This is a genomic window from Paenibacillus uliginis N3/975 (genome assembly GCF_900177425.1).
Classification (GTDB): Bacteria; Bacillota; Bacilli; order Paenibacillales; family Paenibacillaceae; genus Paenibacillus_AQ; species Paenibacillus_AQ uliginis.
Map to the genome: position 1 here is coordinate 3,712,647 of NZ_LT840184.1, position 230,686 is coordinate 3,943,332.

Genomic DNA, 230,686 nt, shown 5'->3' on the forward strand with positions numbered 1-230,686 from the left:
AAATATGGCATGTCCATCAGCGGAAGAAACGTGGAACTTAATGATCAAGGGATCATTGCGCTCAAGCAGGCCACCCATCCTCTGTTGGGGCCGGGCATGGTCCCACTGGATTTTGCAATTGGCCGTAACTACAAGTCCCTGATCATAACAGGTCCAAATACAGGCGGTAAGACATTAACGCTAAAAACCGTCGGTCTGTTAACCATGATGGTTCAGTCCGGCCTGCTCATTCCTGTTCAAGAAGGCAGTCAATGCAGCATATATGAACAGATTTCAGTCGATATCGGAGACGGTCAAAGTATTGAACATGCACTTAGCACCTTTTCGGCTCATATAAGAAACGTCAATCACATTTTACAAACCGCCAATGACAAAACACTGATATTACTGGATGAGATGGCTTCAGGCACGGACCCTGGAGAAGGTATCGGCCTCTCGATCGCCGTGCTGGAAGAGCTGCATCGCCGCAGGGCTACGGTTGTCGTTACGACTCACTTTACAGAAATCAAAAATTTCGCACGTATAACTCCTGGGTTCGAAAACGCGCGGATGGAGTTTGACACGGAGACACTTGAACCAAAATACCGGTTGAAAATCGGGGAAGCCGGGCAAAGCTATGCATTTGTCATTGCCGAGAAATTGGGGATTCCTTCAGCAATCATTGCACGTTCCCGAGAAATATCTGAAGCTGGAGTAGGTCATGAAAATACGATGTTCCCAAGTTACAACGTCACCACGAATGAATCTTATACAGATGAGACTCGTGAACTTGCCGGCGATTACAATCCGGATCCTCTCTCTGTTCAGGACAACCAGGATTTGGATGCTCTATCCAGTCAGGAAAGCCATGATTTGAAAGGAGCACCCGAAGTAACGAATCACAGCGAGGATCAAAAACAAGAGAACCTTCAAAGTCCTTCCCCTCCTGCTTATCAGCTTGGGGACAGCGTGTACGTATCGTCCTTGAACAGGACAGGTATCGTCTGTGAAGCTCAAGATTCGCGCGGTATGGTTGGCGTGATGATCCAAAAACAAAAGATCAAAATCAACCACAAACGCCTCACACTGCATATTGCAGGTAAAAATCTGTATCCTGAAGACTATGACATGGATATCGTTTTTGAGAGTAAAGAGAACCGCAAGAAACGGAAACTGATGAACCGAAAACATGTCGAGGGGCTAACCATTGAAATAAAACCTGAATCCTAAAGGAGGACATAACTATGATTAGAACAGAAGAAATCCAAGATTACTCCCAAGTGGAACAACTGCTAAAAAGCGCGTTTAAGAGTGAGGCCGAGCCTCGACTTGTTGAACGTATCCGTAGCTCCGTAATCTTTATTCCGGAATTGTCCATAGTATCCGAGACGGATGGACACATTACCGGGCACATCATGCTCAGCATAGCTGAAGTAATAGACGATGATCAGTCATATCGAGTGGCCTGCCTTGCTCCTCTCGCTGTGGAGCCGACCTTACAGCGTAAAGGGATTGGCGGGGCATTAATCCGAGAAGCTCTGAACAGATGCCAACAATTCAACATTCCGTTAGTTTTTCTGATCGGGCATCCTTCGTATTATCCGCAATTTGGATTTGTAAAGGCTGGTCATTACGGCTTTCAATTGAAACAGTTTGAAGTTCCAGAAGAGGTTTTTATGGTTTACGAAATAGAGGCAGGGGCTTTAAACCGTCTCAAGGGTGAGTTCCGCTATTCCGATGCCTTTTTGGACTTGGAATGACTTACTTCTCAAAATCGATAACGACTGTCCCACATCAATCAGAGCCGTAACCAGATTTGTGGCAATGTCCGCGGTAAATGTTGTACAATAAAGCTTAAATGACAATTTGAAGGATGGTTTTCAACATGTATGTAGCTGATGATTGGAAAGATTATGAAGTTATAGATACCGGGGGCGGAGAAAAGCTCGAACGTTGGGGTGATGTTATTCTGCGCCGCCCGGATCCGCAAATTATTTGGCCGCTCAACAATGACAGCGGAGTATGGAGAAACGTTCACGGCCATTATCACCGCAGTTCGTCAGGCGGCGGAAACTGGGACATGAAGAAGCAGCTTCCTGAACGTTGGAGCATCTCCTATGACCAGCTTAAATTTCACATCCGTCCAACGAACTTTAAACATACTGGTCTTTTCCCCGAGCAGGCTGCTAACTGGCGCTGGATGATGAACAAAATTGCAGACGCCGGTCGTCCAATCCGTGTCCTCAATCTGTTCGCCTACACTGGAGGAGCAACCGTTGCTGCAGCCTATGCTGGCGCGCAGGTAGTTCATGTAGATGCAGCGAAAGGCATGGTACAGTGGGCTAAGGAAAACCTGGCTTTATCTGGTCTATCAGACCGCCCTGTCCGCTTCATTACGGATGACGTGTTCAAATTCGTACAACGTGAGCAGCGCCGCGGGAACAAGTATGAAGCTATCATTATGGATCCCCCATCCTACGGCCGGGGTCCAAGCGGAGAAACTTGGAAGCTCGAGCAAAGCCTATATCCATTCTTGGAAAGCTGCCTCGATATTCTGTCAGATCATCCGCTCTTCATGCTGATTAACTCCTATACAACGGGTATTTCACCTACCGTGCTTAAAAATATGCTGTCCATGACCATGCAGCCAAGATACGGCGGCAGCATCAGCGCTGGCGAGATCGGCCTGCCGATCACCAACTCCGGACTTAATCTGCCTTGCGGAATTTTGGGACGCTGGGAGTCGTAGAGTATGAATGATCAGAAAGCCAATTATCCTGATGTACCAATTGTCTATGAGGATAACCACGTGCTTGGAGTGAGCAAACCTGTAAACATCCCTTCGCAGGAGGATGCCTCCGGGGATGCAGATATGCTTACGATACTTAAAGATGACATCAAGGTCCGGTATAACAAACCAGGTAACGTTTACCTCGGACTCGTTCACCGGCTGGATCGCCCAGTCGGCGGTGCCATGGTATTTGCCAAAACCTCCAAAGCGGCCTCCCGCTTATCGGAATCCGTCCGCAGCAGAAGTTTTCGCAAGCTGTACGCAGCGATAGTGCATGGCAAACCCAAACAACCGTCGGGCAGACTGGTAGATTCACTGTACAAAGACAGCCGCAGCAACACGGTTCGTGTTGTTTCTAAAGGAACAGAAGGCTCCAAGGAAGCTATCCTCGATTATACGGTGCTTGAGACCCAAAACGGTATGAGTCTCGTTCTAGTAGAGCTTCATACAGGGAGACCTCATCAGATTCGGGTTCAGTTAAGCCATGCAGGCTGGCCATTGTATGGTGATCAAAGATATGGTAATGGCCTTAATAAGGCAGGTCAACAGATTGCACTATGGTCGGTATTTGTCGGGTTCCCGCATCCTGTGAGCAAAGAAGAAATCAGGATTGAATCCATGCCACCGACGTTGCATCCGTGGAATCTCTTCCCTTCCGGCCGTTTGATCAGAGAGATTAAAAACTATTGATAAATCAAAGCCGAGATCCGTTTCATGGATCTCGGCTTTTTTTGACATGCAGCTTTATGTGTTAACACATTTCCCTCACATTCATATTACAAGATTGTCTCCCTCAGGAAGACAAATTTACCCTTTACATTTTTTAGTGATTATCTAAAAATAGTAATTACAAATACCAAATGAATCCATAGTTGGTATGGTATAGACTCCATCAGAGTTTATATAGCATCATTAAACAATTCATAGATTTCTTGGAGGTGATATCACGACTGTATACATATTAGTAAGCTGATGTTCACTTGAAGCAAATTTTTATAATCCAAGGAGGTTTCGTTAATGACATTCACGTCCGGTCAAAATTACAAGCGCTTTCATTTAAAACCGCTGTACATGGTTCTTGGTTTCTCACTTATGTTTATTGCTGTTATGATGATTTTTTCGAGCAGCGCCTCGGCCCACGGATATATCGAATCTCCAGCAAGCCGTGCTGTTCTGTGCAAGAGCGGTGCGAATACAAACTGTGGAAATATCCAGTATGAGCCTCAATCGCTGGAAGCCCCAGGAAACTTCCCTGCTGCCGGACCTGCAGACGGTCAAATTACAGGTGCAGGCGCTTTTCCTGAGTTGTACGAGCAAACACCAACACGCTGGGCAAAAGTAGACATGAATGGCGGAGCCAACACATTCACCTGGCATTTAACTGCAAATCATGCAACTAAGGAATGGAAATATTACATTACGAAAAAAGGTTGGGACTCAAGCAAACCTCTCGCCCGCGCTGATCTGGAGCTGTTCTGTTACTTCGATGACGGCGGCAAGAAACCGGATGTCACAGTATCGCACACGTGCAACGTACCGACAGATCGCAGCGGTTACAACCTGATCCTCGGCGTATGGGAAATTGCCGACACAGGTAACGCTTTCTATCAAGTTATTGATGTGAATCTGAATAATGCCGGAGGAGGCGAAGGTGGCAGCGATACACAGGCACCAACAGCTCCTACAAGTCTGAGTGCTACGGGTACAACAACTTCCAGCGTGTCGCTGGCTTGGAATGCAGCGAATGATAATGTAGGCGTCACCGGCTATGACATTTACAGCGGGACTGCGCTGGTTGGTAGCGTTTCTGGCTCTACACTTAGCTATACAGTCACTGGATTAACTGCAAATACACCTTATACCTTCACAGTAAAAGCAAAAGACGCAGCCGGTAACGTGTCTGCAGCTAGCAATAGTGTAAGCGCCACGACTACTTCCAATCCAACCAATCCTAATCCTGGCGCAGCGGAGTGGGCAGCCAATACAGCTTATCAAACCGGAGCGTTGGTCACTTACAACGGTAACACTTACGAGTGCCTTCAGCCACATACCTCACTTGTCGGTTGGGAACCAACAAATGTGACCGCATTGTGGTCTTTGAAATAGTACGCTTGTAAAACGATTTTCATAAACCATTGATCTAAATAAGAAGCCCTCTGATCTTCAGCCATTTTAGAGCTGATGGAACAGAGGGCTTTTTAGCGTAATGATTTATAAGAAAAAAGGTGCTCTTTTATGCTATGGTGATGTCCTTTTTATGCTGAATAATCACCCTGCATCATAATAGATATTACACTTTTAGACTCTAGTTGAAAGCTTAAAATATCCGCTCCCTGCAGCTTCAAAGCCACATTCTCTGACTCCTCACCATTGTTAAACAAAACGATTGCCATCGATCCATCTGTATTTTTAAAAGCTACTGATCGAATGAGATCATTACTTGAGGAAGATGCAATGCGCATCGCTTTCGGACGTATACATTTGCTAAAATGTGCCAGCGCATAATAATCCAGCGTATACGTAAGCTCCTTGGTCTGCTGATTGATTGTCACTATACCGCGACAGGTGCTTTTTCCAAATCCCGGTACGGTTGGACCATTCTGCTCATCCAGTGCCATATTCCACAAAACAAGGGACTTGCTGTAATTCCTAAGAATCTCAATCCCTGTTCGAATGACATTGGAAAAGGCCTGTTCAAACGGTGGAATCCATTCTCCGCCTGATCCTTCCGTGAAATGAACCTCCTTGTCAGGAAAAGCATCAAAAACCTCCGACTGCGTCGATGGCATTCCGCCATACCAGTGCCATGCAACACCATCTACCTCCGCATTCGCTTGCTTCAGCACCGTCCGAGGATAGTCTGGCTCATCCCAGTTATGGTCATAGCAGAAGATTTTGGTATCAATACTGTGCTTGACGAATTGCGGCTTCAGATGATTTTTAATAAAATCACTTTGCGCCTCGGGTAGCATGATCATGCCGGGATAATGACCTGGAGAATACAGCGCCTCATTTTGTGGGGTGACGGCATATATCGGTAGACCGCTTGCGGCATACGCTTGAATATATCGTACAAAATAATCTGCATAAACCGAATAATATTGTTGTTTCAGTTCCCCGCCAATCATTGACTCGCTTGTTTTCATCCACCCCGGTGGACTCCAAGGTGAACCCATCAGCTTGATTTCAGGATTTAAACGTATAGCTTCTTGCAGAAGTGGAATGATATCTTCTTCGTCGTGTGCAATCGAAAACCGCTCTAACTCCACATCGGTTTCACCTGCCGGCAAATCATTATAACTGTAAAAGTCCCGAGCGTAATCGGACGCTCCCATCGGGTTGCGCAATACCGACAAGCCGATTCCATCCTTCGGATCGAATAAGTTTGTCATGAGCTCCACTCTCTGTTCCGGTTCCAAGATTTGATGAATCAAGTAAGCTGAGGAATCCGTAAAGGATGCGCCGAAGCCGTCCATCTCCTGATAAGTCTGATCCTCATCAATGGTAACCGTATTCATCTTTGCTTTCGGAGATACAGAGGATAATTGTTGCACCGTTTTCTTTACGAATAACTCTTCTTCACCATTTGACTGATAGATTGTGATGTTCAGCATGCTGTTTCCCTCCAAGGTTTCTTTTTGGCTTCCTATCCCGTGATGAAACTTATCTTTATTTCAGCCCCAGCTTTTCCTTGTTTGCCTTCATCTTCTCATTGCGAATTTCCACGATTTTATCCCAGTTGTTATCTTTCAGGAATGTCTTATATTCATTCAGGGCACTCTCCAACCCAGCATCATCCTTGGCACGAACCATACTTACCAGTGTTGAATTCCATTTGGTATCGATGGCGCTTAAGGCACGGGCTTCAGGAGTCCCTTGGTCAGGTTTAATATTCTCCAGAATGAAGTGCGGTTTCAATTTCCCTTTACCCCACTCTTGCAATTGCTTGATTGCATCCGGGAATGCATCTCCACTTAGCGCTTTATGACGGTCATGACCAAAGAACATGAATTCACCCATACGGTAATCTTTTTTAAAGGTATCCGGATTATTCAATTGAAGATCCTTCACCGCAGGCAAGAGCTCAACTGCACCATCCGCGTTAACTTGATAGGTCTCGCCTTCAATACCATAGTTCATCAGCATTTGTCCTTCTTCGCTTAACAAGTACGTGAAGAGCTGAATGGATTTGGCAGGATCTGCATTATTTTTAGTGATAAAGCTAATCATCCAGCCCGTGATACCAGATTGATTCAAGGTCGGCGCATTTCCAACCGTACTTTGTGGTCCATCAATAGCGATGTATTCCTTGCCTTTATTCCCACTGAAGAAGCTTTGAAGATTACCGCCTTGTTGTGGCGTTCCGTCTAACAGCATCGTTGCATATTTGCCTGCCTTCACTTTTTCTTCAAAAGCTGTTCCGTCATCTGCAAAGCTATCATCACTAATAGCTCCGCTTCTGTATACGCTGTTTAATGTCTTCACCCAAGCTAAATAATCTTCATCCAGATTGCGATTGTAGAATCCGCCGTTCTCATCTTCAAGCGGTACCCCAATGAAATCCTGTAACGCATCGCCGAGCGATCCGGTGCCTTGACCGACGGAGTTAAATCCGAAAGGAATCAACGCAGGGAATTGTTTCTTGATGTCGCCAAGAACAGCCTGAAATTGTTCCGGCGTTCCCATGGTAGGCTTACCTAAAGCTTCGTAGACATCCTTGCGAATGATAAACGCGGTTTTCGCAGGGATATTACCGCTATCATAGTCTTGTTGAGTATTGGAATAGTTCGGATATCCGTAAGTCTTGCCATCCTTCAACTGGAACCAGTTTATCGTATCTTGTGCTGCAACCTTGTTGAAATAAGGATCATATTTCTCAGCAAGATCATTTAACGACAGCGCCCATGTAGCCGCTTTTTGCACGACCGGGGAATTGGCATCAAATGTTGTGATCAAATCCGGCATTTCGCCGCCGGCAAAAAACGTATTCAATTTGGTGTCGTCACCCGTAATGAATTTAATATTGATATTCAAATCTTCTTTGATTTTTTTGGTTACAACATCCTTGCCAAAATCCGTGTTCCACCAATCGGCATTCACGTACCAAGTCAGGTCTGTCGTCTCTGCTTTTTTATCCAGCTGCCAAGCCGGTTTTTCTGGATCCGGTGTATAACGATCTTCTATTGAAATCCAGTTTTCCTTCTTCGAGCCGGAATCACCGCCCGATCCACATCCACTAACAACCAATACAACAGCCATCAATGCAGTGAAAAGTGTGAATCCCTTTTTGCCAAAAGCTTTGTTCAACTTAATCATCCTGTAACCCTCCCTTTAATAAAAGCGCTTACTTCATGACCCTGCATAAATGTTTGTCTTCTCTTTCCATCTCAAAATGAAATTTTTACTCTTTGACCGCCCCCAGCATCATTCCAGAGATAAAGTACTTTTGAAGTATTGGATACATCACAACAATCGGCAAAGTCGTAACGACAATTGTTGCTAGTTGGACCCCTTTTGTGGTCGTCTCGATTGCAACCGAGCCAATATTTTGCATGGTTTGCGTCTGTGACTGCACGATAATTTCATACAGCATCATCTGTAAAGGATAGAGTGATTGATCCGTGATGTATAATTTAGTTGTCATAAAGTCATTCCATTGCCCGACCCCATTAAATAACGCAATAGTAGCCATGGCCGGCATGGAAAGAGGTATGAATATACTTAAGAAAATTCTCCAGTCTCCCCCTCCATCGATCTTCGCTGACTCTTCCAGTGAATCCGGTACATTTCGGAAGAAGTTCATCAAAATAATCACATCATAGAAACTTAAAAGAGCCGGAATAATATAAACCCAAAAGCTATTTAATAGACCGAGTGATTTGATCAATAAATAGGTCGGAATCATACCGCCCGAGAAAAACATGGTGATAACACCCATCGTGACATAGAACTTACGGCCGCGTACGTACTTCTTACTTAAACCGTAACCAACCATGGCACAGAAGAAGACGTGTGTAGCTACCCCAATCACGGTTTTGGCAACCGAGATAAAGAAAGCCTGCCATATGCTTGCATCCCTAAATACGGCCTCGTAATTCTCCAGAGAAAATTCAGTAGGCCAAAATATAAACCCGCCTTCTGCAAGGGACCTGCCCGAACTGAAGGATGAAACGATAACATTCCATAATGGCACAACGATGATAATTGTGAACATAACCAGCAAAATGATATTGATGGTATCGAAGATTCGACTATCCAGATCCCCTTTAGCTGCTTTCAAATTCACCGTAATACCTCCTCTCTGTATGACCTATAAGACGGATTGATCATCATTTAATTTGCTGGTTACTTTATTGGCTGTAACAAGTAGAATCACAGACACAATGGAGACACCTAAACCAACGGCAGTAGCATAAGAGAAGTCACCCTGTGTCATCCCCATACGATATACATAGGAGTTGATGACTTCGGCTTTCTCCCGGTTTTGCGAGTTCATCAAGACTAATGTTTGGTCCAGATTCGAGCCGAGTAAACCGCTTACAGTTAATATCAGATTCAAGCTGATAATCATCTTCATATTAGGAATCGTGATATTCCATATTTGTCTGAGCCGGCTTGCACCATCTATTTTAGCGGCCTCATAGTATGTAGGATCAATTTTAGCCATAATTGCCAAATACAAAATCGTTCCCCAGCCAGCCTCTTTCCAAATATCCGATAAAGTTGCAATCCACCAATACTTATTCGGATCCAGTAAAATATTTTGCGGCTGCGAGATTAATCCTAAGCTGAGCAGAATTTCGTTTAATAATCCGGATGTCGAGAACCAGGTAATCAGCATACCACCCAGAACGATCCAGGATAAAAAGTGCGGCAGATACGAGATGGTTTGTACGAACTTTTTGAACCGTCCCATACTTACCTCATAAATCATAATCGCTAGAATAATCGGAATGACAAATCCGATCGCTAATTTCAGAAAGCTGATTCCCAGCGTATTGACTACAGAGTCCCAAAAATACTTGTCGGATAAAATAATTTTGAAATTGTCCAAGCCAACCCATGGAGCGGAATCCAACGTATCAATGACGGTATAGTTTTTAAAAGCAATCGTCAAACCGTAAATCGGTACGTAGCAAAAGATAAACATAAAAATAATGCCCGGAAGGATCATCGATTGAAGCTCCCATTGTCGCTTATAATCAACCAAGAACTCCCTCACTCTTTGCCCCCTCGGCTTTTTTCCGGTTGGCTGAACCGTTCCTGTGCCGGTTGACTGAACTGTAGCTGTTTTGCTCACCTGCTTCGCCTCCTTTTAGAACTTAAAAACCAAAAAATAAAAACGTTTTTATTTTTGGCCAAAATAATACCCAAATATCTCATTTCATTAAAAAAGCATATCCGGAATGATCATATTTCCTAATTAAACTGGATCATTCCGTTCGATCTTTACATGACTTGAACCACGCACAACAAGCTCACCCGCCAATTTCTGAACCTTGCCTTGCTCTTTCTTCTGAATCATACGAACCAGATGTTCAACGACCAACATTCCCTGTCTCGCAATCTGATTTCTTACGGTGGTTAGAGGCGGTGTAAAATACTGCGCGATATCAATATCATCGAAACCTACTACGCTAATGTCTTGTGGGACTTCATAACCATGGGATTTCAATGCCCGTATACATCCAATTGCACTCACGTCATTACCGGCCAAAAAAGCATTCGGCACTTTTCCAGGGTGTAGGTGAAGGAACGACTTGACGGCATTATAGGAGCCTTCTTCTTCAAAATAACCCTGCAAGATATAGTCTCCATCAATCGGCAACTGAAACTCGCGCAGTGCAGCTAAATATCCTTCTCTCCGCTGAACGCTATCAAACATCGTATCCACTCCAGAGATATAGGCAATTTTCTTATGTCCCAGGCTGATCAGGTATTTGGTTGCTTCATAACCAGCTATATAGGAATCAAAAATGATGCTTCCCATCGTCTCGTTTTGAACAACACGATCCAGAAAAACCGCTTTAATTTTACCTTTTTCCATGGCAGCAATGTCTTTTTGATTGATTTGCAATTCTTCAAATATAATGGCGCCATCAACACGCCCGCCCAAAATATTACTCATTATGACCTGCTTATCCTTCGTAACAAAAACATTCAATCCGTAACCAAGACGATCACATTCACGTGACATGGATTCAACCAGTATATAAAAATACGGCCCCGATACGCTTGTTGTAAAGAAACCGAGCATCTTGGTCTTCCCCGACTTTAACAGTTTTCCGTTTAAGTTCGGAACATAATTTAATCGCTTCGCTACGCTCAGTACATGTGATTTTGTCTCCGGATTCAATACATCTACATCATTTAATGCATTGGAAACCGTAGAAATGGAGACACCCGCCTCTCTTGCAACGTCTTTGATGGTTATCTTTCCCATATCAATTCGCCCTTTACTATAAAAACGTTTTTATTCATAAACATAAGTTAGCATAAAAACGTTTTCAGTACAATGCTTTTTAAAAGAAACATCAAATAATTTTTTTGGCTTACAATTCCTGTGAGAATTTTCTTGGCTATTTTGTGCGATTCTTAAGGAAAAGGAGCTGTCCCAGTAGTAAAAAACTACTTGTTGGACAACCCCTTTTTAATTTCCTGCCTTTGCAGGCAGGAACAGTTTTTTAGCATATATATAACTCCTGCTTATCCTGCTTCCTGAGGAGCAGCACTAACTTTCCCGAGAAGATATACAAGAAGCTGCTGATTATGGGACGAAATCCGGTTTAATACGTGGGACAAATAATCCTCTCTAACCTGTATACCCCGTAATACTTCTTGACGTCCTCGATCTGAGATCGTAACCCATACAATACGTCTGTCCTTTTCATCACGTTCCCGGATGATCAGACCATTCTTCTCCATCCGGTCAAGCAGCATCGTTACCGCAGCTGGACTCGTTGCCAGATAAGGTATAAAATCAGACGGCTTCATTCTCTTTTGCTCCTCCAGCACTTCGAGCACTGTGAGCTGGGCTTCGGTCAAAGCAGGCGCAAGTCCATTCTCCATATGAAGTTTATAATCCTTGGCCAGCTTGGACCATACTTTTGCAAATTCGTTCGTATGCATCGTTAACCCCTTCCTCTCTGAGAAAAATACAACTGTTCCGCTTTAATGATGACAGACTCAACACGTTGAAATTCCGGTATTTTATATGATTAACTTTCGTGCCAGCAACCTCTTTTTCCTGCTATTTTCGTTAAAAAATATAATTTCCAAGCATGCGACAAATGCCGTCAAGCCTGTAGTGACAAGCTTTTTCAGACATCTCACACTTTCGACAAGAGTTGCGGTTCCTCCTCAAAAACACCGCAAAAAAAGACAGATCGCTCAATCGAGTAATCTGTCTTCCAGTGCTTCCGCAAGTCCATAGATAATGTAGTCGTGACGCACGTCGATCTCAGCCAAAGATATGAATTCTTATCTTTTTATTCCCTGGATTTTTTTATATAGTCTCTCTTGAGAATGGACATCATTATTCCATCCTCTAGTTTCCCTTTGATCAAATCCCTTTCCCTGACTACTCCCTCCTGAATAAAATTCAGCTTGCTCAATACTTTAACAGATGCATCATTCCCAGGTGTGATTGTAGCTTCAATCCTATTCAAATTCATTATATCAAACCCATAATCAATAACTGCTTCTAATGCTTCTGTTGCATATCCTTTACCCCATTTTACTTGAGCGATGTCATAACCAAGTTCTCCCCTTCTAGCTCCTTCATCAAAACTTCCCAAGCAACATGTTCCGATTAATTTATTTGTCTCTTTTAATATAATCCCCCATGTGATTTCTTCATTTTCCTCTATTTCTTTCTTGTATCTTTCTATAAATTTTAATACTTGTTCCTTTGAGGTTACGGGGTAAAAATAATCGAATTTTGCTACCTCAGCATCACTTAGTATTTCATATAACTGCTCCGCATCTCTATCCTCAACTAAACGAAGAATTAATCTTTCTGTTTCTAATATAGGAAATGGAATAAAACACTTGATTAGCATCGAACTCACTCTCCTACAATTGATACATATTATATAAGTTATTCTGTCTTGATTTTCTATGATGTTTATTTCATCTTTTTCTTATCTTAGATTATTAGATGTATTCGTGTTATTAGGCCAACCTGAATCTGGCTGACCTAAGAATGAATCGAAGGCAAGAGCAGTCCCTTCTTGGCTGTATGCAATAATATGCAGCGGTTCCCGGCAATAGAAAGCTCCGGCTATACGGCTTCCGTTCGGTTTTATTTGATAATAAAATTGTCGGTGAATATATGACTGATGCAAGCGATAATCTTATCAGATGGCAATACTCCTCAACCTAGACCACGCGTTTTAAAGTTAGAATTTTGTGAAATGTTTCACGACTTTATTGACTATAGAGTGTATACAGTGTATAGTGTGCTTGTTGAAACATCACACTAAACAGGAGAAGTGTATCTATGAAGATAATAATTTCTAATACTTCTGATAGCCCACTCTATCAACAAATCAAAGATCAAATAAAAGATGCCATTCTCATAGAGGAATTGGTTGAGGGGGAGGCGTTGCCCTCTATCAGAAGCTTTGCCAATGATTTGAAAGTAAGTGTTTTAACTATCCGACGGGTTTATGAGGAATTGGAGCAAGAGGGATTTATCACAAGCCAAGTTGGTATAGGTACATTTGTTTCTACTGGTAATCTTGAATTGCTCAGAGACTCAAAGCGCCGTCTTGTCGAACAAAAGATGCAGGACATGATACAGACTGCAAAATCGCTGAATATCGGCAAAGAAGATTTAAGAGCAATGATGGATATTTTGTACGAGGAGGATTAAAATGAACAATATTTTAGAGGTATCCGGCTTGAATAAGTCGTACGGGGATTTTACGCTCAATGACGTTACTTTTGCATTACCAGAGGGCTGCATTACTGGTTATATAGGTGTAAATGGTGCGGGTAAAACCACTACACTTCGTTCTATTTTGGGTTTGACCAGCAAGACTTCTGGAAGTATTAAACTATTCGGAATTGAAATGGAACATCATGAGCGCGAACTTAAAAATCGCATTGGTATTGTGCTTGATGATGGCTGTTTCTATGATGAACTCACGATGTCTGAAATGAAAGACGTAATAGCCCCGGCTTATACTTCATGGAGTGAGCAGGATTACAAAAGCTACATGAGTCGATTCTCACTTAATCCTAAGCAAAAAATCAGTACACTATCAAAAGGAATGCGTATTAAATTTGCACTTGCACTCGCCCTTTCTCATAAAGCAGAACTTCTCATCATGGACGAGCCGACCAGTGGACTTGACCCTCTGATCCGTAGCCAGTTACTTACTATTCTGACTGATTACATGAATGAGGGTGGCAAGGGAGTGTTTTTCTCAACGCATATTACCTCTGATCTTGATAAAATTGCCGATACTCTAATTTTGATTAACAACGGGAAAATTGTTTTTCAAGAAGAAAAGGATACTCTATTGGACAATTATAGAAAAGTAAAGGGAGACACAAAAGCCCTGAATGAGGACACGCGAAAGCTATTTTTGAGCATTAGTGAAACAAAGTTTGGTTTTACGGGGATTACCATTCAAACCTCAGAAGTGCAGAAATGTATGCCGAATGTTGTTGTTGAGAGATCCACGATTGAAGATATTATGCTAGCAAATATTGAAGGAGGTAAGGAGTAATGTTATTCCATTTAATAAAGAAAGACTTTTTAATTGTTAAAAAGTACGCTTTTTTAATGTTACTTGTATCTATTGTAATACCGCCCTTTGTGCTATCATCCACTCCAGAGTTGGCGGGGTCAGTAAGTTTTTATATCGCAGAAGTATTTTCTGTATTTATGCTTTTGCAGTTTGTTTCAATGAAAGAATTCCAGTACCCTAAAGCAGCAACTTTGCTGTGCGCGACTCCTTACCCTAGAAGTACGATAGTTACGTCAAAATATGGATTTTGTATCTGTATCTATCTTGTTTGCTGCATAACTTATTTGATCGATACGTTTTTCTTTCCGGGTTTAGGTAAATTTAGCCTTGAAATGATATCGATAGCTTTTCTAAGTATTTCACTTCTTATAGGCATTTACCTGCCAATACAATATAAATTGGGATATGAAAAGACAAGATTCTTTTTCATCATAATTATAATGGCTACACCCTTTTTACTCCCCCAATTAGTCAGAATTAATGATGAATTTGATATAGGTATAACATCGTTCTTTCCACCAGTGGTGTTTTATTTAATCGTTATGTTTTCAAGTTTAATTTTTTTAGCATTATCAATTTATACTTCCGTAAAAATCTACGATCATAAAGATTTAGCGTAAATGTTTGAAAGGAGATAATTATATGCCACAATTCCCCTTATGGTTTATTATAATATGTACTTTGTTTCCCATTGTATATTTGAGTTATCGGGGATGGAAAGACAATCGGAAGAAATGAAAAAAAATCATGAGTAGCTATTAATGCTACAACTGTACATTGAGAAGCAAAAATATAAGTTTAACAGTTTTTCCGCTAAGAAGTTTAAAATAGGCGCACTTTCTTGTTATTTTACCACAATAGGAGTACTTTCGTGTCCAAAAACAAGGACAATACAAAATGGCGGTGCAGGAGTAACTCCCTGCACCGCCATTTCGTCATCTTTTTGAATCATTTCGACTCAATCGTAGATAACTCTCAAAGTAAGGTACCGCTTGTGGGGCAGTCTCTTTGAATACTACGATCATAAAGTAGCCATTATTCAATTACTGTTATTCCGTCGAAGTTTGCTTCAGTTCTGGTGACAGAATGATATCTGTGATTTCACCTTTTTTGCCCACGTCGGCAAGCAGCTTCCCAATCGATTTACGTTCGTTAATCGGAGCTTTCTCTGAATCGAAGGCAATGGCAGTCCCTTCTTGGCTATATGCAATAATATGCAGCGGTTCCCGACAATAGAAAGCACCGGCTATGCGGCTTCCGTTCGGTTTTACCCGCTTGCCTTCCTTAAATTCAAATGTGACGATTCCTTTTCCACCTCTGCTTTGGGTCGGGTAGTCGAGTAGCAAGGTACGTTTTCCGTATCCAAGATCGGTTATGGTCAGGATCTCACCTTCATCCTCTATGACCCACAGAGCGGCCATCACTTCATCTCCATCACGAAGCTGAATGCCTCTTACACCGCCGGAAACGCGGCCCATCGCATTAACCTCTTGCTCACGGAAGCGAATGCTCATGCCTTCTTTAGAGATTAACATAATGTCCTTACTGCCATCGCTTAACTCTACCGTAAGTACACTGTCATCACCGGATACCTTCATGGCCGCTACAGCCCCTGCCCGTTTGGTGGCGTAATCCTTCAACTCCGTCCGCTTCACTTGACCGTTCCGGGTGACAAATACGAGAGTCTTCCCTTCCTCTTCGAAGCTGGATACCGGAATGACTGAGACGATCTCATCTTCTTTCGGAAGCTGAATGACATTCACAATCGCAGTACCGGCGTCCTTCCATTTGTATTCCGGAATTTGGTGAACCGGCAGCAGGAAGTATTGTCCCCTCTGCGTGAAGATCAGCAGGTTATCAAGGGTACTAACCTCAAGCAGACGGGTTACGTAATCGCCTTCCTTGACTCCCGAGCTATCAGGCTCACCGCCTGAGCGTGTAAATGATAGCATGCTTGTCCGCTTAATGTAACCGTCATTGGAGAGTGTCACCAGTACATCCTCAGCGGCAACCATCACCTCAAGATTCACCTTGATTTCTTCCACTTCTTCCTGAATCAGTGAACGACGGTCGATTCCGTACTTATCACGGATTTCCATCAGCTCTTTACGGATGACGGAGATCAGCTTCTTGTCATTGTCCAAAATGGCACGCAGACCCTCGATCTTCTTCATCAGGTCATCCAACTCCTTCTGGAGTGAATGAATTTCGAGGTTCGTCAGCCGGTAGAGTTGGAGTGTAAGGATTGAATCTGCTTGGCGTTCAGTAAATCCAAACATCCATTGCAAGTTATTTTGTGCATCCTGACGGTTTTTGGATGCCTTGATCGCCGCAATGACCTCGTCCAAAATGTTGAGAGCCTTCACGAGCCCTTCCAGCACATGAGCACGGTCTTCCGCACGTTCCAGCTCATATTGGGTCCGGAAGGTGACAACTTCGCGCTGATGAGCGATATAAGCCTCTATAATGGCCTTTAGTCCAAGCTGCTGAGGTGTCTTGTTTACAATAGCAACCATGTTAAAGTTATATGTGATTTGCAGATCTGTTTTTTTGAACAGATAAGCGAGTATACCGTTGGCATCCGCATCCTTTTTCAGCTCCACAACGATTCGTAGACCCTCACGTCCACTTTCGTCCCTTACCTCGGCGATGCCGTCCACCTTTTTCTCAAGGCGAATGTTCTCCATAGCTGTTACAAGACGGGCTTTAACAACCTGGTAAGGAATTTCGGTAATAACGATCTGCTGCTTACCGCCCCGCAATGACTCGATCTCGGTCTTTGAACGCAGGTAAACACGGCCTTTACCTGTTTGGTAAGCGTCCTGAATTCCGCTTCCGCCCATAATGATGCCGCCTGTCGGAAAATCAGGGCCTTTAATAAAGGTCATAATTTCATTTAGCTCGATGTCCGGCTTTTGCATGACTGCAATACAAGCGTCAATCACTTCACGTAAATTATGAGGTGGAATTTCCGTTGCAAAACCAGCTGATATCCCGCTCGTTCCGTTAACAAGCAGATTCGGATATCGTGAAGGAAGAACAACCGGTTCCTTCGCCGTATTGTCAAAGTTATCCTTAAACAATACGGTTCGTTTCTCGATATCCCGCAGCAATTCCATCGAAATGGGTGACAGACGCGCTTCAGTATAACGCATCGCTGCGGCAGGGTCATCATCCTGAGAACCCCAGTTGCCGTGTCCATCCACGAGAACATGTCCCATTTTCCATGGCTGCGCCATACGGACCATACCCTCATAGATGGACGAGTCACCGTGAGGATGATAATTACCCATAACATCCCCGACGGTTTTAGCGGACTTTCGATATGGCTTGTCCGGCGTATTGCCGGAATCATACATGGCGTAAAGTATACGCCGCTGAACCGGCTTCAAGCCGTCACGGACATCCGGTATCGCACGATCCTGAATAATATATTTAGAGTACCGGCCGAAACGGTCACCCACAATCTCTTCCAGAAAAGCCGGCAAAAATTGTTCTGATAAACTCATGCTTTCACCTTCTATTCCTCAAACTCTGCAAAGTTGACATTTTCAACGATCCAGCGCTTCCGGGGATCAACCTTATCCCCCATCAGTGTCGATACCCGCCGTTCCGCTTTCGCAGCATCTTCAATCTGAACCTGCAACAGCGTCCGGGATTCCGGATTCATCGTCGTTTCCCATAATTGATCAGGGTTCATTTCACCAAGACCTTTATAGCGCTGCAATTCATACGTTTTGAACTCTTTCAAGTAATTCGCCAGCTGCTCTTCACTCCAGGCATATCTCACTGTCTGCAGCTTGCCTGACTTACTTGAAATTTTGTAAAGCGGCGGCTGCGCGATGTAGACACGGCCGGCATCTATCAAAGGCTTCATGTACCGGTAGAAGAACGTAAGAAGCAGCACTTGAATATGCGCTCCATCAGTATCCGCATCGGTCATGATAATAATTTTTGAATAATTGCTGTCTGAAGCCGTAAACTCAGTACCAATTCCGGCACCGATTGCAGCTACAATTGCACGGTATTCATCATTTTTCAATATATCCGCAAGTTTGGATTTCTCCGGATTCAGCGGTTTTCCCTTCAGCGGCAAAATCGCCTGCAGCTTGGAGTCACGTCCCTGCTTCGCCGAACCGCCAGCGGAATCACCTTCCACAATGAACAACTCGGTACGGGTGAAATCCTTCGATTGGGCAGGTGTCAGCTTTCCTCCCAGGTTGGAGCTTTCGCTACGCTTTTTGCCGGTTCGCATTTCATCCCGGGCTTTACGAGCTGCCTCACGGGCTTTAGAAGCTTGAATCGCTTTCCTAAGGAGAGTCTGCGCAATCTGCGGGTTCTCCTCCAGAAAAATTTGCATTTTCTCGGTAACGATACTGTCTACTGTGCTACGAGCCGAAGCACTGCCGAGTTGGTCCTTAGTCTGACCGACAAACTCCACCTCGGACATCTTAACGCTGATGACAGCCATCATGCCTTCACGAAGATCATTACCTTCCAGATTCTTATCTTTTTCCTTCAGGAGGTTGTTCTTACGGGCATAATCGTTCATGACACGAGTATAGGCCGTCTTGAAGCCTGTTTCGTGCGTACCGCCTCCGCGTGTCGGAATCGAGTTTACGAACGAAGCCAACGTTTCGGTATATCCTGCGTTATACTGCAGGGCAATCTCTACTTCAACTTCTTCCTTTTCCGCATAAAAATGAATCACTTCATGCAGGACGTCTTTACCTTCGTTCAAAAATTCAACGAATTGGCTGGCTCCGCCCTCATAGAAGAATTCATCGTTGTTGCCGCTGCGCTCATCCTTCAGCGCGATCCGCAGGCCCGAGTTCAGAAATGCAATTTCCTGAAGCCGCTCTGCCAGCGTGTCATAATTCAATTGAATTCCTGAAGGGAAGACGCGAGCGTCCGGTTTAAACGTTACCTTCGTACCTGTCTTGTTCGTATTGCCTATGATTTCAAGCCCACTTACTGGCTCGCCAACATGCTCAATACCTTTTTTATCCTGCCAATATTCAAAACGCTGACGGTGAATTTTACCATCACGGTATATTTCCACCTCAAGCCATTCAGACAGCGCGTTCGTTACGGAAGCACCGACGCCGTGAAGACCACCGGATTTTTTGTATCCCGATCCGCCGAATTTACCGCCGGCATGCAAAATCGTGAACACGACCTGTGGTGTCGGAATACCCGTCTTATGCATCCCTGTAGGGATCCCCCGACCGTTGTCATATACTGTAATGGAACTGTCTTTGTGTAAAGTGATGTCTATTCTCGAGCAGTACTTCGCAAGATGCTCATCGACCGCATTATCTACGATTTCCCACACCAGATGATGCAGACCTGACGAGCTTGTGCTGCCTATGTACATGCCTGGCCGTTTGCGTACCGCAACAAGGCCCTCGAGCACTTGAATGTCGTCAGCATCGTATCCCGAGCGGCCATCTGGGCCGTTCTGTGATGACTCTGCAAACCTATCGATCTGTTCGACCATTCATGCTCCTCCTTCATATTTCTCTTATACCGGGGCTGTTTCTCCCCAAAATGCAAACAAATGTTTTGTATGCCTCGTCCATTTTAATTCAAAATGTCCCGTTTCGTAAAGACGGTGAATGAAATGATCACAGCTACACCAGCCCAAATCGCTAGAACGGCAAGGGAAAAATTAAGTGTCATTCCTTCAATCGGAGGCAAATTTCCTGCTAAATAATCTGTGAGCTTCAGATTAACCATAAATAAATATTTGGCGCTATTCCAAGCGGATGCCATATTGGTTAATATCGTACCTGCAATCAACGCCGCCATCATGACGACAATACTCGCCGCTGTACTGCGAACAAGCACGGACACCATGAATGCCAGCATCGCCACAGCCAGACTGACAAACCATATCAGTCCTCCCTGCATAAGTAAATATTTCCACTGGGGAACTGCATGAACAGCTGACATATCGACGTCTGAGCCGATAATTTTGAACCCGGTAAACACCGGCAGCTCAAATCCTTTATAACCGAAAGCAAGGCCGGATATCAAGTAAGCGATTATAAATGTCGCCATAACGATCAGCGAGACGAACATAACCAAGGCAATCAGCTTGCTGAGCAGCACTTTCCACCTCTTCACAGGGCGGGTCAGCAGCATTTTGATCGTACCGGTTGTCCGTTCCCCTGACACAATATCGGAAGCTATAGCCATAATAAGCAGCGGGATAAACAAAGACACAGCGTTGTTCATAAATTCCCGGGTAAAATTAACAGCGTTCGGCTCATTCGGATTGATATCATGCTCCAAATAATATTGCATCTGCTGAATAAATATTTGTCGATACCTCTTCCACTCTTCCGGCACCCTGTCGCTCCCCAGAGAGTTCTCGTTATCCGTAATCCGCTGCTGCAGCTCTAGACGCCAGTCTCCGTTAAATTTACCCTGACTGCGTTCTGCTGACTTCATCTGCGCGTATGTAAACATCGGCACCAGAACAAGCAGGACTAACAAAACCACGTAGAAACGTTTCTTTTTAACGATTTTAATCGTTTCGTTCTTCACAAGCGGCAGTATGTTACTCAATGCTCTCACCTTCCGTCATCTGAAGGAATAGCTGTTCCAGTGTTGGATTAATGCGACTAACGCCCCGGACTTCCACTCCTGCTGAAACCAGCTGCTTTACTGCAGAAGCCGTGTCTTCTTCTTGAATGCGGGTAACCACCGCGCCCTGCGGCATTCCAGCGAGTATTGAATCATCCAGCAATACCTCCGGGTTATCCATCACTTCACAGCGCTGCAGCTTCCGAAGAACCGAATCACCCGCATCTGCAGGATGCAAATCCCACACCACATATCCCGTGCTGCCTGAAATAAGTTCCTCTACGCCGCCGACCGCTAAAACTCTACCCCGGCTTATGATCGCCACCCGGTCGCACAATAGCTGGATCTCACTGAGTAGATGACTGGATACGAATACTGCCAAGCCTTCCCCGGCAAGCCTCTGAATAAACTCCCGCATCTCCTTGATTCCTTTCGGGTCCAGACCGTTCGTCGGCTCGTCCAGAATCAGGAGCTTCGGTCTGCCCAAGAGTGCCTGTGCGATACCAAGCCGCTGGCGCATACCGAGCGAATATGTACGGACCTTATCATGTATCCGTTTGTCCATCCGGACAATATCAACAACTTCGCGGATACGATCCTCATCAATGCCCGGCTGCATACGAGCGAAATGTTCGAGATTTTCCCATCCGGTTAAATAGGTGTAGACCTCAGGATTCTCAACAATAGAGCCGATATAGCGAAGCGCCTGCTCTTGCTGCCGGTTCACATCAAAGCCACACACTTTGATGATTCCCTCTGTAGGCTTTATGAGATCGACCAGCATGCGAATTGTCGTTGTCTTACCCGCGCCGTTCGGTCCGAGAAAGCCGAAAATCTCTCCCGCCCTGACATTAAAGGTGACGTCCTGAATAATCCATTTTCGTCCGATTTTCTTTTTCACATGCTGTACTGACAGTACAATGTCCTGCTGTTGATCTGTGACCATCCCTTCTACTCCCTTCACATCACACTAGAGGATTCCTTGCGCAATCCGTTCGGCAATCGCCTGATAGCCATTGCCGTTCGGATGAAAATGATCAGAGGATAAATAAACATCCAGTTTTCCTTGAAATAGATCAAAAGTCGGAACCATCATCATATTAGGGTCCCTATTCACAACTTGCTGTGCCGCATGGTTCCAAGTTGAAACAGCGATATTCCCAGGCAGAAGCAGTTCCTTTAGGTCTTCAAAAGGATGATAGAGACCAATATAAACAACTCTCGCCTCTGGATTAATCACCCGGATCTGCTCTAAAATTTGTTTCAAGCGTTCCGTTGCCTGGGGCACCGCCTCCATGAACTGCTTCGGATCCAATTCGACCTCGCCAGCCTGAGCGTTCTCCAACAGACCGCTTCCCTTAAATAAGTCATTACCTCCAATAGACAGAAGGATGAGGTCTGCCTGCTGCAGCGCATATTGTATGCCCTTTTCTTCCAACTTCGGCAAAAGTGCCTCTGTGGTCAAGCCGTTAATAGCAAGATTGTTAAGAAGTTCACTTTGGCGTCCGTTGTCATTCAGTAATTGAATGCTTCGACGCACAAAACCACTTCCCGTATTGTCACCCGTACCTTTCGCCAGGGAATCTCCAATGGCAGTGACCTTTAATTGTTCCGGTAAAGGAGGAAGCACTCTGGCTTCAGCGTCCTTTTCTGGTGCCGATTCGGGCGTATTCACAACTGTATCACCCTCATTCTGAGCGGGAGCCGATGGTGTAGCGGAAGACGGAGCCGCCTGAGGCGAATTAATATCTTGAATGGCATAAATAAAACCAACAAGAAGAACAATAGTAACAATGACGGAGACCGATGCGGTAATCCGCCATATCCATTTTGAAGAATTCAAGAGGATCCTCCCCCGGTTAAAATGATTGATGATCAACTTCTACTATAGTATTTCGGCCAACTCCATGACTATATGTACATAAACATAAAACTTCTATGTGAAATTTGCAAATGAGTTGGACTTTATTACATCCATGCACAAAAAAACAGGAGGTAATCCCTCCTGCTCTTTATGCTACAATCTGAATTATTTCTGACTGATGAATTCCTGTACCCAGTAACCGTTATAGTAACCGACACCGATCATCGTAAAGTTAGGAGACATGATGTTTTGACGGTGACCTTCACTGTTCATCCAAGATTTCATCACTTCCTCCGGCGTACGCTGACCCATGGCGATATTCTCACCAGCATAACCGTAAGAAATACCATATTGTTTCATCATATCAAATGGTGAACCATAGGTTGGGGAAGTATGATCAAAGTATTTGTTATTATTCATATCTTTAGCCTTGTCTACAGCCATACCTGTCAGTTTGTCATGAACAGTCAATGGTTTTAGACCAGCCTTTGCACGTTCTTTATTCACAAGATCTACTACTTGGCTTGCAAAAGTAGATTTATCGGTTGTATTAGCAGGCTTTGATGGCTGTGCTGGCTCAGCAGGCTTGCTGGTCGATGGTGTAGAAGTTGACGGTTTTTCCACGGGTGGAGTTGATGGCTTTTCCACTTCAGGAGTGGATGGTTTCTCCGTTTGCGGCTTGCTATCCGGATTTTGAATACCCCAATTGAAATTGCCACCCCAACCTTGACTTTCCAAGAGTTGTTGGATCTTTTGCTGCCAACTCTGTGCACTTTCTGTCGGTGTTGCTGCAGACGCAGATGCAGGAAGCATAATACCTACGGACAAAACGGCTACGAAACCAGTGCTAACTATCTTTTTTATCATCGGTTTTTTCATGAATTTGCATCTCCTTTAGTAAAAAAATAGTTACATTTTTGTAATCAACCACGAACACAGTGTAACATGTTTGAAACCACAAGCCATCCTTCAAATCTTGGAAAGAAACGTTTCAGACAACGCAAAAAAGGCTAACCACCAACAAAAAACGTTGGAAGATAGCCTTAATTACGGCTTGAGCTAGACTAAACCTCGTAATTTACTACATAGTTTTGAAGCTCCGTATTGTAATAGCCAATACTGTATTCTCTCACATTTCCCTGCTCATCATAGGAATAACGCGATCTTTTCAACAACGGCTTTCCTGTGCTGATCTGAAGCATCGTCGCTATGTGCTCCGGAGGAGCAGCCACATCAAACTCATCTCGCAGCTTATCCAGCGAGATGTTCTGATCCTCCAACAAGCCGTACAGTGATTGAGCATTTAAATCCGACAGATCCAAATCACCGATCGTATTTGTCAAATAGTGAGTATAATAAATGTAGGGAACATCATCCAGTAAATACACACGCTCCAGCCTAAGGCAGCTCTCGCCAAACAAACGATGAGGCTCCGTACCCGCTTCGGTCTGCTCCATTTCGGCACGAAGCCATTGTTTTTGAATCTGATGTCCTTCTTCAACCAAAATCTCTGTGAATCGTTTCCATTTGGATAGTTTGGATGTGGACGTAATACGGATTACTTTTGTCCCTTTTCCACTCCCCTTCTCCAAATAACCTTCCTGAACGAGTTCTTGAATGGCACCCCTGACCGTAATTTTGCTCACACCGAATTCCTTCTCCAACTGAGGTTCGGAAGGAATTTGGGTTCCGAGCGGATAAACGCCGTATAGGATACGATCCTTTAATATATTTTTGATTTGCAAATATAAGGGCCTATCTTTACGGGATAAGCTCACAACTTTCCACTACCTTTCTATATCGCCTACAGATTCGGTCATTGCCCGGACGATCTCCATTTCCGATGCCATAGGAGTATCCCCAGACACAGTGTGCGCCAACATGCTGGCTGCCGCTGCAAACCGTACAGTCTTTTCCGGTGGGAATCCTTCCATCTCACCATGAATAATTCCGCTCGCAAAGGCATCTCCAGCACCTATTCTATCATAGACGGAAAACGTAAGCTGCTCAGAAAAGCTGAAGCATTCATTCTTGAATAGAAATCCGCGCAGTGTATGCGTATTATCGTTGTTGATGGACCGGTGTGTTCCTGCAATGACTTGAACCTGATACTGCTTCGCAACCGCAGGAATCAGCTCCATAAGCTGCTCTGTACGATCCGTTTTCTCTGAAAACATACCAAGCGTATAAATTGCGTCTTTTTCATTCATGATTACAATATCGGAGAGGTGAAGCATTTCCTCATAATGCGGTTTAGCCTTCACATATCCATCCTCCCCCCAAAGGGAGGGGCGGTAGTTGCAATCAAAGATTACACTTCCGCCACGCTGCTTTACAGCTCGGGCCAGAGACTTTATATGATGACGGACACCATCATTCATCGCCAGTGAGATTCCGCAGAAATGTACTGCATCAATCTGGGCTGCAATATCATCATAATCATACTCTCCGGCCGGAGCTGTATTAAAGCTGCTCTCCAAGCGGTTACTATACGTTACTCGGCTCGGCCGAACGCCAAAACCGTTCTCCAAAAAATACATACCCAAATAATTGCCGCCCCGATGAATTAAAGATGAGGCAATGCCCAATTTTCTTAAATATGCTGCTGCTGCGTCCCCTAACGAATTTCCGGGCAAACGGGAAACGAGGTGCCCTGTATGCCCAAAGCGCGCCAAAGCGGAAACAACGTTTACGCCAGTGCCGGAGAACGTATAGTTCAATATGTTACTCTGTGACAACAGATCGTATCCGGGCACTTGGAGCCGCATCATAACCTCTCCGAAAGCTGCAATTCTCTTAGGCATAATCATCCGCCAACTTTTTCATAATTCCAACCAGTTCACGAACATCTTCAATATTGGTTTTACCTGTTTCCGAGTCCATAATTGAAGTATACACATGCGGAATGACCTTATGCACGCCGGCTTCCAGAGCAATTCGGAGGATAGGTTCGAAATTTTCCTTATCAATACCACCGGTAGGCTCCAAGGCAAATCCTTCTTCAGCACAAGCTTTCGCGATAGCACGGAATTCATCTTCACGGCTTAATCCCTGCATTGGGAAGTATTTCAATGCATTACCGCCCATATCACGTACAAGAGCTATCGCCGACTTGATCGGTACCACGGCATGTTCGCTCTGTGCGGAACTAATCGGACCCGTCGAGATATTTACAAACCCAGGTCGTCCGGAAGGAGACACCAAGCTGTTAATCCAGCTATCCTGATCACCCAGGTTGGCCCGTGTCGCTCCTACAGCTGGAAACACCTGGTTAATATGACTGCCAGGATAATGTTTAGCAATTTCAGCTACCATTGCCGCCTGACGATTGTCGCCACCGCCAAGTCCGATGGATACAGCATCATCTATTTCCTTTCCGTACATTTTCATTGCAGTTACGGCTTCTTCAACAGAAGCGTAATCTTTGGATAATACGCCGACCAGTACATATCCCTCTGCCGCTTCAAATATGTCTTTAGCGTTCTCAACACCTTTGGTTAATACATTCAATGCAACACGGTCTCTATAAAAACGCTTTGATATTTGTGACATATTACTTTCCCCCTGCTAATTCACGTATTTTGGTTTGTATAACAACAATATCATCGCCCATAAGCGAACGTGGGTCGATATCGAAATAACCTTGCCTTACACCGTAATCCCGCGTGTAGATCGCGATCTCTCCATTTTGGAGTCCCTCCGCGACTTCCTTCGCTGTTGTTCCTGTCTGACCCGGATCAATCTGAACCCTTGCGCGATAGATAGCTCGGCCGGCTTCGTCCTGCACAATCGATACTCGCACACCTGGAACTTCATTTAATGGGATCAGCTTCTGAAGCTCATCTTTTTCCTGCTCACTGTTATCTTTTTTGACGATATATTCATCAAGTGCCTGCAGCAGCCCAAACGTTGACTCCTTGCCGACCTTCATGCTGCGTCCGATTCCGTGAAGCTGTACCTTTAACCATTCAATATAAGTCCGCTTCCCGCCAACAATTCCTGATGTTGGACCTTCGATGGCTTTAGACCCGCTGTAAATCGCAAGATCGGCGTATTTCACGTATTTTTGGATATCCTCCTCTGCTGCCGCATCAACAATCAGTGGAACGCCTTTACGCTGTGCAACTTCCCACGCCTCTTCTACAGAGATCATGTTTTTTTGGACAGCGTGGTGCGATTTCACATAAAGAACAGCCGCAGTTTTGTCCGTTATGGCGTCTTCGATATGTTCTGCCCGGCCTTCATTGGCATAACCGACTTCGACTAACTTTCCACCGCCCAAATAAACCATTGTTTCAACGGGAGCTCCATACTGCACGTTATGTCCTTTAAGAATGATAATCTCGCTTTTATTAATATCCTCCTGGTGAAGACGTTCGCTTAGGCGGCGGTTTCCACGTGTAACGATAGCAGCTACAGAGAGCGCGATACCACTGGAAGCCGAGTTTACAACGACAGCTGCCTCTGAACCGAGAATACGTGCTATGTAGTCGCCTGCTTTATCAACTAAATCTGCGATTTCTACATAGCTTTGTCCGCCCTGCTTCATCGCCTCCATCACGGTATTCGTCGGAGCAGACACCCCCAGTATACTCATGCGTCCACTGGCATTAATGACTCGTTTAAGACCGTACTTCGCATTCAATGAATTCCCCATCGACAATCACTCCCTTTGCTTCAATGACTTGATTCGTAACTCTGAGTTCCCCTTCGGAATCGATGAGCTCGACTGTTTTATTGTCCAGCGTAAACAGTGTCAAATTTGCACGGTCACCTACCTGAATTCGCCCAAGCTCCGGTTTACCCAGCCAAGCGGCTGCGTGTGTAGTGACAGCAGCAATGGTTTCTTCAAGGGAGTACCCCAAGTACAAAAATTTGGAAAGAACATTTCCCATACTAAACACTGGACCATTCAGTCGATTTCCCCTGTAAATGTCCGTGCTGATCGTATGCAATCCAATACCGTGCTGTTTAGCTGCTTCAGCCACTTTAAAGGAAAAGCTGGCTGTACCGTGACCAACATCAAGGTGAATCCCTCTGCCAATTGCATCGCTGAATTCCTGAAGGGGTCTGCCTTCAGCATCGAACAGATTATTCTTCTTTCCATTAAGGTAATGTGTAATTACATCATTTCGCTGTAAGAGAGAAATTACCTCCCGTATATCCGGAGGTCCTGATCCGATGTGAACCATTAACGGCATCCCTGTATCGTAGGAAAGTTCCCTAGCTATACGGAGCGGCTCTATCCCGCTTGCACCAACCACACTTCTGCTGATCCGCGCTTTTAACCCTACAATGAAATCACTGTGAGCTTGGACTGACTGTTTGACTAATTCCCGATCAAGCCATTCGAGATTCGATAATTCATCGATTCTGACCAATCCGATGCGCGAAATGTTTAAAAATGCATATACTCGGGTCTTTGCCTGTTCTCTGTGTGCAGCCAATTCGGAAATTCGATCGGCACCACAGCTTCCGGCATCCACAATCGTCGTGACACCCAGCTTAACTCCAATCTCATCCATCTCATCGCCGTAAGGATCAAATTCAGGAAAAGCATGAACGTGCATATCAATCCAACCGCTGGACACATAGGCACCGCAACCATCCACAACATGCGCTCCGCAACCCTCTCCGGCAGAAGTGATTCCGGCAATTTTTCCATTCTCGATCTCAATATCAATCTCTTCTCCGCTCACGCGTTTTACATGACGTAGTACGAATTTTTCATTCACTGTCCTCACCTTTTTATGATATAACGTTATAATGTTTACGATAGCATGGGAGTGGCGCATTGTAAATCAAAACATTATAATGTTTCGAATTCTTCACATTATCCTTCAAGCTGTAAAATAAAAAAAACGACTTGCCTTCAACTGTTGAAGAGCAAACCGTTCCTGCGATGACTATGTATCCTGTGAAAAAAGAGAAGCCCGATCCCATAGGTCAGGAGCGGGCTGGAGAAAAAGAGGAGTCTACAGCTGTTTAACGAACTGATAACCCGCTTTTTCAAATCCGATATGTTCAAAAAATGCATGTGCCGGGGCTAAGCCTTCCCGGTTGCCGCTTGTGAGAAACAAGAGGTCGCTTCCTTGCTGTTTTCCCCATGTCTCTGCTCCGCGTACCAATCGTTTGCCGATTCCTTGGCTGCGGCAGCTTGAGGTTACAATCAACGAAGTGATTTGAGTGACCGGTTCGGTCCTTACGAAAGATTTGACTTGACGAAGCATCATCATACCAACTACCTTGCCATCAAGCTCTGCAATCATGTTACAGTGCAGCGGGTTGCATGCCATCGTCTCCATCCGTTCACGCATAACATTCAGCGTAGTCGGATAATTTAATTCACGCAACAGAGACGTGACAGATTCCAAATCTTTCTTCTCAAACGTTCGAACCAGCAGTGCAGGCGCAGATAAGACGCTTTCCATCCTCATTATACCCTCATGCTTCCCTTCTTCTATGATTTCAACTCCACTTTATCTATTTTCGTAGTTTCTGAAGAAGATTGCAAGAGTTGGACGACAAAATTCTCCTTAATCAGTCAGGTTTCTTCTCCCGAATTTTACAAAAACTTGTATTGGGCTTCAATCAGCCCGTAATAAGTTCCTTGTATTTCCATAAGTTGGCTATGATTTCCTTCTTCAATTACGCGCCCGTGGTCCAAAACAACGATATGGTCGGCATGACGAATCGTGGACAGGCGGTGTGCGACAATAAAGGATGTTCGGTCTTTCAAAAGCACCTTCAGCGCATCCTGGATTTTAAGTTCCGTCTCCGTATCGATGGATGCGGTCGCTTCGTCCAGAATGAGAATCCGGGGATCTGCAAGAAGTGCTCTGGCGAATGAGAGCAGCTGTCGTTGCCCCATGGACAACATATTACCACGCTCTTCAACTTCAGTATCGTATCCACCCGGCATATTCACGATAAAATCGTGGGCATCTACGGCTTTGGCTACCGATTCAATTTCTTCGTCCGTTGCATCCAGCCGCCCAAAACGAATATTATCCCGAATCGTTCCCGAGAAGATGAACGTATCCTGAAGGACTACGCCAATCTGGTTTCGCAGACTTTCTACCGTCACCTTGCGAATATCATGGCCATCGATCGTAATATCGCCATCGGTTATATCATAGAATCGGCTGAGCAAGTTGATTATAGTACTCTTACCGGAGCCAGTATGACCGACCAACGCAATAGACTGTCCGGCTTTAACGTCCAGATTGATCCCTTTTAGCGCCTGACGGCCCTTTTCGTATTCAAATACAACGTTTTGCAGTTTGATGTCACCTTTAATTTTCGGCAGCTTTTGCGCACCCGGTGCGTCATCAATGCTAGGCTTCTCGTCAATAAACTCAAAAATTCGTTCTGAGGAAGCCATCGCCACCAGAAGCTGGTTATACATCATCCCCAGACGGTTGATCGGCTCCCAGAAGTTTCCGACGTAGTTGGAGAACGCAATAAGTAGACCTATCGTCAGCTCCCCGCTCTGAATCAAACTTGCCCCCAGCCAGAACAAGATCAACGTACCAACACCGCCCGTAATTTCAATCAACGGACCGAAGGCTTGGTTCATCGCGGACGCTTTATCCCACGATTTTTTGCTGTCCATGTTCATTTGGTCGAAGAATTTCATGTTTTCTTCTTCCTGTGTGTAAGCTTGGGTTACTCGAATTCCTTGGATCGACTCGTTCAAGTGGGAGTTGATCCGCGAGTTTTTCGTGCGGACATCCTGCCACGCCCGGCGGATTCGGACCCGTAGTGTCGTGGAGATGAAGAACATGACCGGTACCGTCACGATAACGGCAAGACCCAGCTTCCAGTTGATCGCAAGCAGGATAATGACGATCCCGACGAGCTGAACGCAGTCAATTAGCAGGTTAACCACACCGTTCGTGAACAGGTCCTGCAGGGAATTGACGTCATTGGTTACCCGTACCAGAACGGAGCCTGCCGGACGTTTGTCAAAAAAGTTAAATGACAAGCGCTGAATGTGTTGGAACAGGTCTGTCCGCAGGTCATAAATAACCCGCTGGCCAATAATGTTTGTGTATTTTATCCGGAAAATACCCGTGATGTACTGGATGATATAGAGCACCAGGACAGCAATCGTAATCTTATACAGCAGATTGAGGTTCGGGCTGCCGGACTCCGGCGCAATGGCCTTGTCGATCGCCGTACCCGTTAAATAAGGTACGGTCAGCTTCGTTACGGTACCGATGATCATAAGCACGATGATCAGCGGCACCATTTGTTTGGCATACGGCTTCATATAGGATATGAGCCGTGTCAGCTGTTTCCAGTTAAATTGCTTTTCAATCGCATCGTCATCCTGATACACAAACCGCTCGCCTGTTACTCCCTTTGCTTTTCCACCCTGTGGAGCCTTCTGTTTCGGTTTTCTCTCCATATTTAAATCCGCACTCATGCCTGCACCTGCCCTTCCACGTTGCCCGAAGCAGCACGGCGGGCAATCAGGTCAGCGTATTGAATTTTGTAAACATCCTGATAAGGACCCTCTTCCATGATCAATTCATCATGTTTACCGCGCTGCACAACACGGCCTTCATCGAGAACTAGAATTTCATCCGCATGCCTTAGAGACGAAATCCGGTGAGCGATAATAAACGTCGTACGCCCGTTCATAACCTCCTGGAAACCGGACTGGATTTCGTGCTCGGTTTCCATGTCGACCGCACTGGTCGCATCGTCCAAGATTAGTATTTTCGGGTCTTTCAGCAGCGCTCGCGCGATGGCGATCCGTTGCTTTTGTCCGCCGGAGAGCCCCATGCCGCGTTCACCGACGATCGTATCGTAGCCATGCTCCATTTCCATAATGAAATCATGGGCTTTGGCCAGTTTTGCAGCTCGGATAATGTCATCCATAGACACATCCTTCATACCGTATGCAATGTTGTTGCGGATACTTGAGGAGAACAGGAACGTCTCCTGGAACACCGTGGCAACCTGGCTGCGCAGGCTACGGATTTTAATATCCTTAATATTGACACCATCCAGCGTGATACTGCCGGAATTCACATTATAAGCATGCATCAGCAGCTGTATGATCGTCGATTTACCGGAACCTGTACCGCCCAACAGACCGATAACCGAGCCCGGTGGCGCGTTCAAATTAATGTTTTTAACAGCAGCCATCTTGTTGCCGTAAGCAAATGTTACGCTATCAAAAACGACATGCCCCTTCACTTGGGACGGGTCTAATGTGACGGCATCTTTCCGATCTTCGACATCAATCGGTTGGTTCAGCAGTTCCAATACGCGCTCACCGGATGCCTTCGATTGCGTGTAGTTGTTGATATGGAATCCGATGCTCCACATCGGTCCGATAATGTACCAGATCAAGCTGAAAAAAGCGACCAGTTGACCTAATGTGAGCTCTTCATTAATAACCATAATCCCGCCTGCCAGCAGCAGGATAACAACGCTGATGTTGGCGAACAACTCCATCAACGGGAAGAAGCGTGCCCATAGAGTCGCAGCAAAAATCTGATTGGATTTGTACCGCTCGTTTCGTCCGGAAAATTTCTCTACTTCATGCGGTTCGCGGGCGAACGATTTGACGGTACGCACGCCTGTAATATTCTCCTGAACCGACGTTGTTAGCGAGCTCAACGCGAGCCGCATTTCCTGGAAAGCCGGATGGATTTTGGATTCGAACTTTAGCGCTGTTACTACGAGAAACGGCATACATACTAGTGTAATCAGAGTCAGCTTCCAGCTGATGGAGAGCATCATCGCCGAACCGAAGGCGACCATCAGCACAACGTTCAAAATCTGGGCAAAACCGAAGCCGATAAATTGCCGGATCGCTTCGAGGTCACCCGTTAAACGGGACATTAGATCTCCGGTACGAGCGGTGTCATAATAACGGAAAGACAGGAACTGAAGCTTTTCGTAGCAGGCATTCCGCATTTTATAAGCCAAAAAGTTACCGAGTCGTCCTCCGAAAAATCCATGTAAAAACTGTAAGAAAGCTTTGAGTGTTACTACCCCTACGACCGTTAGGGCTAGCTGTGGTACGAGACTGAAATTTTTCGGCTTGATTGCATCATCAATCAGCCGCTGCAGCAGGTGCGGGTACACGAGGCCAAGTGCGGTCGCCATCGCCAAACACAGTATGGAAAGAAAGAGATAGCTTCGTTTCTCCCAGAAGAAGACCTGCAGTTGCCTGAGAACATTCATGTTTTTCCTCCCTTAAATTTACGATCAGTTATGTAGCATTTATGAAGTTTATCATCGACCTGTTAAGGCGGCAAAGAGAATAAACCGTCATAAATCAGCCAATGCGTCCTTAACTAGGCATTTAGTGCAACTTTTCATACGTTCATAATTAAATAGTCAGAAATTCTCGTTAATCCTGACGATATGGAAACGGCTTCTTTTTTACATATCAGAACACGAAAAAACAGTCATTTTTTAGTTTTTTACAGCTCGTATTTCTTACTTTTTATGTTAATAAGAGACTGGTGACCACCTTGGTTCATCACCACCATCTGCAAACCCATACATTAAAAGGGAACCCGTATAAAATCCGGATTCCCTTTTGACATTGTTTTTCTATTTGCCGACTTTTGGCAACCTCTGTTCCAACTCCAAAAGACGCTCAGAGAGCTTACGCCACATATCAGGTGATTGTCCGTCCTGCAAGGACACAACCATCGCTTTGACGGATTCCTCCAGTTGTTCCTGTAGCACATTAGAATGCATTTCAAGTGATTGCTTAATTTCCTCCGCGTAGTGGGCTACAAGAAGGATTTCACGCTGTTTGACTACGGTAGCTGCCGCGTCCTTGACTTTCGGTTCAGCCGCTTCACGTAGTTTCTGGCTTCCGTGTCCTTCGAAAAAATGTTTCGGATTCTTGAAGTGAGACCAGTAGGAAAGCCAGCCTCCTTCCACAATCAGCTCGGTCTCTTCCAACTCAGGAGTTGCCCACTCCCTGTCCTGACGCAAGGAGAGTTCCAAACCTTCTGTCAGACTGCTGATGTCATGCAGTGTGTGCCGGGCAGCTTCTTCCGCTAATACACGACCCTTTTGCTCCAGTCGCAGGGTGGTCGCCCAAATCTCTTGATCAAGCTCTACAGACAGCGTACGCTGCAGATCCCGGCCGCATGCGGCAAATGCGGATTTCAGGTTTCCGGCATCCTCCCTGAGTACAGAAGGATGAAATGCTTCTTGAAAAAATCTCCCCATCGCATAATCCAGCCGCTGACGGACATGAAAGAGCAACTCTCCACATTCCTGAGCGATTTCCCGCGACATATCTATTGATTTTAAGGCGTTGAAATATTCCAGCGCCTTTACACCTACTAATTCAAGACCTTTGATCCGGCGGCTGCGCGTAACTTCATCCTGCTCGGCAAGCTCAGCCCAGGCTTCAGCCCGCCGTCTTGCAGATGATATTTCGTCATAACCTGCCCGCAGCGATAACCCTGGCAGGTCTTCCAGTGCGAATCGGTCCAGCGATTTCTCAAACGGCATAAAACCGGATGCATGCAGCTCTTCTTCATTCTCGCTAAGCTTACCTCTTAAAGCTAACAGGCTGGACACAGGGAAAATATGTGGACTGCTAACACCGCTGGTAACCAAATTGCTGCGGACGTGGGCGACCACTTCATCCAGCTCTTCAGGGGAAGAAGCCAAGTCGGCGGCATTGACCACAAAAAACATTTTGTCTAACGAAAAGCTGTCCTTCACCCGTCCAAGCTGAGATAGAAACTGCCTATCAGCTTTAGAGAAGGCATGGTTGTAATACGTAACATATACAATCGCATCTGCATTCTTAATATAGCTGAAAGTTACCCCCGTATGACGGGCATGGAGTGAATCCGCTCCCGGTGTATCGACCAGCACGATTCCCTGCTCTGTGAGCGGACAGCTGTAATATAGATCAATACCGTCGACATAACATGATTTCGTCTCGTCAGCTACAAAGCCACGGTACTCTTTCATGCCAACGGACTCAGTCGTACCGAGTTTACCGTTCATACCATCCCACCCGGCCGCTGCAGCTTTTAAGAAACCGTAATGTGGCAGACCGGCAGGATGGACACCTTCTGGCGTCAGTCCTTCCGCCGTCTTTCTCCAGCTATCCTGATCTGGCTCCGGTAAACCGAGCACACTGAAGGAATATTTGAGGTCATCCCACCAGCTCTCTCTCGTCTTCATGCGCACAGCGGCAGTCCCGTGAGGATGCTCAGCTGTCGGAACGACAATCCGGTTCACCGCAGCTGTCGTTGGATGCGGTGACACTGGCAAAACCGATTCGCCGAGCAGCGCGTTGGCGAAAGAAGACTTACCTGCGCTGAACGCCCCGAACAGCGCCAGCGTGAACGAGCCGCCCGCGAGCGCATCCGCACGAGCGGTCAAATCCCGCGCGGGCGAGGCCAGCGCGGGATACGGCGCCAGCAGCGCGGCCGCGGCCCGCAGCTCCGCTGCCGCGGCTTCCAGCCGCTGGCGCCGGCCCCCGGCCGCGCCCTGCGGCGCGCTGCGCTGGGGCGCAGGGCCGCCGTTCCCCTGCTGCGCAGCAGGGGAACCCGCGCTGGCTGCGGCCTTCGGCAGCGCAGCCGGCTCCCTCACCTCCGGCAGGAGGCCGGGGGTGAGGGAGGTAAGCTGCGGCACGAGCTGTGCCGCAGCCAGGGCGCGATCAGCTTCCGCACGCTGCAAAGCAGCATAGCGGGCGGAAGCTGACGATTGCGCCAGCAGCTCCGCGTGCTGGCGCTCCAGCGCCTCCAGGCGGACGGCGGTGTCGTCCGCCGCCAGGGCCCGCAGCCGGTCGGCGAGCTCCGACACGGCGCGGCGGTAGCTGTCCTTGATTTCCTCGGACAGCAACTTGCAGTAATTGAGCACGTACTCACCAGAAATGACTGCCTCTGGATTGACTGTGCTGGTGATACGATCTTTGGAGAAAGTCGGAAGGAGGTCATCCACCACCCCTTCCCATTCCTTATTCCATGGTTCAAATCGTTCCACAAAGGATCTGAACAAATTTCGAGCATGCCAATCCACTTGGGCTGTTATTTGTTCTGCCAGCCGCTGGTGGAACATCTCAAGCCTTTTTGCCCGCTCCTCCTCCGTTTTCGCAGAGGCGAACAGAAATCCTTTTTTAAACCCGCGCTGGCGGCTCTCCAAAAAGGACAGCGCCAAATCCCGAATATCTGCTGGTGTCAGATTGGCATTCGCAAGCAGATGATCTCCTTCACGACGGAGCTCGGCTCTTACCTCGTCCGGAAGCTGGCTGAGCGTATTTTGTTCTTGTTCCAATTCTCTCACTCGGGCATGTAAAGCCGCGGCGACTGCTTCTCCGCCCATTTCATCCAGCAGCTGTTCTTTCTCTTCCTGATGACTCCGAACATATGCTTCTGCATGATTATCTGCTGCATGACGTGCGGAGCATGCCACACTATAATCCAGTAGCGCTTCCCGGCTGCCTAGCAGCTTGCCTATGACGGTCTTCAACTCATTCCACTGATTGTAAGGATGGTCCCACACTTTCAAAGAAACGCACATCAGTCCGCTATAACGGACCTTCCACTGGGCAAATGCCTTTTTTACATCATCTAAATAAGACGATAATGACAGTTCCTCATCGCGATGTTTGTCAATCTGATTCACGATTAAATACAACGGTTTGCCCCAATCCGACAAACTTTTCGCAAACAATAGATTACTTTCGGACTGCACATGATTGTAATCCATCACATAAAAAACAACATCCGCCATATGAAGAGCCGAATGAGTCGCCTGCCGGTGTCCGTCATCCGTGGAATCAACACCAGGTGTATCCATCAGCACTCCGTGACCGCCCAAAATTGAAATGTCATCCCATACTTCGATCGCGGAATACTCCCCGCCTTCTTTACAGTAAGCTGCTAGCTCCTCCGTACTCACATTCAGCGTTTCACCCAGACCGCCATCCGGACGATGAATGACAGCCTTGGAAGCACCATTTCGGATCGTAACCACATTAGCACTCGTCGGAACGGGGCCTGATGGAAGCACCTTTTTACCGCACAGTGCATTGATCATACTTGATTTACCCGCCGAAAAATGCCCACAAAATGCAAGTGTCAGTTCACCAGTAGCCTGTTTGCGTATTAAATCTTCAATCAGAGCCGCGGACGACTCATCATTCCATTCCACAAAACGATCTCGGACAGCCTCTAACCCGCTGGTGCTGTATCCGGTTTCATGTTCAGTCATTACCTTCAATGTCATCCTCGCTCCTGTCCATCTTTTCTATAATAAATGTCACATATTCTCAGATCATTTTATTGTAACATCACCCGGCTCGTAAAGAAATCACCATTCTGCGGAAAGAAAAAAACGGCCCCTTTCGGGACCGATCTCTTAAATGTTACGTATGGTTTATTACAAGGCTGCGCTCTCTGCTCCCGGAATCAGAATTTCAAAGACATTGCCATGCTGCAGGATGGTCAAACCTCTTGATTTATCACGCATAACAACAACCTCAGGTTTCTGGGACATCCGTTCCAAATAATGCTCTGGAGCTTCTCCCGAGTTGCTGAATGTTACGCCTTCCACTTCTTTTTCTTCGTTTTCTTCCAGTTGGCTCTCTACCACTTGCTCAAAAATATCGGAAAACAATTCAAAGTTATCCGTGTACACCGAGATGCATTTCATGTTTGATCCCATCCTCTTTCTTCTTGTCTATTTCTTGCTCGTTGCGGTCTGTTCCTTATTCTTCCTGACCTTGGACGTTTTCATACGCTTCTTCCCTTCACGACATACGTCGAGAAGCGGACATACCTGGCATTGCGGATTTTGGGCTTTGCAGTGATACCTGCCGAAGAAAATAAGCCTGTGATGAGTTAAGGTCCACTCTTCACGCGGTATTCGTTTCATCAGCTTCTTCTCCACTTCAAGTACACTGTCATCCCAGCCGACAAGGCCAAGACGCTTAGACACGCGCTCTACATGGGTGTCCACTGCAATGGCAGGTACGCCAAAAGCGTTTGAAACGACCACATTCGCGGTTTTTCGTCCGACACCTGGAAGCTTCACCAACTCATCATGGGCTTCAGGCACGTCACCACCATACTGTTCAATCAATATCCGGCACAGATTGTGGATGTGCTTCGCCTTGTTACGGTATAACCCAATCCGCCGGATATCTTGTTCCAGTTCCTCAATCGATACCGAAACATAATCCTGCGGTGTTTTATATTTTTGAAACAGATCCTTCGTCACCTTGTTAACTGTCGCATCCGAACACTGAGCCGACAACAAAACAGCAATCGTCAGTTCGAATGCATTCTCATGAAGCAATTCGCAATGAGCATCCGGAAACATGTTTTCCATCGTATCAAGTATATGCCGTACCGTAGCCGAGTTCATTTCAGGTCCCTCCCGCAAAAAAAAGTCTTGATGCGACAAAGCCCCGCATCAAGACGGTGTTTCTCGTGTATTTCCAAAGTGATAACTATTGTTTCACGATCTCTACAACGGCTCCGTTGTTGAAATACAGTACAATATTATCATTTTCTTTAAGGGATTGCACGGACAAGTTCTGATCTCCCTCGTGAACATATAAATTCGAAGCCGCTGGGAAACGATAATTTTCCGTAGTATTCTTACGTTTTACAAAAACATCACCGTTTTCATATCGCCAGAAAGAACGGCTAGTGGTATCCAGAACTTTTACAATGGTTGTTCCGTCAACATCCTTACGGATTTCTACACGATCATTGACAGTAACACTGTTCAAATTCGTCGAAGTTACGCCTCCGCGATTAATTTTCACTTTACCAGCTGTATCAATCGTCTGATTGGCACTGTTGAATTCCTTAACAGTCAGTTTGTTCCCTGCTGAATCCACATTCATAATCTGACCAAGTGTCAGTTTAACGGTCTGAACTGCTGTTGGCGTTGTACCGACAAAGCTGACATTGATCAGTGTTCCCGGACGAAGATCACTTACACGAATGCTTTGCCCGTTCTCATCTGTAAGTACTACTTTATCTGCGTAAAATTCGCTCGTAATCCCTTCGTTTTTGACCCTTATTCGGTTCAAAGTCGGCTCAGTGGATATGATCTCAAATTGGAGTGAAGATTTCATCTTTAGGCTGGACAAGCTATCCTGGCTATTGGTTAGCTGTGCAGACACCTCATCACCGATTTTAATATCGGACATGGAAGCAACCGGTTTTCCGTAGAGCTCCACTCTTGGTATGCTATAAGGAATGTTGATGTTTTGTCCACCATCCGTCTGAATCGTCAGAATTCTGGTTGCAGCGTTAATCGCTATAACTTTACCTTCGTATTTGTAGACCACTTCCAGCGATATAGCACGATTACCGATATAACTTACATCAACTTTGCGTCCTGGTTCCAAAAGTCTTTCAATGGAGGCTAATGTGACTCCGGCAGAAGAATCAAACTTGGTTTTTTCATCCAAAACAATAACTACTGGCAAACTTTTATCATCACTAACCGTCAACCAACGCTTTTTGGTATCATAAGAAACGATAGTTGCAGCGTTAATGCGCTCCGTTTGACGTCCCACCACTTGAATTTTGGAAACCTTATCTTCCCCATTGATCGTAAGCTCGATTTTATCACCTGAGGTCGCATCCGCGATAAGATCATCAAGGGTCGGCTTCGCAACTCCATTGATCATAATCTCAGGCTTTTCAACCAAAAACTTCGTTTCCAGCTGAGTGCTGTTAGTTCGTTTATACGTAATGGTTTTGCCATTGCTCTCGACGTTATAAAGCATACCTGCAACCGTATGGTCAACACTTTGACTTAACTCCAACTTCTGCAGAATGCTGTTCTTTACGGTATAAGTTACAACAGAACCTGCTTTTAACTCTGAAGGACTCATCAATTGGTTTTGATATTGAACCAAAGTTCCGTCATCCCACTTAAATGTATCGACAGTGTTATTGGACCCGTCTTTAATGGATATCGTCTTGTTAACGGTATCTACAGCTTGTATAGTTCCTGTAGCTGTTTTATTGACTAGACCGTTTTTCACACGAATCGCTACAACACGTTTTTGCGGACTGAAGGTTTCGCGCTCAACAGTCACCACACTGCCGGAAGCCATCGTACTCGGATCGATTTTGTTACCATTCTGATCCAGGAACAACGTATTGGCATCGTATGACAATTCTTCAAACGTGTTGTTGGAATCAAACCAGATCACGTTGTTTGGTGACAATCGGGCATAAATTCGTTCAACCGATTCTACTTTCTGTGTTGGATCAATAATTTCTACATAATCCGCTTTGTTGTTCTTACCGATAACCATAACTTTGGTGTACGGTTTGATATCTGAGACAGACAACCTTTTAGCCGAATCTTTTTCAAAATAGGCTGTTGATCCGTCAAGAGTAAACGTGCTTGGCTTTCCATCAATATAAATTTCAAGCTTTCCGCTGTCTACAGCTGAAACATAACCTTCATATTGATTGTCATAATTAACATCGATGTGTGCTTGCGCACGGCTTAAAAAAGTTGCCAACTGAGCACGGGTTACCGCACCCTGGGGGTCAAATTTATTACCGCTTACGCCTTGTGCCAGACCGAGATCAACGGCTACACTGACATAGCCAATCCGATCTGGAGAAATTTTGGCGTTATCCGCAAAACCCGTCGATTTGTTCATCGCGGCATTCGCATCGGACGTTCGTCCAATGGATCGTACCAATACTTCCAGAACCCATTCGCGGGTCGCTTTTTTCGCACCCCAGGTAACTTTGGTGTCCGAATAGCCGGATTCCTTTTTCTTGTCGAGCAGGTTTTGCTGAAGCGCCAATTTCACGTACGGAACTGCATAACTGCTTACGTTCATATTTGTCGGTAATGCCGTAGACGTGCCGGTGCTGTCATTCACCTGTTGATTTAAGAAACGGATCGCCATCGTAACAGCTTCCTGCTGGGTCACAGGATCGTTCGGACGGAATTTGCCGTTCTCTCCTCTAACAATTCCCTGTGCCGCCAATTGATAAATATACTTTTCTCCCCAATAACCTGATTTCACGTCACTAAAGACATTGGTTGTGGAAGCATTAACACCCACTGCCACTGCTGGCGCTTGTTCCGCTGCAACAGTGGAAGCCCCTGCTCCCATTACCATGAGTCCGGCCATGACGGCGGAGACCACTTTTTTGGAATGATATTGTTTGTTTTGTCTAGATACCATTTTGTTTCCCCTCTCATAACTGCTGTTTCCTTAACATTACTTTATTCGACAGCAGATCGTGATCTCCTTCAAACCGTCATCACCGAGTTTCAGGATTTTCTAATTCTACATGACCCATCAGGCTCTCTACCTGTTTACCGTCAACGAGCAGTTGAAGCGATTTTACTTCTTCAAATTGAAAATAAGTTTTTTTGAGAGCGTCAACGGCGAACAATTCTCCTCCAGAACCTAAACGGGCTTCATCCGGAATATGGAGATCAAGTGTCAATTTCCCGTCCTCGAATGTTGATGAGTTCAGCTCAGCCTTTTCCCATAATGAAACCATTTCAGCGCTGTCGCTCTTTTTCAACGCTTCAAATGTGGCTTCATACTTCTCGCTAGATTTCTTCAACATGATTTTTGAAGAACCTTCCTTCAGCTCCAGAAGCTCCGGATCGGTATAATATACCGTAATCGTTTCTGTTGTTTCTCCCGGCGTTTGGCTGCTGCCGCCAGCTCCGTTCGTCGATTCCGTATTATCGCCGCCCTCAGGTGAGGGCGCTACTGATGTATTTTGTTCCGATGTGTTACCAGGAGCAGCTCCTGGCTTTTGTCCGCAACCAGCCCCAAGCACCATAACTGCCGCCAACAATCCAACGGACCATATTTTCTTGTTCATGTGCCCACCTCCTGAAATCATCTGTATCCATTATTTAACTTTCAAATACTCCTTCAATCCGACTACTATAGACTCAGCTACCGCGTTTTGAAAGGTTGTGTTAAACAGCTTGCTTTCATCATTTGTGTTGCTTAGAAAGCCAACTTCGAGCAAGACAGCCGGCATGTTAGTTTCACGGATAACATGGAAATTGCCGTTTTTAACACCGCGGTCCTTGAGCCCCGTAGCTCCGATTATATGTTTGTGTAAGACATTAGCAAGCGATTTGCTAGCCTCTCTCCTGTAATAAGTCTCTGTACCTGTTGCTGCAGAAGGCCCACTGTTCGCATGAATGGATACAAAGGCATCCGCCTTCAAATCGTTAGCGATTTTAACCCGATCCTTCAATTCAAGGAAAGTATCATTACTTCGTGTCAATACGACATCGATGTTCTGCTCTTTTTCCAGCAGCTTTCCTACTTTCAAAGCAAGAGCCAGAGTAAAGTCTTTTTCTTTCTTTTGGGTTACACCGATGGCTCCCGGGTCATGAGCACCGTGTCCAGCATCGATGACTACCAGTTTTTTGCCTCCGGTACCTGGATCTGGTCCAGGTTCTGTGGAAGTATTAAGATCCACAATGAACAAGCTCGAACCGCTCTCCGTCCCCTGAAGCGTATAATTTTTCGCATAATTAAGATCAATTACAATCCGTACAGTGGAAGGATTACTGTTGTACAGCGAATATCTGACCTTCTTTACGTCTGGATAACCGGTAACTATTAGTTCTCCGTTCAAGTTAGCATTGATACTGTTGTTGCTGCTGAACGATTCGGAAAATTTCGCATTTTCAACGTCAATTACAATCCGATCAGGACTGCTCAACTTCGTGACTTTAGGCTTCACGTTGCCCGATACAGCTACCATCAGACGATTATCACTAAAGCTGATACCGTTCACGGTGGATAACTTATCATCTTCACCGCCCCCAGTTGTCGGGGTAATAAGATATACTGCTTTCTTTTGATTATCCCATTTGACGTTCAAGCCCATCTGTTCACTGACAAAACGGATGGGTACAATCGTCGTGCCGCCACGCAAAATCGGAGCCTTTGTCATCTCTGTACGCTGACCGTTAATCATCGCATATTTGTTGCCGATGACCATCTCAACCGTTTTTCCGCCTTCTTTAACGGTAACCGTTTGAGTCGACTTATTCCAACCTACAGAGTAACCTAAGTTCTCAGAAATCACGCGGATCGGTACCATAACCGTCCCGCTGATATTTTCCACTTTCACGTTTGAGGACAAGCTCAACTCATTACCGTCAAGATAGATCTTGGCGCTATATGAACTAGCATCCGCCCCCTTAGGAAAAGCCACCATGATGACAAACAGAAACAATAAAAAACCGAACTTCTTCATCCTTCACCCCTACCATCCTATTGTTTTGCCATAGATTGGCGTTTCTGCAACCCGGCTTGTCCGACATTACCTGACAAACTATAGACGCGCCCTGTTTCTGAAAGTTGCGAAAATATACCCTTTTTACCAAAAAAACTCCCATTTCTTAAAAAGAAATAGGAGTTTAGTCTTTCATAAACATGAAATTATTGATGATTCCTAATGCAAGAATATTAATTACGAGTCATAGGATTCTCCAGGTCTACATGTCCCATAAGACTTTCGACTTTCTTTCCATCAACCAACAGCTGAATCGATTTCACCTCTTCAAACTGGAAGAACGTATTTCTTAAGGCTTCAATAGCATACGATTCTCCGCCAGATCCCAGATTTGCCTCATCTGGCTTCACGATGTCCAGCGTCAAAGCTCCCTGATCAAACTTTACAGATGTCAACTTGATTGAATCACGCCATAATGGCACCAGCTGATCATCTCCGCTATTTTGTAGCCCTTCAAATGCTTTAACATATTTATTCTCTTCATCAGTATACGTAATTTCGCGAGAAGCTTTTATCAGATCCAATAGCTCCGGATCCGTATAATAGAGCTCAATCGTAGCCTTCTTCTCCTGAGAGGCAGTTTCTTTATTACCCGCCGGACTTCCTTGAGTTCCGGTATTTTGCTTCTCAGCCGGCTCTCCTTGAGTCCCACCAGTACTTTCTGTAGGCTGCTCATTCTCATTATTTTCGTTAGGTGGTTCCTCTTTATTAACCGTCTCTGGAGCTTCAACTTCCCCAGACGATTGCGTATTCGGCTCACTAGGGGCCGCTGCTGGCTTCTGACCGCATCCGGTGCTAACAGCCAGGACAAGTGCCAACAGACCTGTGACTAAATACTTCCTGTTCATTGATTGTCCCCCTCTGTAGTTTAAATCTTGTATCCATCATTGTACTTTAAGATATTCTTTAATACCATCTACGATACCTTGTGCAACACGATTTTGGAAATCTTCGTTAAACAATTGTGATTCATCGCTACTGTTGCTCAAAAATCCGATTTCTAGCAGAACAGCAGGCATTTTTGTCTCTCTAGTAACATGAAGGTTTCCTGGTTTAACTTTACGGTCTTTTAGCCCCGTCGCTTTGACGAGATGTTTATGAATGATATTGGCAAGCTCAATGCTTGTCTCCCGTGTATAATATGTTTCTGTTCCATTCGGAGTGCTGGAAGTATTGCTGTTACCGTGGATCGATACAAAAATATCGGATTTTAGGTTGTTTGCTAGCTTCGTCCGGTCGCTAAGGCTCATGGTAGAATCATCACTTCGAGTCATAACGACATCAATGCTCTTCTCATTCTTGAGGAGCGCTTCTACTTTCTTAGCAATCGAAAGATTCATCGTCTTCTCATATTTCCCGGTAACACTGAGTGCACCTGGTTGACCACCGCCGTGGCCTGCATCGATAACTACAACTTTTTTACCGCTTGAACCGATTGGAGGTGCCGGTTCCGAATCTGTCGCGTTAAGATCAACGAATATTAGGCCCGCATTTTCTGTAGAAACGGTGTAATTCTTAGCCGTTGTCAAATTAATAACGACCCGTACTGTAGATGGAGAATCGCTAAAAAGTGCATATCGGATCTGAGACACTTCCGGGTATCCCGTTACATTCAGTTCCCCACTGTTTTGGGTGTTTAGCGTATGTTCATATCCAAAGGATTCTGAAAATGCCGTATTTGGTAAATCAACGACAATACGATCTGGTCCGCTCAATTTAAATACGCTTGGCGTAACGGAGGCGCTTGTTGAGATCATCAACCGGTCCTCACTGAAGCTGATCCCATCCACCGTAGCAAGAGTCCCTGGTGTACCTGGCACGGAGGGAACGTTAGGATCGGTCGGTGTACCTGGTACCTCAGGATCCGGCTCGGATGGTGTCGCCTCCCCAGGATCGGTCATACTTTCACTCGAAGACAGGAATACAGCCTTCATCTGGTTGTCCCATTTCACGTCCATTCCCATCTGGCTGCTCACAAAACGGAGTGGCACCAGCGTGGTCTGACCATTCAACACTGGCGTTATGTTCATGCTCACTTGCGATCCGTCAATTTCTGCTGTATTGCTTCCAACGACCATCTTTACCGTTGTATTGCTGTTTTGTACCGTTACGGATTGGCTTGATTTTTCCCAATCCACCTTGAATCCTAAGTTTTCAGACACCACACGAATCGGTATTAAAATATTGTTATTTACATTGGCCACCTTAACACCGGACGTCAAATTCAACTGCTCCCCGTCCAAAAATATCTTGGCACTACCCGAGGATGCATCCCCCACCTTTGGGAACGCTAGCAAGAAGACAACTAAAAACATCAGAAAGCCTAACTTCTTCATGAATCCACCTCTATTATCCTATGTTTTCGCTAATGCAATTCAGCGTTCCGCTGCAGGCTGTTTTCGGACATATACCGACATTGTAATAAATCCGCCCAATCTAGAAGCTGTATATTACATCCATAATAACAGAAAAAACTTCCATTTCCTACACCGGAAATGGAAGTTTAATAATCTTGTAATCTTTTGTTGAAAGAATTGATAGATTAGGCGAACAAACGATCCCCATGTTTCTTCTCGTAAGCATCTATTTTGCTTTCATGCTGAAGCGTCAGACCAATATCATCCAATCCTTGAAGCAGAAACTGACGGCGATGCTCATCGAGATCGAAATCAATGCGCAGACCTTGCTCATCAGTAATGCTCTTGTTCTCCAGATCCACGGTTAACTGGTAGCCTTCCTTGGCAGTGGTGCGCTGGAACAGGTCTTCCACCTGCTCTTCAGAAAGTTTGATTGGCAGAATACCGTTTTTGAAACAGTTATTATAGAAAATATCAGCGAACGACGGTGCAATAACGACCCGAAATCCGTAATCCATAATTGCCCAAGGAGCATGTTCACGCGAAGATCCGCAGCCAAAATTAGCTCTGGAGATCAGTACGGAAGACCCCTGATAACGCGGCTGATTTAATGGGAAGCTGTCAATGACAGCTCCCTCTTCATCAAAACGCCATTCATAAAACAGAAACTGTCCGAATCCTGTCCGTTCAATACGCTTAAGAAACTGCTTTGGAATAATTGCATCCGTGTCAACGTTTACCCGATCCACAGGTCCAACGATACCGGTTAATTTAGTAAATGCTTGCATAGGTTTCTCCCCGTCCCTTCTTAGATTGCAGCTTCCTCGCTGACAAAATTCCAGTCACGCACATCGACAAACCGGCCTTTAACTGCTGCCGCAGCAGCCATGGCAGGCGATACGAGGTGAGTTCTGCCTCCTCGTCCCTGACGACCTTCAAAGTTACGGTTGGACGTAGATGCGCAGCGCTGTCCAGGTTTTAGCACATCCGGGTTCATCGCAAGACACATACTGCAGCCTGCTTCTCGCCATTCAAATCCCGCTTCGACAAAGATTTTATCCAAACCTTCCTCCTCAGCCTGGATCTTAACGCGTCCGGAGCCAGGAACCACAATTGCCGTTACTTTCTCAGACACCTTATGTCCTTTCGCTACAGCCGCTGCTGCCCGAAGATCTTCAATACGTCCGTTTGTGCAAGAGCCAATAAAGACGTAGTCGATTGGAATTTCTGAAATAGGCGTTCCAGGTACGAGAGCCATATATTCAAGTGCTTTTTCAGCAGCTTTACGTTCATTTTCTGTTGCAAAATCAGCAGGATTTGGTACAGAAGACGAAATGTTTGTGCCCATTCCCGGGCTCGTTCCCCAAGTTACCTGCGGAATCAAAGATTCCACATCAAATTCCAAAACGGTATCAAACTGAGCGCCTTCGTCAGTTACAAGATCTTTCCATGCTTCCACTCTGCTGTCAAAGTCCTCTCCCTGCGGCACATGCTGACGTCCACGGAGATAATCAAAAGTCGTCTCGTCCGGTGCGATCATACCCGCTCGAGCACCGCCCTCGATGGACATGTTACATACCGTCATACGTTCTTCCATCGTTAATTCACGGATTGCTTCACCTGTATACTCAATTACATATCCTGTAGCGAAATCTGTACCATACTTAGCAATAACACCAAGAATCATGTCTTTCGCCGTGACACCAGGATTGCGCTTACCTACAAAGCGAACTTCCATCGTCTTCGCCTTGGCCTGCTGCAAACATTGTGTAGCCATGACGTGCTCAACCTCACTGGTACCAATACCGAATGCGAGAGCGCCAAACGCGCCGTGTGTAGAGGTATGGCTATCACCGCACACAATCGTTTTACCAGGATGCGTCAAGCCGAGTTCAGGACCCATTACGTGAACTACACCTTGATCAATCGTATCCAGATCATACAGCGTCACACCAAAATCACGGCAATTCTGTGTCAGTGTATCAATCTGCTGTTTGGAGATTGGATCAGTAATGTTGTAACGGTCTTTCGTCGGAACGTTATGGTCCATCGTCGCAAACGTCAACTCAGGACGACGCACCTTGCGTCCACTAAGACGAAGCCCTTCAAAAGCCTGCGGCGAGGTCACTTCGTGAACCAAATGCAGGTCGATATACAATATACCGGGCTTACCCTCTTCCTGATGAATGACGTGGTTATCCCAAATTTTTTCGAACATCGTCTTTTTACTCATCATAATCACCCCATTAATTCATTCGGTCAAAGTGAAAAGAAAGATATTACCTTCCCTTTCGATTGATAGTACTATATCATCTCCCGCTTCATTGTTCCAAGATATAAAATCTATAAAAGCAATAGGTATCAACTATAAGTGCTTAATCTTTCAAAAAAGGGAGATAACCTATATAATATAGTAACAATAATAGGTAACGCCTATAAACGGAGTGATACGAATGGAATTAAGACAGCTACAATATACTTTACAGATCGCCGCCGATAAAAACTTTTCAAGGGCCGCCGAGAAGCTGCACATTGCCCAGCCTTCACTCAGCCAGCAATTATCCAAGCTGGAAAAGGAGCTCGGTGTCCTGCTGTTTCAGCGCAATACAAGCACGGTCGAGCTTACCCATGCAGGTGCAAGCTTTGTGGAGCACGCACAAAAAATAATGGATGCCGTTGAGCAACTCCGTCAGGAGATGTCCGATATTTCACAGCTCCGTAAAGGTAAAGTCGTTGTTGGCAGTATGCCGATTACTGGTTCTCACTTGCTGCCCAGGGTGCTTCCGGCATTTAAAGAATCATATCCTGATATTGAGATTACATTAATGGAAGATTCCTCTTTAAATTTGGAGAAGTTAACGGCCAGCGGTAAAGCCGATCTCAGTCTGTTGTCCCTTCCGCTTGTCGAACCATCTCTTTCCTGGGTTCCCTTAGGTGAGGAGAGGATCGATTTGGCTGTGCCTCCACAGCACCACCTCGCACTTCGTGCACAAAACCATCCCGCTGAACCGATTTCCCTACAGGAACTGAGAGATGAGGCATTTATCGTTCTGAAAAAAGGTCAGGGATTTCGTAAGCTTACCTTCGACCTGTGCCGGGAAGCCGGTTTTGAGCCAAACGTCGTTTTTGAGAGTAGCAACATCGAGACGATCCAATCTCTTGTAGCAACAGGCATGGGTGTTACTCTCGTTCCGCACTTTATCGCGCGGGCAAAGCGAAGCGAGTTTATTCCTGTGTTTTTGCCCCTTGCGGAGCCGGTTCCGAGCCGTACTTTGGTTGTTGCCTACCGCAACGGACGTTATTTGTCCAAAGCCGCTGAAGCCTTCATCCAAACCTTCAAAGAGGTTATGGATGTGCTTGCATCTGAAGGAATAAAAGACAAACTGTAACGTGAGCCGATAATAACCATGCTTAAACATAGTAAAGAGGCTGACCCCGCACATCCCATGCGGAGCAGCCTCTTTTTCGTACACCTATTATTTACGTAAATTATGCTGATCGATCAACCGATTCTGCTGATCCGAATTATAGGATGTATCCTGATTCACAGCATCAAACCTGTTGTTCTCACCCGTAACACCCTCTACAAAATTACGAAACTGATCTTTTTGCTCTTTCAAATCTTCTTGATTATTGATGTCGTTTCCGTTCTTATTTGCCATCATATCAACCTCCTTTAAGGGATTACCAGTAGTATACCCGCTCATCAGGAGATGAAACCGAAATTATATCATTTATATATGTACAAATTAGGTCTCCGATCTTCAAAGACAGGAATCCGCTGCCGTACGTTGTCTGTAAGTGAGCTATCCAGGTTTCCAGTAATAATAGCTTCTTCCTCCCCTCCTTCGGCAACAATCTCTCCCCAAGGATCGATGATCATCGAATGACCGAAAAAGGACGTATCTCCACTTACGCCTACACGATTGCACGCGACCACATACATCTGGTTTTCAATAGCTCTGGCCGTCAAAAGGGTTCTCCAATGATTTAAACGTGGGTGCGGCCACTCCGCTGGGACGAACAGCACCTTGGCACCAGCCAAAGCAAGACCTCGGGCAAGCTCTGGAAAACGGATATCATAACAAATGGAAGCTCCCGCTTTAAGTCCCTCTTCCAGCTCAAACGTTACGGCTTGATCCCCTGCATGGAGATGCTTCTCTTCATCCATCAGACGGAACAGATGCATTTTGGAGTAACTCGCAACTTGGTTCCCTTGCCGGTTGAATATGTACATCGTGTTATAAATACGTTCACCGATTTTTTCAGCAACTGAACCGCCGACAATCTGAACCTGATGTTCACGGGCAAAAGCGCTCAGACTATCCTTCGTTTCACGGCCGTCCTGATCGGCAAGCTCATGAATCCGATCAAGAGCATAACCCGTATTCCACATTTCCGGAAGAACGATAATATCAGGTTTCGGGTTAGCGCCCACCGCTTTTTCCATCAGATCAAAGATCCGTTTCCGGTTACCTGCGGGATCACCCAATTCTATATAAGACTGAATAAGAGCAATATTCATAATGACTTTTCCCCTTTCAGATGCGTGTTATACTGCTGCCTTCATTGTGATTTGTAGTCATCATAGCCTCGGGAGCTATCAATTTCAATACCAATAGCCGAAATCCCTCTATACAGCCCGGATAAATCATGTTAAATTATTTCTAAATTCTAACGGATTATTATTCATGAACACATCCCGCACATATACATTCAGAACCGGAGTGATCTAACCATGGCCAAGACGAAAGAGCCTTTTCAAATACAACCTGCTTCAATTATGTCCAAGCTGCCGACACAATTTTTCGCTACACTTGTATCCAACGTCAACCGGCAGGTCGCACTAGGCCACGATGTTATTAATTTAGGCCAAGGCAACCCCGATCTGCCGACACCTTCTCATATCGTCAACAAGTTGAAGGAATCCGCTGAGAATCCGCTGTATCATAAATATTCTCCGTTCACCGGCTATTCTTTTTTGAAAGAAGCCATAGCCAAACGGTATAAAGAAGAATATAACGTAGACCTGGACCCGGAAAGTGAAGTCGCGATCTTGTTCGGCGGGAAGACCGGTCTTGTTCAGCTTCCTCAAATATTACTTAACCCCGATGATCTATGTCTCGTTCCGGACCCGGGATATCCGGATTATTGGTCAGGCGTCGCATTGGCCCAAGCCAAAATGAGCTTCATGCCGCTTACCGCAGAGAATAACTTTTTGCCTGATTACAACTCAATATCCCCGTCCGACAGGGAGAAAGCGAAGCTGATGTTCCTAAACTATCCGAACAACCCTACTTCGGCAACAGCCCCACTCTCTTTCTATGAAGAAACCGTTCAATTCGCGGCTGAGCATGGAATTGTAGTAGCAAGCGACTTCGCCTATGGTGCAATCGGCTTTGATGGCGAGCGGCCGATCAGCTTCCTCCAAACGCCCGGCGCGAAGGAAGTTGGTCTTGAGTTCTACACCTTGTCCAAGACGTATAATATGGCTGGGTGGCGTGTCGGGTTTGCGCTCGGAAACGCAAAGCTGATATCCCTGATTAACCAGCTGCAGGACCATATTTACGTAAGTCTCTTTGGCGGAATTCAAGCTGCGGCAGCGGAAGCGCTAACGGCGCCTCAAAATTGTGTGGATGATCTAGTTCGTCAATACCAGTCGCGGCGGGACGCATTTTTTGATGCTCTTTCAGACATCGGTTGGAACGCGGAGAAACCTGCGGGCTCCTTTTTCAGCTGGCTTTCCGTACCTGAAGGATTCACTTCCGTTTCTTTCTCCAATCTGTTGCTGGAAAAAGCGCATGTCGCGGTTGCTCCCGGAATCGGGTTCGGTACGTATGGAGAAGGTTACGTTCGGATTGGACTCTTGAGCAGCGAAGATCGCTTACGTGAAGCTGCAGAACGAATCGGAAAGCTAGGATTGTTCCGGTAGGGTTTTTCTTTGAAATCAATGGATGCTTGTGGTATTCTTGCAAGTAGTATAAGAACACGATAAATAAACGTGATGACGGGACCAGTAAGAAAGACATTGACGCGATAAGAGAGCAAATTCCGTAGGCTGTGAGAATTTGCCGTGGCATCTTTCCGAATCCTACCCCCGAGCGGCTTGCCCTAACAGGCTGGACAGTGCCTTCTGTTACAAGGCTCAAGCCGGATGAGAATTTTTCATCAATAAAGGTGGTACCGCGGAAGTGAAACTTTCGTCCTTTACATTAAAGGATGAAAGTTTTTTTATTTAAATATATGACTTTTAACAGAGGAAGTGATAGCGATGCCGTCACGCATCGTCGTAAAAATCGGAAGCAGCTCATTAACGAGTGACGAGGGTGGTTTAAATCTGGAAGCCATCAACTTTTTTGCCGGGGAGCTAGCCGCCCTACGCGAAGCAGGGCACGAAGTACTGCTCGTGACTTCTGGAGCGGTTGCCGCAGGTTTCCGCAAGATCGGTTATCCGATCCGCCCGCGGCTGCTGCATGAGAAGCAAGCCGCTGCCGCTGTCGGCCAGTCCCTGCTTATGCGTTCATATCAGAATGCTTTTGGAGCCCGAGGGTTGATCGCAGCACAAATCTTATTGACGCGGACCGATTTTGCCAACCGCAAACGGATGAATAATGCCAGCATGACGATCGATGAACTGCTGAAGCAAGGTGTCATTCCCGTGATCAATGAGAACGACACCGTTTCAATTGACGAACTCAAGTTCGGCGACAACGATACGCTGTCTGCCCTTGTTGCGAATCTGGTCCGGGCGCGTCAGTTGATTATTTTGACCGACATGGATGGGCTGTACACAGCAGACCCGCGTAAGTCACCTGAAGCCGTGCGTTTTGAAGAGGTAGAGGAAATTACAGATGAGATATACGCTCTCGCTGGTGGTGCTGGATCAAGTGTGGGGACAGGGGGCATGAGATCCAAGATTGATGCAGCCAAAATCGCCACACGAGGCGGAGTTCCTGTCTTTATCGGTAAAGCAAACGAAGCCGGAGATTTGATGACCGCATTGGAAGGCAAAGGTAAGGGCACGTATTTTGCCACCCACCTCTCCTCCCTGCCGATGAAGAAGCAATGGCTCGGATTTATGTCTTCTCCGATAGGACGGATTGTCGTGGACGACGGTGCACAAGAGGCGCTGCTCCATGGCGGCCACAGTCTGCTGCCCGTTGGCGTCAAGCGTGTGGAAGGCAGCTTCCATGCCGGAGACGTTGTTGAAGTCATTAACAGCAGCAATGAAAGGCTTGGAAGAGGAATCGTCAATTATGACGAAGATCAGCTGCAGACCATTCTCGGTCTGCCAAGCGGAGACGTTATTTCCGCAATCGGTGAGGTACACCGGCTTGAGGTTATTCACCGCGATGAATGGATTACGTTAAAATAAAATATTGAAGGAGGAAGAAACCATGAGTGAAGTAAGAAGTAAAGCAGGACTTGCCAAAAGTGTGTCCTCCATACTGAATAAACTGAACACAACCCAGAAAAACGAGGCTTTGTTAGCTATGGCTGATGCGCTTGTCAGCCGATCGGCGGATATCATTGAAGCCAACGCTGAAGATCTCCGCCGCGGTAAAGAGCAAGGAACTTCCCCTTCCCTGCTGGACCGTTTGGCCTTGAATGAATCCCGGATTGAGGACATTGCTGAAGGGCTGCGTCAAATCGTTCAGCTACCAGACCCGGTCGGAGATACACTTGAAGTCATTGAACGCCCGAACGGACTAAACATTACCAAAATTCGCGTCCCGCTCGGTGTAATTGGTATCATATATGAAGCACGTCCCAACGTAACCGTTGATGCGGCTGGCTTGTGCCTCAAAACCGGTAATGCCGTTGTTCTGCGCGGCGGTTCCTCCGCCCTCTCCTCCAACCGCAAAATCGTTGAGGTGCTTCACGAAGCTATGACACATACCGCTCTTCCCAAAGATGCATTGCAGCTCATCGAGGATCCGAACCGATCTTCCGTTGACGAGATGCTGAAATTGAATGGACTGCTCGATGTCATTATCCCTCGCGGTGGCAGCTCGCTTATTCAAAATGTCGTCATGAATGCGACTGTGCCAGTAATTGAAACAGGAGCAGGCATCTGTCATACGTTTATAGATGCATCCGCTGATCCTGCTATGGCAGAAGCCATCTGTATCAACGCCAAAGTACAGCGTCCTTCCGTATGCAATTCGATGGAAACGTTGCTTCTTCATAAAAATTTTGCCGAGTCACATTTGGAAGAGCTCGCGGTGAAGTTCCAGAAATCTGGTGTGGAGCTTAGAGGCTGTGAGGAAACTAAAAAGCTAGTTTCATGGGTGATTCAAGCTTCGTCAGCGGATTATGCAACGGAGTACAATGATTATATACTTAACGTCAAGGTTGTAAACAATCTGGACGATGCCATGGATCATATTGCTGCCTATGGGACGAAGCATTCGGAATGTATCGTTACCGAGTCACAGGACAATGCTGAACGCTTTTTGCAGGGAGTGGATGCTGCAGCCGTGTATCACAATGCCTCAACCCGTTTTACTGACGGTTTCGAATTCGGTTTCGGAGCTGAAATCGGTATCAGTACGCAAAAGCTCCACGCCCGCGGTCCTATGGGGCTCCCATCTCTCACGTCCACCAAATATGTCATTCATGGCAATGGTCAAATCCGACAATAAAATCCAAGAAGGAGGAACAACTTATGTGTCAATCTCCCCAGAATCGGCCTTTGATTGAAAAGGCAATCACCTTCTACGGTGCAGGATCCATGGCTGAAGCCATTGTGCGCGGTCTCGCGAGCCGTTCAGTTATGCGTCCAGAGGACATTACTATGCTGAATCGAAGCAACTCTTTACGCTTGCAGGAGCTGCAGGATCGATATGGTGTGAAAGTCAGCAATGATGCTCAGGAGAAATTGGAAATACTGAAATCTTCCCCAGTTATCGTGCTTGCTATGAAACCCAAAGACGCTGCTAAGGCTTTGAAAGAACTCGGACCGATTCTGTCCGACGACCAACTGCTCGTCTCCGTCATTGCAGGACTATCCATCCAGACCACTCAAAATCTTCTTGGCAAAAAGCAGCCAATCGCACGTACCATGCCGAACACCTCCAGTTCTATTGGAATGGGTTCTACCGGTATTTCCTTCTCCAAGGAAATCGATGATCATACACGGCAGCTTGTATTGACCTTATTCGAAGCAGTCGGAGATGTCACTGTTATTGAAGAGGAGAAGATGGATATTCTGACCGGCATTTCCGGAAGCGGTCCGGCATACTTCTACTATCTGATGGAAGCGATGACTGCCGCCGGCATCCGGGGTGGGCTCACAGCCGATCAGAGCAGAGAGCTTACGCTGCAGACCATTATGGGTGCTGCCCGTATGGTGCAGGTTACCGGAGAACATCCTTCTGCATTGCGGGCCAAGATAACATCGCCGAACGGATCAACGCAAGCAGCCCTTGAAAGACTTGATCAAGGTGATTTTTTTGAAACAGTCATCTCTGCTGTAAACCGTTGTGCCGAACGCTCCCGTGAAATGGGTGCTGTGCTGAAAGGACAAATCTCATGAGCCAGTGTATAGCGACATACCGTATCCATGACGACCATGCCGATTTCCGCAAAAAAGCTGAGTCGATTGCCGTCGGTATGACCGTCGGCAGCTGGACGGAGCTACCGCAAGCCAAACGGGAGTCTCTGAAAAAACATCTGGGCGAAGTTTATGCTGTTGAGATTCATGAATCTCAAGATGGCCAGCCTGGAGGCAGATATGCTGATATCCGGATCGCTTACCCTGACATCAACTTTAGCCGAGATATCCCTGCTCTCTTAGTAACGGTGTTCGGCAAAATATCGATGGATGGGCGAATTAAGCTCATGTCGCTTAATCTGTCCGACGATTTTCTTACTGGTTTCCCGGGTCCAAAGTTCGGCATTGAGGGTGTCCGTCAACAGCTCGGTGTATTTGACCGCCCACTTCTTATGAGCATTTTCAAATCCGTCATCGGATTAAATGCGGACGAGCTGAGAGAACAGTTTATTCGCCAGGCGCGCGGAGGCGTAGACCTGATCAAGGACGATGAAATTTTGTTTGAAAATGAACTCACGCCGATTGCCACCCGCGTGAAACTGTGCATGCAGGCTGCAGCCGAAACGGAACTGGAGACTGGCAAGAAACTTCTGTATGCAGCCAATCTGACCGGACGCACTTCCGGCCTTCGGGAGCAGGCACTGCGGGCGATTGACGCAGGTGCGAATGCACTGCTCTTCAATGTGCTCTCCTATGGTTACGATGTCCTTCAGGAGCTCAGCTCAGATCCGGAGATCAGTGTACCGATCGCCGCTCACCCCGCACTGGCTGGTGCTCTTTATCCATCACCACACTACGGAATAGCTGCGCCAGTATTGCTTGGCCAATTGATGCGTCTCGCGGGAGCAGATTTGGTACTCTTCCCATCCCCTTACGGATCTGTCACGATGCCCCGTGATGAGAACCTCGCAATCCGGGATGAGCTGCACAAGGCGGATATGGGAGTCAAGCGCAGTATGCCGGTCCCATCTGCCGGAATTCACCCTGGTCTTGTTCCCAAGATCATCCGTGACTTCGGTTTGGATGTGGTGGTCAACGCTGGTGGAGGTATCCACGGTCATCCGATGGGGACTGAGGCGGGTGGCCGCGCTTTTGTACAAGCTATTCAAGCGGCTATAGACCGGACACCGCTTACCGATTATGCTGCGGCACATCCAGAATTGAAAGCTGCACTTGAACTATGGGGAGGAGAAGCATGACATCAGGAAGAAAACCGATCATTTTTTGCGATTTTGACGGAACGATAACGGCCAATGACAATATCGTTGCGATCATGAAGCATTTTAAGCCTGAGGGCTACAAGGCAGTCATGGAAGCCGTACTGGACCGGAGCATTTCCATCCGGGAAGGCGTTGGCCGCATGTTCGCTCTGTTCCCATCCTCCAGAAAAGCTGAACTTATCTCATACGTACTGGATCAAGCAATCATTCGAGAAGGGTTTAGCGAATTTCTAGACTACCTGAAATCAGAGAACATTCCGTTTTATGTTACCAGCGGCGGCATCGATTTTTTTGTTGATCCACTGCTTGAGCCATTCAGTATTCCAGAGGAGAATGTCTATTGCAATGGTGCTGATTTTGAAAGTGAGCATATCGAGATAACATGGCCTCATCCTTGTCAGGAACCGTGTGTCAATAACTGTGGTATGTGCAAGGTGACCGTGATGAACGACTTCCCTGCCGAGACTTACACCCGAGTTTTGATCGGGGACAGCATTACAGACTTTGAAGGGGCAAAACAGGCTGACCTTGTCTACTCCAGATCAACCCTTACAGAGCGGTGTAAGAAGCTTGGTGTGAAACACGTTCCTTTTGAAACTTTTACCGAAATCATTGAGGACATGAAACTTAAAAGACGCCAGGGGGTGCTGTAAATGAACTTTTCAGAAATTAAATTGGAGCAAAAACAAGCAGCGCTAAGCGAGCTTCGTGACGTCAAAGAGCTGTTCGCGTCTCGCGGCTGGTTCCCTGGCACAAGCGGCAATCTTTCCGTTCGGGTTGGGGAATACCTACCCGAGCAGTTCCATTTTGCTGTAACAGCCAGCGGCAAGGACAAATCTGTCCATACACCGGAAGATTACCTGTTCGTTGATCAAGACGGACGTCCTTGTGAAACAACCGGTCTGAAACCAAGTGCCGAGACGCTCATTCACTGTGAGATCTATCGTAAAACCGGATGCGGAGCTATTTTCCATGTACATACGATCGATAATAACTTGATCAGCGATTGGTATGGTGAGCAGGGTTACGTCCCCGCTAAAGGCATCGAATTGATTAAAGCTTTTAACATTTGGGAAGAGGATGCTGTGATTCAAATTCCGATTCTTCCAAATTATGCGGATATCCCGAAAATCGCAGAGCTTGTTCCCGAAGCACTTGATCCTGCCATTCCTGGTATCCTACTGCGGAATCACGGCATTTATGCGTGGGGACAAAATGCGTTCGAAGCCAAACGCCATCTGGAAGCCTTTGAATTTATTTTTGAATACACATATCGTCGTCTGCTTCTGAATGGGGCTCAAGCTACATCTTCAACATTGTAGTAACCATTGTACCTATAGAACCAGAACATTCAGGGCTGTCAATGTTTGAAGCTTGTCTTCAAGATTGACACCTTGTCTTTTGGTTGAAGAGAGGGTTTTGAAATTATGCTTTTAAGTCTATCCTTGGGCGCTATTTTATTTATTACAGGCGCTGTGTTGTTTATATTTCCACCTAAAAAGATTAACGGATTTTACGGCTACCGGACCTACTCCTCTATGAAAAATGAATGGAGTTGGAAAACTGCGAACCGATTCTGCAGTCAACTGATGATGATATTTGGCATCATTCTACTGAGCATTGCTGCAATAACTGGTCATTTTGCGACAACTGCCGTTAGTACGATCATTTCCTTCGTATTGATCAATATTTTGATCGAAAATAAATTAAAAAAAATGTAAAGCGGGCTCAACTGCCTCGTTTTACATTTTTTTATTTCTCCACTTGCCTATCGCACATTCCCACTCCGATCACGCACAATCACTTTTAACGATGAAGGAGCCGATACCGTCACATCGAGCTGGTGTGATCCTCTATTTATTCCGTAGCGTGGCGGCTCGGACAAGTTAATATACAGCACATTACCGGACTGCTTCGTCTGTATGAGAGAGGACAAGCTGTCCCCTTTCATCAATTCCTCTTCGGTTGTACGCAAGCTTCCAAATACGAGTAAATCTTCCGAACTAGTGGAATCACTCTTTACATTATACAAATGACTTCCTTGTACAATGACTTTAGTAACCCCTTTAGGTACATCCATGTTGATGTCCGGTATTTGCACAGTCTTATATACCGCGCCGATCTCACGGCGAATCGGATCCATTAGACCCGTTGAGGTGAGGGCAGCCATTACAATACACCCCAAGGTCAGAATTCCGATTAAGAGTATGCTAAATACGTCATATTTGACATAATCTCCTTTTCGGAAAAAGAGCGTGTATCCTACAATTTCTATCCCTAGTAGTACAAATATAATCGGCCACCATTTCAGAGCAGAATCAAATATCTCTGTCCCTTTCCACTGGGAAGTTAACACCAGCAGGCCTAGTAATAGCAGTGAGACTCCCATCGATAGCGTCCCGACTCTCCACTGCCGTACTGTTGTCGCCGGGACCAGTTCATTTCCTGACAGATTACTTATCTGATTCATGGAAAGGATACTCCTTTCTCAGTTTTTCTGTTTTCGAACCGGTCATCAATTTGATCCCGCCACCGATGAGCAGAATGGAAACAAGCCCGGTCTTCACATAGTTACGGATGTGGTAGCTAATTGGCACTTCTGGGAACATGCTCTCAAGGTAAGGAAGAACAACAGTTGTAAAGATAAAATACAGACCGAGTATGAGTAGACCTAGTCCAACCCATCTCTGATGATTAACAAAACCTTCAATTACTGGTTTATCACGAAGAGGTTCACGGCCGTAACGGCTTATCTGCTGTAGCCCATCAAAGAAGCAATAAAACCAGATCAACGGGATAAGAAACATAAACAGCGACAGTCTTAACACGTCCATTACATAAATGCTGCCCAGAAACATTACCATCATCTGAAATCCACGTTTTTGAAGCCCAAGATACATCTGGCCTGCTCCTGGAAATGCAGAGAGCAGTGTAGCGAACACTTTACTGCGCCGGCTTTCATCGCGTCCTGATTCCAATTCCTCGAACAACGTCCGATCTTGGATAAACTCGCCTGCCTGTTTACGGTGAACAAGCTGAACGACATCAAACATACAGTACAGCCAAATAATTGGTAGCATACCGAAAAACACCAGAAACACAGACTCGTTCGTTAGCCCAGTAAGAAACATCAGAATCGTCGCCAAGCCGAAAAAGGAGATAAGGAAGGATAATCCCCGCTGCATGAGGCCCAGCTGGAAATGCCCTAATCCAGGAATAAACGACAGCAAAATTGTATAGAAACGTTCGCTGTCATCGTTTTTATCCAGGGGTACTGTCATCGGACGGCCATATTCATCGTGAATCACTATGGTCGGTGTATATCTCAACAAGGCCACCAACAAATCGATCATGCTGATCCCCCATATCAATAACGCAACGAGTATGCCGAGAATTAATGGACTATCGCTACCCGTTCCGACGGCCAGAATAAATCCGCCCATCAGGATACCGAAAAACATCAGCGGATACAAAAGCGCCCGTCCTCTTCTGCCCCAGTAGTAGTGGCCCAGCCCGGGAATCACATTCATGATAAAGGCCAGCCCTTTATTGCGTTGTGGTTGCACAATGCATCATCCTTTCACTTTTGTCATTATCAACTTTATTAAGGTTTCAGTCGGTCAAGCCAGCTTGTCGTTTTTTCCATTAATTGTTTACTATAAGATGTAGATTGAGATAGTTTAGGAGCTGTATGGTGTGTATCTTCTGGAAACAATCGGTCAAACGTACCTGAGAACATCAACATAAGCGTAATGGAAGCGGCCACCGTATAATGAAACAACGGACGCTCATACCATCGACGCGGTCGGTCGGATGAAATCGGAACTATCCGGTTCCGGTAAGGAATAATCTCCTCGTTAGACAACACTCCGTCAGTAAAACCTTCAAGGTTTTCCAACGTAGGGAGCTCACTGTCGATTTCAGACATGACCTGCATATATACGTCCAAAGCAGCATCATCAGAAAGCATTAATGCTTCCCATGAAGACGCTTCTTCGGAAGAGCATTCTCCTTTTATGTAGCTGGCTGCCTGCAATCTCCAATTGGAATTCCGCATATTCATTTCCAGTCATCCTCCTTCCATGTGTTTCGGATCCACTGTCTGGCCCTGTAAAGCTTAGACTCAACCGTTTTAATGGTGACTCCGAGCTCAGCGGAAATTTGTTCGTAATTTTTTTCCTCTAGGTAAAAAGCGGTGACAACCTCACGATGATTATTCGGAAGACTGTTTACTTTTTGTCTCAACTCTTCTTTCTTTTCCTTGTTTATCAAATGAACAAGTGTATCTGGGTCCCGGGAAGGAATCCGTTCAAGTGCTTCACCATCTTCTCCCTGCTGTTCAGGGGACCTGCGCGTAATCTTACGTTTCAAATCAATCGATTTGTTAAGCGTTATGCGGGTGATCCATGTCTTAAATCCTTCGGAACGGTACTGGGGGAGAGCTTTGAACACCTGGATAAACACTTCCTGTGACGCATCCTCCGCTTCCTTGGCATCCCGCAGGACCGAATATGCCGTATGGAACACGTGCTGGCTGTACAGGTTTACCAGCTCCCGAAAGGCTTCCTGCTCGCCTTGCAGTATGCGTGTGATTAATCTTTCTGTCTCAATAGCTCTCTCCTCCTTCCCGTAATGAATAGACGCAAGACACCTACCCGCCCCCTGCACTTTCTTGAAAAAAAATTAATAAAATGAAAAAAGAACGTCTTTCGACGTTCTGCATAATGAAAGTCTGTACTTGTATCTATATGAACTTACTACAATCCCAACCGATTGATATAGAGAAATCGCTCTTCTGACCATAAATATATTTCTTAGAATAACATAACTACGGACAGAATTGTTCAGATGACTAGACAAAAATAAAGAACAGCTCCACTGCCGGAAGCTGCTCTTTCTGTTCAACTCAAGAACATGTAGTAATGAACTATATTTCCTCGTAAAGATTCGTCGATAAGTAACGCTCTCCGCTGTCGGGCAGGAGGACAACAATGTTCTTATCCTTGTTCTCAGGCTTGCTCGCGAGCTGCATGGCCGCATAAGCAGCTGCCCCGGACGATATTCCTACGAGCAATCCTTCGGATTTAGCAAGTTCTCTTGCCGTTTCAATCGCGTGGTTGTTGCTTACCGTTACAATCTCATCAACAAATTCCTTGTTGAAGTTACCAGGGATAAAGCCCGCGCCTATCCCCTGAATCTGGTGAGCACCGCGCTGTCCTCCGGACAGTACCGGTGAATCAGCTGGCTCTACAGCAACAATCTTTACATTGCTGTTCTTTTGCTTCAGTACTTCGCCTACGCCTGATATCGTTCCGCCAGTACCTACCCCCGCTACGAAAATATCCACCTCGCCGTTCGTATCCCGCCAGATTTCTTCGGCTGTAGTCTTCCTGTGAACGGCCGGGTTAGCCGGATTATTAAACTGCTGAGGAATAAATGAGCCTGGTGTGGAAGCAGCAATCTCCTCCGCTCGGTTAATGGCACCTGCCATTCCCTCATTAGCGGGGGTTAACACGAGTTCTGCTCCAAGAGCAGCCAGTAATTTTCTGCGTTCCATGCTAAAGCTTTCTGGAAGCGTGATAATCAACTTATATCCGAGTGCAGCCGCGGCAAATGCAAGACCGATACCCGTATTTCCACTCGTCGGTTCAACAATGACGGAATCAGGTTTCAATAAGCCCTTCTCCTCGGCATCCTTGATCATCGCGTATCCAATCCGGTCTTTCACGCTACCAGCTGGGTTAAAATATTCTAATTTAGCAATCACCTTGCCCTGCAGGTGATGACTTTCATTAAAGTTGGACAGTTCAAGTAACGGAGTATTTCCAATAAGATCCGTTAGATTTTTGGCTATTCCTGACATGGTGTTACCTCCATTTAATTGTAATCTCTAGCTTTCACTTTACCATTCATAGTGACAAAAAACAAAAAGCCCCTTCATGGACAAGATTTTCGATCAGTTCCTTCCATATACATTATATCGTAAAGCGACCTCTGAGCCTTTTAAAATCATCAAAGAACTTTCACATCCTAAAGCATCCCGTGTTCGCGTTTTAGCTACCGAATGCTTTTTTTCTTTTTAACCCGATGCGCTTAAAAAATCATTCCGCTCAGTACAAAAAGTATGTTCATAACAAAGTGCATTACGATGACAGGCAGCAAGCCTTGTGATCTAATAGTTGTAGCAGACATCATCATCCCGAACACTGAGAATAACAGACATATCAGCCACGAAAAACCCAAGTGGTAATGGTAGAATCCAAAACCAACGCCAGCGACGATTAGTCCTTTGACTTCACCTAGGATGCCAACAAAACCGCTGAGGATATAGCCCCGCCATAAAATCTCTTCCAAAACGGCATTAACCAAAGCGAAGGAACACGCGTAAATCAGAAGCAAGCCTAAATCCGGTCGGTGCCAATCGATAACCCAAGCGAATGAAAGGACGGTTACACCGGTAAAAATCAGCAAAAACCGCCAAATTGGGTCTGAGAGAAAACCCTTAAGGATAAATGGAAAATAAATAGGGTTATTCCACTTCCCCGCGGCGAGATATGTGGCTTTCCCACCTTTAAAGCGATGAAACCATCCAAATGGAATAAGAAAACCGATTAAACTTAACCTCGAAAGTATAATAGCCCATTCTTCGTGCGGCATTTGCCATGTTTTTATGAACGGCCCCGCATTTATGTATAACTGAAACCCAATGAAATATATATTCTACAAATGCACAGTTCCCCTTTATATCGGAAAAAAAGCAGGATCTTAGCTATGGGATCAGGTGTTTCGATAAGCAGTGAATGCTTAAAATTTAGTGAAGAAGTTACACAAAGTTTGACTTATAGGAACAAACGGAGATGATCTCTCTCGCCGAAATAACATTTTCAGTATCAAAAAACATCCCGCCCTTATCATTGGGCGGGATGTCCCGATTCATAAAATGATCATTTGATAATTTGCTAGACCATTCTTTATATGCTTGCCCCTAGTCCCCTGCCAATAAAATTCGCTGATACCCGCTCCATACCGAGCTCTTTCGCCCAAACAGAGAGCTGTCCCATATGGTGAATTTCGTGGGCTGCAGCATGGCGCAGTATTTCACCGTACACAAAAGATTTCTCATTCCAATGTACTTTAACCACTCTTTGTTCCTTTTCATCAGTTAAAGATTGCAGGATGATCTTCAGATCTTCCCTGTATTTATCCGATAGGAGTTTAACAGACTGCAAGGTTGGATATTCCTCATAAACAGGTTCTGGGTCGTTATAACCTTCAATTCCACGCAGCCAGCTGTACTCAACATCCACGATATGAAACAAGGTTTTTAGGATAGATCCTACTCCTCCGATCCGCTCTGTTGTCAACTCTTCATGCGATCGTGTCTGTAGAACGTCAATCCACTCATCCCTTACCTGCCAATTGTATAAAAATAATGAGTACACTTTAGATCAACCCTCTCTGTTGAATTAAATGCTTAATGTTGCATTTTCCATCCTCGTAATGAACTCATACAAATCATTAACTACGACGCAATCATCGCTACCTAGTTCATCCTCAGGTCTGTATTTTCCCGTACGCACCAGCACAGGCTTCAGTCCGGCTTCTTTAGCGCCAGGCACATCGGTCAGAATATCATCCCCAACACTGATTATTTCTGAAGGTAGACAACCGAGCTGCTTTACTGCTGTCTCATAGATCGTGCGAGACGGTTTTCCAAGCACTACTGCCTTTTGCCTCGAAACCAATTCAAACATTCTTGTAAATGAACCGGTATCGAGCTTTTTTATTCCGCCTGATAAGTAGTATTCCGAGTAGCTGGTCGTAATCAGGACAGAACCTTGAATCAAGTAGTGATATATGCGGTTTAGCAGCTTGTAGTCGGTTTCAATATACTCAAAGTCACACAAAATAACAGCTTCAGGAGTTTCATATGATGATGTTCTTGTCTTCATTTGACTCTGAAAAGAATCCGGTCCGACAAAGAAGAAAGTACGGATGTTGTGACAATTCAAATATTCGTCCAGCACGGTAACTGGACTGATGATATGTTCAGACGGTATGTGTATCCCCTGTGTTGCTAGCAGCCCGGACAGGTCCCAAGGCGACTTGGACACGGTATTGGTAATGATGCGAACAGGAATTTTATTTATCTCACTATACTGCATCAGTTCAACAGCACCCGGAAGTGCCTTGCCGCTGCTAAGAAGTGTTCCTTCCAGATCCATAATCAGACCTTTATATTTCATCCCACTATACCTCAACCATGCTAAATGACTGTAAAAGTTCCTGCACGGTATGTATAAGATAAGTTGGATCAGCGGCCACAAGCTCTTCTTCCGATCCATATCCGAAACCGACTGCGATGGAATGTACATTGTTATTGTGAGCTCCGATTAAATCATGCTTTCGATCCCCAATCATCACGGTATCCGATGGATCTAATCGATAATGATCCATTATGTATTTAATGATTTCAGACTTATCTGAACGTGTTCCATCCAATTCAGCTCCGCTGACAAAGGTAAAGAATGAATCCATTTGAAAGTGAGACATCCCGTGATCCCTGAAATATTCTCTATAATATTCTACGGCTTTCCAGGCTTTGTCCGAAGAGAAGGAATAGGCCTCCATAAAAGTGTTCTGCAGTGGTGGTCCAATAAAAACTCCAATTTGGCTAGGTCAGGCTCAAGAATACCGAACTTGGCAAGAGCATACTGAACGGATTTTGTAATTCCGATCTTGGGGTCGGTCAGGGTTCCATCGAGGTCGAACAATACATTTTGATATCTCATCATACTTTCATACCACTCTCCAGCAGTTTCATAATTTCCATGAGATTATTAATCATGTACTTGGGGTTCTGATCCCTTTGAAGTGTCAGTCCACGTCCATTATAGAAACAGAAGTCTATTCCCGCATTGGTCGCACCCAAATAATCGTCAGTCAAAGAATCACCAATATATAATACCTCGTTCTCACGGACGTCCAACGCTTTAAGAGCATGTTCAAAAATACGGTGATCCGGCTTCCAGCAGTTGACCTCATCCGAAATAATAAGCGTATCAAAATATTGATATAATTTCCCTACTGTCAGCCTCTTTCGCTGCGCGTCTCCTATTCCGTTTGAAATCACACCTAATTTATACTGCCCGTGAAGTGACTCCAAAATTGTATCTGCGTTAGGTTCCAGATGACATGTGCTGGAAAATAAATTCCAATATGTTTTTGAAATGGCCTGTGGCTCGGTATTTTTCCGCTTCAACGCTTGAAACGTATCCGTAAAGGAATGTTCCAGCACCTGATAAATCTTATGATTGTTCAAATTTCGATCCATCCAGTATTTAAAATTGATCGGTCCAAAGACGGTCCAGAATTCGTCCCACTCCAGGTCATCATTCAGCCCATGATCAGCAAGCGCTTGTTTCATGCAGATACGCTCGCTCTGATCGTAATCCAGCAGTGTATTGTCCAAGTCAAAAATAATTGCCTTATAATTCACCCTCATCCATCTCCTTCCTCAACAAATCATAACCTAACTGTTTCTCCGTCTCCATAGGAAATTTTGATAATATCAAATTCATTAGTATGGAACAATATACAACAAAAAGACCTAAAGGCATCTAATCCCTATCCAAGGAATTATCACCTCAAGGTCCTCCTGCTACACTTGCTCCAGAAACATCTGGGTAAGCTATAAATAAACATTCATTCAACTATATTAAAACATTAATCTCGATCGTCGTGGTCATCGTCATGGTCGACAGACAACACTTTTCCAGTCACAGCATCGATGTCCACATCGACTTTCCCCTTTGAAGTTTTCACTTCAACTTCATAGATGTATCGATTGTCATCCTCATCCAATTCGATTTTGACAACTTTTCCCCCGCCTGCAGCCTTGGTTGCAATAGCAGATGCCTGTTCAGATGTAATCTTAACATCTGCAGTTTTGGCGCTGTTCTGATCATCCTGGTCGTCATCATCATCGTTATCGATATCCCTATCCAATACAGCCAGCACTTTTCCGCTCACCGCATCGATATGCACATCCACATCGCCTTTGGATCGTTCGATTTCCACTTCGTAGTATGCCTTACCGTTTTTACGTTCCAAATCCACATCGTCGACACGGCCATTCGCTACCTTTAACGCAGCTTTCTTAGCCTGTGCTACAGAAATATATTTGGCGCTGTTTCGATCGTCCCGGTCGTCATCATTATCGTCATTAATATCTTTATCCAATACAGCCAGCACTTTTCCACTCACCGCATCGATATGCACATCCACATCGCCTTTGGATCGTTCGATTTCCACTTCGTAGTATGCTTTACCGTTTATACGTTCCAAATCCACATCGTCGACACGGCCATTCGCTACCTTTAACGCAGCTTTCTTAGCCTGTGCTACAGAAATATAGGAACTCTTCCCAGTTTCAGCCTTACTGTTTGCACTTTCTCCGTTTGCAGTGCCGCTTGCAGCAACCACGGTACCTCCAAGCAGCAGCGCTGCGGACAACGTACCAATCCACATTTTTCGATTCAACATCATCTTGTTCCTCCTTCAGATTCTAGTTCTTATGTTGTCTACACCTATAGATTACCTTGTACGAATGAGAGACCGGAAAGAGAAACATTAGAATTTGATGAGAAAGCGGTATGAACACTCACAGAAAGTCCAAAACTACAGTCAGCTTACTATTCATCATCATCATCCGGTTCATCGTCATCCCAAGTTACCGAACGAACTGCACCTGAAATGGCATTGATCTCTACTGTCGCTTCCCGGCCATCTTTCAGATTGATTTCGATCAGATAATAAGGTATTTCACTATCTCTACGGCGAAGCTCCACATCATCCACCACACCGGGAATTTTGGCAAGGGCAAGCTTGGATGCTTCTGCTTCTGTCAGCAATTGAGCAGTTTTGTCGTCTTTGTCTTCCTTACCAGGAGGTTTAGATTGAGGTTGAGGTTGAATGTTGCGGAATGAGAGCGTCTCACCTGTATAGGGGTCAACAATAACCTCCTGACGGCGCCCGTCCTTCTGCTTAATGACTGCCTCATATACCTGCTTACCTTTTTGCTGGACGAGTTCCAATTTATCAATTTTTCCATCTGTACTTTTCTGTAGTTCTGCCTTCACCTGCTCCCGGCTCAGAAGCGTTTTCGGCTTCTTCTCCTCCTTCACTTCAGCCTGCCGAATAGAATCCACCGTACCCGATCGGGCGTCAAGGACAACATGGTAAAGACCCGTCTCGGAGCGAAGCTGCAGCTCGTAATATCCGTTTTCAAGCTTGGTTTCTTCAATTTTTCCCGGGTATTGCTCAAGTACAGCCTGCTCTGCCGCTTGTGCTGTCAGCATCGGATCTTCGGACCTGAAGGGCAACCATACCATCAGCAGCGCAGCTGCTGTAACTACGATAATCCCGGTAATCCATGCCCAGCGTCGTCGTGACTTCATCGACATCACCTCTTTGTCATTACTACCGTTCATCCAGTATATCGAAGGAAGATGAGAATTTCATGAGAAACGAAGAACTGCTGTCTAGCTCCGGGCTTTAGCTGGAAGTCTATTCACGAGACCAGGTTCACCGTCTATCGGAAAAATAACAGATGCAGTTGTCCCCTTATTCTCCTCACTTTCCAGTTCAATTCTCGCTCCAATAACTCCCGCAATATCTTTTGCCAGAGAAAGTCCCAATCCGGAACCTCCTGCACTTGACATTCGCGTCCGAGCTGGATCTATCCGATAAAATCGGTCAAACACTTTGTTCATCTCTTCTTTAGGAATCCCGATTCCCTGATCCGTTACCGTAATCCATTGTTCGCGATAATTGCCGCCGACACTAACCGTGATGGCCGCTTCGCTGTATTTACGTGCATTGTCCAGCAAAATAAATAAGAGCTGCTTGAGCTTACTCTGATCTGTATTCTGCCAAGTAGGCTTCTCTGCAACCAATGATATTTCCCGATGATATGCACTTCGAAACGCACGAACCGAATCCTCCGCAAGTTTGGTCAAATCGACCGCTTCCAGTGCAACATTCCATTGCTCAGGCTTTCTCGCCAACATCAGCAGTTGTTCTGTCATTTCACGCATACGGACAGATTCAGACAAAATAGCTTCAACCGCCTCATCAAAAAGCTCCGGCCGTTCCCGGCCCCGGCGCTTCAGCAGGCTGGCATAACTTTCGATAATCGTCAGCGGTGTCTTGAGTTCATGTGAGGCATCTGATACAAAACGTTCTTGGCGTTCAAAACTGGACTCCAGCATATCGATCATCCGGTTGAACGTTTCCCCCATCTCTGTTAGTTCGTCTTTAGACGGCCCTCCTAGACTCAACCGTTTAAAGCGCCCGCTCCGTAGGATGTCCTTCATCGTTCGGATCATCGAGGTAATCGGCTTCATCATCCGGTCGGCCAGAATGCGGCTCGACAAGATGGCGGGAATCAGTGCAATCAGGGTCACCCCAATGAGGACCGAGCGCAGTATTTTGAGACGACTCTCCGTTTCGGCCATACTTTCCACGACCTGCACGTTAACGACTTCACCATCGGGCCAGATCACCGGGACCGAGACCCATACATATCCGGTCTGACTTACCCGAATGCGTTCTGTTTTTCGATCCACTTCATAAACGTATTTCAGTTCGCTTAACTTCTGTTCTGAAGATGTTGTTACAGGAGGCGAGCTTGTTCCGTCCGGTTTTACAATGCGCAGCATTCCATCCAGTGGAGCATACACCCGAAGCAAATCATCAGGCGGAATCGATCCTGCGGACCGCTGTACACCCTTTACAATCGACTCCGTTTCCGCTTCAACCCGTTCCATCTCGTTACTAACAGACATATGATCAAACAGAATATAGACCGACAAGTTCACAGCAATGAGCAGTACCGAAAACAAGACTGAGGAATATAAATAAATTTTGCTTCTCAGCCTCATATCTGCTCCTTCAAGACATATCCGACACCACGCACCGTATGGATCAGCTCCGGTGACCGGCCATGGTCAATCTTCTTTCGGACATATCGGATATACACATCCACAACGTTAGTATCCCCGTAATAATCATATCCCCACACCGCCTGTAGAATCTGTTCGCGTGTCAATACCTGACGTTGATGCTTGAGTAGAAACGTAAGCAGATCGTATTCACGAGGTGTCAGTTCAACCATATCACCGTCGCGAATGACCTCCCTGGTTTGCTCGTTAAGCCGCAGTCCGGCAGCACTTAGCCACTCCACATCCGGCATAGAACCGGATTGTGCGGTTACTTCAGCGGTGCGGCTAAGTCGCAAGGCAGCCCGGACACGGGCCAGCAGCTCTTCGATCTGAAACGGCTTGGTCACATAATCATTCGCCCCCAGATCAAGGCCAGAGACTTTATCTTCTACCGAGTCCTTGGCCGTAAGTAAAATGACGGGAATTACTACATTTTGCTGACGTATACGGCGCAGCACTTCGATTCCGCTCATATTCGGAAGCATAATATCGAGCAGGATCAAGTCCCAGCTACCGGAACGATAAGCTTCAAGCCCTTCTGTACCGCTACTGGCCTTTCCTACACGGTAACCCTCATATTCGAGCTCAATTTCGAGCAAACGCGCAATTTTATCTTCATCTTCTATTACTAGTACCGCTTCGTTCACACCATCTTCCCCCCTGCTTTTCCTTCCTTATTTATACATGCTATGTCTTATTTTGTACAATGGCAGCCACTCCTACGCTTCGCTTTCACGATATAAAAATATCACTTTAGAAATGCTAATCTAACTTCTTATATTCCCCAGTATATAATAAACCCGGTACCAATTCGGTACCGGGTTAGTTAATTTAGATTAAGGGCGAGACTGACTCGAATCTCGCTTTCGTACAAGAGGGTTTGAGCAGGCAGCTTCAAAACTCGCACAGCGATAATGACGATGACGAATTTCTTCAGTTAAAAAACAATTCGAGAAATTCGGGACCAAGAGCGGTTCGATGAGCGATTCGTACACGTAGCGTCTCATAACAGACAGATGTTAGATCAAAATAAAGTGTTAGACTGGAGTTGTTGCTGTAGCGGCATTTTTAAGTTGAAAAATCGTCAGTTTATGAAAAATAAGTATTAGACTGAGGGGAAAAATGAGAACTATAGTAAGTTGGAATTGAAAAATAAAGTATTAGACTACGCAAACTGATCACGGCGCACCGGCATGCTGCCGATCGTTCCACCGGACAGTGCCCTCAAGCACTAGGTGTTGGTTTGGAATAAAGTTTGATCTAAAATATCCCCAAAATCCATATTTTAAGTTAAATGATAAGAACTCGTTTTGAAAAATGATTGATCAAAGCGGGTTAATTCTTTGTGAAATACTATGCGATTTTCATAATAAAGTTTGATCATTTTCTACCTAGTAATTCTAAAACAATCGCGCCCGATTGCGGTATAAATATTATATTTTTGCTAAGACAGAGTTAACAAAATCGGTTTTTTCTTCTGGATATTTGTGTTTATTATGGGTCGAGACGTTGATAGCTTACATTTCTTTCCGAGAGATCCTATTCTACTATGGATTCTGTTATTTTCTCATCTAGATTTTTAATCGCCAACATCGAATTATCCTGAATGATGCCTGTATCTACAAAACCAAATGAAGCGTATAATGTTTTAGCTTTGACATTACTTGTTCGATAAAAGAGGGCTACATATTCTGCTTCCCCATATGGCATATTTTCAATATCCATCAACATTTTTTCAAAGGCAAGTTTGCCATATCCTTTCCCCTGATAACTCTTTTCAATCATAATATGCCATATAAAATAGCTCTTCTTCCCGTAAAAAACTTCATTTTCAAATGATTCATGATCCAACGTATCATAAATATACATCAAAAATCCGACCGCAACTCCATCGGCATAAATGGCAATGGGAGTCGCTGGTATCCCGTCTGCGTTCAACATATGAGCGTCTGCAAAGCTTCTGAGGTTAGTAGTTTCTATAAAGTCTTTCTGGTTTTCTCCAACTTCAAGTGCTATTACTTCATCTATGTTATCCCCGGTTATTTTTCGTAATTCAATCATTTTTTTATCTCCTCTCCTAAGACAAGCCACTTTCACACATGGCCTAAAACATTCCAAATATCATTTCCATTATTCTCAAAATAGGGTACACAAAATATTCACCAATGCTAACTCTTTTTCCCCTGTGATTTCTAATCCTTGTTCCGCAAAATGGCCCGTTTGTTGAATTGTCATAATCCATCTTGTCAATGCAATTGTATCATTCCTTTTTACAAATTATCGGACTTTATTACAAATGATCAATCTTTATTTTAAATCTACACTAGGAGTGTTGAGCAGTTGCAGTGGAATATGACTATGAAGTCAAAGGTGCCTTTGTTTAGTCTACAACTTTATTTTCCGAGTCTAATACTTTTTTTTATTTGAACACAAGGAAAAAATCCTTTTACAATCATTGTCAGTACGTTATAATACAATCACCAGATGGATTACCCAACAAAAAAAGTGAAATATTGGAATTAATTAGTGAAGTCTAAGTAATAACTGATATTGATTAACGGAACATAGTGTTGGGTGATGGACACCATGTAAATTTAGGTTGGACTATCTCCTTTTCACAGTCATGTAGTTACCCTCGGCTCGTCATAGTCTTGAGCCGCTTATTACATAATAGATATCGGAGGTATGGTTATGGTCAATCGCAATAGAAAGAAAATTTTCACAGCCCTCAGCGCAGCTTTAATCGTCTCTATGCTGGCTACTGGCGTGATAGGCGCTGCCCAAGGTAAAACAACGTTAGAGGTAGCGAAGACAGCAGGGGATAAAAAGGTTGAAGTTATTAAAGCATAAGCGAGACCTTACTATGAAGAAGCTACCGTTATTATTAACGGTAAGGATCAAAACTACAGTCAACCCGCAATTGTTAAGTAAGGTGCGACTCTAGTCCCAATTAGAGGGGTATTCGAAGCACCTGATGCGAAAGTCAACGGAATCAAAAGACTCCAACAGTGGTAGCAACTAAAGATGAAGTGCTCCCTGCCAAGTAGAAAGTGAAAAAAACAAAAAAAGTTAATTTATTAACCTCAGCTCGGTTAACCCAGCTGAGGTTTTTTCATTATGAAGCTCGTCGGTATTCGTTAGGTGGCAAGCCACACAAACACTCTGTATAGCGGTAGTTGTAATAGCGAATGTATTCGTTAACGTCTTTGAGGGTGTCTTCATAGGTATCATACTTTTTGACACTCCTACTCATACAGGGACAAGGTCACTATCGTGACTGGGATTCCTAGCTATATATGTTGAACTTTCAAAACAAGCTGTCCGTGACGCCCAGGCTTGCTGCTGAACGATCCGTCGGACAGTGCCGTTAAGCACCATTATTACGAAGAAGCTGCAGTGGAACATGGCGATTAAGTCAAAAGTACCTTGGCTTAGTCTACAACTATATTTTCTGAGTCTAATACTTTAATGAAAATTATCAAGACCTAAACTTAAGGAAATCAAATAAAATATAGGGTTCTACATATTATGCATGACTAATATGTGGAACCCTTTATGTTTAACTAACGTGTCCCGTTAGTGGAATAAAATTTTACTTAGACTGCACTTTTAAATCTTCACCAATTAGCTTTGTACCTTCGTAAATGACACCATGGTCATAATTCTTTATATCAAAATACCCATTATAATAATCCCAAACATCTGAACGATTTGAATACTTAGCAATAACGTCCAATATGTGATTGAATAAAATAGAAGCTTCATCTTCTGTAGGATGTCCATCAACCATAAGCCTGAATTTTTCGTCGTTTTTACCATCAAATGCAGCTGCTGTAGTATCTATTCCCTCAAGTTTCCTAAAATACTCCTCGGATTTTCCGAGTGTATCGCCTATGTCTATGCTTGTTTCCTGACTACAAGCGACAGTTAAAAATAATAAAATAAATGAAAGAGCGAATAAGCTAATTCTATTTAACAATTTATTTCCTCCTTTTTAGCATACCCGCCAATTGCTTGGAAAGATTCGTTAATTACTCAATAATATAATACCAAATATTAGAACAATCCTGCCCGTTAGTTGATAAAACGGCAGCCATTTACGAAGGCTTCCGTTTTTCGTGTGTATTAAGCTCTTGTGTCCCGTTAGCTTAATTAATTACCGGTCAATTCTAATGGCCAACCTGCGTTTTTTTCTGCAAAATCGCACCAAAGTTTAGCAATACTAATGAATGTATCGATTAGATGATGGATAATAAATTAATGAACAAGGTATATATGTTGAGGATTAAAGATTGTTTGTATAATATTATAAATAAATAGGATTTTGTAACGAAACAGATTGAAGAGATCCAGTTAACCTTTGATGAGAACGTTGAGAATACTTTCAGACAATTGACCCTTATCCATAAGAGTGTGAAGTTTACAATAGTAATCTGATCATTGAACATCTAGTATTAAATTTATTGAAATGACACATTTGGCGGATAAGGCGTACTACGGGTTGTTTATATTATCCTCGCATAATTTTTTCGAAATGGAGAGTTTATGAAAAAGACTATTGTTTTTGTATTAACGATACTTATATTATTCTCAGGATTCGCAACACAAAGTTATGCGTCGTTGTCAGATACGCAATCTGCGGCAATACAAGCGTTGCTGGATGATGCCTGTCGTATATCAGGTGTGCCGGGAATGTCAATCTCAATACTTGCTGATGATGAAGTGTTCTACTTTTCTTCCGGGTATGCAGACCGTGAAAGTGGGTTGTCTGCAAGTGAAAATACACTATATGAGTTGGCCTCGGTCAGTAAAGCTTTTACCGGCATGGGTATTCTGCTGTTGGAAGAGCAAGGGCTGCTGTCAATGACTGACACTGTCCAAAAATATTTACCTTGGTTTACGTTAAAGTATCAAGGGAAACCTGTTGATATGCAAAGCCTTACACTCAATAACTTTCTTCACCATACTAGCGGCCTAACAAATGCTAGGCATACTCAAAATATTCCACAAGGCAATACGCCAGATTTGCTGCAAAAGACTGTGGAAATGCTGGTAGATGCTGAGTTGGCGTTCCCTCCCGGTGAACAGTATAACTATGGAACCGTTAATTATGACGTATTGGGTTTGGTTATTGAGATTGTGTCGGGACAAAGCTATGAAGACTTTATGAGGGAACAGGTATTTCAGCCGTTAGGTCTTCACCAGACGTATGTTTATAAAGAAGATGCTCAAGCCACCGGACAGTTGGCACAGGGCTACCGTTCTTCCTTTTTTATGACAACTCCATATAACGCGCCGGATTATTCCGGGAATAAACCCGCAGGCTACATCATTTCTTGTACAAAAGATATGGCGCGTTGGATGGGCATACAGATGGGTATTGTGCAGGACATACCCGAAATATTCCATACGGTTATCGAAAAATCACATCAGGGTGATATGTCTGTTCCGGCTGTCAACGAAATGTATTATGCGGCGGGCTGGTCGGTAAACGCCAACCAAACGATTATAGAGCACCCAGGGGGCAATCCCAATTTCGGAACCGAAGTGGCCATACTGCCAAATGAACGAACAGCCGTCTGCTTGCTGACCAACGGCGCAAATATCAATAGAAGCATGGTACTAAAAGTTAAAGATATATTAGACGGCAATCTAACGCAGTCATATGAAATAAGCGGCACACAGCTTTTGGACATCATTTTATCGTCTACCACAATTATTCTTTGCCTATTGGCCGTTCTGTTCTTTCTCTTAGGATTACGCAGAAGGAAAACGAATGAGCGGCAGCCAATGACAAAAAAGCGAATAATCGTAACAGCTATTTTGCTGATTGCTACGATTGCCCTGTGTATAATGTGCTGTGCATTAGATTGGTCAACGATACTTATTTGGCAAACATATAGTGTTCTTACAGCTTTGATTTCGTCGGCATTATTAACAGCAAGCATTACATGGTTTGTATACACTCACCGATATAATGCCTCGCTCCGAAAATAAGCATTTTGTTCGTTCGCCTTATTGGTATATTGTGAAGTAGACATTTGATAACAAACAATGTTAGCACAAAGGGAGTGTCAGCACACTCCCTATTTTTCGCCGTTACTTATGGTAGGGTTCACCGCAAATGATCTCAAACTATCCTGCCCGTTAGCTCAATAAAGTGCAACTAAAATTTTTCGTAAATCTGAGCATAAGCCTTTTTCATTTCTTCTCGTATTTCTTTGTTCTCGTTCTCCAGTGCTTTGATTTTGCGTTTTAACGTTTCGATGAGTATATCCTTATTCGCATCATTCATCTCACGCTTTATTTGCTTTGGAGTAGGTGCTTGTGATTGTTGACGGCGTAAGGATTCGATCCTCTCGCGGATATCTGAATGGTTATATAAACTCGCTTTCGATACACCCGATTCTTCTGATACGCTATTGAAATTGATGCTCTTGTTGGCTCGTAAGAGGCGTTTAATCGCCTGATCTACCTTCTTTAGGGTACTCGCCTTCCGTTGGGCATGGATTCTCTTCAGATGAGCTGTACGGTCGTAATTAGCCATTTCCAGCACTCACCTTTCTTTTTGTACGGTCTTGTCTACCGAAAATGATATTGCCTTCTTGAAGGTTAGTTAGAATCCCCTGATAACGTAGTAGATTTTTCTCATTCTTCTCAGCCATATCTTCACGACCATGTTGTTTTGCTGCCTCAATAGCCTTTGATGTGGTTTTAATATGCAGTTCATATTTCTGTACATCCAATTCAGAGAAGCCTATGGCTAAATCTTTACATGGGCTTCCTCCATTACACGTTAAGCAAGGTGGTGCTTCCATGTGAGGGCATTCACCTTTTAAACGAGCGTGGCATGTCCCATAAGGGTTATCCATTGCATTCAACTTATGGTCTTGCCATAACGCATTTAAGATCTCTGCAGGAATGTCTTCTCCCACTTTAATTTCTTGCACATCACCATTAAGGTCAAAGCTAAAAACACCTTGAGTGATTACAGTTTCAAAAGCCTTTCTTTTCGTATCGTCCAACAACTTTGCATACCGCAAGGTCATTTCAGGAGAAGCATGGGCTAACAACTCTTGGACAGTCAGAATGTCCGCTCCACCATTTAGCATCTTAACTGCATAAGTATGTCTAAACTGATGGGTTTTAAAGTGAAATACATTCCCATTTTCATCGGTGATATTCTTTTTCATAGCCAGTTCATTTAATTGTCTCAGAAGCCAATGCTGGTTGAATGGCCTTCCTTTGCGAGCACCACGATAACGAACAAAAATTAATCCTTCTGGATTATTATCTTGATTGCTTTTTTCTTTTGAATGTTGAATGAGAACTGCAAGAATATCCGCCAACTTTTCGTCAATGGGAATTCGATGACCTTGAACATAAGTCTTTTCAATATCCGTTACAATGGAGTATTTGCCGTTTAGTTTTACTAAGCAGTCCGAAGTTAAGCCTAACACATCGGAAACGCGCAGCCCTGTTTTAAAGGCAACCCATATGATAGGAGTTATCTCTTTAGGTAAGTAATTAATATGGGTGAATAATTGCTCTAAAACATAATCTGGAATGTAGTCAATTTGGTCAATAGATTTTTTTCGAAGCTTGGGCTTATCCTCTGGAAAAAGGAGCCTTTGTACAGGAGTTTCAGGAGCGATGTCATATTCGTAACGGTGAAGATCCTCCAGAAACTTGCCGACAACTAGAACTCCTTTGTTTATATAACGTTCAGGATGTGTATTTCTGTGCTTTATACTTCCCTTGGCATACTCGTGTAACCATTGAATATATGTTTCCATGTGAGTGCGTTTTAAGCCTCTTAAATCGTTCCAATTTGGTTCCATTGAAGACACACAAGAAAGAAAATTTGGTAAAAAACTCATATAAGCTATTGCTGAAGCCCAAGTAAAGTTGTGTTTACTCAATAGACGTAGTTTAATGTATTTTTTAATCTGAAGACGCATATTAAAACTTTCGATCTTCGTGAAATCAAGATAGTGAGCAGAATTACTCTTGTTATAGTGAATCCCATATTTATCATGCAGTATCCTTACATCCCAGCGATCTTTTTCCCATTCTTCACGGGTGTCTGTTAATTGCACGAACTTTGAAAGAAACAATCGCAAATAGCCCGCCAAATGTGTTTTTCGTGTAACTTCGGCACGAAATGCATGTTTTTGAATCTCTTGTGTCTTATATTTCTGTTCATGCAACCAAAATAGCCATTCACGCTCTACTTTATCAATACCTAAGTCAAGCAGGGAAAATAGAGTAGGGTACTTTTCATTTAGGAATTTTGTAAATACGCTCCAGCATTGTGCCACAAAAATAGTGACGAGAGCTTTCTCAGCATAAAATAGCTCGTGATACCAAAAGTATTTTGCTTCTAAATTAACCGTAGAGCTTTTGATTCGAATATGGATATTTTGAGTTGAGTGATTATAATTCTCCGCCAGCTTTTTAAACTGTTTGATATCTCCGATAAAATCAACATTCCATTATCATTGACCAGGAAATAAGGATTATTTACATGCTTCACGTTTATAGAACCATCAGTATGAATGGTCTTCTCAGGATAAGCAGAAAGTTCTTGCTCTAATCTCTCATGAAAGCTTAATTCCTCACGGTATGTACGTAGAATGATTTTTTTCATATTCAATCACCTTGAATCCTTTATATTGATCTGAAATGCTGTCTGTGCTTTCTCCCAATCCTTACGAATGTCATCTTCTGAAAGATGTAGGTATAGATTCATCGTGGTTTGAATCTGCGAATGTCCTAAACGTTCCTGCACTTGCTTTATGCTTTGGTTTCTTGGTAATACATCGTAGCATGTGTGTGTCTAAAAAGGTGGGGGTGAAAGTTTGCGAATTCCTGTTTTCTCCCTTAAACGCTTAAAAAGAGCTTCTACAGCGGTAAGTGTCAGGGGCTTACCTTTATTTTCACCTCGAAGAATTACAAAAATGAAATTGGAACGAAAGTCCAACTCATCAAGGACTTCATATAAGTAGTCATCAAACAAGTCCATTAACGCTTGGGACACATATATTCCGCGCTCACCTGTTTTGAGCATGGCTCCGTTTTCTAATTCCCCTCGATCCTTTAGAAAAATCCGATGGCCTCTGTAATCAAACTTAAAATCTTCCAAATAGAGTGAGAGGACTTCACCAATTCGCAAACCTGTTTCAAATAACACTTGGATGAGAAACTGATCTCTGATGTTTGTTGTTGCGTTTAGCACTTGCTGCACTTGTTCTTTTGAAAGTGTCTCAACATTTTTGCGTGGCTCTTTAATTTTTAATATATTTCTTATAGACGGTTTGTCCTTATGGACGTGATGCAGAAAGCTTTTATATCGTGATCTTCCTCCAGTAAATACCTGCCGCATTAACTTCTCGGACATATCATCGGTAAGCTCTTTATTTCGATACAAATAATCATAAAAGTTTGTAACAGCTGTTACTGTTAGATTAATGGTCTTTTCTGTCCTCTTTGTTTGAATCGGTTTAAGTGGAGTTATCTTGTTGCTTTCAAAAGGGCTGCGCAACCAACCAACGAATTCCACCAAGTCTTCTAATCGAATATTATTGTGATCTTTATTCGTCTCTTTTAAGTACGCAAAATACTGCTTTAACGCATAACAATACGTTTTCTGCGTATTTCTACTTTTTCCCGTATTGTCTAAGTATTTTAGGTATTTCAAAACAGGGATCACAGGTAAACCATTTCCATCTATCAACATGTAACGTTTGTTGTTATCCTTTAGGATAACTTCTTGTACTCGCATCGACTTCACCTTCCAACATTAATTGATTACGCTCGGTTTTTAACCTCTCTACGCCTCCCGCTATGGGCTACGCCCTCCACAAATAGAATCATATGTTGCATTTAATCTTTACATTATATACATTGTAAACAGTAACTTCGACGTCTAAATAATGAATCTATCATATATAAATATAGTGGATATATGCTCATGAATTGAACATAGTATCCACTATTTATAATAGTCTAATTAATTGTCAGTCTATAACTTTATTTTCTCTTCACAACAGAGGGGGCGTCCCAGGTCAATAGACCTTTTGGGACACCCCCTTGAATTATCTGCCAATATTCCTGAATTTCTGTGTATACGCTTTGGCATCCTGCGCGGTACGTACCCGGTTTCTGCTCCATTCCAGCAGAATACGGTCAATGTATCGGAAGTGCACCTTCCCCGCAAACACAGCCTCTTTCAGAGCCAACAGGATAAGTTCATCAGGATAGCGGTCCTGATCTACCCAACCGGAGATCGTTTCCAGCTCCATTGGGGATAGCGGCCTGCCGAATTCTTTTTCAAAAATGCTAAAAAGATTTCGCTCTTCCTCCACTGGAGTAGTCTTGGAAGCAGCAGGCTTGTTGAAACGGAAGGTGTCCAAGCTCGCTGAATTATTTCCTTTACGGGAATTGTCGGCAGCTTTCGCTCCTTCTGACTCCCCTTTGCTCTCTTCGGCAAGGCAATGACCGAGCTTCGCGTATAACCCACTCAGGTTATAACGTTCGTACTGTATTCCCCGTTCTTCGTCGACATGCTCGTCAATACCAAGCAGTCCTTCTTTCATCAGCTTCTGCAAGATCATGGCTATCATTTCAGTCGTAGCCCCTGTCACCTGTTGCAGCTCTTCAAGAGAAGGGAAACCTTTGTGCTCCACCTGCTGGAATCCGAGCAAATGGATCAGCAGCATGCATTCACTACTGTTCAAGCCGATCGTACGGTAATATCGAAGCAGTGCATACGGGATTACAGTCATCCCCTGGTTCATACCTGCAGATGCACCGGCTGCCCAGGACACAAAATCTCCGGTACCGTTCGCTTGATTCATCGGTTTTCTCACCACTTACGGATACAACCGGTACAATGTACGAGGGAATGGAATGGTTTCACGTACATGATCCAGACCGCAGATCCAAGCCACCGTACGCTCCAGTCCAAGACCGAAGCCGGAATGAGGAACCGTTCCGTATTTACGGAGATCCATGTACCACTGATACGTATCCATGGACAGACTATGCTCTTTAAAGCGTTCTTCAAGAAGCTGTGGATCATCGATACGCTGCGAGCCACCAATAATCTCACCATAGCCTTCAGGTGCGATCATGTCAGCACATAGAACCACTTCCGAACGATTCGGATCCGGCTTCATGTAAAATGCCTTAATGCTGGCAGGATAATGTGTAATAAACACAGGTTTTTCGTATTTCTCTGCGATGGCCGTCTCATGTGGTGCACCAAAATCTTCGCCCCAAGGGATATCATGGCCCTCGGATTGCAAGAATTCAATCGCCTCATCATACGTAATGCGCGGGAACGGCGCCTGGATAGCCTCCAGCTTGGAAATATCGCGTCCCACCGCTTCCAGCTCCTGACGGCAGTTCTTCACGACAGATTGTACAACATGGCTAATGAACTGTTCTTGAACACGAAGACTTTCCTCGTGATCCGTAAACGCCATTTCCGGCTCAATCATCCAGAACTCGATCAGGTGACGACGGGTTTTGGATTTTTCTGCACGGAAGGTCGGTCCAAAAGAGTAAACCTTACCGAGCGCCATAGCAGCAGCCTCCATGTAAAGCTGTCCGCTTTGGGTCAGGTAGGCGTCCTCCTCGAAATATTTCGTATGGAAAAGGTTCGTTGTCCCTTCCGCAGACGTCGGTGTTAGGATCGGCGGATCAACCAGCGTGAATCCGTTCATGTCGAAGAAATCCTGAATCGCCCGGATAATTTCCGCACGAATGACCATAATAGCACGCTGTTTCTGCGTACGTAGCCATAAATGGCGGTGATCCATCAAATAATCGACACCATGCTCTTTGGGTGTAATCGGATAATTTTCAGTCAGATGGATGATTTCAACACCTGTAACCGTCATTTCATAACCGGATTGGCTACGGGGCTCTTCACGGATAATACCCGTTACATACAAAGAACTTTCTTGCGTCAGACTCTTTGCATCATCCCATACCTGCTCAGGTACTTCGCTTTTTACCACGACGCCCTGAATATAGCCTGTCCCGTCGCGAAGCTGAAGAAACTGAATTTTCCCGCTGGAACGTTTGTTGTTAATCCAGCCGCCAATGGTTACCGTCTCCCCGACGTGCTGGCTAACTTGACGAATCACACATTTCGTGGTCATGCATTAATCTCTCCCTTAACTACTCTTTACTGTTTGCCGCTTGCACGATGCGGTGAGTATCTCGTGCGATAACCAATTCCTCGTTGGTTGGGATAACGAGCACTTCCACTTTGGAATTCTTCGTGGAAATACGGCGCGGATCTCCGGAGCGCACCTTGTTTAATTCCTCATCCAGCTCCACACCGAGGAAAGTCAGCTGCTCCAATATTTTCTGGCGCAGTACCACGGAATTTTCACCGACACCGGCTGTGAATACAATAACGTCTACTCCGTTCATAGCTGCCGCGTATGATCCGATATATTTGCGTACACGGTATTCATACATCTCAAATGCGAGTGTAGAGTTAGGCTCGCCCTTCTCCATACCATCCGTAATTTCCCGCATGTCACTGCTGATACCGGAAATCGCAAGCAGTCCGCTGTGCTTGTTCAGCATCGAATTCACTTCGTTAACTGTCAGTTCTTCCTTATTCATCACGTAAGGCACGATGGCAGGATCCAAATCTCCGCTCCGTGTACCCATCATCAGACCTTCCAGCGGCGTCATCCCCATCGACGTATCCATAGAGTTGCCGTCCTGTACTGCAGTAATGGAAGCACCGTTACCAATATGGCAAGTGATGATTTTCAGATCTTCAATCGGACGGTTCAGGAATTCGGCAGCGGTTTGACTCACGTATTCATGGGACGTTCCGTGAGCGCCGTAACGGCGGACTTTATATTTATTATAAAGAACTCTTGGAATAGCGTACAGATAAGATTTTTCCGGCATGGTCTGATGGAATGCCGTATCAAATACGACAACCTGAGGAACACCCGGCATATTCAATTCAGCCGCTTTGATACCCATCATGGATGCAGGGTTATGAAGCGGTGCAAGATCGAACAGACGACGGATTTCCGCTTTAGCCGGACCGTCAACAAGCGCCGACTCTTTGAAGTATTCACCGCCATGAACGACACGGTGGCCTACTGCTTGAATTTCTTCAATCGAAGAAATGACACCGTGCTCCTTATGAGTCAGCATACCAAGTACTTTCCGGATTGCCGTTGTGTGCTCCAGAATTTCACTCACTTCCGTCACTTCCTGCTTGCCAGTCGGTTTGTGAGTCAGTATGGAGGAATCCATACCAATACGTTCTACAAGACCTTTTGCCAAAACGGATTCATCCGTCATGTTATATAACTGATATTTAAGCGAGGAACTACCCGCGTTGATTACGAGAATATTCATATCCGGTCACCATCCTTGTCGTACTTGAAAAAGCCTTCTTCCGTCTTCACGCCGAGATGACCAGCACGAACCATCTTTTTCAACACGATGGATGGACGGTATTTAAGCTCGCCAAATTCACGGAACATACGCTCCAAAGCTGCCAATACAGAATCAAGTCCGAAACGGTCAGCCATTTCAAGCGGGCCATACTGGAAGCTGTATCCGATTCTCATTGCATCGTCGATATCCTCTGCGGAAGCAACACCCTCTTGAAGGAGGTGCAGCGCTTCGTTGATCATAAGACAAATCATACGACTTGATACAAAACCTGGAGATTCGTAAACCATGATTCCTTTTTTATCCGAAATTTCCTCTACAAAACGCTTTGTCTCATTGAATGTGTTGTCAGAAGTTTTCAGACCACGGATAATTTCTACCAGATCAACTTTTGAAACTGGATGAATAAAGTGCATACCAATAACCCGCTCAGGGTACATCGTGGAACTTGCAAGCTCCGTCAAGCTAAGCGAGGAGGTGTTACTTGCTAATATAATATTGCTAGGACATACTTGGTCAAGCTGCGCGAACACCTGCTTCTTGGCTTCCAAGTCCTCCGTAATTGTCTCTATCACCATATCGCAGGCACTTAGTTCAGCAAAATGAGTTACTTTTTGAATACGGCCTAGAATAAGTTTCTTCTCCGCTTTCGTAATACCCCATCTCTCGAGCTGCTTGTCGAGACTTGTCTCAATCATTCCGTATGAATATTCCAGTTTCTCGGGGGTTTTCTCTACCAGCATAACGTCGAGTCCTTTGGCTGCCAGCATTTCGGCAATGCCTTGTCCCATCGTCCCGCCGCCAACAACGCCGATTTTTTTGAAGTACATAGTTGTGCTCCACCCTTTCCTTATCTCTATACTCTATTGTACCCGTCTTTGTCGAAAAATACATTTAGAAAGGCACAAAGTATAATAATATCTTAGCACGACGAAAAAGTAAAAAAAAATAACCAGCATAACAATTTATGCTGGTAAAAGGGCATTTTCACTAAATTGACATCTGAATTGCTCTCCTGATAATATTTCCTCTCTCATCAGGATATCAAGAGAGTTATCGAATATAGCACGACTTTGTTCTAACAAATGTTTCGTTCGGTTCATCAAGTCTTCCAAAATCAGATTATTCTCTCTCATCAGTTCTTCAGTTGTTACCATATTCATGTTAATAATACCCAAAGATGTCAAACCTGACTTCATCATTGTTTCAACAATATTGAGAGACTGCTCAAAGTCATTACTGGAGCCTGTACTGCGTCCGCCGTAATAAATTTCTTCGGCCGCTGCCCCTCCAAGAGCAATCATGATCTGCTCTTCCAGGAACGATTTGGTGTACAGATATTGCTCCTGCTGAGGGTTGTGGCGGACATAACCGAGCGCTTTCCCCCGCGGACTGAGAGCAACCTGCTTCACACTTCCTGGACGAACACGCTCAGCCATAATAGCATGTCCAAGCTCGTGAATCGCCACTCTCTTTTTCTCCTCGATATTGGACTCACGGTCAGAACGCTCACCCATCATTACCTTATCGATTGCCATAGACAAGTGCCGCTGAGAGATAAATTCCTCATTTTCACGCATGGTGTAAATGGCGGCTTCATTCATGACACTTTCAAGCTGGGCACCTGAAAAACCATATGATTCCTCCGCGATTTTTTCCAAATCAACGTCCGCATCTAGCGGTTTATTACCCGCATGCAGATTTAAGATGTGTGCGCGTCCTTTTTTGTCCGGAAGATCAACTTGAATATGGCGGTCAAACCGTCCAGGGCGAAGAAGTGCGCTATCAAGCATCTCTTTCCGGTTCGTTGCTGCTATAACAAGAATACGCGGTGCATCCGTCGTAAAGATACCGTCCATTTCAGTTAACAACTGGTTCAATGTCTGATCATACTCCCGCTGCTGCCCGCCTTCACGCTTGCCGCCGATCACATCAATCTCATCGATAAAAATAATCGCGCTCTGCTTGTTTTCTTTGGCTGCGCGGGTGCGGGCATCTTTAAACAGGTCCCTGATACGGCCAGCACCGACACCTACATACATTTCAACAAATTCACTGCCCGATGCAGCAACAAATACCGAGTTTGTGTAATGTGCTGCCGCCTTAGCCATCAGTGTCTTACCTGTTCCCGGAGGCCCTGTCAGCAAAATGCCTTTCAATGGGCGAATTCCGAATTTTTTGATCTCTTCATGACGGATTAGAAAATCAAGCGCCTCACGCAGCTCCTGCTTCGCGTTATCCTGCCCTCCGATTTCTTCAAAGGTCAGCTTTGCCATGTTACCCTTTTTCCGTTTACGTTCACCACCTGCACCTACAGCTATCCCGCCCTTCATCTTGGCAATAAAGAGAAGAGCTCCTACAAGCATGGCTGCAATGAGGATTGGAACAACATTAATGCCAATGAATGCAAGGAATACGAACAGCACAGGGATGAAGCCAATCAATACTTCCTTGGACCACTTAGGCATGATTCCACACCTCCATTTTGCCGGGTTGGCGTGGTAGAATTATGAACTTACCTGACTTGCCGTCGGATAAACTTACATATACGTTCTGGTCATCAATTTGAGCGTTTGCTTTCAAAGTAGGTGAGTTTTTTGCCAGTTCATCCAAAGATGACTGTATATCGGTGTACTGCTTGTTATCCATCGCTTCGGCTACTGATAACATAGCCTCATCCCACCATTGGTTCAGTCGCTCGGACGAGTGATCTTCCACCTCAAGCTTCAATGTACGTTTACCGACAACCGACTTACCTTCCTTGTTTATATGTTCGACCAGACCCCGTAAATTCGTTTCTGGTTCTAAATCAAGTTTCAAAGTGACTGTATCCTGTTTAATATCTATTTGAGAGTTGTTCACTCCATCATACTGTGATACCACATTGGCCAGTGGATTCTGAAGAGCCATTTGCCGATACAGAAACCAACCGCCAAAAAGCACCGATGCCGATATAACAACCGTCAGAACGACAGGAACAATGCGTAGTTTCAATGTATTTCCTCCTTGTTATATGATGTATATTATTGATGTATCACGTTTGATACATCAATAATACATATATCTATACACACGAATCCGCCTCGTTAATACAAATATGAGTATATCACATCTTATATACTTTTTTCATTCGAGTCTGTGAAAATATTTAAAACTATTTTATCAAGATTTTTTGTAAACGCTTACACATAATCTTGTCATTTAACACTCCGCCTATTGATGGAGTGTTAAATTTTGTTATTGATTGGGTAGAATAATGTCTTCACCGATCTGACTTCCATCCTGAAACCGATAAAACCGGTATTTCGTCTCATTGTTTAGATGGTATAACAGATGCCATGCGTATTCTCCTTCATACATACCTAGAACAAGTCTTTCGATTACCGAACCAGGCAGGTCACTCTTGATCTGATTACGCATTTGAGCTTCCGATATACCACCGCTCAGAGGTTCGCTGTGTACAGCTTCGGCTCCATCCAGTGGTTTATTCTCTTCCGTAAACTTCACCCATACGATGATATCCTGGTTTTCCGTATCCTTACCGGTAACGACCCAGTAAATGCTCTCTTTATCCCATACCGATTTATAAGTTTTGTCTTTCTTCATCAAACCGCCATATTGCTGAGCAGCCTTGATAGCCGCGTTCTCTTCCGACCATTTACCAGACATTACATTTGAATAATAAATCTGAATAAACAGCAATATGAGCAGAAAACCGGAAATGCTGAGAAGTATCCACTTCGTTTTTTTCTTCAATCTGCGTTCCTCGCTCCCTTGTTATTCCCTAAAGGGTCAACAGCCGCTCGAACGCACTTTGGGCTTCACGGCGAATCTTTTCTTCATCCAATGTAAGGCAAATTCCGTTTTTGACGACCTGCTTACCATCTACCCACACATGCTCCACGTCCTTGGCACTCGCTGAATAAACCGCATGCGAGATAAAGTCCGTATGTGGCAGAAAATGTGCCTGATCGGTATTTAACGCGATAAAGTCCGCTTTCATTCCGGGAGCCAGCGTCCCAACACCGTCTAAGAATAATGATTTCGCTCCATATTCTGTTCCCATACGAAGTGATTCAACAGCAGGGACTGCTGTTGGATCGCCACTGACACCCTTATGAATAAGAGCAGCGAGTCTCATTTCCTCAAACATATCCAAATTGTTGTTGCTCGCAGGACCATCCGTACCCAGTGATACGGTAACTCCTGCTTTAAGCAGTTCCGGTACCCGGGCGACACCGCTTGCCAGCTTCAGGTTGCTTCCCGGATTGTGGGATACCGCTACCTTATGAGTCGCCAAAATCTCAATCTCTTCATCCGTTAAATGAACTGCATGCGCAACAAGCGCCGGGCGTGAGAAGACGCCAAGTTTTTGAAGATGAGCTACTGGCCGCAACCCGTAATCCCGAACATTCTGTTCGACTTCAGTTACTGTTTCTGACATATGGGTGTGAATTGGCAAATCCAGATCGTAAGCAGTCTGCACAAACTTTTCGATGTAATCCGGAGGACATGTGTAAGGCGCATGAGGCGAAATCATCGTTGTGATACGTCCATCAGCTTTACCGTGCCAGTCCTTCGCAAATGCTGTAGCCTCCTTCAGCTTGTGATTCTGAACATCTGGAGGACACAAACCGATTACACCGCGAGTAAGTACCCCCCGCATACCGGACTGCTCAGTCACGGCTGCTACCTGATCCATATGATCATACATATCGAGGAAGGTCGTCGTGCCGCCTTTCAGCATTTCGATCACAGACAACGAGGTACCCCAATATACATCATCAGCTGTAAACTTCGCTTCCATCGGCCACATTTTCTCCTGCAGCCATACCTGAAGTGCCAGATCATCCCCGTATCCACGAAGAAGCGACATAGCCGTATGACCATGCGTATTCATAAGACCAGGCATGAAAAACAGATGTGTGCCGTCGATAATCTCCATATTTTCCTCAACCTTCGGTTGTTCTTCACCGATATAGGTAATGAGATCGTCTTCGATGACCATATATCCGCGCAGAACCGGCTTTTCGTTCTGAAGTACAGCAAAGGTTCCGTTTTTAATCATCCATTTACGCTTCGTCATGATCGGCATCTTCCTTTCCGTTATCCAAATAATAAGCCAGACTCTGCAAATCCGTCGTGAAGTCAGCTGTATGAATCCGGATGTGCGGAGGAGCTTTCAAGATCGTTGGCGCAAAATTCAGAATCGCTTCAATACCGGATGAGATCAGTTTATCCGCCACATCTTGTGCTTCGACATCAGGAACGGTAATAATCCCGATCCGGATTCCGAACTCCTTAATAGTCGCCGTCAATTCTTCCATCGATTGAACGACTAAATTGTTGATTTTAGTGCCGACTTTGGGAGTATATGCATCGAATATAGCTACAATCTTCATATTATCTTTCAAAAAAGCGTTGTAATTGGAAAGGGCGTGTCCAAGATTACCAGCACCCACAAGCACTACATTAATCTGCTGGTCCAGTTTAAGAATATGACGGATTTTCTCGATCAAATAAGAGACGTCATAACCTATCCCTTTTCTGCCAAAATCTCCAAAATAGGCAAGATCCTTGCGGATTTGCGCCGGATTTAGGTCGAGCTTCTGTCCAAGCTCCTGTGAGGACACCGTTGCAACCTCACGAAGATGAAGTTCGTTCAGATAGCGTAAATATACGGGCAGTCTGCGAACCACGGCCTCCGAAATTTTATCCGATTTCATGCATGCTCCCCCTAATGATAAACTCAAAATAAATAACTTAAATTCTTATTGTATCGCCTCGTCCCCGTGAAGCCATTCCGCAATGCGGGGAACCATCTGCTCTGTCCGCATATGTTCCATTTTCGGGCCAGGCAGTGAATATAAAAAGTATTTTCCGTAATAAGATTCAATCACACGGGTATCATAAACAATCACAATACCCTTGTCTTGAGCTGTTCGCACAAGACGCCCGAAACCCTGCTTAAAGCGAATAACCGCTTGAGGTACGGATAGTTTCATGAACGGATTTTTCTTCTGCTGCTGCAGTAACTCGCTCTTCGCTTCGACAAGGGGATGGTTGGGCGGTTGAAACGGTAGCCTTACGATAGCCAGGCATGTCAGCGCCTCTCCCGGAATATCGACCCCTTCCCAGAATGAGCTTGTCCCAAGCAGCACCGATGCGCTGCTGTCCTGAAACCTTCGAATCAGCTTGGTTCGGCTTGATCCATCCATCCCTTGTCCGAGTACGGATATATCACTGGATGACAGAACTTCCTTGAGCGGATCATACACCTGGCGCAGCATACGGTACGAGGTAAACAGTACCAGCATTCGTCCATGAGTTGCCTTAGCGGCATCTGCAAGTGATTGAACGAGTGTACTCACAAAGTTCTGATCTCCCATGGTCCCCTTAACGCTTGGGAAATCCCTTGGAATTAATAACAGTGCTTGCTCACGGTAATTAAACGGTGACGGAAGCTGCACGGTATTCAGCTGCCCCTGATCTGAAGCATCCTGCAGCCCAAGATTATCGATCATATACTGAAACGATTTATCTATAGATAGAGTTGCAGAAGTGAGAATGATACTTCTTTTTTTATCGAAGAACAGCTCTTTCAACTGCCCGCTCACATCAACTGGCACGGCAAACATCTGCAGCGATTTACTGCGAAAATTACCGTTCGCCTCCATCCAGTAAACCACGCCTTCATCGTTCAGAGTCATGAAAAATTTCAGATTCTCCCGGTGCGCAGCCAAGTCCTTAAAGAGGCCGTTAATATCCGTAATCAAACTGTCTGCTCCATAATCATTCAGTTCTTCCCGAACCTCAGATGTTAGCATGTCTCCTTTGCGAACGACATCTCCCAAGGTGACGTGAATCTGATTCTCTAACTCCGTCAAACTTTCCCAGTCTTTTGGCTTCTTGGATGGTGACAGTCGGAGCGTAAATTGTCCTGCATCCCCCGCAGAAGCATCTCCGCGTTCAGGAAGAAGTCCGAACAGAAGGTCACTGAGCCGATCCCAGCTCTCCTTGACAGTAATTAGATCAGGGTATAGCCGGTCAATGACTACCGTCCATTCCCCCGCCTTTTCGTGCGCCGACGTTTGAAGCAGTTGACGGAGTGCTGGCAACTGTCCATTGCGGCTGTCCTTGTAGAGACGTGTAAGGGTGTGTACCACCGTAAAATACTTCATATGGAGCCCGAGATGCTTCCCCGCCACATCTTCCAAGTGATGAGCCTCATCAATGACCAACCGCTCATACGACGGCAACAGCTGATGATTCGCTTTTACATCGGTAAACAATTTGGAATGGTTCGTAATAACCACATCCGCAATACCCGCTTCATGCTTCGCACGGTGGTAGAAACACTTTCGGAACCATGGGCAAGCCCGTCCCAAGCAAGAATCGGAATCGCTAGATACCGTTTCCCAGAAGTCCCCACCGCGTCCACCAAGGTTCAGTTCCTCATCATCCCCGGTTTCTGTCTGTGTCAGCCATATGATCATTTGGGCTGCAATGATGATATCCTCTTTAGGTGTGTTGAAATCTCTTCTATTTATTTTATGTTCAAATTTTCTCAAACACAAATAATGCTGTCTCCCTTTGAAGACGGCGGCCTTAAATGGAAACGGGACTACCTTAGTGAGTAGCGGGATATCCCGTTCACGAAGCTGTTCCTGAAGGTTGATTGTATGCGTGCTGACCATTACCTTCTGTTCCTGTTTCACACTTTGGTATATGGAAGGAAGCAAATATCCAAGTGATTTCCCTGTACCGGTCCCAGCCTCAATCAGGAGATGCTTGTCATCCTCTAGTGCATTCATGACCTCTTCGAACATAATGTCCTGGGCATCCCGACTTTCATATTGAGGAAGTGTCTCACGTAAATTATTACGTACCTGGCTCATATACTGTTCAAAGGATAGCTCGGCTAGCGGATTAACCTCTTCTTCATCTCGTGCAGGTGTCATATCGGTCCAGTCCTCGATCGCCAGAGCAAATTGACGAAAATACGTGTAGTTGTCCGGATCCTGAATCGCCTGATTTTCCTTATCAGCCCGCATTCCATCGAAGAACCAACTCAAATCACTGTCCTCAACCGCAAAAAGATCGCTCAAACGCTGTATCGTAAGCAGCGGAAGTTGATCAAGCTCTTCCAGACATTTCAGCAGCGCATAGGCGGTAGCAAGCGCATCGCTGTCCGCTTGGTGTGGGCGGTCATGCTCCAGGCCGAAATAGGACGACACCATCCCCAGCTGATACGATGTCAGTGAAGGAAAGCATATTTTCAAAAAATGTATCGTATCGAGTATCCGCCCGCTGAAAGGTAAATAACCACAACGGTCGAGTGCATTTTGCAAAAAATTAAAATCAAAGGCTACATTATGCCCCACAAGTACAACATCATCGAGCATAGGTACCAGTTCCATCATCATCTCTTCAAGGGAGGGTGCTTCAGCTACATCTTGATCCGAAATACCTGTCAAACCTGTAATAAACGGTGGAATCGGAATCCCGGGATTGACATAAGAGCCGTACACTCGGGAAATGCTGCGATCTTCATCAATGATGGCCAGCCCCACTTGAATGATTTCATCGGCTGACTGGTTGCCCGTAGTTTCAAAATCCAATACGGCAAATTTCATGTTCGTATAAATCCCTTTCATTCCAGTCTAAATAACAGCATAACAGATGTAACGCCGTTTGAACATTATGGACATAAAAAAGGCGATGCCACAGACTCGGCGCTTCGAGCGGGCATCGCTTCTACAGACTGATATTCATAACAACGAAATCAATTGACTCCCATACTGCAGTTCCCCGCGGTTCTTGTGGCAAACCTCCAGATTAATCAGCGGATCGGGAAGAGTCGGGTCACTCTGTATCGCAAGCGTGAAATAATCCCGAGCTTTGTCTGTCCGCCCGTTAATGACCTGTATGCAACCTAGAGCGTTATAAATCATGGCCTGTAATCTCTTGTCGTCCGCCAGCGGGAGAATCGATAGCAGATAACCTGAAGCCTCCACCGTCTCACCCAAATGCAGATGAGCCATGGCCGTATAGAGCCGAATCAGCAAGCTTTCCGGATATATGGCAGCAGCAACCGTAAATTGGGCCAGAGCAGGTCTGAACATAAGGAGTTTGTAGTATCCTTGGCCGCGTATGAAAGCATCCAGCTGCATTTCCGGTGATTCGGTCGGCGGAAAAACCGGTGATGAAGCTGCACTCTCACGGAAAATAGCCATCTTCTCTTCAAACCGAAGCCATTCATCAATGATACCTTCACTCATACTCTTCAACATATTCCAGTTATGAATCAGCGCCTGTTTCTTGGGACCATGTGCAGAAGGGTAATGCTTCACAATTTCATCTAACATGTCGTTCATTTCGTCGAATACATGTTGAAACATGGAGTGCATCCCACCCTTAGTGAAAAAATGAGATCAGTGCGTCGACCTGAGTTCATTTTTTGTTAAAGCTGATGTTTTCATTCCCGAAACAAGCGTTACATTTTGGAGTGAATGACTTTATCGAATCGTTGCATGAATCTCACGGTGCTCGGTTATAATCGGCTTGTTGCCGCCGTCTACAATAACAACTGTCGGTTTATGATTCTCATATTCCTCTTTAGACATCATCGCATAAGAAATAATAATGACATTGTCACCTGGTTGAACCAGTCGTGCAGCCGCACCGTTCAGGCAGATCACACCACTTCCGCGCTGGCCTGTAATGACATACGTTTCAAGACGCTCACCGTTATTATTGTTCACAATCTGTACTTTTTCATTCTCAAGCAGATCAGCGGCTTCCATTAAATCCTCGTCAATGGTAATGCTGCCAACATAATTAAGATTGGCTTCAGTTACGGTTGCACGGTGAATTTTAGACTTCATCATTGTTCTAAACATGAGGATTACCCTCTTTCGTTTGGAATAGTGCATTATCGATTAAGCGTGTCTTACCAAAACGAACAGCAAGCGCCAGTATACAGTCATTACCTGTTTCGGCAAGCCTTGCTTCATTATCAATCGGCATCAGTTCAGGAAATGTAAGTACCTCAGCATAATCGATCTTCGCCATCGGCGCCCCGGAGATAACCTCCGTGAGCAATCTGCGTACCTCACCAGCAGTAGCTGTGACTCCGTTCTCCAGTTGTTCCAAAGCTACATTCAGTGATCTGGATAACACCAACGCCTGTTCCCTTTCTTCTGCATTTAGATACACGTTGCGGGAACTGAGGGCGAGGCCATCCTCCTCCCGGACTATCGGGCACGGTACGATGGTGACGTCCATATTCAAGTCACGGACCATCTGTTCAAGTACGGCAACCTGCTGTGCATCCTTCATCCCGAAAAAGGCAAAATCAGGTTTCACGATATTAAAGAGTTTATTCACGACGGTTGTCACACCATCAAAATGTCCAGGACGAGATGCCCCACACAAGAGAGAAGTCAGCTCAGATACCGCCACTTTCGTTTTTATCGGTTGAGGGTACATTTCTTGTACCTCCGGTATAAAGACGATGTCTACCCCTTTAGATTCAGCGACAGCGAGGTCTCTCTTCTCATCTCTTGGGTAAGTTTCAAAGTCTTCACCTGGCCCAAACTGAATTGGGTTTACAAAAATACTCAGCACAACGGTACCCGTCATTTCACGAGCTCTCTGCATCAGACTGCCATGGCCCTCGTGGAGAAATCCCATGGTCGGAACAAGCCCCACAGGGCCTGAAACCGTGCTGCGGCGATGTCCAATTTCTGCACGCAGCTCTTCAATCGTCCGAATTACTTTCATCTTGAAGTCACCTTTTCTTTTTCGTTTCCATAAAGGGATGAGGAGGGCTTATGCGTACCCTGAGCTGAAAAAACATGCTCCTCAGCAGGAAAAGAGCGCTCCTTCACTTCCTTTACATATTGAGAAATGCCTTCACGAATCAGCGTGCCGACATCTGCATATGTTTTGACAAATCTTTTTTCTCTATAGGTAGAAGTATATTTAAGCACATCATGATATACAAGCACTTGACCGTCACAATAACGGCCTGCTCCGATACCTATCGTTGGAATGGACAACGCCTTACTAATATCAGCAGTCGCTTCCTCAGTTACCAGCTCAAGCACTACGGCAAAAGCTCCAGCAGCTTCCAGCGCCTTGGCATCATTCATCAGTCGTTCGGCATCAGCAGTGTCCTTGCCTTGAACTCGATATCCCCCAATTTGGTTTACTGACTGCGGAGTAAGTCCAATATGTCCTAGGACAGGTACGCCAGCCTGTACGATTCGCTTGACAGTATCAGCAATCTCGGCACCGCCTTCCATCTTAACCGCATGGGCGTGGCCCTCTTGCATTAATCGGCGAACATTTCGAAGTGTCTCATCCAGACTGCCATGATAGGTCATAAACGGCAGATCCGCAACGATAAACGTATCCTCTGCTCCGCGTGCAACCGCACGAGTGTGATACACCATATCATCGATCGTAACGGGAATGGTTGAGTTAAATCCCAAGACGACATTACCTAAGGAATCACCGACCAAAATCATATCAACTCCAGCTTCTTCAGCGAGCTGAGCGGAAGGGTAATCGTATGCAGTCAGCATACTGATTGGTACGCCCTCACTTTTCATTTTTTTCATTTTAACAATGTTTAATGGTTGTTTGCCTGGCATGTGACACAAGCCCCTTTCACTTAGTGTATAACACAACAAAAAAACCTTTTAGCAAAAGTACGCTAAAAAGTCCGAAAGGCAAAAAAGAGTCACTCGCGATCGTCCCTTCTGTCTCGGTCCTTTCGGCTCAGAGCAGAATCCAACGTAACCGGCAAAAGCAGTTAAGAAGGTGTTCCTTAAAGTTCAATTCTGTCCCCAGAGTGCAGTTCTTCCCGTAGAAGATACCGCCTCTGAACACAGTATAACAAATCTTTTTATTTTTTTCACCTTGTTTTCTTTTACCGCTGCAGCGTAATATCACCTGAAAAAACAGGAGTTAGCTCCCCGTCCTCATTTCTTACAAGCAATGCTCCAGAAGGGTGTAAACCAGCAGCCGTACCGTTGATTACGCCCCTTGGAGATTGGACGCAGACTTCACGGTTCATCGTAACGGAAGATGCTTCCCACAGCGATGCAATGGGCTCAAAGCCTTGCTCGTTATATAGTCCGTATAGAGACTCTATTTCATTCAGGATCGAACAGATCAATTCATTTCGGTTAATATTGTGACCAGAGGCCATACGAAGCGACGTCGCAATACTCTTCAACTCATCCGGGTAATCCTCTTCTTTGAGATTTACGCTAATGCCTATTCCTGCGATACAATATCTGACAAACTCATCCTCATTAGCAGATTCCAGAAGAATACCGCATACCTTCTTGCCGTCGATGAGCAGGTCATTCGGCCACTTGATCCCGGCTTCTATACCTGTTGTCTTCAGGATCGCTCTACGGACAGCAACACCTGTCAGCAGCGTCAATTGCTGTGTCAGATGCAAAGGCTGAGTCGGACGCAGGATCAAGCTCATCCATATTCCTTTGCCAAATGGCGAATAAAACTTTTTCCCCATTCGTCCTCGTCCACCGGTCTGCTCCTCAGCAATGACCAGCGTTCCCTCAGGCGCACCCTCCTCGGCCAGTCGGCGAGCATCTTCTTGAGTAGACGTAGTTGACCGTAGAACTTCGATCTGATGACCAAATGAACGGTTGGTCAAACATGCTGACAACACAGCCGGATCAAGTGGTTCCGGCTTCTCTGTCATTCGATATCCCAGACGCGGCAACGCCTCAAATTCATAACCAGCACTTCGAAGCTTATTAATCTGTTTCCACACAGCTGTCCGGCTAATGTTTAAGCGCCTGCTGATTTCCTCACCGGACAGAAATTGTCCGGACTGCTCCAGAAATATATCCAGCAGCATAGGCGTCTCATTCTTCTTCATGGTTCATCACCCGCTTTGCTTCTTCAATCAAATTGTCTTTGTCATTGGGAAGAAAACCGGCAGCTGTCTTTACAAGCAGCAGCTGCAGCACCTTCCCCATCCACGGACCACCGCGACGCTCTAATGCTTGCAGAAGCTCACTACCCGTTACTTGCAGATCCTTCAGACTTCTAACGTTCATCGTATTCAGCCAATGGTAGGCTTGTTCAACAGATACATCTGCGTTGATCTGTTGCCCGGCTCTTTGCACTGCCTCCTGCATACAGAGCCATTGTTCGGCGATTTCTGTACCAAGCTCAAGTACCAGGTTTATCCATAACAGACGGTCCGAATCCGGTTCAATACCTCTAAAATCATTAAACCAGCGCTCCTGAAATTTAAGCAATCCAAGAATCGTTTCCCTCCGTCTATTAGAAAAGGTCCACTCTCGCAACAGCTTGTCCGCCTCATCAACCAAGATTCCGCATCCGTGAATGAGCAGCGCCCAACGAATATCCAGGTCGGAGGATTGAACTTCAGGGATGGCGCCTATTATTTTCGGATCATGCTTTTCAAAAGGAAAAGGAACCTTCATTGAAGCATATAGGCCGCTTTGCTTGATCAGTTCCAGTCCCCTTAAAGGGTTCGGCCCTGACATCATTTTATCCAGCTCGCTGCGGATACGTTCCATCGCGATCCATGATAATGTTTCCCGGTCTGCCAAGATTCCCTTCCAGGTATCCTTCGCTATGGAGAAACCAAAAACAGACGCAAAACGGATACAGCGAATCATCCGCAAAGCATCTTCACGAAAACGAACTCTCGCGTCGCCGACACAGCGGATTATCCGCAGATCAATATCTTTTCTTCCGCCAAACGGATCAACCCATATCCCGTCGATTCCAAGAGCCATCGCATTCATGGTAAAATCCCGCCGCTTTAAATCCTCTTCTACCTCACTTACAAAAAAAACCTGGGTAGGTCGGCGATGGTCTTCATAACCACCTTCAATACGATAGGTTGTCACCTCGAAGGACTGTCCCTTCTCAATAACGGTAACCGTTCCGTGTTTTATTCCGGTAGGCACTACCCGGGGGAATAGCGCGCTTGTCATCTCGGGGAGAGCTGAGGTTGTAATATCCATGTCGCTTACCTTCCGACCCATATACTCATCCCGAACGCAGCCTCCGACCCAATACGCCTCATACCCATGATCATTGAGCGTACGAATCACTTTAGCACTGCCGGCTGCCATGTCAGAGTCGGCGTGCTGCCACACAATACTTTGGTGCTGTTCAGCCATCATTCTCCCGTTCCTTCTATCCGAAAAACGGACGAGAGGCGAGCCTATCCGAAAACCGGATTCAGCTCACTTACCTCCCGCCCCAATACTCGGTAATAAATTTCTTCATACTTGCTGCGAATCCGTTCGTTACAGAAGAGCGTCCTTGATCTGTGAAGACACGCTTCCTTCAAGCTGGCATTCAGCTTATCATCCTTAAAAATATCGATGACGTACTCAGCCATCTGCCCACTGTCGCCAATAGGTGCTAGGAAACCTGTTTCCCCATGGGTAACGAGCTCCGGAATACCACCGGCAATGGAACCGACGGTAGGGACTCCGCAAGCCATCGCCTCCAGAGCGACAAGCCCGAAGCTTTCCTTCTCCGAAGGAAGCAGAAGGACATCCGCCATTGAGATCACGTGCGCGATTTCATCCTGCTTTCCAAGGAAATGAACCCTGTCGCTGAGTCCCAGCTCATTGATGCGGCACTGGATCTTCGGAAGCTCAGGCCCTTCACCTACAAGCAGCAGCTTGGAAGGGACTTGGCTGTTCACCTCAGCGAAAATGTCAACAACATCGCCCACCCGTTTGACCGGCCGGAAATTGGATATATGCATGATGATCCGTTCTTCTGGATCCGCAAAATCACGCCGGAGTGAAGCGGAATCCCTCGGATAATAAACACGGTGGTCCACGAAATTATAAGTTAAATCGATATCACGGCTGATATCGAGCACTTCCCGTGTTTCCCGGATCAGATCCTGTGATACGGCTGTCACAGCATCACTTTCGTTAATTGCAAGCCTGATCAAATCTTTCAAAGATTCATCCTGTGCCAGTACGGTAATATCCGTACCATGCAAAGTGGTCACCACTTTCAATTGATCTCCTACCATTTGTTTCGCCAGAAAGGCACACACGGCATGAGGAACTGCATAATGAACATGCAGGACGTCCAGTTGCTGCATTTTGACAACCTGAGCCATTTTAGTAGCGAGTGAAAGATCATAAGGCGGATATCGGAACACATAATAATCGTTTACTTCGACTTCATGATAATAAATGTTTTTATGAAAGCTCCCTAAGCGAAAGGGAATGCTGTGTGCTATAAAATGCACCTGGTGGCCTTGTTCAGCGAGCAGCTTTCCGAGTTCGGTAGCGACTACGCCCGAGCCGCCCAGAGAGGGATAGCAGGTAATGCCTATTTTTAGCGGCTGCTGTTTTTTCATATGAGGCCTCCTTACGATTGCTTATGCCTATTATTATGCCTCTTTGGGGATAAATAGATGAACCATGTGCGGAGTTTTAGTCGCAAACCCTTCCGCATAGGAAATGAGCTTGCGCTGTCCAAGCAGCGAATCCCTGGCACGCACACGTTCGATGTACCCTTCTGTTAACGGAGTTGAGACGGAATTATGTTCTGTTTTTACAAATTGAGACCGATAACAGGAAAGCGCCTCTTCCTTCTTCTCATAGTTAGCTGAAACATCAACCACGAGATCTGTTTGTCCAAGATCATTAATAAAATAAAAATAGAGCTCGTCCACTTTTACCGCTGGCTGATCCGGCATATAGCGCCGAAGTTTCGCATTAAAGACAGCTTCCTCCACCAGCTTGCTGCAGGCAATATGGTCAGGATGGCGGTCTTCCCAATATGGAGCGAACACGATTGATGGAGAATACTTCCGTATCTCTGCCGTTATTTTCTCAATATTTTCCGGTGTCACAAACAATCCCCGGTCAGGCAGACCCAGATTACTCCGAACCGATAGTCCTAGAACCTGAGCGGCTTTATCCGCTTCCTGCTTTCTAAGCTCAACCGTGCCGTTAGACGACATTTCTGCTGCGGTCAGATCACATATCCCCACCGAAGCGCCTGCTGAAGTATGCTTATATATCGTGCCTGCCATGCCGATCTCAGCATCATCCGCATGTGCACCAAAGATTAATATATCAAGCTTCTGGCTCATAGATCCGTACCGGGTTTATATTTATCAACAAGTTCTCTCCAGCCCAAGTCACCTCTGTCGAGGGCTTTAACCAAAATTTCAGCTGTAGCAATGTTTGTTGCAAGCGGTATCCCTTGAACATCACAAAGACGGAGTAGTGCGTTAATGTCCGGTTCGTGAGGCTGAGCCATCAACGGGTCACGTAGAAAAATGATAAGATCCATTTCATTTTGAGCAACAAGCGCCCCGATCTGCTGGTCTCCCCCAAGCGGACCAGACATAAAACGGTGAATACGTAGATCCGTCTGATCCATGATCCGGGTTCCTGTCGTTCCAGTAGAGTAAAGATCATGTCCCTCAAAAACCTGCTCATAAGCAATTACAAAGTTAACCATCTCTTCTTTCTTGCGGTCATGTGCTATAAATGCAATTTTCATCATGTCGCGTCTCCTCTTTCTCTCTAGTCGATGAAGTGATCGAAGCCGTAGATCATACCTGTATAACCCATTACTTTTTCGACTGCCATTTTCACACCAGGCATATAAGCAGCCCGCTCATAAGAGTCGTGTCGAATCTTTAGACTTTGGCCATAACCGCCAAAAATTACTTCCTGCTGCGCAAACACCCCCGGAAGACGAACGCTGTGAATCCGGAATCCGTTGTAGTAAGCGCCCCGGGCTCCTTCAATTATCTCTTCTTCCTTCGGATTTCCTTGGCGAAGCTCTTCACGATTGGCAGCAATCATTTCGGCTGTCTTAATCGACGTCCCCGATGGAGCGTCCAGTTTCTGATCTCCATGTGTCTCGATAATTTCTACATGAGGCAAGTATTTAGCCGCCTGTGCAGCAAATTTCATCATTAAGATCGCGCCGATCGAAAAGTTAGGAGCAATCAGGCCGCCGATAGCACGCGTCTGACACTGCTTGTCCAACTCTTCGATTTGTTCGGGAGTGAATCCTGTTGTTCCGATGACTGGACGAACCCCATGTTTAACGGCTAAGGAAGTATTCGTGTATGCCGATTGCGGGGTTGTGAAATCAACCATCACGTCAGGCTTGTGTTCAACGAGTGCCATTTCGAGATCTGGAGTTACCGTTATTCCACAAGCAGGAAGTGCTACAAGCGTACCTGCATCGGTACCACTATCGTGGAGACCTACAGCAGCCACCAGTTCCAGTTCAGGATCCTGCAATACCAACTTCACTACTTCTTTGCCCATGCGGCCGCCTGCTCCAACGACCGCAACTCGGATAGCTTTCGACATATTCAACATTCCTCCACTCTCATTCTGTTGCTTCATCCAGCATGTATGATTTCAACCGCTTTTTCAATTCCTCCATTATATGTTGAAGCCCGCTCTCCTGAGGATATAAGCCGATAACCTCCTTTAAAGTGGCTATCGCCAGCGGATGCTCGTTTAATTCACTGTAAACCAGCGCGAGCCATACGTAAGCTTCCGGATATAAAGGGTCCATGGCTATGGCAGATTTCAAAAGCGATACTGCCTGATATAATTCAGCAGGCACAGCGCCAGTCTTTCCTTCAACCATCTTCCTGGCTTGCTGTACGAGCTGCAAAGCCTTTACATGCTGCAAATGCAGATGATAATCCGGTTTGTCCGGCAGAAGATTCACTGCTTCCTCCGCATGATGGATCGCTTGTTCCAGCCTGCCGCTGCGGCCATACGTGATGGAGCAGCGGTAATGGACCTCTGCATCTCCAGGATTTGCAGCTATAGCCGCCTCAAACCAACGAAGTGCTTCTTCAAAATCATTTTGCAAAATGCAACGATAAGCTTTCTGTATATAGTCGTCTTGTTTCACTGGCTGTCCCTCCCCCGCAGCGGGTTTTGGTACAGCATATGTATTCACAGCCTAATCCGTGTTTATTTTCGTCCAGCGATCTGCATCTCTTGTGTTGAATTTAAGCATGACCTTATCATGAGCTTCCGCCAGATCAATTCCCAGCGAATTAGCGAAACATATAGCAATAAACAATATATCTCCAAGCTCCATCTCAATGGAATTATCGACTTCATCTGGCTTCTTGGGCTTCTCTCCGAATTGGTGGTTTACTTCTCGGGCGAGCTCCCCCACCTCCTCCGACATCCGCGCCATCATGGACAACGGGCTGAAATAACCTTCTTTAAATTGCGATATGTAACGATCGACTTCACGTTGCATTTCGGCCATTGATTTTTCCATAATTGGCACTCCTTCCCTTGTACAGTCTACCGATTATTTCCTTAAAAATTAAACGGCAGCGTTTTACAACTATGTTATCGTAAAGCCGATTTGAAAACAAATATTTTTTATTACACCATTAAATAGGTATATACTTCGTAAAAGAACCGAACATTATGGTCAGAGAACCATTTTGATATAACAGCGAGGGATATCATGAAAACATCCAGACTTATAAACCAGCTTAAAACAGTCATCCCCATCATTATCGGCACGGCCATATATGCCTTCGGATTACTCTACTTCATTATTCCGAACCAGCTGATGGAAGGCGGCGTTACCGGTATTACGGTTCTCCTCAATTATGCGTTTAATATTTCTCCATCCTTGTCGACCTTAATAATCAATATTCCATTGTTTTTAATTGGATTAAAAATATTAGGCGGTCGCCAATCGATCTATACAGGCATTGGAATCGGATCCTTAACCTTATTTCTGTGGCTCCTTGAGGAACTCATTGAACATGGCTGGATTATTCCGTTCCAGACTGAGCATGATTACATCCTTGCCTCACTGTACGCAGGGGTAACCTTGGGAGCAGGTTTAGGCATCGTATTCCGATTCGGAGGGACGACTGGTGGTTCGGATATCATAGCACGGATATTCAACCGCAAATTCGGTTATAGCATGGGTCAGGTAATTTTGGCGCTGGACATCATCATTCTCGGCTTATCATTGCTGTTTATCCCTCTTGAGAAAATATTGTACACGCTTGTCGCCGTATTCATCGCCTCCAAGGTTATTGATTTCATTCAAGAAGGTGCGTATGCTGCCAAAGCGTTTACCATTATAAGCGACAAGGCGCCCGAAATGGCTGATCGCATCACTGTAGAGCTCGAACGCGGAGTTACACTGATTCCTGTGATCGGCGTCTATTCCAAACAGGCAAAACATATGATCTACTGCGTCGTCTCAAGACAAGAAATACGCCGATTGAGCGAAATAGCAAAATCCGTGGATCCACGCGCTTTCATCATTATTAATGATGTCAGCGATGTTCACGGAGAAGGATTCAAAGAAGAATAGCCCAGTTTCCCGGGCTATTCTTTATAATTTTTTGGGGAACAGCGGATGATATCTGTTCTTCAGTCCTCTGTACTTACGATAAGCGGCAAAGGTCAGTGCTGATAAGATAAAAGCTGCAATGAGCAGCTGTCCGAACCAAGGCCCTTGCACTTCCCCCAATTGCGCTATTGCCGGCTCGTCTTTTTTCTTACCGAACAGCATATTAACGATCACTTCCCCTTGAGGTACTATCCTTCTTACCTCCGAAGGTTCTGCGGTGGACACCACCCCTCCAGCATAGGACAACCACGATTCAATCATCGATACTTCCTCGGGCTTTCGCCGAATGACGAGCGACGGACGGATCAGTTCATAATAATCCTGCAGGCTAGCATATGCTTTTTTGATTCCCTCACGGTCCGACTTGGCAGCACTTTGCTCCATCACCTGAAGATCTTCACGGATGACCTTATAATATTGAAGCCAAATGCCATCCTTAGGATGCGAGAGACTGTCGACTGCAAGCCGAAGCTTACCGGCAGACATCATCCACTGCTTCGGTTCCAGCTTCATAGCTGCCGTCGTCAATTTCATTTCCACAATACTTTCTGCTAGCACGTGAATCCCTTCTACACTTGTCAGCCCTTGAAAAGAGGAGGACTCGAACAAGCTCTGCACACGCCTCAGGGACTCGTTAACACCCTGTAGATTACCCTCTTCTACAAGCCTATATAACGTCTCCACCTCACGGTTTAACGCCTTCGCTTGAATGGAAGCAGCCGGAGAGGTTTTATCTTCTATTTGTTCCGGACTTCCCCAAGCTGTTGTTCCATAACATAATCCGAACAGTAAGAAGAAAGCGGACACACCCGCTGACCATTGAAATAATCTCCGCAACATGGGACATCCCTCCTACCCATAATGTATGGCAGAGGGGATGACCATAGAACAACTTGTCTAACCTAGAGGTTTGCTAAGAGACCGTTTGACAGCAATCCAACCCACAAACCCACTAAATAACGTCAAACCATACGTAAAGCCTTCAACTGCCCACAGATGATCGTAGAGTGGACCCGGAAGATACGGAAATATACCATACGTATAATCAACGGTATCATTAAGTAGCGTCCATGCGATTGCTGCCGTTAAAGCTGTCCATCGGATATGAAACAGTTTCACAAAGATTAGTGCTTCAACAGCCATGGCGGTATGTGAGGCAACAAGCATCCAGTCCTGCCATACCAAATCACTTCCTTGCGATGCCCCTGCAAAAATCATGGCAACGGCCCATATCCCATATTTCACCGATGTAACGACAGCCAATGCTTCAATCAGTTGTTGAAAGAACATTCCCGCTAACTGTTTAGGAGGATATAGCAGCATAATCAATGCTAGACTGAAAAACAGACTCGCTGTCGGGCTGTCAGGCACGAAGACGAGCTGCCACCAAGGATGCTCCATAGCTGTGTTATAGAGCTGTCCCCCATACCAGATATAACCGTAAACCGTGCCCAAAGCGTTGCTGATCAATAAAATCCATAAGATAAGTCTCTTCGATAAAAACTCTCGACTCCACAAATATGTAACAGACAACCTGTGCCCTCCTATTCTGTTTGTTCTATAATAAGATAGTTAAAGATTTTCAGTTTGAGCAGCACAACGAATGCTTATCTATTCATTAAAAAACCTGACCGTAAGATACGATCAGGTTCATCATTATTTTACTCTGCAGTTTTCTGGCTGGCAAGCCACCCGGCCAATTGGTCGAGTTCTTGCTCGGTAACGCCAGCCTCAATTGCCTTGTCATGCATTGGAGGCATGCCACCTTTACCGTTCTTGATAATTCCGGCTATCGCCTCTTTATCAAGAGTATCACCTACACCACGAAGTGCAGGTGCATTGCCTTGGCCTTTCATATCAGCAGCGTGACATGTGATACACGTTGCTTTCTTGTAAGTTTCCATAGCCGGATTATCCTTGTCCACGATGGCAACCTCTTGCGATTCAGGCTGCTTCGCATTGGATGTAGGAAGTCCCTGTGCATGCTTCTCTTCCGCTTCCTCTTCACGCTGAATATGTTCCGGTTTTTGTCCGGCAGCTTCCAGCTCGTGCGTGTAATGTGTCCATGCCGAGTTGGTCAGGTAAATAATCGCGAGGATCGAAAGGAACATCAAAGACGACGTGATCGGACGTCTGTAAAAGCGGCGTTCTTTTCCTGTATCCAGGAATGGTACCAGCAGGAGAGCTCCAAAAGCTACTCCGGTAACACCCAGTGTACCGAGAACCACATAATCACCGGATGCATACGGTAGCTTCAAGTACTCATACAAGAATAGGAAGTACCAGTCCGGCATCGGGATAACGGATGCGCTCGGATCGGCCGGATAGCCAAGTGGCGCAGGCTCCGAAATGGTCAACACCAGAAATCCAACCAGAACAACGACTCCTACCATCCATTCTTTCAAAAGGAAGTTCGGAATGAACGCTTCCGACTTTCCTGGATATGCCGTATAGTCAGGCGGTACGATAAAACCGTTGCCTTTGCGTACGCGGGAATCGCCTACGTATACTACTTTTTCATCAGGTTTGTGACCGTGTGCCATAATTATGCCTCCCTTCTTCTTATAGTGGTCCGGAAATACCCTGTTTGCGGATCATGATAAAGTGCCCTACCAATAGGGTGAGCAGTACAGCCGGAAGGAAGAACACGTGAATGGCGAAGAAACGGGTTAACGTTTCGGCACCTACAATGGTACCGCCCTGCAGCAGTTCTTTAATAATCGGTCCGAGCCAAGGGACGGAGTTCGCGATCTCCAATGTTACCTTGGTGGCAAAGTATGCTTTGTTATCCCAAGGAAGGAGGTAGCCTGTCAGACCAAGCCCCAACATGACGAAGAAGATCAGCATACCAACAACCCAGTTCATTTCACGAGGCGCCTTATAGGAACCTGTGAAGAATACACGCATTGTATGTAGGAACATCATTACGATGACTAAACTTGCTCCCCAGTGGTGCATGCCGCGGACGATTTGGCCGAATGCCACCTTCGTCTGCAAGAACTCCACACTGGCGTAAGCGTTTATAATATCTGGTACATAATACATCGTCAGGAACATACCCGACAAAATCTGGATTACTGTGATGAAAAACGTCAAGCCGCCGAAACAATAAACAAACGCGGAGAAATGGTGCGCGGGGTTAACGTGCTCCGGAACCTCATGGTCCGCAACGTCTCTCCAGATCGGCGTGATATCGAGACGTTCGTCAATCCAGTTGTAGACATTCTTCAACATCCGAATCTACGCCTCCTATTTCACTACAGTATTTGGTACGATTTCTCCGAGGTAAATCCAGCCGTTCTCCTCTTTTACGGTATACATATCCAGCGGCTTAGGCGCAACGGAAAGATTCTTTCCATCCGGTGTATAACGAGCGCCGTGACATGGACAGTGATACTCGTTAGGATAATTCTTGTTGTTATTCCATCCGACCAAACAGCCCAAGTGCTTACAGATCGGTGAAAGTGCTAGAATTTCTCCCTTATCATTCTTTCGGATCCAGGCCGTTAGCGAAGCCTTGCTGGCATACCAGCCGTCTTGCTGTTTCAACTCAAAATGGAACTCTTGCGGATCATTGGTAATCTTGCTCACTTCAGCTACCTTAACGAACGCCCCTTCTTCTCTATCTTGAAGAATTGGATCCACGGCAAACCGGAGCATCGGTAATACTACTCCACCCGCCATATAAGCTGTGGCGCCGCCCAACGTATAAGTAAGAAACTGTCTGCGGGACATTTCTTTCAGTCGGGGTGGTTTGTGCGACTCTTCATGCTCGTCATTGTGGTTGTGACTCATTCTGTGTTCAACCCCCTTTTTTCAACCATTTAAAGTGTTTTCAATGATTATTATCACACGACGTACTAGGTCATAATAATAATATATTAGGCACCTCAGACCGTCAAGAATTCGAACCCCAAATTTGGTACCCCTTCCAACGACTACTCGTGAAATTGTCGGTTTTTCGTCACAATTGCAACTCCTCCTCTTTTTGCCAAAGTCCACTAATTAGCTTCGTTACAGCTGCCGAAATCGGCATGTCTCCAGATGCCAAAAGTCTAGTCTGGGAAAGGACTAATGCGCTTTCAGGAATATCCTTGATATCAAGGTCGCAATCCGCTGTCATGACAACCACATGGGTGAAGCCCGTAGATTTGACTTTGTGACAAATGTCGTTTAGAAGCTGCAATGCTGACGTTCCTCCGTACTGCATCGCTGGATATGTAACGACTCTCCCTTTAAAGGGTACTTCAACTAAATCCATAAAGTCCCGGAGCCTCTCAAGTGATGCAGTAGCCTCCCATGGGGCTTCATGTCCTGTCAATCCGGTATAGGGGATCAGGCAGGTATCAAAATAAGTCTGCAGTTCTGGCCAAGTTTGTTCATCTAATTCACTGAATTTCATCTAGTTGGCATCCTTTCATCTTCCATTTCTTTAATTTCTTCATTATACGTTTGGATACCGGTTTTGGCAAAAAAAAGAAGAAATGCGAAAGCATTTCTTCAATTTAAAGTCCTCAGTTCATCCGTCAGGTTTCGGAAAGCCAACTCGTCGCCCGAAGCCAGCGCCTCGTCAATCCCCTTGTAAAGTTCCTCACTCCGATGCTTTCGCAAAGCCTCGTCCCATACCATCTCCGCAGCCAGACTTAACATGACTTCGTAAGTAACCTTCATTTTATCCATTAGGATGCACCTCCAACCGTGTATTAGAATTGCCTGTATTCTTTCCCTTTCTGCACATAACTTTCCATGGTTCGCTTCATTCGAAGCAAATCTTCTTCTGTCAGTTCACGAATCACTTTGGCAGGTGTGCCAAGAGAAAGCGTGTAGGGTGGGATTACTTTATTTTCTGTTACAACTGATCCTGCACCGATTAAAGCGTATTCACCAACATCAGCACCGTTTAACAAAATGGCACCCATTCCAATAAGCGAACCTTTTCCGATCGTACACCCGTGAATGATTGCCGAATGACCAACCGACACTTCATCGGCAAGAATTAGAGGCTGATCTGTGTTTACATGACCTACAACTCCGTCCTGAATGTTGCATCTGTCACCGATGATAATGGGAGCCAGGTCGCCTCTCAGCACAGCATTGAACCATACCGTCGAATCGGCTCCGATCGTCACGTCCCCGATATTTTTCGCACCCTCTGCTACGAAAACAGAAGGATGTATAGACGGCCAAATACCCTTGTACTCTAAATTCATCACTCGATCACCCCTTTAATTTGTGGGAGTGATTGTAGCAATTAAAACCTTGTTTTGTCAATGCAGCAGATCTTCAGAGTCGCCGATATGTAGACATGCTTCAGCGGCTTTCAGGCCGAGTGCCGTCATTCGAATAACTGTGCCTGACTGCTCGCTTTCCCCGATCCGCAGCATCCCTAAATGCATAAGCATTCGGATTACGCGCTGATCCATGATCGTTTGGGGAGTGTCATAATAAAAAGGGCGGATTAACCAACCCAACGACTCGTAAAGGGATGCCGTGGTTACCCAATCTTTTGCACATTGGCTTATCCAATATACTAGAGAGGATAGATTAGGAACGGCGCCTTTATAAAGTCTTAACCAGAAGCGGAATATCTGTATCACGCTTACTTGATTTCCTTCTCCAAGGAATTGTCTGCCCCGGTCAGATAGAACGAGACGGCTTCCCGATTCTCTGATCCATTGCCGGGCATAAGCGTAATCATAAAGAAGAGCAAATCTGTCGGGATATTCCGTACAAGACCGGCCATAGCCGAATCTCCAAGCCCCCTTTGAAATCAACGGCTCGGTAATGTGAAGCGAGCTCATCATTTGCTGCTGATAGCGGCGATACATAAACCCTTCTGCATTCAACTCGATTTCGTGTCCCTCTACAAACTTTAAGAGTAGAAGCATGTCCGTTGAAACCAATCCCTGCTCGTCCCGATAGGCGGTTGGCTCCGGAGAATGCTGTAGTGCGTCTTGTAATTTTGCTCCGAGCACATCTCGAAAACGATGCTTCAAGTCAGACGGCACCTGAAAGGTGTATTTCGTCGAATGAGTAAAGCCGTTAAACAGCCAACCGCTTCGGCGGTATCTGGCTACGGTTTCTCTTGGGCTTTCTGTCTTAATGGGCTTTCCCTTTTTCTCCACAACCACTTCTTCCTCAGAAGCGTGGCGGATCGTCGCTGTCAATTCCTCCAGGCTGTAACCGCCGCGGGCATCAAACACAAGACTGTTCAGAAACCTAAGATCCGAAACAGACAACTGTCCAATCTGTTCCTCGAAAAAATCTCTCCGGCCAAGCTTGATCAAGATGCTCTGTATCAGATCATGCTTAGAATTCCGCTTGCAATCACAATCATAGTAGTTGGCTATGTTGCTTAGTTGTCCAATGTCGGCATAAGTGAGCATATCCGCTAGATTCATCTTCCATCGCCCTCACCGTTTTACTTCCATTATGGGGATGTTCAGCCCATTTGATACATGTTCCAACGTGCTGTTGTCCACATTTTTAACGGATTTCGGTCATTGTAAACATCTAAATCACAACTTTTTGCGATTTTATTTTTTAGAATTTTTGCCGTCTACTTCATTTTTATGCAACTCTAAACATTGCTAGAATATCAACGCTGAACCGACAGATCAGCATACCAAAAAAGAGACCCCTCAAAGGAGTCTCTAATTGTTACTAAGGCTTAAGGCATTTTTACTGCATATAACCATTTATGAAAAATTGTATCGTTTCCGTCTCAAGTTCATTCAGCGGTCTCTGGAGCATAGCAGACATCTCTTCCGCAACGAGCCCTGTATCTCCTTTAAAGCGCTCCGTCAGCTCCGCCGAATTTGATAGCAGATCGAGATACGCCCGATATTCTTCCCTTGTCATGGGCTGTTCTGCATGAGACAGGAAAGCTATTTCCGTGTCATATTGTTCAAGCTTAGCGATCATATTGGTTACCTTCTCCACCGTATAACACCAATTTTTTGCGTACATATTGGCATAAAGACAATCCCCGAGAAAAAGAATCTTCTCCACAGGTATATAGATAATGGAAGAGTCAGGCGAATGATCACCGCCAACATGTTCAATAATACAAGTAACTCCGCCCAAATTAAGTGACATTTTTGAAGTAAATGTCATATCAGGGGTTGGAATCATGATGTCTCGTTGTTCAGGGAACTCTTTTTTTATGGCATCTGCGCAAAAAGGTATTTCACTGCCCTCTCTTACACGTTCGTCCAAAGCACTGTCTTCCCAGGATAACAGCTGCATTTCCTTTACACGGTCTAATGTCCCGGTGAAACATATAATAGGCATATTCATTTCACTTAGGCCAAAAACATGGTCCCAATGCCAATGTGTTAAAACAAGCCAGTCTCCCTTAATGTTCTTCTCACCTAATTGAGAAAGCCATTGCTTCGCATGGTCTGCAGAGTTTCCCGCATCGATGATCAGTGTATACTTATCTCCCGAAATCGCAGCCAACACAGGCCGATCCGTTTCCTGATAAGGCGGCAAGTAGACGAAACGCTCCGATACTCTAACTAATTGCTGCATTTAGTTTAATCTCCTTAACTCATCAAATTGTTCGACTACATAAACGGATCGAAAATGTTCGGATCAGTGTTGTTTCTCCAATAGATGTCTCGTACAGTTAAACAGCAGCGGAACCCAGTCCACATCCTTTTTCTCTAGTATTGTAATAGACAGATTTCCGATTCTCTCTACAATGCGGTCTTTGTACAGCGTGCCGTACAGTTGGGCAAGAAAGCCTCCGTGACTGACGACCAACATATTACCTTTGGGATACTTATTCCACATTTCTTCCAGAAATTCCATTCCTCTTGCTTGAAGGTCCAGATCCGTCTCCTGTCCCAAATCCTGAAGCTTCCATTCCTCTCCAAAACGCATCTCTCGCTCAGAGGCGGTAAGTCCTTCCACCTGACCGTATGCTCGCTCGCGCAGGCGGATATCAGGCTCAAGCATAGGAATGTTCAACATGGAGGCTATAATGGACCCTGTCTCTTCTGCACGTGATAAACTGCTACTGACGATAAAATCCCATTTATACGGTTCTTGAAGCAGACGTTCTCCCAGCAACCGTGCCTGAAGGCGCCCCTCCTCATTCAACGGAATATCTGTCTGCCCTTGAATTTTACCAATAGCATTCCAATCTGTCAGACCGTGACGTATAAAGCCGATCAGCATCCTTAAGCCTCCTCCATACCATTATTTTAGTAAAGATATATTAACGTCTTACGACTCGGTTTAGTCTCATTAAGAAAAACAGTGCAAGTCCTACACCCAGCACAGACAAAACCATCCAGTACTGCGGCTGACTTGGATCTATACCTACTACCAAGGGATCAATAATACCGCTGTTCGTCCCTGGAATTTTGTATTTTTGACCCTCCGTAATAATCGAACCGTCTCCCGCAACACCGGTTGGCAGAATACCTGTGACCGGCATTTCAGGTTGTAGTTTTTTAGTATTACCCCTGAAAGCGAAATATAAAAAACTGCTGCCAAACAAAGCGGCAAAACCAGATATCATGAGTATTAATCGTTTACGGAATATACGCCCAACGGATTTCCCCTTTTCGTTCTCTTCAACGAGCCGAGGAAAATCACGATAGATACGATCCATAACATTTCGGTTGATACTTTCAGCCCTTGCTTCTAATACTTCATGTTCCAGTTCATGAACGATCCTGAGACTCTCTTCAAACATTTCATATTCCATTGCACATGAGCGGCATGTCTGTATATGCTGTCTCAGCCTGATTCGCCTCAGATCGTTGTCCGGGAGATCCCAGACGTACCCCATCAGCTCTTGGGCTTCCTCGCAATTCATCTGCTGCTCATCCCTTCGAGTTCCGTATATAGCGGCTCAGCGAAATAAGGCTCGAGTTGTATCTTTACACTGCCCCGTGCTCTAAATAACAAGGATTTAACCGAGCTAACGGTTTGTCCCAAAATATCCGCGATTTCTTGATAGTCCAACTGATCGTACTCACGCAGAATAAGCGCCGAGCGCTGTTTTTCCGGTAAATTATTGATTGCTTCACGTACTAAAGCTACCCGCTCGCTGCGAAGAATTGCCTGCTCCGGTGCAATTTCCAGTGGAGCGATTGGAACGACGCCGCTTTCTTCCAATGGAAGAGTGCCCCTGCGCTGCTTCCGGAGCTCACTGAGCACGGTATTACGTGCAATCGTATATAACCAGGTTGAGAACGAAGCGTCCACCTCGCGGAAAGAGTGCAAACTGCGGAAAGCTTTGTAGAACGTTTCCGAGCATAAATCCTCAGCTATTAGCTCCAAGTTAGAGCTTTTTAACATATGATATACAAAAGCTAATATTTTTCGTTGATATCTTCGCATTAATTCTGAGTATAAATCAACGTTTCCTTGTTTGATCTCAAATATTAACTGGGAATCCGTCATATGATTTTTTATTCCCCCTCGCCATTTGTGTGTCTCATCCCCATAGAGAGCATTATTTTTTCTTTGATCAGGGATCCACAAAGCTGCCGTAAAACCATATATCTTACGCCGCATGATGTCAGACTATTCTATGTATTTGGCATTTTCCCCAAATCTTCTACAATACTATTCTATCATTGTAGCATATTTTGGAGAAAAGTTCAGTTTGATAGAGTTATGAAAAAACACACCTGGATTTGTAAGGGTATACAAATAAAAAAAACCGCCTCCCTTAAGGAAGGCGGTCGCACAATCGTGCAATGTATTGGATAGGAGTGGAGAGAAACCATACTGTACTTTTATTATATGTATCCGTTTTCATTTTGTCAACAATAATAAAGAAAATATTTTCCCGAATTCAAAAAAACGGTTGATTTGTTAATGATAAACAGTATATCCGTGCGACTGCAGCAGATCTTTTGCTCGCTCCTGCTCGCGCTCGTTTTGGAAAGACAGCCTTAGTACACCCGGTACATCTTCCCTGCTCTCGATAATTTGAATGTTACTTAAGTTGATGCTCTTCTGTCCAAGATCTGTCGTTATCCGGCCGATGATTCCAGGGTGGTCGGGCACTTCCAAATACAGGTCATATCGAGACACGATTACACCCTTACGTCTTTCTGGCAGCTCGTTCCGGAAATCTCCTGCCCGGCGAAAAGCATCTTCAATGGCAGAGCCGTCCTGGCTTTCCAACATAGCCATGAATTGCAGAATTCCATCATTCCAGTCTCTAAGCAGCGGCATCATTACCTTCCGGTTATTGAGAAGGATATCACGCCATACCACTGGATCGCTGGATGCAATTCGGGTAATGTCACGGAAGCCTCCGGCTGCCAAGGTCTGGTACAACGGATTATCCTCATTGTAACTGCATATCTGGTTCACGAGTGCTACAGCGATGATATGCGGTAGATGACTGATCGCTCCAACAATTTGATCATGTAGCTGTGGCTCTACCGTTACAATGTGTGCACGGGTATGAGACAGCAGAACGCTTAGAGAATCCACCTTGTCCGCAGGCACATTCTCTGCTGGAGTCAGTACGTAATACGCGTTCTCGAACAGCAGTGATGAAGCCGCTTTAACGCCGGATCTTTCAGATCCCGCCATGGGGTGCCCACCGATAAAGCAAGCATCTTTCAGAACAAGCCTTTCAGCACAGTCTGTAATACTTGCTTTGGTACTGCCTACATCAGATATGATACAGCCGGGCTTCAGCTGTAAGCCACTGAGAAGGGTTATATAATGCTCCAGGCTGCCGACAGGTACGCACAAAAATATAAAGTCAGCATCCCAGGCGGCCTCCTCAGGCGACAATGTCACCTGATCGACGACTTCCCGGGCGATGACTTGATCTGCATAATCCTGCGTATGGGCATAACCTGTAACGGTTATGCCTGGTTTTCCTTTTAAACAAAGCGCCAAAGATCCACCAATGAGTCCGACGCCGAATATAGCTACTTTAGTTATAGTATTTGTTGTCATGTTTTCTCTCTCTCTCTCACTCGTTTCAAGATTGCGTAATAGCTTTAGACAGGCGACTTTACGTCACGCAGAACTTCCTCCAACACTCCGATAAACGCTTTATTTTGTTCCGGTGTCCCCACACTCACACGAATATAGTTCGGGTAGCGGGCGAAGCCAGAGCGGACGATTACCCCTTTGTTCAGCAGCGATTTAAATACATCACTTCCGGAGGTTTGGACATCGACCAAGATAAAGTTTCCATGCGCTGGAAAATATTGAAGCCCGAGCCGGTCGAATTCTTTTTGTAAGTACACAATACCTTCGGCATTGCTTTGTCGGCAGCTCTCTACAAATTTCTGATCATGAAGTGCCGCCTTCGCAGCCGCTTGAGCTGGACGTCCCGTATTAAACGGCTCCCGCACTCGGTTAATCAAGCTGATAACGTCAGCCTGAGCGATGCCATAGCCGATCCTGAGCGATGCCAGACCGTAGATTTTGGAAAATGTATGGAGAACCACAAGATTATGATAACGCGACAGCAGGTTCAAACTTTTCGGATAAGAAGAATCCGTTACAAACTCTGAATAAGCTTCATCCAGTACAACCATAACATTCGAAGGTACCGAATCCATAAACCGAAGAAGCTTATCTTCTGAAATGATTGTTCCCGTAGGATTGTTTGGATTGCAAATCCATACGATTTTGGTTCGATTACTGATAGCGGCAAGCATAGCATCAAGGTCATGGGTGCCATCGACCAGAGGTACTTCAATACTTACGGCATTTTCGATGTCGGCATTGGTTTTATACACAGAAAAGGTCTGATCAGCCATGATCGTTTCGTCACCAGGCTCAAGATATGCACGCGTAATGAGTGCGATGATTTCATCCGATCCGCATCCGAATATGATCTGATCCTTGTTCACGCCCATGACGGAAGCAAGCTCCTCCTTCAATTCGGTCGCATTTCCATCTGGATACATGCTGAGGTTGCTAAGTTCGGCAATAATGGCTTCTTTCGCTAGAGGCGAACAGCCGTAAGGATTCTCATTGGAAGCCAGTTTAATGACTTCACTCAGACCGAGTTCCCGTTTTACCTCTTCAACTGGTTTCCCGGGTTGGTATACCGGGAGATTCACAATATTCGCTTTAGGCTTCATCATATCATCTCACCTTTCGTATAATTCTGTTCCTTTTAATTGTGACACAAATTGACGGATTTGCAAAAGTCCCTCTTCCCTCGTGCTCTCCTGCTCAAGCAGAGGAATGTTGGCTTCGATTTGACGAACAATGGCACTGCCTACTACGACACCATCACAAATTTCAGAGAATCTGGCTACTTGTTCCCCGCTTGAGATACCGAAGCCGATGGCCACCGGAACTTTACTATATTTTTTCACCGTCTCGATAAACCCATTAATCCCGCTGTAAAAATCTGAGCGTTCTCCTGTTACACCAAGCGAGGATACACAGTATATAAACCCGTCTGCGTCGCTCACAATATTGGAAATTCGTTCATGTGAAGTCGGTGCCACAAGCGGGATCAGATGCACTCCAGCTTCCTTGGCCCGACGCTTGATCTCGCCGGCTTCCTCTATGGGCAGATCCGGAATGATCAAACCACTGATATCATGCGCAATAACTTCTTCAAAAAATACATCCAACCCCATTTGAAGAACCGGGTTATAGTAAGTAAACAAAATAAATGGAAGCTCGCTGCCTGCATTCCTTGCCCGTAAGGCCGTCTCCATACATGTGCGTATCGTGACATGCCCTTTTAATGCACGCTGGGAAGCCCGCTGTATTACAGGACCATCCGCAAGCGGATCGGAATATGGCACGCCAAGTTCAACAATATCAGCTCCAGCGGCTTCAAGCTCAGCAATAATATCAAGCGTTAATTCAACACTCGGATCACCACAGGTCAAAAAAGGGATCAATGCGGTTCTATTTTGCCCCTTCAGTCGATCAAAGGTTACATCCATCCGGTTCATATCGATTTACCTCCCGTATAAGCCATAATAGACTCCACGTCCTTATCGCCGCGTCCGGAGAGACAGATAACTATAATGTCATCTTCATTCCATTCCGGAGCCATCTTGACGACCTGCGCTACGGCGTGGGCTGACTCCAATGCAGGAATAATACCTTCCGTTCTACAGAGCAGCTGAAGGGCATCGAGTGCTTCCTGATCTGTTATCGGCAAATATCGCACACGCTCGATATCTTTCAGGTATGAGTGCTCCGGACCGACACCCGGATAATCCAGTCCAGCCGAGATGGAATGAGCTTCTTTCACCTGACCGTACTCATCTTGCAGCAGATAACTCATGGAGCCCTGGAATACGCCTTGCGTTCCCTTGCTCATCGTTGCTGCATGAAATTCTGTATCCACACCCTTGCCTGCAGCTTCGACACCTACGAGAGCTACTTCCTTGTCTTCCAAAAAAGGATAAAACATGCCAATTGCGTTACTGCCCCCGCCGATCGGTGCAAAAATTGTATTTGGCAGGCGACCTTCACTTTCCAGAATCTGACGGCGCGTTTCATCACCAATAATCCGCTGGAAGTTTCGAACCATCATCGGATATGGATGAGGACCGACCGCCGAGCCCAGTACATAGAACGTATCTTCCACGTTACTAACCCAATAACGGAGTGCCTCGTTTCCAGCGTCCTTCAAAGTTCTGCTGCCGGATGTTACAGGCACTACTTCCGCACCGAGCATTTTCATCCGAAAAACGTTCAACTGCTGGCGCTTAGTGTCTTCCTCGCCCATAAACACTTTGCATTCCAGACCGAGTAAAGCTGCAACTGTTGCCGTTGCGACTCCGTGCTGACCTGCACCTGTCTCAGCGATGACCTTCTGCTTACCCATCCGCTTCGCGAGAACACCTTGAGCAATCGCATTGTTGATCTTGTGGGCTCCCGTATGATTCAAATCCTCTCTCTTCAAGTAAATCTTCGCTTTGCCAAGATGCTTGCTGAGACGTTCGGCATAATAAAGCGGTGTTTCCCTGCCGGAGTACTGCTTCAATAGATAAGCAATCTCCTCTTTAAAAGCGGAATCTTCCGCATATCGGTTATATTCTTCTTCTAACTCTATCAGCGCGTTCATCAGCGTCTCCGGTACGAATCGTCCCCCGAAGGAACCGAAACGACCGTTGCGATCCGGTAGCAATGTCATTTGAATTTCACCCTTTCCACGAATGCTGTCACCTTTGCTATATCTTTTACACCCGGGGCACTTTCAACCCCGCTGGATACGTCCACGCCATCCGGGTGATACAATGTTAACAATTCTCCTAAGTTCGATGGTTCAAGTCCCCCCGCCACAAACAAAGGAATACCTTGTGCGCGTGTCCAAGCCTTATAGACCGGTATCGCGTCCCAAGCGAAGGTCTGGCCTGAGCCGCCGCCATAAACCGGATCGTAAGTATCCAGCAGGAGGCCGTCAATACATCCGATGTAACGCTCCAGCTCAGACACATGTTCCTCCGGTGAGCCTCCACTCTTTACGGAGACTGCCTTAAAAATGGAAACCGGGAAGCTTTCTTTCACTTCCCGGCAAAATTGCGGTGATTCTTGTCCGTGCAGTTGCACGACATCCAGTTCAACCGTGTTAAGAAGCTCTCTTAGTTCCTCCAAGGAAGGGTTAACAAAAACGCCAACGGAGGAAGGTGTTGCTCCGCTCTTCCACTGCTTCAACACTTCGTTGAGTTCAGCAGCCTGTTCAGGAATAACCTGACGGCGGCTCTTGGCAAAAACGAATCCGATATAATCCACAGGTAAGTTTATCATCGATTTTAGCACTTCAACGCTTTGAAGTCCACATATTTTTACGGCTGTATTCGTCATCCTAATACACTCCCCTACCACTTGCCTGACCTTGCGGCAAGGGGCCCATTAGATCAACAACAGCCTGCACTACATCTTCCTTACGCATAAAATGTTCGCCGATTAATACACCTTGAGCGCCGGTTGAAGCCAGATATGAAATATCTTCACTTCCCGAAATCCCGCTCTCGCTGATTAAAATCACACCTTCTGGAATATCTTTGCAAAGCTCTGCTGTCGTGCTTAATGACGTCTCAAAAGTATGCAGATTGCGGTTGTTGACACCTACCAGCTTAGCTGACTCCAATTGAAGCACTGAGTCCAGTTCGCTGCGATCATGAACTTCGATCAGGCAATCAAGCCCGATAGAGGATGCGATCGACATAAATTCAGCGATCCGGGACGGCTCCAGAATGCTCGCTATGAGCAGAACCGCATCTGCGCCTAACAGACGCGCTTCATAAATTTGAGCTGCATCGATAATGAAATCCTTACGCAGCAACGGAAGACTGACCGCTTCCCGAACCATTACAAGATACTCTCCACTTCCTTGAAAATACTGCTCATCCGTCAGTACTGACAAGCAATCTGCACCGGCAGATTCATAAGCTTTGGCAATCGTAACCGGATCAAAGTCCGGCCTAATCAACCCTTTCGAGGGAGAGGCCTTTTTCACCTCGGCAATAAGTCCCATCCCTCTTTTCCGCCGTTCGGATAACGCTTCGATAAACCCACGTGTAGGCGAAAGTGCAGAAATCTTTTCTAACGCTTCTTCAACCGAAAAAGACTGATGAAGTTTAGCTACTTCTTCCCGTTTGGTTGCAACAATTCGATCAAGATACATAATTCAATTCCTCCGTCATCGTGATAAGCTGTTCCAGTTTAGCTTGTGCCACTCCCGAATCAATAGCCTCTGCGGCTTTGCTGACGCCTTCCACCAGACTGTCAGCCAACCCTGAAACATAAATGCAAGCTCCGGCGTTTGCAAGCACGATATCCCTATAAGGACTTTTTTCACCTTGGAGCACTGTTCCAATAATCGCAGCATTCTCTGCAGCATCTCCACCTAGAATTGACTGCATTGGATGAACAGCGAGGCCTAAATCATGCGGATGAATGTCATACGTGCGAATTTCCCCGCCACGGAGCTCGGACACACGAGTAGGTGCAGAGATGCTAATTTCGTCCAATCCATCATGACTCGTAACGACCATAGCCCGTTTCAATCCCAGTTCTTTCAGCACCTGAGCGATCGTTTCCGTTTTATCAAGATCATAAATGCCAAGGAGCTGCCGGTCCGCACCAGCAGGATTGGTCAAAGGACCGAGCATATTAAACACAGTTCTTACTCCAAGTTCTTTTCGAGGTGCTGCTGCGTGCTTCATAGAAGGGTGATAAATTTGGGCAAACAGGAAACAGATCCCGATCTGATCCAAACAACGCTTAGCCTGCTCTGAGGTCAAATGAATATTTACACCTAGTGCCTCCAGCACATCAGCACTTCCGGCACGTCCAGAAGCCGAGCGGTTACCATGCTTCGCTACGCGAACGGACACGGAGGATGAAATAATCGCGGAGGCAGTGGAGATATTGAACTTGTGGATTCCAGAGCCTCCTGTTCCGCATGTATCTAGCAGTCGGCTTCGCTCAGTAATGACACGTCCTCCAGAGCCTCGCATCGCTTCAGCAAAGCCTGTAATTTCATCCACGGTCTCTCCTTTGATGCGGAGAGCCGTAAGCAGAGCTCCAATCTGCGAGTGGGTCGCTTTGCCTTCCATAATGGTCTGCATGACCTCCCTGGCCTCACTACGCTCCAGGTCACGGCCCTCAATCAATTTTGAAATACTGGACTGTACAGGTTCCATAATGTTCATATGTCTCTCCTCCTCCAATTATTTTTAAGGTGTATATTCGTACAGGTAATCCTGGTTGATTATACTCTCAGGCTTTACATCCGGCGGGAACATCGCTTCAGCAACACGGATTGCCTTTAGCATCCCTTTTGCTTTATTGACCGTTTCTTCATATTCTTTCTCAGGCACAGAGTCCCACACAATTCCAGCTCCAGCCTGTACGTAAGCTTTACCCTCGCGGAAAATGATCGTACGAATCGTGATACATGAATCCATATTTCCAGCAAAACCAAGATAACCTATTGCTCCGGCATATGCTCCTCTTGCTTCCCGCTCCAGCTCTGCAATGATCTCCATGGCCCGAAGCTTCGGAGCACCCGACACCGTTCCAGCAGGAAGGCAGGATAGAAAAGCATCAAAGAAATCCTTGTCTTCACTCAGCTTGCCTGACACCCCTGACACGATGTGCATGACATGAGAGTACCGCTCGATCTCCATAAAAGAATCACATTTGACCGTTCCGAACTCAGAGACACGTCCCAGATCATTTCGCCCAAGGTCGACCAGCATCAAATGCTCCGCCCGCTCTTTCTCGTCCTGCAGAAGCTCTTCTGCCAGCGCTCTGTCAGATGACTCATCCACCCCGCGGGGACGTGTGCCGGCAATCGGTCTCGTCTCGACTCGTCTGCCATCAACTTTAACCAACGCTTCAGGCGATGTACCGACAATGATCTCTTCATCCATCTTCAAGTAGTACATATACGGCGACGGATTCAGTGTACGTAGCACCCGGTACACATGAAGCGGTGAAACTTCCGTATCAATGTGGAAGCGTTGGGACAGCACTACCTGAAAGATATCGCCGGCCCGGATATATTCCTTTGCCCGATCCACATTGTCCATATACTTTGCCTTGGTCATATTGGACTGGATATTTCCAAGTTCCACATCCGAAGGAATGCCACGAGAATTCACATTTTCGCGCGGTCCCTGCTCCTGCAGTTGTTCAGCTGTATCTTCCAGTTTGCGGCATACACTTCTATACGCCTGCCTTATATCCTCATCGGTATCTCCAGGTTTTACATGCACATTGCCAATCAAAAGAATCTGCTGTTTCACATGATCAAATACGATGATCTGATCACAGAACATAAACCGAATGTCATCCATGCCTAGATCATCCAGAGCATGACCGGGCAGCTTTTCGTAATACTGAAGAAGATCATAACCGAAAAATCCGATTGCACCGCCTGTAAACGGGGGCATTTCATCCAACTGCGGACTTCTGTACGAACGAAGCAAAGCTTTTAGCTCTTCTACTGGTTTACCTTTGAGCTGAGTTACTTCACCGCTCATTTCCACTTCGATGTGACCTTGTTTACCTGAGATTAAAAGGAAAGGATCGGTACCGATGAACGAATAACGAGCCCACTGCACGCCGCCCTCTACACTTTCTAATAAAAATGCCCGTTCCCGCTGTGCATACCGCTGAAATATACGGATCGGTGTCTCCATATCCGCCAGTAAACGGACAGCGACAGGTATCAAATTATACTGTCTTGCCATGGATACGACCTGTTCCATTGATGGGTTTGCCATTACCAATCCCTCCTTCTTCAAATGTATTAAGAATGCAAAAAAGACCTCTACCGAAGTAGAGGTCTATACTGGATAAGTATATAAAAAAGAGCGCAGACAAGAGTGATACAAACTATACAAGACCAAAACGATGCCTCAAATATCTATGACACGGTTTGTATGACAAACAACAACCCGACCATAGAATTGGCTCATATTTCAGTAATAGAGGTTGTTCAAAAAGTCCGCTTTTGATCACGAAGTGAATCAAGAAGTGGGCTCGGCATCGAATCTTGAATTCAGCTGGTCCTAGCATATGCTTACGAAGTATGTTTCCTCCGGAAACATTTCAGGTGCTCACGTACCCAAAACGTACGCTCCGCTCCTCAGTCCCTAGCTTCATCCAACTCAAGCGTTTTGAAAAAACGCACATCGGAAGCATAAGCTTCGGTGCTGAAAACCGACCTTTTTGAACACGCACTAATAATGTATAGTACTCTCTTATCTTATCATGGTGAAACCTAAGCTACTCTGCTCTTCTCTGCTAAACTATACTCATCTAAACTCTACTCAGCTATTCTGATACCAATATACAGGATCTTCCCTGTTCATGGCAACCCTAAATTTTGATCAGGAAGACGAAGATGCCGACAAATCCGGACGCAACCGCTGCGCCTCGTTCAAATATACGTGCTTGATTTCTTTCTGACTCTTCTCTGTATTAACCTGCACCATTAGACGGATACAGCGCGGCAAGCTTCCCTGTACCGGAATTTCTACAGAGCACATAAGTGGAACCAAGTCCCAACCATCTAGTGCTCGAATGGCTCTCGCCGGAAAGGTAACATCCAAATCATGTGTCATTGTAATCCAGACGCTGCAAATATCGTCCGGCTTCACATCATTTCGGTTCACAATCTCTTCTAGAAGAAGCACTGTTTCCTTTAAAATTTCCTGTTCATCATTTTGCTTTACCGTTGTCGCTCCGCGAATACCACGATTCATCATTGTTATCCCTCCTTCTTCAGCTGTTCAACGACCGAGCGGACCGCATTTACCGGTACATCATTAACAATACTGACTTTACCGATTTGGTCGGGCACAATAAAGACCATTCGTCCTTCAGTAAATTTCTTATCATGTTGCATAGCGTCCATAATTTCGTCAACCGATACATCGGACGGAAGCACAACAGGCAAATTTAAAGCGCTCAGCATTTCTCTGGTTTGCTCAAACAGATGATTTCCTCTACCCAAAGTTTCGGCGAGCAGCGCCGACCCTGCCATTCCGATGGATATGGCTTCACCGTGCAAGAATCGGCCGTAGCCTCCCACTGCTTCGATCGCATGACCAATCGTATGACCCAGGTTTAAGATGGCTCTAAGGCCCCCTTCCCTTTCATCCTGTGAAACAACATCCGCCTTGATTGCACAGCCGCGTTCCAAACCGTAAGCAAGCGCCTCTGGATCTAGCGCAAGCAGTTCAGATGCATGATCCCGGCACCAATAAGCAAACTCTTCATCAAGAATAAGTCCATGCTTTACCATTTCAGACAATCCTGCTGACACATCGCGTGCAGGCAGCGATGACAGTGTGTCTACATCGTACAATACCATCACCGGCTGATGAAACGCGCCAATCATATTTTTGGCCAAGGGGTGATTAACCGCAACCTTACCACCTACACTGCTGTCATGGGCAAGGATCGTTGTCGGGATCTGCACAAAAGTAACGCCTCTCATGTATGTAGCCGCCACGAATCCAGCCAGATCACCCACTACCCCGCCGCCTAATGCAAATACAGCAGAGCTGCGGTCCAGCTTACCTTGTATCGCCGTCGTCATCACTTGTTCAAACACTGCTAGTGACTTGGACGTTTCTCCTGCTGGTACCACATGGGAAACAGTCGTGAAACCCGCTTCAGCCATCCGGTCTTCCACCATCTGCAAATAATGGGGAGCGACCCGTTCATCCGTAACGATCAGGTGTGGACTTTTAGCGCTGATTCCATGCTCCAAGCTCAGTTCACCGATCTTCTCGAGCAAGCCTGAGCCGATATAAATGGGGTATGAGCGTTCTCCTAGTTCGACCTGTAGAGTTCTCATACTTAGTATCTCTCCAATTGAGCAAGGTAATTGTTGTAGTTGGCATGTATTTCTTCCATCGAATCACCGCCGAATTTTTCCAGGAAAGCTTTTGCCACTTCCCATGTCACCACATGCTCCATCACTACGCTTGCTGCCGGTACAGCGCATGCATCTGAGCGCTCTACCTGTGCTGTAAAGGCTTCTTTTGTATCAATATCCACACTTTGCAGCGGTTTGTATAGTGTCGGAATCGGCTTCATTACGCCCCGGACTACAATCGGCATACCATTCGTCATACCGCCCTCAAAGCCGCCAAGACGGTTACTTGCACGGTGGTATCCCCGCTCTTCGGTGTACACAATTTCATCATGAACTTTAGAACCTCTAAGCTCTCCGGCTTCAAAGCCGATGCCGACCTCCACGCCTTTGAACGCATTGATAGACATAACACCCTGCGCTATTCTCCCGTCGAGCTTCCGATCATATTGAACATGGCTGCCAAGTCCAACCGGTAGACCCTCTACGATGCACTCTACGATTCCTCCGATGGAGTCTCCTTCTTTCTTGATCAAGTCTATGTACTCTTCCATCTTTTTCTCCGTCTCTTTATTTACAACACGGACAGAAGAGGCTTCAGTACGTTCGATCAACTCATCAATTGAAAGATCGTGAGCCGGTGCTTCAATCTCACCGATCCGGATAACCTGGCCGGCGACCTTAATACCAAACTGTTCAAGGAACTGGCGTGCTATCGCACCACACGCGACACGGACAGCCGTTTCACGGGCACTAGAGCGCTCGAGCACATTACGGAGATCTTTTAGGTTGTATTTCAGACCGCCGTTCAGATCCGCATGACCTGGACGAGGACGGTGCACCCGTCTTTTTTCTTCGTCTGTTCCTTCGATTGGTTCGATGTTCATAATATTGCGCCAGTGAGTCCAATCCTTATTCTCCACTACAAGCGCTACTGGCGCTCCTGTTGTATAACCATGGCGTACTCCGCCAACAATTTGTGCTGTATCTTTCTCAATCTGCATGCGGCGTCCGCGGCCGTAACCTTTTTGTCTCCGGTGCAATTGAAAATTTAAAGCCTCAATATCAAGCTTCAGATTGCTTGGCAATCCTTCAATGATCGCCGTTAGCTGAGGGCCGTGTGTCTCCCCTGCAGTCAAAAATCGTATACTCATGGTGCTTTCCCCCTTTTAAACTGTAAATCACTAAAATCCGTCAATATCTTCTGCTCATTATATTATAGGTCCAACTCTTTGACAAGAAAGGACAGTGCACCAAAAAGCGCTCCCCCTAAACAGAAGAGAAGCGCTGATCAGCAAAACTTATTTTAAGTGACGTGCCGGTCTTTTCCAATGATCGTTCCCGGCAGGCTGCTGCGGACCCAGCAGTGCACTGAACTGTAAGCTTTCCAATCCAAGAATTTGACCGCACTCCTGCACACTGAACAATCCTCGCCGATATGCGGCAATAACCTTTCGTTTATCCAATCCCCTGACCTCCACTTGAATGCTGGAAATACCATTCCTATTATCGGATACTCAGCGCTCAATTATACAGACAGGATCAGGATCTGCTTTTTCGATAAAAAAAAGTTTCTGCCGTCTCCAGGCCGTATTGGCCAGGATTAAAAATTTGCTCAGTACTGCCTACAAACAAAACTCCACCGGGTCTTAAACTTGCTGCGAATTTCTGATAGAGCTTATGCTTTGCCTCTTCCGTGAAGTAGATCATCACATTGCGGCACACAATCAAGTCAAAGCCGGTATCGAAACGGTCTGTCAGAAGATTTTGCTTCTGAAATCGCACTTCCTTCTTCAACTGCTCATCGAAGCGGTACATCGGCCCATCCTCCGTGAAATACTTTGCGGCGACCGCTTTAGGGACATCCTTCAACGATCGCTCCAGATACAGGCCTTGTTTCGCTTTAGCGAGTGCCCCATCATCAATGTCTGTTGCCAGGATGGTACTTGCGCTAAGCAGTTTCTTTTCCGCAAGAATCATCGCAAGTGTATACGGCTCTTCACCAGTGGAACAGGCAGCGCTCCATATTTTCAATCGTGCGAAACCAATACCCATCAGCTCTGGCAGGACCTTGTCCCTTAAAACCTCCCACCGATTGGGATTCCGCCAAAACTCAGAGACGTTAATGGTCATGCGGTCCAGAAATTCATGAAACAGCGCCTTGTCCTTCATCATGCCATCATAAAATGATGAAAACGTCTGAAAACCATATTTGAGTCGTAGGGTAGTCAATCTCCGTTTCATTTGAGTCTCTTTATATTCCGCAAGGTTAATCCCTGTGCTTAACTCAATGCTTCGAATAAAACCGGTATAATCTTTATCTTGCACTAATTGTTCATTTTCCTTCATATTACCATCCTGAAATGATTAAGAATATTTAAGTCCATCGAGAGATGCTCTTCTCGTATTGTACCAATTCATCAGCGCTGAAGAAGTTTGCAATCTCACGTTCCGCACTTTCCGGCGAATCCGAACCGTGAATCAGATTGTGCGGTGTGTGTGCAGCAAAATCACCGCGGATCGTACCTGGCAGCGCTTCCTTAACTTTCGTCTTGCCAATCACCTGACGGGATAAGGTAATAATCTCATCGCCCTCCCATACCATGGCGAATACTGGGCCGGAAGTTATAAATCCTACCAATTCGCCGAAGAAATCTTTTCCGACATGCTCAGCATAATGACGCTTTGCCTGCTCGTCGGAAATCTGAAGAAATTTGCCTGCAACCAATTTAAAACCTTTATCCTCCAGCCGGCTTACGATCCTTCCGATCAGTCCCCGCTGAACACCATCCGGTTTAACCATCAAAAAAGTACGTTCCATTGGCTTCATCACTCTCCATTTTCATACATGTGATGTTACATTCTTCAAACGTAGTTTAACAGAAAGACGGTTGTAGATTAAAGACTAATATGAACGCTTTGTAACAAAATGCGCAATATCCTTCAGCTGCTTCTTGGTCTTGATATCTGGTAGTGAATCTAGCGCATCGATCGCTTTACGGATATAACGGTCGGCAAGCACTTCGGATCGGGCAATTCCTGTGCTTGATCTGATCATCCCGACAGCTTCGCTAACATCGCATTGACCATTCAAAGCATGAATCCGCTCGATTTCTTTCAACAGCCGTTGTCCCAATTCTGGCTCCTGAAGCGCATAAATGACAGGCAGTGTTATGTTACCCTGGCGCATGTCACTGCCTGGCGGCTTGCCAATCTGCTTCTCCGTACCGCATAAATCGAGAAGATCATCCTGAATCTGAAAGGCCATTCCTACATTGTATCCGAATCGATACATGCTGCTGGAAACTACGCGATCTGCCTCTGCAGCCATTGCACCCAGCTGACAGCTCACAGCAATCAGCATTGAGGTTTTGCGGCGGATGCGCAGCAGATAGCGTCTTACATCCTGATTACAATTGAAAAAGTCACGGATTTGTTCCATTTCACCGATCGACATTTCAACCATCGCTTTGGATAAAATACGATGGATTTCCGGATTGTTCAGATTCGTTGTAAGGGTCAGCGCTTTACCGTAAATATAGTCCCCTGTATACATGGCTATACGGTTGTCCCATTTGGATTTAACTGTTGGCTTGCCTCTTCTCATATCCGCGTCATCTATTACATCATCGTGTACAAGAGAAGCGCTGTGAATCAGTTCCAGTGGAACGGCAATATATTTGAGTTTATCGATGTCGTAATTTCCGAATTTGCCGCCCATTAGCACAAAGACCGGACGCAGCCGTTTGCCGCCTGCCTTAAGAAGGTGCAGTGAGGTTTCCGTCAGCTGCTGATCATCGCCTTCTATGCTGCGGTACAGCTCTTTTTCGATAACATCCATATCCTTTTTCAGTGCTCCGAAAATGTCCAGTCGTTTCATTCCTTCACCCGCATCACAATATTTTCTTTCCATAACTCCGGTGTCACATCATGTTTCAGCAAACCAAGCTCATATGCATATTTAAAATATAAGCGGAGCCCCTCCTGCTGCATTTCATTGAAATCATAACATAAGTTATTGAAATATCCGTGCCAGTAGGACTCGGTACCCCCGATCCGACTAATAGCTTCATTTACAATTGGACGGAGATCTTCCAGACTTCGCCGTTTGCTGTCCCGGAACATGCAAGCAATTTCCGCCATAGCTTCGGGATTGTCGGCAGCGGCACTACGGTTCACTGCCCAGACGGCAAAGGTCATGCTGCAGCCCGTCCACTCCTTCCACCATTTACCGAGATCGGTTACATGGTACTTCTTGTTGTACCACGAAGCTCTAATGGCGTTATCGCCAATCAACAAAGCCGCGTCTGCACTTTCCATCATCGTGTCGAGATCTGGCTCCATCGTCTTGTATTCAGGTGCTCCGTCAAGCGCCTTTTCCATCAATATTTTCAACAGATTAACCGACGTAGCCGATGTATTGGTTAGCGCTATGGTACCGCTCTTGAGCGATTCAACAGGACCACGGGAAAACAGTAGTATCGATTTCACCGATCCGTTGGCGCTCACTGATAATTCAGGGAGCAGCTGCAGCTTATCTGCTGCTTCGGCGTATGCGAAAGAGGATAATGCACCAATATGAATATCTCCGTTTTTCATCCCTTCGTTCAAAACGGACGGCACTTCAGCCAACATCTCAGCAGGAGTCCCCAATAGTTGAGGATCCACATAATAAAATAGAGGCCACGCGTTGGTATAACTGATTTTGCCGATCACGGTCTTCTTGTCTACTCCCGGCATGTTAGTCACCCCATCTTTTAAACAGTTGATGTTCGATACGAAGGCTGTCGAGTACTTTCCCGACCAGAAAGTTCACAAGGTCGTCCAAGCTCTGCGGCTTAAAATAAAAGGCCGGCATCGCTGGTATTATTTTGACCCCCAGATTAGCAAGCTTCAGCATATTTTCCAAATGAATCGCATGCAGAGGCGTTTCTCTAGGTACAAGCACCAGCGTTCTTCCTTCTTTCAGCATAACATCCGCCGCGCGGGCCATCAAATTATCAGAGGTTCCGTGAGCCACAGAGGACAGGGTGCCCATTGAACATGGCATTATGACCATGCCTTCCACGAGGTACGAACCGCTAGCGATAGTGGCACCGATATCTGCTATCGGATGATAGTACACCTTTCCGTTCGCACCTCTAAATTTCTCTTCAAGAACAACTTCCCGGCTTGCTGCCGACCAGTCAAGCTCCTCCTTCAACACACGCCAGCCTGCGTTCGTAATAACCAAGTGTACGTCATACCCAAGCTGTAATAAACATTCCGTCAAACGGACGCCATAAATAGAGCCGCTCGCACCAGTTATGCCAACAATCCAACTTTTCTTTCGGCCCGTGTCCATCAAATATATCTCACCACCAGATCAATCAAGGTGAATACGAATAATATAATGCTGAGCGTGATATTCATCGTAAAGAAGGCGGTCTGTAACCGGCTCATATCTTTAGGGGACAGAATGTAATGCTGATAAAACAAAATGCCACAGGCAATAATCATTCCCGCTAAATACCACCAGCTAAGCGGTGTCACAAAAAACAATACGATAAAGCCGATTGCGGTAATAACATGAAAGCCTCGTGCGAACCAGAGCGATTTTTGCAGACCGAAACGTGAAGGAATGGAGTACAAACCTTCTTTGCTGTCAAACTCCTGATCCTGACATGCATAAACCACATCGAATCCGGCCGTCCAAAACGCAAGCGCCACATAAAATATGATCGCTTTATAGTCCACTTGCCCGGTTACAGCTACCCATCCGCCAAGTGGAGCAAGTGCCGTCGTGAGGCCAAGTACCACATGACACAACCAGGTAAAACGTTTCGTGTAGGAATAAATAATAAGCATAAAAATAGCAATTGGCAGTAAGCGAAAAGCAAATGAGTCCAGTTCGGCAGTGGCCCAGAAGAAAACGGCAAAGGAAACGATAATAAAAAGGATAACTTCAACCGGCTTTAACAGTCCTGCAGGTATTGCTCGTCCAGCTGTGCGTGGGTTTTTGGCATCTATGTATTGATCAGATAGTCGATTCAGTCCAAAGGCAGCACTCCGGGCTCCGAACATCGCTAGAAAGATCCAACCAATATCACCCCATGAGGGCAAATGGTCAAATACCACTGCAGAACCCAGAATTGCACCCATAAAAGCGAAAGGTAGAGCAAATAACGTATGCTCCACTTTTATCATCTCTAAATATGTTCCGATTTTCTTAAACATCCATATTCTCCTTGATCCCAATATGTAATGCTGCAATTCCGCTGGTCAAGGGAAAGGCTTCTACATGGTTAAGTCCGATCTTACGGAAAACTTCTGAAAGCTCCTTCCTGCCCGGAAAAAGCGCAAGCGACTCAGGGAGCCATTTATACTGCTCGTACCGTTTTGCAAACAATTTGGCCATCAGTGGCAGTAATTTTTGGAAATAAAAAAAGTACAATCCTTTGAAAGGCTGCCATGTTGGCTTCGACAATTCAAGACAAACAACCATTCCGCCAGGCTTGACAACGCGTTTCATTTCCTCCAAAACTTTCACGTAATCAGGAACGTTACGCAAACCAAAACCGATGGTCGCATAATCAAAGCGGTTGTCCTCAAAAGGAAGGCTCATTGCATTTCCTTGAACAAGAGTAATCTGCTTATTCAGACCTCCCTTTTTAACCTTCTGTCTGCCAACATTCAGCATTCCTTCGCTGAAATCAAGCCCGATAATGTGGCCTGATTCACCACTTGTATTTGCCATACTAATGGTCCAATCGCAAGTACCACAGCACAAGTCAATCGCTGTATCCCCAAGCTGCATGTTCATTTTCTTCATCGTGAATTTCCGCCAGCGCTTATGCTGACGGAAGCTGAGGATGTCGTTCATGATGTCGTACTTGCCGGCAATATTTTCGAAAACGGAATGAACGTACTGCTCTTTCGGTTTGTTGCTTTCATCATGTTTCATGGATGACTTAACTGCATTGTTCTCCATCTGAGTCACCTATCCTTCCCTTACGGCTGACCGGTATCTGCTGAGCCTTTGAATAAACGGCTCCAGGATCTGACCGATCTGTGCAGATGGTCCTTCCCCATTGAAGGCCGATATCAGAGTTTGTACTGTGCTTACGGACTGACGCAGCTTGTCCAGCAGATTGTCAGCCGTCTTATGCTTCAGCATCAGCTTCTTCCAGTCTTTCGAATCCAGTTTTTTCGTGATCAGCAATTTTTTCTCTTCTTCATTGGCTCGGTCCAGCATGTACCAATAACCATAACCATTTCTGCCGTCCTCCGGAGAAACACAGCGATCCACTTCGCGCAAGATCGTCTCACAGTGGGTAATTTCACTTAGCAGTGTCTTCCAGTTCCCCCGAAATGAAGACTCGATCAATGGTGTAAAAGAAAGAAACAGCTGCATGTTCAGCTGTACCATGTGGCGTAAATATTCTTCTGCCGACAGAAGCATGCCCTTCATTTTACCGTACAGATTCATTTTCAATACATTAACTTCACTGACAGCTTTGCTCAGCAAAGCGATGGCTTCGACATCGCCGGTCTGAGCCAGCAAATGATAAAACCGGCTGCTGTAATAATCGCCAGCCAACACCTTAAGCTGCCGGGAGCGCATCATCTTCTCTCCCTGATTGCCTTCAGTTGTATCAATGCTCTCGTGCGTATCCAGTCCCACCTGAACCAATGAAGTAACCAGCGCATACAGCTCATCACGTTCCGTTACATTCCGTTTGGAACACTGTAAAAATATGTATAACAAATGAACGCGGGCATCCGGAAAATTCGGAAGCTCCGTGTGGGTTTGAATCATGTCATAATTTAAATACTTTTTTGCTAACTCGGGAACGCGATACGGTTTCATCCTCAGCCTCCGTGCACTTGATGTTCTTTAGTTCAGTTTTACTCACAATCTAATCTATTATAACACATCATTCCAGCGCGTACATGCCCGCTGTCTACTATTTTACCCGTTTTAATCTGAGCTGAACTGCTTCATCCAAACATTCGTTAATGTAAGATGCAAGCCTTGAACCAATCTCTCTGAAAATGGCTCATTCTCCATCTGCTTCAGCTCCTGTAAAAGAGACGGATCCCATTCATTTCGTCTAACATTTGCGGCCAGCATCAAATATCGGGCTCCGGTCCAAGGATCTATAGCTACAAACCTGAGATAAAGTTGTTTTACATTTTGCTTGTCTTCAAAGCTGAATGAAATGATACTTTCAAGGTCGTTGTAGACCGTTCTGACCGACTTCAATTCCTCCGTTATTTTCAAATCAACGGACAGAGTTCCGTTATCCCAGTCCGCTTTACCTATTTTTAAAGCCAGAGGTAATGAGCTGAGACTATCCACAAGGTTGGTATCTGACAAACTCGCATGAACACCTTCAGGTTGAAAAGCGGATACGCTGATCCGCTCCTCCGCTCCGCTAACGGAATGCACGACAGATAACAGCAAGAGAAAAAATGCAGTAACTAAGGCTGGAATCCATAATCCTAAAACCGGTCTGAATCGTCTCATGCATAAAACCCCCTTCCACCTTATTTTCATCCACCCTTGTAAAGCCCATACCTCATTGTACAAATAAATAAAGCAAGCTATGACTTCTTGTGCTTCAAGTTTCTTATGACTTTTAGGTATTGGGCTATTCTTCAACTACGAATGGGTACGATATCTTTGTTTCGTATTTTCTCAAAAAAAGATAGAATAATAAGGAACGGCACATTTCGATGCCATTGTAAATTGAAGGAGGATTCATTAATTATGAGCGTAGATTATAAAGCATACTTTGCTGAACATCGCGAAACCCATTTGAACGAACTGAAAGAATGGTTATCGATTCCCAGTATCTCTGCACTGTCAGAGCACAAGGACGACGTTGCCAAAGCAGCGGAGTGGCTCGCAGACAAACTGACTGTAGCAGGGCTTGAGCATGTGGAGATTCATCAAACCACGGGACATCCGATTATAACCGCAGATTATTTGCATGCTGAAGGTAAGCCGACCGTGCTGATATACGGCCATTATGACGTACAGCCGGTGGACCCGCTTCACCTGTGGGAAACCCCGCCATTTGAGCCTTCGATCCGTAACGGAAAGCTGTTCGCACGAGGCGCTACCGATGATAAAGGCCAACTGTTCCTTCATGTTAAAGCGGTGGAAGCGATTCTTAAGCAGGAACAAGAACTGCCCGTTAACATCAAGTTCTGTATCGAAGGTGAAGAGGAAGTCTCCAGTCCCAACCTGCCGCTTTATTTGGAAAAAAACAAAGACAAGCTGGCAGCGGACGCAATCCTGATTTCCGACACCTCCCTGCTCGCTCCGGGCAAGCCTGCCATTTCTACGGGACTTCGTGGTCTGTGCTCGCTAGAGTTGTCCCTTGAAACGGCCAATACCGACCTGCATTCAGGTACATACGGCGGCGGCGTGCCGAACGCGCTGCATGCGATCGTCTCCTTGTTGTCTTCGCTTCATGATGAGAACGGTCGAGTGAGTGTAAAAGGATTCTATGACGGTGTTCAAGAGCTATCACCCGAAATGCGTGAGGAATTCGCTAAACAGCAGTTCGATGAAGAACAGCTTCAAAGAGATCTCAATCTGGATGCTCTGTTTGGCGAAGAAGGCTACTCCTTCGTGGAACGCATTGGCGCACGGCCAACGCTGGAGCTCAACGGTGTATATGGCGGATTCCAGGGAGAAGGCAGCAAGACTGTCATTCCGAAGGAAGCTCATGCAAAAATCACATGCCGTCTGGTCGCGGACCAAGACCCACAAGCAGTGCTGGATGCCATTGAAGCGCATCTGCATGCGAACACCCCTGTAGGTTCGAAGCTGACGTTTACGCCTAAGGAAAAGGCGTTTGCGTTCAACATTGATCCATCTCATCCGATGCTGCAAAAAGCAGCTGATGCTTTCGAGAATGTATATGGCACGCGCGCACTGTTTACAAAAGATGGCGGCTCAATACCGATCGTTGAGAAGTTGTCCAGCACGCTAAACGCGCCGGCGGTCATGATGGGCTTCGGCTTGCCGGACGAAAACTTGCATGCACCGAATGAGCATTTTAATTTGGAAAACTTTGATCATGGCTTGCTGACGATTGTGAATTATTTGAAGTTGATCTGACGCAGGCATCTAAGGAATAACAGCGAGGAATTGGCTGCCTGACCACAAAAGAAACCCTGTCCTTTTTAAAGGCACAGGGTTTCTTTAATTCCAGTACAGGTTTGATTGATATTACATACCTGCTTCTGTTTTGCCGTGCTTGGTCATGACTTCCGCTTTTCCACGGATTTTGACGGCAGAGGTATGGTCTGTGAACTGGGCAATGATAACCTCGCCCTTATCGAGTTTTTCGGTATGGTGAAAACGAGTATCCTGTCCCCGGGTCAGCCCGATCACCTGCACACCGTTTTCCAGAGCCTTAACGACAAAATAGTCACCGTTTTTTACATCTTCCATAACCGTGTCCTCCCCCAATCCTTGTGAAAAGAAAAGGCCGTGAACGAATTCACGGGCCTCTGCTTTTTAGGTAATATGTAGAAATCTTTATTTGATTCCGTCTTTGAGCGCCTTACCAGGTTTAAATGCAGGAATTTTGCTCGAAGGGATTTCGATTTCTTCACCTGTTTGCGGGTTGCGGCCTTTACGTGCGGAACGCTCGCGTACCTCGAAGTTTCCGAAACCTACCAATTGGACTTTATCTCCATTTTGCAACGCTTCGGAAATAGCATCAAAAACAGCGTCAACCGCTTTAGTTGCGTCCTTCTTAGAAAGCTCTGTGGATTCAGCCACCTGTGTAATCAGATCTGATTTATTCATTCTTTCACCTCCCTAATAAGGATGTTCTTCACTTGGTATTCACTGTTTCCGTTTTACCGCAAAATATACGTACACCGGGCATTTTCACCCTTCGCTGCATTCAGATGCATGACGCGGAACAAACTTATAGTAATACAGTCAAATCATAATTTCAAGCGTTTTACCTCTCTTCGGCATCAAAACAGGAAAAAACAACCGAAAATCAGCTTCAGCAGCCGATCTGCGGTTGTCTTTCACAAAAGATCTCTTGAACTAAAGAATGATAGCAATCAATCCGCCCGAACCTTCGTTAATAATGCGACCCAGCGTTTCCTGCAACTTGTAGCGGGCATTATCCGGCATCATGGCAATCTTGCCCTGGATACCCTCCCGGACGATGGAATGAAGCGACCGTCCAAAAATATCAGACTCCCAAATCTTGATCGGATCGTTCTCAAAGTCCTGCATTAGATAACGTACCAGCTCTTCGCTCTGCTTCTCCGTGCCGATGATTGGGGAGAATTCGGATTCTACGTCCACGCGGATCATATGAATGGATGGAGCCGTAGCTTTCAACCGAACGCCAAATCTCGTTCCTTGACGGATCAACTCAGGTTCATCAAGCGCCATTTCAGCCAGTGACGGGGCGGCAATACCATATCCGGTCGTCTTGACCATCTCGAGCGCCTCGGCAAATCGGTCGTATTCGCGTTTCGCATGAGAGAACTCTTGCATCAGTTGCAGTAGGTGATCCTTCCCGCGGATTTCAACGCCGACCACTTCCATGAGGATACGATCGTACAGCTCATCGGGTGCAAAGAGATCAATTTCAGCCACACCCTGCCCCATGTTCATGCCACTGAGTCCTGCGCGGTCGATAAAGTCATATTCCATGAATTGGCTGACTACACGATCCACGTCACGCAGACGGCGAATATCTTTTACCGTGTCACGCACGGAATTTTCATAGTTGCTGCGGAGCCAGTGGTTTTCATTCAACACCATTACCCAGCTCGGCAGATTAACATTAACTTCGTGAACCGGGAATTCGTACAATACTTCACGAAGAACACCAGTTACATCATCTTCAGTCATAGACGCTGCGCTAAGCGTCATTACTGGGATGTCATACTTTTCAGACAGCTCACTGCGCAGCTGAAGGGCTTCCTCGCTCCTCGGACGGGTAGAGTTGATAACGACCACAAACGGCTTACCAACCTCTTTTAACTCGGCAATTACCCGCTCTTCAGCCTCTACATAAGAGCTGCGGGGAATTTCTGCAATCGAACCGTCCGTTGTAACAACAACGCCGAGCGTCGAATGCTCCTGTATGACCTTGCGTGTACCGATTTCCGCAGCTTCCTGGAACGGGATTGGCTCCTCGAACCAAGGGGTAGAAATCATACGCGGTCCATTTTCGTCCTCGTAGCCTTTAGCTCCTTCTACAGCGTAACCTACACAGTCAACGAGACGTACATTTACCTCGAGCCCTTCGGTTACTTTGATCTGCACCGCATTGTTCGGTACGAATTTCGGTTCCGTTGTCATGATCGTCTTACCAGCAGCGCTCTGCGGCAGCTCGTCGACAGCCCTTACTCGGTCAGCTTCGTTCGTTATGTTCGGAAGCACGACCGTTTCCATGAACCGCTTGATGAAGGTTGATTTTCCCGTCCGGACAGCACCGACGACACCTAAGTATATGTCTCCTCCAGTTCGTTCGGCTATGTCCTTAAAAATGTCCACTTTTTCCAAAAGAGATCCCCTCCTCAAATTACTCCGAAGGAAAAATGCTTTAAGAGCATCCGCTTCGTGTTCCATCTCACAGCCAAAGCCATTGCAACAATTGAGCAGCCTTTACCACGCCGCCAGCAGTCCGCCGCCGGTATCCGAAAGAGACATGGAAACGGCAAAGCGGCGTAACTCGTACATGCATTTGGACTAGTAACATCATATGTACCGGGAATCAAAATATGACGGTTGCCCGGATATGTCCGTCCTGTTTTTTTGTGAAACCTGCCGGGCACCCAGCGAAACCCGAACTGTGCTTTCCGATTATGGATATGCTCTCAAAACTTCTATTATGCCTTAGAAGAGTAAAAAAAGCAGGCCCCCAAAAAATGATAATTTGGTAGTCTGCTTGGTTTATTTTGAGAGCTATACCTGCGTTATGCTTAATCCTATAACAATCTCAACAAAAGACTAAATTTATAATTTAGCAACAGGCTGTTTATCCTTCCAGAAATAAGGAACTGATTTGACAGGAACATAATAAGAAGCCTGTTCAAGGTAAACTCTCAGATCCTCATCGACTTTAGGCTCAGCATCTTCTTTCTGAATAGCTTGCATGATATCAAAGGCGTAATCGACGTATACCGTACCTTTCGAATCCATCATAAAAGTGACTTCTTGACCGGAATATATACTTTTTAGCTTCATATTCTTGACGTCGGTCTTCAAGAGATCAACGGTTGTAAATCCAGGGTACAGCTCGGCTCCAGCCGGAAGTTTACCGTTATTAGCAGTCTTGAACCGGTTCACCGACATTTGAATATCGTTAACCTTTTGGGCAATGTTCAAGTCCATCACTTTCACGGTTGGCTCTTTTTCCTCATTAATGATTAAGAAATATCCGCTGCCACCTTTCTCAAAAGCCGTGCTCGGAATTTCATCCATATACCCCATATTTTTAAGTTTTTCAAAATCTACTCTGTATTTTTCATAACGCGGAACCTCTTCTCCAGCCGTTAAAATCGGAAGAATAGATTGTTCTTTATAGAAATCGTCAACCGCGGACTGTACGCGCTTTACACTTTCACGATAAGAAACTTGTCTCTCCTGCTCATTCTTATCAGAGTACATGCATCCCGTCATTAACATGGTCATAAGCATAAAAACGGTCGCCGCAGAAATAGCCTTCATGATCCCGAGGGGCCTTGCTTTACCTTTTGAAAATATCCGTTTCAACTTGTATCATCCTTTACCAGTATTAAATAAAATCGTCATATTCCCCTCTCCTCGCAGCCTCTAGTTGTTTACGAACCGCTGCTTTAAGTGGATCCTCGGGAATGGTAACGGTAAGATTACCTGTAATCACGGTCTGACAGGAAAGTCTCATACCTTGTCCTAGCAGGGAACCGAGTTTTCTGCGTTCCGCTTCTTTCGGCGGCAGACAGCTCTCCTGCTCTCCATCTTGAATATGAACCTTGCACATCAAACATCCCATCTTACCACCGCAACGAGTAGGAATTCTCACTCCTGCGCGTCGTGCAGCATCCAGAACATGGGTGTTCGGGCGAACCTTAACCTTCTTGCCATCAGGCTGAAAAGTAACCTCATAGTCCACCTTATCCCCTCCTTCCGGAATATGTATAGATTTTTACAGCGTTATACCTGTCAATCTGTGAATTATGGACAGATGACTTTGACTCCAATTATTACGAGAAAGAATCATCTTAAGAAGCTCTGCATGATTTTCTGGTTGCTGCCAGATCACATCTGCAATAGCTTTATACCGATCCTCTCGGTCACGGAGCACATTAAAAACCAACTCATGGGAGAGTGGCATAAGCCGGAAAGAAACGTCTTGAATCCGATTCTCAGGTGCCCAGTCATAGAGCAGATGCTCAACCTCAACATGGTAAGCGGAATCATGTGACGTTACAGAAAAACCGCCTACCAATTCAACAGGATAACCTTCAATTGCATAATGGCTTAAAACGGATTTGTACATTCCCTCTTCATCAAGGTGTGGCGTAACTGCAGCCCAGAAATTCAGTTCTCTGTGAAGCTTAGAGATTCCGCCCGCATCCGCATAAATATCAATGTCACGCGGAGCCTTCTCCAGTTTAACTCCTTGTAATAGCAGCGAGCAGCTGCCGCCTAACAGCCAGACCTGCTCTGCCCGGTTTAAGGATTCAGCCGTAATAAGCAGCGGTTTCGTCAGACCAGGTAAATGATTCAGTCTCATGTTACACCCCATCTTTCATCCACATTCGGATCTATTGAAGCATACAATCGACTATGTAATAGAGGCCAACCCGGTAATAAACCCGACGAGCATCATGACAAAAGCTACGAGGGATAAGCCCATTCGTATAACGCCTTTCGTTTTGCTTCGGGCAAAGGTAACCAGAAATACAGACAATCCCATAATCAATAACGCAACCAAGGAAAGCCACATTTTTTGCATTGGATCCATGCCACAACCCGCTCCAATCTCTTAGGCAAAATATTTCAACCTATTATATCACGAATCCACCTTACTCTCACATCGAAAAAAAGAACAAAAGACCGTCATCCGGTAGGACGACGGTCTTCTGCTCCTATATTCGGACGAATGCCGTCCTACTTTTTCATCATCATTTTCATTAAAGCTTCCATATTGCTTGGATTCATCCCGCTCTTCTTTACAGCGCCAACAATTTCTTGAACGGTCTCTTCGCTCACTGGCACATTTGCCATTGCTGAGACCTGTTTGATCAGTTGGCGGAGCTGGGCTTCATTCTGCATCGTAGACGGCTTAACCGTTCCAGCCAGCTTCTTGACAGCCCCCGATGAAATCTGTTTGCCGCTTTTCTTGTTAATCGCGTTCAACACATCTTTTGGAAAGTTTTTGCTCATTTCCACCCCTCCTCCCGAAAATCCTCAAATTAATATATGAGGCTGGGGACTGAAAGGTGAATAAGCTAGGTATGCCACTGTTCCCAAATTTCTTGCGGCATAATTTCCATTTCTGTCTTCGGATCACGTCCCATGAGCGCTTCCACCGCACTCCGTGGATCACGATCTTTAAATAGAACATGGTACAGCTGATCAGCGATTGGCATCTGAACACCAAATTTCTCGGAAATCGCATGAGCCGCTTTCGTCGTACGAATCCCTTCTACGACCATGCCCATAGACGCTAGCACTTCCTCAAGTCCTTTACCTTGACCAAGTAGAGAACCTGCACGCCAGTTACGGCTATGACGGCTTGTTGCGGTAACGACAAGGTCACCTATTCCAGCGAGTCCGGCAAAGGTGAGCGGATTCGCGCCCATCTCAACACCGATGCGGGATATTTCTGCCAGACCTCTCGTTAACAGCGCAGCTTTTGCATTATCGCCAAAGCCAAGACCATCTGACATCCCCGCACCCAAGGCAATAATGTTTTTCAGTGCTCCGGCAAGTTCAACACCGATCATATCGCGATTCGTGTAAACGCGGAAATAAGCGTTCATGAACAAATCCTGCGCTGCTGCAGCTGCCTTACTGTCCGAAGATGCCACAACGACAGTTGTCGGGCACTTTCGGATCACTTCCTCCGCATGGCTCGGACCTGAGAGGACAACAACGCTACCTTCCTCGCAGCCCAGTTCTTCGGAGATGACGGTTGACATGCGTTTTAAAGATTCCGTTTCAAAACCTTTGGTCGCATGAATGATTAGCATATCTTCAGTCCAATAGGTTTTAAGCTGACGGGACACTTCGCGCATGGCTGAGGATGGCGCCACAATCAGAACTGCAACCGCACCCGAAACTGCCTCGCCCATATCCGTTGTAGCTCGTAAACGAGGTGACAGCTTAATATCCGGCAAGTAGCGGTTGTTAGTGTGCTCCTCATTTAATTCTCTAGCTTGTTTAGCATTTCTCGTCCATGCGACTACTTCTAAATCATTAAAGGCCAGCACACTGGCTAGGGCCGTTCCCCAACTGCCAGCGACCAATACAGCCACCTTGTCAGACAACGCGTTTCCCTCCTTTACCTTTACCGCCGGAGCCAAGCTTGTTTTCTCGGCCTTGAACAAGTTTTGTGATATTGCTACGATGCCTCCAAATTGCAAAGATACAGATAACTAGGCTGGTCCAGAATATCGGCCAAGAAAAGTTCATAATTATTAGAAAAACAGGTGTCAGCACCACAAAAATGAGCGATCCCAGTGAAACATAGCGAGTAAATACGATAGAGAGAATCGCGATAATTCCTGCGTAGAGAGCCGGTAGGAAGCAAAGTGAGGCTAACACTCCAATTGCGGTTGCTATGCCTTTACCACCGCGGAAGCGGAAATATAAAGGCCAGTTATGTCCTGCAATGGCAGCTATTCCGCATAATCCCGGCAACCATCCACTGTCGCCCCCAAGCCATTTGCCGATCCATACGGCTGCGAGGCCCTTGAGAACATCCAGAGCGAGTACAAGAATGGCAGGACCTTTGCCGAGCACCCGTAATGTATTGGTTGCTCCCGCATTTCCACTACCATGCTGACGAATGTCAATCCCTTTAAGAAGTTTCGCCAGCAGCACGCTAAAGCTCACAGAGCCCAGCAGGTAACACAAAATAATCGCAACGATGTTTAGAACCAAGCTACTCTCCCCTAACTCTCATCGGACTTTCGCCGTGTAAATATACGTATAGGTGTCCCTTCAAAATTAAATGCTGCCCTTATTTTATTCTCCAAGTACCGTTCGTATGAGAAGTGCATTATTTCCGGATCATTCACGAATACAACCATCGTCGGCGGTTTCACTGCTACCTGAGTTGCATAGTTAATACGTAATCTCCGCCCTTTATCGGTTGGTGGAGGATTGATAGCCACCGCGTCCGATATAACGTCATTCAGCAAGTGAGTCTGGACTCGTAGAGTATGCTGCTCAGCAACATGCTTCACCACAGGCAGCAGCTTCTGCAAACGCTGTTTTGTTTTGGCTGATAAAAACACCACCGGTGCATAAGTCATGAACAGGAAATGGTCGCGTATTTTATTCTCAAAATGCTGCATGGTCTTATCGTCCTTTTCAACGACATCCCATTTGTTCACAACAAATATAGATGCTTTACCTGCTTCATAAGCGTACCCAGCAATATGTTTGTCCTGTTCGATAATGCCCTCTTCACCGTTAATAAGCACGAGAACTACGTCAGCACGCTCAATCGCACGCATTGCACGCATAACACTGTACTTTTCAGTTGTCTCATAAACTTTGCCACGCTTACGCATTCCAGCTGTATCAATCAACACATAACGCTGGCCATCCTTCTCGAATGGGGTATCGATGGCGTCACGTGTCGTACCCGCAATATCACTTACAATAACACGTTCTTCACCAAGAATCGCATTCACAAGTGAGGATTTACCGACATTCGGTCTGCCGATTAAAGCAACCTTGATTACATCTTCATCATACTCGTCATCTGTTAAATCAGGAAGATTTTCGACTACAGCATCAAGTAAATCACCAATACCGGTTCCATGGCTTCCCGATATACCAACAGGATCACCGAAACCGAGGCTGTAAAACTCGTATATATCTTCTGCTCTCTTCATATTGTCCACTTTGTTAACAGCCAGTATTACCGGCTTACCCGAACGGAACAATATTTGCGCTACTTCTTCATCGGAACTGGTGACTCCTGTCTTCGCGTCACACATAAACACAATCACATCTGCTTCTTCAATAGCCAATTCAGCTTGCAAACGGATGGATCTCAAAATCATATCATCGCCATCGATCTCAATACCACCGGTATCGATCACACTGAACAACTTACCGTTCCACTCGGCTCCGCCATATATCCGGTCACGTGTAATCCCCGGTTTATCTTCAACTATGGCTAGCCGATCACCGATTAGCCGATTAAATATTGTCGATTTACCGACATTCGGCCTCCCGACAATAGCTACTACGGGTCTTGCCATATTCACTCCTCCTGTCAATGCTTACGATTATCATAATAGCAAAAAACGTTACAATTGGCTAACCTTTCATCTCTCGTTCTATTATGTTCATTCCCTATTTCCATCATCCATATGCGGGAAAACCTGAAAAAACAAACGGCGAACCCAATACTGGGTCCGCCGACTAAATTATGATAGGTCTGTTGACCGGTCATTTTTTTCCCGACTTACTTGAATTTACTCAATTTGTCGCCGAAACGTTCTCCAAGTGTTACGCTCATACCTTGGTTGTTCAAGGATACATTCGGATTGTCTTTCAGGTCAATTTTAGGGCCTTTGGACTGTTTTTCAGGTCTTGGAGATGACGCAGGCGCTTCTTCCGTTTCCTTAATGCTCAGGCTAACACGCTTCTCGTCCACGTTAATGTCCAGAATCTTAACCTGAACCTCTTGGCCTTCTTTCAGAACTTCTTGTGGAGTTCCGATGTGTTTATGGGAAATTTGAGAAATGTGCACCAGACCTTCAACACCTGGAGCCAATTCTACAAATGCACCAAAGTTAACCAGACGTCTTACTTCACCAGTAACTATGTCACCTGTGTTGAATTTGTCTGCAGCCGTTTCCCAAGGACCTTGTTGAGCAGCTTTAATACTGAGGCTGATTTTCCCTTTTTCAGGGTCAACCTTCAGAACTTTAACCGTTACTTTATCTCCTTCGGATAGAGCATCGGATGGCTTCTCAACATGGCTCCAAGCGATTTCGGATACATGGACCAGACCGTCCACGCCACCTACATCTACGAATGCGCCAAATTGAGTCAAACGCTGAACAGTTCCCTCCAGCACTTGACCTTCTTTAAGGTCAGCCATTACTTTTTGTTTGTTTGCTTCAAACTCTTCTTCAAGAACATCCTTTTGGGAAAGGATAACTTTGTTGTTCTCACGGTCCAGTTCTTTAACTTTTACGCGGAGCGTACGACCTTTGTAGTCGCTGAAATCTTCAACGAAATGACGCTCAACCATAGAAGCCGGGATAAAACCGCGTGCACCCACATCTACTACGAGTCCACCCTTAACTACATCAGCAACTACGACTTCAATGGCATCTTGATCAGCAAAATGCTTCTCAAGTGACTCCCAAGCGATTTCCGTATCAATCGCGCGTTTAGAAAGAACAAGGCTTTCCTTGTCATCATTAATGCTGACAACCTTGCACTCCACTTCTTGGCCTACCTGAACCGCATCAGATGCGTTGTCCAACTGAACAGCAGACAACTCGCGAACAGGAATTACGCCGTCATATTTATATCCAATGCTTACATAAGCTTGGTTGTCCTCCAGTTTGACGATCGTCCCTTTCACGGTGTCCCCTTTTTTCAAGGATACGATTTGGTCCAGCTGATCTTGGCTCTGTGTTTCAACAGCCTCTTGATTTCTTGTTTCTTCCGACATGTCAATAACCTCCTCAATTCAAACCCCATTTATTTAAACCCGCATATACGCGAAGTTCAAAACATAATTGCTGTAATAGCTTTCCATCTTGTTCATGTATTTTATACATGAAACGGTAAAAACATCAATTCACGGTCGGCTTCCCTGTAGCCCGCATCTCAGTAATACTTTGCATAATAAGTGCAGTAGCTTCATTCAAGGCCTCAGGTGATTTGTCATCTTTGTAAGCAGACAAATCAATAGGCGCTCCGTAAATAATCTTTGTCTTTCGGAAAAGCTTATATTCCCCTATGATGGCTGCTGGTACGACCGTAGCACCACTACGCAGTGCAAAGCTTGCTGCGCCACGTTTAGCTGCTTCCGCATCAGAGTTACGAGTGCCTTCAGGGAATATACCCATCACTTCGCCATTGCGGAGAATCTTCAGCGATGTCTTAATCGAATCTTTGCTTACGCCGCCCCGTTTCACCGGGAATGCTCCAAGCTGAGTAACTAACCAGCCAAACACCGGAATCTTAAACAGCTCAGCCTTGGCCATGAATTTGACCTGACGCTTCACATGAATACCTACCGAGATCGGATCCCTTAGGCTGATATGATTGGCACAGATCAGTACTCCGCCCTCCGAAGGAATGTTATGTACACCGACGGACTCAAACCGGTAAAGCACGGCGAACAAACCGCGAACCACCGCTCTGCAGAACACATAAATCATGTCTTATTTCTCCCCATCCATTTGAGATATACAGTAAGAAAGTATCGTATCGACAACCTGATGAATATTCATCTGTGTCGTGTCCAGAACGATTGCGTCCTCGGCACAGCGCAGCGGTGACACCTCACGTTCCTCGTCAAGGCGGTCACGTTTCGCGATATCCATTTCAAGTTGTTCCAGTGATACTCCTTCCGCTTCACCCAATTCTTTAAACCGGCGGAGAGCTCGTTCCTTGACACTGGCCGTCATGAAAATTTTGACTTCGGCATCTGGCAAAACCGTTGTTCCAATATCGCGTCCATCCATTACGACGCCTTTACGCAAAGCCATTTGTCTTTGCAGATGAACCAATTGGGTACGAAGTCCTTCAATCTGCGCATATTGGGACACTACCGAGCTGACCTGGTGCGACCGGATGTAAGGCGTTACATCCTCCCCGTTCAGCAGAACCACCTGTCCATTTTCATGCGGTTTTAATTCAATTACCATATTTTGTGACAACTGAAGCACTTTTCCGTAATTTTCTGACGAAATTCCTTCATTCAGCATAAACCACGTCACTGCCCGATACATAGCTCCCGTATCAACATAGATGTACTGAAGCCTGTTCGCCACCATACGGGCAATCGTGCTTTTGCCTGCCCCTGCAGGTCCATCAATGGCAATATTTATTCTGTCAATCTGACCAGTCCCCTGCATAATCAACGGGGCATTCCTCCTCAAACATGAGCCTCAAGAAAAAAGCAGGCATTGCCTGCGACGTGAAAATTATACCACACTAACTAGAGTGATGCAAAAAAGAAGGCTTTTTTTCATCCATCCAATCCTTTACATTTTGGGTGTCGACCGGTACTCCTTCCATTCGATACACGGAGGATAGAAACGGTCTGACAGAGTCAATATGCAGCAGAAGCTGGACGATCAGCACCATGATTCCCAGCAAGGGAAGACTCTTCAGCACCAGTTGACCCAGATAGTTCGCGTAATTAAAAAGTTCTTCTCCTGTGCTGAAATTTTTATCGTCAGGACCCGTCATATTGGGCACCACCTTTACCTTTTTCAGGTTAGCGTGCCGCTACGGGTTCTAATTTATTCTAGCGATTTCTAAAATCAAACTGTCTTTCAAAGCAAAAGCGTATTAGCTTCTGCCTTTCCATATCTACAATACTGTTAAACTTGAGCATAATCAGGCTTCTTGTATTCGGAAGTTTTTTCACCCTAACCACTTCACTTTCAAATGGCACATGCTCCAAAGAACCGTTCTTGTACGGGACAAGCAGCCAACAGGATAACAATTCGCCCTCTCTAAGCTTTTGATCAGATTCGGCATAAAACGAAACGCCTCCACCGCCAACGTCCTCGGTATTGGATAAAAAACGTCTGCCGCCCTTGTAACTAACAGCAATCTCCAGCTCAGCCTGGACCCGCAGGAAACTGCGTCTTTGAATTTTCGTGATTTCTTCCGGATCAGGTTTTCGGATTCGCACCATACGAATTACATCCTCATGAAAACCCAATACATAGGAGTTGAAAAAGTTCTTCACTCCACCTTCAGTCAAGAAGTATATGGACAACTCGTCCCCCATGTACAATTTTTTCAAACGGCCTGTACTCTCCTGTAATGGGACCTCCATATAAATAAAGTCATCATGAATTTCAGAAATTCTCGATTTGTACACATGACTGGCTTCTTTCTCGTCCCCGGTATCAATCTGAATGTACAGCACTTCATTAACTTTAGGATACAAACCTTTCACCTTCTACCTAGATAATATCAACTAAATTTATTATAACATGTGCGATTGGTGGTGAAGAATAAATTCTTAATTTAAGGGGTCGAACCAAACACCAAACAGGCCACCAAGAATAATTCTCGGATGGCCTGATTCTGTTCACTCCATTTAACTTATGCCAGCTTGTGCATCTTTAACAACTTCCACCGTTTCTTCCAATCCGGTATCCGCATTTATATACAATCGATATTGAGATCCGTTAATCCTTCCGCCAAACTCATAGCAAAGTGTATCTTCGTTCCGATCATTTTTGATCAGAGCTTTGCGGTTGTAAAGCTCTTTGAAATCTGTATTCAATGTCTTTCTGGCTTCAGCAAGATCTATCTTTGCTTCTGGTATTTCTCGGTTATCTTTATGTTCATAGACGAAATCACTTGCTTGAAAACCGATAACTTCGCCATTATCCAAAGCAGATCTAACTGTCATTTTTTCCGGATAAATTAGCACTCCATCCTGTTCACGAACAAAAGTGAAGTTCACCAGATTATCGTAAGGGTCGGCGGAGACTGCCTTCATATTTCGGTATCCTTTATTTGCAAGAAATTGATCAGCCTTGTTCATGGCATCCTCAACTGAAACTTTCTTCGCTCCAACCTCGCGCTCGTCTGTATAGGAAGTGAGCAGACCGCCATTACGCGTGAAATCCATACTCAGCGGTTTCCCATTAGGAGATTGTACTTTTGCGGTATAGGACTCCCAATCCGTTCCTTTACCGTTTTCGGTTACCTGACAGCTCGCGTTATTACCTGCATCAGCAAACTTAAGTGCTTTTCGAGTAATATCCTCCTCCGTCACAGGCATTCCAGAGAGCATTTTCACCGAACGTTGTTGATACATACTGCTTACGGATGGACCCCAATCAAGCTCAGGGTATGTTTCCACCTTTTTGTTAACGCTTTTGAACCCGTCAATAATGGTATTGTTCGCATGTTCCTTTTGTTTTGACAAGGCGGTGTCAACGTCCAGCCAACGCAGATTATTCGCGATGACGGAATTCTGCACTTTCTGAAGATCCTTTGTAATTTCACCGGAATTAGTGTAAAGCGTCTTTAACGTCTTTACCTCATTCTCGGAAAGCGGTTCTTTTGTCATGTCACGGACACCCGTTTTGTAAGAGAAGTTCGCGATTCTGGATAGAAACTCCTCCGTCTTGCTGAATGGCAGCATCGTAAGAGGCAGCTGGCTGATCTCGCTCTGAGCTTCACTAGTAATGCGCCATACGTTCATCAGCCCTTTACGGTGCATTCCCTGAGACGCTGAGTTAACCGCCAACGTGTTACCGATTTCCGAATGAATACGATCCATATGAAAAGACAGATCATGGAAAGCCCGCTGATATTGGTTCTCTGCATTAATCGCAATGGCATCACGTTCTCCCTTAACCTGGTTCCCCCACATTAGTGAGCCGATAAGCAGAATTGTAACTACAGGGAATAATACGGCACTTATTCTTTTATACATGTGGCTAAAGTCTCCTTTCTTCTATTCACTGCCGTTAGTTTGACTAGAAGTAAGAAGTCTTATGCATTATCTATAAAACATAAATCTTACGAATTCAGAAATCTTCCTCGATCTCAAACCGATTCTTATTATTGCACAAGCATTGTTTAAATCCCGTCTCGATACGTCCATGCTCTTTCCTACCCCTCAGTACAAATCTCTCTCCACACTCTTTGCAGCGAATTTTCACTTTAACACGCAACAAAAAAGACACCTCCATCGTCCATTCCCCGGCTCACCAGCCGGAGGCCATACGATGAAGTGTGTCCTTAATTGTTAGGTTTTAACCTCTTCATCCCGCTTAATAATGCGGAAAGGTGATCGGTTATTCGCCCGTGATATTTTACCCATACCTCCGTACCACAGAAGAACCATTAATGGAATAATAAACCATAACCAGTAATGAGTCATCATACTGAGGATTAAGTCGTAAAGTCCATGCCACATCCAAGGTAGCAGCAGGGAAAGAAGCAGAAAGCCCCTGCTTGACTTTCCATCGGTGAACTTTGCGTGTCCAATGTAATACCCCATTATGACACCAAACATTGCATGTCCTGACACCGGCAGCAAAGCACGGATCATCATTGGACCGAAAGCAGCCTGACTGTACCACGCATACATGACGTTCTCCACTGTAGCAAAACCCAATGAAATAGCTGTCGCATACAGAATGCCGTCGTACGGTTCATCAAACTCTATATGGTTAAAAATAAGATGATATAACACAAACCATTTCAATAACTCTTCCACACCCGCTGAAATGATCAGAGAATTGACCACCGGGCTATCGCCAAACCATAATATCATTCCCCGCTGTAATATCATAACGGGAAATACGATTAGAAACCCGAGCAAAAATATCTTAACGACGATATGCAGCGGTTCCTGATCATACCTATCCTTCAGGTAAAAATATGTGAGCAAGGCGAGACCCGGCGCCAAAGCAGACGCTATGATCGAGAACACCAGCACCGAATTTCCCCTCCGTTAGTTGCGGGCCTGTAGTCCGGCCGTCTCGCATGCCCACATTGCATTATTTGCTGCGCGGAAAATGGTTGCAGATCGTTTGTACCGCTTGCTGAGGCATAACGGCTTTTCCATATTCCTCCAACACAGCTTCTGTTACCGGAGATGAATTCCCGAATTCGGCCAACAAAGCGATAATTGCAGCCTGTTTCTCACTGTTTAACTGCTCAGGATCCATCCATAAAAACCATTTATCCAAATAGTGATAGAGCGTGCCAGCCCCGTCGACTAAATCCTTCAACATATGGGCGGCTTCAATAAGCACCTCGAAATCGCTAAAAGCATATATGATGCTGCCGCTTTGTTCCAAAGTTACTTCCATTTCATAAATCTCATCAGGCATTTCATCTTCCGACAAGCCGCCAAAATGGTGATCGTACTTTCCTCTCGTTACAATAACCACCATCCCTTGAGCCGGCAGAGCAAACACTTCAACGGCTAATGGGCCCGTGGCATCAAATCCGAGCTCACTGTATGCTTGATCCATCATTTCAGTAAACAGGTCATACACTTTGGGTATTTCCTGCCACATTTCTTCCTTCTGGATCCCACGCTCACTCAGATCGTCAAACGTGAGGAAAATCCGTATCTTATCTTGACTCAAGCGCTCTATTTTCATGACAGGATCCTCCTCTGTGAAACAAAAAGTTATAACAACTTATGATTTTTGGATAATGACGTGCTAAAAATGGTTTTATACTTTTGATTTTATCATTTAATATCCACAAATGCACGTAAATATGTACCTGTAAAAAAAGAATCATTCCAAGGGACCACACATTCCCCGGAATGATTCGAATTCGACCGTATTGTTTACAAACCCGGTATGACCGTATGTGTTTCTTTAAGAATTTGTTCAACTTCATGCTTAATGTCAGGATTACTACGGATGAAGTCTTTGACCTGCTTCAGGTTGGCTGCCTTCGAATTAGTCGATGCCTGTACCCCATGCTGATTTCCCGAGGAATAACTGGATGAATCAGATCCGCCTGAACTGGGACGCACGCTTTCTTGGCGTCCACTGCCCTGATTTGAATTACAATTCATCATCTTGTCTTTCGCATTACCAGCCAGATTACTAAGATTTACTCCCTTTAACATTGAGGCGAATGACATATTGCGATTACGGGAGATCATACGGTAAGCTGCAGCACCGAGAATAGCTCCGTATAGAAATGACGAAGTCTTCACAAATATTACCTCCTTCTATGATAAACTCATGACTAGTGTTCACGGATTGGTAAAAACTCATGCGGCATAAATACAGGAAAGTGAGATGGAATCATGGTTAAAAAGACAACGGCGCTGCTACTTGCAGCCAGCTTATTGCTTAGCGCTTGTGGATCAAAAGAAGAAAATCATCATCAACCTCCCAAGATAACTGCCGGCGACGAATCGACAATGAACCAAAGTAACGAGACACCGAATGAAAGTCAGAATACTGTCGAGGCACCGAACAAAGATCCGAACCCTAACGAGGCAACTACAACAGATCCAACGGACAAAAATGAAGCTGAGACTGATAAAAATCAGACGAAACCGAAGGAGCAATCACCTGTACAACCTCAATATCACATGAACAAGATATACAATATTGTGCCTAATGACGAGGTAACCGAGAAAAAGGTTGTTCTGTTGACTTTCGATGATGGACCTAAGGATAAAACGATGATTAATAATCTTATCGATACTCTGGATAAGCATGATGCTAAAGCCATCTTTTTCGTCAATGGCTATCGTGTAAAACAAAATCCTGAGCTTTTGAAGCTGATACATGACCGGGGTCAGATTATCGGCAATCATAGTTGGGACCATATCGATCTGAGAAAGCAGAATTTTCAGGAAACCAAAAAACAAATTGAGGATGTACAAAAAATCGTCATGAAGACCATCGGAGAGAAACCGAAATTTTTCCGACCTCCATTCGGCTCCGGTGGAGATGATGTCAAAAATATCGCAAGAGATAATAATCTGCTCTTCATGACCTGGTCTAACGGCTCCCTGGACTGGGAAAGTAAAAGCAAAAACAACCCTGATGCGGTCATTAATAACGTTATGGAACAGCTTCATCCCGGAAGCAATATTCTCATGCATGAGCTTCCTTGGACCGTAGAAGCACTGGATACCCTTCTAACCAAGCTGGAAAAGAAAGGCTATAGCTTCGTGGATCCACGAAACATTGAGCCGAAGATGAGATAATCTCATACGGACGGTCTATATAAAAAAAAGCCTTGAATCCTCCCACATAGGATCAAGGCTTTTTTTGCAGAGTGATAAGATGAAATTCGGACGGACATCCTAAACGAAAAGGAATATGAGAAGTGCCAAATCCCCGGCTAATCAGCAACTGTACATTGGAATGAAGCGAAGAAGCTTTATGAGGAAGATTGTACCAATCTGCACTGTACTTCTTATAAAACCCTTCCAGACGCACAGCTCCCAGCAGCGGAAGAATGATTTGTCCGCCATGAGTGTGTCCGGATAAGATCAAGTTGGCAGAAATATTTGTCTTTTCTTGAATCCAGATTGGATCATGGACCAATATGATATGATACTGTCCTTTTTTCGGACACCCCTTAAACGAGCTATAGGGATGTTTACGTGTTGCAGGTTGCATTATACCGCTCAATGCGATCGATTCACCATTTTTATCCAGTATCAGGGTCCTATCTTTCAATAAACAGGTACCGGTATCATTCAGCAGCTCTTCGATGGACTGCCTTCCTGCCTTTAGATCATGATTACCGAGAACCGCATAAACAGGCGCTATCCGAGACAGAACTTTCAGATTATGGCGAAATCGATTCCAAGGAACACCCTTCTCCGTAATATCTCCGCCTAGTAAGATGCAGTCAGGTTTTAAATTCAGTGTTTGAAGCCTCTTCGCTGAAAGCTTTCGACGGTGAATATCGGACATAAACAAAATCCGATAGTCTTGGAATGAGGCGGGAAGCATATCTGATTCCACGGTTTCTTTCCGCACTCTGTAACCGTAAGCTTCTATGCTCATCCAGCCAAACGTACCAAGGGCAATAGCCCCTGCTACTATACTTAACCATACAATCAAAGTATTTCCTCCAGCGGCGGTGCACCGATTAGCCCCCAGATGAGCAGACCGGCCATCAATAGGATAAAAAGTACAATTAGGGTATTGACAAACCACTTGCTCATTCTAACCCGATGTGATGGGTATGTATTTGTTCTGCTCAGCCCCTCTATTTTCTCGCCTCCTTCGGAAGCGTTGGGGGCATGTTCCATTCCCGGTTTATGCCGGGATCTTGATAAGGAAGAAGTATCGTATTCCTTATCTTCCTGTAAACGCCCTACTGTATCTTCATAAGCAGCCGCTTTATTTTTTTTCCGGCCTTTGTGTCGGCTCTGATGTCGTTCCATTCTGCTAAGCTCGTTCATTATCTTCTTTCCTCCGAAAACGAATCACCATTCCTGATATTAAATCAATGGCAAAATGACAAATAATCGGTGCCCAAAGTGTGCCTGATTCGATATAAATATACCCTAGCCCATAACTGCTCAAAAACACCCAACCTGTCGGAATCCAGTGTTTTAAGTAACGTACATGTATGAGAGCAAACAAAATACTGGTCCAGTAAGGACCAAAAGCGTGTTGAATCGCTCCTCGGAACAGAAGCTCTTCACACACAGATACTATAAAAGCAATGATTACGATATGCCACACTGGCCTTTTTCTAAACAGCATTTCATTAATTCCGCCGTCATCCATGCTGTTTTCCGGCACAATTCTGGACAGAATCATATCGATCAGAAACATCGACAATGCAAGTCCCAGACCCCACAGGGCAAACAGACCGTTTGAAGGCAGAGCAAGCAATTGAAAAGGATTCCGGTTCTGAAACAATATCCAGATTAAGCCGACTATAAGTGTTAACCCCTGAGTTAAATATAAATTAATCAGCAGCAGCCGGTCGTTTAATTGATGCGGCTCAATTTTTTTGATTTTGATTTTGAATTTTTTCATGATAGCCTGCCTATCTTTATTGTTGTTTAAATAATTAATAACAAAGAGTTCTGTGTGTCGAAAATACGAGATATATTGAGCAGTCGAAAATTAGGTGGGCATAAGCATCATAGCAAATAAAACGCCCGTATTACAAGGCGCGAGCCTTTCAGGGACACTTATCATACCTTTCGTTGCATTCATAAATACCTATTGACACGATTTAAGACACATGATACATTATGAAAAATTAATCGACTAAAACCGATGATGGAAAAAAGACGCTTCATACGTCTCCAGAGAGCCGATGGTAGGTGCAAATCGGCGACGTAAAGTGTGCTTGAGCGATCCTGAGATATTTCGCTGAATTTCAGTAGGCGTAATCGGATGATATCCGTTACCAATCATGGCCTGGAAAGGCCGTTTGAGGCTGCCTGTTATGGCAGTGAATAAGGGTGGTACCACGAATAATTCTCGTCCCTTACTACGGAGGTAGTATGCGGATCGAGAGTTTTTTTATGGACTTTTTTCTTTGCTGCATCACCGCGTCGCATGAGCCTAGGTTTAACGGATATACGCACTTTGCGGAATCCTTATTCATATTTAGCAGCACATTACATTAGAGAGTACTGAGGAGGAAGAGAAACCATGTTTAAAGTATTGGTATCGGATCCGATTAGCGACTTAGGTATCCAGCAGCTGATGGATGCACCCGATGTGCAGGTAGACAAAAAAACAGGGCTCACGGAAGATGAGCTCACTGCCATCATCGGTGAGTATGACGGACTTCTAGTCAGAAGCCAGACTCGTGTCACAGAACGAATTATGAATGCAGGCACTAAACTTAAAGTAGTAGGCCGTGCCGGCGTCGGGGTGGATAACATCGATTTGGAAGCTGCCACCAAGCGCGGTATTGTAGTCATCAATGCACCTGACGGCAACACGATCACCACAGCTGAACATACTTTCGCTATGATGATTGCTTTAGCCCGTCATATTCCGCAGGCTTATGCCAAGACTGTATCCGGCACATGGGACCGTAAATCATTCTTAGGGGTAGAGCTTCGTAACAAGACCCTCGGTGTAATGGGAATGGGACGTATCGGCAGTGAGGTTGCCAAACGAGCCAAAGCTTTCGGTATGAATATTCTTGCATTTGATCCGTTTCTGACTGAAGAGCGTGCAGATAAATTGGAGGTAAAACTAGCATCCGTTGACGCCATTATCCGCAATGCGGATTTCATTACCGTCCATACGCCACTTACTCCAGAAACAAGACACATGATTGCAAGACCGCAGTTTGAAGTCATGAAACCAGGAATGCGTATCGTGAACTGTGCACGTGGTGGAATCATTGACGAGCTGGCGCTCGTGGAAGCCATTGATGAAGGCATTGTAGCTGGTGCTGCATTTGATGTGTTCGAACAAGAGCCTCCTCAAGAGGATCATCCGTTCCTGAAACATCCTAAAGTCATTGTCACTCCTCATTTGGGTGCGTCCACGGTCGAAGCCCAAGAGAACGTGGCTATCGATGTATCCGAACAGGTGCTGAATATCTTGCGGAACGAGCCATTTAAAAATGCTGTCAACTTCCCTCTCGTAGCAGCCAGTGTAATGAGCAAGTTGCAACCTTACTTCCCACTCGGGGAAAAGCTTGGCAGTTTTGCTGCTCAAATTACTGCACATGCGGTTAATGAAATACATGTGGACTATGCTGGTGAACTTGCCGAAGTGGATAATCAGGCACTGACCCGCTACATTGTAAAAGGCGTACTTGAACGCCATCTCGGCAGTGAAGTGAATATCGTGAATGCAATGCACCTTGCCAAGAACCGTGATCTGCATGTTGTCGTATCTCAAACACCAAAAACCAAAGGTTTCACCAACCTGGTCACTGTTACATTGAAAACGCAAAACGGTGGCGAGCGCCTGGTTGCTGGAACACTGCTACACGGTTACGGCGAACGTATCGTACGTCTGGATAAATTCCCGGTTGACATTGCACCAGAGGGGCATCAAATCTTGATCTCCCACAATGATAAACCAGGCATTATCGGACGAGTTGGTACTCTCTTGGGTGAGAATAATGTCAATATCGCATCCATGCAGGTTGGCCGTAAAGTGATTGGCGGGGAAGCTATCATGTTCCTCACTGTAGATAAAGATGTGCCGAAGGACGTGCTTGTAAAGCTTACTGGGCTTCACGATCTGAATACCGCACAAGAAATCGTACTTCCTTAATGAACTGCAAAGCCCCCGGGATCAGGTACTAGCACCAGCTAATTACCTGTAACGGGGGCTTTAATATGATTATTCCATCAAGTCCCAAAGTGTGTCCTTTGTTCCACGTAGAACAAGATTAATGTTTATCGTTCAACAAAAAACACCCTCGTATTCGAGAGTGTTTTTTGTTTTTTGTAAATAATTGATGTTATTTTACCAATTCCGCCGGAATAAAGAGGGTAAATTCAGTCCCTTCTCCAACCACACTGTTGACGGATATCGCACCTTTATGCGATTCTACAATATTTTTTACAATAGCAAGTCCGATTCCAGTGCCTACAGATTCTCCACGTACACGGGCTTTATCTGCTTTATAAAACCGGTCAAACACAAACGGAACATCTTCCGAAGGTATCCCTACCCCCTGATCGGAAATTACGATTTTGAGAGCAACGCCGGACTGCAGATGCACGCGGTCTGCTGTAATACGGATAACCTTTCCTTCAGGTGTGTGACGGAAAGCGTTATCCAACAGATTCGTCAACACTTGTTCCAGCTTGTCTTCATCCGCAGAATCTAAAGTCAGATCAGGGTGCAATTTGTCTAAACGCAACTCGATACCCCGCTCTTTTGCCCGAACCGCAAATTTCCGGTACACTCGCTCACATAGATCACCGGCATCCATTTGGCGACAGAGCAGCTCCGAATGACCAGCCTCCATTCTCGTTAGATCCAGCAGGTCTTTTACTAACCTTCCCATACGAAGCGACTCTTCATGAATAACCTGAATCAGTTCTTCACTTTCCTCCGGAGAAGTCGCCATACCGTCCAGGAGCGCTTCACTGTAACCCTGCATCATCGACAGCGGAGTACGGATTTCATGGGAGACGTTCGCGATAAAGTCGGTACGCATCTTCTCCAGCTTCACCTGCTCTGTGATATTGCGCAGAACTACAACAGCACCACGAATCACATCATCCGAGTAAAGAGGTGCCATGTGGGCTTCCCAAACTCCTTGCTTTACATGCAGGTCTGTACTTTGGTCTTTGCCTTCTTGCATGGTTTTGTAGAACAAAGCGCTAAGCGGCTCAGGCATGACATCAGCAGCCCATCCGCCCCCTTCTAGGTCTTCATCCCATTGCAGACCCTGCCAGGTTTTCATGATATCCTGACCGGGCGGATTCACCAAAATAACATCACCATTATTATCAAAAGTAATCACTGCATCACTCATACTGCGCAGCACACTAGCCAAATGCTCCTTTTCATGGTTCAGACTCCGAATCGTTGTTTCCAATTCAGCGGCCATGTGATTGAAGGTGTTGGCCAGTTCGCCAATCTCATCACTGGTGACAAGATCCAGCCGCGTTCCATACTTACCCTTACGGATCGCATTGGCTGCCTGAATCAGCTTCTGCATCGGCTGTGTAATCTTAGTAAGAAGAAACAACCCAAAGAAGGTCGTCATCGAAAAACCGATAATCGACGCATACGTAAATAACCTTTTAATATCTTCGGAATTTGTAAATACGGTATCAATATAAGGAAGCAGAAACAGTCCTAGTGTCAGCAGGACACAGGCAACAAGACATGTAATCGTAATCCACAGCTTGCCGACGAGTGATCTCCAGAAGTTCACTTACTTGGGAACCTCCAGTTTGTAACCTACTCCCCATACTGTCGTAATCATCGCTGCAGCTTCTGCTGATACCTTGTTAAGCTTCTCGCGCAGACGCTTGACGTGAGTGTCCACTGTACGGAGATCTCCAAAAAATTCATAATTCCAAACATCCTTTAGCAATTCTTCACGAGAAAACACCTTATCCGGTGAAGAAGCCAAATAATGTAATAATTCATATTCTTTCGGTGTCAAACTAATTTCCTGTCCCCCGGCTGTAACACGGTGGGCATCATGCTCAATTACAAGATGAGGAAATACGATGCTGTTGCTTGGGTTTGTTTCTTTTGACAAATAAGCTGTCGCTGATGAACGGCGCAAAATCGCTTTAACCCGATAAATAACCTCTCGAGGGCTGAATGGTTTCACAACATAGTCGTCTGCTCCAACTTCAAAGCCCTGAACACGATTGATTTCTTCGCCTTTTGCCGTCAGCATCAGAATCGGGGTGGATTTCACCTGGCGCAGACGAGAACATACCTCAACACCGTCTATGCCTGGTAGCATAATATCCAGCAGAATCAGACCGTAATCTTCGTTGGTCGCCTTCCGAAGAGCTGTTTCTCCGTCCTCAGCTTCATCGATTTCATATCCTTCTTTTTCAAGATACATTTTCAGCAAGCGCCTAATGCGTTCTTCATCGTCTACCACCAAGATGCGATTTCCATGCTCTGTCATCGGTAACAACTCCTTCATCATCATAGGGAAAATCAGAACGGTCCTCATCCATCTCAATCGAGGACCCTTCTGAATTATTATCACAATCTGTATTACATTAACATATTAATCCGTTCCGGCATAGGAATGGAGGCCAGCAATAATCAAATTGACGCCAACCAGTGTAAACATAACAACTATAAAGCCGATTACGGTAAGCCACGAAGATTTCTTTCCCTGCCAGCCTTTGGAGAGACGCAGGTGCAAATATACACTGTAGAAGAGCCATGTAATGAGAGCCCATACCTCTTTCGGGTCCCAGCCCCAAAAACGTCCCCACGCGACTTCAGCCCAAATCATTGCAAATATAAGACCGCCGAGAGTAAAGATTGGGAAACCGATTGCGATGGCACGGTAACTGATTTCGTCCAGATCATCCGGATCCAGCCTGTTCAATACCGGTTGAATAACCTTGGCAATGGGTCTGCGAATAACAAGTCTTATCAGCCCGTATAAGATAATGCCGCTAACTACCGACCACACTACAGTATTAAACTTACGACCAGCATTGATGCCGTGCATCCAAGAAGGTGCTTCAAACAGCGGGGATTTCATCCCAAGGAATGGCTGCATGCTAATCGTCTCACTGTTGTAAGGTGCAACCAATGGGGGCATATCATAATCCACTTTTACTATTGTACTAGTTTCTGTCGCAGGGTCAATATTTGTCTGGTTAAACTCAGCATGATAACCTGCAGCCCGGAAGCTGTATACCGATACGATAAAGCCAAGTAGAACAACAATGGCAAACATGCACAATTCAAGCCAACGCTGTTCTCGGCGTGATTGTTTGTCCTTTTCGTTAAAATTGACTGTTCTTAGCAGATACATTAAACCCGCCACAAAACCTACAGCGAAGAATGCATCACCGAGCGCAGCCAAAGTAACATGAATGCCCAGCCAATAGGATTGCAAAGAAGGAATAAGCGGCTGCACTTCCTGCGGAAACACGGCAGCATATGCCATAATCAGAATGGCAAGGGGCAGTGCAAACAAACCGAGCATCGATTTTTTATAAAGAAAATACAATACCAGAAATGCAATCATGATCGCCATCGATAGGAACGTCATGAATTCATACATGTTACTCACAGGTACATGACCTGATCCCGCCCAACGGGTAAAGAAGTAAACCAGATGACAAATCAGGCCTATGGTAGCTGTAACGAACGCAATCTTACCCCATTTCGTTACGTGGGCCTCCGGATCTCTTTTTCTAAAACGCTTTCCCAATACGGCCATGCCGTAAAAAGTAAACGACAAACAATAAAGTAAAAACGCAACAATAAAAGCGTCGCTGCTAAAATCCACTAGACTCATGGTTTACTCCCCCTGTTATTCTCCAATGACTTCTCATCCACTTCGATGTCCATTTGCTTGAGTACTGCCGATATTTCCCGACGCAGTACGAACCAGTTCTTATTCGTATGCGCTCCCAAGGTCAGTACTCCGTTATCGATACGCAGCCATATCCGGCGATGCTGAAAATAGAAGCCCATGATCAGACCTAGCATGCCTATTGCGGCTCCAATCCAAATAAACGGCATCACTCTGTCAATACGGACGTTCAAGTAGGTGATGGATTCGGATAAATCAACATCCTCCATACTTTTCACATCCATGTTGAGAGGCATCGTTCCTCCAGCTAACTGGGTATTAAGCGCATCTTGTTGGAAACGTTCTTTATCTATTTGTTTCGGGAAGTAAAAATACTGAATTCCGCTCTCTGGCAGATCAGGTCCATGAATCTGGAACAAAAACGCCGGGGCATTCGGATTGGATGACAAATTTGCAGGCTCACCTTTGTCATTCAAGCCGAAGTCCGAATATTTGTATTTTAGCTTGAGTGTATACGGTCCAACCTTATATTCTCGCTCCGGATCTCTAATGTTCAGATTAAACTTGCCATACTCTTCACCCGTCTTCGTATTTACAAGCACTGGAGATACGGAGCGAAGAACCGGAGTCAAGTCATAGTCAAACTGGTATGCCTTGAGTCCGTTATAATTCAGTGGATCGTTTACATGAATCGTGTGACGGGCGACTTCTTTCAGCTGAGGCTCTTTAGTAAGATCATCACAGTCGGTTTCACACATATAAAGAATGGCCTTCGTTTCAAATTCCTTAGGTAACACTTTGCCCTTCCCTTTGAACTCATCAGGCATATCGTCTTCTGTATAAAATTCGACGGAGAAATCATCATTTTTCAAATAATAGCTCGTATCCGGAATTTTTTTCGCTTCGCCTTCAGGAAACCCGATATGGAGGTCCATATGCATTCCAGGCAAGCCTCTTGCAAGCACAGCCAGAAGAAATACAATTAGACCGATATGAAGAACGTACGGCCCCCAGCGGCTGAAACGCTGCTTCTCCGCCAGCAATGTCCCTCCGTCGGTACGGACACGGTACCCTCTTTTGCGGATATGAGGCTTAATGCGCTCTACCCATTCCGCTCCGTCTCCAGGCACCTGTGTCTGATAAGATACCTTTTGACGTGTAAGGAATGACATATGTTTCGGTATCTTCTGCCGGCTCAGTGCTTTATAAAGCGGCAAAACCCGGTCTATGCTGCAAATGACGAGAGAAGCACCGATCATCACCAGCAGCAGTACAAACCACCAAGACGTATATGTATGGGAAAGACCAAGCAAATAATAAATATGTCCCAATTGTCCATATTCTTGCTTGTAATAGACAGACGGGTCAATGTTCAGAAACGAACTTTCCTGTGGATAGATTGTACCCAGCATGGAACCGACCAACGTCAGTATAATCAAGTAGATAGCAACTTTGACGGACGAAAAAAAGTTCCAGACCCGGTCTATGACTCCCGGATTTGACTTTTGTGAACGGCGCGCCACACCGTCATACCGCATTTCCAAAATCGGTTGAGCATTCGCTTCCTCAGTCAACGGCTTTCCGCAGGCTTCGCACAATACAGTACCTGGCGGATTCTGATGCCCGCATTCACATTTGGTGTTCGTAATTAAAGGCTTTGATCCCAAGCTCATTTAGCATTCACCAACTGTTCAATTTGTTTATCAAGGGTGCTCAAGTCCAGCTCTCCGATCGTAATGTTAACGATTACGCCTTTAGACGACACAAAATAAGTTGCCGGCATAGCGCCAACTTTATAGTCCCCTACGGCCTCACGGTTCGGATCCATCAGTATGGGGAATTTCACGCCGGTTTGATTAACAAAATTTTCCACTGTCATTTTGTCTTCCCCAGCATTTATACCTATAACTTCGACTCCCTCGCTCAACCATTTTTCCCGCTGGGCCTGGAGGGCAGGCATTTCTCTCACACAAGGCGGACAGTACGTTCCCCAGAAGTTAATGACTTTAGCTTTGCCGTCATAGTCCTTCAAGGTATGCACTTTTCCATCGAGTCCTAACAACTGAAAGTTAGGAGCCTTGTCGCCCTCCTTGGGAATTCCATCATTACCCATAACAACGGTAGCCACAGCATAAGCACCCAAAAGAACAATAACCAACAGTATGATGATTTGAACCGTTTTTTTTGATTCGCCCATTTGAGAAGCAGCATCCTTTCTATGACATTCATCATATCGTTCGCAATAGGTGTGAACATCCTATGAACAATTATAACGATATTTGTCATAAATGCTGCATTCCAATTTGAATATTATGTGTCAGGTTTTAACTTTTTCTTCGCTGGCTTCCTTCCGGTTTGGCCGACTTTGCCATCTGCCGCAGCGTGTTGATTTCGTCCGCTGTCAAATGACGGTATAGGCCACGCTTCAGGTTTTGCAGCAGTAAGTCGCCATACGAAATCCGTTTTAGACGAATAACCGGATGTGATATCGCTTCGAACATACGGCGTACCTGGCGGTTGCGCCCTTCATGTATCGTAATGGAAATGACGGACTGTTTATTATCCGGATCAACATCCTTATACTCAACCTCTGCGGGCGACGTCATACCGTCTTCCAGCATCACTCCCTGACGCAGCTTGTCCAGTTCGGTACCATGTGGCACCCCTTTGACCGTCGCCAAGTAGGTTTTAGGCACATGATACTTCGGATGGCTGAGCAAATTCGCAAATTCTCCATCGTTCGTAAGCAGCAAAAGGCCTTCCGTATCATAGTCTAGCCGCCCGATCGGATACACGCGTTCTTTCACGCCCTTAAGATAATCCGACACGATTTTGCGGCCTTCCGGATCGGAAGCGCTCGTGATGACACCTTTTGGTTTGTTCAGCATGATATAAACCTTTTTCTCATTCTTGATCGGTTTGCCTGCTACCGTGATCATATCTTGATCGGGATCCGCTTTCGTGCCGAGCGCGGTTACGGTCTCCCCGTTTACCTGCACCTTTCCTTGCAAAATCAATTCCTCGCACTTGCGACGGGATGCTATCCCTGCTTGTGCCATAATTTTTTGTAATCTCTCCATGTTCGTTAGGTCACCTCATTCTAATGATACCCATCGACAGGATAAATCACAAGCGCATTCCAAGGAAAATATGCTCCAGGGCAAGTTTCAGAGTGCGGAAACAAATACAGCGGGGAAATCGAATAGAGTCGGGACAAATCCGAAATGATCTTGCAGGCAGTAAAAAGCTGCACCTTTTGCTCGATATTCATGGCATCATAATCGCGGTTGAAATCACCTTCCAGGCAAATGTGTATCTGCTCTGAATGTTTAAGCACAGGCGAAACGGAGACTGACCCATCTCTTTGAACAGTAAAATCCCATCTCTCTTTATTATGATCCTGTTCACAAGCAGAGTGGTGTATGACAAAACCTTCAAATTCCATATCATCACCTCATTATGCCTTTCTGAATGTATCAGTATATGATGGCATCCGGGCTGAGGATATGGACATTCATCCCTATAACAACACAAGCGTAAACGGCTTTGCCGTTTTTAACGGCAAAGCTTACGTTTCGCGAAAGAAATTTAAGCCAAGAAAAAAGCCCGTTTATCCGAAGACAAACAGGCATACAGCGATAGCAGCAATAAATCCGACCACATCTGAAAATAATCCAACCTTCAGAGCATAACGCCCATTACGGATACCTACCGCTCCAAAATACACAGTCAACACATACAGCGTTGTATCCGTACTTCCTTGGATTGTGGAAGCAATCCGGCCAACCAAAGAGTCGGGGCCATATGCCCGAATCAGCTCTGTCGTATAGGCTAACGATCCTGTGCCTGTAAGCGGACGTAAAATGCCTAAAGGTAATATTTCACGGGGAACACCGAGCCATTGCAAAAAAGGGGCTGTCCATCCAACCATAAATTCCAAAGCCCCGGAGGAGCGGAAAACGCTAATGGCCACCATCATGCCAACCAGATGCGGAATGATCGATATTGCGGTTGAGAAACCGTCCTTAGCTCCATCAACGAATGATTCGTATACCGGTACCTTTTTCGTATAGGCGTATAACGGGATAAATGCGATAATGACCGGGATTGCCCATGCGGATATTGAATTGATCCACGCCAGCACCTGTCCTCACCCTTTCCCGCTAACATTTGCACCGAGACCATTACCGGCACCGGGCGGCTTTGTGCGCCGGATCGTGAGTGCTCTAAACCAGCGGTCGGCAGCAATGGCCGCCAAGGTTGCCACCGCCGTAGCAAGCAGTGTAGTGCCGACAATCTCCGCGGGATTAGCAGATTGATAGTTCATCCTTATGGCGATCAATGTTGTCGGAATAATAGTAATGCTTGCCGTGTTTAGCGCCAGCAAGGTGCACATCGCTGGAGTCGCTGTATCTTTATCCGGGTTCAGCTTTTGAAGTTCCTGCATAGCCTTGATTCCCATAGGTGTGGCTGCGTTGCCAAGACCGAACAGATTAGCGCTCATATTAGACAATATGTACCCCATGGCGGGGTGATTCTTAGGTACGTCGGGAAATAAAAAGCGAACGAGTGGACCCATGAGCTTAGCCACCTTGGCCAGCATGCCAGAGTCTTCAGCCAGCCGCATCATTCCGAGCCAGAAGACAAGAACACTGATCAATCCAAACGAGACCGTCACACCCGTCTGAGCTCCATCAAAAGCGGCTTTTGTGACACTTTCGATATTTCCGTTGACCACGGCGAAAATAAATCCAATGAGAATCATACCCATCCATATCACATTGATCATTTCTCTCTCCCCCGTTTCTTTCCTGTTTCAAGCTCCTCTCCCTGAAGCTCGAAACTGCTAGTTAACTCCTCTAAACATCAATCTCAGAATTTGACCCGCCGCCTGCCACAGTGAACCTTTACTATTGTCACCTGCCAAAGCCGTTTTTTCCCTCTGATTGGTGAAATACTCCTCAGGCAGTCTGCTTCCTTCCACAAATACAGGCACCCGGCCAATCATAGTCCCATCCAATGTAAACTCTACAAATCCCCGAAGCCCAAAGCTCAAATCAGGGTTGCTTCGTTTATCCAGCACAAGCTTTTTAATTATTCGTTCCTCTTCGCCCTGTGCAAGAGCGTATGAAAAACCAGTCCCAGTTACAAGGGAATACCCCTGAATCTTCTGCCCTTTTACAGTTAATTGCGTTATAGGATAATGTGCAAAACCGTAATCCAGCAGCTTGGAATGATCATTCCAATCGTTACCGTCATTCAGTGTCACTGCCGCAATCTGCTGGCCGTTACGAGTGGCCGAGCTAACCAGGCAGCGAAGAGCTTTTTTCGTGTATCCCGTCTTTACGCCGTCCGCCCCTTCGTAAAAACGGAGCATTTTATTTTTATTGTCCCACTTGTAATCCCATTTCTCATTCGGATTTGGCGCCCGCTTTACGGGTGTTTTTACAATTTCACGGAATGTCGGATTTTTCAATGCATAAGCGGTTAACTTGGCTAAATCATTAGCAGATGAATAGTGCTCGTCGTGATCAAGCCCATGAGGATTCATAAAATGAGAATTGCTGAGTCCAAGCGCAGTTGCTTTCTCATTCATCATAAGCACAAAACCTTCTTCGGATCCTCCCACATGCTCTGCAATAGCCGAAGCCGCATCATTTCCAGAGCGCAGCATCAAACCGTAGAGCAGATTTTCCAGTGACATTTCCTCTCCAAGTTTCAAAAACAAAGATGAACCTTCCTTGGCAAACGAATTCTTGGTTACCTTGACCGGATCTTTTAAATTTCCCCGTTCAATAGCTACAATCGCCGTCATGATTTTGGTCAAACTGGCAATTCTAAGACGTTCGTCTCCCTTCTTGCTGTACAGTATCCTCCCTGACGTGACGTCAATCAATGCGGCGGCCTGTGCATGGTTTGATGGCGGAACAGGCTCCTCACTCTGAGGTGCCGCATACACTGATGTCGACGTACTAAACAGAAGAATGAAAGATGTTACCCATAGGAACATTGACCTGACTGAAAAAAGCTTATATCGATTCATAAATTTTATCCTCCGGTGATCAGAAATCTTGTACAAGTATATGCAGAATTTGCCGGGGGTATGTCCATCTGCCGAATCCGATCCCGTTTATACCCATAATTTCGGTCGTGAAAGAACAACAAAGATCCCTTCCGGTCTGATCGGAAGGGATCTGCGAACAGATTAGTTCGAAGTCTGCGCTGCGTTTTGGGAAGAACTAGAATTATTGGATCCACTTTGAAACATCGATTGAATTTGCTCGAGAAGATAAGGGGTCGCATCAATCATACGTTCGAACAGATGTGTCTGGTTATCCAATGGAACGATATGAACGCCTTCCTTGCCAACAACGAGAAATGCGATAGGTCGAATGGAAACACCGCCACCGCTACCACCGCCGAAAGGGAGTGAGCTCTGTTGCTGCTTGTCTCCGCCCGTAAGGCCGCTGCTGCCATTTTGCGTATTGTAGTCACTACCGCCTGCTGCAAAACCAAATGCCACTTTACTAATCGGAAGGATTACAGTTCCATCTGGTGTATTAACAGGATCGCCAACGATGGTGTTGACATCAACCATGGCTTTAATGTTTTCCATTGCTGTTTGCATTAACCCTTGGATAGGGTGATTTGACATGATGACTCCTCCTCTGCTGGTGTAAAAAATAAGGGCTTCCCTTCACTTTTAACAGTTTGCACGGATGATGGACGTAATATGTATGAGTTTAAAGCTTGGCCTGAACAAAAAATGTAAAAACAAAAGGCGCCCTCTTTAAATGGGCGCCTTTTGTTTTCTAACTTTTTTGGATTGCTACTTCTTAATTTTTACCTGTTTAACGGTATTTCAACATCCCGAGTTTCATCCTTATACTTATAGACACCAGGATTAATTTGGAGTTTACTGAATTTCGGTATATTCTGGTACACCTCAATTTTGCCCCCGAATTGGATCTGGAAGAACATGTCTCGACGAATTATCTCGTTCACGTTGTCAATGAAACGGTAAACCGACTAGACGAACAGCTGATTGATGCCACCTCCCTGGTGGTGCCATCACAGTTTACTCAAAAAGCACACCATAGACCACAAAACCAAGCAGGCTACCCAAGGATAAATCCTCCGGTGGCCTTTTGAGACATCTCCTACTTAAAACTTTACATATCCTGTTCTCCAATCAAGCCTTAAATAAGGTGTTCTGCCAAATCTTCAGTCCGCCTTTGATTTTCAATACTCGAATGACAAGTTTCAGCCCGGCAATGATGGCTCTACCACAGGAAACACGAACGACACAGCTGAAATCGGTCGACAATTGTGGCGGTCCGTTAAACTCAGGTAATACATGCAGCTCAGGTGTACTTTTCATCCTAAGATGGAAAGATAACCAGCCCAAGATCGTATGTTTCACTCCCCATACAGTACCCGCAGCTACTGCAGTTTCGGCAGCATTATCAAGGGCAAGAGAGGTAGACCAACGGATCTCCGATAACCTCACGTTGGACATCGTGTTTAGAAACCAGTCTTTAAAACCGTCAGTCGCCTGAAACAAATGCCGATAGTCATTGAATCGAAGCTTCTGGAATTTTGAGTTTTCCATTAAATCTTGGCTGGTTCCTTCGGATTGTTTAGAAAAATATTTGACTGTGTACTCAATGCCATTATCGTTCAGCATAATAGGTACTTCAATCCGCGCATTCACCAATCCGTACAGCATCCGAATTCTGACAATCATGCTGTATTCTTTACTTCGAAGTATAAGGTGCACTCGAATCGTAATGGTGGACGCCATGACGAGGATAAGCAGAGCAACCAATATAAGCAGCACCAGTATTAGTAGAATAAGCCATATCCCCACACTGTAACCCCCAAACATTGTTAAACACTCTTGGCTTAGTATGACAAAATATCCGTAAAATGATTCGAAGTGAACAGAAACAAGTAGAAACGACTTCGGCGTTCTTTTCAAAGGGGGACGGCGTTTCTGCGAGAATAAGCAAAAAACCCGGGAAAAGAAAATCCCCAGGCCTAAAATTTTTCAAGATTTCAATTTACATCATCAATGGTAAGCTGCTTTCCGTCCAGTTTATCAAACAGCATCTGAGTCTCTTCCTCCAGACTGTCCACATCCGCCTCAAATTGCGAAGGCTCCGGCAAATCTTTGATATTAGCAAGTCCGAAATAGTCCAAAAACGACTTGGTCGTTCCGTAGAGAATCGGTCTTCCGATCGCTTCCGCCCGACCTACTTCCTCGATCAATCCCTTATTGGTCAGCGTATGAATCGCCCGCTCGGCTTTCACACCACGTATTTCCTCGATCTCGACACGGGTGATTGGCTGTCTATAAGCGACGATGGACAATGTCTCAAGCGCTGCCTGCGATAGGGAAGAGCGTGAAGGAGAATAAGCGAGCCTTTCGAAATAAGGGGCATGATCAGGCAATGTAGCCAGCTTATAACTTCCCGCTATTTGGACGATTTGAATACCTCTATGCTCCTGTTCGCAGCTCTTTTTCATCTCGTTCAGCGCATCGGTAATCATGTCAGTCGGCTGCTCAGTAATTTCTGCGATTTGTTTGACCGACAAACCCTCCTCGCCGGATAAAAACAGCAGTCCCTCAATAATCGATTTCAGCTTCGGAAAATCCATCAAACCTTACTTCCCCTCTCCACTCCATTACGATGTCATCAAACAACTTCTCTTGAAAGCACCATATTTGTTTCATTTTCATTAATTCTAGAATCGCCAAAAAAGTAACGACAATCTCATGCCTTACCATCTCTTCGTGCAGCAGCCTGGAGAACAGCACTCTTCCTCCCGGACCAACACTTTCCAGAGTCTGTACCACCTGTCTTATCCGATCTTTAACCGATATTTCATCCCTTTGAATACGGGCATACGACGTGCGCTTGACCGCTTTGCTGAGCGCCTTTTGAAAGGCGGCAATGAGATCCGAGGTGTGTAAACCCTGTACAGGATTCTCCTCAATCACAGGCATGAAAGGGGATAGATCTTCCGGTTCTTTAGAATAGATCAGGCTCCGCTCCCATTCACGTTCATGAAGATGCTGTGCGATTCCTTTATACTTCCGGTATTCGATCAGTCTCTGTATAAGCTCCGCTCTCGGATCCACATCATCTTCTTCATAAAAATCAAACTCGTCCATTTCAATAACCGGAGGTTTTGGAAGCAAAAGTTTACTCTTAATCGAAAGCAGTGTGGCAGCCATCACCAAAAACTCACTGGTAATCTCAAGCTCCAGCTCCTGCATGCTCTGTAGATAAGCCATGTACTGTTCGGTAATCTCACTGACGGGAATATCCTGGATGTCAATTTCCGCTTTATCTATGAGATGAAGCAACAGATCCAGCGGTCCTTCAAACGTATCCAGCTTGTACAATACTACGGTCACGGTGAATCCTCCCGCCAAAAAATAAAATGCAGTGCCCGAAAAAAAGGGCACTACATTAAATAAGCACTATTTTAACTGTTTCGTCAAGTTTGCCATTTCAATTGCTGCCATTGCAGAATCCCAACCCTTGTTGCCGGCCTTGGTTCCTGCGCGCTCAATCGCCTGTTCAATATTCTCCGTTGTCACTACGCCGAAAATAGTTGGCACGCCCGACTTGAGATTGATGGCAGATACACCTTTCGCAACCTCATTACACACATAATCATAATGTGTAGTCGATCCACGGATCACTGTACCAAGCGTAATGACCGCATCGTATTTACCGCTTTCCGCCATTTTTTGAGCAATCAGAGGAATTTCAAATGCACCGGGAACCCACGCTACATCCACTTCGTTTTCCTGAACACCGTGGCGTTTCAACGCGTCTAACGCTCCGCCCAGCAGTTTACTGGTAATAAATTCATTAAATCGTCCTACAACAATGCCATACTTTAACCCTTCGGATACGAGATTGCCCTCAAAATAATGTGCCATACTTGTCATCAACCTTTCGGATTGGTTTATTGGTCTAATAGTTCTTTATTTGCTGCTTTGTTCGTTCTGTTCAATATCATCAAACTTCAGCATGTGGCCCAGCTTGGCCTGTTTAGTATGCAAATAACCGGTATTATCCTTATTCTCTGGCATTTGGATGGGAACACGCTCCACAACTTCAAGTCCATAGCCCTCAAGCCCTTTAATCTTCCGTGGATTATTCGTCAGTAGCCGGATTTGGCGAATGCCGAGATCCTTCAGAATTTGCGCTCCGATCCCGTAGTCGCGCAGGTCCGCCGGGAAGCCCAGCTTCAGATTGGCATCCACCGTATCCAGCCCCTGTTCTTGGAGCTTATACGCCTTCAGCTTGTTAATAAGTCCGATTCCCCGACCTTCCTGCCGCATGTACAGCAAAACGCCTTCACCCGCTTCATCAATCTGTCGTAAAGCTGCCTCAAACTGTGGACCGCAATCACAGCGGTGGGAATGAAATACGTCTCCAGTTAAACATTCGGAGTGTACGCGCACGAGAACTGGTTTATCCCCGTTGATATCGCCTTTTACAAGTGCCATATGCTCTTTGCTGTCAACCTCATTCGTGTAGGCGATTGCCTGAAATTCTCCGAAATCGGTTGGCATTCGCACGGAAACCTCTCGATTAACAAGCTTATCCTTTTCATTGCGATAGTGAATCAGATCTTTAATGCTGATCAGCTTCAGATCATTCTTCTGAGCGATCTGGGCGAGATCCGGCAGACGGGCCATGGTACCGTCTTCCTTAATAATCTCGCAGATGACACCCGCCGGATAAGATCCGCATAAGCGGGCCAAGTCAACCGCAGCTTCCGTATGACCTGCACGACGCAGAACACCGCCATCCTTCGCAACCAGAGGAAACATATGACCTGGTCTTCGAAAATCGGACGGCACCGCGTTAGGGTCCATAATGCCACGAACAGTTAATGAACGCTCAAAGGCTGAAATGCCTGTGGTCGTATCTTTGTGGTCAATGGACACGGTAAACGCCGTTCCGTGATAATCGGTATTTTGAGATACCATCGGTTTCAGATCCAGTTCCTGAGCCATTGCTTGGGTGATGGGCAAACACACTAACCCCCGGCCTTCCGTGATCATAAAATTAATCACTTCCGGTGTTGCTTTATCTGCAAGTGCGATAAAATCCCCTTCATTCTCCCGATCTTCGTCATCAACTACAATAACGACTTTTCCTCTCATTAGATCGTATATCGCTTCCTCTATCGCACTGAATTCAAATCGGTCATTCATTGCTGTTCCTCCTCATTTTCATGGAGATGTATTAAGGCCTTAACTAGGCAAAACCATGCTCTGACAGGTAATCATGACTGATTCCGGTGCTTGATGTTTTGCTGGCAGCCCCTTGTGAGCCATAATGAAGCAGGTGATCAACATACTTACCTAAGATGTCATTTTCTATATTCACTTTATCGCCCGCTTTTTTAAATGCCAACACGGTTTCGGCAAGCGTATGAGGAATGATCGAAACGGTGAATGAAGAATCATTAATTTTAACGACCGTTAGGCTAATCCCGTCCAGAGTGACCGAGCCCTTAGGTATGATGTACTTAAACAGATCCATGTTCGATGGAGCAATCTCATAGACAACCGCATTTTGATCGGAATGAACGCTTCGGATGATCCCAACGCCGTCAACATGGCCCTGGACGATGTGGCCTCCGAATCTGGCTCCAGCAGCCATCGCCCGCTCCAGATTTACTTTGCTTCCTCCTTGAAGCTCTTTGAGATTGGTGCTCCGGTATGTTTCTGGCATGACATCTACCGTAAACATGCTCTTTCCGATCGTTGTTGCGGTTAAACATACCCCGTTGACCGCGACACTGTCGCCAAGCTTTAAATCATCCATTATACGTAATGCCGATATGCTAAGCACCATGGCTTCGCCTTTGCGACCAATCTGGCGCATTTCACCGATCTCTTCCACAAGTCCTGTGAACATAAGCCTCCTCCTTTCCAGATTATGTCCGTTTTTTGTATCAGCTTAATTTACAGATTCGGACCAGACCGGTGTTCCAGTGATACACATATTATCACCCAGTTGTTCGAATTCAACATCGTTCAACGTGATGGCATCGCTCATCTGCTCTACCCCACTAAACATGAAGTTTGATGGGGCGCCCAAGCCGCCGACAATCTTTGGAGCCATAAAAAGGACCACCTTATCCACAAGCCTTTCTTCAAGCATGGATCCGTTTAGAGTGCCGCCTCCCTCTAGCAGGATAGAGCCGATCTCCTTCTGACCTAATAGGTCCATTGCAAGCTTTAAGTCTACCCGGGGGCCTTCGCCGCAGGAAATCACCTCGGCTCCTATTTCATGGAGTGCCTCCCGTTTCTTTGGATCCCCCTGCCCTGTTGTTAAAATTAGTGTTGGAGCTGCCCCGTCATGAAGCATTTTGCTCCTGAGCGGAATTCTCAGCTTGGAGTCCACCACAATTCGAGTCGGATTCAGTCCCTCAACCGACAAACGAGTCGTAAGCTCCGGATCATCTGTTATGACGGTAGATACACCGACAATAATCGCTTGATGCCGATGCCGGAGGGTGTGAACCCTATCTCTGGCTCCTTCATTAGATATCCATTTGCTATCACCGGTTTTGGAAGCGATTTTGCCATCCAATGTGCTTGCCGTTTTCAGCGTGACATAGGGCCTGCCTGTCGTTATGAACTTCATAAACGGCGCGTTCAGCTTGCGGGAACGCTCGCTCAGAATCCCTGTATCTACCTGGATTCCAGCACCTTGCAGGATTTCAATTCCCTTGCCTGCAACAAGAGGGTTGGGATCTTTACTCGCAATAACGACCCGCTTGACACCTTCCGCGATCAACCTTTCACTGCATGGAGGCGTCTTACCGAAATGACTGCATGGCTCTAGTGTTACGTAAACCGTACTACCAAAAGCTTTGGCTCCCGCCATTTGGAGTGCATGCACTTCGGCATGAGGAGCACCTCTTTCCAGATGCGTACCCATCCCGATAAGCTTGCCATCTTTCACAATGACACACCCAACTACCGGATTGATACCCGTCTGTCCTTGAGCCCGCTCTGCCATTTCCAGTGCCAGTGACATATAAAATTCATCATTCATCATATCCATCAACAATATTCGCCTCCCCTCACATCGAAGTTTCGCACTGACAAGCAGTCAGGTCGAACCGGGTTCAACATTCCTGCACGGGATGTTGTCCCGTTCTGCACAAAAAAGCCCTGTCCGGATCATATAATCCAAACAGGGCTTTGATTTAATTGGGAGAATAAATGTATAGTACGGACAGAAATAAACAAGACATGCTGGTTATAACCAAAGAAGAGCATCAACTGTACTGCTCAAAAAGCAATACCATTTGTTGCACATACTTTGTGAAAACCTGCACATATCAATTATTACTTTCCTATCAGACTATACCGCAAAACAAGCGATAATTCGCCTTCTCTCCTTCTCCCATCCAGACTATACTGTCGGTCCCGGATTTGCACCAGGTCCACCGCATATACTTACGTATATCCGGGTCACGGACTAAGTCCGCAGTGATAAGCTTTTGCATAGGCTTTACGCTTCTTCACCACGTCCATCACCGCCGGTAGGGAATTTCACCCTGCCCCGAAGGATCGTTCATTATTAAATTGTATCCTTACATGTTCTTGATACCACTGTTTTGAAAATATCGAAATTAAGTGGTAATCATGAAAAAAGCTTATCACTCAATAAGCAAAAAAGCAAGGGTCCGAAGCTTACTTTTTCACAGTAATAAATATTTAATAAGTATGTATTTTTGGCTTTTGACTTCAAATACGGCGATTCAAATCTATTAAACTTGCTCATTAATCAAATCCATTAATTACCTAGACTATAGTTCGTTTGATATAGTACTATACTCCTATTGCGATAAATAGGGAGGTTTTTCCATGAAATTAAAGAAATCAATAATACTAGCCATTATTGGTTCTGTATTGTTTTCGCTTGGTCAATTAATGTATCTGATACTACAGTGGTTTGAACCATCTGATTACTATTTCTTTTTTGATTTTTACCGTGCTCTAGATTGGACATATAGAACGATAAATATTTTTAACTTCCTCTTCTCACTTTCGATGGTTAATTTATTTATTTCATTTCTTCTAACACAAAAGAAAAGGAGTGCCCAATAACTTGACTACTGAACTTGAAAAAATTCTACAATCTGACACAGAAGAGCAAATCAATCGAGACATATTTCCAAAAAAGGTATATCCCGAAAATAACATTTTTCATAAAACACTTCATTATATAGGTGTGTCAATTTTTGTAATATCATTTATTGCTGGTATTGTATTTGCAAGTGAAAAAGATGGTTATCATACATCTTTTTCACTTGTTACAGCTATAACATGGTGGTCTAGTGGTTTTATAAGTGGAATATCTTTTATGGCTTTTGGTGAAATTGTTAAAATCCTCCATGATATACGAGGTAAATTTCATTAATTAATTTCGACCAGTTGTTTAAAGCAACTGGTTTTTTTATGTACGAATCAAAAAAACAACCTCCCTGCCGTTATCTAGATAACGACTTGGGGAGGTTGTCCATAATTTTGTATTAAGCTTCGAACACTTTAACTTCTTTCATTTTGTCGCCTGGTTTTACACTGTTTACCAATTCCATACCGCTTGTCACTTTGCCAAATACCGTATGAACGCCGTCCAGGTGAGGCTGTGGACCGTAGCAGATGAAGAACTGGCTGCCGCCAGTGTTAAGGCCTGCATGCGCCATGGACAATACGCCGGTTTCATGCTTGGTTGTGTTAGTAGCCGTCTCACAGTCGATTGTATAGCCAGGACCACCTGTACCATTTCCTGTCGGGCATCCCCCTTGAGCTACAAAGCCCGGGATTACACGGTGAAAGCTAAGTCCGTTATAAAAACCGCTGTTAGCCAATTTTTCGAAGTTGGCTACAGTATTAGGCGCTTCTTCAGGAAAAAAGTCAATTTCCACTGTGCCGCCGTTTTCTAACTCGATTGTACCTTTTTTCATTTCTCTTCACTTCCCTTAGTATATTGTTCGATCAATGACGTTCTAATCAATTCCATTTCCATGTCTTGATTACGTTCCCATTGTATCTTATTTGCAACATCTGTTGCAAACAGGTTGGCCATAAGAAAAGCGTCTATCGACGTACCCTAAAGAAGGCAGACCGCACTTATTGGTAGTTTTTCTTGCGAGATAAAGTTACAGTTACTCAGAAAAAAAGGATCCCCCTATACAGATGTAAGGGAGTGATCCTTGTTGCGGGCAGGTCAGTATATCTAGCTCAATACGGTCTGCTTGTTGATACGCACAGGCACCACGTCGTGTCTGACGATGTCTTCAAGACTCTCGCGACGAACGACCAGATCACCAATACCATCTTTAACGAACACAACCGCCGGCTTGCGGATCCGGTTGTAATTGCTCGCCATGGAATAGTTGTAGGCTCCTGTACAAGCAACGGCAAGCAAGTCGCCGGATTCAACTTTGGGCAGTTCCACATCCCAGATTAGCATATCGCCGCTTTCGCAGCATTTCCCTGCAATCGAGACCTTCTCTTCAACCGGCTCATTCGCCCGATTAGCGAGAAGTGCCTCATATTGGGATTCGTACAGCGCAGGACGAGGATTATCTGTCATGCCTCCATCAACTGCGACATATTTACGTACGCCTGGAATATCCTTGCTGGTTCCCACCGTATACAAGGTTGTTCCTGCATCGCCTACGATACTGCGGCCCGGTTCAACCCAAATCTCGGGAAGTTCAGGTGCAATGCCTGCAAAATGTGTCTTGACTGCGTCCGTGATCGCCTTAACATACTGTGATACATGAAGTGGAGTATCCCCTTCCACGTAACGGATACCAAAACCACCGCCGAGATTTACCACGCTGAACGTCACGTTCAGACCTTCTTTAACAGAGCGTGTAAATTCAGCTACACGCTGAACCGCCATTTGGAAGCCTTCCACTTCGAAAATCTGTGATCCGATATGGGAGTGCAATCCGAGAAGTTCAAGATTTGGTTGAGACGCTGCAAGTTTCACCGCTTCATAAGCCGAGCCGTTACCAATGTCAAATCCGAATTTGGAATCGGTTTGACCGGTGGAGATATATTCATGAGTGTGTGCTTCTACACCAGGAGTTACGCGAAGCAGAATCTTCACTTGACGGCCCTTCTCAGCCGCAATAGCCTGCAGCAGATGAAGCTCTACCTCGTTGTCTACTACAAAGCAGCCGATATGGGCATCCAAAGCCATTTCGATTTCATCCGGTGTTTTGTTATTGCCGTGGAAATGTATCCGTTCCGCGGGGAACCCCGCTTCCAGAGCCGTGTAAAGCTCTCCGTCGGATACGACATCAAGGGACATCCCCTCTTCTTCCGCCAGCCGACACATAGCCATCACACAAAAAGCCTTGCTTGCATAAGCCACCTGATATTTCAAGCCTGAAACCTTGAAAGCGTCGATATATTCTCTGCAGCGGTTACGAACCGACTGCTCGTCTACAATATAAAGAGGGGTTCCGAACTGTGCTTTTAAATCAGCTGTATCGCACCCGCCAATTTCTAGATGTCCCCGTTCATTAATTCTGCTAGTACCGTGTAAAAACATCCCACAATTCCTCCGATCAATATTTACAAAATAAGATTATCGAATAATTGTTCACAGTATAGCAGACAACGAAACGTAAATAAAATGGATTTTTCAACATAACCTTTGTGTTATTTGTTATTGCTTTCTTTTTGGACTCATTTCAGGCCCCATCTTGCTGTTATCCCTGGCCTTGTTCAGAGCCGGACGTGTTCTGGAATATAGCAGCGGCTTACGAAACAATACCTCCCCCATCGCCTTTGCACTAAATGGGATAAAAGGCCATAAATATGAGGAGTTATATGACCGGTGTGTGGTCAGCATCAGAATGAGCAGCGTCGTTCCAATCACGAACCCTTTCAACCCGAACATCGCTACTGCTATAAGAAGTGCAAGACGTACGACCCTGTTAGCTAACCCTAACTCATAACTCGGTGTCGCAAACATACCAACCGCAGCAACCGCCATATACAGCATCACTTCGTTAACAAACAATCCCGTTTTAACGGCAACATCTCCGATGAGGATTGCTGCAATCAATCCCATGGCAGATGCCAGAGGGGTGGGTGTATGAACAGCGGCAAGGCGCATCAAATCCACCCCGAATTCGACGATTAAGAACTGCATAATAATTGGGATTTTCCCCATTTCCCTTGGTCCCAATATATTGAGATACGGCGGTTTCAGTTCAGGATGTATGACCAGCAGCATCCATAGCGGCAAAAGAAACATCGATGCGAATATACCGCCGAAACGAATCCAGCGCAGGTAGGTGCCCATAAACGGCGTCTGTCTGTTTTCTTCTGCATGCTGGCACAGGTCAAAGAACGTCGTCGGCATAATCATCACGCTTGGTGAGGTGTCTACCATCACTACGACTCTGCCTTCGAGCAGGTGGGAGGCGACCACGTCAGGCCGCTCTGAATAGCGGACCAGCGGATAAGGATGCCAGCCTTTATTAACAATAGCTTCTTCCAACTGTTTGTCTCCGAGAGGTAGACCTTCTAGATCGATCTCTTGAATTTTGTGGCGGATGGCCTCCACTTGTTCCCTGTCGACAATATCATCTATGAAAATAATACACACGTCGGTTTGAGTACGTCGTCCTACCTGCATGGCTTCACAATGGAGTCCCGGATCCCGTACACGGCGCCGGACCAGATTAATGTTCGTAACTATGGATTCAGTAAATCCGTCTCTAGCGCCGCGCACGACCCGTTCAATTGCGGGCTCTTCAGGAGACCTTGTAGGATATTTTCTCGTATCCAGCAGAATGGCTGTATGTTCACCTTCAAAAAAAACGGTACACAAGCCCGAGAGTACATTATTAATCGCTTCACTTAGTTCAGTAATCTCCTCCACCTGAACATAAGGAATATACTGATTCTTGATCGTGGAAACGATATGATTACCTACATCCTCCGAAGTCAAATAGGTAAAACGATCTAGAATTTCCGTCAATACCACATCATTGGTAAACCCATTTAAAAACAACAGTCCCGTCTTTCTGCCGGCAACCGTCATTTCACGCAGGACGACGTCAAAAGAAACACCAAGCCCCACTACCTCTTTCAAGATTCCCTTCAGATCTTTTAAATTGCTGGGGATTTCATCGGAACCCTGCCAATACACTACAGATTCGTGAGTGTTGTCAGAGGATTCAGCTTCTCTCTTTTTGACTAACTCCTCCTCTTCCAATGACTTGATGACTGAAGGAGGAACTACCGGAATGTTTTCCTCTCCATAGCCTGTTGATCCCGTCTTATCATCCATTTACTTTACCTCCTTATTGCGGTCGCTTACTGTCGGTAAACAAACCAATCGAATAGAGACCCTGCAACTTTGCCGGCTACCATCGCCATTAACAAACCCAATAAATAACCAGTCAGCTTCAGCCGCTTGGCCAAGATCGGCAGAACATTCAACACTTCGGTCAGAGCCGCTGCCAGCATACCGACAAACACACCGCAAAACAGTCCGATGATCGTACTGATCACCGGCCCCAAGGATGTTTTCCACATCCAGAAATCAGCGATCGTTCCAACTAACGAACCTGTAATCAGAGCTCCTTCATACCAGTGGACACGGTCATAGGTCCAAGTTAATTGCGATAGTCTCGGTACAATATCAAGCACAATGATGAGCGCAATGACACCCCCGCCAACTGCAATTCCACCTGCTACCCCGAGAAGTATAGAAATCAACTGCTGCATCAGGGTGATCATCGTTTTCCCCCTGGCTTTCTCTTTTGCATCGTCTTTTCCATCTCTACCGTTCTCATCTTCCTGTATTCTTCAGCCACAACAAATTGATCAAGGTTCTCCTGATATAGATACATCTCAACTTCAAGCGGTGTTGGCTCCTCATTCCATTTCTTTTTGAATAAATGGTTGAAGAACACCGTCATCCCGAAACCGATCCCTAATGAATAGGCAATCTGAAACAAATAGGGATGCTCATCCCGTTGTCCTGTTACCATCTCGACAATTCGGATATGCACCTCCAACATGTTTACGTCGGCGTGGAAGTTCATGATGGTCAGAGCAGAGCCAAAAAACAGAAGCAGCCAAATGACCGGAAACCAAAATCGGGATGGCTTGGCAGAAGGGCCGATGAGTTCCACTAAAGTATGGTGGTTTCCCATCGGTTCAATATGCACTTCCGGAATGAGTTGTCGAATCTTTGGAATGATCTGAATCAAGTCCATCAGAAGCCTGTTGCCGTCCTGATCTTTGGGTTGAACGAGCGGCAAGCCGCACAGCTTCTCTTCCCATTCCGGGTCGCAAATAATAAAAGCAACATCTCCGAGTTTGACGGTCTGATCTCTGGGCAGGCGGATACGGCTCCGCAATTGCAGAAACACCGTCGGAGTGGGATTGGCTTTCATCCGGAACACTCCTTTACTGCTAAATTACCGTTAGTATGGGAAATGAATGCTCATCCTACTCTTTTTTACCTTTCCATATGCAGGCAGCACAAAAACGCCGCTCCTCAAGGAACGACGTTTCTGACTCAGTAACTGCTACACTACTGCGCAATCTGGTTACGGATACTTTGTAATATTTTCTTCTCAAGCCTTGAGACCTGCACCTGCGATATACCAAGACGGCTGGCCACTTCAGACTGAGTCTGATCACGGTAATACCGCAAATAAACAATCAGCCGTTCGCGTTCAGACAAGCCCCCAATCGCCTCATTCAGTGCTAGCTTATCAAACCAGCGTTCCTGGGATTCGTCCGCAATCTGATCCATCAGAGTGATGGGATCTCCGTCGTTCTCGAATACCGTTTCATGGATGGAAGTTGGCGGCTTGTTCGCCTCTTGGGCGAAAACCACTTCCTCTGGTGTCACTCCGAGCTCTTCTGCCACTTCCTTAATCGTTGGCAGGCGGTCCAGGTGTTTGGAGAGCTCGTCCCGCTTTTTCCTAACTTTATTAGCCATTTCTTTTAACGAACGGCTTACCTTGAGCGTACCATCATCACGTAAAAAACGCTGAATTTCCCCAATAATCATCGGTACGGCATACGTCGAGAACTTCACGTCATAACTGAGATCGAATTTGTCAACGGATTTCAGAAGGCCGATACAACCGATCTGAAATAAATCCTCCGGCTCGTAACCCCGGTTCATGAACCGCTGCACAACCGACCAGACAAGACGAATATTACAGTTTACAAGCGTATCCCGGGCAACTGTGTCTCCGCTTTGGCTAAGTGCTATCAGACGCTTAACCTCCGCGTCGTCCAAATAAGTCTGCGAAGTCTTCTTCACATCGGCATCCATTTGTCCAACCCCTAATTATATAAAGCTTTCTTGGATTCGATCCGTTTTTTCATTTTGATCGATGTACCGGTCCCCGGCTCACTGATGACATCAAATTCGTCCATAAAGTTCTCCATGATCGTAAAGCCCATCCCTGAACGCTCAAGTTCAGGCTTAGACGTGTAAAGCGGCTGCTTAGCCATTTCCAGATCATCGATGCCATGCCCATTGTCCTCAATGACAAGAATGATCATATCCCCGTCGATCGCGGCTTCAATCTTCACTACACCCTCCGGGTTACTGTCATAACCGTGGATAATGCAGTTTGTAACCGCTTCTGACACGACTGTCTTCAAATCACTGAGTTCATCCATTGTCGGATCAAGCTGAGATATAAACGCAGCCACAGCTACTCGGGCAAAGGATTCATTTTCCGATTTTGCGGCAAACTCCAGAGTCATGAAATTATGCTGCGTTTTCCCTTCACTCATGACACTACCTCCAAACCCGAGAGTGCAGTACTCTCGTTCTCATAAATGGGCATGATCTTAAACAACCCTGACATTTCAAGCAGACGATACACCGGCGCATTAACGTCACACAGAGCCATTTTCCCGCCCTTTTGTTTGATGAACTTGTACCGCCCGAGAATAACGCCCAGTCCCGAGCTGTCCATGAACTCAAGATCCTTCAGGCTGAACACTAGGTGCTCTGTCTGACGGCGCTGGATAGCTTCATCCAGCTGCATCCGGACATGATCGGCGGTATGATGATCCAGTTCCCCTGAAAGTCTGACGATCAGCACATGCCGCTGGTGCTCCATTTCAACATGCAGATTCATGTTTGCTCACTCTCCTCCCTACATGAACAAAGATTTCTACGCCTGCAAAAGACTTTCCTGCCCCCCGACAAAACTAGAAGAAAACCCCTATCAATCTACATGAAACAACTGTCCTGTCGTACGCTTAAACAGCTTCCACCATCCTGCTTTCTTAACATCGGCCGGTGCTTTAAGTTCAAATTCCTTCACCAGCTGATCTCCTTGATACACCGACAGCTTGCCTACGACTTGTCCTGCGGTTATCGGTGCCTTAATCATTTTTGGAACGGTGACCTCATGACGGAGATCAGCAGTCTTTCCGCCTTTTTTCACAAGGACGCTGTAGTCCTGTTCAGCCTGGAGCTGCAGCTCCGGTACAGCACCTTTGGAAATTTTGATGTTCCCGAGCATCTCCCCTTTTTTATAGATCGAATGCTTGCTGTACTGGGAGAATGCATAGTCGAACATACGGGAAATTTCATTGTTGCGGTTTTTCGTATTTGGTGCCCCAAGCACGACGGCTACAGTACGAAGACCATCTCGCTTCGCCGTTGCTGAGAGACAAAATTTAGCTTCCGAGGTATAACCGGTTTTTAGACCGTCTGCTCCCGTATAAAAGCGAACCAACTTGTTCGTATTCACCAGCCAAAATGGCTTTTGAGTATCCTTACGCAAATAATCCTGGTATGCACCTGTGTACTTTGTAATCTGTTCATACTTCAGAAGCTCCCTGCTCATTAAAGCAATATCGTGCGCTGAGCTGTAATGATTCTCTGCCGGAAGTCCATTACAGTTCGCAAAGTTGGTATCCTTCATGCCAAGTTCCGCTGCTCTTTCATTCATCATCTTAACGAACTCTTCTTCAGAACCTGCGATTTTTTCGGCCATAGCTACGGATGCATCATTGCCGGATGCCATCGCAATACCCTTCAGCATCTCTTCAACGGACATTTCTTCACCCGGCTCCAGAAAAATCTGTGAACCTCCCATAGAAGCAGCATGATCGCTCGTGCGTACCATGTCCGTCATTTTCAACCTGCCGTCATCAATGGCTTCCATCGTCAACAGCATCGTCATAATCTTGGTGATACTGGCCGGAGGCAGCTTATCATGGCTGTTTTTCTCGTAAATAATGGTTCCGGTTTCCGCATCCAACAAAATGGCAGAGCGCGCACTTGGCGCGAGCTCACTGTCAGATACTCCGCCAGGTTTCTTCTCATCAGCGTAGCTTGCAGCAGCTGGTGCAAACGCAACACAAAGTGAAAGTATCCCGGCAATAAACACCTTTTTCAAATCCGTCCCCTCCTGACAATCGTAATGGCATATCCCGCTCATGAAACGGGTCTGTTTCCATTGTCGTCAGGTTGGAAGTAAATTATTCCATATTATTGGCAGTTTACATGTAAAAACTTGTTATTTTCATAAAAAAATCTGAAGGGGGACCCAAATTCAAGAAATTCGGGGACAACAGCGATTGAGGGGAATGATTCATACACGTAGCGTCTTAAAACAAACAAAGGGGACGTCCCAGGTCAATGGACCTTTTAGGACACCCCCACAATAGATACCTTACGCTAGACTTGTAACCTACATGCTCGGAATGACTGCCATAACAAGACCGAGGAACTTCTCCCTCACTTTTTCAGCAGTCTCCATTACTTCATCATGTGATAACGGTTGATCCAAAATGCCTGCCGCCATATTGCTGATACAAGAAATGCCGAGCACCTCTAGACCCGAATGACGGGCAACGATGACCTCAGATACCGTTGACATCCCAACCGCATCAGCGCCCAAAGTACGCAGCATAACGATTTCGGCTGGTGTTTCATACGTTGGCCCTAGAAGTCCCGCGTAAACACCCTGCTGTAGTGTTATTCCTTGGCTTTCTGCCGTCTCTAAAGCGAGCTTTCGCAAGCGGCGGCTGTACGCCTCGGACATATCCGGGAACCGTACACCCAGTGCCGGGTCATTCGGTCCGATGAGCGGATTGCGACCTGTCATATTTAAATGATCCGTAATCAACATCAGATCACCCGGCTCAAAGGAAGTATTAATTCCTCCTGCCGCGTTCGTGACCAGCAGACTCTTTACCCCAAGCTGTTTCATCACGCGTACCGGAAACGCTGTGAGCTCCGGGCCATATCCTTCGTACATATGGAAGCGGCCTTTCATCAGAACGACTGGCCGATCCTGAATTTTCCCAAGCAGCAGTTCGCCTTCATGTCCTTCTACCGTCGATACAGGAAAATGCGGAATGTCACTGTAAGGTATGGATACCGTGTCCTCCAATAAGTCAGCGAGAACTCCGAGTCCAGACCCAAGAATTAGGCCAACCTCCGGCTGCACTCCGCCTTTGCTCCGGATAAACGCAGCTGCTTCTTCAATAATCCCTTGATTTAAGTTGTTACTCATTCCAGCACCTCTCCCCATTATTCATTATTTTAATTGCGATAAAAAGCTCTTGCCATGTTCCGACGTCTTTGCCCCGAAGTTATCGGCTATGGTTGCACCCACGTCTGAAAAGGTATCCCGAAGCCCAAGGCTTTCTGGGGCTGTCAACCCTGGACTATATACAAGCAGCGGCACATATTCCCGGGTGTGGTCCGTACCAGCATGAACCGGATCATTGCCATGATCCGCTGAAATAATCAGTAAATCATCCTCCTTCAGCATTCCCATGATATCAGGAAGAGACTGGTCAAAGTACTTCAAGGCTTGTCCATAGCCCTTAGGATCGCGGCGGTGTCCGTAAAGTGAATCGAAATCGACCAAATTCGCGAACAACAGTCCGTTGAAATCTTTACTCAGCTGCTCGATCAATACTTCAATACCATGTTGGTTGCTTTTTGTCGGGAATGATTGTGTGACACCTTCCCCGGTGAATATGTCGTTAATCTTACCGACAGCAATAACATCCAACCCATGATGCTCAAGGGAGTTCATTATGGTCGGCTCAGGAGGCTTTACCGCATAGTCATGTCGGTTAGATGTACGAATAAAACTGCCTGGTTGTCCAATATACGGACGAGCGATAACTCTTCCTACCGAAAATTCAGGCTGAAGCGTAAGCCGCCGGGCAATTTCACAAGCTTCATACAGCTCCTTCAGTGGTATCACTTCTTCATGTGCCGCTATCTGAAACACACTGTCTGCCGATGTATATACGATCCAAGCCCCGGACTTCATCTGCTCTTCGCCGTACTCTTCATTAATTTCCGTACCCGAGGCCGGTTTATTTCCAATGACTCTACGGCCTGTCTGCTGTTCGAACTGTGCAATGAGCGCCGAAGGAAAACCCTGAGAGTACGTATTAAACGGCGTTTTTACTCGCAAGCCCATGAGTTCCCAGTGCCCGGTCATCGTATCTTTACCAACCGATTGCTCTTGCATTTTACCATAATAAGCTTGAGGGGAATCTGAAGGTGTCACGTTCGGCAATGGAGCTATATTCCCTAGTCCCAGATTTTTCAAATTCGGTAATGACAGATCCGGATTATGTTCCAAAATATGACCCAGTGTATGAGCACCAATATCCCCGAATTTAGCTGCGTCCGGCGCTTCCCCGATCCCCACGCTGTCAAGCACAATAAAACATATCCGCTGAAAACGATATTTGGTGTTGTCTGACATGTTCAATCACTCCTCGTTTACTTGGTAGGTTCGGCATTGGAATTACCTTCGACCTATATGAATTGCGGTGATGGCCTCATCCATGGAAAAGATACAAAAGGCTAATTTCCTGCCCGCGGATGGTGGGTCTCATAAACCTCTTTCATACTTTTTTTGGGTGTTTGGTACATTTGTGTCGTCGATATATCGGAATGGCCAAGCATCTCCTGCACGGAACGCAGATCTGCTCCATTATCCAGCATATGAATAGCAAAAGAATGACGGAGTGTGTGAGGCGTAATGTCCTCCGTAATCCCAGCCTCCTTGCCGTGTTTTTTAATAATTTTCCAAAAGCCCTGACGTGTCAACCTGGTACCGAGCGCGTTCAAAAACAGTCCATCCTCTTCACTTCCCGCTTTGAGGAGTTTCTCCCTCATTCCAGCCAGGTACAGTTCCACGCTGCGTGCAGCAATCGGACTTATTGGCAGAATCCGTTCCTTCCCGGAGCTTCCAGTGCAACGTACAAATCTCATATCTGTATTTACATCATGGACCCCCAGTGTTACCAGCTCCGAGACACGAATGCCGGCCGCATACAACAGCTCCAGCATCGCTTTATCCCGGGCCCCATGAGGAGTAGAGCCATCCGGTGCACTTAGCAGCTTGTCTACTTGTTCAATAGAAAGCGCCTTAGGAACCTTGCGTTCTGGCTTCGGTGTCTCCAGCATGATAGACGGATCCTGCACAATAACGGAACTACGCACCAAATATTGAAAAAAAGAGCGGAGAGAAACCGTGCATCGCATTATCGTGGATGGGGCTCTGCCCTTTTGCTTTAAACTTCCCAAATACAAACTAAGCAGTGTGCGGTTTACATCCGCCGGTTCATCCACTCCGCGCTGCTCCGCGAAATCAATAAAGCCTGCAATATCTTTATGGTATGATCCTGTAGTGCTGCTCGACAGCCCTCTTTCCTCCGATAAGAAGGAGATATAGGCGTCCAAATACTGCTTCATGATTTATTCTGCTCCTTATCACTGCTCTTCCATACGCAGCAGACATTTATTCACCATACCAATAGTATAAGCGAAGTCTGTCACGTGGTGTTACCCATGTCTCCATGGAGTTTTCAGGCTGAAAAGCTTTCACGGCATGTCCGACCGGTACCCGGTATGGATCAGATGGAGCTACCCATTGATTAACCAGGGACAGCGCATAGTAAAAAAACAACGTAAGAACGGTAAATAAAACAATAAATCTTATAAAGGAACCGATTTTTCGTAAAGAAATAATCATAACCACATCGCCCCTCTTCCATGAGAAAACATCTATCGATGACAGACCGCCTTTTGCGAAGGTGTTTATACTTTCCTATATCTTAGAAAAGCCCTGTCACCCAAGCCTATGAGCATCTTCCATGTAATATGACGTATGCGCAGACCACATTTACCGGTAGTATTTCTTACGATATAAAAATCTTCAAAAAAAGCCCTCTCGGGGACATCCATCTCCGTAAGAGGGCTACCTGTGTGACGTATCACCACAGATTATTGCTATCGCATTATGACTCACTGCTGTCATGTCTTCCCTTATCCTTACAGCGGTAACAGATGCCGTGGAAATCAAGACGATGATCATGAACGGTGAAATTAAATTCTTTCTCAAGCCGCTCTTCCAATGGCCCAAGCCAATCCTCGCGTATTTCATCCATGCTTCCGCATTGGGTACAAATCAGATGATGATGATGATGTTTAGACGTGTCCGTCCGCAAATCGTAACGCGCTACACCATCGCCAAAGTTGATCTTCTCCACCACATGCAGCTCGCTCAGAAGCTCGAGGGTACGGTACACGGTTGCCAGACCGATCTCGGGAGCTTTTTCTTTAACGAGCATAAAAACGTCTTCTGCGCTGAGATGATCATCCTCATTCTCCAACAATACGCTGACGGTGGCTTCCCTTTGGGGCGTTAATTTGTAGCCTTGGGATTGTAACTGCTGTTTAATTTTGTCGATCCGTGCTTCCATCGTTTCCCTCCCCCTTGGAAATCACTGCACGTAATTGTTCACTTCCTTCATTATAGGGGGACTTTGCAAATAAAGTCAAACGGTTTTGATACATCTAAAGACTGCTAGCCGGAAGAAGCATCGGTGCTACCCACTGCATCATACTAGGAGTGATCCAGGTTTCAAATGATGATATGCCCAGGATTAGCAGAGCCATCACGCAGGTCAGGCCTATATACGAGGCAAAGGGCTTCGTTACACTTCCGCTACGCTGCATTAGAAGACGGTTTTTGATGATATATAGAGAAAAGGTTATTGCTGCTACACTACACATCATCAGCACCGGGATGACGAGCAAATTTTGGGGTGCAACAGACACTAGTGCAAACAGCAGACCTTTCCAAGAATATTGACCAACAAGATAACCTACCGTAAAACCGATAAGAACGCCTTTAAAGAAATCCAGTATAAGAATGCCCGGAAGGCCGATAACAGACAGTCCCAAAATCCAGATTAACCCTAGCCATTTCAAATGGAGTGCCGCAATATTGCCGAACGAAGCTGGAATTTCCCCTTCACCGCCTTCGTGCAAGGTCAGAAAAAAGTGGTCCAAATAACCTGCAAGATCCTGCTGCTGTTCCAAAGACAGCGCGTTTACCATCAAGGCTCCAAACAGCACCCCTACTAAAAATAATACGGCAACAAACACATATAGAGGCGTCTGATCCTTAAAACTCTGGCGGAATGATTGCATGAAATAGAGTCTCCTTTCCTGTCTCTATTCCTACTCTATGTGTGTTTAATGCCGTCTATGACTTTGCATTTTTAATAGTCTTTCATTTTCGGACGACCTTGCCGTACGTTCCACCTCCGCCGGATGAGAGCTCAAGAATTCCGTCTCTGGCCATAACAATACTTCGTGCAAGATCTTCTCCAACAACACACGCAATATCGGTCTCGGAAGCGCGGTGAAGGATCGCCATCTCGGTTCCGAATGCTGTAAGCAGCTTGGACATGGCTACCTTTCCTAGACCCGGAATAAATTCCAGAGGGACCTGATAGTAATACGGGGGCCTATGGGAAGGCAAGGACGGCAGATTTCTGTCGGCAATGGATATAATTCGGTCAAACACCCCTTGAACCGTCTTTAGGCTACCACAATACGGACATCTGTCCACTGAAGACACAATGCTCTCTTCGTCCAAAATGCTGCTGCAGCCGGAACAGTATGTTCGGTGGTACTTGCCAAGACGAGGATTAAGACCGTAGTTCGCCAACACCTGTCTTCCATCTCTTCGGCCCAGAGCCAAGCGAAATTCATCAAAAGACGGTGTCAACATCCGGATTTTATTGTATTCTCGGCCAATCTTCCCAAGTGAATGTGCATCGGAGTTCGTCAAAAACGAATAGTCATCCAGCTCGGAAATATGTCCCGCCATCGATGAATCGGCACTTAATCCGAGCTCTATGGCCGAAATACCCCGAAGATCAAACACATCGGACATCCTGTCAGCCATACTTCCATAAAGACCCTTATGTGGAGTAAACACATGTGCCGGTATTAGAATCCCGCCCCGGTCCAGTATTTCCTGCTGAAGATCTCTAGGTTGAACGTAAATGCGCTGTGAGCTCAGCTGGACATTTTTCATATAACGAGACATCCAGCGTGTGAAATCCTGCATCGTATCCAGATCACGAAAATAGGCCAGAACATGCGCCGCTCCTCTACCGCTCTCCCTGATCTCAATCTCACTTCCAAGCAGAATGACAGTATCCTTGTAGGCAATACCCCCGCCATGAATTTCTTTCATTACACCGCTATCCAAACAGGTCAGGATATCATCCTGCACCGAAGGAGAGTGGCAGTCGATAATGCCGATCATCTCAATTCCTTTACGCACGGCAGCTTCCTCCGCAATATTCTCAAACGTAAGGTTACGGCTTCCGCTAATTTTCACAGCCTGTCCGTTCCCCGTCCGTCCAATATGTATATGCAGATCGCTGTAAAAGTCCCGCAAACCGCCCGCTTTATCAAAATGTGCCATATGACACATTTCAGATTTTACCCGTCAGCTTGTACATGTTCCATGCATACACAGCCAAGACCGTTTTGGCATCACTGATACGTTCTTCCTGAATCAGGCGGTACGCTTCGTCTAATGTGATCTCAGACATTTCAAGAAATTCATCCTCATCCGGCTTCATATTCCCGCTTGTAAGGTCCTCGGCCAGATACAAATGGATGATTTCATCAGCAAAGCCTGGCGAAGTATAGAAAGATTGCAGTTTGCGGATCGTGCCGCACGAATATCCGGTCTCTTCCTGCAGCTCGCGTTTGGCAGCCTCCAACGGATCCTCTCCGTGCTCCAGCTTCCCTGCAGGTATTTCGACTTCACAGCGACCCAAAGGCTGTCTAAATTGATCTACAACGAGCATCTTATTGTCGCGGAGTGCAAGAATAGCGACTGCGCCCGGATGACGAACGACTTCACGAGTAGCCTGTTGGCCATCCGGTAGGACAACCGTGTCCACCTGCAACGATATAACTTTCCCTTTAAATATCCGTTCCGTTGATACTGTAGTTTCTTCCAAAGACTTGTTGGAATGGCGGTCTTTATTGCCGAGATCGCTCATAATATGGCCTCCTTTGTTTAAAAACGGCATGACTGCCAAAACTGATGCATAAGCTGTATTATATCAAACTTCTTAAGAAAGAAGGAACGGACAATGAAGAGCTATCAAGGCACGAAATCCATACATATGGTCGGACAGGCTTGGCAAATTAAAACCATGCTGAAGCAGTGGCAAAAACAATGGGGTCCAGAGGTCACGATTGCTGAACTTTTAATCCAATCCAACGTAGATAAATACGAAAAACGAATATAAAATTAGGTCTTAAGACTCAAAATTCGACTTTTTTCTGTTTTTTTCGTTATATAACCATGACTAACACCCCTGTACATGTGTTCTATTATTGGGAGGTTTCGAAATGCGACATCTAATAAATAGAGAGCCCGATGGTAACACTGAGCCACCAACACTGGCATATGAACTTGGCAAGTGGCATCAGAATCGCGGACATTTTGAAGAAGCTCTAACATGCTTTAAACAAGCTGCGATGGCTGCCAGCTATACAACACCAACTGATATGGAACGTTCTGCTTTAAGCTGGATCGAATACGGGCGTTTAAATGCAAAACTGAATAAATGTAACGAAGCTGCTGAATCGTATAAGCATGCTCTTTGCTTTGGAATGCCTTATGCCGCAAAGTCATTGAACGAGTGGGCCTTATTGTTGCATCAAGAAGGGATATGTGATCGTGACATATTCAATCGTCTCTTATTTGAGTTATCTTCACATTCCATTTGCACAACAGTACTCGGATGTGCCTTGAGTGAAATCGGAGCCTATACGGAAGCTGCACTTTGCTTTAATATGACCGAATATACCGATACTCAAACCGGAATCATTCATGCCCATTGTCTGATTAACGATGATCGATTAGATGAAGCAATGAATTTACTGGTTTCCTTGAACAATAAATGTGCTCTCGAAGACTCGACACAGGATGTGCATCGCGACTTAATCAGTATCACTATGTTCTTGTGCAAATGGCGGCTCAGCGGATCTCTCCCTTATCTCCCTGCCTACGATGATGATCGGTATAAACTTGCCGAAGTAGCTGTGTCCCTCGGTATGCTAGCTGAGGCCGATTTTATTCTTTCAACTGAAGGAACCGCTGGAGAGTACGCCCTCATACATATGCTTTATTCTGAGGGTTATACGACATTAGCTGGAACGCGCATCAGCTGCCTACCAGAAGTTCAGGTTAATCATACACATCCGTATCATAACGAGCTCCAATTTATTACTGCAGAGCGACTGTATGATCTAGGTGATTATGAAAGGGCTTCCGTCATATTTGAGAACCTACGTTTATCCCAACCGGAGCATACGGCCGCCAGATTCGGAGAAGCCGCCTGTTATTTACAGTCTTCTCTTCTTTCCCTTTCTTCTCGTATGGCACGTATTGATAGCCTGGATACAGTGAAGGAGCAAGCCATGGAGTACATGCATAGCATTAACGCCGCACTTCATATTGTGGAGAACACCCATTGGCACACCATCTGGTCACCGGCTCAACGCCGCCGTGAGAACGGGATTGGTAGATCCACGACGCTGAATTAAATAACCTGTTGAATAAAAAAGCCCACACACGGAAATTTGCTTCCGGATGTGGGCTCTGCTGTTTGTTTATTATTTCTCAGTAAAAGGGATTAGATCAACCCTTTGCTGCTTCTTGAACAATCGCAACAACAATCTGTGCTGCTTTGACCAGATCGGATGCCTTGATTCGTTCATTCGTTGTATGAATCTCCTCGTAACCGACAGCAAGATTTACGGTTGGAACGCCCAATCCGTTGAATATATTGGCATCACTGCCTCCTCCGGATGGGAACGTACGGCCTGACAGTCCAAGTCCACCAATCGCACGCTTGGCTAGCTGAACAACGTTATCGTTCTCGTTGTAGCTGAAAGCAGGGTATATAATTTCACTGCGGAATTCGCATTTTGCACCGTATTCCCGTACAGTCGTCTCCAGCGCATCACGCATCAGATCAATCTGCTTCTCTACTTTTTCCTGAACGATACTTCTAGCTTCCGCGTCAATCTGTACGTAGTCGCATACGATGTTCGTCGGACCGCCACCTTGGAATTTCCCAATATTAGCAGTTGTTTCTTCATCGATCCGGCCGAGGTTCATCTTGGCGATAGATTTGGCGGCTACCTGAATGGCGCTGATACCATCTTCCGGATTTACTCCAGCATGAGCTGATTTCCCGTTAATAATCATAGTTACCTTCGCCTGGGTCGGAGCTGCCACGGCGATAGCTCCTACTTCACCATTGGAATCCAGCGCATAACCGAGATCAGCATCCAGATACTTAGGATCCAGCGCACGTGCGCCCATGAGACCGGATTCTTCACCCGCTGTGATGATAAATTGAATTTTACCATGAGGGATTTTATTATCTTTGATTACACGAATAGCTTCAAGAAGTGCAGCAATCCCTGCTTTATCGTCTGAGCCGAGAATGGTGGTACCGTCACTGCGGATCCATCCATCTTCTCCGAGAACTGGTTTAATCCCATTGCCAGGCGTTACTGTATCCATGTGACAGGTGAAAAGAAGTTTAGGAGCTTTATCCGCCTGTTCCGCTTCCCAGGTAATAATCAAGTTGCCGGATCCGTGACCGGTTTTTTCTTTCGTATCATCCTCGACCACTTGAAGACCTAAGCTGCCGAATTTCTCTTTGAGCACAACTGAGATCTGTTCTTCATGCTTGGTCTCACTGTCTACGCGAACCAATTCCATAAACTCATTAACAATACGCTCTTGTGAAATCATTGGACTTTCCTCTCTTTCTTAGATGGGTTACAATGTTGCTTGTACGATGTATAAAAAATGAATGCATCTTTATGTTCATTATTTAAACTTAATCCAAAGGAGTAACACAATGCAACGTAAAAAATGGTTTCGTATCGTCATTTATCTCATGCTGGCTGCTATGATCGGCTCCACACTTTTTATTGTATTGGAACCTTTTCTCTTGCGCTAATGCCTTTAATAGCTTATGATTCCGCCGCTTGAAGCTGGACCTCATAGGGAAAGACCCGGGTGAAATATGGTATTATCTCCCGGGCCACTTCCTCTACCAAGAAATTCTTCCCGGTACACTCCTCGAGCGAAGTTACACCGAACTCCTGTATACCGCAAGGAACAATGCCCGAGAAGCCTTCCTTCTCAATCCCTGCCTTTACGTTAAGTGCAAAGCCATGGCTTGTCACAAAACCCCTGTGATGCTTGCATTTGTTAAACTTTACCCCAATCGCACAGATTTTACGATCGCCGACCCATACGCCGGTGTACTCTGGTTTTCGCCCGGATTTAATTCCGAAATCTGCCAGATAATCAATAATGACCTGCTCCACGTTTCGTAAGTATCCGTGAAGATTCAGGTTTGCCCCACCATCCAAAAGCAGCAGCGGATATCCGACCAGTTGGCCCGGTCCATGATATGTAATATCTCCTCCACGGTCTATCTCGTACAAGCCTATTCCTTGGGCTTCAAGCTCCTCTCTGCTGAGAAGCAAATGCTCCGGATGCCGCTGCGATCCCATGGTGTATGTGGGAGGATGCTGGAGGAGCATCAGACACTCACTACGCTCCCCCAGATCTATTCCCTTTACCCGCTCCTTTTGCAAGTCCCAGGCAGCCCCGTAATCCATTAAAGGCGTATAAGATACATCTAATGCTTTCTTCATCCTGCTGTGCCTTCTTTCTTAGAGTACCCTAAAAAAAATCACTTTACCTTGTTAAGAAATCTCAGATGGAAGTGAATCAACAATCAATACAATTTCGTATCGAGAGAAAATCCTTCCAAGTTATCTTTCACCCGCTGCAAAAATCTTCCGCAGATAACGCCATCCAATATTCTATGATCCAAGGAAAGACAAATATTGGCCATAGAACGTACTGCGATCATGTCATTAATAACGACAGGTTTTTTGACAATGGACTCAAACGTTAAAATAGCCGCCTGAGGGTAATTGATTATCGGGTAGGACAAAATCGATCCAAAAGAACCTGTATTATTGACCGTAAACGTACCGCCCTGCATATCGTCAAGTGTTAGTTTACCTTCACGGGTTTTTCTGGCCAGCTCATCAATTTCACGAGCCAATCCGGCAATGTTCTTCTGGTCCGCTCTTTTGATGACAGGCGTCATGACAGAATCCTCTGTTCCGACCGCGAGGGAAAGATTTATCTCCCGCTTGACGACGATTTTGTCCACCGCCCAGAACGAGTTCATGATTGGGTAATCCTTGATCGCGTTGACAACGGCTTTCAGCAAAAAGGCCAGATAGGTAAGATTTACGCCCTCATTACGCTTAAACTCATCCTTCAACTTGTTCCGGATTAGTACGAGATTAGTAACGTCGACCTCTATCATCGTCCAGGCATGTGGAATTTCGGATACACTTTGGCGCATGTTTCTTGCGATTGTGTTACGGATCGGCGTAACATCAACGAAATAATCGTTTCTTCCGCCCCCCGTTCCATCCACCTCAATCGTTGGAATTTTGGGCGACTCCGTCAAATGGAGACCAGAATGCCGCACATTCGGAATAGCTGTTCCAAGCGGAGGACTTGGCTCTGCTTGGGGTTGACTCAGCATACCTGTAAACGGCGAAGCTGATGATACCGAAGGTTTCTGGATATCCGGTGCTGTAGGATTGACTGGTGCGGCTGTCGCCGTCTTCGCCGGACCTCCATGCTCAATGTAGGAGAGCACATCTTTACGCGTAATTCGGCCTCCCATACCTGTTCCTGTTACTTGATTAAGATCTATGCGGTGTTCTGCGGCCAGACTTTGCACAGCAGGAGAGTATCGTGCTCTCATTGAATCGCCTGCTGCAGGAGTGTTCTGTCCAGATGTTGGTTGAGACTGCGCTGGGGCTGCCGTTTCGGGTTCAATACTTCCCACAGCTGAAATACGGCAGATGATTTCACCAACAGCAACCGTCTGACCTTCCTCTGCCAAAATTTCTCCCATAATCCCATCCATAGTCGATGGAATTTCCGCATTTACCTTATCGGTCATCACTTCACAGATAGGTTCATACTGCTCAATTCGGTCTCCCTGCTTTTTAAGCCATTTACCGATCGTAGCGGAGACAAGCGACTCCGCCAGCTGCGGCATCGCCACATCGGTCATTTTCCCGTTTTCAGACATGCTCACAACTCCTTGTATCTTAATAGAGCGCCAGTTGACGCATGGATTCTTTCACTTTGTCCTTATTCAGCATATAAAACTTCTCCATTGGAGGACTGATTGGCATCGCAGGTACATCCGGTGCGCACAAGCGCATAATCGGGGCATCAAGTTCGTACAAACAGTTCTCTGCGATAATGGCGGCCACCTCGGCCCCAACACCGCCAGTTTTGTTATCCTCATGCACGATCATTACTTTACCTGTTGTACGGGCAGCCTCTATGATGGCCTCCTGATCGAGCGGTTGCAGCGTTCTGAGATCCAGAACGTGTGCGGTAATCCCCTCTTCTCGTTCCAGTTCCTCCGCCGCCTGCATCACAAAGTGCAATGGTTGGCTGTATCCGATGACCGTAATATCAGCACCCGCTCTCAGCAGGTTGGCTTTCCCGATTGGCACGGTGTAATCATCCTCAGGCACGTCACCTTTAATGAGCTTGTAACACTTTTTATTCTCAAAAAACAGAACCGGATCCGGGTCACGTACAGCTGCCTTAAGTAGTCCTTTTGCATCGTACGCTGTAAATGGAGCTACAATTTTAAGTCCAGGTGTCCCAAAGAATATAGATTCCGGACATTGGGAGTGGTAGAGCCCTCCGAAAATGCCTCCGCCGATCGGAGCGCGGATAACGACGGGACAGCTCCAGTCATTATTAGAACGATAACGGATTTTTGCTGCTTCGCTGATGATCTGGTTAGTCGCAGGCAACATAAAGTCTGAATACTGCATTTCAGCAATCGGCTTCATACCGTACATCGCTGCACCAATAGCTACACCGGCTATGGCTGACTCGGCTAGCGGCGTATCCATGACACGCATTTCACCGAATTGTTCCATCAGACCCTTCGTTGTGGTAAACACGCCGCCTTTAACGCCGACATCCTCCCCAAGCACAAATACGGATTCATCTCTCTCCATTTCTTCCTTCATTGCAAGACGAATTGCATCGATATATTCCATAACGGCCATCTCTATACCCCTCCTTCGTTCTCGGCGTACACATGTCGCAGTGTATCCTCCGGCTTCGGAAAAGGAGCCCGGTCCGCATATTCCGTCGCTTCTTTAATCTCCAGGTTTAGCTGGGCTATCAAATCCTGATCCTGATTTTCATCCCATAACCCTAAGTCCACTAAATATGCTTTAAAACGGGCTATACCGTCTTTTTTCCAGTTCTCTTCAACTTCTTCTTTCGTACGGTATGCTAAATCATTATCTGAAGTGGAGTGTGGTGACAAGCGGTACGTCATCGCTTCGATCAGAGTCGGGCCTTCGCCACGTACCGCCCGTTCGCGTGCCTCCTTAACGGCTGCATACACTTCAAGCGCGTCATTGCCATCCACACGAATGCCTGGAAACCCGTATCCGAGCGCACGGTCGCTGACCTTCCCGCCGAGCTGCTTGTGTTCTGGAACTGAAATCGCATATCGGTTATTCTCACACATAATAATGACCGGAAGTTTATTTACCCCGGCAAAATTGCATCCTTCATGAAAATCTCCCTGGTTGCTTGAGCCTTCACCAAACGTTACAAAAGAAACAAAATCCTTCTTCTGCATTTTTGCAGCTAAAGCAAACCCGACAGCATGAGGAAGCTGAGTCGTTACCGGACTGGAGCCGGTTACGATCCGAAGCCTCTTGCTACCGAAATGGCCAGGCATTTGCCGGCCACCGCTGTTCGGGTCCTCCGCCTTAGCGAAAGCGGAGAGCATCAGCTCTCGCGGTGTCATTCCTACGGCAAGAACAAATCCGTAGTCCCGGTAATAGGGAAGAAAATAGTCTTTTTCCCTGTCAAGCGCGAAGGCTGCTGCCACCTGACAAGTTTCCTGCCCGATACCGGAAACGTGAAAATTGATTTTTCCAGCCCGCTGAAGAAGCATATTTCGCTCATCAAATTTTCGCGCCAGTATCATATATTTGTACATGTCCAGTACTTGTCCGTCGGTCAACCCAAGCTGCTCATGCCTGTTCTTCTCAGTCATCATTTCCTGCTCTTTCATGGAGATCCCTCCTTAGTCATCACACCAAAAGTCTGAAATAATAACACCGTCAATCTTCATAATGACAGTGTATTATCCCTTTCTCAGATCTAGTATTAAAACCTGGTACTAAGACTTGGCTTAATGCTATTATAATCCCTTTTCTCATAAAAAGAAATGCGGGATAGCACAGAGTGGTACCATCCGCTTTAAATACCGGAAGATTTCCCGTCAACAGCCAGCATAGCTTCACCAATAATTTCAGACAGTGTCGGGTGTGCATGAACCGAAGATCCAACTTCCCAAGGAGTAGCATCCAAAACCTGTGCAAGGGCTGCTTCACCAATGAGTTCAGTCACATGTGGACCGATCATGTGCACTCCTAATAAATCGTTTGTAGTCTTATCCGCAATAACCTTCACAAATCCCTCATGCATCCCGTATACGAGTGCTTTTCCGTTAGCCTGAAAAGGAAATTTACCGACTTTAATCTCATGCCCGTGCTCCAGAGCCAGCTTCTCGGTAAGTCCAACACTGGCTGCTTCCGGGCGAGTGTATATACAACGGGGAATCCATTCCTTACGGTAGGACAGCTCTTTCTCACCCGCCAAATGATGGACAGCTTTAATTCCCTCATGACTTGCCGCATGAGCGAGCTGCAGGCCGCCGACAACATCCCCGATCGCATAAATATGAGGCTCTGTCGTCTGCATAAATTCATTGGTTACAATTAGCCCCTTGTCGATCCGTACATCTGTATTCTCAAGTCCGATGTTCTCGGCATTGCCCACACGACCTACGGATATCAGCAGCTTGTCTGATGATAAGAGATGCTCTTTACCACCATGCCGGACACCGAGCTCAATATGATTGTCTCTAATCTCATAGGTGTCTATCAGCAGCTCAGCTCCGGTCATAATCTTGATGCCTCTACCGGAAAGAAGTTTATGCATCTCCTTACCAATCTCTTCGTCTTCCGCTGGCAGCAGTTGAGAAGAAGACTCCACAATGGTGACTTCCACACCGAAATCATTCAGCATAGACGCCCATTCCACACCGATTACACCGCCGCCGACAATAATGATAGAGGAAGGAAGCTCTTCCATTAACAGGGCATGGTCACTGGTCATCACATACTTGCCGTCCGGCTCAAGACCTGGCAGATGACGAGGACGCGAACCTGTCGCAATAATAAGATGGGTCGGGACGACAGTCTCCATATCTCCGTCCGCTAATTCAACAGCCACTGCACCGCTACGGGGAGAAAAAATTGAAGGGCCAATAACCCGGCCGACCCCGTGAATGACACGGATTTTATTTTTTCGCATCAAGTACTGTACGCCCTGATGAAGTTTTTCCACTATGTTTTCTTTTCTCTTCTGCACTTTCTCAAAGGACAGAGTAACACCATCAACTTCAATTCCAAAGCTCTCGCTTTCCTTCATCTCCGCGAAAACTTCTGCACTCCGAAGCAAGGCTTTGCTCGGAATACAGCCTCGATGAAGACATGTTCCTCCGAGCTTGTCCTGCTCAATGATGACTACATCTTTCCCAAGCTGGGCAGCCCGAATGGCAGCCACATAGCCACCGGTACCTCCACCGAGAATCGCTACATCACATGTAATTGCCACTGACGGCACCTCCGTATTATGTACTTCATTTCTTTATTATTGTACTCCCTTTTCTACGTATTACAAATTTGATCCCGCTTCGCAAATAGACATAACCAGGGGAAAACGGTATGATAAGAAGTAGAATTTTCATATCATGACAGAGGAAGGAATCTCGTATGAAATTACTGATTTCCCGCTTCATCGCTATTCTTATTTTGGTAATACCCGGCTTTATGGCGATGACAGGCTTTTTATTGATGAAAGATGCCGTTTTCTTATATATAGCCGTACACGGTAACGATCAGATAACGAACCCTTCGTTCCAATGGCTTCATTTCGGTGGAGGCCTTCTCCTGTTCGTCCTCGGCATCGGTTTTCTGGGCGGCTGGATTTTGTTCCGAGACCGCAAGCGTAATTACGTAGGACCACGATTCAAAAAGAAGCGACCGTCTAATCCGGATGCCCCTACACGCACCTAATAAATATGTCACTAATAGATAAACACCGGGGGATATTTCCTCCGGTGTTTTAATATGACCCTGATAAGGCTTATTTATATTATTCCATCAGAGCATCCTTCAATTTACTGGACATTCTCGCCTGCTTGGAGGATGATTTCAGAGCTGCTTTCCGTAGATTTATATTTTGTCGGTTCACTGTTTCCAGCTCCTTCAATAGCTGCTCAACAAGCAAAGCAGCCTCTGGACTCAATTGTCCTGTTTCCTTCAGCAATTTAGCTCTATTCGCCAGATCTGCGACGGTGTCATTCATGATGGACTTCCTTTCTTGTATAAACTTTATACCTGATGTGCAACACTACAAATTCATATCCTTCGAATACTCTGCGATAAGCTGTGGCATCCATTCCTTCAAGTTCCAGAACGAAAATCCGGCGTCCGCTGCACGACTGTTGTCCATTGTCCAATCCCCTGGTATCCCGAACGGTGACATATGATCAATCTCTGCAGATGGGTGCAATGGTGCTATCTTACCCGTCTCCAGCTTGATCATATCCATAATCTCGCGAACCGATACGGATCCATTTGAACAGGCATTAACAGGCCCGTCGAATTTAACCTCTCCTGCCCATTTCAGAAACTGTGCCGCTTCTTCCGCGTGAATGAAGGAAATAAGTGCATCTGGCGCAGGCAATCCTATAGCTTCGCCCTTCAAAGCGTGTTCCACATGGAATAGGAGCCTTTTGGTATAATCGTCTGTACCCAGAACAATGGGGAAACGTACAGCAGTGACATTTAAATCATGACGGCTGAACAGAACAGCTTCTGCTTGACGTTTTCCTTCCTTGTAGTTGTACTCCCCGTTATTGTTAGTAATAACCTGATAAAGGTAAGGGTCAAAATCTTCTTCCTTTAACGGATGGTCCGCGAAATCATAAACCGAAAGAGTAGACGTCAAGATGTATTGCCCCACTCGGCCTGCAAAGAGCTGCGCTGCATCCCCTGCTTCTTCCGGTGTATAACAAATATTATCATAGACAACATCATATTCACAGCTACCGACCGCCTGCTTCAGACTCTCAGGATCCTTACGGTCAGCCACAAGCCTATTTACATTGCCACCGAAATCATCGTTACTGTTGCCCCTTGTCAAAATGGTCACCTCAGCACCGCTGTCCATCAGGTTCGCAACCAGTCTTTTTCCGAAGAAACGTGTACCTCCCAGTACTAATACTTTTTTCATTGATATACCCCCTGATAATTTTTCGTCATATAGCTCATTCTCTGGCTTGGATGTCCATGTGTTCTTTTTCTTCAATCTACCTGTATTTCCCTTCAAATTCGACGCTTAATAAGAAAAATGATGACTTATCAAAAATGAATACGTCACTTCTTTAATGAATCGATGAATGTTCATCATCCACTAAAGAAGTGACGCATTGATCACTGAATATTAAAAGCGCTCAAAGCCCCTAACCCTTTCAAGAAACCTTATGCTCGATTCTCAGCTTATCAGCCACCATTGCAATGAACTCACTGTTCGTCGGCTTGGATTTGCTGATGTTGATGGTATAGCCAAAAAGATGGCTGATGGAATCGATATTGCCGCGTGTCCAGGCCACCTCAATGGCATGACGAATTGCACGCTCCACTCTTGAAGGAGTAGTCTTGAATTTTTCAGCAATAGCAGGATACAGCGTCTTAGTAATGGCACCCAGTATTTCAATGTTGTTGTACACCATTGTAATGGCTTCTCGTAAATACTGGTAGCCTTTAATGTGGGCTGGCACGCCGATTTCATGAATTATCGATGTAATATTCGCATCCAGATTCTTGCCTTTTCCCATTGGAACAACATTGGATTTCATACTGCTAAACGAAGCACTCGCTGACATACTGTTAGGTACTCCTACCAGTTGACGAATGCGGCTGGCCAGCACTTCCATATCAAACGGTTTCAAAATATAGTAAGAAGCACCTAACTGCACGGCACGCTGAGTGATGTTCTCTTGACCGAACGCCGTAAGCATAATGATCTTTGGCTGTGGGGACAAATTCATATCACGCAGGCGTTCCAGAACGCCCAGACCATCCAAATGAGGCATAATAATATCAAGAATCAATACATCCGGAACCTTACCGGTTTCCTCGATCATATTGAGAACTTCCTCACCATTGTAGGCAATGCCGGTAACCACCATGTCTTGTTGGTCCGAAATGTATTCTCCGAGCAGGTTTGTGAACTCACGGTTGTCGTCTGCTAATAATACCTCGATTTTTTGCAATTCGTGCTCCTCCTTTATCAGATCAGTACTTTTAGTTAAATTTCTTGTAGATAAAGTTTTCGACATGGTCATTTAAATTCCTTCTGTCGAAAATTATTTTTCTTTATTTTTTTTTGAAGTTGATTTATAATGAATATTTTGTTTCAAATTATTTCTTATTTCGGCTTTATACGACAAAAAATCTTAAGGCATTAACCTGCCTTAAGATTTTGAGCATTGTTATGGGTCGATGGAAGAACCCCGGAATCCTGAAGCATCCATTCGATAAAACACCCGTAACCCGATTTGGGATCATTCACGAAGACATGGGTAACGGCTCCGATAAGCTTGCCGTTTTGTACAATTGGACTACCACTCATACCTTGTACAATACCGCCGGTTTTCTTAATTAGCCTTGGATCCGTAATTCGTAGAACCATCCCCTTGGTCGCAGGAGCATCCTGACGTGAAACATGAATGATCTCAACCTTAAATCGCTCGACTTCTTGCCCTTCCACAACAGTCAATATTTCAGCAGGACCTGCCTTCACTTCACCCGCCAAAGCGACCGGAATCGGTTCACGATAAAGACTGTGGCTTGGTTTTTCATCCATCTTGCCAAATATGCCGAAATGCGTGTTACGCTCGACATTACCTAAAATTCGTCCATCTTTTAAGAAATGAGCACGTTTTTCACCTGGCTCGCCTTCTTCGCTACGTGAAATGGAGGTTACATTGGACTGCAAAATTTGCCCACTTCCCACTTCGATCGGAGTCTGAGTGTTCATATCTGTAATGACATGGCCCAAAGCTCCATATACTTTTTGTTGTGGTGCATAAAACGTGAGAGTTCCCACACCTGCTGCAGAATCCCGAATAAACAGACCAAGACGCCAAGAATGATCTTCTGCGTCATAAGCCGGAGTAAGCTTGGTCTTCATCTCCTTGCCATTACGCTTAAATGTAATATCCAGCGGTCTTTTGGCGGTACCCGCTTTTTCAACGATTTGCGCTACTTTTGTTACATCATTTAGCAAAACTCCGTCCATTTGAGTCAGCAAATCACCCAGCTTGAGTCCTGCGATTTCCCCTGGCGAAGATTTTATTCCGCTGGAATGTACAAGATGATGACCTACAACCAAAATGCCGGCAGATTTTACTTTGACACCAATTGTTTGACCGCCTGGATACACTTTAAGTTCTGGCATGATGTTAACATGTACCGTCTTCAGGGGAATAGTACCGAATAATTTCAGGGTTACTTCAGCTTTTCCGCTCTGTTGAGGGTCAAGCTTTAGTGGACGGCTGAGCGAGACATTAAGCGCTGACTGGGTTGAACCGTTCAATTGAAGCACATCTGGACGGTCCACCGAAGCCAGTGCCTGAACCGGCATCGCGAGATTCAGCCTTCCTTGCTGTCCTGTAAACAACCGTATTTCATCAGGCAGTGCGGCTAAGGACAGGACAGGTTCAGCAGTTCCAACGAAACAAAGAAAGAAGGCAAGAATAAAACCGAGCAGTTTTTTCCTGAGGTTGGGGTTCAATGGCTGTCACGCTCCCTTTTTCTTCTTTCGCTTGACGAAAAGGTTGGTCGCCAATTGCGTACCTTTAAGTTAACCCTGCCCCTAGGCTTTTATAACTGTCAATCATTGACCCGATGCCTTTCTGGACGCTTTTTGCGCTTCCGCCAGATTGAGCATTTCCTGGGCATGATGAAGTGTTTTTTCCGTAATTTCGACGCCTCCAAGCATACGGGCGAGTTCCTTTACACGACCCTCATCACTTAGTGATTCAACCTGCGTCATCGTTCTTCCGTCATCCAGCTTTTTCTCAATCAAATACTGATGATCAGCCATACAAGCCACCTGCGGCAGGTGGGTAATCGAGAATACTTGACAGGTTTTAGCCAATATGTACAGCTTCTCGGCAATAGATTGTGCTGCTCTGCCACTGACACCCGTATCAACTTCATCAAATATGAGGACGGGAATTTCATCATGCCTTGCAAAGATGCTCTTCATCGCCAGCATAATCCTCGAAAGTTCACCACCGGAGGCGATTTTGGCCAAAGGTCGAAGCGGCTCACCTGGATTAGGCGAAATGAGGAATTCCGCTGTATCCATCCCTTGTTTGCCAAGACGAACACGCCTACCTTCATGTTCATAACCATTTGGGTCATCCTGCTGGTTCAATCGGACTTCGAGAGAAGTTCGTTCCATTTGCAAATCCTTGAGCTCTTGCTCAACCTGTCTGGCCAGATTAGAGGCGCACTGTTTCCTTGCTTCACTAAGTTCTTTGGCCAGCTCCATCAAACTGCCGAGCAGCTTATCTCTGCGGCTTCTCAAAGCTTCAATATGCTCATCCTTATTCTCAAGCAGATCCGTTTCCTGCTGAATGCGTTTGTAGTATTCCAGTATTTGCTCCACATTATCCCCATATTTTCTACGGAGACCGGAAATCATATTTAAGCGCTGTTCAATCTCATCGAGACGGTCCGGGTTGAATTCGATCTGATCCCGGTAATCACGTAATTGAAATACTGCGTCCTCAAGCTGATAATAAGCAGATTGAAGCTGCTCTGCCAGAGGTTTGAGGCCTTTCTCATCGTAACTTGAAACATCATCAATGCGTGATAATGCACGGCTAACCGCCTCAAGACCCTGTGTTCCGTACAACAGCTCATAAGCACTTCCTACAGAATCCATCATTTTCTCACTATGAGACAGCTTCAATCTCTCTTCGGAAAGCCACTCATCTTCCCCGGCTTTAAGCTCAGCCGCAGCAATCTCCTCCAGCTGAAATCGATACATATCCAGCATTTGATATGCTTTTTGACTGGATTCCAGTAAATCACTTAGTTCTTTCTCGACCTTGATGAATTGGCTATACTGGTCCTGATACTTTCGTTTAATCGGACTAATCAATTGATCTCCATAAGTATCAAGCAAACTCAAATGCCTGTCGGAACGAAGCAGATTCTGGTGTTCATGCTGACCATGTATATTAATAAGCTGTTCACCAATTTCACGCAGCATGGTTAGGTTGACCAGCTGCCCATTTATACGTGATGTGCTTTTCCCTTGTGAAGTCAGTTCTCTGCGGATTAACAGATGCTCCTCCGGGTTTCCCTCTATTCCGAGCCGCTCCAATGTATCCCAAACCGGATGCTCTGCAGAAAGATCAAACAGAGCTTCGATCTCCGACTTGTCGCATCCGTACCGGATCAGATCTCCTGAGCCTCGTCCTCCCGCTACAAGTCCAAGCGCATCGATAATAATCGATTTACCAGCACCGGTTTCACCGGTCAGGACGTGAAACCCGGGAAAAAAGTGAACATCCACTGCCTCCACGACCGCCAAATTTCGAATGGATAATGTCACTAACATATACAAGCGCCTCCAATCCCAATCCGATCAATCACTACTGTATTACGATATAAATCCCATAATCTGCGAAACGACCATCTCACTATCATCTTCCGTACGGCAGATCAACAAGATCGTATCATCGCCGCATATGGTCCCCATAATATGCGACCATTCCATATTGTCCAACAGTACGGCAACGGAATTAGCAGTTCCGGGCAGACACTTCATGACGACCAGATTGCCTGTACGATCGATGTGTACAAAGTTGTCAATGAGAGCACGTTTCAACTTTTGAACCGGATTATAGCGCTGGTCTGTCGGCATGGAATATTTGTATCGCCCATCGTCCATGGGCACTTTAATAAGCAGCAATTCCTTAATATCTCTTGATACGGTTGCTTGTGTCACTTGAAAGCCCTCGGTCCTCAGCGCTTCAACCAAATCATCTTGCGTTTCGATTTCCTGATGGGTAATAATATCCCGAATTTTAATATGTCGTTGTCCCTTCATTTAAGAAGCCTCCCGAATTTCATTCAGCTGATTTATTCGTCGTTTCCGACCCATTCCTCGTCCGACCAATCCATAGTCACTCGCCGGACAACATTTTCATTCATGTCTATGTACAGCAATCCGGCACATTCCGGATACATCAACATAAACGGCATTAGCCGATCCCTGATCCCGCTCCCTGTCCAATCCAGATGCTTGCGCTCACGAGACAGCTTTACAAGATACAAGTCACCCCTGCCGTCCGTAACGACATAATCGATGAACAGGCGGCTGTAAAGTGGTAGTTCATCTGTGTCGAAGGTCAAGTTAATCTTTACTTTTCCCCCGATCACTTCGAATCCTTCCTGCTCCATTAGCTCAATCGCCGGGTGATCTTGGATGCGCTCATTGATGGGCACACCCGGAAGTTGACTCGATGCCGGCGACATAAGCCAACGGTTGAGCCGCCATGACAACAGCAGTATCGCAACAACCCCGATCATTACCATAAGAAGCCCATCATAACGTTCATTCATCCATTTTCACCTCGAACTTGTATTCGCGGATGAATAGAACAACTCCTTTTTTTCAGCAAAAGAAACTCATCACTTTGATGAGTTTCCCGTAAATGTATGAGCCGCCTGCTGTACAGTACTGTCAATCCATTGGCCCAACTGATCCGGGACTTGTTCTAAAGCATTCCCCGGTTCTTCCGATTGGGCTTGACTCTCCGGCATAATTCGCCAGTGAGCCAGAAATTCTATATTCCCTTCTCCCCCGGTTATGGGTGAGAAGGTAAGTCCTTTTAACTCAAACCCTAATTGATGAGCAAAAGTAAGCACATGGGTAAGAACTTCACGGTGTACTTTAGGATCTCTTACAACCCCGGATTTACCAACCTTTTCCCGACCTGCCTCAAATTGCGGCTTGATTAATGCTGCAACATCCGCAGGCTTTTGTAGCAGCGCCATGAGCGGCGGTAGAATAATCCGAAGCGAGATAAAGGATACGTCAATACTGGCAAAATTCGGAATCGGACCCAGCAGATCATCGGGTGTCATATATCGGAAATTAGTCCGCTCCATGACACAGACTCGATCATCGTTTCGAAGTGACCAGTCCAGCTGATTATAACCAACATCAATGGCATATACGTATTCTGCCCCGTGCTGCAGCGCACAATCCGTAAAACCACCCGTTGATGATCCAATGTCCAGCATCGTCCGTCCTGTCATGTCGATACCGAACGTCTTTAGTGCTTTTTCAAGCTTCAACCCGCCTCGGCTTACATACGGATGAACCGATCCTTTTACCCTAAGTTCCGACGATCTAGGTATTTTCATACCAGCCTTTTCAATACGCTCACTTCCGGAGTACACGAGGCCAGCCATGATGGCCGCCTTGGCTTTCTCCCGGCTTTCGTAAAAGCCCTGCTCCACGAGCAGGACGTCAATGCGTTCTTTTTGTGTCGAATCCATCTTTGTCTCCTGATCTGTCATTAGGACGAGAAGCTTCTCTTGCCTGCCGACGTTGAGCTGGAAGAGATTAACCCCCGGATTTCAGCGCATACCGCCTCAGTGGTCAAGCCTACCTCAGTCCGCTGTTCCTTGATGCTTCCATGCTCGATAAAGCGGTCCTCAATTCCCATAAGTGATACGACTGCATTATGGGTTCCCTGAGCCGCAAAAAATTCTAATACAGCACTTCCAAGGCTTCCCGCTTGGGATGCCTCTTCCAGCACGACCATAGCGGTACCCGAAGCTGCCAATTTGCTCAGCATTTCTTCATCTAAAGGCTTTAAGAACCGGGCATTTACGATTTGGACCTGGATTCCTTCGCGTTTCAGCATATCTGCCGCTTCTTCAGCCAGTTGGACCATCGGACCCATTGCCAGAATGGCACAACCTTCCCCGGAACGAACCATCTCCCATTTTCCGATTGGGATAGGCACGAGCTCTTTATCCATGGTGACGCCGGCTACATTGATTCGCGGATAACGATAGGCAATCGGCCCATCGTTGTATTCAAGCGCCGTCTTCATCATATGACGCAGTTCGTTCTCGTCTTTCGGCATCATCAGTACAATATTGGGGATATGGCGCATAAATGCAATATCATATACGCCCTGATGAGTTTCTCCATCCGGACCGACAAAACCTGCACGGTCAATCGCAAACATCACGTTTGCATTATGACGGCATATGTCATGGACGATCTGATCATAGGCACGCTGCATGAACGTGGAATACACGGCGTATACCGGTTTCATTCCTTCCATGGCAAGTGCTGCACACATGGTTGCAGCATGCTGTTCGGCTATCCCTACATCGATCATGCGCTCCGGGAACTTCTCGCTGAATGGAATCAAGCCCGATCCGCCCGGCATAGCTGGGGTTACAGCTACAATCCGCTTGTCCTGCTCCCCGAGCTCTACCAATGTCTGACCGAATATCTCTGTATACATTGGATTGCCGACTGCCTTTAATACTTGGCCAGATTCAATCTTATAGGGCGAAATACCGTGCCACTTATGGGAATCGGATTCTGCAGGACGGTAGCCTTTGCCTTTGGTTGTAACCGCATGAATCAGTACTGGACCATCGACATTGTCAGCCTGACGTAAGGTGTCGATCAGTTTGCTTAGATCATGCCCGTCAACAGGTCCCAGATACGTAAATCCGAGCTCTTCAAACAGAACGCCAGGTACCATCATGTATTTAAGACTGTCTTTCATCCTCTCAGCTGTCTTTGCGAGTTTGTCGCCGATGGCCGGAATTTTCTTAAGCAGGCTCTCGACCTCATCTTTAGCCCGAAGGTAGTGCCGATCAGAACGGATTTTGCTCAAATAATTGTGCATGGCACCTACATTAGGTGCAATCGACATTTCATTGTCGTTCAGCACGACCATCAGCTTCTTCTTCTCGTGACCGATATGATTGAGTGCTTCGAAAGCCATTCCTCCGGTCAATGCGCCATCTCCAATCATGGCGATGACACGATTGTTCTCACCTTTCAAATCACGCGCCAGCGCCATTCCCATAGCTGCCGACAAGGATGTGCTGCTGTGTCCGGCTTCCCAGACATCATGTTCACTTTCGGCTCGTTTAACGAAACCGCACAATCCTTTATGTTTCCGCAATGTATCGAATTGGTCCATTCGACCAGTCAAAATTTTATGAACATAAGCTTGATGACCCACGTCGTATATCATCTTGTCCCGTGGACTTTCGAAACAATAATGCAAGGCCAGCGTGAGCTCAACCACTCCCAAATTGGATGCGAGATGTCCACCCGTGACAGATAGCTTCTCAATCAGAAACTGACGGATTTCTCCTGCAAGATCAGCTAATTCGCCAACTGATAGTTTTTTTATTTGATCTGGATGTTTAATATTCGGAAGCAGCACAAAAATCTCCCCGCTTTCCTTGTTTAAGTTTACATTTCATAAACAGCCCACCATTTCTTTGAGCTCATACATGAGACATTATATCATAAACAAACTGCTTGCACGTAATCCCCATATCAGTGATCCCGAGACTTAAGAAAATCCGCAATCTCGATCAGTCGAAGAGGATCAGCAAACCCAGCGCCTGTAACAACCGCCTTCGCCTCAGACGTCAGACGCTCGACCTCCTCCTTCGATGCCTCCAAACCGATAAAGTAAGGATAAGTCACCTTCTGCTGTTTAACATCACTCTGTGTCTTTTTCCCCAGCTTGGTTTCATCCCCTGTCAGATCAAGAATATCGTCCTGAATCTGAAAAGCCAGACCTATATGATGTCCATAAGTTCGGAGCGCATCCAATTGCTCGTCTGTTACCCCGGCTATCCTTCCTCCAGCGATCAGGGAAAACATAATTAAATCACTTGTCTTGTGGAGATGGATGTATTCCAGTTGCTCCAAGCTTGTTAAGCCCTGTTCCCCTTCCATATCAGCGACCTGTCCGCCAACCATTCCCCGGGGACCTGCATATACGGCAAGGTCTTCCACAATCGACAACACACGCTCTGCAGGAATGCCATGCTTACGGCTCGCTTGAATCACACTGTAAAACGCATGTGTTAGCAGAGCATCCCCAGCAAGTATCGCAGCTGCTTCTCCAAACACCTTATGATTCGTAGGTTTCCCGCGCCGAAAATCATCATTGTCCATCGCAGGAAGATCATCATGCACCAAAGAGTACGTATGTACCATTTCAACTGCACACGCTACCGGAAGAGCTGCCTCTCGGGTTCCTCCACCTGCCTCACAGGCGGCAATGACCAGTAAAGGACGCAGCCGTTTGCCGCCAGCCATTAATGAGTAGTTCATCGCTTCCTTAAGACTGGAAGGTATATCCCATTCCTTAGGCAAAACATCGGACAGTGCTGTAGAGACTATATCACTTATCTCATTCATATAATTATCCAATGGATGACGATTATTCACCATTCTCACCCGTTTCGTCAAGCATATTGCCGAAAGGACGACGTTTCAACTCTCCGCCCTCCTCAACGATCATTTCAATTTTCTGCTCCACTTGTTCTAATTTTTGACTGCACATTTGGGATAAGCGCATTCCTTTTTGATATAAATCAATGGCTTTTTCCAAAGGTACGTCGCCATCTTCCAGCTGACCGACGATCGTTTCCAGCTGAGTCATTGCTTCTTCAAAGCTCATTTCCGTTTCATTCGTCACGATTGTCATCCTCCTTCATTCCCCACACTTGACACTGCAGTCGGCCATCACTAACTTTCACATTCACCAGATCTCCTGGTTGTACATCATTTAATGATTTGATTAATCTGCGTTCCTGCTCATCATATACGAGACTATATCCGCGTGACATAACTTTAAGCGGACTCAGTGCATCCAAATGTCTTATCTCTGACTGTAGATGCTGGATTTTCCCGCGCATAAGCGATTGCATGGCAGCTGTCAGCTGACGGTGAGCACCATCCCACCGACGGGAGGCTGATTCCACCTGCACCTGCGGATTAAAGCGAATCAGACCTTGCTTCAGTGATGCTTGCCGCTGACGGCTTAGTGAAATATTCGTTCGCAACGCCCCTTGAAGGCGTATTTTCAGCATATCCAGACGTTCCGCATGCTGTAGCATATACCTTCGTGGATAAACAAGTACAGGGGAGCGCCGTAGTGCAGCCAGTCGTTCCCTGCTCCGTCCCAAGCGCTGCTGCAATCCTTGCTGAAGCTGGCGTTCAAGCTGATTAAGGCGTGCCTTGACCTCAGAGGCATTCGGAACTGCAAGTTCGGCAGCGGCCGTTGGAGTTGCAGCACGGAGATCAGCAACAAAATCCGCAATCGTAAAGTCTGTTTCATGTCCAACAGCCGAAATAACCGGAATCATGGACTGATATAAAGCCCGAGCCACGATTTCTTCGTTAAAAGCCCACAGCTCCTCAAGAGAGCCTCCGCCCCGGCCTACAATAAGCACATCCGCTTCTCCCATCTCATTCATCGACCGAATCGCTTTAACAATCGCAGGTGCAGCACCTTTGCCTTGCACTAATACCGGATACAAGATGACCCGTACCTGAGGATAACGTCTCTTGATCGTAATCATAATATCTCGGACTGCTGCTCCGGTCGGTGATGTAATCACCCCAACAGTACGCGGGAACAAAGGAAGCGGCCGTTTACGCTCAGCTGCAAACAACCCTTCTTCCTCCAGCTTCTTCTTTAGCTGTTCATAAGCGAGATAGAGACTTCCGATACCGTCAGGCTGCATATGTAGCGCATAGAACTGATACTGTCCATCACGCTCATACACAGACACGTTTCCACGGGCTATGACACGGGAACCTTCTTTCGGTATAAACGGCAGCCTCTGGTTGTGAGCCGCAAACATGATGGCGCGGATCCGGCTGCCTTCATCCTTAAGCGTAAAGTACATATGGCCGCTGGAGTGATGGGTGAAGTTCGATATCTCACCCCGAATCCACACGTCCGACAACCGAGAATCGCCCTCCATCTTCATCCGGATGTAACGGTTCAGATCCTTCACGGATAAGACATGTTGTTGATCTACAGACTTCATCTTAATCTATTCCATTCAGCCGCTTGGAAGCGAACAGCGTATTTTGCATCAGCATCGTGATTGTCATTGGGCCGACACCGCCTGGAACAGGCGTAATGTATCCTGCGACTTCCTTGGCACTATCGTAATCTACGTCACCAGCAAGCTTTCCGTTATCCAAACGGTTCATTCCCACATCAATGACAACAGCACCCGGTTTTACATAGCTTGCATCAATCATTTTGGCTCTGCCGATCGCTACAACGAGAATGTCGGCCATTTGGGCAATTTCATTCATTTTGTCTGTCCGGGAATGACACATGGTCACCGTGGCATTCTCACGCTGCAAAAGCAGGGATACAGGTTTACCAACGATATTGGAACGTCCGATCACAACCGCATGTTTTCCGGCAATTTCAATACCTGTCCGCTTGATCAACTCGATAACGCCTGCTGGCGTACAAGGGAGAAGACTATCGTCTCCAATCACGAGATTACCAACATTTATCGGATGGAATCCGTCCACATCCTTTTCAACAGCTATGGCGTTAAGTACGGCTTTTTCATCAATATGCTTAGGAAGAGGAAGCTGAACCAGAATACCGTGGATGTTGTTCTGACCGTTGAGCTTGTCCACTAATGCCAGAACATCTTCCTCGCTGGAAGTATCAGACATACGATGTACTTCTGAGTAGAAACCTAGATCGTGACATGCCTTTTCTTTGTTTCGAACATACACTTGGGAAGCAGGATCTTCTCCGACCAGTACGACAGCTAAACCAGGACGAAACCCTCTGCCGGTAAGCATTTGTACTTCTTGTGCAATATTTCCCCGAATATCCTCCGATATCGCTTTGCCACTAATGATGTCTGCTGTCATTTCAACCTCTCCCCTTTATCTCAAAAATAAATTCTATACTAAGTCTTCTTGATCTTCGCTTTGACTTCATCGAGTTCCTGGAGCATTCGACCCAGAACACCGTTAACGAATTTGCCGGATTCATCCGTACCGAAATGCTTCGCAAGCTCGATGGCTTCGTTTACAGCCACTTTTCCAGGCACGTCTTCACGATAGGCAAGTTCATATGCCGCCAAACGCAAAATTTGACGGTCCACACGGGACAAACGGCTGACCTGCCAGCCTTTCAAGTACTGGGTCAAAACGGCATCAATTTCCTCTCTTGCCACCCATGTGCCGTTAACAAGTTGAAGCACAATTTCTTTAACCTTGGCTTCATCACCAATTACCCGCTCTGTCTCGTTCTCCTCTGCAGCTTCGGAGAGCAACATGGATACGGCCTCTGCACTGTCTACTTGGTTCATTTCCATCTGATACAGGCTCTGAACGGCAATCTCTCTTAGTACACGTCTTTTCATTATGTTCCTCCTGTGGACCTTGTTGTAATCCATTTTGTGTTTAGTATGATCAATGAATGATTGATAAATATCAGCAAAAAAAAACCTGTGAGCGGCTCTCTCCGCAAAAACGGGCGAGATACAGCATGTCTCGGCTATTTTTTCCGGAGAAAGCATATCACAGGGTTTCATTTAAACGGCCGCCAACGCTCAAACAGCCAGCGCCCCCACTCCTGCCAATGAAACAGGGGGCCCTGCCGTAAGTCCCTTCGTTTACCGAAGGTATAGCCGATAAATACCACTAATGCAAAGAACAGCATATCCCAAAAACCGGATAATAAATAAATCAGGCCGCATATAATTCCGCTGGTTATACCAAATATACGCCCGCCGTGACTCTCCCACACTTGTTTCCATGGCATTCGGGAAGTTCACCTCTATTCCACGCGGCTCTTGAAGCTTGGTGCCTGAACCACGTTTGCTATATAGACAGATACATTTGATACGGGAATTCCCGTCGTATCCTCTACAAAATCATGTACTTGCTTCTGAACATCTGTCGTTAGCGTAGGAATAGACTCCTCACCGTCCACGACAGCACGAATAGCAATCTCTAATCCGGACTGGGATACCTTAATACGTGACTTCAAATCTTTGACGCCGCGTACCCTGGAGGCCGCTTTCAGACACAAGTTTTCGATAGTCTCCACCGAAATTTGAATATCTCCAAATTCCGTCCGCTGATCGATTGAATTCGTAACCGTGCGGTCGCGGCGAATTGAGATGTAGAAAAATCGAATGCTTAGCAAAAACAGTACGGACGCCACTATAATTCCTGCCCAGAAGAACTGTCGTTCCTGATTATACGTTAGATCATACGGTATAGCGCCGCTCAAGAGGAGGATGGCAACTACAGAAATCACGCCGATACTCAGGCTGTATATAAACAGCATAAGTCTGTCCACAATTTTAGCCACGAACAGCACAGCCTCCTTAAAATTAGATTAAACCCTCGACATGTCTGTCGGGGGTTAGGGTATAGCATTATTTCACTCGCTGAACCACGTCAATATCTTCGCTCTTCTCGGAGGATTTCACGAATTGAACGTCATGAATATGTACGTTGACTTCTACTACAGTCAGTCCAGTCATATTCTCGATAGAACGTTTCACGTTGCGCTGGATTTCTCCCGCTACTTCAGGAAGACGATGACCGTATTCCACGATTACCGATACATCCACAGCTGCTTCACGCTGTCCAACTTCAACGGAAACTCCTTTAGACAAGTTCTTGCGTCCAAGCAGTTCGACGATTCCGCCTGCAAACCCACCACTCATTCCCGCAACACCTGACACCTCAACTGTTGCAAGTCCTGCAATCACTTCAATAACTTCCGGGGCAATTTGAATCTGACCAATTTCTGTGCGTTCAAATTCCGTCGGCAATGACTCTACCATGTCTCAACACACCTTTCAAAAACAAGTTTGCGGATGCATAGGACGAATCAAGGCATCCGCTTCTTATTCACTTACTATATCATCTGCCAATGCTAATGACAAACGATAAAAGACACATTAAATCTCATTCTCTTCCAAAAATTTAATGTCAAAGTCACCCTTCAAAAAGGTCGGGTGATTCAGTAGCTTCTGATGGAATGGAATAGTTGTATAGATTCCGTCTATTTCAAACTCCATCAGAGCACGCTTCATTTTTGCAATGGCTTCCTCTCGGGTTGGTGCCCAAACGATAAGCTTTGCAATCATGGAGTCGTAATAAGGTGAAATCGTATATCCAGGATAAGCTGCACTATCAACACGAACACCAGGTCCTCCTGGAGGCAGATAGAACTGTATCGTTCCCGGTGCAGGCATGAATCCTTTATCCGGATTCTCCGCGTTAATGCGGCATTCAATCGACCAGCCGTTGATAACGACTTCTTCTTGGGTAAAAGATAACGGATGACCTTCAGCAACCGATATCATTTCCTTAATCAGGTCGACACCTGTCACCATTTCCGTTACCGGATGTTCAACCTGAATCCGGGTATTCATCTCCATGAAATAAAACTGCCCATCCGAACCAAGTAAAAACTCCAGCGTACCAGCTCCCGAATAATTAACCGCTTTAGCTGCGCGAACAGCTGCTTCTCCCATACGGGTCCGCACATCCTCGGTCAGCACAGGACACGGTGCTTCCTCAACAAGCTTCTGACGGCGACGCTGTACGGAACAATCACGCTCTCCCAGATGTACGGCATTACCGAATTTGTCGGCAATGATCTGGATTTCAACATGCTTCATCCCGGTTAAATATTTCTCGAGGTATACACCGGCGTTGCCAAAAGCTTTCTGTGCTTCCTGCTGCGCTGTTGTAATCTGCTTGATGAGTGATTCTTCATCATCAGCGATCCGGATTCCCTTACCGCCACCGCCAGCAGTAGCTTTAATAATAACAGGGTAACCGATATCTCTTGCGAGCATAACAGCTTCATTCAAGTCCTCGACCAGACCGTCGGAGCCCGGTATAACCGGCACCCCTGCGTCTTTCATCGTTTGCTTGGCAACAGCTTTGTCTCCCATACGGGTAATCGCATCTGCAGACGGACCTATGAAAGTAATGTTGCACGATTCACAAATCTCAGCGAAATCGGCATTCTCCGCAAGAAATCCATATCCCGGGTGAATTGCATCACATTCAGTTAACGTAGCAACGCTCATAATATTAGTAAAGTTCAAATAACTGTCTTTGGAAAGGGTCGGACCAATACAATAAGCTTCATCCGCAAGACGAACATGCAGAGAATCACGGTCAGGCTCTGAATAGACAGCCACCGTGGATATTCCAAGCTCATGACAGGCCCGGATAATACGAACAGCGATTTCACCACGGTTCGCTATCAGCACTTTCTGAAATGTCATGCAGGTAACCTCCTTCGGACTCAAGTAGCTCTTATTCTCGGCGAGTATGGAATTCAATCCGGTCTCACCAGAAATAAAGGCTGTCCGAATTCCACAAGCTGCCCGTTTTGGGCCAGAACTTCTACAATTTCCCCTTTGATATCAGCATCCAACTCATTCATGAGCTTCATAGCTTCGATAATACAAACGGTTGTTTTCTCCTCCACCTTGTCACCTGAGCTAACAAACGCCGGAGCTTCAGGGGAAGGGGAACGGTAAAAGGTTCCTACCATCGGCGACGTGATTTTATGTAGCGAACTTGCTGTATCCAGGTCGGAAGATTCCGTGCTGGCTGTGGCAGGCTGGCTTACCGCTGCAGTCGGCTGAATAGCCTGAGGCAGTACTTGAGGTGCAGATATGAACCCCTGAGGAGCTGTCTGGAGGTTTACAACCTCAGCAGCACGAGGTTTCTTGATGGATAAACGCGTGCCCTCACTCTCAATTTCCAGCTCCTGTACGGAGGTTTGATCCACAAGCTTGATCAATTCCTTAATCTCGCTTAATTTAAACATTCTCGACTCTCACTCCTTCACTTTCTTGGAAGCCCTACTTCGGACAGTCAGTCAATAGCTTAGAGTATTATATCACAATCCAAAGAAATGGAAAGAGTCCAAGAGAATCCCCGGACTCTTTCGATTTTTTTCGGTTGAAGGGGACAGTATTCGAGCTTTTAAGCGTTGTAATGTTATGGAGTAACGTATTGAACGCTCACTTTATCTTGGCCCACTTTTAATTCTTTCATTACCATATCCACGATACCAGCAGCCCGCTTGGCGTCCAGCTGATCACTCAAAACCACAACATTATATCTGTCATTTTCCTCTTTTACAACCGCATTCTCGTATTGCTGCTGCAGTTCTTCCTCTATACTCAGCAGAATAATCTCTTTTTCTTCCAGCTGATTTAACTGCTTGGTTACCTGTGCAGTCTCTTCGGCCGTGCTGTTCTGGTTACCCAACTTCGACATTAACTCATCATGCAGCTTCATGTTTTTGTTAGAGCGATCAAGTTGATAAGACTCCAGCTTACTGGATGCCGAATTTGCTTGAGCAGCAACCTGATTCAGCACATCTTCTTCGGTTTTGGCAGAGTCTTTCGATTCTGCTGATTCGTCTGCTTTTGCCTTTGAATCTTTCGCTTTGGTATCTTCAGCTTTTACGTCTCCCGCTTTTGGATCAGCAGCATTGTCCGGTGCCTTGTCACCTGCAGCTTGATCTTGTTTATCCGTTTCTTTAGTGCCTTCGTCTTTCGCCTCGCTTCCAGTTTCCTCACTGGCACCAGAGTCTCCTACGATCCCTTCAGGAGTTATTTCATTCAGAACCAGTTCATCACTTTTAGCTGGTGCTCCCTCTGATGATTTTGGGTTGCTCGCCTGTGTGCTTTCAGCTACTTTAGGAGCCGATGGACCGGAGTCATCCGTAAAAAGATAGTATGCGGAAAGAATGACCATGAGGCTTAACATTGAAACTAACCAGATTGTTTGTCTTTTGTTATTCATTTAGAATACTTCCTCCTTTAAATAACTGCTTGAATAAGGATCGGTTTGCAATCTTTTCTATTCCTGCTTACGTGGGACAACCGATATTTTGTAACTAGGCACATTCAATCCTCTCTGAACGGCATCCACGATCAAACTACGCACGACTTCATTTTCCGCACCTTTAGCCACAACCAATACTCCGCGGACATGAGGTTTCACCTTTTTGGTTATGATAGGTGTCTGGTCACCGGAGGCATCGTAGGTTACGATCTGTCCGTCACGGATATAACTTGTTGCATGCCTTTTACCGCCATTAGCATCAGTCTCTTCTGTCAACTCTTGGGTATCCTTTACATTCCGCTGTACGATGATTTCTTCCGTTGATTCCACCGTCACCATCACATCTACAGCTCCGACACCAACAATCTGCTCGAGCATCACTTTCGTTCTGCCCTCAAACTCCTGCTCTATGCTTCCAAACTCGCTGCCTCCACTTCCAGCCGGGGGTTGTACAGATGTCGTCACCGCTTGTTCCGGCGGTTCTCGGCCGATGTTCTCATTATCGAGCTTTTTCACATGAACAAAGGAGTTAAACAGCATGATGGCAACCCCGATGAGGCCAAGTATGATCAACCAGCGGAAGGTTTGCATTCTTTTGACCCCTCCGGCTCCACCACCCAACCATTGTTCCACCTTTTTCAGCCATTTCCCCAATATCCTCACCTCCGTCACAATTTGGTTTGAGTCTCACTTCCACTTGAATGTATCGATATTTGATCGGGTTTCAGATCCCAGCGGCTGCGTAAGAGATCCCTGACAGGGGCTTCTCTGGCCTCCAAGGCGGCATCCGCTTCCAAGGAATCCTCGTCCCTGGTTTTATCATCCTTGGAACCATTACGGTTAATCTCCACATTGACACGGATCGTATCCACCGGTTTCACAGGTTCCGTACCTTCAACTGAGGGGTTCTTTACTGCTTCAGGTTTAACCGGATCCCTCAGACGGACTTCAACCGAAGCGATAACCGCACTAACTGCAGAACCTTCTCTTGGCGCGGCCAGCACCACTTTCACTTCCTCAACCGGTTCCCCTATTTCAGCAGTAATTTGATCTTTCATCTGCCGAGCTATCTCTTCTCCAGCCCACTGTAAACTTTGCTTTTGCTGAACGTTTTTCAATTTCTCCGCCTGTGCCAGGATATGCTCCAGCTCCGCTTCCTTTGGAATGCTCTTGTTGCTCTCCACACGTTCGAGATCAAGGGCCAGCTGTTTTTCCGGCGGCTCCGTCAGAAAGCTGATTAACGGCCGGAGCAGTGCCAGCAGAATCAGCATGCTCAGCACCAGTCTGGCGTACCGCTGCATCGTCTTGCTGGGTAGGATCAGATCAACGAAGGCTGCAAACATAACGACCATGATTACGCTTTTCAGCCAGCCGCTTAGCCATTCCATATCGATCCTCCCCTTTCCTCGTTACTCACCTCATCATGACAGTGACGTTAGCGGTGGTCAGTATTATCGTGATTGCCAGAAAAAACATCATGCTAACCGCAGCCAAAGCAGCAAATACATACAGCATCGTTTTGCCGATGGTGTGCAAGCAGGTAACGATCGGAGTTTCCCCAAGCGGCTGCATAACTGCTGCAGCAACGTGGTATATAAGAGCCAGGATCAGAATCTTAATAGCCGGAAATGCGCAAAGGAACAAGATGATAATGACGCCTGCCAGTCCGATCGAGTTTTTTACGAGTAGGGATGCCGAGATGACTGTGTCGGTAGCATCAGCGAACATTTTTCCGACAACCGGCACGAAGTTTCCTGTAACATACTTAGCTGTACGTATGGCTACACCGTCCGTAATAGAGCTAGTTATTCCCTGAACTGAAATCACCCCGAGGAATACGGTCAACAGAACCCCCAGAACACCCATTCCAATTCCTCGAAGCAGATTTCCAAGTTGAGTCAGCTTGTACTTCTCGGACAAAGAGCTAACAAGATGCAGAACAGCTGAGAAGAATAATAACGGAAACACGATCGTGCTAATTAGCGTTCCTACGGTATGTACCATGAAAATGACCAAGGGATGTGCTACAGAAACAGTGACGATATTCCCCATCGATGCAAGCAGTGCGAACAGCAGCGGCAGCATGGCCATCATAAAATCAATCATTCGGTCGATCGCATCCCTGGCATAACCGACTGCAACATTAAAACTATTGACGGCTATAACTAGCACGACCATGTAACAGATCGTATACGCAACCCGGCTTATCGTACTTTTCTCAAAGGCCGTTTGTAAATTTTCCAGAATCATACTCAAAATACTCAGCATGACAATCGTAGCCAGCAGCTTGCCGTTGTACAGAACTTCATGCCACATGAAGCTGCCGATTCCAGAAAGTACACCCTTCAGGCTTAAACCTTGTCCCCCAGGCAGCAGCATATCCATGAGAGACGGAGTCCTGCCTTCTGGAAAAAAACCACCGTAATCCTTCATCAACTGGTCCCAGTACTCTTCAACTTGACCGGTGGGAAGCTCTTTCGTCTGCTGTTCTATCCATTGATCAGCCGGTGAGTCCGCATAAGCTGTGGAACCCATGCCGATGAATAACAGCAACAGGAGCATCAACAATCTAATCAGGGGCCTTATGTGATGATGCCGACGTTGGATCATACTATCCCCCGCTTTCTCAGGCCGGAAGGAGCTTCAGAACCGTCTCAATAATGATGCTGATGATCGGCACGGCGAGAACCAGAATTAGTACTTTTCCCGCCATTTCTATTTTGGAGGCAATCGATTCTTGCCCAGCATCCCTCACGACCTGCGCCCCCATTTCGGCTACATAAGCTATTCCTATAATTTTCAGCACTGTTTTCAGATAGATCACTTGAACCCCTGAACTCTGAGCGAGTTCTTCCAACATCCGAATGACATTCCCGATTTTACCAATGAGGAAGAGAAAGATCATGACACTGGTAGAGACCGCCAGCAAAAAGGCAAAGATCGGCTTCTGTTCCTTGACGACAAGAATGAGAATGGTGGCTATTAAGCCGAGCCCCACCACTTGGATGATTTCCATAGTTCCACCTACTGGAAGAGGAATATCGTTTTAATTTCCTGAAGCAGATCATCCAGTAGCCGAACGACCATGAACAGGACGACGACGAACCCGATGAGCGTAACCCAGTGCGCCATATCCTCTTTTCCCATTTGTTTCAGCACTGTATGAATCATGGCTATGATAATGCCGATTCCTGCAATCTGGAAAATGGCATTCACTTCAATGTTCATTCCTTGGCACCTCGCTAAAAGATCAAAATGACGACCAATGCTCCAACAAGCAGTCCCAAGCTTTTGCTCATTTTTTCATATTTGGCTTGGTCCTCTCTAGCCGCCGCTTCCTCATGTTTGAGCTGGCTGGCGGCCAGTGCAATATGCTTCATCTGGTCCTGCCTGTCGCTGGTGCCAAGCACGCCGCTTAGCTGCTCCAACGCTTCTCTTTCGGCGGATCTCATGCTGGTCCGTCTCCAATGCGCATTCAAAGCTTTTCTTATGCTGTCCTGAGCAGATAAACCATACTGTGGACTCATGTATCCGGCTGCAGCCGTAAACAACGATTTCAGCGGCTCACGCAAGCCTTGTCCGATCCGCTGAAGCGCTTCAGGCAGCGGGGTAAAGCCATAGCTGATCTCCGTCTCAAGACGCTGCAAGGCTAATATGAGTTCCCGGATTTGTCTAGGCCTAGTTGCGAACTGCTGGGCTTGAAAAAAACCAGCTAACGTTCCGGCCACCAGTACGATGGCCGCCCCTAACAATTTAAGCAAGGGCATCACCGCCCTGACCTCTGCCCCCAGCAGTCTGAAGCGTCCGCTGTCCGCCATCCTGAAGCCGGAAAGATCTCCCCTCGCCGTTTCGGGCAAGTACAACGTACATCTCGAACATCCGATTATCCACAAGTCCCGCCAGACCAGGTCGCCCTCTCATATCCTGAACCGATGAACCGTGTGCAGTAGCGATAACACTGATCCCGGCGTGAAGCGCCTCAGTGACAGCCTCGGCATCCTCTGGCCGCCCAATCTCGTCCACAATCAAGACATCCGGTGACATGGAGCGGAGCATCATCATCATCCCCTCAGCCTTGGGACAGCCGTCCAACACGTCTGTTCTCGGTCCGACATCAAAACCTGGCACACCGCGCTGACAACCTGCGATTTCAGAGCGCTCGTCAACAATACCTACCTTCATTCCTGGCCAGTGAATGTTAGATCTTCCCCAGAAACCGGAGCTGATCTGTCTTGCAAGATCCCGGACTAGCGTAGTTTTTCCATGCTGCGGAGGAGACATAATGAGCGTATGCAGTACTCTTTTTCGCTTGGTGTCCAGCAAGTAAGGCAAAATTTCATCTGCGGCTCCTTTTATTTCCTTGGCTATCCGGACGTTGAAACCGCTAATATCCCGGATGTGCTCGACTTTCCCACCGCTTAGTACCGTTCGGCCGGTAAGACCGATTCGGTGCCCCCCTGGTATGGTGATAAATCCTTTTCTCAGCTCTTCTTCCATCGTGTAAAGAGAATGGTTGCTTATGAGATCCAGTAGTCTGTGTCCATCTTCCCGGGTCGGCTTGTACGCTTCGTCTTGTATCAGAATTAGTTCACCGTTTCGGCTTACGAAGTGAAACTTGCCCCCAGTATTAATTTCCAGCGGACGGTCCTCCCGAATACGGACTTCTTCCAAGCCTTCCAGAACATCTTTCGGCAGGTTCAGCAGAAGCTGTTTTACGTTCTCGGGAAACAGCTCCAACCAATTCATTGTCATTTTGGCTTCCCCCAAGCAGTCCTTTTGGTGAAGTACTTCTTATCCTCATGTGTATGCTTGTACTCCATATTTATGCCAGCGAATCTATCATTTTTTTAATATCCCGTATAAAAGAAATGCCACACCGCACAAAATCCAGCCGATCTTGCCCCAAGATAACTTATCAGCCATACCGACGAGTCCGATGGTGGTCGTCAGGATCAGGATAAGCGGTCCCGTAAAGGCCAGTGCCGAATTGACTGCCAGCGCTTTATCAACTTGGTTTAATCGGAGCATAATGAGCGCTGCCGCAATCTCCAAGCTGCCTGAGAATATCCTCAGCGATGCCATACCGGTAACAAACTTGTCCAGCATTCTGGAACCTCCTTTTTACTAGATGTGACATGAAGAAACGCCTTCGACGTCCTTTTTAAAGGGCGGCGGCGTTCTGCGAGAAATATAAGCCAAGTATGCAATATGAAATTTACACTTTTTTATATTTTAAAATATGCTCCACTCTCTTGATTTATCTCTACTTTTTTGCATATTCATAGAAAAAGAATGGAACGCCAAAAATCCCGGCCTATGAAAGACCGGGATTAAAAGTAATAGTTTATGCTGTTTATCTGCGCTCCTGCGGGCCTCCAACAGTCGCCTGTTGATCCGTATCCAGCCCGTAAGCGGTATGAAGCGCCTGAACTACATTTTGCAGGTTCGAGCCGTCAATAACACACGAAACCTTAATTTCAGACGTACTGACCATCTTAATGCTGACGCCCTCTCTTGAAATAACATCGAACATTTGGGCTGCTACACCTGGATGACTGACCATGCCGGCTCCGACGATGGACACTTTAACCAAGTTATCTTCGAAAGTGACTCCACGGAACGGCAGTTCATCTCGAATTCCTTCAATAACAGAAAGTGCACGCTCACGGTCACCAAGAGACACCGTAAAGGAGAAGTCAGCCTCGCCGTTCAGAACACCGCTCTGTACGATAATATCGACGTCGATTTCTTCCTTAGCGAGTTCTCCGAACATCTTCGCCAAGACTCCCGGAAAATCGCCTACTCCCAAAATGCTGATTCTCGCAACGTTTTTGTCGTAAGCGATCCCGCTCACCACCACACCTTGTTCCATGTTAGCTTCCTCCTTAACAACCGTTCCCTCGTTATAATTAAAGCTGGATCTGACAACAAGCTGAACCCGGTTATGCTTCGCATACTCCACAGCACGTGGATGCAGTACAGCAGCACCCAGATTTGCAAGTTCCAGCATTTCATCGTAGGAAATCTCATTCAGCTTTCGTGCACATTTCACGACACGAGGATCAGTCGAATAGATGCCGTCTACATCTGTATAGATCTCGCATATATCAGCATGAATGGCCGCAGCCAGCGCTACGGCTGTTGTATCCGAGCCACCGCGCCCGAGTGTCGTTATCTCTCCATCATCCGACATGCCCTGAAAACCTGCGACGATAACAATTTTCCCATCGTCTAGAGCTTTTTTAACACGAATCGGTGAGATATCCGTAATTCTGGCTTTCCCATGAACCGGCTCTGTACGGAAACCAGCCTGCCATCCCGTATAAGACACCGCCTCACGCCCCAAACTGTGAATTGCCATCGACAGCAGGGACATCGATATCTGTTCACCTGTAGTCATCAACATATCCATCTCGCGCGCGGGAGGATTTGGATTCAATATTTTTGATTGGTCGATCAACTCATCCGTCGTATCCCCCATTGCTGACACGACAACTACACACTGGTGACCCTCATCTTGCTTCTCAACGATTCTTCGGGCGACGCGCTGCATCCGTTCCGTATCCCCCACGGAACTTCCTCCGAATTTCATGACATACAGTGACAACGCTTCCTTCACTCCCCACTCTTGTTCAATATTTATCAGTTGGTTTCTCGCTTTAAATCAGTATAATACGAAAGTGCTTGGTTGCGTCAAGAATTTTCAGATAAGATTCAGAAAATTCGACAAATATTTTCTTTCAGAGGTGTTTTTTTATATTTTATGAGATACTGGCTTGGAAATAAACCTTAAAATTAAAAGGCTGCCCCGGCAGTTGAGATTCGACTTTCGGACAGCTCCTTGAGTTTATCTGTTGTAAGACGCTACGAGTACGAATCGTTCCTCCAAACTCTCTTGCCCCCGAATTTCTTGAATTATTTCTTAGTAGAATGGAATTCTTTGACTACAAAAAAAGCAGGCACCCAAAAGATGAATTCTTGGGTAACCTGCTTATTTCTTTATATCTAAGTGATGCCCTTGTCAATTACGCACGGGAGATGTACTTGCCTTCACGGGTATCGATGAGCAGTACATCTTCTTCGTTAATGAAGAGAGGAACTTGTACGTTCAGTCCGCTTTCTACTTTGGCATTTTTGGTAGCGCCTGTAGCCGTGTTGCCTTTAATACCAGGCTCTGTTTCAACGACCTTCAGCTCAACGCTGTTTGGCAGGTTAATTCCCAAAATTTCACCCTGGTAGCTGATAATATGAACATTCATGTTCTCTTTCAGGAAATTCAGTTCCCATTCAAGCTGTTCGCTAGTCAAGCTGAACTGATCATAAGTTTCGTTGTCCATAAATACATGCTCTTGACCGCTAGCATACAGATACTGTACACCACGGTTCTCGATAATAGCCCGGCCAATCGTTTCACCTGCACGGAAAGTCTTCTCAACGGTGTTGCCGTTACGAAGATTTTTCAGCTTGGAGCGAACAAAAGCTGCACCTTTACCTGGTTTAACGTGCTGAAAATCCAATACGGTAAAAATATCCCCATCTACTTCTACGGTTAATCCTGTTTTAAAATCGTTGACTGAAATCATGCGATTCCCTCCTAGAGATAAGTTCATAGATTCGCTAGCTAATATTTATGCATTTATTAAAGGACGGTGTACTCCTTGCTTGAGCTCGTCAAGATATGAATACCCGTTTCGGTGATCACAATATCATCCTCAATGCGAACACCGCCGAGACCCGGCAAATAAATACCCGGTTCTACGGTTACAACCATACCCGGTTTCAATACATCATCGCTAAGCTTGGACAGACGTGGAGATTCATGAACCTCCATGCCAAGACCATGACCTGTACTGTGACCGAAATAATCACCATAACCATATTTTGTTATGATATCACGGGCAAGAGCATCCGCTTCGCGTCCCGTCATACCTGGCTTAATATGATCCAGTGCGTGAAGCTGTGCCTCCAGAACGATATCATAAATTTCTTTCAGTTTCGGATCCGGTGTGCCTACCGCGATCGTTCTTGTCAGATCGGAACAATATCCGTCCAGCAGCGCCCCGAAATCAAACGTGATGAATTCATCACCTTGGATAACACGCTCGCTTGCAACACCGTGCGGCAAGGCTGAACGCTCACCGGAAGCCACAATCGTGTCGAATGATGAAGACGTCGCCCCATGGCTGCGCATGAACATTTCCATCTGCAGATCAATTTCCCGCTCTGTCTTTCCTGTCTCCACAATACTTAAGACATGGCTAAAGGTGGCATCTGCGAGATCCGCAGCACGCTGCATAACCTTCAATTCCTCACTGTCCTTAAATATACGCAGTTCCTCTACAAGACCAGATACCGGAACTAGACTAACTGGCTTTAGCTGTTCCGTATAAGCAGCAAAAACTGCATATGTAACATGCTCCTGCTCAAAACCGAGGGATGTAATCCCTTCAGTTGCAAGTAGCTCTTTTACTGTGTCCATCACTTTGGCGCCATGCTCAACAACTTTAAATCCCGCAGCCTGTTGAGGAGCCTGTGTCATGTAACGAAAATCCGTCAGCAGATAAGATTGCTCGCGGATAATCAGCACATAACCCGCAGATCCGGTAAACCCGGTCAAATAACGCCGGTTGATTGGACTTGCAACAAGCATTGCAGACAATCCATGACTTTGTAGCTTCTCACGCAATTGTTTAACCCGTTTGTTAGCCATTTACTTCCGTCTCCTCTCCCCAAGAAGAAACACCTTCGTCGTCCTTGTTAAAGGGCGGCGGCGTTTCTTCGCGAAAAAAACACATTACTTTACGAATTTGGGCGTTCCAGAACGTCCATCAGTGCTATCAAGCCAAGCTCATAACTGGCAGCACCAAAACCAGAAATCTGTCCCACACAAACCGGAGCAATGACTGAGGTATGGCGGAAAGATTCTCTGGCATGAATGTTGGATAGATGCACTTCCACAGTAGGTACTTTTACAGAGCTTATCGCGTCGCGAACCGCATAGCTGTAATGTGTCAGTGCTCCTGGATTCAACAGAATTCCATCTGCCTGTCTCATTGCCTCATGAATCCGGTCAATAATTGCACCCTCGTGATTCGATTGAAAGAAGGTCAATTCGATTCCGGCGGTGTCCGCCTGTTTACGTAAACGATCCTCAATACTCTGCAGGCCTTGTGAACCATAAATCCCCGGTTCACGGACTCCCAGCAGGTTCAAGTTCGGTCCGTTAATCACCCATATGGATTTCATAGGGTTTCCCACCTTTTCGTCAAATAGCCAAATGCTATTTTACCATAGGCGACATCTTCTTGAGAAGTTTTTTTGCTTCAGCTCAGCACCTTCTGGGGTTCTCGCTGTTTTTCATCCGTATATTCCTGTGCTACTGTATATCCGATAAACAGACCCCACAGCAGGAACAGACATATTTCAGATATGTTTGTATCCCATGTCAGACGTTTAATGGGCAATGTCAAATGCAGAAATGGTTCGAGTACAATAAACAGTACAACCCACCATACAATCCCGTAGGCAATCCCCGGCCAAGGCCCCTTGGCTCTTCGTAAAAGATAAACGTAAACCAGTGATGCGATAACTGAGAGAACAATAAATGACAGCCATCCAGCTACCTGGCCAGCTGTACTTATTAAGAAAGAATGCTTGAAAAACGGCTCCAGGATAAATCCCGGAAGTATGGAACTAAAATGAAAGGCATAGAAAATCCAGCGGATTGCTCCCCAGATAAAACCTGCATAGAAGCCAAGCTCTAATGCGAAGAAAAAACGGTTGGTATGGATCCCTTCGGACCGATCATGTGTCTGATTCATCTTTACAGAACTCCCTTCAGCACTAACAGCTTTGCCTAAAATCTGAAACTTCTTTTTCACATAATTATTATGCTCCGTTCTTGTAAGCCTAATCCAACTAGAAATTACTTCAAAAATTCGCTACAATGGTATTAAAGTTCTTAATTTCAGACAGGAAGGTGAAATGGTTGTCCCAAAAGTCAGCTCCGGTTAGCTACGGTGGTCAAGCCGTCATCGAGGGTGTAATGTTCGGCGGCAAACATGTAAACGTCACGGCTGTTCGGAGAAAAAACAACGAGATCAAGTTTCTTGAGGTGCCTCGTGAAGACAAGACTTGGATTCGCAAGCTCCGTAAAATTCCGCTTCTTCGCGGCATCATCAGTCTAATAGATTCGAGCATCAAGGGCTCCAAACATCTCAATTTCTCAGCCGACGCTTATGCCGATGACACTCTGGAACCAGAAGAACGTGCACAGCAAAAAGAAAAGGAAGAATCAGGCTGGAGTCTCAGCATGATTATCGGTGTCGCAGCCGTCAGCGTACTTTCCTTTATTTTCGGTAAACTCTTGTTTACACTTGTTCCTGTATTTGTAGAAGATTTTTTGTTCGGTGACTCATTTGATCATTATGTACTTCATAATCTGGTTGAAGGCGTCATTAAACTCATACTCCTTCTTGCCTATCTATGGGGTATATCGCTTACTCCCGTCATCAAGCGGTTGTTCCAGTATCATGGTGCGGAGCATAAAGTGATTACGGCATTTGAAGCTGGAGAAGAACTGACCGTTAAAAATGTTCAAAAGCACACCCGGCTTCATTACCGTTGTGGTAGCAGCTTTATGATGATGACCATCGTGCTGGGCGTTGTCGTTTATTCCGTAGTGCCTTGGGATACGATGACAGAACGCATCATCCAGCGGATTGCTCTTCTGCCCCTTGTGCTTGGAGTGTCCTTTGAATTTTTGAAACTCACAAATTCCCTCAGAGAAGTTCCAGTTCTCCGTTTCCTTGGATATCCCGGACTCTGGCTTCAACTGTTGACAACAAAAGAACCGGCAGACGATCAAGTGGAAGTGTCCATTGCCTCCTTTAACCGGATGCGTGAGCTGGATGCCCAATATGAAAAAGTCACAGTTCAGCAGCCGATGGCAGGAAGTGTTCTGGATCCCGCGAAAGGATGAGTAATCCATGAAAAGGCTGAATATCCAATTCATTATTTTTTGGATCATGATTGCACTTGCTGCACTCGGAATTGTGTTGAATTTGTTTACACCCGAGTTTTTTATTCCCTTGATTGTGGTAGGAGTTGTGTTTATACTCTATAAGTTTCCACCATCCCGCTTCAGTAAGACTCAACGGCCCAAGATCAAACCTTCCAAGAAGACTGCTGCCAAAATGGCAGCCAGAAGTAACACATCACGGAAGAGTAGCGGCCCTTCACCGAAGCGGAAACAGTATCCATTTCAGGTCATTGACGGTCAGAAAGGAAAGAATGATCCGTCCGATGACGCACCCAAATATCATTAGAACAAAAACCGTCCGGCAGCGTTAATCGCGCATAGCCGGACGGTTTTTTATATCTTATTGACCTGGTCTCCACGAGGAGAAAAATTCCTTCCCCGCCTTTAAACCTGATTCATACAACTTCATGCTTTCTGCTGTTGAAAGATTGAAATGAGTTGTGCTAATACCAAGCGTAGGAATTTTGATGGTACGATCCCGATTTTGCTGCTCGATATAACGTTCATCATGTGCAGAGAGCATCGTTTCAAACATGGCTGTCAGCATGCTGACAGGCCCGTCAATGTGATGGGGATCATTTCGGTTCTTACCGACCATTTGAAACCCGACAACCGGAAGAGGTTCTGGTCCTCCTTTGGACTGACGGTCAAACAGCCAAAGCGGAAAGTTACTAAGCAAGCCGCCATCTACCACATAAACGAATTGCTCGTTGAAAGATTTCCCTCGAGCAGGTGCTCCAATCAACCGTAAGATGACAGGATCAAAAAAATAAGGAATGCTACAGCTCATGCGGACAGCCTTGGCTACCGGAAAGGTTGACGGGTTAATTCCGTAATGACGCAAGTCATCCGGAAGCACCAGAAGTTTACCATTAGTAATATCCGAGGCTACAATGTACAGCTTCCCGGCAGGAATATCAGAAAACGTAAATATTCCTTTATCCAGCAATATTCGGCGAATCCAGTTTTCCAGTGCTTCACCCGAGTACAACCCTTTTTTGATGAGTACTCTAAGTGCAGGACCTATGATTCGGGTGTTAAAGAAAGGTGCTCGCTTCAGTAATGATTGAAAAGGTGTTGCTTCAATAATTTTCTTCATTTCATCTGCTGTGTACCCTGCCGCCAAAACTGCAGCAACAATAGAGCCTGAAGATGTTCCAGCAACTCTGCTGAAATGGACTCCAGCAAGTTCGGCTGCTTTTACAGCTCCCGCCAACGAGATCCCTTTAACTCCACCGCCCTCAAATACGGCATTGATATGCATATGCAAATCCCCCGCCTCACATGGTCTATTGACTATGTATGTGAGCGGGGGATTAATCATTCCTATAGGACTTGCACGTTATGATTGATAATATAATTTCAATTGATCAAGAAGTCCGAGCGGATTGCTTATAAGGTTCTTTGCTCTGAAAAAGATACTTCCGTCTATTTCGTTGAACTGTTCGTTGTACTGTAATTGGGCAATAATTTCAGAAGCAGTGTGCCAGCTCTTCTCCTGTTTCAGATCTCCCACTTTATATGCGGCATGTCCGATCAGCAGATCTACATCTGTGCCCTTAACTTCGTTTACCCACCAATCTACCAGCTTATCGTAATCGGCGGCCGTAAAATTCATACTCCAGTAAATTTGTGGAGCAATGTAATCAATCCACCCATTACGAATCCAGGTGCGTAAATCTGCATACATGCTGTCATAAGCTGTCACTCCGGCCGACGTATCCGATCCAGTTGGGTCAGCTGATTTATTTCGCCACACCCCAAATGGACTGATACCGAACTCAACGGAAGGCTTGACACGGTTAATGCTATCTCCAAGAGTCTGTACAAACGTGTTAATGTTACCACGGCGCCAGTCTCCAATGTCTGTGAAGGAACCGTCATTGTAAGTTTTGTAAGTTGCTGCATCATTAATCGTTGCGTTAGAAGGATAGAAATAATCGTCTAAATGAATTCCATCAATTTCGTACCCACTTACGACTTCCATAATCGCATCAATGATATGCTGACGGGCTTCAGGTATACCCGGATTAATCATCAACTGGTTGTTCACTTTAATCATCCATTCAGGATGCGTCAGCGCGACGTGGTTTGGAGCCAATCCAGCCGTTGATGTTTCTGAGTTAGCCCTGAAAGGATTAAACCAGGCGTGAAACTCCATTCCCCTACGATGTGTTTCCTCTACCATAAATGCTAAAGGATCATACCCGGGATCAACTCCTTGTGTACCTGTCAACACTTTCGACCAAGGAACAATCTCGGACGGATACAACGCATCACCCGCTGGTCGAACCTGAACGAACACCGCATTTATACCCGTATCCTGAAGTGTGTCCAAAAGCGTCGTATATTCGTTCTGCTGCTTCAGAATATTATTTTTGGTTGAAGGCCAGTCCAGGTTAAATACCGTTGATATCCAAACGCCTCGTATTTTTTCATTATCTGGCACAGGAATACCGGGATCCACCGGAGGAGTTACCTGTGTACTGGTTAATGATATTTGCTGAGCCGCTTGATTCCATTTCACCGTCAATCCTAAATTTTCGCTTATAAATCGGATCGGCACCATCACTCTACTGTTTTTGATCTGTACGGAAGCATCCAGCGAAACGGATGAACCGTTAACGAGAGCGGTAGTTCGTCCCGAGGTCATAACAAGTTGTAATCCGTCTTTACTTACAGTTACCGTTTTAGATTTCTGATCCCAGTTAACCGAGGCACCTAATCCTTCGCTGATCACGCGGGTCGGAACCATGGTGACGTTCACCTTGGGCAATATGTATGGAGAAATATCGCTGTCTAGCTTTTGTCCATCCAGAAAGATGCTGATGCCCGGACTCTTTGCCTGCGCAGCAGGAACGACCGACGGGAGACATAATAACGACAATAACAGCACCAACAACCATCTTCGAAATTTCATTCCATAAATCCTCCAGCAATGATAGATTTGCAGGTAAAGTAAAAAAAAGCATCTGTCTCCAGTGGACAGATGCCCTGTTACGATTCGCTGACTAGCTCGTTGTGAATGTCACGCAACTTCTGGAGACGATTCTCGTCACGTTTGAAAAATTCTACTAGCGTTTCAATACGAGTGATGGAATCCCAGCTTAAATGATGCTCGATCCCTTCAACATCCCTATAAATGTTCTCTTCCTGAACACCAATCAGGCCAAGGAACTCTTCGAGCAGTTGATGGCGGGCCATTAACCGTTTACCCATCTTCTTGCCTTTGCTCGTCAGTACAAGACCACGATATTTTTCGTAAATTAAATATTCATCTTTATCAAGCTTCTGAATCATTTTCGTGACGGATGAGGGGTGAACCTCCAAGCCTTCGGCAATATCCGAAACGCGCGCATATCCCTTCTCGTCAATCAGCTTGTAGATGCGCTCCAAATAATCCTCCATGCTAGGTGTCGGCATCTTTTTCCCTCTTTTCTAAAAATTACGTGACTCTAATTTCCTTTTTACCTGCACATGTAATGATACATGTTTCAGAGAGCTCTTGGCAAGTCCTGGTCCAAAACCTTGCTCATTATTGGCACGGGTTGAAGCCGCTTTGCGTGAGCACAATATACATACTCTCAGGTGAAAGGAAGGCGTAACAATGACCAAACAAACATTGGTACGTCCCGCTCGTACCTTAAAAAGCACTCGGCCGTTCATTCCGGATCTTGTTTATTTTGAACCCGGAGCATTAGAATATCCAAAAGGCAAACAAATTATGGACTTTGTGACAACGAGGGGCATTGAATACCGAATGACCACCTCTCATAACCGGATTACAAATCTGCCAGGTGAAACCGAACAGGAAAAATATCGGATTGCTAAAAGAACGTTAGTTGTAGGTGTCCGAAAGACATTAACCTTCGACCAGTCCAAACCTTCAGCTGATTACGCAATTCCGATCTCAACAGGCTGTATGGGCCACTGCCATTACTGTTATTTGCAAACCACTCTTGGAGCAAAACCCTATATCCGTGTCTATGTGAATACAGATCAAATCCTAAGCAAAGCTAAAGAGTATATTGAGGAAAGAGCGCCCCAGATTACAACATTTGAAGCGGCTTGTACTTCAGACCCCGTAGGACTTGAGCACATCACCGGGTCTCTGCAGGAGCTGATTCAATTCATGGCCAATGAGGAATTCGGGCGCTTGAGATTTGTAACCAAATTCCATCATGTCTGGCCGCTGCTAGATATAAAACACAACAATCACACCCGCATCCGTTTCAGCATCAACTCAGACTATGTCATAAGGCAATTTGAGCCCGCGACCTCCAGATTCGATGAACGGATTGACGCAGCTGCTAAAATCGCTCATGCCGGTTATCCGCTGGGTTTTATTATAGCCCCCATCATCTGGTATGACGGCTGGGAAAAGGGTTATGCCGAACTTCTGGAACGCCTGGCAAAGGCACTTCCTTCTGATGTGACGGACGGTTTAACATTTGAGATGATCCAGCATCGGTTTACAAAGACAGCTAAAAATGTCATCGAGAAAAGATATCCGAAATCCAAGCTTGAAATGGATATCGCGAAACGAAAGCAGAAATGGGGGCGCTGGGGTCAATATAAGTATGTATATCCCAATGAACAACAAACCGCCCTGCGCGAATTTATCACAGAGCGGATTTTTGAATATTTTCCAATGGCAAAGATTGATTACTTTACTTAAAATCTTAACCATTCTGGTGTCAGTGACTGCAGCCAGATCGTAATTCTGAACATTTGGTTTGTAAACAGCAGAATACCCATCAAAATCATCAGCACACCGCCGACTTTCATTATGGTTCCCGAGTATTTAAGAATCCACTTGGTCGACCCTATAAAGAATGCAAGAATGAAAAATGGTACAGCAAAGCCCAGTGAATATGAAGTAATCAGTGGGAACCATGTGCTTGGATCCGTTGCAGCCATCGCAATAATGGCCATCAGAATCGGACCTACACAGGGCGACCACCCTGCTGCGAACCCGATTCCGAATAAAAATGTACCTATGTATCCGGTCGGTTTGGATTTGAAATCAAACTTCCGGTCCTTCATCAGAAATTTAGGTTGAAAAATACCTAACAGCATTAGACCCATCAAAATAATAAGAAGTGCTGAAAGCTGCCGGATCAGATCCTGATACTCTACAAATATTTCTCCGAATTTTCCGGCACCCCAGCCGAGCGTATAATAAACGGCAGAGAACCCAAGGATGAACGCCAGCGTATGAGTTAGTGTGCGCCTGCGGACTTCCTTCCGGTTCTGTTCCGTTTTTAGCTCATTAACTGACATTCCCGTAATAATAGACAAGTAGGACGGGTATAGAGGCAGACAGCACGGTGATATGAAAGAAGCAAAACCTGCCGCGAACGCGATCCAGATATTAATATCATCCATTACATTATCCCCCTTATGTTGCTAAACCTTTTTTACCGACTAGTGTAACGGTAAGCAAAGCGATTAGCAACAAAACAATGGTTGCCCCTGGCGCCAGATTGAACA

243 protein-coding genes, 2 pseudogenes, 1 riboswitch and 2 other annotated features (2 of these 248 only partly in view) are annotated in these 230,686 nt (G+C 45.8%); of the genes and pseudogenes, 33 read left to right on the plus strand and 212 right to left on the minus strand.

Annotated elements, in window-relative coordinates:
• The 5 genes from B9N86_RS17535 to B9N86_RS17555 form a co-directional block, all read left to right on the plus strand.
• A protein-coding gene (locus tag B9N86_RS17535; RefSeq protein WP_208914438.1) for an endonuclease MutS2 crosses the window boundary here: on the plus strand, positions 1-1,209 show its 3' portion. Its footprint begins 831 nt before the window's first position; only the last 1,209 of its 2,040 coding nucleotides appear in the window; the start codon falls outside the window, past its left edge; it ends in the stop codon at positions 1,207-1,209.
• Positions 1,210-1,223: 14 nt separating this feature from the next.
• A complete protein-coding gene (locus B9N86_RS17540) occupies positions 1,224-1,739 on the plus strand; it encodes a GNAT family N-acetyltransferase (RefSeq protein WP_208914439.1) in 516 nt (171 codons plus the stop codon).
• A gap of 125 nt (positions 1,740-1,864) precedes the next feature.
• Positions 1,865-2,728 (plus strand): class I SAM-dependent methyltransferase, encoded by an 864-nt coding sequence (locus B9N86_RS17545; protein WP_208914440.1) that lies wholly within the window; start codon positions 1,865-1,867, stop codon positions 2,726-2,728.
• Positions 2,729-2,731: 3 nt separating this feature from the next.
• Positions 2,732-3,460 (plus strand): RluA family pseudouridine synthase, encoded by a 729-nt coding sequence (locus B9N86_RS17550; protein ID WP_208914441.1) that lies wholly within the window; start codon positions 2,732-2,734, stop codon positions 3,458-3,460.
• A gap of 327 nt (positions 3,461-3,787) precedes the next feature.
• Entirely contained in the window at positions 3,788-4,876 is a 1,089-nt protein-coding gene (locus tag B9N86_RS17555) for a lytic polysaccharide monooxygenase (protein WP_208914442.1), read from the plus strand.
• A 149-nt stretch (positions 4,877-5,025) separates the two neighbouring features.
• Here the strand turns inward: B9N86_RS17555 and B9N86_RS17560 are convergent, their stop codons facing one another.
• The 7 genes from B9N86_RS17560 to B9N86_RS17590 form a co-directional block, all read right to left on the minus strand.
• A complete protein-coding gene (locus B9N86_RS17560; RefSeq protein ID WP_208914443.1) occupies positions 5,026-6,384 on the minus strand; it encodes a glycoside hydrolase family 30 protein in 1,359 nt (452 codons plus the stop codon).
• 55 nt (positions 6,385-6,439) lie between these two features.
• The gene (locus tag B9N86_RS17565) at positions 6,440-8,086 is read right to left on the minus strand and encodes a type 2 periplasmic-binding domain-containing protein (protein ID WP_208914444.1); all 1,647 of its coding nucleotides are present in this window, start codon (positions 8,084-8,086) and stop codon (positions 6,440-6,442) included.
• An 85-nt stretch (positions 8,087-8,171) separates the two neighbouring features.
• Positions 8,172-9,056 carry a carbohydrate ABC transporter permease gene (locus B9N86_RS17570; RefSeq protein WP_208914445.1) on the minus strand — a complete coding sequence of 295 codons (885 nt, stop codon included), beginning with the start codon at positions 9,054-9,056 and terminating at the stop codon, positions 8,172-8,174.
• A 24-nt stretch (positions 9,057-9,080) separates the two neighbouring features.
• Positions 9,081-10,070, minus strand: a complete 990-nt coding sequence (locus B9N86_RS17575; protein WP_208914446.1) for an ABC transporter permease — start codon at positions 10,068-10,070, stop codon at positions 9,081-9,083.
• Positions 10,071-10,193: 123 nt separating this feature from the next.
• Positions 10,194-11,213 (minus strand): LacI family DNA-binding transcriptional regulator, encoded by a 1,020-nt coding sequence (locus B9N86_RS17580; RefSeq protein ID WP_208914447.1) that lies wholly within the window; start codon positions 11,211-11,213, stop codon positions 10,194-10,196.
• Positions 11,214-11,476: 263 nt separating this feature from the next.
• On the minus strand, positions 11,477-11,899 hold the full coding sequence (locus B9N86_RS17585) for a MarR family winged helix-turn-helix transcriptional regulator (protein WP_208914448.1): 423 nt from the start codon (positions 11,897-11,899) through the stop codon (positions 11,477-11,479).
• A gap of 359 nt (positions 11,900-12,258) precedes the next feature.
• Positions 12,259-12,831 (minus strand): GNAT family N-acetyltransferase, encoded by a 573-nt coding sequence (locus tag B9N86_RS17590; protein ID WP_208914449.1) that lies wholly within the window; start codon positions 12,829-12,831, stop codon positions 12,259-12,261.
• Positions 12,832-13,271: 440 nt separating this feature from the next.
• Here B9N86_RS17590 and B9N86_RS17595 point away from each other — a divergent pair, with 440 nt between their 5' ends.
• Genes B9N86_RS17595 through B9N86_RS17605 form a run of 3 tightly spaced genes read left to right on the plus strand, consistent with a single transcriptional unit; the run spans position 13,272 to position 15,149 of the window.
• Complete coding sequence (locus B9N86_RS17595; RefSeq protein ID WP_208914450.1) at positions 13,272-13,646, plus strand: GntR family transcriptional regulator; 375 nt, start codon at positions 13,272-13,274, stop codon at positions 13,644-13,646.
• A 1-nt stretch (position 13,647) separates the two neighbouring features.
• Entirely contained in the window at positions 13,648-14,508 is an 861-nt protein-coding gene (locus tag B9N86_RS17600) for an ABC transporter ATP-binding protein (protein WP_208914451.1), read from the plus strand.
• Positions 14,508-15,149: an ABC-2 transporter permease gene (locus B9N86_RS17605; RefSeq protein ID WP_208914452.1), complete on the plus strand. Its 642-nt coding sequence runs from the start codon at positions 14,508-14,510 to the stop codon at positions 15,147-15,149. The genes B9N86_RS17600 and B9N86_RS17605 overlap by 1 nt, the downstream gene beginning before the upstream one ends.
• 429 nt (positions 15,150-15,578) lie before the next feature.
• On the opposite strand, the gene gyrA is transcribed toward B9N86_RS17605, so the two are convergent.
• The 11 genes from gyrA to B9N86_RS17660 form a co-directional block, all read right to left on the minus strand.
• Positions 15,579-18,038, minus strand: coding sequence for a DNA gyrase subunit A (gene gyrA, locus B9N86_RS17610; protein ID WP_208914453.1), 2,460 nt, complete (start codon positions 18,036-18,038; stop codon positions 15,579-15,581).
• 11 nt (positions 18,039-18,049) lie between these two features.
• Positions 18,050-20,029: a DNA topoisomerase IV subunit B gene (parE, locus tag B9N86_RS17615; RefSeq protein ID WP_208914454.1), complete on the minus strand. Its 1,980-nt coding sequence runs from the start codon at positions 20,027-20,029 to the stop codon at positions 18,050-18,052.
• Between the two features lie 83 nt (positions 20,030-20,112).
• Entirely contained in the window at positions 20,113-21,102 is a 990-nt protein-coding gene (locus tag B9N86_RS17620) for an ABC transporter permease (RefSeq protein ID WP_208914455.1), read from the minus strand.
• On the minus strand, positions 21,095-22,066 hold the full coding sequence (locus B9N86_RS17625) for an ABC transporter ATP-binding protein (protein ID WP_208914456.1): 972 nt from the start codon (positions 22,064-22,066) through the stop codon (positions 21,095-21,097). Before B9N86_RS17625 ends, B9N86_RS17620 begins: the two co-directional genes overlap by 8 nt.
• Before the next feature lie 24 nt (positions 22,067-22,090).
• Complete coding sequence (locus tag B9N86_RS17630; RefSeq protein WP_208914457.1) at positions 22,091-22,963, minus strand: GDSL-type esterase/lipase family protein; 873 nt, start codon at positions 22,961-22,963, stop codon at positions 22,091-22,093.
• Positions 22,964-23,149: 186 nt separating this feature from the next.
• Positions 23,150-23,863 (minus strand): CAP domain-containing protein, encoded by a 714-nt coding sequence (locus B9N86_RS17635; RefSeq protein ID WP_208914458.1) that lies wholly within the window; start codon positions 23,861-23,863, stop codon positions 23,150-23,152.
• A gap of 185 nt (positions 23,864-24,048) precedes the next feature.
• Positions 24,049-24,762: a GntR family transcriptional regulator gene (locus B9N86_RS17640; RefSeq protein WP_208914459.1), complete on the minus strand. Its 714-nt coding sequence runs from the start codon at positions 24,760-24,762 to the stop codon at positions 24,049-24,051.
• Positions 24,763-24,771: 9 nt separating this feature from the next.
• Positions 24,772-25,788 (minus strand): sugar kinase, encoded by a 1,017-nt coding sequence (locus B9N86_RS17645; RefSeq protein WP_208914460.1) that lies wholly within the window; start codon positions 25,786-25,788, stop codon positions 24,772-24,774.
• Positions 25,781-26,536 (minus strand): 2-dehydro-3-deoxy-phosphogluconate aldolase, encoded by a 756-nt coding sequence (gene dagF, locus B9N86_RS17650; RefSeq protein ID WP_208914461.1) that lies wholly within the window; start codon positions 26,534-26,536, stop codon positions 25,781-25,783. Before dagF ends, B9N86_RS17645 begins: the two co-directional genes overlap by 8 nt.
• Position 26,537: 1 nt before the next feature.
• Positions 26,538-27,641, minus strand: coding sequence for a DgaE family pyridoxal phosphate-dependent ammonia lyase (locus tag B9N86_RS17655; protein ID WP_208914462.1), 1,104 nt, complete (start codon positions 27,639-27,641; stop codon positions 26,538-26,540).
• Positions 27,607-28,719, minus strand: coding sequence for an amidohydrolase/deacetylase family metallohydrolase (locus tag B9N86_RS17660; RefSeq protein WP_208914463.1), 1,113 nt, complete (start codon positions 28,717-28,719; stop codon positions 27,607-27,609). The genes B9N86_RS17655 and B9N86_RS17660 overlap by 35 nt, the downstream gene beginning before the upstream one ends.
• Before the next feature lie 131 nt (positions 28,720-28,850).
• On the opposite strand from B9N86_RS17660, the gene B9N86_RS30670 reads away from it, so the two are divergent.
• Positions 28,851-28,973: a hypothetical protein gene (locus B9N86_RS30670; RefSeq protein WP_280174939.1), complete on the plus strand. Its 123-nt coding sequence runs from the start codon at positions 28,851-28,853 to the stop codon at positions 28,971-28,973.
• On the opposite strand, the gene B9N86_RS17665 is transcribed toward B9N86_RS30670, so the two are convergent.
• The 13 genes from B9N86_RS17665 to leuC form a co-directional block, all read right to left on the minus strand.
• A complete protein-coding gene (locus tag B9N86_RS17665) occupies positions 28,960-29,415 on the minus strand; it encodes a GNAT family N-acetyltransferase (RefSeq protein ID WP_241933294.1) in 456 nt (151 codons plus the stop codon). The genes B9N86_RS30670 and B9N86_RS17665 overlap by 14 nt on opposite strands.
• 134 nt (positions 29,416-29,549) lie before the next feature.
• Complete coding sequence (locus B9N86_RS17670) at positions 29,550-31,397, minus strand: ABC transporter ATP-binding protein (RefSeq protein WP_244562746.1); 1,848 nt, start codon at positions 31,395-31,397, stop codon at positions 29,550-29,552.
• Between the two features lie 14 nt (positions 31,398-31,411).
• Positions 31,412-33,190 carry an ABC transporter ATP-binding protein gene (locus tag B9N86_RS17675; RefSeq protein ID WP_208914466.1) on the minus strand — a complete coding sequence of 593 codons (1,779 nt, stop codon included), beginning with the start codon at positions 33,188-33,190 and terminating at the stop codon, positions 31,412-31,414.
• Between the two features lie 375 nt (positions 33,191-33,565).
• Complete coding sequence (locus B9N86_RS17680; RefSeq protein ID WP_244562747.1) at positions 33,566-37,207, minus strand: dynamin family protein; 3,642 nt, start codon at positions 37,205-37,207, stop codon at positions 33,566-33,568.
• A gap of 168 nt (positions 37,208-37,375) precedes the next feature.
• Positions 37,376-37,648 carry an NAD/NADP transhydrogenase alpha subunit gene (locus tag B9N86_RS17685; RefSeq protein WP_208914468.1) on the minus strand — a complete coding sequence of 91 codons (273 nt, stop codon included), beginning with the start codon at positions 37,646-37,648 and terminating at the stop codon, positions 37,376-37,378.
• Positions 37,649-37,675: 27 nt separating this feature from the next.
• Positions 37,676-38,362, minus strand: coding sequence for an endonuclease III (gene nth / locus B9N86_RS17690; protein WP_208914469.1), 687 nt, complete (start codon positions 38,360-38,362; stop codon positions 37,676-37,678).
• An 85-nt stretch (positions 38,363-38,447) separates the two neighbouring features.
• Positions 38,448-41,174, minus strand: a complete 2,727-nt coding sequence (locus B9N86_RS17695; RefSeq protein ID WP_208914470.1) for an S-layer homology domain-containing protein — start codon at positions 41,172-41,174, stop codon at positions 38,448-38,450.
• Between the two features lie 79 nt (positions 41,175-41,253).
• Positions 41,254-41,832, minus strand: a complete 579-nt coding sequence (locus B9N86_RS17700) for a GerMN domain-containing protein (RefSeq protein ID WP_208914471.1) — start codon at positions 41,830-41,832, stop codon at positions 41,254-41,256.
• Between the two features lie 30 nt (positions 41,833-41,862).
• Positions 41,863-43,233: an N-acetylmuramoyl-L-alanine amidase family protein gene (locus tag B9N86_RS17705; protein ID WP_208914472.1), complete on the minus strand. Its 1,371-nt coding sequence runs from the start codon at positions 43,231-43,233 to the stop codon at positions 41,863-41,865.
• Between the two features lie 212 nt (positions 43,234-43,445).
• Complete coding sequence (locus tag B9N86_RS17710; RefSeq protein WP_208914473.1) at positions 43,446-44,120, minus strand: GerMN domain-containing protein; 675 nt, start codon at positions 44,118-44,120, stop codon at positions 43,446-43,448.
• A gap of 36 nt (positions 44,121-44,156) precedes the next feature.
• The gene (locus tag B9N86_RS17715; protein WP_208914474.1) at positions 44,157-45,608 is read right to left on the minus strand and encodes an N-acetylmuramoyl-L-alanine amidase family protein; all 1,452 of its coding nucleotides are present in this window, start codon (positions 45,606-45,608) and stop codon (positions 44,157-44,159) included.
• 206 nt (positions 45,609-45,814) lie between these two features.
• Positions 45,815-46,417, minus strand: a complete 603-nt coding sequence (leuD, locus tag B9N86_RS17720) for a 3-isopropylmalate dehydratase small subunit (protein WP_208914475.1) — start codon at positions 46,415-46,417, stop codon at positions 45,815-45,817.
• 20 nt (positions 46,418-46,437) lie between these two features.
• Positions 46,438-47,862 carry a 3-isopropylmalate dehydratase large subunit gene (leuC, locus tag B9N86_RS17725; protein ID WP_208920475.1) on the minus strand — a complete coding sequence of 475 codons (1,425 nt, stop codon included), beginning with the start codon at positions 47,860-47,862 and terminating at the stop codon, positions 46,438-46,440.
• Between the two features lie 220 nt (positions 47,863-48,082).
• Between leuC and B9N86_RS17730 the strand changes: the two genes are divergently transcribed.
• Positions 48,083-49,018, plus strand: coding sequence for a LysR family transcriptional regulator (locus B9N86_RS17730; protein ID WP_208914476.1), 936 nt, complete (start codon positions 48,083-48,085; stop codon positions 49,016-49,018).
• Between the two features lie 87 nt (positions 49,019-49,105).
• On the opposite strand, the gene B9N86_RS17735 is transcribed toward B9N86_RS17730, so the two are convergent.
• Both B9N86_RS17735 and B9N86_RS17740 read right to left on the minus strand, forming a co-directional pair.
• Entirely contained in the window at positions 49,106-49,294 is a 189-nt protein-coding gene (locus tag B9N86_RS17735) for a hypothetical protein (protein WP_244562748.1), read from the minus strand.
• Positions 49,295-49,359: 65 nt separating this feature from the next.
• Positions 49,360-50,154, minus strand: a complete 795-nt coding sequence (locus tag B9N86_RS17740; protein WP_208914477.1) for a carbon-nitrogen family hydrolase — start codon at positions 50,152-50,154, stop codon at positions 49,360-49,362.
• 213 nt (positions 50,155-50,367) lie between these two features.
• Between B9N86_RS17740 and B9N86_RS17745 the strand changes: the two genes are divergently transcribed.
• The 8 genes from B9N86_RS17745 (at position 50,368) to B9N86_RS17780 (ending at position 58,126) form a co-directional block, all read left to right on the plus strand.
• The gene (locus B9N86_RS17745) at positions 50,368-51,561 is read left to right on the plus strand and encodes a pyridoxal phosphate-dependent aminotransferase (protein WP_208914478.1); all 1,194 of its coding nucleotides are present in this window, start codon (positions 50,368-50,370) and stop codon (positions 51,559-51,561) included.
• Between the two features lie 63 nt (positions 51,562-51,624).
• Positions 51,625-51,840: a binding site (T-box leader), on the plus strand.
• Positions 51,841-51,900: 60 nt separating this feature from the next.
• Positions 51,901-53,004, plus strand: coding sequence for a glutamate 5-kinase (gene proB, locus B9N86_RS17750; RefSeq protein WP_208914479.1), 1,104 nt, complete (start codon positions 51,901-51,903; stop codon positions 53,002-53,004).
• Between the two features lie 22 nt (positions 53,005-53,026).
• Positions 53,027-54,274 (plus strand): glutamate-5-semialdehyde dehydrogenase, encoded by a 1,248-nt coding sequence (locus B9N86_RS17755; RefSeq protein WP_208914480.1) that lies wholly within the window; start codon positions 53,027-53,029, stop codon positions 54,272-54,274.
• 23 nt (positions 54,275-54,297) lie between these two features.
• Positions 54,298-55,167 carry a pyrroline-5-carboxylate reductase gene (proC, locus tag B9N86_RS17760; protein WP_208914481.1) on the plus strand — a complete coding sequence of 290 codons (870 nt, stop codon included), beginning with the start codon at positions 54,298-54,300 and terminating at the stop codon, positions 55,165-55,167.
• Positions 55,164-56,384, plus strand: a complete 1,221-nt coding sequence (locus B9N86_RS17765) for a 2,3-diketo-5-methylthiopentyl-1-phosphate enolase (protein ID WP_208914482.1) — start codon at positions 55,164-55,166, stop codon at positions 56,382-56,384. Before proC ends, B9N86_RS17765 begins: the two co-directional genes overlap by 4 nt.
• Entirely contained in the window at positions 56,381-57,058 is a 678-nt protein-coding gene (locus B9N86_RS17770; protein WP_208914483.1) for a 2-hydroxy-3-keto-5-methylthiopentenyl-1-phosphate phosphatase, read from the plus strand. The genes B9N86_RS17765 and B9N86_RS17770 overlap by 4 nt, the downstream gene beginning before the upstream one ends.
• Complete coding sequence (locus B9N86_RS17775; RefSeq protein WP_208914484.1) at positions 57,059-57,727, plus strand: methylthioribulose 1-phosphate dehydratase; 669 nt, start codon at positions 57,059-57,061, stop codon at positions 57,725-57,727.
• Positions 57,728-57,832: 105 nt separating this feature from the next.
• Positions 57,833-58,126, plus strand: a complete 294-nt coding sequence (locus tag B9N86_RS17780) for an SdpI family protein (protein ID WP_208914485.1) — start codon at positions 57,833-57,835, stop codon at positions 58,124-58,126.
• Between the two features lie 47 nt (positions 58,127-58,173).
• Here the strand turns inward: B9N86_RS17780 and B9N86_RS17785 are convergent, their stop codons facing one another.
• The 16 genes from B9N86_RS17785 to B9N86_RS17855 form a co-directional block, all read right to left on the minus strand.
• The gene (locus B9N86_RS17785; protein ID WP_208914486.1) at positions 58,174-58,875 is read right to left on the minus strand and encodes a hypothetical protein; all 702 of its coding nucleotides are present in this window, start codon (positions 58,873-58,875) and stop codon (positions 58,174-58,176) included.
• On the minus strand, positions 58,859-59,971 hold the full coding sequence (locus B9N86_RS17790; RefSeq protein ID WP_208914487.1) for a hypothetical protein: 1,113 nt from the start codon (positions 59,969-59,971) through the stop codon (positions 58,859-58,861). Before B9N86_RS17790 ends, B9N86_RS17785 begins: the two co-directional genes overlap by 17 nt.
• Before the next feature lie 38 nt (positions 59,972-60,009).
• Positions 60,010-60,468, minus strand: a complete 459-nt coding sequence (locus B9N86_RS17795) for a hypothetical protein (protein WP_208914488.1) — start codon at positions 60,466-60,468, stop codon at positions 60,010-60,012.
• A complete protein-coding gene (locus B9N86_RS17800; protein ID WP_208914489.1) occupies positions 60,465-61,073 on the minus strand; it encodes an RNA polymerase sigma factor in 609 nt (202 codons plus the stop codon). Before B9N86_RS17800 ends, B9N86_RS17795 begins: the two co-directional genes overlap by 4 nt.
• A gap of 259 nt (positions 61,074-61,332) precedes the next feature.
• On the minus strand, positions 61,333-62,268 hold the full coding sequence (gene cysK / locus B9N86_RS17805; RefSeq protein ID WP_208914490.1) for a cysteine synthase A: 936 nt from the start codon (positions 62,266-62,268) through the stop codon (positions 61,333-61,335).
• Positions 62,269-62,498: 230 nt separating this feature from the next.
• Positions 62,499-63,062: a CPBP family intramembrane glutamic endopeptidase gene (locus B9N86_RS17810; RefSeq protein ID WP_208914491.1), complete on the minus strand. Its 564-nt coding sequence runs from the start codon at positions 63,060-63,062 to the stop codon at positions 62,499-62,501.
• A gap of 314 nt (positions 63,063-63,376) precedes the next feature.
• Positions 63,377-63,847, minus strand: coding sequence for a DinB family protein (locus B9N86_RS17815; protein WP_208914492.1), 471 nt, complete (start codon positions 63,845-63,847; stop codon positions 63,377-63,379).
• 24 nt (positions 63,848-63,871) lie between these two features.
• Positions 63,872-64,651, minus strand: coding sequence for an HAD-IA family hydrolase (locus tag B9N86_RS17820; protein WP_208914493.1), 780 nt, complete (start codon positions 64,649-64,651; stop codon positions 63,872-63,874).
• Between the two features lie 4 nt (positions 64,652-64,655).
• A complete protein-coding gene (locus tag B9N86_RS30830) occupies positions 64,656-64,943 on the minus strand; it encodes an HAD hydrolase-like protein (protein WP_342192773.1) in 288 nt (95 codons plus the stop codon).
• A 47-nt stretch (positions 64,944-64,990) separates the two neighbouring features.
• A complete protein-coding gene (locus B9N86_RS30835; RefSeq protein WP_342192775.1) occupies positions 64,991-65,200 on the minus strand; it encodes an HAD hydrolase-like protein in 210 nt (69 codons plus the stop codon).
• Entirely contained in the window at positions 65,197-65,910 is a 714-nt protein-coding gene (locus B9N86_RS17830) for a YjjG family noncanonical pyrimidine nucleotidase (RefSeq protein WP_208914494.1), read from the minus strand. The genes B9N86_RS30835 and B9N86_RS17830 overlap by 4 nt, the downstream gene beginning before the upstream one ends.
• Before the next feature lie 221 nt (positions 65,911-66,131).
• Positions 66,132-66,953 (minus strand): PepSY domain-containing protein, encoded by an 822-nt coding sequence (locus tag B9N86_RS17835; protein ID WP_208914495.1) that lies wholly within the window; start codon positions 66,951-66,953, stop codon positions 66,132-66,134.
• A 146-nt stretch (positions 66,954-67,099) separates the two neighbouring features.
• Positions 67,100-67,864 carry a PepSY domain-containing protein gene (locus B9N86_RS17840; RefSeq protein ID WP_208914496.1) on the minus strand — a complete coding sequence of 255 codons (765 nt, stop codon included), beginning with the start codon at positions 67,862-67,864 and terminating at the stop codon, positions 67,100-67,102.
• 84 nt (positions 67,865-67,948) lie between these two features.
• Positions 67,949-69,349 carry a sensor histidine kinase gene (locus B9N86_RS17845; RefSeq protein ID WP_208914497.1) on the minus strand — a complete coding sequence of 467 codons (1,401 nt, stop codon included), beginning with the start codon at positions 69,347-69,349 and terminating at the stop codon, positions 67,949-67,951.
• Positions 69,346-70,056: a response regulator transcription factor gene (locus B9N86_RS17850; RefSeq protein ID WP_208914498.1), complete on the minus strand. Its 711-nt coding sequence runs from the start codon at positions 70,054-70,056 to the stop codon at positions 69,346-69,348. The genes B9N86_RS17845 and B9N86_RS17850 overlap by 4 nt, the downstream gene beginning before the upstream one ends.
• Positions 70,057-70,948: 892 nt before the next feature.
• Positions 70,949-71,470 (minus strand): GNAT family N-acetyltransferase, encoded by a 522-nt coding sequence (locus tag B9N86_RS17855; RefSeq protein WP_208914499.1) that lies wholly within the window; start codon positions 71,468-71,470, stop codon positions 70,949-70,951.
• A gap of 630 nt (positions 71,471-72,100) precedes the next feature.
• Here B9N86_RS17855 and B9N86_RS17860 point away from each other — a divergent pair.
• Entirely contained in the window at positions 72,101-72,259 is a 159-nt protein-coding gene (locus tag B9N86_RS17860; RefSeq protein WP_208914065.1) for a hypothetical protein, read from the plus strand.
• A 265-nt stretch (positions 72,260-72,524) separates the two neighbouring features.
• Here the strand turns inward: B9N86_RS17860 and B9N86_RS31020 are convergent, their stop codons facing one another.
• Positions 72,525-72,662 (minus strand): IS3 family transposase, encoded by a 138-nt coding sequence (locus B9N86_RS31020; protein ID WP_208914500.1) that lies wholly within the window; start codon positions 72,660-72,662, stop codon positions 72,525-72,527.
• 339 nt (positions 72,663-73,001) lie between these two features.
• Positions 73,002-73,388, minus strand: coding sequence for an IolE/MocC family protein (locus B9N86_RS17870; RefSeq protein ID WP_208914501.1), 387 nt, complete (start codon positions 73,386-73,388; stop codon positions 73,002-73,004).
• Positions 73,389-73,954: 566 nt separating this feature from the next.
• On the opposite strand from B9N86_RS17870, the gene B9N86_RS17875 reads away from it, so the two are divergent.
• Positions 73,955-75,406 (plus strand): serine hydrolase domain-containing protein, encoded by a 1,452-nt coding sequence (locus tag B9N86_RS17875; protein WP_208914502.1) that lies wholly within the window; start codon positions 73,955-73,957, stop codon positions 75,404-75,406.
• Between the two features lie 169 nt (positions 75,407-75,575).
• On the opposite strand, the gene B9N86_RS17880 is transcribed toward B9N86_RS17875, so the two are convergent.
• The 25 genes and pseudogenes from B9N86_RS17880 to B9N86_RS18000 form a co-directional block, all read right to left on the minus strand.
• Positions 75,576-75,956 (minus strand): DUF6262 family protein, encoded by a 381-nt coding sequence (locus tag B9N86_RS17880; protein WP_208914503.1) that lies wholly within the window; start codon positions 75,954-75,956, stop codon positions 75,576-75,578.
• Positions 75,949-78,059, minus strand: a pseudogene (locus B9N86_RS17885) (tyrosine-type recombinase/integrase). The gene B9N86_RS17880 and the pseudogene B9N86_RS17885 overlap by 8 nt, the downstream one beginning before the upstream one ends.
• A gap of 6 nt (positions 78,060-78,065) precedes the next feature.
• Positions 78,066-79,193 (minus strand): annotated as a pseudogene (locus B9N86_RS17890) (tyrosine-type recombinase/integrase).
• 313 nt (positions 79,194-79,506) lie between these two features.
• Positions 79,507-80,268 carry a DnaD domain-containing protein gene (locus tag B9N86_RS17895; RefSeq protein ID WP_208914504.1) on the minus strand — a complete coding sequence of 254 codons (762 nt, stop codon included), beginning with the start codon at positions 80,266-80,268 and terminating at the stop codon, positions 79,507-79,509.
• A gap of 15 nt (positions 80,269-80,283) precedes the next feature.
• Positions 80,284-81,579 (minus strand): asparagine--tRNA ligase, encoded by a 1,296-nt coding sequence (gene asnS / locus B9N86_RS17900; protein WP_208914505.1) that lies wholly within the window; start codon positions 81,577-81,579, stop codon positions 80,284-80,286.
• 19 nt (positions 81,580-81,598) lie between these two features.
• Positions 81,599-82,813 carry an acetate/propionate family kinase gene (locus B9N86_RS17905; protein WP_208914506.1) on the minus strand — a complete coding sequence of 405 codons (1,215 nt, stop codon included), beginning with the start codon at positions 82,811-82,813 and terminating at the stop codon, positions 81,599-81,601.
• Positions 82,810-83,682 (minus strand): 3-hydroxyacyl-CoA dehydrogenase family protein, encoded by an 873-nt coding sequence (locus B9N86_RS17910; RefSeq protein WP_208914507.1) that lies wholly within the window; start codon positions 83,680-83,682, stop codon positions 82,810-82,812. The genes B9N86_RS17905 and B9N86_RS17910 overlap by 4 nt, the downstream gene beginning before the upstream one ends.
• A gap of 135 nt (positions 83,683-83,817) precedes the next feature.
• Positions 83,818-85,320, minus strand: a complete 1,503-nt coding sequence (locus tag B9N86_RS17915) for an AAA family ATPase (protein WP_208914508.1) — start codon at positions 85,318-85,320, stop codon at positions 83,818-83,820.
• Positions 85,313-85,846, minus strand: coding sequence for a hypothetical protein (locus B9N86_RS17920; RefSeq protein ID WP_208914509.1), 534 nt, complete (start codon positions 85,844-85,846; stop codon positions 85,313-85,315). Before B9N86_RS17920 ends, B9N86_RS17915 begins: the two co-directional genes overlap by 8 nt.
• A gap of 243 nt (positions 85,847-86,089) precedes the next feature.
• A complete protein-coding gene (locus B9N86_RS17925) occupies positions 86,090-86,608 on the minus strand; it encodes a cell wall elongation regulator TseB-like domain-containing protein (RefSeq protein ID WP_208914510.1) in 519 nt (172 codons plus the stop codon).
• A 28-nt stretch (positions 86,609-86,636) separates the two neighbouring features.
• Positions 86,637-87,938 carry an amidohydrolase gene (locus tag B9N86_RS17930; RefSeq protein WP_208914511.1) on the minus strand — a complete coding sequence of 434 codons (1,302 nt, stop codon included), beginning with the start codon at positions 87,936-87,938 and terminating at the stop codon, positions 86,637-86,639.
• A complete protein-coding gene (locus B9N86_RS17935) occupies positions 87,925-88,578 on the minus strand; it encodes a redox-sensing transcriptional repressor Rex (protein ID WP_208914512.1) in 654 nt (217 codons plus the stop codon). Before B9N86_RS17935 ends, B9N86_RS17930 begins: the two co-directional genes overlap by 14 nt.
• Before the next feature lie 45 nt (positions 88,579-88,623).
• Positions 88,624-91,488, minus strand: coding sequence for an ATP-dependent DNA helicase DinG (gene dinG, locus B9N86_RS17940; RefSeq protein ID WP_208914513.1), 2,865 nt, complete (start codon positions 91,486-91,488; stop codon positions 88,624-88,626).
• Between the two features lie 135 nt (positions 91,489-91,623).
• A complete protein-coding gene (locus tag B9N86_RS17945; RefSeq protein ID WP_208914514.1) occupies positions 91,624-92,253 on the minus strand; it encodes a tetratricopeptide repeat protein in 630 nt (209 codons plus the stop codon).
• A gap of 117 nt (positions 92,254-92,370) precedes the next feature.
• Entirely contained in the window at positions 92,371-92,754 is a 384-nt protein-coding gene (gene panD, locus B9N86_RS17950; protein WP_208914515.1) for an aspartate 1-decarboxylase, read from the minus strand.
• Complete coding sequence (gene panC / locus B9N86_RS17955; RefSeq protein WP_208914516.1) at positions 92,747-93,637, minus strand: pantoate--beta-alanine ligase; 891 nt, start codon at positions 93,635-93,637, stop codon at positions 92,747-92,749. The genes panD and panC overlap by 8 nt, the downstream gene beginning before the upstream one ends.
• Positions 93,634-94,512 (minus strand): 3-methyl-2-oxobutanoate hydroxymethyltransferase, encoded by an 879-nt coding sequence (gene panB, locus B9N86_RS17960; protein ID WP_208914517.1) that lies wholly within the window; start codon positions 94,510-94,512, stop codon positions 93,634-93,636. The genes panC and panB overlap by 4 nt, the downstream gene beginning before the upstream one ends.
• Before the next feature lie 278 nt (positions 94,513-94,790).
• The gene (locus B9N86_RS17965; protein ID WP_208914518.1) at positions 94,791-95,774 is read right to left on the minus strand and encodes a biotin--[acetyl-CoA-carboxylase] ligase; all 984 of its coding nucleotides are present in this window, start codon (positions 95,772-95,774) and stop codon (positions 94,791-94,793) included.
• Positions 95,761-97,059 carry a CCA tRNA nucleotidyltransferase gene (locus tag B9N86_RS17970; RefSeq protein ID WP_342192783.1) on the minus strand — a complete coding sequence of 433 codons (1,299 nt, stop codon included), beginning with the start codon at positions 97,057-97,059 and terminating at the stop codon, positions 95,761-95,763. The genes B9N86_RS17965 and B9N86_RS17970 overlap by 14 nt, the downstream gene beginning before the upstream one ends.
• Positions 97,060-97,100: 41 nt before the next feature.
• Positions 97,101-98,267 carry an N-acetyl-alpha-D-glucosaminyl L-malate synthase BshA gene (gene bshA / locus B9N86_RS17975; protein WP_208914519.1) on the minus strand — a complete coding sequence of 389 codons (1,167 nt, stop codon included), beginning with the start codon at positions 98,265-98,267 and terminating at the stop codon, positions 97,101-97,103.
• Between the two features lie 33 nt (positions 98,268-98,300).
• Complete coding sequence (gene bshB1, locus B9N86_RS17980; protein ID WP_208914520.1) at positions 98,301-99,008, minus strand: bacillithiol biosynthesis deacetylase BshB1; 708 nt, start codon at positions 99,006-99,008, stop codon at positions 98,301-98,303.
• Positions 99,005-99,427, minus strand: coding sequence for a methylglyoxal synthase (mgsA, locus tag B9N86_RS17985; protein WP_208914521.1), 423 nt, complete (start codon positions 99,425-99,427; stop codon positions 99,005-99,007). Before mgsA ends, bshB1 begins: the two co-directional genes overlap by 4 nt.
• 20 nt (positions 99,428-99,447) lie before the next feature.
• Positions 99,448-100,251, minus strand: a complete 804-nt coding sequence (gene dapB, locus B9N86_RS17990; protein WP_208920501.1) for a 4-hydroxy-tetrahydrodipicolinate reductase — start codon at positions 100,249-100,251, stop codon at positions 99,448-99,450.
• A 19-nt stretch (positions 100,252-100,270) separates the two neighbouring features.
• Positions 100,271-100,810, minus strand: coding sequence for a tetratricopeptide repeat protein (locus B9N86_RS17995; RefSeq protein ID WP_208914522.1), 540 nt, complete (start codon positions 100,808-100,810; stop codon positions 100,271-100,273).
• A 51-nt stretch (positions 100,811-100,861) separates the two neighbouring features.
• A complete protein-coding gene (locus B9N86_RS18000; protein WP_208914523.1) occupies positions 100,862-101,191 on the minus strand; it encodes a nucleotide pyrophosphohydrolase in 330 nt (109 codons plus the stop codon).
• A gap of 195 nt (positions 101,192-101,386) precedes the next feature.
• On the opposite strand from B9N86_RS18000, the gene B9N86_RS18005 reads away from it, so the two are divergent.
• Positions 101,387-102,256 (plus strand): YitT family protein, encoded by an 870-nt coding sequence (locus B9N86_RS18005; protein WP_208914524.1) that lies wholly within the window; start codon positions 101,387-101,389, stop codon positions 102,254-102,256.
• A 21-nt stretch (positions 102,257-102,277) separates the two neighbouring features.
• Here B9N86_RS18005 and B9N86_RS18010 read toward each other — a convergent pair whose 3' ends face one another.
• The 34 genes from B9N86_RS18010 to B9N86_RS18175 form a co-directional block, all read right to left on the minus strand.
• Positions 102,278-103,135: a sporulation protein YpjB gene (locus tag B9N86_RS18010; protein ID WP_208914525.1), complete on the minus strand. Its 858-nt coding sequence runs from the start codon at positions 103,133-103,135 to the stop codon at positions 102,278-102,280.
• Positions 103,136-103,192: 57 nt separating this feature from the next.
• A complete protein-coding gene (locus B9N86_RS18015; RefSeq protein ID WP_208914526.1) occupies positions 103,193-103,828 on the minus strand; it encodes a DUF1405 domain-containing protein in 636 nt (211 codons plus the stop codon).
• A gap of 128 nt (positions 103,829-103,956) precedes the next feature.
• Positions 103,957-104,838, minus strand: a complete 882-nt coding sequence (locus B9N86_RS18020) for a menaquinol-cytochrome c reductase cytochrome b/c subunit (RefSeq protein WP_208914527.1) — start codon at positions 104,836-104,838, stop codon at positions 103,957-103,959.
• A gap of 19 nt (positions 104,839-104,857) precedes the next feature.
• Entirely contained in the window at positions 104,858-105,529 is a 672-nt protein-coding gene (gene qcrB, locus B9N86_RS18025; RefSeq protein WP_208914528.1) for a menaquinol-cytochrome c reductase cytochrome b subunit, read from the minus strand.
• 15 nt (positions 105,530-105,544) lie between these two features.
• A complete protein-coding gene (locus B9N86_RS18030; protein WP_208914529.1) occupies positions 105,545-106,090 on the minus strand; it encodes a QcrA and Rieske domain-containing protein in 546 nt (181 codons plus the stop codon).
• Between the two features lie 169 nt (positions 106,091-106,259).
• Positions 106,260-106,697 carry a DUF2487 family protein gene (locus B9N86_RS18035; RefSeq protein WP_208914530.1) on the minus strand — a complete coding sequence of 146 codons (438 nt, stop codon included), beginning with the start codon at positions 106,695-106,697 and terminating at the stop codon, positions 106,260-106,262.
• A gap of 98 nt (positions 106,698-106,795) precedes the next feature.
• Positions 106,796-106,975 (minus strand): IDEAL domain-containing protein, encoded by a 180-nt coding sequence (locus B9N86_RS18040; protein WP_208914531.1) that lies wholly within the window; start codon positions 106,973-106,975, stop codon positions 106,796-106,798.
• 23 nt (positions 106,976-106,998) lie between these two features.
• Positions 106,999-107,505: a gamma carbonic anhydrase family protein gene (locus tag B9N86_RS18045; protein ID WP_208914532.1), complete on the minus strand. Its 507-nt coding sequence runs from the start codon at positions 107,503-107,505 to the stop codon at positions 106,999-107,001.
• Between the two features lie 57 nt (positions 107,506-107,562).
• The gene (locus tag B9N86_RS18050; RefSeq protein ID WP_208914533.1) at positions 107,563-108,696 is read right to left on the minus strand and encodes a hypothetical protein; all 1,134 of its coding nucleotides are present in this window, start codon (positions 108,694-108,696) and stop codon (positions 107,563-107,565) included.
• Between the two features lie 280 nt (positions 108,697-108,976).
• Positions 108,977-109,828, minus strand: coding sequence for an MBL fold metallo-hydrolase (locus tag B9N86_RS18055; RefSeq protein ID WP_208914534.1), 852 nt, complete (start codon positions 109,826-109,828; stop codon positions 108,977-108,979).
• Positions 109,829-109,891: 63 nt separating this feature from the next.
• Positions 109,892-110,479: a histidine phosphatase family protein gene (locus B9N86_RS18060; protein WP_208914535.1), complete on the minus strand. Its 588-nt coding sequence runs from the start codon at positions 110,477-110,479 to the stop codon at positions 109,892-109,894.
• 40 nt (positions 110,480-110,519) lie between these two features.
• On the minus strand, positions 110,520-111,125 hold the full coding sequence (locus tag B9N86_RS18065) for an anti-sigma factor family protein (RefSeq protein ID WP_208914536.1): 606 nt from the start codon (positions 111,123-111,125) through the stop codon (positions 110,520-110,522).
• Positions 111,122-111,715 carry an RNA polymerase sigma factor gene (locus B9N86_RS18070; RefSeq protein WP_208914537.1) on the minus strand — a complete coding sequence of 198 codons (594 nt, stop codon included), beginning with the start codon at positions 111,713-111,715 and terminating at the stop codon, positions 111,122-111,124. Before B9N86_RS18070 ends, B9N86_RS18065 begins: the two co-directional genes overlap by 4 nt.
• A gap of 417 nt (positions 111,716-112,132) precedes the next feature.
• Positions 112,133-113,239 carry a prephenate dehydrogenase gene (locus tag B9N86_RS18075; RefSeq protein ID WP_208914538.1) on the minus strand — a complete coding sequence of 369 codons (1,107 nt, stop codon included), beginning with the start codon at positions 113,237-113,239 and terminating at the stop codon, positions 112,133-112,135.
• A gap of 44 nt (positions 113,240-113,283) precedes the next feature.
• The gene (gene hisC, locus B9N86_RS18080) at positions 113,284-114,381 is read right to left on the minus strand and encodes a histidinol-phosphate transaminase (protein ID WP_208920503.1); all 1,098 of its coding nucleotides are present in this window, start codon (positions 114,379-114,381) and stop codon (positions 113,284-113,286) included.
• Positions 114,382-114,390: 9 nt separating this feature from the next.
• Positions 114,391-115,215 (minus strand): tryptophan synthase subunit alpha, encoded by an 825-nt coding sequence (gene trpA, locus B9N86_RS18085; RefSeq protein ID WP_208914539.1) that lies wholly within the window; start codon positions 115,213-115,215, stop codon positions 114,391-114,393.
• Positions 115,212-116,408, minus strand: coding sequence for a tryptophan synthase subunit beta (gene trpB, locus B9N86_RS18090; protein WP_208914540.1), 1,197 nt, complete (start codon positions 116,406-116,408; stop codon positions 115,212-115,214). The genes trpA and trpB overlap by 4 nt, the downstream gene beginning before the upstream one ends.
• Positions 116,405-117,079: a phosphoribosylanthranilate isomerase gene (locus B9N86_RS18095; RefSeq protein WP_208914541.1), complete on the minus strand. Its 675-nt coding sequence runs from the start codon at positions 117,077-117,079 to the stop codon at positions 116,405-116,407. Before B9N86_RS18095 ends, trpB begins: the two co-directional genes overlap by 4 nt.
• Before the next feature lies 1 nt (position 117,080).
• Positions 117,081-117,902 (minus strand): indole-3-glycerol phosphate synthase TrpC, encoded by an 822-nt coding sequence (gene trpC / locus B9N86_RS18100; RefSeq protein ID WP_208914542.1) that lies wholly within the window; start codon positions 117,900-117,902, stop codon positions 117,081-117,083.
• On the minus strand, positions 117,892-118,932 hold the full coding sequence (gene trpD / locus B9N86_RS18105; RefSeq protein ID WP_208914543.1) for an anthranilate phosphoribosyltransferase: 1,041 nt from the start codon (positions 118,930-118,932) through the stop codon (positions 117,892-117,894). Before trpD ends, trpC begins: the two co-directional genes overlap by 11 nt.
• Before the next feature lie 24 nt (positions 118,933-118,956).
• A complete protein-coding gene (gene trpE / locus B9N86_RS18110) occupies positions 118,957-120,510 on the minus strand; it encodes an anthranilate synthase component I (protein ID WP_208914544.1) in 1,554 nt (517 codons plus the stop codon).
• Between the two features lie 609 nt (positions 120,511-121,119).
• Positions 121,120-121,497, minus strand: coding sequence for a chorismate mutase (gene aroH, locus B9N86_RS18115; RefSeq protein ID WP_208914545.1), 378 nt, complete (start codon positions 121,495-121,497; stop codon positions 121,120-121,122).
• A gap of 2 nt (positions 121,498-121,499) precedes the next feature.
• Complete coding sequence (aroB, locus tag B9N86_RS18120) at positions 121,500-122,594, minus strand: 3-dehydroquinate synthase (protein WP_208914546.1); 1,095 nt, start codon at positions 122,592-122,594, stop codon at positions 121,500-121,502.
• Between the two features lie 2 nt (positions 122,595-122,596).
• Positions 122,597-123,766: a chorismate synthase gene (gene aroC / locus B9N86_RS18125; RefSeq protein ID WP_208914547.1), complete on the minus strand. Its 1,170-nt coding sequence runs from the start codon at positions 123,764-123,766 to the stop codon at positions 122,597-122,599.
• Positions 123,767-123,913: 147 nt separating this feature from the next.
• Positions 123,914-124,078 carry a hypothetical protein gene (locus B9N86_RS18130; protein WP_208914548.1) on the minus strand — a complete coding sequence of 55 codons (165 nt, stop codon included), beginning with the start codon at positions 124,076-124,078 and terminating at the stop codon, positions 123,914-123,916.
• Between the two features lie 76 nt (positions 124,079-124,154).
• Positions 124,155-124,961, minus strand: coding sequence for a CheR family methyltransferase (locus B9N86_RS18135; RefSeq protein WP_208914549.1), 807 nt, complete (start codon positions 124,959-124,961; stop codon positions 124,155-124,157).
• Positions 124,962-124,989: 28 nt separating this feature from the next.
• Complete coding sequence (gene ndk, locus B9N86_RS18140) at positions 124,990-125,433, minus strand: nucleoside-diphosphate kinase (protein WP_208914550.1); 444 nt, start codon at positions 125,431-125,433, stop codon at positions 124,990-124,992.
• A gap of 84 nt (positions 125,434-125,517) precedes the next feature.
• Positions 125,518-126,492, minus strand: coding sequence for a polyprenyl synthetase family protein (locus B9N86_RS18145; protein ID WP_208920506.1), 975 nt, complete (start codon positions 126,490-126,492; stop codon positions 125,518-125,520).
• Complete coding sequence (locus B9N86_RS18150; protein WP_208914551.1) at positions 126,489-127,352, minus strand: menaquinone biosynthesis protein; 864 nt, start codon at positions 127,350-127,352, stop codon at positions 126,489-126,491. The genes B9N86_RS18145 and B9N86_RS18150 overlap by 4 nt, the downstream gene beginning before the upstream one ends.
• A gap of 1 nt (position 127,353) precedes the next feature.
• A complete protein-coding gene (locus B9N86_RS18155) occupies positions 127,354-127,956 on the minus strand; it encodes a UbiX family flavin prenyltransferase (RefSeq protein WP_208920508.1) in 603 nt (200 codons plus the stop codon).
• On the minus strand, positions 127,956-128,828 hold the full coding sequence (locus B9N86_RS18160; protein ID WP_208914552.1) for a UbiA-like polyprenyltransferase: 873 nt from the start codon (positions 128,826-128,828) through the stop codon (positions 127,956-127,958). The genes B9N86_RS18155 and B9N86_RS18160 overlap by 1 nt, the downstream gene beginning before the upstream one ends.
• Positions 128,821-129,555: a demethylmenaquinone methyltransferase gene (locus B9N86_RS18165; protein ID WP_208920511.1), complete on the minus strand. Its 735-nt coding sequence runs from the start codon at positions 129,553-129,555 to the stop codon at positions 128,821-128,823. The genes B9N86_RS18160 and B9N86_RS18165 overlap by 8 nt, the downstream gene beginning before the upstream one ends.
• Positions 129,556-129,591: 36 nt before the next feature.
• The gene (locus B9N86_RS18170) at positions 129,592-130,461 is read right to left on the minus strand and encodes a heptaprenyl diphosphate synthase component 1 (protein WP_208914553.1); all 870 of its coding nucleotides are present in this window, start codon (positions 130,459-130,461) and stop codon (positions 129,592-129,594) included.
• Positions 130,462-130,572: 111 nt separating this feature from the next.
• Positions 130,573-131,121: a hypothetical protein gene (locus B9N86_RS18175; protein WP_208914554.1), complete on the minus strand. Its 549-nt coding sequence runs from the start codon at positions 131,119-131,121 to the stop codon at positions 130,573-130,575.
• A 243-nt stretch (positions 131,122-131,364) separates the two neighbouring features.
• Between B9N86_RS18175 and B9N86_RS18180 the strand changes: the two genes are divergently transcribed.
• Positions 131,365-132,726 (plus strand): dipeptidase, encoded by a 1,362-nt coding sequence (locus tag B9N86_RS18180; protein ID WP_208914555.1) that lies wholly within the window; start codon positions 131,365-131,367, stop codon positions 132,724-132,726.
• Between the two features lie 111 nt (positions 132,727-132,837).
• Here B9N86_RS18180 and mtrB read toward each other — a convergent pair whose 3' ends face one another.
• The 20 genes from mtrB to B9N86_RS18280 form a co-directional block, all read right to left on the minus strand.
• Positions 132,838-133,062 carry a trp RNA-binding attenuation protein MtrB gene (gene mtrB / locus B9N86_RS18185; protein WP_208914556.1) on the minus strand — a complete coding sequence of 75 codons (225 nt, stop codon included), beginning with the start codon at positions 133,060-133,062 and terminating at the stop codon, positions 132,838-132,840.
• An 87-nt stretch (positions 133,063-133,149) separates the two neighbouring features.
• A complete protein-coding gene (locus tag B9N86_RS18190) occupies positions 133,150-133,422 on the minus strand; it encodes an HU family DNA-binding protein (RefSeq protein ID WP_208914557.1) in 273 nt (90 codons plus the stop codon).
• Between the two features lie 252 nt (positions 133,423-133,674).
• Positions 133,675-135,153, minus strand: coding sequence for a stage IV sporulation protein A (gene spoIVA / locus B9N86_RS18195; protein ID WP_208914558.1), 1,479 nt, complete (start codon positions 135,151-135,153; stop codon positions 133,675-133,677).
• Positions 135,154-135,606: 453 nt separating this feature from the next.
• The gene (locus tag B9N86_RS18200) at positions 135,607-136,365 is read right to left on the minus strand and encodes a DUF3939 domain-containing protein (protein ID WP_342192801.1); all 759 of its coding nucleotides are present in this window, start codon (positions 136,363-136,365) and stop codon (positions 135,607-135,609) included.
• 22 nt (positions 136,366-136,387) lie between these two features.
• A complete protein-coding gene (locus B9N86_RS18205; RefSeq protein ID WP_208914559.1) occupies positions 136,388-136,744 on the minus strand; it encodes a 2Fe-2S iron-sulfur cluster-binding protein in 357 nt (118 codons plus the stop codon).
• Positions 136,745-136,777: 33 nt separating this feature from the next.
• Positions 136,778-137,368, minus strand: a complete 591-nt coding sequence (locus B9N86_RS18210) for a hypothetical protein (RefSeq protein ID WP_208914560.1) — start codon at positions 137,366-137,368, stop codon at positions 136,778-136,780.
• A 51-nt stretch (positions 137,369-137,419) separates the two neighbouring features.
• A complete protein-coding gene (locus tag B9N86_RS18215) occupies positions 137,420-137,599 on the minus strand; it encodes a DUF2768 family protein (RefSeq protein WP_208914561.1) in 180 nt (59 codons plus the stop codon).
• A gap of 146 nt (positions 137,600-137,745) precedes the next feature.
• Positions 137,746-138,021 carry a stage VI sporulation protein F gene (locus tag B9N86_RS18220; RefSeq protein ID WP_208914562.1) on the minus strand — a complete coding sequence of 92 codons (276 nt, stop codon included), beginning with the start codon at positions 138,019-138,021 and terminating at the stop codon, positions 137,746-137,748.
• A 65-nt stretch (positions 138,022-138,086) separates the two neighbouring features.
• Entirely contained in the window at positions 138,087-139,127 is a 1,041-nt protein-coding gene (locus B9N86_RS18225; protein ID WP_208914563.1) for an NAD(P)H-dependent glycerol-3-phosphate dehydrogenase, read from the minus strand.
• Entirely contained in the window at positions 139,120-139,743 is a 624-nt protein-coding gene (gene plsY, locus B9N86_RS18230; RefSeq protein ID WP_208914564.1) for a glycerol-3-phosphate 1-O-acyltransferase PlsY, read from the minus strand. The genes B9N86_RS18225 and plsY overlap by 8 nt, the downstream gene beginning before the upstream one ends.
• Positions 139,744-139,754: 11 nt before the next feature.
• Complete coding sequence (der, locus tag B9N86_RS18235) at positions 139,755-141,077, minus strand: ribosome biogenesis GTPase Der (RefSeq protein ID WP_208914565.1); 1,323 nt, start codon at positions 141,075-141,077, stop codon at positions 139,755-139,757.
• Between the two features lie 206 nt (positions 141,078-141,283).
• Positions 141,284-142,507: a 30S ribosomal protein S1 gene (gene rpsA, locus B9N86_RS18240; protein ID WP_208914566.1), complete on the minus strand. Its 1,224-nt coding sequence runs from the start codon at positions 142,505-142,507 to the stop codon at positions 141,284-141,286.
• A gap of 124 nt (positions 142,508-142,631) precedes the next feature.
• Positions 142,632-143,222 (minus strand): lysophospholipid acyltransferase family protein, encoded by a 591-nt coding sequence (locus B9N86_RS18245; protein ID WP_208914567.1) that lies wholly within the window; start codon positions 143,220-143,222, stop codon positions 142,632-142,634.
• A gap of 3 nt (positions 143,223-143,225) precedes the next feature.
• Complete coding sequence (cmk, locus tag B9N86_RS18250) at positions 143,226-143,921, minus strand: (d)CMP kinase (protein WP_208920516.1); 696 nt, start codon at positions 143,919-143,921, stop codon at positions 143,226-143,228.
• 79 nt (positions 143,922-144,000) lie between these two features.
• On the minus strand, positions 144,001-144,258 hold the full coding sequence (locus B9N86_RS18255; RefSeq protein WP_244562749.1) for a hypothetical protein: 258 nt from the start codon (positions 144,256-144,258) through the stop codon (positions 144,001-144,003).
• Positions 144,259-144,316: 58 nt separating this feature from the next.
• Positions 144,317-144,970, minus strand: coding sequence for a flagellar brake protein (locus B9N86_RS18260; protein WP_208914568.1), 654 nt, complete (start codon positions 144,968-144,970; stop codon positions 144,317-144,319).
• 153 nt (positions 144,971-145,123) lie between these two features.
• Positions 145,124-146,476 (minus strand): germination protein YpeB, encoded by a 1,353-nt coding sequence (gene ypeB, locus B9N86_RS18265; protein WP_208914569.1) that lies wholly within the window; start codon positions 146,474-146,476, stop codon positions 145,124-145,126.
• Between the two features lie 315 nt (positions 146,477-146,791).
• Entirely contained in the window at positions 146,792-147,487 is a 696-nt protein-coding gene (gene prsW, locus B9N86_RS18270) for a glutamic-type intramembrane protease PrsW (RefSeq protein WP_208914570.1), read from the minus strand.
• Between the two features lie 61 nt (positions 147,488-147,548).
• Positions 147,549-148,160, minus strand: a complete 612-nt coding sequence (locus B9N86_RS18275) for a genetic competence negative regulator (RefSeq protein ID WP_208914571.1) — start codon at positions 148,158-148,160, stop codon at positions 147,549-147,551.
• A 194-nt stretch (positions 148,161-148,354) separates the two neighbouring features.
• A complete protein-coding gene (locus B9N86_RS18280; RefSeq protein WP_208914572.1) occupies positions 148,355-148,732 on the minus strand; it encodes a hypothetical protein in 378 nt (125 codons plus the stop codon).
• Positions 148,733-148,825: 93 nt separating this feature from the next.
• On the opposite strand from B9N86_RS18280, the gene B9N86_RS18285 reads away from it, so the two are divergent.
• A complete protein-coding gene (locus B9N86_RS18285; protein WP_208914573.1) occupies positions 148,826-149,740 on the plus strand; it encodes a polysaccharide deacetylase family protein in 915 nt (304 codons plus the stop codon).
• A gap of 52 nt (positions 149,741-149,792) precedes the next feature.
• On the opposite strand, the gene B9N86_RS18290 is transcribed toward B9N86_RS18285, so the two are convergent.
• Genes B9N86_RS18290 through B9N86_RS18300 form a run of 3 tightly spaced genes read right to left on the minus strand, consistent with a single transcriptional unit; the run spans position 149,793 to position 151,538 of the window.
• The gene (locus B9N86_RS18290) at positions 149,793-150,608 is read right to left on the minus strand and encodes a metallophosphoesterase (RefSeq protein ID WP_244562750.1); all 816 of its coding nucleotides are present in this window, start codon (positions 150,606-150,608) and stop codon (positions 149,793-149,795) included.
• Positions 150,605-150,952: a hypothetical protein gene (locus B9N86_RS18295; RefSeq protein WP_208914574.1), complete on the minus strand. Its 348-nt coding sequence runs from the start codon at positions 150,950-150,952 to the stop codon at positions 150,605-150,607. The genes B9N86_RS18290 and B9N86_RS18295 overlap by 4 nt, the downstream gene beginning before the upstream one ends.
• Positions 150,939-151,538 (minus strand): CPBP family intramembrane glutamic endopeptidase, encoded by a 600-nt coding sequence (locus tag B9N86_RS18300; RefSeq protein ID WP_208914575.1) that lies wholly within the window; start codon positions 151,536-151,538, stop codon positions 150,939-150,941. Before B9N86_RS18300 ends, B9N86_RS18295 begins: the two co-directional genes overlap by 14 nt.
• A 237-nt stretch (positions 151,539-151,775) precedes the next feature.
• Positions 151,776-152,002: a binding site (T-box leader), on the plus strand.
• 163 nt (positions 152,003-152,165) lie between these two features.
• On the opposite strand from B9N86_RS18300, the gene serA reads away from it, so the two are divergent.
• Complete coding sequence (gene serA, locus B9N86_RS18305) at positions 152,166-153,758, plus strand: phosphoglycerate dehydrogenase (RefSeq protein WP_208914576.1); 1,593 nt, start codon at positions 152,166-152,168, stop codon at positions 153,756-153,758.
• 190 nt (positions 153,759-153,948) lie between these two features.
• On the opposite strand, the gene B9N86_RS18310 is transcribed toward serA, so the two are convergent.
• The 18 genes from B9N86_RS18310 to ribD form a co-directional block, all read right to left on the minus strand.
• Positions 153,949-155,379 carry an ATP-binding protein gene (locus B9N86_RS18310; protein WP_208914577.1) on the minus strand — a complete coding sequence of 477 codons (1,431 nt, stop codon included), beginning with the start codon at positions 155,377-155,379 and terminating at the stop codon, positions 153,949-153,951.
• The gene (locus B9N86_RS18315) at positions 155,380-156,096 is read right to left on the minus strand and encodes a response regulator transcription factor (protein ID WP_208914578.1); all 717 of its coding nucleotides are present in this window, start codon (positions 156,094-156,096) and stop codon (positions 155,380-155,382) included.
• A 105-nt stretch (positions 156,097-156,201) separates the two neighbouring features.
• Positions 156,202-157,455 carry a c-type cytochrome biogenesis protein CcsB gene (ccsB, locus tag B9N86_RS18320; RefSeq protein ID WP_208914579.1) on the minus strand — a complete coding sequence of 418 codons (1,254 nt, stop codon included), beginning with the start codon at positions 157,453-157,455 and terminating at the stop codon, positions 156,202-156,204.
• Positions 157,452-159,146 carry a cytochrome c biogenesis protein ResB gene (locus tag B9N86_RS18325; protein WP_208914580.1) on the minus strand — a complete coding sequence of 565 codons (1,695 nt, stop codon included), beginning with the start codon at positions 159,144-159,146 and terminating at the stop codon, positions 157,452-157,454. Before B9N86_RS18325 ends, ccsB begins: the two co-directional genes overlap by 4 nt.
• Positions 159,143-159,670 carry a redoxin domain-containing protein gene (locus tag B9N86_RS18330; RefSeq protein WP_208914581.1) on the minus strand — a complete coding sequence of 176 codons (528 nt, stop codon included), beginning with the start codon at positions 159,668-159,670 and terminating at the stop codon, positions 159,143-159,145. The genes B9N86_RS18325 and B9N86_RS18330 overlap by 4 nt, the downstream gene beginning before the upstream one ends.
• A gap of 127 nt (positions 159,671-159,797) precedes the next feature.
• On the minus strand, positions 159,798-160,553 hold the full coding sequence (locus tag B9N86_RS18335; protein ID WP_208914582.1) for a pseudouridine synthase: 756 nt from the start codon (positions 160,551-160,553) through the stop codon (positions 159,798-159,800).
• 20 nt (positions 160,554-160,573) lie between these two features.
• Positions 160,574-160,918, minus strand: a complete 345-nt coding sequence (locus B9N86_RS18340; protein ID WP_208914583.1) for a peptidoglycan recognition protein family protein — start codon at positions 160,916-160,918, stop codon at positions 160,574-160,576.
• Between the two features lie 165 nt (positions 160,919-161,083).
• Complete coding sequence (locus B9N86_RS18345; protein WP_280174940.1) at positions 161,084-161,617, minus strand: spore maturation protein; 534 nt, start codon at positions 161,615-161,617, stop codon at positions 161,084-161,086.
• Between the two features lie 6 nt (positions 161,618-161,623).
• Positions 161,624-162,262: a nucleoside recognition domain-containing protein gene (locus B9N86_RS18350; protein WP_208914584.1), complete on the minus strand. Its 639-nt coding sequence runs from the start codon at positions 162,260-162,262 to the stop codon at positions 161,624-161,626.
• 57 nt (positions 162,263-162,319) lie between these two features.
• Complete coding sequence (locus B9N86_RS18355) at positions 162,320-163,516, minus strand: D-alanyl-D-alanine carboxypeptidase family protein (protein WP_208914585.1); 1,197 nt, start codon at positions 163,514-163,516, stop codon at positions 162,320-162,322.
• 162 nt (positions 163,517-163,678) lie between these two features.
• Complete coding sequence (gene ytfJ, locus B9N86_RS18360) at positions 163,679-164,128, minus strand: GerW family sporulation protein (protein WP_208914586.1); 450 nt, start codon at positions 164,126-164,128, stop codon at positions 163,679-163,681.
• Between the two features lie 537 nt (positions 164,129-164,665).
• Positions 164,666-165,343 (minus strand): DUF2953 domain-containing protein, encoded by a 678-nt coding sequence (locus B9N86_RS18365; protein ID WP_208914587.1) that lies wholly within the window; start codon positions 165,341-165,343, stop codon positions 164,666-164,668.
• Between the two features lie 188 nt (positions 165,344-165,531).
• Positions 165,532-166,134 carry an SMC-Scp complex subunit ScpB gene (gene scpB, locus B9N86_RS18370; RefSeq protein WP_208920524.1) on the minus strand — a complete coding sequence of 201 codons (603 nt, stop codon included), beginning with the start codon at positions 166,132-166,134 and terminating at the stop codon, positions 165,532-165,534.
• Positions 166,103-166,897: a segregation and condensation protein A gene (locus tag B9N86_RS18375; protein WP_208914588.1), complete on the minus strand. Its 795-nt coding sequence runs from the start codon at positions 166,895-166,897 to the stop codon at positions 166,103-166,105. Before B9N86_RS18375 ends, scpB begins: the two co-directional genes overlap by 32 nt.
• 66 nt (positions 166,898-166,963) lie before the next feature.
• Positions 166,964-167,431 (minus strand): 6,7-dimethyl-8-ribityllumazine synthase, encoded by a 468-nt coding sequence (ribH, locus tag B9N86_RS18380; RefSeq protein WP_208914589.1) that lies wholly within the window; start codon positions 167,429-167,431, stop codon positions 166,964-166,966.
• Between the two features lie 45 nt (positions 167,432-167,476).
• Entirely contained in the window at positions 167,477-168,718 is a 1,242-nt protein-coding gene (locus tag B9N86_RS18385; RefSeq protein ID WP_208914590.1) for a bifunctional 3,4-dihydroxy-2-butanone-4-phosphate synthase/GTP cyclohydrolase II, read from the minus strand.
• Between the two features lie 43 nt (positions 168,719-168,761).
• On the minus strand, positions 168,762-169,427 hold the full coding sequence (ribE, locus tag B9N86_RS18390; protein WP_208914591.1) for a riboflavin synthase: 666 nt from the start codon (positions 169,425-169,427) through the stop codon (positions 168,762-168,764).
• 42 nt (positions 169,428-169,469) lie between these two features.
• On the minus strand, positions 169,470-170,582 hold the full coding sequence (gene ribD / locus B9N86_RS18395; protein ID WP_208914592.1) for a bifunctional diaminohydroxyphosphoribosylaminopyrimidine deaminase/5-amino-6-(5-phosphoribosylamino)uracil reductase RibD: 1,113 nt from the start codon (positions 170,580-170,582) through the stop codon (positions 169,470-169,472).
• A gap of 333 nt (positions 170,583-170,915) precedes the next feature.
• Positions 170,916-171,098, minus strand: a riboswitch (FMN riboswitch).
• Positions 171,099-171,391: 293 nt separating this feature from the next.
• Between ribD and B9N86_RS18400 the strand changes: the two genes are divergently transcribed.
• Together B9N86_RS18400 and B9N86_RS18405 are read left to right on the plus strand one after the other, a co-directional pair.
• Positions 171,392-171,634: a hypothetical protein gene (locus B9N86_RS18400; protein WP_208914593.1), complete on the plus strand. Its 243-nt coding sequence runs from the start codon at positions 171,392-171,394 to the stop codon at positions 171,632-171,634.
• 1 nt (position 171,635) lies between these two features.
• On the plus strand, positions 171,636-171,947 hold the full coding sequence (locus B9N86_RS18405) for a hypothetical protein (protein WP_208914594.1): 312 nt from the start codon (positions 171,636-171,638) through the stop codon (positions 171,945-171,947).
• A gap of 112 nt (positions 171,948-172,059) precedes the next feature.
• Here the strand turns inward: B9N86_RS18405 and B9N86_RS18410 are convergent, their stop codons facing one another.
• The 17 genes from B9N86_RS18410 to B9N86_RS18490 all read right to left on the minus strand — a co-directional run bounded on the left by B9N86_RS18410 (position 172,060) and on the right by B9N86_RS18490 (position 186,910).
• Positions 172,060-172,494 (minus strand): peptidylprolyl isomerase, encoded by a 435-nt coding sequence (locus B9N86_RS18410; protein WP_208914595.1) that lies wholly within the window; start codon positions 172,492-172,494, stop codon positions 172,060-172,062.
• 272 nt (positions 172,495-172,766) lie between these two features.
• Positions 172,767-174,098 carry a diaminopimelate decarboxylase gene (gene lysA, locus B9N86_RS18415; RefSeq protein ID WP_208914596.1) on the minus strand — a complete coding sequence of 444 codons (1,332 nt, stop codon included), beginning with the start codon at positions 174,096-174,098 and terminating at the stop codon, positions 172,767-172,769.
• A gap of 117 nt (positions 174,099-174,215) precedes the next feature.
• Positions 174,216-175,850 carry a spore germination protein gene (locus B9N86_RS18420; RefSeq protein ID WP_208914597.1) on the minus strand — a complete coding sequence of 545 codons (1,635 nt, stop codon included), beginning with the start codon at positions 175,848-175,850 and terminating at the stop codon, positions 174,216-174,218.
• Positions 175,851-175,876: 26 nt separating this feature from the next.
• Positions 175,877-176,302, minus strand: coding sequence for a stage V sporulation protein AB (locus B9N86_RS18425; protein WP_208914598.1), 426 nt, complete (start codon positions 176,300-176,302; stop codon positions 175,877-175,879).
• A complete protein-coding gene (locus B9N86_RS18430; protein WP_208914599.1) occupies positions 176,299-176,964 on the minus strand; it encodes a stage V sporulation protein AA in 666 nt (221 codons plus the stop codon). The genes B9N86_RS18425 and B9N86_RS18430 overlap by 4 nt, the downstream gene beginning before the upstream one ends.
• A 140-nt stretch (positions 176,965-177,104) precedes the next feature.
• Positions 177,105-177,860 (minus strand): RNA polymerase sporulation sigma factor SigF, encoded by a 756-nt coding sequence (gene sigF / locus B9N86_RS18435; protein ID WP_208914600.1) that lies wholly within the window; start codon positions 177,858-177,860, stop codon positions 177,105-177,107.
• An 11-nt stretch (positions 177,861-177,871) separates the two neighbouring features.
• A complete protein-coding gene (gene spoIIAB / locus B9N86_RS18440) occupies positions 177,872-178,330 on the minus strand; it encodes an anti-sigma F factor (protein ID WP_208914601.1) in 459 nt (152 codons plus the stop codon).
• A complete protein-coding gene (gene spoIIAA, locus B9N86_RS18445) occupies positions 178,327-178,680 on the minus strand; it encodes an anti-sigma F factor antagonist (RefSeq protein WP_208914602.1) in 354 nt (117 codons plus the stop codon). The genes spoIIAB and spoIIAA overlap by 4 nt, the downstream gene beginning before the upstream one ends.
• 90 nt (positions 178,681-178,770) lie before the next feature.
• Positions 178,771-179,952 (minus strand): D-alanyl-D-alanine carboxypeptidase family protein, encoded by a 1,182-nt coding sequence (locus tag B9N86_RS18450; RefSeq protein ID WP_208914603.1) that lies wholly within the window; start codon positions 179,950-179,952, stop codon positions 178,771-178,773.
• A 294-nt stretch (positions 179,953-180,246) separates the two neighbouring features.
• On the minus strand, positions 180,247-181,074 hold the full coding sequence (locus B9N86_RS18455; RefSeq protein ID WP_208914604.1) for a purine-nucleoside phosphorylase: 828 nt from the start codon (positions 181,072-181,074) through the stop codon (positions 180,247-180,249).
• 24 nt (positions 181,075-181,098) lie between these two features.
• Positions 181,099-182,292: a phosphopentomutase gene (gene deoB, locus B9N86_RS18460; RefSeq protein WP_208914605.1), complete on the minus strand. Its 1,194-nt coding sequence runs from the start codon at positions 182,290-182,292 to the stop codon at positions 181,099-181,101.
• Between the two features lie 101 nt (positions 182,293-182,393).
• The gene (xerD, locus tag B9N86_RS18465) at positions 182,394-183,287 is read right to left on the minus strand and encodes a site-specific tyrosine recombinase XerD (RefSeq protein ID WP_208914606.1); all 894 of its coding nucleotides are present in this window, start codon (positions 183,285-183,287) and stop codon (positions 182,394-182,396) included.
• A gap of 46 nt (positions 183,288-183,333) precedes the next feature.
• Complete coding sequence (locus B9N86_RS18470; protein ID WP_208914607.1) at positions 183,334-183,567, minus strand: YqzK family protein; 234 nt, start codon at positions 183,565-183,567, stop codon at positions 183,334-183,336.
• Between the two features lie 265 nt (positions 183,568-183,832).
• Positions 183,833-184,297: a ferric iron uptake transcriptional regulator gene (fur, locus tag B9N86_RS18475; RefSeq protein WP_208914608.1), complete on the minus strand. Its 465-nt coding sequence runs from the start codon at positions 184,295-184,297 to the stop codon at positions 183,833-183,835.
• Between the two features lie 94 nt (positions 184,298-184,391).
• A complete protein-coding gene (gene spoIIM, locus B9N86_RS18480) occupies positions 184,392-185,030 on the minus strand; it encodes a stage II sporulation protein M (protein ID WP_208914609.1) in 639 nt (212 codons plus the stop codon).
• A gap of 82 nt (positions 185,031-185,112) precedes the next feature.
• Complete coding sequence (locus tag B9N86_RS18485) at positions 185,113-186,321, minus strand: endonuclease Q family protein (RefSeq protein ID WP_208914610.1); 1,209 nt, start codon at positions 186,319-186,321, stop codon at positions 185,113-185,115.
• 10 nt (positions 186,322-186,331) lie between these two features.
• Positions 186,332-186,910 carry an NUDIX domain-containing protein gene (locus B9N86_RS18490; RefSeq protein ID WP_208914611.1) on the minus strand — a complete coding sequence of 193 codons (579 nt, stop codon included), beginning with the start codon at positions 186,908-186,910 and terminating at the stop codon, positions 186,332-186,334.
• A 93-nt stretch (positions 186,911-187,003) separates the two neighbouring features.
• Here B9N86_RS18490 and mciZ point away from each other — a divergent pair, with 93 nt between their 5' ends.
• On the plus strand, positions 187,004-187,162 hold the full coding sequence (mciZ, locus tag B9N86_RS18495) for a Z-ring formation inhibitor MciZ (protein ID WP_208914612.1): 159 nt from the start codon (positions 187,004-187,006) through the stop codon (positions 187,160-187,162).
• A gap of 103 nt (positions 187,163-187,265) precedes the next feature.
• The gene (locus B9N86_RS18500; protein WP_208914613.1) at positions 187,266-188,465 is read left to right on the plus strand and encodes a hypothetical protein; all 1,200 of its coding nucleotides are present in this window, start codon (positions 187,266-187,268) and stop codon (positions 188,463-188,465) included.
• A gap of 94 nt (positions 188,466-188,559) precedes the next feature.
• Here B9N86_RS18500 and B9N86_RS18505 read toward each other — a convergent pair whose 3' ends face one another.
• On the minus strand, positions 188,560-189,687 hold the full coding sequence (locus B9N86_RS18505) for a tripeptidase T (RefSeq protein ID WP_208914614.1): 1,128 nt from the start codon (positions 189,685-189,687) through the stop codon (positions 188,560-188,562).
• Positions 189,688-189,796: 109 nt separating this feature from the next.
• Between B9N86_RS18505 and prli42 the strand changes: the two genes are divergently transcribed.
• On the plus strand, positions 189,797-189,898 hold the full coding sequence (gene prli42 / locus B9N86_RS18510) for a stressosome-associated protein Prli42 (RefSeq protein WP_208914615.1): 102 nt from the start codon (positions 189,797-189,799) through the stop codon (positions 189,896-189,898).
• Between the two features lie 13 nt (positions 189,899-189,911).
• Here the strand turns inward: prli42 and lipB are convergent, their stop codons facing one another.
• From lipB to lpdA, 5 genes are all read right to left on the minus strand, one after another.
• Positions 189,912-190,604, minus strand: a complete 693-nt coding sequence (gene lipB, locus B9N86_RS18515) for a lipoyl(octanoyl) transferase LipB (protein ID WP_208914616.1) — start codon at positions 190,602-190,604, stop codon at positions 189,912-189,914.
• An 83-nt stretch (positions 190,605-190,687) separates the two neighbouring features.
• The gene (locus tag B9N86_RS18520) at positions 190,688-192,076 is read right to left on the minus strand and encodes a dihydrolipoamide acetyltransferase family protein (RefSeq protein WP_208914617.1); all 1,389 of its coding nucleotides are present in this window, start codon (positions 192,074-192,076) and stop codon (positions 190,688-190,690) included.
• 19 nt (positions 192,077-192,095) lie between these two features.
• Positions 192,096-193,082 (minus strand): alpha-ketoacid dehydrogenase subunit beta, encoded by a 987-nt coding sequence (locus B9N86_RS18525; RefSeq protein ID WP_208914618.1) that lies wholly within the window; start codon positions 193,080-193,082, stop codon positions 192,096-192,098.
• 2 nt (positions 193,083-193,084) lie between these two features.
• Positions 193,085-194,110: a thiamine pyrophosphate-dependent dehydrogenase E1 component subunit alpha gene (locus B9N86_RS18530; RefSeq protein WP_280174941.1), complete on the minus strand. Its 1,026-nt coding sequence runs from the start codon at positions 194,108-194,110 to the stop codon at positions 193,085-193,087.
• Positions 194,111-194,298: 188 nt separating this feature from the next.
• Positions 194,299-195,720: a dihydrolipoyl dehydrogenase gene (gene lpdA / locus B9N86_RS18535; RefSeq protein WP_208914619.1), complete on the minus strand. Its 1,422-nt coding sequence runs from the start codon at positions 195,718-195,720 to the stop codon at positions 194,299-194,301.
• Positions 195,721-195,878: 158 nt separating this feature from the next.
• On the opposite strand from lpdA, the gene B9N86_RS18540 reads away from it, so the two are divergent.
• Positions 195,879-196,181 (plus strand): DUF2627 domain-containing protein, encoded by a 303-nt coding sequence (locus tag B9N86_RS18540; RefSeq protein WP_208914620.1) that lies wholly within the window; start codon positions 195,879-195,881, stop codon positions 196,179-196,181.
• 79 nt (positions 196,182-196,260) lie between these two features.
• Here the strand turns inward: B9N86_RS18540 and B9N86_RS18545 are convergent, their stop codons facing one another.
• The 33 genes from B9N86_RS18545 to B9N86_RS18705 all read right to left on the minus strand — a co-directional run bounded on the left by B9N86_RS18545 (position 196,261) and on the right by B9N86_RS18705 (position 223,973).
• Complete coding sequence (locus B9N86_RS18545) at positions 196,261-196,473, minus strand: hypothetical protein (RefSeq protein WP_208914621.1); 213 nt, start codon at positions 196,471-196,473, stop codon at positions 196,261-196,263.
• A gap of 45 nt (positions 196,474-196,518) precedes the next feature.
• Positions 196,519-197,403 carry an NAD-dependent epimerase/dehydratase family protein gene (locus B9N86_RS18550; protein WP_208914622.1) on the minus strand — a complete coding sequence of 295 codons (885 nt, stop codon included), beginning with the start codon at positions 197,401-197,403 and terminating at the stop codon, positions 196,519-196,521.
• A 238-nt stretch (positions 197,404-197,641) separates the two neighbouring features.
• Positions 197,642-198,445 (minus strand): sporulation transcription factor Spo0A, encoded by an 804-nt coding sequence (gene spo0A, locus B9N86_RS18555; RefSeq protein WP_208914623.1) that lies wholly within the window; start codon positions 198,443-198,445, stop codon positions 197,642-197,644.
• A gap of 191 nt (positions 198,446-198,636) precedes the next feature.
• The gene (gene spoIVB, locus B9N86_RS18560; RefSeq protein ID WP_208914624.1) at positions 198,637-199,968 is read right to left on the minus strand and encodes a SpoIVB peptidase; all 1,332 of its coding nucleotides are present in this window, start codon (positions 199,966-199,968) and stop codon (positions 198,637-198,639) included.
• A gap of 102 nt (positions 199,969-200,070) precedes the next feature.
• Positions 200,071-201,810 (minus strand): DNA repair protein RecN, encoded by a 1,740-nt coding sequence (gene recN / locus B9N86_RS18565; RefSeq protein WP_208914625.1) that lies wholly within the window; start codon positions 201,808-201,810, stop codon positions 200,071-200,073.
• Positions 201,811-201,852: 42 nt separating this feature from the next.
• A complete protein-coding gene (ahrC, locus tag B9N86_RS18570; protein ID WP_208914626.1) occupies positions 201,853-202,302 on the minus strand; it encodes a transcriptional regulator AhrC/ArgR in 450 nt (149 codons plus the stop codon).
• A gap of 32 nt (positions 202,303-202,334) precedes the next feature.
• A complete protein-coding gene (locus tag B9N86_RS18575) occupies positions 202,335-202,817 on the minus strand; it encodes a hypothetical protein (RefSeq protein WP_208914627.1) in 483 nt (160 codons plus the stop codon).
• 69 nt (positions 202,818-202,886) lie between these two features.
• On the minus strand, positions 202,887-203,759 hold the full coding sequence (locus tag B9N86_RS18580) for a TlyA family RNA methyltransferase (RefSeq protein WP_208914628.1): 873 nt from the start codon (positions 203,757-203,759) through the stop codon (positions 202,887-202,889).
• Positions 203,760-203,779: 20 nt separating this feature from the next.
• Positions 203,780-205,687 (minus strand): 1-deoxy-D-xylulose-5-phosphate synthase, encoded by a 1,908-nt coding sequence (gene dxs, locus B9N86_RS18585; RefSeq protein ID WP_208914629.1) that lies wholly within the window; start codon positions 205,685-205,687, stop codon positions 203,780-203,782.
• 116 nt (positions 205,688-205,803) lie between these two features.
• Entirely contained in the window at positions 205,804-206,679 is an 876-nt protein-coding gene (locus tag B9N86_RS18590) for a polyprenyl synthetase family protein (protein WP_244562751.1), read from the minus strand.
• Between the two features lie 22 nt (positions 206,680-206,701).
• Positions 206,702-206,959: an exodeoxyribonuclease VII small subunit gene (gene xseB, locus B9N86_RS18595; RefSeq protein WP_208914631.1), complete on the minus strand. Its 258-nt coding sequence runs from the start codon at positions 206,957-206,959 to the stop codon at positions 206,702-206,704.
• Positions 206,949-208,319, minus strand: coding sequence for an exodeoxyribonuclease VII large subunit (gene xseA, locus B9N86_RS18600; protein WP_208914632.1), 1,371 nt, complete (start codon positions 208,317-208,319; stop codon positions 206,949-206,951). Before xseA ends, xseB begins: the two co-directional genes overlap by 11 nt.
• A 1-nt stretch (position 208,320) precedes the next feature.
• Positions 208,321-209,178, minus strand: a complete 858-nt coding sequence (gene folD, locus B9N86_RS18605) for a bifunctional methylenetetrahydrofolate dehydrogenase/methenyltetrahydrofolate cyclohydrolase FolD (protein WP_208914633.1) — start codon at positions 209,176-209,178, stop codon at positions 208,321-208,323.
• A gap of 38 nt (positions 209,179-209,216) precedes the next feature.
• Positions 209,217-209,675 carry a transcription antitermination factor NusB gene (gene nusB / locus B9N86_RS18610; protein ID WP_208914634.1) on the minus strand — a complete coding sequence of 153 codons (459 nt, stop codon included), beginning with the start codon at positions 209,673-209,675 and terminating at the stop codon, positions 209,217-209,219.
• Positions 209,676-209,842: 167 nt separating this feature from the next.
• A complete protein-coding gene (locus B9N86_RS18615) occupies positions 209,843-210,076 on the minus strand; it encodes a DUF2273 domain-containing protein (protein ID WP_208914635.1) in 234 nt (77 codons plus the stop codon).
• Between the two features lie 15 nt (positions 210,077-210,091).
• Positions 210,092-210,631 carry an alkaline shock response membrane anchor protein AmaP gene (gene amaP, locus B9N86_RS18620; protein ID WP_208914636.1) on the minus strand — a complete coding sequence of 180 codons (540 nt, stop codon included), beginning with the start codon at positions 210,629-210,631 and terminating at the stop codon, positions 210,092-210,094.
• A gap of 67 nt (positions 210,632-210,698) precedes the next feature.
• A complete protein-coding gene (locus B9N86_RS18625; RefSeq protein WP_208914637.1) occupies positions 210,699-211,112 on the minus strand; it encodes an Asp23/Gls24 family envelope stress response protein in 414 nt (137 codons plus the stop codon).
• A 117-nt stretch (positions 211,113-211,229) separates the two neighbouring features.
• The gene (accC, locus tag B9N86_RS18630; RefSeq protein ID WP_208914638.1) at positions 211,230-212,573 is read right to left on the minus strand and encodes an acetyl-CoA carboxylase biotin carboxylase subunit; all 1,344 of its coding nucleotides are present in this window, start codon (positions 212,571-212,573) and stop codon (positions 211,230-211,232) included.
• A 53-nt stretch (positions 212,574-212,626) separates the two neighbouring features.
• Positions 212,627-213,124: an acetyl-CoA carboxylase biotin carboxyl carrier protein gene (accB, locus tag B9N86_RS18635; RefSeq protein ID WP_208914639.1), complete on the minus strand. Its 498-nt coding sequence runs from the start codon at positions 213,122-213,124 to the stop codon at positions 212,627-212,629.
• A gap of 173 nt (positions 213,125-213,297) precedes the next feature.
• Positions 213,298-214,110, minus strand: coding sequence for a SpoIIIAH-like family protein (locus B9N86_RS18640; protein ID WP_208914640.1), 813 nt, complete (start codon positions 214,108-214,110; stop codon positions 213,298-213,300).
• Between the two features lie 57 nt (positions 214,111-214,167).
• Entirely contained in the window at positions 214,168-214,806 is a 639-nt protein-coding gene (gene spoIIIAG / locus B9N86_RS18645) for a stage III sporulation protein AG (RefSeq protein WP_208914641.1), read from the minus strand.
• Between the two features lie 14 nt (positions 214,807-214,820).
• Entirely contained in the window at positions 214,821-215,540 is a 720-nt protein-coding gene (gene spoIIIAF, locus B9N86_RS18650) for a stage III sporulation protein AF (RefSeq protein ID WP_208914642.1), read from the minus strand.
• A gap of 25 nt (positions 215,541-215,565) precedes the next feature.
• Positions 215,566-216,762, minus strand: coding sequence for a stage III sporulation protein AE (gene spoIIIAE, locus B9N86_RS18655; RefSeq protein ID WP_208914643.1), 1,197 nt, complete (start codon positions 216,760-216,762; stop codon positions 215,566-215,568).
• 16 nt (positions 216,763-216,778) lie between these two features.
• The gene (gene spoIIIAD, locus B9N86_RS18660) at positions 216,779-217,168 is read right to left on the minus strand and encodes a stage III sporulation protein AD (protein WP_208914644.1); all 390 of its coding nucleotides are present in this window, start codon (positions 217,166-217,168) and stop codon (positions 216,779-216,781) included.
• Between the two features lie 8 nt (positions 217,169-217,176).
• Positions 217,177-217,380 (minus strand): stage III sporulation protein AC, encoded by a 204-nt coding sequence (gene spoIIIAC, locus B9N86_RS18665; protein ID WP_046680216.1) that lies wholly within the window; start codon positions 217,378-217,380, stop codon positions 217,177-217,179.
• A gap of 14 nt (positions 217,381-217,394) precedes the next feature.
• Positions 217,395-217,913, minus strand: a complete 519-nt coding sequence (spoIIIAB, locus tag B9N86_RS18670; RefSeq protein WP_208914645.1) for a stage III sporulation protein SpoIIIAB — start codon at positions 217,911-217,913, stop codon at positions 217,395-217,397.
• The gene (spoIIIAA, locus tag B9N86_RS18675; RefSeq protein ID WP_208914646.1) at positions 217,906-218,904 is read right to left on the minus strand and encodes a stage III sporulation protein AA; all 999 of its coding nucleotides are present in this window, start codon (positions 218,902-218,904) and stop codon (positions 217,906-217,908) included. The genes spoIIIAB and spoIIIAA overlap by 8 nt, the downstream gene beginning before the upstream one ends.
• 87 nt (positions 218,905-218,991) lie before the next feature.
• A complete protein-coding gene (locus B9N86_RS18680) occupies positions 218,992-219,258 on the minus strand; it encodes a YqhV family protein (protein WP_208914647.1) in 267 nt (88 codons plus the stop codon).
• Between the two features lie 247 nt (positions 219,259-219,505).
• Positions 219,506-220,759 (minus strand): aspartate kinase, encoded by a 1,254-nt coding sequence (locus B9N86_RS18685; RefSeq protein WP_208920529.1) that lies wholly within the window; start codon positions 220,757-220,759, stop codon positions 219,506-219,508.
• A gap of 418 nt (positions 220,760-221,177) precedes the next feature.
• A complete protein-coding gene (efp, locus tag B9N86_RS18690; protein WP_208914648.1) occupies positions 221,178-221,735 on the minus strand; it encodes an elongation factor P in 558 nt (185 codons plus the stop codon).
• A gap of 56 nt (positions 221,736-221,791) precedes the next feature.
• The gene (locus B9N86_RS18695) at positions 221,792-222,862 is read right to left on the minus strand and encodes a M24 family metallopeptidase (protein WP_208914649.1); all 1,071 of its coding nucleotides are present in this window, start codon (positions 222,860-222,862) and stop codon (positions 221,792-221,794) included.
• 89 nt (positions 222,863-222,951) lie between these two features.
• Positions 222,952-223,398, minus strand: a complete 447-nt coding sequence (aroQ, locus tag B9N86_RS18700; protein ID WP_208914650.1) for a type II 3-dehydroquinate dehydratase — start codon at positions 223,396-223,398, stop codon at positions 222,952-222,954.
• Positions 223,399-223,475: 77 nt separating this feature from the next.
• Entirely contained in the window at positions 223,476-223,973 is a 498-nt protein-coding gene (locus B9N86_RS18705) for a YqhR family membrane protein (RefSeq protein WP_208914651.1), read from the minus strand.
• A 167-nt stretch (positions 223,974-224,140) separates the two neighbouring features.
• Between B9N86_RS18705 and B9N86_RS18710 the strand changes: the two genes are divergently transcribed.
• Both B9N86_RS18710 and B9N86_RS18715 read left to right on the plus strand, forming a co-directional pair.
• Positions 224,141-225,133, plus strand: coding sequence for a DUF1385 domain-containing protein (locus B9N86_RS18710; RefSeq protein ID WP_208914652.1), 993 nt, complete (start codon positions 224,141-224,143; stop codon positions 225,131-225,133).
• Positions 225,134-225,140: 7 nt separating this feature from the next.
• The gene (locus B9N86_RS18715; RefSeq protein ID WP_208914653.1) at positions 225,141-225,479 is read left to right on the plus strand and encodes a hypothetical protein; all 339 of its coding nucleotides are present in this window, start codon (positions 225,141-225,143) and stop codon (positions 225,477-225,479) included.
• 54 nt (positions 225,480-225,533) lie between these two features.
• Here the strand turns inward: B9N86_RS18715 and B9N86_RS18720 are convergent, their stop codons facing one another.
• The 3 genes from B9N86_RS18720 to mntR all read right to left on the minus strand — a co-directional run bounded on the left by B9N86_RS18720 (position 225,534) and on the right by mntR (position 228,616).
• Positions 225,534-226,457 (minus strand): patatin-like phospholipase family protein, encoded by a 924-nt coding sequence (locus tag B9N86_RS18720; protein ID WP_208914654.1) that lies wholly within the window; start codon positions 226,455-226,457, stop codon positions 225,534-225,536.
• Between the two features lie 78 nt (positions 226,458-226,535).
• Complete coding sequence (locus tag B9N86_RS18725; RefSeq protein ID WP_208914655.1) at positions 226,536-228,113, minus strand: family 10 glycosylhydrolase; 1,578 nt, start codon at positions 228,111-228,113, stop codon at positions 226,536-226,538.
• 77 nt (positions 228,114-228,190) lie between these two features.
• Complete coding sequence (gene mntR / locus B9N86_RS18730; protein WP_208914656.1) at positions 228,191-228,616, minus strand: transcriptional regulator MntR; 426 nt, start codon at positions 228,614-228,616, stop codon at positions 228,191-228,193.
• Positions 228,617-228,800: 184 nt separating this feature from the next.
• On the opposite strand from mntR, the gene splB reads away from it, so the two are divergent.
• Positions 228,801-229,871, plus strand: a complete 1,071-nt coding sequence (gene splB, locus B9N86_RS18735) for a spore photoproduct lyase (protein WP_208914657.1) — start codon at positions 228,801-228,803, stop codon at positions 229,869-229,871.
• On the opposite strand, the gene B9N86_RS18740 is transcribed toward splB, so the two are convergent.
• Positions 229,868-230,581 carry a cytochrome c biogenesis CcdA family protein gene (locus B9N86_RS18740; protein WP_208914658.1) on the minus strand — a complete coding sequence of 238 codons (714 nt, stop codon included), beginning with the start codon at positions 230,579-230,581 and terminating at the stop codon, positions 229,868-229,870. The two genes, splB and B9N86_RS18740, sit on opposite strands and share 4 nt — an antisense overlap.
• 13 nt (positions 230,582-230,594) lie before the next feature.
• A protein-coding gene (locus B9N86_RS18745; protein WP_208914659.1) for a metal ABC transporter permease crosses the window boundary here: on the minus strand, positions 230,595-230,686 show its 3' end. Its footprint extends 715 nt past the window's final position; the window shows 92 of its 807 coding nt (coding positions 716-807); its start codon lies off the right edge, out of view — the gene reads right to left on this strand; its stop codon occupies positions 230,595-230,597.

Bases quoted from the DNA above. Each gene is read 5' to 3' on its own strand.
- B9N86_RS18505 (WP_208914614.1), bottom strand. From the start codon at position 189,687: ATGATTTCACAAGAGCGTATTGTTAATGAGTTTATGGAATTGGTTCGC.
- B9N86_RS17735 (WP_244562748.1), bottom strand. From the start codon at position 49,294: ATGATGGCAAATAAGAACGGAAACGACATCAATAATCAAGAAGATTTG.
- folD (WP_208914633.1), bottom strand. From the start codon at position 209,178: ATGACAGCAGACATCATTAGTGGCAAAGCGATATCGGAGGATATTCGG.
- B9N86_RS18385 (WP_208914590.1), bottom strand. From the start codon at position 168,718: ATGAATGACCGATTTGAATTCAGTGCGATAGAGGAAGCGATATACGAT.
- ndk (WP_208914550.1), bottom strand. From the start codon at position 125,433: ATGGAACGTACTTTTTTGATGGTTAAACCGGATGGTGTTCAGCGGGGA.
- B9N86_RS17770 (WP_208914483.1), top strand. From the start codon at position 56,381: ATGACATCAGGAAGAAAACCGATCATTTTTTGCGATTTTGACGGAACG.
- B9N86_RS18180 (WP_208914555.1), top strand. From the start codon at position 131,365: ATGAGCGTAGATTATAAAGCATACTTTGCTGAACATCGCGAAACCCAT.
- efp (WP_208914648.1), bottom strand. From the start codon at position 221,735: ATGATTTCAGTCAACGATTTTAAAACAGGATTAACCGTAGAAGTAGAT.
- B9N86_RS18580 (WP_208914628.1), bottom strand. From the start codon at position 203,759: ATGGATTCGACACAAAAAGAACGCATTGACGTCCTGCTCGTGGAGCAG.
- B9N86_RS17700 (WP_208914471.1), bottom strand. From the start codon at position 41,832: ATGAACAAGAAAATATGGTCCGTTGGATTGTTGGCGGCAGTTATGGTG.
- B9N86_RS18625 (WP_208914637.1), bottom strand. From the start codon at position 211,112: ATGGTAGAGTCATTGCCGACGGAATTTGAACGCACAGAAATTGGTCAG.
- nusB (WP_208914634.1), bottom strand. From the start codon at position 209,675: ATGAAAAGACGTGTACTAAGAGAGATTGCCGTTCAGAGCCTGTATCAG.
- dagF (WP_208914461.1), bottom strand. From the start codon at position 26,536: ATGTCACAAATATCAAAGCGTTTTTATAGAGACCGTGTTGCATTGAAT.
- ribD (WP_208914592.1), bottom strand. From the start codon at position 170,582: ATGGATATGATGAATGATGAATTTTATATGTCACTGGCACTGGAAATG.
- B9N86_RS17545 (WP_208914440.1), top strand. From the start codon at position 1,865: ATGTATGTAGCTGATGATTGGAAAGATTATGAAGTTATAGATACCGGG.
- B9N86_RS17915 (WP_208914508.1), bottom strand. From the start codon at position 85,320: ATGCCTAAGTGGTCCAAGGAAGTATTGATTGGCTTCATCCCTGTGCTG.
- B9N86_RS17905 (WP_208914506.1), bottom strand. From the start codon at position 82,813: ATGAATATTCTCGTAATCAACGCGGGTAGTTCCTCGCTTAAATATCAG.
- trpE (WP_208914544.1), bottom strand. From the start codon at position 120,510: ATGGCAAACCCATCAATGGAACAGGTCGTATCCATGGCAAGACAGTAT.
- panD (WP_208914515.1), bottom strand. From the start codon at position 92,754: ATGTTTAGAACAATGATGAAGTCTAAAATTCACCGTGCAACCGTAACT.
- B9N86_RS17635 (WP_208914458.1), bottom strand. From the start codon at position 23,863: ATGAAAAAACCGATGATAAAAAAGATAGTTAGCACTGGTTTCGTAGCC.
- B9N86_RS17625 (WP_208914456.1), bottom strand. From the start codon at position 22,066: ATGGTCACAGATCAACAGCAGGACATTGTACTGTCAGTACAGCATGTG.
- B9N86_RS17580 (WP_208914447.1), bottom strand. From the start codon at position 11,213: ATGGGAAAGATAACCATCAAAGACGTTGCAAGAGAGGCGGGTGTCTCC.
- ytfJ (WP_208914586.1), bottom strand. From the start codon at position 164,128: ATGTCAAATCACCCTATCCAAGGGTTAATGCAAACAGCAATGGAAAAC.
- B9N86_RS18135 (WP_208914549.1), bottom strand. From the start codon at position 124,961: ATGAAGGAAAATGAACAATTAGTGCAAGATAAAGATTATACCGGTTTT.
- bshA (WP_208914519.1), bottom strand. From the start codon at position 98,267: ATGAAAAAACAGCAGCCGCTAAAAATAGGCATTACCTGCTATCCCTCT.
- B9N86_RS18065 (WP_208914536.1), bottom strand. From the start codon at position 111,125: ATGAATTGCGAGGAAGCCCAAGAGCTGATGGGGTACGTCTGGGATCTC.
- scpB (WP_208920524.1), bottom strand. From the start codon at position 166,134: ATGGATTTTCCGAAGCTGAAATCGATTATTGAGGGACTGCTGTTTTTA.
- B9N86_RS18420 (WP_208914597.1), bottom strand. From the start codon at position 175,850: ATGGATGATAAGACGGGATCAACAGGCTATGGAGAGGAAAACATTCCG.
- B9N86_RS18500 (WP_208914613.1), top strand. From the start codon at position 187,266: ATGCGACATCTAATAAATAGAGAGCCCGATGGTAACACTGAGCCACCA.
- B9N86_RS17845 (WP_208914497.1), bottom strand. From the start codon at position 69,349: ATGAGGCTGAGAAGCAAAATTTATTTATATTCCTCAGTCTTGTTTTCG.
- B9N86_RS18520 (WP_208914617.1), bottom strand. From the start codon at position 192,076: ATGTCTGAAAACGGGAAAATGACCGATGTGGCGATGCCGCAGCTGGCG.
- B9N86_RS18000 (WP_208914523.1), bottom strand. From the start codon at position 101,191: ATGGAAAAATCAATGGCCGAAATGCAACGTGAAGTCGATCGTTACATA.
- aroQ (WP_208914650.1), bottom strand. From the start codon at position 223,398: ATGAAATCCATATGGGTGATTAACGGACCGAACTTGAACCTGCTGGGA.
- B9N86_RS17745 (WP_208914478.1), top strand. From the start codon at position 50,368: ATGGCCAAGACGAAAGAGCCTTTTCAAATACAACCTGCTTCAATTATG.
- B9N86_RS17895 (WP_208914504.1), bottom strand. From the start codon at position 80,268: ATGAATCAAGCGAACGGTACCGGAGATTTTGTGTCCTGGGCAGCCGGT.
- B9N86_RS17560 (WP_208914443.1), bottom strand. From the start codon at position 6,384: ATGCTGAACATCACAATCTATCAGTCAAATGGTGAAGAAGAGTTATTC.
- B9N86_RS18725 (WP_208914655.1), bottom strand. From the start codon at position 228,113: ATGAAATTTCGAAGATGGTTGTTGGTGCTGTTATTGTCGTTATTATGT.
- recN (WP_208914625.1), bottom strand. From the start codon at position 201,810: ATGTTAGTGACATTATCCATTCGAAATTTGGCGGTCGTGGAGGCAGTG.
- B9N86_RS18315 (WP_208914578.1), bottom strand. From the start codon at position 156,096: ATGACAGAGCATGGAAATCGCATCTTGGTGGTAGACGATGAAGAACGC.
- accB (WP_208914639.1), bottom strand. From the start codon at position 213,124: ATGTTTAAATTAAGCGAGATTAAGGAATTGATCAAGCTTGTGGATCAA.
- prli42 (WP_208914615.1), top strand. From the start codon at position 189,797: ATGCAACGTAAAAAATGGTTTCGTATCGTCATTTATCTCATGCTGGCT.
- aroB (WP_208914546.1), bottom strand. From the start codon at position 122,594: ATGAGAACTCTACAGGTCGAACTAGGAGAACGCTCATACCCCATTTAT.
- B9N86_RS17820 (WP_208914493.1), bottom strand. From the start codon at position 64,651: ATGAAATATAAAGGTCTGATTATGGATCTGGAAGGAACACTTCTTAGC.
- B9N86_RS18720 (WP_208914654.1), bottom strand. From the start codon at position 226,457: ATGCATATCAATGCCGTATTTGAGGGCGGTGGAGTTAAAGGGATCTCG.
- B9N86_RS18155 (WP_208920508.1), bottom strand. From the start codon at position 127,956: ATGGACACGGGCCGAAAGAAAAGTTGGATTGTTGGCATAACTGGTGCG.
- B9N86_RS17550 (WP_208914441.1), top strand. From the start codon at position 2,732: ATGAATGATCAGAAAGCCAATTATCCTGATGTACCAATTGTCTATGAG.
- B9N86_RS17680 (WP_244562747.1), bottom strand. From the start codon at position 37,207: ATGACTGAACATGAAACCGGATACAGCACCAGCGGGTTAGAGGCTGTC.
- B9N86_RS17785 (WP_208914486.1), bottom strand. From the start codon at position 58,875: ATGAATCAGATAAGTAATCTGTCAGGAAATGAACTGGTCCCGGCGACA.
- B9N86_RS17695 (WP_208914470.1), bottom strand. From the start codon at position 41,174: ATGGTATCTAGACAAAACAAACAATATCATTCCAAAAAAGTGGTCTCC.
- B9N86_RS18095 (WP_208914541.1), bottom strand. From the start codon at position 117,079: ATGACGAATACAGCCGTAAAAATATGTGGACTTCAAAGCGTTGAAGTG.
- B9N86_RS17945 (WP_208914514.1), bottom strand. From the start codon at position 92,253: ATGTTTCAACATGTATTCGACGAAATGAACGACATGTTAGATGAAATT.
- B9N86_RS18705 (WP_208914651.1), bottom strand. From the start codon at position 223,973: ATGAATCAGACACATGATCGGTCCGAAGGGATCCATACCAACCGTTTT.
- B9N86_RS18145 (WP_208920506.1), bottom strand. From the start codon at position 126,492: ATGAAACGACTGGACATTTTCGGAGCACTGAAAAAGGATATGGATGTT.
- B9N86_RS18050 (WP_208914533.1), bottom strand. From the start codon at position 108,696: ATGAATCTAGCGGATATGCTCACTTATGCCGACATTGGACAACTAAGC.
- B9N86_RS17755 (WP_208914480.1), top strand. From the start codon at position 53,027: ATGAGTGAAGTAAGAAGTAAAGCAGGACTTGCCAAAAGTGTGTCCTCC.
- B9N86_RS17970 (WP_342192783.1), bottom strand. From the start codon at position 97,059: ATGATGGCTGAACAGCACCAAAGTATTGTGTGGCAGCACGCCGACTCT.
- splB (WP_208914657.1), top strand. From the start codon at position 228,801: ATGACCAAACAAACATTGGTACGTCCCGCTCGTACCTTAAAAAGCACT.
- B9N86_RS18020 (WP_208914527.1), bottom strand. From the start codon at position 104,838: ATGGCACACGGTCACAAACCTGATGAAAAAGTAGTATACGTAGGCGAT.
- serA (WP_208914576.1), top strand. From the start codon at position 152,166: ATGTTTAAAGTATTGGTATCGGATCCGATTAGCGACTTAGGTATCCAG.
- ypeB (WP_208914569.1), bottom strand. From the start codon at position 146,476: ATGTATAAAAGAATAAGTGCCGTATTATTCCCTGTAGTTACAATTCTG.
- nth (WP_208914469.1), bottom strand. From the start codon at position 38,362: ATGAACTCGGCTACGGTACGGCATATACTTGATACGATGGAAAACATG.
- B9N86_RS17740 (WP_208914477.1), bottom strand. From the start codon at position 50,154: ATGAATATTGCTCTTATTCAGTCTTATATAGAATTGGGTGATCCCGCA.
- B9N86_RS17605 (WP_208914452.1), top strand. From the start codon at position 14,508: ATGTTATTCCATTTAATAAAGAAAGACTTTTTAATTGTTAAAAAGTAC.
- B9N86_RS18355 (WP_208914585.1), bottom strand. From the start codon at position 163,516: ATGAATCGATATAAGCTTTTTTCAGTCAGGTCAATGTTCCTATGGGTA.
- dapB (WP_208920501.1), bottom strand. From the start codon at position 100,251: ATGTCGAAAGCTATCCGAGTTGCGGTCGTTGGAGCAGGCGGCCGCATG.
- B9N86_RS17540 (WP_208914439.1), top strand. From the start codon at position 1,224: ATGATTAGAACAGAAGAAATCCAAGATTACTCCCAAGTGGAACAACTG.
- rpsA (WP_208914566.1), bottom strand. From the start codon at position 142,507: ATGTCGGAAGAAACAAGAAATCAAGAGGCTGTTGAAACACAGAGCCAA.
- B9N86_RS17810 (WP_208914491.1), bottom strand. From the start codon at position 63,062: ATGCCGCACGAAGAATGGGCTATTATACTTTCGAGGTTAAGTTTAATC.
- spoIIM (WP_208914609.1), bottom strand. From the start codon at position 185,030: ATGCAATCATTCCGCCAGAGTTTTAAGGATCAGACGCCTCTATATGTG.
- B9N86_RS17780 (WP_208914485.1), top strand. From the start codon at position 57,833: ATGCTTTTAAGTCTATCCTTGGGCGCTATTTTATTTATTACAGGCGCT.
- B9N86_RS18410 (WP_208914595.1), bottom strand. From the start codon at position 172,494: ATGAAAAAAGGTACAATCGAGTTAGAAAACGGCGGCACAGTGGAAATT.
- B9N86_RS18295 (WP_208914574.1), bottom strand. From the start codon at position 150,952: ATGAACGAGCTTAGCAGAATGGAACGACATCAGAGCCGACACAAAGGC.
- spoIIIAF (WP_208914642.1), bottom strand. From the start codon at position 215,540: ATGGAATGGCTAAGCGGCTGGCTGAAAAGCGTAATCATGGTCGTTATG.
- B9N86_RS18455 (WP_208914604.1), bottom strand. From the start codon at position 181,074: ATGAGTAACAACTTAAATCAAGGGATTATTGAAGAAGCAGCTGCGTTT.
- trpD (WP_208914543.1), bottom strand. From the start codon at position 118,932: ATGAACATTATGGAACCTGTACAGTCCAGTATTTCAAAATTGATTGAG.
- B9N86_RS18340 (WP_208914583.1), bottom strand. From the start codon at position 160,918: ATGGAATTTGAAGGTTTTGTCATACACCACTCTGCTTGTGAACAGGAT.
- B9N86_RS18190 (WP_208914557.1), bottom strand. From the start codon at position 133,422: ATGAATAAATCAGATCTGATTACACAGGTGGCTGAATCCACAGAGCTT.
- der (WP_208914565.1), bottom strand. From the start codon at position 141,077: ATGGCAAGACCCGTAGTAGCTATTGTCGGGAGGCCGAATGTCGGTAAA.
- lipB (WP_208914616.1), bottom strand. From the start codon at position 190,604: ATGAAGAAAGCATTAGATGTATCTTATACGCCTTTAATGGATTACGGG.
- ribH (WP_208914589.1), bottom strand. From the start codon at position 167,431: ATGGCACATTATTTTGAGGGCAATCTCGTATCCGAAGGGTTAAAGTAT.
- trpB (WP_208914540.1), bottom strand. From the start codon at position 116,408: ATGACATTGCTACCGGATCGCAACGGTCGTTTCGGTTCCTTCGGGGGA.
- B9N86_RS18285 (WP_208914573.1), top strand. From the start codon at position 148,826: ATGGTTAAAAAGACAACGGCGCTGCTACTTGCAGCCAGCTTATTGCTT.
- B9N86_RS17935 (WP_208914512.1), bottom strand. From the start codon at position 88,578: ATGAAATCGGATAAAATTTCGGAGGCCGTGGTTCGCAGACTGCCCGTA.
- trpC (WP_208914542.1), bottom strand. From the start codon at position 117,902: ATGTATCTTGATCGAATTGTTGCAACCAAACGGGAAGAAGTAGCTAAA.
- aroC (WP_208914547.1), bottom strand. From the start codon at position 123,766: ATGAGTATACGATTTTTGACTGCAGGGGAGACACACGGCCCTCAGCTA.
- spoIIIAA (WP_208914646.1), bottom strand. From the start codon at position 218,904: ATGACAATGAATTGGTTGGAGCTGTTTCCCGAGAACGTAAAACAGCTT.
- B9N86_RS18035 (WP_208914530.1), bottom strand. From the start codon at position 106,697: ATGAAATTCAGTGAATTAGATGAACAAACTTGGCCAGAACTGCAGACT.
- sigF (WP_208914600.1), bottom strand. From the start codon at position 177,860: ATGGATGCCGATGTGAAGAAGACTTCGCAGACTTATTTGGACGACGCG.
- B9N86_RS17565 (WP_208914444.1), bottom strand. From the start codon at position 8,086: ATGATTAAGTTGAACAAAGCTTTTGGCAAAAAGGGATTCACACTTTTC.
- B9N86_RS17965 (WP_208914518.1), bottom strand. From the start codon at position 95,774: ATGAAGAAGAATGAGACGCCTATGCTGCTGGATATATTTCTGGAGCAG.
- B9N86_RS18525 (WP_208914618.1), bottom strand. From the start codon at position 193,082: ATGGCCGTTATGGAATATATCGATGCAATTCGTCTTGCAATGAAGGAA.
- B9N86_RS18350 (WP_208914584.1), bottom strand. From the start codon at position 162,262: ATGATCAATGTGATATGGATGGGTATGATTCTCATTGGATTTATTTTC.
- aroH (WP_208914545.1), bottom strand. From the start codon at position 121,497: ATGATGAATCGTGGTATTCGCGGAGCGACAACGGTAAAGCAAAATGAT.
- B9N86_RS17880 (WP_208914503.1), bottom strand. From the start codon at position 75,956: ATGGCTAATTACGACCGTACAGCTCATCTGAAGAGAATCCATGCCCAA.
- B9N86_RS18175 (WP_208914554.1), bottom strand. From the start codon at position 131,121: ATGAGACGATTCAGACCGGTTTTAGGATTATGGATTCCAGCCTTAGTT.
- dinG (WP_208914513.1), bottom strand. From the start codon at position 91,488: ATGAAATTTGCCGTATTGGATTTTGAAACTACGGGCAACCAGTCAGCC.
- B9N86_RS17670 (WP_244562746.1), bottom strand. From the start codon at position 31,397: ATGGAGAGAAAACCGAAACAGAAGGCTCCACAGGGTGGAAAAGCAAAG.
- panB (WP_208914517.1), bottom strand. From the start codon at position 94,512: ATGCCAGGCAAACAACCATTAAACATTGTTAAAATGAAAAAAATGAAA.
- B9N86_RS18530 (WP_280174941.1), bottom strand. From the start codon at position 194,110: ATGAAAGAGCAGGAAATGATGACTGAGAAGAACAGGCATGAGCAGCTT.
- B9N86_RS18575 (WP_208914627.1), bottom strand. From the start codon at position 202,817: ATGAATGAACGTTATGATGGGCTTCTTATGGTAATGATCGGGGTTGTT.
- B9N86_RS17910 (WP_208914507.1), bottom strand. From the start codon at position 83,682: ATGTACTTCAAAAAAATCGGCGTTGTTGGCGGCGGGACGATGGGACAA.
- B9N86_RS17595 (WP_208914450.1), top strand. From the start codon at position 13,272: ATGAAGATAATAATTTCTAATACTTCTGATAGCCCACTCTATCAACAA.
- mgsA (WP_208914521.1), bottom strand. From the start codon at position 99,427: ATGATGAAAATTGCATTTATAGCACATGACCGCAAGAAAGAAGAGATG.
- B9N86_RS18470 (WP_208914607.1), bottom strand. From the start codon at position 183,567: ATGATTATTTCTTTACGAAAAATCGGTTCCTTTATAAGATTTATTGTT.
- B9N86_RS17710 (WP_208914473.1), bottom strand. From the start codon at position 44,120: ATGAACAGGAAGTATTTAGTCACAGGTCTGTTGGCACTTGTCCTGGCT.
- xerD (WP_208914606.1), bottom strand. From the start codon at position 183,287: ATGAAGCAGTATTTGGACGCCTATATCTCCTTCTTATCGGAGGAAAGA.
- B9N86_RS17600 (WP_208914451.1), top strand. From the start codon at position 13,648: ATGAACAATATTTTAGAGGTATCCGGCTTGAATAAGTCGTACGGGGAT.
- B9N86_RS17705 (WP_208914472.1), bottom strand. From the start codon at position 43,233: ATGAAGAAGTTCGGTTTTTTATTGTTTCTGTTTGTCATCATGGTGGCT.
- B9N86_RS17645 (WP_208914460.1), bottom strand. From the start codon at position 25,788: ATGCCTAAGAGAATTGCAGCTTTCGGAGAGGTTATGATGCGGCTCCAA.
- lysA (WP_208914596.1), bottom strand. From the start codon at position 174,098: ATGTTTTTACACGGTACTAGCAGAATTAATGAACGGGGACATCTAGAA.
- B9N86_RS17685 (WP_208914468.1), bottom strand. From the start codon at position 37,648: ATGAAATGCATCTCGGTGTACACGGATAACTTTGAATTGTTTTCCGAT.
- B9N86_RS17860 (WP_208914065.1), top strand. From the start codon at position 72,101: ATGGTCAATCGCAATAGAAAGAAAATTTTCACAGCCCTCAGCGCAGCT.
- B9N86_RS17555 (WP_208914442.1), top strand. From the start codon at position 3,788: ATGACATTCACGTCCGGTCAAAATTACAAGCGCTTTCATTTAAAACCG.
- panC (WP_208914516.1), bottom strand. From the start codon at position 93,637: ATGAAAGTAATTCGGACGATTGAAGAGCTGCGTGCAGAAATTGGACAT.
- B9N86_RS17795 (WP_208914488.1), bottom strand. From the start codon at position 60,468: ATGAATATGCGGAATTCCAATTGGAGATTGCAGGCAGCCAGCTACATA.
- B9N86_RS18485 (WP_208914610.1), bottom strand. From the start codon at position 186,321: ATGGCACATTTTGATAAAGCGGGCGGTTTGCGGGACTTTTACAGCGAT.
- B9N86_RS18055 (WP_208914534.1), bottom strand. From the start codon at position 109,828: ATGCAGCAATTAGTTAGAGTATCGGAGCGTTTCGTCTACTTGCCGCCT.
- proC (WP_208914481.1), top strand. From the start codon at position 54,298: ATGTGTCAATCTCCCCAGAATCGGCCTTTGATTGAAAAGGCAATCACC.
- B9N86_RS18550 (WP_208914622.1), bottom strand. From the start codon at position 197,403: ATGAAAAAAGTATTAGTACTGGGAGGTACACGTTTCTTCGGAAAAAGA.
- B9N86_RS17830 (WP_208914494.1), bottom strand. From the start codon at position 65,910: ATGAGGGTGAATTATAAGGCAATTATTTTTGACTTGGACAATACACTG.
- B9N86_RS18590 (WP_244562751.1), bottom strand. From the start codon at position 206,679: ATGAATGAGATAAGTGATATAGTCTCTACAGCACTGTCCGATGTTTTG.
- B9N86_RS18330 (WP_208914581.1), bottom strand. From the start codon at position 159,670: ATGGGCGAATCAAAAAAAACGGTTCAAATCATCATACTGTTGGTTATT.
- B9N86_RS18615 (WP_208914635.1), bottom strand. From the start codon at position 210,076: ATGCCATGGAAACAAGTGTGGGAGAGTCACGGCGGGCGTATATTTGGT.
- leuC (WP_208920475.1), bottom strand. From the start codon at position 47,862: ATGAGTAAAAAGACGATGTTCGAAAAAATTTGGGATAACCACGTCATT.
- B9N86_RS17930 (WP_208914511.1), bottom strand. From the start codon at position 87,938: ATGACGAAGCGTAAATGGATGATTAAAAACGGAACCTTTGCTGTACTT.
- B9N86_RS17655 (WP_208914462.1), bottom strand. From the start codon at position 27,641: ATGGGGAATTCATTGAATGCGAAGTACGGTCTTAAACGAGTCATTAAT.
- spoIIIAE (WP_208914643.1), bottom strand. From the start codon at position 216,762: ATGATCCAACGTCGGCATCATCACATAAGGCCCCTGATTAGATTGTTG.
- B9N86_RS18490 (WP_208914611.1), bottom strand. From the start codon at position 186,910: ATGAGCGATCTCGGCAATAAAGACCGCCATTCCAACAAGTCTTTGGAA.
- B9N86_RS18005 (WP_208914524.1), top strand. From the start codon at position 101,387: ATGAAAACATCCAGACTTATAAACCAGCTTAAAACAGTCATCCCCATC.
- bshB1 (WP_208914520.1), bottom strand. From the start codon at position 99,008: ATGAGCCAGAAGCTTGATATATTAATCTTTGGTGCACATGCGGATGAT.
- B9N86_RS18030 (WP_208914529.1), bottom strand. From the start codon at position 106,090: ATGAGTCACAACCACAATGACGAGCATGAAGAGTCGCACAAACCACCC.
- B9N86_RS18400 (WP_208914593.1), top strand. From the start codon at position 171,392: ATGAAATTAAAGAAATCAATAATACTAGCCATTATTGGTTCTGTATTG.
- spoIIIAC (WP_046680216.1), bottom strand. From the start codon at position 217,380: ATGAACATTGAAGTGAATGCCATTTTCCAGATTGCAGGAATCGGCATT.
- spoIIAB (WP_208914601.1), bottom strand. From the start codon at position 178,330: ATGAGTGAAGGGAAAACGCAGCATAATTTCATGACTCTGGAGTTTGCC.
- ribE (WP_208914591.1), bottom strand. From the start codon at position 169,427: ATGTTCACAGGACTTGTGGAAGAGATCGGTGAAATGCGCCAGATTGGT.
- B9N86_RS18215 (WP_208914561.1), bottom strand. From the start codon at position 137,599: ATGGATCCAATGCAAAAAATGTGGCTTTCCTTGGTTGCGTTATTGATT.
- B9N86_RS18165 (WP_208920511.1), bottom strand. From the start codon at position 129,555: ATGAAACATGATGAAAGCAACAAACCGAAAGAGCAGTACGTTCATTCC.
- B9N86_RS17765 (WP_208914482.1), top strand. From the start codon at position 55,164: ATGAGCCAGTGTATAGCGACATACCGTATCCATGACGACCATGCCGAT.
- B9N86_RS18430 (WP_208914599.1), bottom strand. From the start codon at position 176,964: ATGAAAGCCAATCCCACTCCGACGGTGTTTCTGCAATTGCGGAGCCGT.
- B9N86_RS18255 (WP_244562749.1), bottom strand. From the start codon at position 144,258: ATGACGGGTCCTGACGATAAAAATTTCAGCACAGGAGAAGAACTTTTT.
- B9N86_RS17875 (WP_208914502.1), top strand. From the start codon at position 73,955: ATGAAAAAGACTATTGTTTTTGTATTAACGATACTTATATTATTCTCA.
- B9N86_RS17665 (WP_241933294.1), bottom strand. From the start codon at position 29,415: ATGGAAAGCGTCTTATCTGCGCCTGCACTGCTGGTTCGAACGTTTGAG.
- xseA (WP_208914632.1), bottom strand. From the start codon at position 208,319: ATGAAGTCTGTAGATCAACAACATGTCTTATCCGTGAAGGATCTGAAC.
- B9N86_RS30835 (WP_342192775.1), bottom strand. From the start codon at position 65,200: ATGATGAGATATCAAAATGTATTGTTCGACCTCGATGGAACCCTGACC.
- mntR (WP_208914656.1), bottom strand. From the start codon at position 228,616: ATGCCGACACCTAGCATGGAGGATTATTTGGAGCGCATCTACAAGCTG.
- B9N86_RS18740 (WP_208914658.1), bottom strand. From the start codon at position 230,581: ATGGATGATATTAATATCTGGATCGCGTTCGCGGCAGGTTTTGCTTCT.
- cysK (WP_208914490.1), bottom strand. From the start codon at position 62,268: ATGTCAGGAATAGCCAAAAATCTAACGGATCTTATTGGAAATACTCCG.
- spoIIAA (WP_208914602.1), bottom strand. From the start codon at position 178,680: ATGAATCTGCATGTTGAAATGGAGCACCAGCGGCATGTGCTGATCGTC.
- B9N86_RS18245 (WP_208914567.1), bottom strand. From the start codon at position 143,222: ATGATTTATGTGTTCTGCAGAGCGGTGGTTCGCGGTTTGTTCGCCGTG.
- B9N86_RS18010 (WP_208914525.1), bottom strand. From the start codon at position 103,135: ATGTTGCGGAGATTATTTCAATGGTCAGCGGGTGTGTCCGCTTTCTTC.
- B9N86_RS17775 (WP_208914484.1), top strand. From the start codon at position 57,059: ATGAACTTTTCAGAAATTAAATTGGAGCAAAAACAAGCAGCGCTAAGC.
- B9N86_RS18150 (WP_208914551.1), bottom strand. From the start codon at position 127,352: ATGCCGGGAGTAGACAAGAAGACCGTGATCGGCAAAATCAGTTATACC.
- B9N86_RS17585 (WP_208914448.1), bottom strand. From the start codon at position 11,899: ATGCATACGAACGAATTTGCAAAAGTATGGTCCAAGCTGGCCAAGGAT.
- B9N86_RS18325 (WP_208914580.1), bottom strand. From the start codon at position 159,146: ATGAGCTTGGGATCAAAGCCTTTAATTACGAACACCAAATGTGAATGC.
- B9N86_RS18695 (WP_208914649.1), bottom strand. From the start codon at position 222,862: ATGGCTAACAAACGGGTTAAACAATTGCGTGAGAAGCTACAAAGTCAT.
- B9N86_RS18220 (WP_208914562.1), bottom strand. From the start codon at position 138,021: ATGAGCAAAAACTTTCCAAAAGATGTGTTGAACGCGATTAACAAGAAA.
- ahrC (WP_208914626.1), bottom strand. From the start codon at position 202,302: ATGAAGGGACAACGACATATTAAAATTCGGGATATTATTACCCATCAG.
- B9N86_RS17840 (WP_208914496.1), bottom strand. From the start codon at position 67,864: ATGAAGTCACGACGACGCTGGGCATGGATTACCGGGATTATCGTAGTT.
- ccsB (WP_208914579.1), bottom strand. From the start codon at position 157,455: ATGAGTCTAGTGGATTTTAGCAGCGACGCTTTTATTGTTGCGTTTTTA.
- B9N86_RS17715 (WP_208914474.1), bottom strand. From the start codon at position 45,608: ATGAAGAAGTTAGGCTTTCTGATGTTTTTAGTTGTCTTCTTGCTAGCG.
- B9N86_RS17590 (WP_208914449.1), bottom strand. From the start codon at position 12,831: ATGCTAATCAAGTGTTTTATTCCATTTCCTATATTAGAAACAGAAAGA.
- proB (WP_208914479.1), top strand. From the start codon at position 51,901: ATGCCGTCACGCATCGTCGTAAAAATCGGAAGCAGCTCATTAACGAGT.
- mtrB (WP_208914556.1), bottom strand. From the start codon at position 133,062: ATGGAAGATGTAAAAAACGGTGACTATTTTGTCGTTAAGGCTCTGGAA.
- B9N86_RS18425 (WP_208914598.1), bottom strand. From the start codon at position 176,302: ATGATCACCCTGATGCAGCAGTTGATTTCTATACTTCTCGGGGTAGCA.
- spoIIIAD (WP_208914644.1), bottom strand. From the start codon at position 217,168: ATGGAAATCATCCAAGTGGTGGGGCTCGGCTTAATAGCCACCATTCTC.
- B9N86_RS17835 (WP_208914495.1), bottom strand. From the start codon at position 66,953: ATGATGTTGAATCGAAAAATGTGGATTGGTACGTTGTCCGCAGCGCTG.
- B9N86_RS18045 (WP_208914532.1), bottom strand. From the start codon at position 107,505: ATGAATTTAGAGTACAAGGGTATTTGGCCGTCTATACATCCTTCTGTT.
- B9N86_RS18680 (WP_208914647.1), bottom strand. From the start codon at position 219,258: ATGCTGGACAAGTTTGTTACCGGTATGGCATCGCTGAGGATATTCTCA.
- B9N86_RS18540 (WP_208914620.1), top strand. From the start codon at position 195,879: ATGAAATTACTGATTTCCCGCTTCATCGCTATTCTTATTTTGGTAATA.
- fur (WP_208914608.1), bottom strand. From the start codon at position 184,297: ATGGAAGCACGGATCGACAAAATTAAACAGCAGTTACAATCCCAAGGC.
- parE (WP_208914454.1), bottom strand. From the start codon at position 20,029: ATGGTCGAACAGATCGATAGGTTTGCAGAGTCATCACAGAACGGCCCA.
- cmk (WP_208920516.1), bottom strand. From the start codon at position 143,921: ATGCAGGGGACTGGTCAGATTGACAGAATAAATATTGCCATTGATGGA.
- B9N86_RS18075 (WP_208914538.1), bottom strand. From the start codon at position 113,239: ATGACAACAAATACTATAACTAAAGTAGCTATATTCGGCGTCGGACTC.
- asnS (WP_208914505.1), bottom strand. From the start codon at position 81,579: ATGACCACGAAATGTGTGATTCGTCAAGTTAGCCAGCACGTCGGGGAG.
- B9N86_RS18335 (WP_208914582.1), bottom strand. From the start codon at position 160,553: ATGGAGAGATTACAAAAAATTATGGCACAAGCAGGGATAGCATCCCGT.
- B9N86_RS17730 (WP_208914476.1), top strand. From the start codon at position 48,083: ATGGAATTAAGACAGCTACAATATACTTTACAGATCGCCGCCGATAAA.
- B9N86_RS18040 (WP_208914531.1), bottom strand. From the start codon at position 106,975: ATGGATAAAATGAAGGTTACTTACGAAGTCATGTTAAGTCTGGCTGCG.
- gyrA (WP_208914453.1), bottom strand. From the start codon at position 18,038: ATGAGTTTATCAGAACAATTTTTGCCGGCTTTTCTGGAAGAGATTGTG.
- B9N86_RS30830 (WP_342192773.1), bottom strand. From the start codon at position 64,943: ATGGATTCATTCTTTACCTTTGTCAGCGGAGCTGAATTGGATGGAACA.
- B9N86_RS17855 (WP_208914499.1), bottom strand. From the start codon at position 71,470: ATGATTGAATTACGAAAAATAACCGGGGATAACATAGATGAAGTAATA.
- trpA (WP_208914539.1), bottom strand. From the start codon at position 115,215: ATGAACCGGATGGATGTAACCTTTGATCGACTGAAGGGGCAAAATAGA.
- B9N86_RS18640 (WP_208914640.1), bottom strand. From the start codon at position 214,110: ATGAATAACAAAAGACAAACAATCTGGTTAGTTTCAATGTTAAGCCTC.
- B9N86_RS17675 (WP_208914466.1), bottom strand. From the start codon at position 33,190: ATGAATGTTCTCAGGCAACTGCAGGTCTTCTTCTGGGAGAAACGAAGC.
- mciZ (WP_208914612.1), top strand. From the start codon at position 187,004: ATGAAGAGCTATCAAGGCACGAAATCCATACATATGGTCGGACAGGCT.
- hisC (WP_208920503.1), bottom strand. From the start codon at position 114,381: ATGAAGCCTAAAGCGAATATTGTGAATCTCCCGGTATACCAACCCGGG.
- accC (WP_208914638.1), bottom strand. From the start codon at position 212,573: ATGACATTTCAGAAAGTGCTGATAGCGAACCGTGGTGAAATCGCTGTT.
- B9N86_RS18070 (WP_208914537.1), bottom strand. From the start codon at position 111,715: ATGACGGATTCCCAGTTAATATTTGAGATCAAACAAGGAAACGTTGAT.
- leuD (WP_208914475.1), bottom strand. From the start codon at position 46,417: ATGCAAGCATTTACTAAATTAACCGGTATCGTTGGACCTGTGGATCGG.
- B9N86_RS18170 (WP_208914553.1), bottom strand. From the start codon at position 130,461: ATGAAACCGTATCGCGTTCCCGAGTTAGCAAAAAAGTATTTAAATTAT.
- B9N86_RS31020 (WP_208914500.1), bottom strand. From the start codon at position 72,662: ATGAGTAGGAGTGTCAAAAAGTATGATACCTATGAAGACACCCTCAAA.
- B9N86_RS18545 (WP_208914621.1), bottom strand. From the start codon at position 196,473: ATGAATGACACCGTCGCAGATCTGGCGAATAGAGCTAAATTGCTGAAG.
- B9N86_RS18210 (WP_208914560.1), bottom strand. From the start codon at position 137,368: ATGAGACTGAATCATTTACCTGGTCTGACGAAACCGCTGCTTATTACG.
- B9N86_RS18715 (WP_208914653.1), top strand. From the start codon at position 225,141: ATGAAAAGGCTGAATATCCAATTCATTATTTTTTGGATCATGATTGCA.
- B9N86_RS18275 (WP_208914571.1), bottom strand. From the start codon at position 148,160: ATGAAAATAGAGCGCTTGAGTCAAGATAAGATACGGATTTTCCTCACG.
- deoB (WP_208914605.1), bottom strand. From the start codon at position 182,292: ATGTCAGACAACACCAAATATCGTTTTCAGCGGATATGTTTTATTGTG.
- qcrB (WP_208914528.1), bottom strand. From the start codon at position 105,529: ATGTTGAAGAATGTCTACAACTGGATTGACGAACGTCTCGATATCACG.
- B9N86_RS18300 (WP_208914575.1), bottom strand. From the start codon at position 151,538: ATGAAAAAATTCAAAATCAAAATCAAAAAAATTGAGCCGCATCAATTA.
- B9N86_RS18160 (WP_208914552.1), bottom strand. From the start codon at position 128,828: ATGTTTAAGAAAATCGGAACATATTTAGAGATGATAAAAGTGGAGCAT.
- B9N86_RS18060 (WP_208914535.1), bottom strand. From the start codon at position 110,479: ATGCTGATCGGCTTTATACGTCACGGTCTGACAGATTGGAATGCTATT.